We start from the raw sequence: 229,486 nt of genomic DNA, 5'->3' as shown, positions 1-229,486 counted from the left end.
GGAGCTGGTAAAACGGATGGAAGCGGCAGGTGCAGAGGCCTATCTGGTCAACACCGGCTGGAACGGCACCGGCAAGCGCATCTCCATCAAGGATACCCGCGCCATCATCGATGCCATCCTGGATGGCTCCATCGAGAAGGCCGAGACCAAGGTGCTGCCGATCTTCAATCTGGAGATCCCGACCGCGCTGCACGATGTGAACCCGGCGATCCTCGACCCGCGCGACACTTACGCTGACAAGGCTGAGTGGGATGCCAAGGCCGTCGATCTGGCAGGGCGCTTCATCAAGAACTTCGAGCGCTTCACCGATAACGACGAAGGCAAACGTCTGGTTGCGGCAGGCCCGCAGCTGTAACAGGCTCGCTTCGTATCAGTGACATCATGCCGGTCAGCCACGCTGACCGGCATTTTTGTTTTTGTGGAGCCCCGAACGCTGCCATCGCCCCCGTTAAAGGGGCCAAAACCTTGCCTTTGCCTGTTGTAACAGGTTAGATTCAGCCAAACTTTATACAATATACAATTCTGTAACGCCCAATCGTGACCCGACCATGACCCCACCCTACAAGACCCGAACCCAGATGGTGATGGAAAACCTCCGTGGCCGGATCCTCCGTGGGGAGTTCCCCGCTGGCGCCCCCTTGCGTCAGGATGCCATTGCCAAAGAGCTGGCCGTGAGCCGCATTCCGGTGCGCGAAGCCCTGATGCAACTGGAAGCGCAGGGGCTGGTGAAGTTCGAAGCCCATCGCGGCGCCGTGGTCACCATGCTGGACGCCTCGGCCATCGAAGAGCTCTTTTATTTGCGAGCGCTGCTGGAAGCCGATACCCTGTTTCACGCCGTCGACAAGATGACGGAAGCCACCTTCGCGCAAGCGGAGGCGATCCTCGCCCAGTTTGATCACGCCCTGGAGTCAGGCACCCAGATCGAACATTGGGCCGAGTTGAACCACAGCTTTCACGCCACCCTCTATCAGGCAGCCGGTCGCCCCCAGGCACTTGAACTGATCGCCCAGATCAATCTGAGCTGTGACCGCTATGTCCGCTTCGAGCTGCTCTTTGCCAGCGACGGAGTAGACAAGGCGGAACGTGAACACGCCCAATTGCTGGAACTGTGCCGCGCCCGGCGCAAGCACGAGGCGGTGGTGCTGCTCAGGCAGCATATCGAAGCGGCAGGTCAGTCGATCAAGCGGATCCTGGCCAGCGGCCATAAAAACTGAACACTCATATAGCAACCATCTGGCACTAACGACATGAATAATTTCGAGATAATTGAAACCCGCGTCGCCCAAGTCAGGGCCGAGCTGGCCATGCAGGAGTTGGACGCCTTTATCGTCCCCCACGATGATGAGCACCTCGGCGAGTACATCCCCGCCTATGCCGAGCGGCTTGACTGGATCACCGGTTTCAACGGCTCTGCCGGCGTCGCCATCATCATGGCCCAGCGGGCAGCCCTCTTTGTCGATGGTCGCTATACGGTGCAGGCGCGGATGCAAACCCCCGCCGAACTGTTCGAATTCCTCCACCTCATTGAAAATCCCCATGTGCAGTGGCTGGCCGAACAGCTGCCGTCAGGCTCCCGGGTTGGCTTCGATGCCCGCCTGCACAGCCTGACCTGGTACAAGAATGCCAAAGCCGTGCTGGCCGATCGCGGTATCGAGCTGATCCGCGTCGAGCAGAACCCCATCGACCTGAACTGGAGCGATCGCCCGGAGCCGACCAAGAGCCCGGTCATCCTCTACAGCGAGGAGCTGGCGGGCCAGTCCAGCCAGTCCAAACGTGAACAGCTGGCGGCCGACCTGCGCAAGCGCGGGCTGGATGCCGTGCTGCTGACCCAGGCCGAGCCCATCAACTGGCTGCTCAACCTGCGCGGCCGCGACATCGACCGGTTGCCGGTGGTGCTGGGTTTTGCGGTGCTCTACGCCAACACCAGCATGGATTTCTTCGTCGATACCGACAAAATTGACTGCTTCGCCTTCACCCAACACGTGGGGCAGGATGTCTCCGTCTACCCCATCGACAAGCTGGGCGACGTGTTGCAGCGCATTGGTGAAGATCAGCAGAAGGTGCTGGCCGATCCGGACAGCGCCAACGCCTGGACCCAACTCGTCATGGAAGAGGCGGGCGCCATTCTGGTGGCTGGCCAAGACCCCACCATGCTGCCGAAAGCGTGCAAGAACGAAATCGAGCTGACCGGTATGCGTGCCGCTCACCTGCGTGATGGTGTGGCCATGACCCGCTTCCTCGCCTGGCTGGATCGGCTGGTCGCCTCCGGCGAGTTCGAGGGGGTGGATGAAGGCACCCTGGCCGATCAGGTGGAAGCGTTCCGCCGCGAGCAGGAGCACTACGTCGAGCCAAGCTTCGACACCATCTCGGCGCTTGGCCCCAACGCCGCCATGTGCCACTACCACCACACCAACGGCACCCCGCGTGCGTTTGGTCAGGACAGCCTCTATCTGCTGGACTCCGGCGCCCAGTATATGGATGGCACCACCGACATCACCCGCACCATCAAGGTGGGTGAGGTGAGCGACGAGCAGAAAGCGATGTTTACCCGGGTACTGCAGGGCCATATCGCGCTGGATCAGGCCCGCTTCCCCCGTGGCACCGCCGGTATCCAGCTCGACGTGCTGGCCCGCATGCCGCTGTGGCAAGCCGGTTACAACTATGACCACGGCACCGGCCACGGCGTCGGCCACTTCCTGAGTGTCCACGAAGGGCCCCAGCGCATCGCGCCAAAAGGGAGCATGGTCGCCCTGCAACCGGGCATGGTGCTCTCCAACGAGCCGGGCTACTACCGTGAAGATGGCTTTGGCATCCGTTGCGAAAACCTGGTAGTGGTGACCGAGCTGGAACAGGTTGGCGAGCTGCCGATGCTGGGCTTCGAGCGTCTGACCTACGTGCCGTTCGATACCCGCCTGATCGACCGCAGCCTGCTGAGCCCTGCCGAATTCCGCTGGATCAACGAATACCATGTCGAGGTGTTCCGCCGCCTGAGCCCGCTGCTCGAGGGCGAGGATCTCGCCTGGCTGGAGCAGGCAACCAGCCTCATCTGATGACACAGGGCCTGCGGGCCCTGTTTTTTATCCCCCCTTTTGACCTGTATCAACACCCAAAGCGAGCAGGTCAGGAGAATGGCGGCCATGAAAAGTCATCATGCCAGCCCAGCCCGGGGCTCACACGCCGCAGCCAGCAAAAAGGCGAGTGACCATCCCAGACTCATGCGCGAGCAGCAGACGGTCAGCGCCATGATCCGCCTCTACTGCCAGCACCATCATCAGGATCCCCATTGCCGCCACTGTCGCCAGTTGCGGGATTTCGCCCATCAGCGCCTTCGTCGCTGCCGTTATGGCCACGGCCACAAACCCACCTGCGCCAACTGCAACATCCACTGCTACGCACCGGCGATGCGCAAACAGATCCAGCAGGTGATGAAGTGGAGCGGCCCGCGCATGTTGCTGCGCCACCCCTGGCTCACCCTCCGCCATCTGCTCGACGGCTTGCGCAAAGCGCCCAAACTGCCCCAGAGCCGCCCCCTGCCGCCATAACCGCCAATCCCTTGCATCCGGCAGGGGATGACCACTACCCTATGACTCCTTTTTTGCCGTTGACCCCAAGGTCAGCGGCGTTGCCGATCCGTTTGCTGCCAATGGAGTCCTGATGCACCACAACCCGCCCCTGCTACGCACCGCTACCCACAATGACATGCACGCCATCTGGCAGATCGATGCCAAGGTGTTTGGCGAAGATGTCTATCCCGCCTTCTTCTTCCGTCAGGCGATGGATTTGTGGCCCGAGTTGTTGCTGGTGGCCGAATACGAGGGGCAGCTGGTGGGGTATGTACTGGGGGGATTCGGTCAGGAGCGGTCGCAAGGCTGGGTGCTCTCGCTGGCGGTGCTGCCCGAGGCGCGCGGTTTCGGCCTCGCGGAGCGGATGATGCGCCAGATGGAGGCCAACCAGCAGGCGCTGCAGATCAGCGAACTGCGGCTCACAGTCGATCCGGCCAATCCGGCCCAGCGCCTCTACTACCGGCTCGGTTACACATTGCAGGCGGAAATAGCCGACTATTTCGGCCCCGGAGAAGACCGTCTGCTGCTGGTTAAAACCCTCTCTGGTACAGCTGCGATTCAAGGACAAAACCGGTTACAGAACGCATAATTGGTTACATTTTGCCGATTTCATGTGTGACGGGGTTGGAGTAAAGTTCACTCATCAACCGGATTGTTCAAATTACGTGCAGCCCAGGAGGCCCACCATGTTGAAGCGTATGACCCTTATTGCCCTGCTGGCAGCAACCACCATCACCGGATGCGCCAACAGTGACGTTTACTCTGGCGATGTTTACACCAAAGACCGCGCCAAACAGGTGCAGACCGTCAGCTACGGCACCATCATCTCCACCCGCCCGGTGAAGATCCAGGCCGATGAGAACTCCCTGATTGGCACCATTGGCGGCGCCGTGGTCGGTGGCCTGCTGGGCAGCACAGTCGGTGGCGGCACCGGACGCGACATCGCAGCCGCAGGCGGCGCCATCGCCGGTGCGGCGGCAGGCAACGCCATCGGCAACAAGATGAATCAGGTCGACGGTGTCGAGCTGGAGATCAAGAAAGAGAACGGCGAAGCCATCGTGGTCGTGCAGAAAGCCAGCCCCACCTTCACCCCGGGCGCCCGTGTACGCATGACCCAGGGCAATGGCAGCATCAACGTGGCCGTCGTGAATTAAGCGTGTGAACTCAGGCTTTGCAGCTCTCGAGTCATAAAAAAACCGCCGATCCCGGCGGTTTTTTGTTGTCTGGCATTCGGGATTACATGCTGTAGGCCTTCTCGCCGTGCGTGGTCACATCCAGTCCTTCCCGCTCGGCATCGCCGTTCACCCGCAGACCCACCAGCATGTCGACCGCCTTGAAGGCAATCGCCGCCACGGCACCGGACCAGAGCAGAGTGACACCGACCCCGATAGCCTGGATCTTCACCTGAGTCAGGATGGAGTAGCCCTCGGCAACCTGATTGGTGACATAGTCCCATACCCCGGTACCGCCCAGATCCGGGCTGGCAAAAACGCCGGTCAGCAGGGCGCCGAGAATACCGCACACCCCGTGTACGCCAAACACGTCCAGACTGTCATCGGCACCCAGCAGGCGCTTGAGACCGTGGACACCCCACAGACCCGCCACGCCACTGATAAGGCCCATCACCAGACCACCGCCCACACCGACGAAACCGGCTGCCGGGGTGATCACCACCAGACCGGACACAGCACCAGAGGCGGCCCCCAGCAGGGAGGGACGTCCCTTCATCACCCACTCGGCCAGCGTCCATGAGAGAGCTGCCGCAGCCGGCGCCACCCAGGTGTTGATAAAGGCGAGTGCGGCGATACCGTTGGCTTCCAGCGCGGAGCCCGCGTTGAAACCGAACCAGCCGAACCAGAGCAGGGAGGCGCCGATCATGGTCATGGTCAGGCTGTGGGGGGTCATGGGATCACGACCGTAGCCCAGACGCTTGCCCACCAGATAGGCACCCACCAGACCCGCCACGGCGGCGTTGATGTGCACCACTGTGCCGCCAGCAAAGTCCAGCGCACCGTGCTGGAACAGATAACCGGCAGTTGCAGTCGCCGTGGCCGCAGCCTCGGCGCTGATATAGGCATCCGGACCCGCCCAGTACCACACCATATGAGCCAGCGGGATATAGGCGAAGGTGAACCAGATCACCGAGAAGAGCAGCACGGCAGCAAACTTGATGCGCTCGGCAAACGCCCCCACGATAAGGCCGCAGGTGATGGCGGCAAAGGCCCCCTGGAACACCACATAGATCAGCTCGCTGATCCCGACCCCCTTGCTGAAGGTGGCGGCGATGGAGTCAGGGGTCACCCCCTTGAGCAGCACCTTGCTGAAGGAGCCATAGAAATTGCCCCCCTCGGTAAAGGCCAACGAATAACCGTAGATCACCCAGAGCACGCAGATGAGGCAGAACAGGGTAAAGACCTGCATCAGCACGCTCAGCATGTTTTTGGCCCGTACCAGACCACCGTAGAAGAGGGCCAGACCGGGGATCGACATCAGGATCACCAGCGCCGCCGAGAGCAGCATCCAGGTGTTGTCACCCTTGTTGATTGTCACGCTGGCAACCGGTGCCACCGCCGCCTGTACCTGAGCGACCTCTTCGGCCCAACTTGGGGTAACCAGCAAGGCAGGCAACATCGTCAGACCCGCCATCATCCATTTTTTGACCATAGAGCACTCTCCTTCCCTGTCGTACCGGTACAAGACCGGCTCCGTTTCCCTGATTGAATCTGTGGCGAACCGCAAGGTGTTGCTGCAACCCGCCAGAATCACACCCGTGCCCGGCACGGGGATGTCTCTTGCCACTTCCTCATCACTGCGTCTGCCGCCGATGACCGCAAGAGACCGTCTGACATGTAAAAAGCATAAAGCGGGCCACAAATTTAAATCCTTTTAAATCATTGCATTAGTAAGATCACGCATCATCAACGCACCAATTTGGCGCATGAGCTGCGCTAACCTGCCCAGGGTCGCCCTGTCACAGGGCAGGCGATACTTCACGCACCAGAAGTGCGCAAACCCTGAGCCAGTCCACAAGCTGACGTCATCGATATCGCGCGCTGCGGGCCCGCTCGTTTACACTGACAGACCAGCCGTTTCCTGTTATCCGACCACGGCATGCCATTACACAGCCCCTTGTTTGCAACCTGATGGCAGGCCCAATCCGAGGAACACCATGCAGTTCGATCGTCTCGACATCAGCCTCTCCCACTACCGTCATCTCGACCGGGAGCATCGCGCCCACATCGCGCTGCTGGGGATAGTGATGCTGGCCATCATGGCCCTTCATCTGTTGCTGCTGCCCCACTTCCCCTACGAACGCTTTTACGCCGTCAGCTTTGGCTTCGAGGTGATCAACTGGCTCACCATGCTGTTCCTGTTCTGGGTGGTGCAGTGCGCCCACCTGCCCACCCATACCTACCGCATGCTCTCCTGCGGTCTGATGTTGTGGATCATGGGGGCCACCGCCGACATCATGGATGAACTGGTGGCGCAGCCACTCTGGCTCGCCATCTATGCCGAGGATCTGCTGCGCTCCAGCGGCATCCTGCTCAGCAGCATCGGCATCCTGAGCACCATGCACCACCTCTTCCACATCAATACCCAGCTCAGACAACAGGCACTGTTCGACGATCTGACCCGGCTGCCAAACCGGCGCTACTTTCATCAGCAGCTGTTTCTGGAGCAGGGGATTTGCCACGCCCTCATCCTGCTGGATCTGGATCACTTCAAGGTGATCAATGACAACTACGGCCACGATATCGGGGATCGGGTGTTGCAGCAGTTTGGCGAGCTGTTGCAACAGCACTGCCCGCCCGGTGCGCTGGCGGCCCGTGTCGGGGGTGAAGAGTTTGCCATGCTGCTGCCCGTCGCCCACGAAGCCGAGCTGCAGCAACTGGCCAACACCCTGCTCACTGCGACCCGCACCATAGCCCCCGACCCGGCCCATACCATGACGGTCAGCCTGGGAGTGGGGATCCGCGAGCCCAAGGAGCCGGCCGTCTCGCTGTTCAAACGGGTGGATCAGGCGCTTTATGGCGCCAAGGAGGCGGGTAGAAACTGCGCGGTATGGGCGACGCCGATTAATAAAGAGGCGTAAAGAGCTATCGGTGGATTGCCGATCACGGCGGAACATTGCTGCTGAAACAGGGGCCCAAGGGCCCTTGTTTCATGTGGGAAATCCCCCCGCCTAAAAGCGGAAGGTAAGACCGATATTGGCCTGCCATTGGGTTACCAGCTCCCCGCGCACCTTGAACACGCACTGCTCCGGGTTGCAGAGAAACTGATTGTTGTCGTTGACCAGCGAACCATAACCGCGCACCTCGGCCCGCAGCGCCAGATGCTCGGCGAGGCGCGGTTGCACCCCGAGCGCCAGCGACATGGAAGGGGTCACCTCGCTGTCGTAGGCGGCAAAGCGGGTCACCCCGATCCCGGCGCCGATGTAGGGCGCCATCAGGTTGTCAGAGAGGGTCAGCGCACCGGCAAAGTGCAAAGTATCCACCGTCAGGCGATCCGGCTGGTCGGGAGAGAGGGTGGTGGACTGATGGCTGTAGAGCAGTTCGATCATACCGGGATCATCCACCTCCTTGCTGATAAAGAGGCCCCAGCTGCCGGAGCTCTGCCCCTGCAGTGAATCAAACGATGCAGAAAGCGGCACCGGCTGCACCACCTCGTCACTCTTCTCGAAGTCGATGGCTGAGCTGTAGCCAAAAAATGGCGTCACCTGCCAACCGGATGTGGTCGCGGCCTCGCTACTCCAGGCCTGCCCCAGTGGCAGCAACAGCCCCATCATCAATATCCCGGCTCTCTTCATCATCATCCCCTGCTCCCTGTGTGATTGTGCAGAAAGCATACCAGAGGCGTCCTAGGCCCATCCTAAACGGCGGCTGTACCGGATCACTTTCATCGCGGGATTTCCCTCTCGCCGGAACCTCTGCCGAGCCGCCCCACTGGCGCCGCTATGCGCCCCTGCCACCATTCATCGACGGTTAACCTCTGCCACGTATGCTGGCGCCAAATCGGGTCATCGGGGCCCGTTATCACCACTCAAAAGGACATCAGGGAATGGTTGCCGCGCAACTCAACGACCCCACAACTACCCTCGCGGATACCCTGCGGGCCACCGCGCACGCCATCGACGAGAGCCACATCAGCCTGCGCCAGATGCTCGCGCTGGTGGGCGAGCAGGGCATGCTGCTGTTTTGCGTGCTGCTCACCGTCCCCTTTCTGTTGCCGGTCTCCATTCCCGGGGTCAGCACCCCGTTTGGCCTGTTGATCCTCTTTATCGGGATCGGCATCACCCTCAATCGGGTGCCCTGGCTGCCCGCCATGCTGATGGAGCGCCGCTTCGCCGCCGACCAGCTCAAGCCGACCCTGCACAAGGGGGCGGATCTGCTGGCCCGGGTCGATCGCGTTATCCGCCCGCGCCTGCTAGTGCTGACCGGCAGCAACACGGTCAACCGCTGCAACGGCCTGCTGATCATGCTGGCCGCCCTGCTGCTGATGCTACCCCTGGGCGCCATCCCCTTCACCAACGCCATGCCTGCCTGGGCCATCCTGCTGCTGGCCACCGGCATGTTGCAGCGGGACGGTCTGTTCGTCGCCAGCGGCTATCTGCTGGTAAGTGCGACCCTGGTCTGGTTCAGCGTGCTGGCCATCGGCTTGCTGATGGCGGGCCAGAGCGCCAGCGGCCTGCTCGGCTAACCCCGATGCACAGAAAAAGGGCGACCAGATGGTCGCCCTTTTTGATTTGTGCGGGATACCGCCCGGTCAAAGCAGATCGTAGATAAGGGCCGAGATGGCAAGCAGCCCCATCACCAACACAAAAAGGGTACTCGGCCCGCGATAACGCTTGAGTGCGGGCAAGCGATAGATAGAGCAGGCCGGCAGCAGAAACAGGATCACCGCGATCAGCGGGCCACTGACGCGCTCGATGATGTCGAGCACATTGGGGTTCAGATAGGTGATGACGGCGGTCACCATAAACAGGATCACCGATGACACCCGGGCGATGGTTGACTCCTTGAGGGAGAGCCCCAGCCCCTGACAGGCACCACTCACCATGCTCACCGTCCCCTCGCTCACCCCCATGGAGGTGCCGAGAAAGGATTTGGACATGGCCAGAATGGCGATGAGTGGCCCCACATAGGCGATCAGCGGGTTGGAGAACTTGTTCGCCAGCGCCGACAGCACGGAGATATTGTCGGTGCGGGCCAGCGCCATCTCGGCCTGACTCAGACTCATCACGCAGCTCACCACGAAAAAGAGCACGCTGCCGCAAATCAGCATGCTGCTGCACTTGATGATCCGCTTGGCACGCAGGTCGGCACTCTCCTGACAACGCTTTTTCTGCGCCGCGCTGAAGGAAGAAATAATGGGCGCATGGCTGAAGGAGAAGACCATCACCGGCACGATCAGCCAGAGGGATTTCCAAAACGCCGGATCACGCCAGTCCACCGCTTGACTCTCGCTGAAATAGGAGAGGGTCCACTGGGGCAGCAGATAGATAGAGAGGCCAATCAGAAAGGCAACCATCGGCAGTGCCAGCACGCTGATGGCCGACACCACGATCTGTTTGCCGGCCAGCAGCACCAGATGCAGGCCCAGCATCACCCCCAGCACCAGCAAGCCGCGCGGAAGCTCGGCATCCCCCAGCTGGTGAACCACGAAGCTCTGGATCGCGTTGGTGATGGAGATGCTGTAGACCAGAATGATGGGGTAGAAGGCCATCAGATAGACCAGCATCAGCAGCTTGCCCGCCCGCGCCCCGAAGTGCTCCTCCACCACGTGGGTGATATCCCCCTCCTTGTGGGAGCTGGAGAGCACAAAGCGGCTCAATGCCCGATGGGAATAATAAGAAAGCGGAAAAGCCAGCAATAAAATAAACAGTAAAATAACCGGGGAATTACTGCCAACAGTAATAGGGAGAAATAACGTACCGGCACCGACAGCAGTGGCATATAGGCCCATGGTCCATACCGAATCGCTTTTCTCCCATTTCAATTTTGAAACAGGGTTACTCTTTTCAGCAATAGAAACACTCATTGCAATATATACCTTATTAATCTGTCATCATTATTTTTATTGGCCCGAATAACAGGCTGGAGATATGTCGTTGCATATCGCCCTGCACATGAAAAAACAACGCCGCCAGTGGCCAACAGGGCCACCGGAGAGAAACGGAGCTGCCACGCTACCATCGTTGAAATCGCTATCCGGGTCAAGGTTAATAATTCATGACTGTTTGAATCGGAATGTTTCAAAAGACAACAGGATGTATCACATTCGTCACCCAAAACCCGATTCACGCCTGTTTGATAACATACCGATAAAACCTCATGCTGTTGCCCAACAACATAAATAGGACCAGCGAACAGGCCGATAATATTAACACCTTAAGCTGTGGAATATGAGTTAAATAATACGGCCAACTTTTCTACTAATTGACAGTGATGTCAGCCAATTTATTCAGGGTAAAAGCGCAGGCTATTTCCGACAGCGACCGAGGCGGCACTTTCAACCTGCCGGGCAGTGCGCCACCCGGTTGCGGCCTGCCCGCTTGGCCCGATAGAGCCACTCGTCGGCCCGAGCCAGCGCCTGATTGATCTCCTCCTCCGGCTGCACCAGAGTTGTGCCCAGACTGACCGTGATGGCGACCGGATCGGCAGGCAGCGCTTCGACGGCGGCACGGATCTGCTCCGCCATCTGCAGCAAACCGGCTTCATCGATCCGCGGCAGCAGGATCAGAAACTCCTCGCCACCGCTGCGCACAAAGAGGTCATCCGCCCGCAACAGGGCATCGATACAACTACTGAAGCGCTGCAAGGCCCGATCTCCCTGCTGATGGCCGTAGTGATCGTTGAGCTGCTTGAAGTGATCGATGTCGAGCATGATAAGACCACAGGGGGCCTCCCCTGCCCGCAACGGCTGGCAGTGCTCGAAGAAGAAACGGCGGTTGTAGAGGCCGGTCAGCTGGTCGGTTTCGCTCTGGCGCAGCAGTCGCTGCTGCAACTCGTACTGGCGGGTGATATTGCGGGTCACCCAGGCCACCGCCCGCTTGCCATCATAGAGGGAGGGCAGCGGCGCAATCTTGCCCTCAAAACGCTGTATCCCTTGCGGCCCGGCGGCGGCATTGATCCCCCCCACCTCGGCAGCTGAGAGCTCATACTCCACCACCCGCACCTGACCGCTCGCCAGCGACTCGGCTACCTGCGCCTTGACCCATATGGCCATCTCGGGTGGCAGCACATCGGCCAGCTGCTTGCCCGCCAGCGGATTGCCGTCGTGATAGGATTGCTGCTCCATACCGCCGATATATTCCACGTAATAGCCATCTTCACTGAGGATAAAGACGGGATCTGGCAGCTGGGCCATCACTTCATAAAGCTGGGTTACCGAAAGCGCCACGGAAACTCCTGTACTTCAACGTCAAACAGGGGGGAGATATTCTGCCTCAAGAGGACTCACTCGCCCTCATCGGCAGCGCAGAAAAATCTGCGGCCACAGCCAACAACCCTTTACATCTAGCAGCCCGCCAGCCTCTCGGCCACCACAGGTGGCCAGCGCGTTGCTACTCCCGCCACTACGCTCGCTCACGGCGGCGAAAGCCCCCTCACCCGGTCGCGCATATCCCATTGTTTCAACTCACAAGTTCATTTACGCTGGCCGTCCTGAGTCCAGTTTTCACCTCATCAGCCATCAGGGAGCCAGCCACCCGCAACCGTAGGGGCTGTACCACGGAAAAGGAATCGCCATATGAAAAACGCCATCGTTACCGCCCGCTTCGACGCTATCAGCACCGAAGGGGAACAGCTCACCCTCAAGATCGCCATCAAGGCCCCCGAGCCGGATCCCAAGTCCGCCAGCGGTGACTGGCGCTGCAAGGTGAAGCTGGCAGGGCTGAGCGACAAGACCTTTATCTACGGCATCGACAGCCTGCAGGCCCTGAGCCTCGCCATCAAGTTTGTCGAAACCGAACTGCGCGCTTTCTCCGATGCGGGCTGGCAGTTCTATCTGCCCAATTGCCCCGATCACCCCATCGACATGAGCGCCTGCTACTTCCCGGCGCTCTAGCCCAAGGTCAACTCAGGGAGCATGGGGTGCAGCCCAGCTCCCACAATATCCCTTTCATCGACAACGAGCTCATCATAGGCAAGTGCTGCCCCACAACCCGCAATGCCAAGGGTGCTGTCAGAAAATTTGACAATTAAATCAATAGCATGCATCCAAAAACAATTGACAACAATTCTCATTTAATCAATTATTGATTTCCAAATGAACCACTATAGAGATAATGGATGAAGCTCTGCTTAGCCACAGCATTATTGCTGTGCAGTATTTCAAGTGCCAATGCCAATACTTGCCCATTGAGTAACTGAAACACACTACACGCTGGTGAACATTACTCTATTAATGCCGATGGAAAGTATTGCATCAATTTCAACAAAGAAAACATCACGGTGGTAAACCTTTCTAGTCGATACATTGAAATAGAAGACAAAAATTCAAATCCAACTGTTATATACCCTGGTGAATTTGTTGATGTCGATACCATATCAACAATCGCAAATTCAACCAAGGTAGTTATCAGCATAGAGCACGATAGCTTTATCGTGATAAGAGATATAAATGAAAGCAAGCGTAACAAGAGAGCGGCACCAGTCGTATGGGCAGGCGGCGGTGCCGTTATCGGGGCGATGACCGTCATTGCCAGCAATCCTGATGCCAGCATGAGAGAGATTGCTACAGGTGCATTTGGTGGTACCGTTACCGGTAGGTTAAGCCCCATCATGGGAAATGGTGTCGCAGGCATGATGGCTTCAAGCAGTGCTGGCCTAGCAGCAAGCGGGGGCTGTGCCTCATGTCACTAGTGATAATAATCGTCACATTGATAGCGGCCGTTGTAGCACCCTTTCTTTTAAGCAACAACCTTGCCCATCGAATTGCACTGCTACTAATTTCAAGCGGTTCAATACTATTTAATTATTTCTCGGACACTTTCTCAGCCTGGATATATTTAACCTTTATTTTATTTACAGTTATTTTAAAGGCTAACTATCGTTCTACTCTGGTGCGTTGTGATGATGCAATACTAGGTTGCTATATAATTTTCTACATCCAGCCATTAGTTTTCAGGATGATTTAAAACTCTCTATTTAAATGAAGCTGACAAAATAAACTAGCCATAAAAAGAGCGCATATTATGCGCTCTTTTTATTTAAGGCCTGTTTGGTAATATTTATCAACCCGTATTACGCATCCCTGCGGCAATACCGGCGATGGTGACCATCAGCGCCTTGTCCAGCTCGGGGTGCAGGGTCTCCGGGTGGTTGCGGGAGCGATTGAGCAGCTCGGCCTGCAGCACGTTGAGCGGGTCAGTGTAGGGGTTGCGCAGCTTGATGGACTCCTTGATCCACGGCTGATCCTCCAGCAGATCCCCGCGCGGGCTCAGTTTCAGCACCACCTCGATGGATTCGGCGAGCTCCTGACGCAGCTGTTTGCCAAGGCCCCACAGCTCCTGCGGTACCAGACGGGTGTCGTAGTACTCGGCGAGCCAGACGTCCGCTTTGAGGAACACCATCTCCAGCATCTCGAGGCGAGTGCGGAAGAAGGGCCACTGGGCGCTCATCTCTTCCAGCACCGCCAGCTTGCCGCCGTCGATGGCCTGTTGCAGCGCCTTGTGGGCACCGAGCCAGGCCGGCAGCATCAGGCGGTTCTGGGTCCAGGCGAAGATCCACGGAATGGCGCGCAGGCTCTCGACGCCGCCGTTGGGCTTGCGCTTGGAGGGACGGGAGCCGAGCGGCAACTTGCCGAGCTCCATCTCCGGGGTGGCGGCACGGAAGTAAGGGACGAAGTCCGGATGACCGCGCACGATACTGCGGTAGTGATCGCAGGAGTCGGCGGCCAGCTGTTCCATCACCTCGCGCCAGCACTCTTTCGGCTTGGGCGGTGGCAGCAGGTTCCCTTCCAGTACGGCGCTGGTGTAGAGCTCCAGACTCTTGATCGCCACTTTCGGCAGACCGAACTTGAAGCGGATCATCTCCCCCTGTTCGGTGGTACGCAAACCGCCGCGCAGGGATCCCGGCGGCTGGGAGAGGATGGCCTGATGGGCAGGCGCACCACCACGACCGACGGTACCGCCACGGCCATGGAACAGGGTGAGGCGGATGTTGTTGGCTTCGGCCAGCCCCACCAGGGATTCCATGGCAGCGTACTGGGCCCAGCCAGCGGCCATCATGCCCGCATCCTTGGCAGAGTCGGAGTAACCGATCATCACGTACTGACGGCCCTGAATGTAGCCGCGATACCAGTCCACCGAGAGCAGACGCTCCATCACGGCGGTGCCTGCCATCAGGTCATCCTGGGTCTCGAACAGCGGGGCGACCGGCATGCGGAACTTGCAACCCGCCTCTTTCAGCAGCAGTTGCACCGACAGCACGTCGGACGGTGCACCGGCCATGGAGATGATGTAGATACCGAACGCATCGGGGTCGTGCTCGGCGATGACCTGACAGGTATCCAGCGTCTCGCGCACCTCGGCGCTCGGCTCCCAGTCGTGGGGAATGAGCGGGCGACGGGAGTTCAGTTCGTTGAGCAGGAAGGCCTGCTTGTCATCTTCACTCCACTCGGCGTAGTCACCCAGACCCAGATAACGGGTCAGCTCGGAGAAGACCAGCCCGTGACGTTCGCCATCCTGACGGATATCGAGCTTGACCAGATGGATGCCGAAACAGGCGACCTTGCGCAGCACATCCAGCAGCATGCCATCGGCGATGTTGCCCATGCCGCAAGCGTGCAATGAGTGGTAGCAGAGCTCCAGCGGCTCGCGCAGCTGGGCGGTGGTCTTGACCAGATCCTGGCTCTCGCTCGCCTGGCCCTGCACCTTGGCGGTGAGGTGCTCCTTGGTTTCGCGCAGCGCTTCACGCAGCTCGCGCACCAGCGCACGGTAGGGCTCGGGGTGATCGCCAACGCGAGCGCGCACGGCGTCGGTACAGTCGGACATGGAGAGCTCGGAGGTGAGCTCCTTGATGTCTTTGTAGAACAGGCTCACCGCCATCCAGCGGCCCAGCTCCAGCACTTCGGCAGTCACCTTGGCGGTGACAAAGGGGTTGCCGTCACGGTCACCGCCCATCCAGGAGGTGAACTTGACCGGCGCGGCATCCAGCGGCAGCCGCACACCCAGATGGTGTTGCAGACGCTCGTCCAGATTGCGCATGAATTCGGGAATGGCGGGCCACAGGCTGTTCTCCACCACGGCGAAGCCCCACTTGGCCTCGTCGACCGGTGTCGGGCGCTGTTCGCGGATCTCGTTGGTGTGCCACGCCTGATTGATGAGCTGCTCGATGCGGTTGAGGATCTTGTCCCGCTCGCGGGGCAGCAGGTCGGAGAGCTCCAGCGCCTCGAGGCAGTCGTTGAGCTGCACGTGCTTGTGGATCAGGGTGCGGCGGGTCACCTCGGTAGGGTGAGCGGTCAGCACCAGATCGATATCCAGCTCGCGCACGGCCTGAATGATGGCCTCTTGCGACAGGTTGGAGGCTTTCAGCTTGTCGAACATCTGCTCCAGCGGATCCGGGGTGCAGACCTGCTCTTCACAGCGACGGGAGATGGTGTGGAACTGTTCCGCCACGTTGGCCAGATTGAGGAACTGGCTGAAGGCGCGGGCCACCGGCAGCAGTTCGTCATCGCTCAGGGTGCGCAGGGTATCGAGCAGACGTTCCCGGTCTGATTCATTGCCCTTGCGGGAGGACTTGGCCAATTGGCGAATGGTTTCGATCTTGTCGAGAAAGGCCTGACCCTGATGATCCTTGATGGATTTACCCAGCAGCTGACCCAGCATACCTACGTTGGCGCGTAGTGCGGCGTACTTTTCGTTCATTCCACATCCTTATCTTGTTGGTGCCTGACACCCATCCGGGGTGCGAGACGACCTCACTTATTGTTGTGCGATTACAACATATGCTCCGTCATCTTAGGGTGACAATCTACCCAGATTGTCTGCGCAAGGTCAAATAACAGGCCGATTCAGAACATGTATTTCCATCACCACTCCACAACCGGCTTGTTATGTAACTTACTTACAGTTCTTACGCCCCTTTCACCGCCGCCGCTACAGGCAAAAACGTCTGATCAGGTGCTGCAACACCGAGGTGGTCGGCTTGACGAAGGAGAGGTCGAGATACTCGTCCGGCTGGTGCGCCTGGGTGATATGGCCGGGGCCCATCACTATGGTCTGGCAGCCAAGCTGCTGGATAAACGGCGCCTCGGTGCAGTAGTTGACCGACTCGGCGGCGCGGCCGCTCGCCTTCTCTGCTTCGCGCACCAGCACAGAGTCGTCGGCACAGGCGTAGGCGGGAATGGGTTCGTGCAGATGTTGCAGATGCAGGCAGCCCGGCTGGTGGATTTCGATGGGTGACAGCGCCTCTTTGAGCATTCCCATCAGCTCGTCCGGCCCCACCTGCGGAGTGGGTCGCAGGTCGATATGCAGCTCGCAGCAGCCGCAGATACGGTTCGGGCTGTCACCGCCCTGAATGTAACCGAGGTTCAGGGTCGGCTGCGGCACGGCAAAGCGGTGGTCGGCGTAACGATCTTTCAGATCCTGCTGCAACCGCAGCACCTGCCCCATCGCCTTGTGCATGATCTCCATGGCGTTGACGCCGTTGGCGGGATCCGAGCTGTGACCGCTCTTGCCGGTAATGCGGATCGCCTCCGACATATGCCCCTTGTGGGCCACCACAGGCACCAGCCCGGTCGGCTCGCCAATTACGGCGTAGTCGGGTTTCAGCTCGGCCGCGGCGGCGATGGCGCGGGCCCCCGCCATGGTGGTCTCTTCGTCAGCGGTAGCGAGAATGCGCAGTGGCTTGGTCAGCTTGGTGAGGTCAATATCTTTGAGCGCCTCGACGATAAAGGCGAAGAAGCCCTTCATATCGATGGTGCCGAGGCCATAGAGGCGGTTGCCCTCTTCGGTCACCTTGAAGGGATCCTTGCTCCACCCCCCCTCATCGAACGGTACCGTATCGGTATGACCCGCCAGCAGCAGACCGCCCTCCCCCTGACCGATCGTCGCCACCAGATTGAACTTGCCCGGCAGGTCGGGGAGCGCCGTCACCTCGCACTGAAAACCGAGCTGACCGAACCAGTCAGCCAGCAGCCGGATCACCGCCTCGTTGCTCTGATCCCACTTGGGATCCGTGCTGCTGATAGAGGGAATCGCAATAATATTCTTATAAAGTGAAAAAAAATCCAGATTGGCCATCAGCTCCTCCTTGCGTCCCCGGAATGTTTCTGCTAGAAAATACAAATGCAAAGTGAGTGCATGAATATTCTGTGATTTTACCTGAATATCTGGCTCATCAACAAAGGCTTCTAGTTGTAAGGGAAAGTTAATGTTCTGTCACCTGATCTATAACCGACGACACACACCCGCCTGAATTGCCCCTCCGCACTTGTGCAAAGGGGCGATCGAACACCCTTGTGCACTGCAGCGTCATGCTGTGAATCTCGAACTCTGACTTGGAATATTCAACATGCTTAACACCGTTATCGTCGGTGCCAGTGGCTACGCGGGAGCCGAACTGGCCGCACTGGTACAGAACCACCCACAACTAAAGCTGTTCGGCCTCTATGTCTCCGCCGGCAGTCAGGATGCCCACAAGCGCTTCTCTTCCCTGCATCCCCAGTGGGTCGGAGCCCTCGATCAGCCGCTGCTGCCGCTGGACGAGGATGGCATGACCCGGATCCTGACCCATGCCGATCTGGTACTGTTGGCCACCGCCCACGAGGTGAGCGCCGAGCTGGCACCCAAGTTTCTCGCCAAGGGGCTGCCGGTGTTCGATCTCTCCGGCGCCTTCCGGGTCAAGGATCAGGGCTTTTACGACAGCTTCTACGGCTTCACCCACCAGAGCGAACAGTGGCTGGATCAGGCCGCCTACGGTCTGGCCGAGTGGAATGCCGATGCCATCGCCAGCGCCCAGCTGGTAGCCGTGCCCGGTTGCTACCCGACCGCATCGCTGTGCGCCCTCAAGCCGCTGCAGCAGGATGGCCTGATTGCCAAGGGGTGGCAGCCCATCATCAACGCCGTCTCCGGGGTCTCCGGCGCCGGGCGCAAGGCGGCCATCAACACCAGCTTCTGCGAAGTGAGCCTTAACCCTTACGGCACCTTCAATCACAGACACCAGCCGGAGATCAGCCATCACCTCGGCAAGGAGGTGCTGTTCCAGCCCCACCTTGGCAACTATGTGCGCGGCATTCTGGCCACCATCTATGTGCAGCTGGCGGACGGCGTCACCCCCACGCAAGTGGATCAGGCTTTCCTCAAGGCTTATGAGGGCAAGCCGCTGGTGCGCCTCACCGGCCAGATGCCCTCTATTCGCGGTGTGGCAAACACCCCTTACTGCGATATCGCCTGGCAACAGCAGGGCAACATGCTGGTGGTGGTCTCTGCCATCGACAACCTGCTCAAGGGCGCAGCCTCGCAAGCCATGCAGTGCATAAATATCAAATTCGGATTTGAACCGGCCACCGGCCTGATTTAAGGACTTAGGAAGGATCTCGAACATGGACAAACAGACGTTGGTAATCAAGCTGGGCGGCGCCCTTATCGAGAACGACGAGGCGCTGACCGCCCTGTTCGCCACCCTCAAAACCTTTCTCGACGATCAGCACCGTCCGCTGGTGCTGGTACACGGCGGTGGCTGTCTGGTGGATGACCTGCTCAAGGGGCTGGGTCTTACCTCCACCAAAAAGAACGGCTTGCGGGTAACCCCGTTCGAGCAGATCCCTTTCATTGCCGGGGCGCTGGCGGGCACTGCCAACAAGCAGATGATGGCCAAGGCGATCGCCACCGGTATTCCGGCGGTGGGGCTCTGTCTGGCAGATGGCGGCCTCTGTCAGGTGACCCAGCTCGACCCGGATCTCGGCGCGGTCGGCGAGTGCAAGCCGGGCAACCCGGCACTGGTGGCGGGCATCCTCGGTCAGGGCTTCCTGCCGGTGGTGAGCTCCATCGGCATCACCGCCGACGGGCAACTGATGAACGTCAACGCAGATCAGGCAGCCACCGCCATTGCCGAGGCGCTCGGTGCCGATCTGGTGATGCTCTCCGATGTGAGCGGCATCCTCGATGGCAAGGGCAAGCTGGTGCCCCAGCTCGACAAGCTGACCGCGCTGGATCTGATGGCGAAAGGGGTGATCCGCGATGGTATGGCGGTCAAGGTAGAAGCGGCCCTGCACGCCGCCGAGACCCTCGGCAAGCCGGTCTGTGTCGCCAGCTGGCGCTACCCGGATCAGCTGCTCAAGCTGCTGGCTGGCGGCGCGGTCGGCACCCAAGTGGCCATTTGATCTCCACCGGAACAAGGAACATCCGATGCAACATCTTCTGAAAGACAGTGATCTGAACAAAGCCCAAATCGAGGCGCTGATTGCGCTGGGCAAGGCAGTGAAGGCCGACCCGAAGAAGTACAGCCAGGCACTGGCGGGCAAGAGCGTGGTCACCCTGTTCGAGAAGCCCTCCCTGCGCACCCGGGTCACTTTCGACATCGGCATCGCCAAACTGGGCGGCCACAGCGTCTATCTGGATCAGCAGAACGGCGCGCTGGGCAAGCGGGAGTCGGTGAAGGATTTCGCTGCCAACCTGTCCCGCTGGTGTGATGCCATCGTCGCCCGGGTGTTCGATCACCAGACCCTGGTCGAGCTGGCGGAGCACGGCACAGTGCCGGTGGTGAACAGCCTGTGCAACCTCTACCACCCCTGTCAGGGGCTGGCCGACTTTATGACCATTGCCGAGCACTACGACGATCTGTCGAAGGTGAAGCTTGCCTACCTCGGTGATGGCAACAACGTCAGCCACTCTCTGCTGCTGCTGGGGGCGACCCTCGGTACAGACGTCACCCTGATATGCCCGAAAGGCCACGGCCCGGATACCCAGATCTTCCTGCAAGCGCAGGCTCTGGCGGCCAAGTCGGGGGCGACCATCCACATCAGCGATGACGTGGCGGATATCGAAGGGTTCGACGTGGCCTACACAGATACCTGGGTCTCCATGGGTGACAACACCCCGATGGAGCAGGTCAAAGACCTCTTTATGCCTTACCAGATCAACCAGGCCCTGCTCGACCGCACCGGCATCCAGCACGTGCTGCATTGCCAGCCGGCCCATCGCGAGCTGGAGATCACCTCGCAGGTGATGGATGGCCCCGCCTCCCTCATCATGGACGAGGCCGAAAACCGGATGCATATCCAGAACGCCGTGTTGCTGACCCTTCTGGGTGGCAAGTAACGCGGTACTCAACCTGAATCACGACACTTTTATTGAATCATCATCGAATCATCACGGAGAGAAGTAACATGAGCGGAATCAACAAGATCGTACTGGCTTATTCGGGTGGACTGGATACCTCGGCCATCATTCCCTGGCTGAAAGAGCACTATGACGCCGAAATCATCGCCTTCGTGGCCGACGTCGGTCAGGAGCGCGACGATCTGGAAGGGATCGAGCAGAAGGCGATCGCCTCCGGCGCCACCAAGTGCATCATCAAGGATCTGCGGGAAGAGTTCGTCAAAGAGTACGTCTACCCGACCCTGAAGACCGGCGCCGTCTATGAGGGCACCTATCTGCTGGGCACCTCCATGGCCCGTCCGGTGATCGCCAAGGCGATGGTCGAAGCGGCGCTGGCGGAAGGGGCTGATGCCATCTCCCACGGCTGCACCGGCAAGGGTAACGATCAGGTGCGTTTCGAAGGTGCGGTCGCTGCGCTGGCACCTCAGCTGAAAGTGATCGCCCCGTGGCGGATCTGGGATATGCGCTCCCGGGAAGATCTGCTCTCCTATCTGGAGACCCGCAACATCCCCTGCAAGGCGACCCTGAAGAAGATCTACAGCCGCGATGCCAACGCTTGGCACATCTCCACCGAAGGTGGCGAGCTGGAGAGCACCTGGAACGAGCCGTCCGAAGCGGTCTGGCAGTGGACCGTACCGGCCGAGCAGGCTCCGGATCAGCCGGAGTACGTCAAGCTGACCGTGGCGCAGGGTGAAGTGGTGGCCGTTGACGACCAGCCGCTCAGCCCGCACCAGATCCTGATGACCCTGAACGAGCGTGCTGGCAAGCACGGCGTGGGCCGCATCGACATCACCGAAAACCGGATGGTGGGGATGAAGTCCCGTGGCTGCTACGAGACCCCGGGCGGTACCGTGATGGTCGCCGCGCTGCGCGCCGTGGAAGAGCTGGTCTTGGATCGCCCGACCCGCGCCTGGCGGGAGAAGCTGGGTGCCGAGTTCTCCCATCTGGTCTATGACGGTCGCTGGTTCACCCCGCTGTGCAAGGCGATCCTCGCCTCGGCCAACGCCATCGCCGAAGATCTGGACGGTGAAGTGGTGCTGAAGATGTACAAGGGTCAGGTCACAGCGGTGCAGAAGAAGTCGCCGAACAGCCTCTACTCCGAAGACTTCGCCACCTTCGGCGCCGATGAAGTGTATGACCAGAGCCATGCCGAAGGCTTTATCCGTCTCTACACCCTGGCCAGCCGGATCCGCGCCATGAAGGAGCAGCATCAGGCCATCGGTGGCGACCATACCCACGGCTAAGCAAACGAGATAACCCGTTGATTCCGTTGAGGGGGCATGGCCCCCTCTTCTACAGGCAGAGGGCATAGCCCCTGACCCATCATCAGCGGGTGTGACAAGAGCGGCAGCGCCCCGGCCGCTTCTGTGAGATAACAGACTCGCAGAAAAACAGGGCACGATTTCAAGCTCGGTGGCCAGGGCGCCGCCGACAACGCATTCAAGGAGAGCAGTATGGCACTTTGGGGTGGACGCTTCAGTCAGGGAGCCGATAGCCGGTTCAAGCAGTTCAACGATTCGCTGCGGTTCGATTACCGGCTGGCGGAGCAGGATATTCAAGGCTCCATGGCCTGGGCCAAAGCGCTGGTCAAGGTGGGCGTGCTGACCGCCGATGAGCAGGCAAAGCTGCAACAGGCGATGGAAGTGCTGCTCGCCTCGGTGCAGCAGGATCCCCAGCAGATCCTCAATTCGGATGCCGAAGATATCCACTCCTGGGTCGAGAGCCAACTGATTGCCGCCGTCGGCGATTTGGGCAAGAAACTGCACACCGGCCGCTCGCGCAACGATCAGGTCGCCACCGACCTCAAACTCTGGTGCAAGGCACAGGGCGAGCTGCTGCTCGGCTCCATCACCGCCCTGCAACAGGGGCTGGTCGCCTCCGCTCGCGCCAATCAGGCCGCCGTGCTGCCCGGTTACACCCACCTGCAGCGGGCCCAGCCGGTCACCTACGCCCACTGGGCGCTGGCCTATGTGGAGATGCTGGAGCGGGATTACTCCCGCCTGCAGGATGCCCTCAAACGCCTCGACACCAGCCCTCTCGGCTGCGGCGCGCTGGCGGGCACTGCCTATGCCATCGACCGTGAAGCGCTGGCGCTGGACATGGGCTTTGGTGGCGCCACCCGCAACAGTCTGGATTCGGTCTCGGATCGGGATCACGTGGTGGAACTGATGCACGTGGCGTCCCTTTCCATGACCCACCTGTCGCGCTTTGCCGAAGACCTCATCTTCTACAACACCGGCGAGGCTGGGTTTGTCGAGCTCTCCGATGCGGTTACTTCCGGCTCCTCCCTGATGCCGCAGAAGAAAAACCCCGATGCGCTGGAGCTTATTCGTGGCAAGACCGGCCGGGTGGTCGGCGCCCAGATGGGCATGCTGATGAGCCTCAAGGCGCTGCCGCTGGCCTACAACAAGGACATGCAGGAAGACAAGGAGGGGCTGTTCGATGCCCTCGACACCTGGCACGACTGCCTCGATATGGCCGCGCTGGTGCTGATCGATCTGAAAGTGAATGGCGAGCGCACCATGGCGGCGGCGCAAGGCGGCTACGCCAACGCTACCGAGCTGGCGGACTATCTGGTTGCCAAGGGGATTCCATTCCGTGAAGCGCACCATATCGTCGGCGAAACCGTGGTCTTCGCCATCAGCGTGGGCAAACCGCTGGAAGAGCTCTCCATCGGCGAGTTCCAGCGCTTCAGCCCGGTAATCGAGTTCGACGTCTACCCCAATCTGGAACTGGAAGCGACCCTGGCCAAGCGGGTTGCTAAAGGCGGCGTCGCCCGCGAGCAGGTTGAGGCAGCCCTGACCGCAGCCGAAACCTGGCTGGCAAAACGGACGGGTTAAAAACAATAAGACAAGGGAGCTATAGTAGCTCCCTTTCTTCACTTACAGTGCTATCAGCTCTACCGAATTAGTGGGTAACACCGAATCAATAGAAGCACCATTCTTATATCCGTACACCGATACCTCTGCTCCACAGAATGGGCAATTGCTTTGGTACTCTATTGCAACTCTGAATAACTTCACTGAATATCCATAGAATGGATTACTACACTGATGACAATGCATTGATTTAATTGAAAACATCTTTGATTCTCCACGAATAGAAAGATATGAATTCCTCTCTTCTATGGATATGAAACGGGTGGGCTATTTCATGGGAAATAACCATAGTCACGCTTTGCATCACATCCATACGAATACGCTACCAGATTATTTATTGACAGGCTCGTCATCTACTGAAATCCATATTTTCAGTCATTTCACGCGCTGGCATTGAGCAGTTTGCCCACCCCCTCCCCCTTGCCATTGGGCAGGGTCTGTTTAAAGGCGCCGAGCAGCAGATCGAGGTTGAGATGGCTGGCACCGAGGGAATCCTTGAGGGTATCGAGCTCGCTTTGCAGCGCGTCGAGGCGGGTGCTCTGGGTGCCGCTCGCCAGCTGGTTGCGGGCGCTGTCGATGGCTACGGGAAGGGATTGGCCACCATTCTCCTGCCCCAGGGTCTGCATCAGCTCACCCATAAAGTGGTTGATGGCAGCGCGGTTCTGTTCGCTATCGGCATCCTTGATACCAAGTCGCTGGAACAGGCTCTGGATGGTCGGGGCAAGGTGTTCCTCCTGTACGGCAGGCTGCACGGGCTGGGGTTTGCTACTGCTGCCAAGCAGCTGGCTGCCCAGCTTGAGGGCGATCGAGGCAAGGGGAAGCAGGCTGCTGATCATGATATCTCTCCGCGACAACGACCCTTGATGGTGTTGCCAAGAGATCTGCATAAGCGGGGCCAGCACGACGATAAAACGCACCGCACCGGCTAATCCCTTGAATGGCTGATCTATTTGTTCAAGCAGCAAGCAGGAGATAGCCGAGCGCAAAGGGGAGTCCGGCGGCCAGTAGCTGCCGCCACGGGCGGTAGTGGCAATATGGTGGTAAAGCGTTTTGCCACCCACCCGAGCCGCGACGCCTTCCTTTCACACCCTGATCGCCAACTCTTTGAGCCACTTGCGCTGCTGATGGCACCAACAGAGTAAAACCTGACAAAAGCACCGCAGCGATCAGGCACCGAATAACGACCCGCGGGCTTACTAATCGAGCGGTGATCCGCCCACAAGGCGTGACCAATAGAAATGAAAAGAGGCTCCGAAGAGCCTCTTTTTGTTTCCGTGTCTGAACCCGACTCAGCCCAGCAGCAGATAGAGCTGGTGAGCGGCTACCCCGGCGCACAGGCCGCCGATGGTGTGGGCGACGATGGCGCGGGAGGTGAGGTGGCGATAGCCGAGGGCATCCAGCATGGCGGTGTGGGTGCTCAAGAAGCCGCTCCAGCACATCCCCATGGCGGTAAACACCGCGACTTCGTTACCGGTGATCCACCCCTTGGCAATAAAGGGCGGCACCAGCGACATAGCGGCACCGACCGCGCCGAGCGAGGTGGCCGGGAAGGCGACCAGCTCCGGCTGCTTGAAACCGAACAGCAGGTCAAACAGCCAGCTCACCTTGGCGGCCAGCACCGGCAGCAGGGCAACCCCCTGAAATGCTTCGCCGGTATACCCCTTGTCGCCCGGGCCGAAGGTCAACAGCATCACGAAGGTACTGATGATCAGCACCCCGGGGATCACCGCCATTCCCAGCTCCACGCCAGATTTGCCGCCATCGAGCAGAGAGTTGAGGATCCGCAGCCAGCCGGGAGCCGCCTCTTTGGTCACCCCTACCTTGCGGCCGTCGGACGATACAGCGTCATCGTTCAGCACTTCCCCCACCAAGGGGCGGATCATCCGCTGCATCAGTCGGGTAGAGACAACCGAGCCCACCAGAGCACCCAGCAACCCAATCAGCGCCGCGCTGGCGGTGGATTCACCGCTCGGCAGTTGCAGGGTGGCCATAAAGGTGACCACGATCAGCCCCATGCCGAAGGCGGTGCCGAAGTTGGTGAGCGACACCAGCTGCCACGGAGTGAAGCCTTTGCGAAAGCGGCTGTCCTTGGCGAGGCTGATCACCGCCGGGTTGTCGGAGAAGAAAGTCATCAGGGCCGCCAGCGCGGTGCGACCGGGCAGGCGAAACACCGGCTTCATCAGGGGGGCCAGCAGAACCTCCAGCAGGCGGATCACCCCGAACTCGCTCAAGAGCTGGCTCAGGGCACCGGAGAGCACAGTGATCCCCATGATAAAGAGCACGGTATTGAGCAGTAGCTGGTGGGCGGTATTGAACAGGGTGTTGACCATGGCAGAGAGGCCCATCTGGCTGCCGAGGTAACCGAACAGGCTGCCAAGAATAAGCAGCACCAGCACGGGTTCCATCCAGTTCCGAATGGCGGCAAGTCGCCCCTTTGACTCTATAACTACATGATTTTCCATATCTATCCTGCGGTTCATCTGTGCGTGTGTGGTTGTTTTTATGGTTAAAAAATGGCTGCGCCAAATAGAAAAAAGCCCTTGTCTTGCGACAAGGGCTTTTTGAATTGGCTCCTCCTACTGGACTTGAACCAGTGACATACGGATTAACAGTCCGCCGTTCTACCGACTGAACTAAGGAGGAATTGTAATTGGTGCCCAGAGACGGAATCGAACCGCCGACACGGGGATTTTCAATCCCCTGCTCTACCGACTGAGCTATCTGGGCAAATGGTGCCGGCTACCGGAATCGAACTGGTGACCTACTGATTACAAGTCAGTTGCTCTACCTACTGAGCTAAGCCGGCACACTTTAAACCATTGTGCATGAACAAATTTTTTCTTTCATGGCACCAAAATTGGTGCCCAGAGACGGAATCGAACCGCCGACACGGGGATTTTCAATCCCCTGCTCTACCGACTGAGCTATCTGGGCGTGGGCGCTATTAAACGGATTTTAAGGCGGATGGTCAACGGGAAATTTCACTTTTTGTCTCGTTCGTCTCTTTTTTGCGCAACATCGTCCATTTCTGCCACTTCCTCGGCACAAACCGCGCCTTTTCGCCCCCAGACTCTGGGTTCCTCCCCCTTGAGCAGGCGGGAGATGTTCTCGTGATGGCGGATCAGGATAAGGCAGGAGAGCAGCGAGACAGGGAGGGTGTATTCGGGTTTGAGCAGGTAGGTAAAGAGCGGCGTCAGCAGCACGGTAATGATGGAGGCCAGCGAAGAGTAGCCGCTCACCAGCAGCACCAGCAGCCAGGTGCCAATCACGGCGCCCCCCATGGTAAAGCCGATGGGCATCATGGTGCCCAGCGCCGTGGCGACTCCTTTGCCACCACGAAAATGAAAGAAGAGGGGATACATATGGCCGAGGCAGGCGGCGACCCCGATAAAGCCGAGGTAGACGGGTTTGATCTGCAGATACCAGGCGAGGTAGACGGGCACAGTGCCCTTGAGCACATCGAGCAGCAGCACCACCAGCGCCGCCATCCGGCCACCGAGGCGCAGCACATTGGTTGCACCCGGATTGTGGGAGCCATGATCCCGCGGGTCGGGCAGACCGGTGCAGCGGGAGACCAGCACAGCACTGGATAGTGAACCACCCAGGTAGGCCAGAATAATCATCAAAATCGTCAGGGCCGTCATCTTGGTCGTTTTTACCACGATATGAATGGGGTATGATGCGGGCCACATACGCTGGCATGGGCCCATGCCCACCCAGAGCGCCTCGGCAAGCCTGTTGCCCGGCCAGCATCCCTGCGCTGTCATCACAGCCCATCAAGAGTAAAGAAGAAGTACAGTCATGGACAAGGTGTTTATTCGCGGACTCGAAGTTTTGACCACCATCGGTGTATATGAGTGGGAGAAGGGCATTCGCCAAAAGCTCCGTTTTGACCTCGAGATGGGGTTCGACAACCGCCCCGCGGCAGCAACCGACGACATCAATCTGGCACTGGATTATGCCGACCTCTCCAACAAGATTTGCGAGCATGTCAGCAGCAAGGTGGTCGAGCTGGTCGAGACCATGGCCGAGCAGGTCGCCATGCTGGTTCTGACCGACGAGCGGGTACAGTGGGTCAAGGTGACCCTCACCAAGCCGGGCGCCGTGCCCAATGCCGCCGGGGTCGGCGTCGAGATCCTGCGCCATCGCACGCCGGCCGCGAGCAGCAACTGATGACCACCATCTATATCAGCCTGGGCTCCAACATCGAGCGAGAGCGCCATATTCGCGCCGGGCTCGATGCCCTGCACGCCGAATTTGGCGAGCTGCGGGTCTCCCGGGTATTCGAGAGCGAGGCGGTCGGCTTCAACGGCCGCCCCTTCTACAACCTGGTGGCGGCTGCCGAGACCGATCTGCCGCTGACCACCGTCTGCCAGCGACTGCGGGCCATGGAGTTCGCCCACGGCCGCGAGCCGGATGCCAAGAAGTTCGCCCCGCGCACCCTGGATCTCGACCTGCTGCTCTATGGCGATCTGGTCTGCGACACCCCGCTGGTGCTGCCGCGCGGTGAAGTGCTCACCAACGCCTTCGTGCTCTGGCCACTGGCCGAGCTGGCCCCCAAACTGCGCCACCCCGTCGATGGCCGCACCATGGGAGAGCTGTGGCAAGCCTATGACAAGGCCTCCCAGCAGCTGTGCCCCATTCCCTTTCACTGGGAAGCGTGCGAATTGCAGCATCACTGATCCGCAAGGGCGCCTCACGGCGCCCTTGTTGTTTGCACAGACAGAGTTGCTTATCACGGATAAGAAAGTGTCATTGGGCCTGACCCTGCGAGGCTGGCAGGATAGCGCCCACTACAGGAGAACCCCATGCCACTCGATACCATTCACCATTTCAACTGCCAGTTGCTGGCTGAACTGCCCCACCAGCGCTATGAGCATGAACCCATTCTCGACTACGCCACCGATGAAAAGGTCAAGGCCCGCCTCGGCTGGCAGGCGGAGTTCAGCAAGACCCTGTTTCTCAAGTTCAAGGATGGCCGCTTCGCCCTGCTGCTGACCCACAGGGACGGACGGCTCGACAACAAGGCGGTCAAGGCCGCACTCGGTGCCAAGCCCTCCATCTGCACCGCCGAAGAGATGCAGGCGGAGATTGGCTGCCTGCCGGGGGCGGTCTGCCCCTTCCTGCCCCGCGCCGATATTCCGCTACTGGTGGATCCGCAACTGCTCAACCACACCGCCTTCACCTGGACTCCAGGCCACCCGGAACAGACCTTTCTGCTGGCGACCGAGCATCTGGCCGAAGTGTTGGCGCAGCTCCCCTGCGAGGTCAGCTATCTGCCCGCCCCGACGGCGTAGCCCCATCGCGCGCCAGCTGGGCGAAGATCAGCGCCGCCAGCATGGAGAGCAGCCCGACACAGAGGTAGGTAAGGTGGAACCCGGCCAGCCACTGGCCCTCGGCCACTAAGGTGCCCGCTGAGGTGCCCGCCGAGAAGAGCCCGAGCAGGCTGGCGGCAATCGCCACCCCCAAGCTCATGGAGAGCTGCATCACCACCGAGAGCAGGCCATTGCCACTGCTGGCCAGAGTCGGGCTGAGATCTTGCAGCGTGAGCGTGTTCATGGCGGAGAACTGCAGCGAGTTGATGGCGCCGAAGATCGCCAGCCAGCCCAGCAAGACCCCGTAGGGGAGCTGGTTGTCGATAAAGTAGAAGCTGGCGATCATCGCCCCCAGCAACAGGGTGTTGCCGATCAGGATGCGGCGATAGCCCACCTTCGGAATAAGCTTGTTAACCAGCGTCTTGGTCAGCATGGCGCCAATCACGGTGGGGATCATGGTCATCCCCGCCTTGCTCGGGGAGAAGCCGAGCCCCAGCTGCAGAAACAGCGGGGTGAGGAAAGGCATGGCACCGCTGCCAAGGCGGGCAAACAGGTTGCCCCAGATGCCGATGGCAAAGGTGGTGGTCTTGAACAAGTTCAGGCTAAAGAGCGGCTGCGGTGCATTGGCGGCATAGAGCCAGTAGCTCGCCATCGCCGCCAAGCCGAAGATCAGTGCAAACAGCGCCCAACCGGTGGAGATGCTGTGCTCCCCCAGCCCCTGCAAACCGACCGACACCAGCACCATGCCGACGCTGAACATCACAAAGCCCTGCCAGTCGAACCGGGCGGTCTGCTGCCGCAGCTCCGGCATAAAGTGCCAGCTGGCGATAAAGCCGAGCAACCCCACCGGCAGGTTGATGAGAAATACCCAGTGCCAGCTCGCCACTTCCACCAGCCAGCCACCGAGCGCCGGCCCCATCAACGGGCCAAGCAGCCCCGGAATGGTGACAAACGACATCACCCGCAGCAGCTCGTGCTTGTCATAGACCCGCAGCACCGCCAACCGTCCCACCGGCATCAGCAGCGCACCGCCAATCCCCTGAAGCACACGGGCGGCCACCAGCATGGAGAGGGAATTGGAGGCGGCGCAGGCGATCGAGCCGAGGGTAAAGAGCGAGATGGCAGCCAGATAGATGCGGCGGGTGCCGAATCTGTCAGCCAGCCAGCCGGAAGCCGGGATCAGCAACGCCACCGTCAACATGTAGGCAATGATCACCGACTGCATCTGCAGCGGGCTCTCTCCCAAGGTCTCGGCCATGCTGGGCAGGGCGGTGTTGAGAATGGTGCCATCCAGCGCCTGCATAAAGAAACCGACCGCCGCCAGCAGGGGCAGCCACTTGCGCTGGGCATCTGTCACTGTGTGGCTCATTGCCACCTCCATTATTTTTGCGGGGGAGCGGCGGCGGTCAGGAAGAGATCGACACAACTCAGAGTCCAGGCATCCTGCTCGGCAGCGCTCTGGGTCAACGGCAGACCCAGCTCACGGAGCATGCGCTCCTTGCCCTGCCACATGAGCAACAGCTGCAAGGCGGCCTGTTCGCTGTCTTGATGGCACAGCAGGCCTTGCTGCTTCTGCTGCTCCAGCCAGTTGGACAGCATCTCGGTCACATAGAGCGGGCCCGCCTCGAAAAAAAGGGTGGCCAGCTGGGCATCGTTGCAGCTGATGCAGGTGCGAAAGATATTGATGGCATCATCGCTCAGGATCAACTTGCGAAAGCTGCGACCAAAGGCAATCAGGCTCTCCCGTACGTTGTTGCCACGCAGCAACACCTCCGGCATCAGCTCACTGCTGACGCACTTGCTGCCCACCGCTTCGGCAAACAGCGACTCCTTGTTGGCAAAATGGCTGTAGACCGTCTGCTTGGAGACGCCCGCTTCACTGGCCACCATGTCCATGCTGACCAGATGCAGACCGTGCTGACAGAAGAGCCGCCCGGCAGCATCGAGGATCGCAGCCCGCTTCTGCTGACTACGGGGTGAAATGTTCATTTTTCCTCCACAATCAAACTGGACAGTCTAGTTTCGAAAAACTAGACTCACCGGTATGATTTGATGTTATGTCAACCAGAGGATGATGTCATGACACTTTGCTTAATCCTGCTGGCGCTGTTACTGAGTGGCTGCAGCCCGGTCACAGAGTCAGAAGAAACATCCGCCCTGACCCGGGTGATCGCCCAGCCGCTGCAAGCCAGCGATCACTACCCGGTGCTGCACCGCTTCAATGGCCGGGTGATCGCCCCCGAGCACAGCCAGATAGGCTTCGAGCTGGCAGGGCGGATCGCTACCCTGCACAAGGGACGCGGAGAGCCGGTCGCGGCTGGCGAACTGCTCGCCACACTGGATACCCGGCTGCTGGCAGTGGAAGCCAAAGAGCTGGCCGCCCGGGCAGCCCAGAACGAGGCCGAGCTGACCCTTGCCCGGCAGACGCTCGATCGACTCACAGCTCTGCGCCAGCAGCAGTTCAGCTCCCGTCAGGCACTGGATGAACAGCAAGGCAAAGTCCGCATGCTGGAGGCAAGCGCCAACCAGCTGGCCGCCGCCCTCGAAGCCAACCGGGTCAAACAGGAGAAATCACAGCTGCGCGCCCCCTTCAACGGGATTGTGGTCAGCCGCGAGCAGGCATTGGGGGCCGTGGTGGCCGCAGGCCAGCCTCTCTTCTCCCTGACCCGCAGCGGCCAGTGGGAGGCCGATATCGGCGTGCCGGTGAAACAGGCCGAGACCCTGATCGTCGGCCAACACTACCCCCTGCAAAGCGGTGCGCAATCACTGGAGGGGCGCCTGCTTAATCTGGGGGTACAAGTGGACGGGCAGACCCACACCCGCACCGCCCGCTTCCAGCTGACCCGGGGCGGCGAACAGCTGGCAGAGGGACAACTGATCACCCTGCTGCATCAGACCCGCGAGCCAACCCGCGCCTACGAGGTGCCGCTCACCGCGCTGACCCAGGGATTGCGCGGCAGCTGGACCCTCTATCTGCTCAATGACGAAACGCCACCCCGGGTGGTCAGCCGGGACGTCACCCTGCTGCAGCAAGATGGCGAACGGGCCTGGGTCAGTGGAGCCCTGAACGGACAAGAACAGCTGGTGACCGATGGCCTGCATAAACTGGTGCCGGGCCAGCAGGTCACCCTGACAACCAGCATGGATCATCAGGCAGGCCATCCGGAGCCACAATCATGATCCGCCCGTTTATCGAGAATGGCCGCCTGCTGCTGTTGACGGTCGCGCTGCTGCTGACGGCCGCCCTTGCGGCATTGCAGACCCTGCCCAGAACCGAAGATCCCCAGCTCACCAGCCGTTTTGCCAGCGTGGTTACCCACTTCCCCGGGGCCAGCGCCGAGCGGGTGGAGGCGCTGGTGAGCGAGCCCATCGAGAACCGGCTGCGGGCCCAGAGCGAGATCAAGCTGATCGAGTCGAGCTCTCGCCCCGGCCTCTCCATCATCAATCTGGAGCTCAAGGATGAGGTCAGCGATGTCGAGCCCGTCTGGTCCAGAGTCCGTGACCAGCTGGCAGATCTTGCCGCCGGACTGCCAGCCGGCGCCAGTGCCCCCAAGCTGGATGACGAGAAGGGCTACCCCTTCACCCGGCTGGTCAATGTGGTCTGGCGCGGGCCGGGCCAGCCACAGCTGGATCGCCTCGCGCGCTACAGCGCCGAGCTGGAGCGCCGGGCTCGCCAGCTGCCGGGTACCGAATACGTCGAGCGGGTCGGGGCACCGCAGGAGGAGATCGAGGTACGGTTCGATCCCCTCGCCCTCAGTGCCAGCGGCATGAGTGGCGAACAGCTTGCCCAGGCGCTGAGTGGTGCCGATGCCAAAGTGGCCGCCGGGGAGCTGCAAGGCAGCCACAATCGCTTTCAGGTGGAGATCCGTGGCGCCCTCGATACTCTGGAGCGGATCCGCCAGATCCCGTTGCGTACCGGCGAGCAGGGCCAGACTCTGCGCCTTGGCGATCTGGCCGAGGTAAGACGTACCCTGCACCAGCCGGAGAGCCAGCTGGCCTTTGCCAATGGTGAGCGGGCCGTGGTGGTCGGCCTGCGGATGGCACAGGATCACCGCATCGACCTCTGGTCGGCACGGGTCGACTCCATGCTGACCCAGCTGCAACAGGACTTGCCGGATAATATCGGCCTCGTCACCAGCTTCGATCAGCAGCGTTATACCGATCAGCGGCTCGACACCCTGCTCATCAACATTGTGCAGGGCTTCCTCATCATAGTGGCAGTGCTGCTGGTGACCTTGGGAGTCAAGGCCGCCATTATCGTGGCCCTGTCGCTGCCGCTTACCGTGGCGTTCTCTTTCGCCTGCATGAACCTGATCAATCTGCCCATTCACCAGATGTCGATCACCGGTCTGGTGGTGGCGCTCGGGATCATGGTGGACAACGCCATCGTCATGGCGGATCGGGTGCAGTATCAGCGCCGCCACGGCATGGCCATGAGTGCCGCCGCACTGGAAGCCATCGGCCACCTCTGGCTGCCACTGCTGGGCTCCACCCTCACCACCATGCTCGCCTTTATGCCGATCATTCTGATGCCGGGCCCGGCGGGCGAGTTTGTCGGCGGCATCGCCTGGGCGGTGATCTGCTCGCTGCTGGGATCCTACCTCATCGCCCACACCCTGGTGGCTGGCCTCGCAGCCCGCTGGATTGGCAGTGATCAGGGGGGACGCTGGTATCAGGATGGCTTGCACCTGCCCCGGGTGAGCGCCCGTTTCCAGCAGAGCATCGCCATGGCGCTGGCTCACCCCTGGCGAACCCTGCTGCTGGTCAGTCTGCTGCCCCTGCTCGGTTTCTGGGTGGCGGGCCGCCTCACCGAACAGTTCTTTCCCCCTGCCGACCGGGACATGATCCACATCGAGGCCAGCCTCTCCCCACAGGCGAGCCTGGCGCGCACCCGCGAGCTGGCACTGGGGATCTCCGCCGAGCTGGCCAGTCTCCCCGAGCTGGTTCGCCAGGACTGGGTGGTGGGCGACAACGCACCCAGCTTCTACTACAACCTGGTGCCCAGAAAACAGGGGCGGGCCGATTACGCCCAGGGGATGATCACTCTGCAGGATGCCGATGCCGCCGAGCGGCTCATTCCACAACTGCAGCAGCGGCTCGATGCAAAATTTCCCGAAGCGCAGATCCTGGTGCGCAAGCTGGAACAGGGGCCGCCCTTCAATGCCCCGGTCGAGCTGCGGCTGTTTGGCCCCGATCTTGAACAACTACACCGTCTGGGAGAAGAGCTGCGCAGTCTGCTCGCCAATACCCCGGCCGTGGTGCAGACCCGCGCCACCTTGCAGGCCGGGGCCCCCAAACTCTGGTTGCAGGTCGATGAGGAGGCCGCCCGACTGGCAGGCATGAGCCTGACAGATGTTGCCTCCCGGCTGGCGGGCGCACTGGATGGCAGGTTGGGCGGCACTGTGCTGGAAGGCACCGAGTCGATCCCTGTTCGGGTGCGGCTGGCCGAGCCCTTGCGTCAGGATCCGGATGCCCTGCTCAATGTGCCGCTGTCGCTCACCGGCACCGGCCAGCAAGGGGCAGCCAATCTCACCTTGCGGGCACTGGCCACTCCCGAGCTGCTGCCAAGTTGGGGGGAGATCAGCCGTCGGGATGGTGAGCGGGTCAATGTGCTGGAGGCCTATCTGGCGGTCGGCGTACTGCCGCAAACTGTGCTTGAGCAGGTCAAAGAGAGGCTGGCCGCCAAGGCGCTGGCGTTGCCGCCGGGCTATCGACTGGAGTTTGGCGGGGAAGCCGCCAAACGGGATGAATCGGTGGGCAATCTGATGGCCCATGTCAGCCTGGTCGCCGTGCTGCTGGTGGCCGTACTGGTGCTCAGCTTCAACTCGTTCCGGCTGGCAGGCATCGTCACCCTGGTGGCGATCCAGTCGGCGGGGCTCGGCCTGCTGTGGGTCTGGCTACTGGGGTACCCCTTCGGGTTTACGGTGATCATTGCCCTGCTGGGACTGATGGGGCTGGCCATCAACGCCGCCATCGTCATTCTGGCCGAGCTGAGGGCAGACCCGCTGGCACAACAGGGCAATCTGCCGCAGATCCGTGATCTGGTGGCCGGTTGCAGCCGCCACATCGTCTCGACCACCATCACCACGGTGGGCGGCTTCATCCCGCTATTGCTGGGGGGCGGCGGCTTCTGGCCACCCTTTGCCATCGCCATCGCCGGTGGCACAGCGCTGGCGACCCTGCTCTCGTTCTACTTTGTGCCGGTGGCGTTCGTGCTGTTCAACCGTCGCCGTCCAGCACCAGTGAAGGAGAGCAACGTGCAAGATCAGTTTTCGGGCTGACCCAGCATGGCTTTGAGCCGCTCTTCCAGAGTGGGCTCGGGGGCCTTGAGGGTCGCCATAAAGAGCTGCTCGATACCAGCCTTGTCCTGACTTTTCACGATAAACACCAGTCGGGACTGGGCCTTGCCCTCCGGCCAGTCACCCAATGCCTGCAGCGGATAGAGCTGGCCGTGGACGCCGTGGATCACCACCGGCTGGCTCTCCCCTTCCAGCTGCAAAATCCCCTTGAGGCGCAGCAGGGCATCGCCATACTGCGCCTGCACCGCATCGATGGCGGCCAGCAGACGAGAGGGCTTGAGCGGCTCACCGATACGCAGGGAGAAACTCTCGATGTTGCCGTGCTCGAAGTGGGTGGGCGCAGCTGTGCCCACCTTGGCGGCGAACGGTTGCATCTTCGGCTGCATGGGTGACGCCAGCCCCTGCTTGGGGGATTCGGTGCGCAGCCAGGCCAGCAGCTGGCGCACATCGCGCCCGGCCGCTTCGTTGTAGGCGCCCAACTTCTCCAGCACCGCTGGCGACAGCTCGCCATTGGTCACCTGCTGGATCGGGGCCGCCGGGTTGAGTGCCGCCAGCTGGGCTTCGACCCGCGCCAGCTGCTCGCCATCCACCAGATCGCCCTTGCTCACCACCAGCAGATCCGCCAGCGCCACCTGTTTCACCGCTTCATATTGAGCCGCCAGCTGCTGCTCGATATGGCCAGCATCTACCACGGTGACGGTACCATCGAAGCGGTAGCGCTGGGCGATAAAGCCCTCTTCGCGCAGGGTAAAGAGCACGGGGGCCGGATCTGCCAGACCTGTGGTCTCGATAATCAGCCGCTTGAACGGTTTGATCTTGCGCTGGATGGCCTTCATAAAGAGCCCCTGCAACGCCTCCACCAAAGAGCCCTGCACCGAGCAACAGATGCAGCCGGAGTCGAGCAGCATCACCTGCTCATCCACCTGTTGCACCAGATGGTGATCCAGCCCCACCGAGCCGAACTCGTTGATCAGCACGGCGCACTCACCAAGCTCCGGCTGCTTGACCCAGTGATTGAGCAGAGTTGTCTTGCCGCTACCGAGAAAGCCGGTCAGCAGGGTCACTGGGATACGGGTATCTTGCATATCAGTCATGTCAGATCCTTACCGGTTGGCAAACAGGTCGCTGAGCCAGCGGTTTTCAAAGCGGCCGTGGGGGTCGAGCTCGGCTTTCAACGCCACGAAGTCGTTCCAGCGCGGCAGCAGGGCCGGAAAGTCGTAGAGATCCATCGCCAGATGTTTGCCGAAGTGGGGAATGCCGCCGAGCGGTACCAGCAGTTGTTGCAGCTCGCGCATCTGCTCCATGGAGCCGTTGACGAAGGTGCCGTCCGCCGCCAGATAGACCAGAAAACCGATCCAGCAGACCGACTGGCCATAAGCGGCGCTGAGCCAGGCTTCGGAGGGGCCGGTGCAGCGCAGGATAAAGGGGTAGTGCAGCACGCCTGGGTTGGCCTGCTGCCAGGCTTGCAGGGTCTCCAGCGCCTCGTTCATCCGATGCAGCGGCACCGCCACCTCGCAGTTGATCTGGGGGGCCGGGATCCCCTTGCAGAGGATCTGGTAGACGTTGCCCACCAGATCGGAGGCATCCTTGAAGCGGCGCACCGTCTCGAAGTGCTCGCCAGCCAGCGCCTCATCCTTGGTGTCTTTCGCCATCTTCTGCAAAGTGGCATCAATGGTGGCATTCATGCGGGCGTCGATATCGCCATCCAGCAGCAGCGGCTCGCTGCCGCCGGCGCGATAGCGGGCAACCTCCTCCTCGGAGGCGGGATCCACCAGCCAGATGTGGCTCTCACCGGTCCAGGCAAACCACCAGCTCTTCACAAAACCGTGCTCGCGGTTGAGCCGTTCGTTGTGCTCCAAGAGGAAGGGGTAATCGGTGGTGAACTTGGTGCAGCGCATAATGCGGTTCGGTACGGTGCGCAGGGTGACGTCGAGCAGGATGCCGAGCATCCCCATCCCCATCACGAAGGCACCGAAGCGCGGATCGGTGCGATCCACCCGGATGATCTCGCCACTGGCCAGCATCACCGTCATCGCCTCTACCGCATCGCACAGGGCTGACTGGTGCAGCCCCTGACCGTGGGTGCCGGTGCTGAGGGCTCCGCCCAGGGTCTGGATGCCGATAACGCCCGGGGATGCGGGCAGCATCCGCTCCATGGCGATCAGCTCGGCATAGACGGTATCGAGGGGCGTCCCCGCCTGATAGGTCACGGTATCGTCAGTTTTTGCCAGCTGGCCGCGCAGGTGGAGCAAGTCCACCAGCAGCGCCTGACGGCCCTCGGCATAGACGCTGTGAATGGGTTCAAAAGAGAGGCCGGAGCCGATAAGGCGCAGCTTGCGCTCGGGGTGTTCCCGCAGCAGCATTTGCAACTCGTCGCGGGTTTTCGGGCGCCACACCTGATCCAGCGCCCCGAGGGGATTGGTTCTAGACCAGTTGAACAGCACCTCCCGATTACCGATCGCCTTGATGCTGTGAAATGCCTGGAACTGAACCGTCATACCGCGCCTCATCTTTTACTGACGTCAAAATGAGCGCCGATTCTACCGAAAAGCGAGCCACAAGGCATGGAAAACAAGCCCCTGCACTCGAGGGGGGATAGGGAGATAGCACTTCCCTACCCTGCCAGACAGGAGCGTGTCCGCCCGTCAGTCACCGATAGATCAGGTGGCGTTCGGGATGCCTCGTACCCCATCTGGCTGCCGGGTCTGTGCCTCTTCCGGCAGCAGCTCCTCGCAGAACTGGCGCAGCGGCATGGGGCGGGCAAACAGATACCCCTGCAGATAGTCGACCCCCTTGGCCCTGAGGTAGTCAGCCTGACGCTCGCTCTCCACCCCTTCCGCCACCAGCGCCAGACCGAGCCGGGTCGCCAGATCGATCACGTTATCCACGATATGCTCCGAGAGCGACTCGGTACCGATGCGGGCGATAAAGGATTTGTCGATCTTGAGGTAATCCACATGAAACTGCTGCAGGTAAGCCAGGCTGGAGTGGCCGGTGCCAAAATCGTCGATGGCGAGTTTGACCCCCATCTCGTCCAGCTGGCGGAACAGGGAGAGTGTCTGGGGATCTGACATCAGCAACTCCCGCTCAGTCAGCTCCAGCACCAGTACCACCTTGCCGGGGAGGAAATGCCCGAGGAAGGCGCGACACTCGGCCAGCAGGGCAAAATCGTGGCAATGAGCGGCGCTGATGTTGAAGCTGATATGAAACCCATCGGGCAACTGCTCCTGAGAGCGGTTCAACCTGGTCGCCACCTGCTTCATGATATGGGTGGTCATGGGGACGATCAGTCCCGACTCCTCCGCTTGCGGGATAAAGAGATCGGGCCGGATCACCCCTTCATTGACATGCTCCCAGCGCATCAGCACCTCGGCGCCCATCATCTTGCCATCGTGGCTGGCAATCAGCGGCTGCAAGTAGGGAACAAACTCCCTGGCCCGCAGGGCGCGTCGCAACTCATCTGTTGGCGAGCCGGGACGCCCCAGCACCCACCACACCAGCCAGGCCAGCAAAAGCGAGGAAACCGCCAGCCACGACAGCGCCACATGCCGCGCGGCCCACAGCGACTTCCAGTAGACCGGCATGGCATAACCGGCATGGATGGTGAAAGGATAATGGGATGAGGTGAGGGCCTGACTGATCCCGCGATGGAGAGTGGGCGCCTCGCTCAGATAGCGGCCAGACTCATTGAGCCAGGCCGATCCCACCTGCAGATAGAGCGCACTGGATTTTCCGCTCATGGAGAGCATGAAGCTGAGCTGGGTACTGTCGATGGCACTCAAGGCGGCATCCTTGCCCTGCTCGGTGCGCACCACCAGCAGCGGGTGATTTTGCCGCACCCGGTTGCCACTCATCAGCAACAGCTTGCGGCCGGTGTAGATGGAGCCGTCATCGGCATCATTGGCCTCACCAAACAGCGAAGTGCAATTGATGATGCCGTTTCGCACCAGATTGACCGAACGCAAGAAGGGCTCGATAGCGACCTTCTTGCGCAGCACCAGCAGGTTGTCGCGACAGGGAGCATTCACCAGAGGCAGCACAGAGCGATTGGCCTGCTCCGCATGATCCAGCATCGACTCCATCAGGGTTCTGGCCTTGTGGGCCGAGGCACTGGATTCCGCTTTCAGCTCCTGCACATAATTGCTGTGGATGAGCCAAGCTCCCACCAGCAGCGGCAGGGTAAAGACCAGCAAGGCACCGCCGAAGCGTAACCCGGTTCGGGAGAGATCGATCCTGAACAGAAACATAAAGAACCACGCCGCAATTCGTCAGGCCTGCCAACGCAAGCACCCAGTGAACAGATATCCACTTTCCCTCGATAACGATGCCTCATCATTACCGCACATAACCGAACAACATAACCCAAAGCGTTTATAAAACGAACCACCAAACAGGTGGTTGGATCTCTCTAGCAAGGATCGTGCAAACAATCTTCAAAAAAGACGGTGAATAACACACAAATAAATAATGCCGCGTAAATACGCGGCATTATTGGCTTCTTATCGCGCAAATCGCGCAAGAACTCCGTTAAACGGCTTGCTGCAGGATCACCGCATCGGCCTTCTTGGTGTAGGAGGCAATCTCGTTGAAGTTGAGGTAGCGGTAAGTATCTGCCGCAGTGGCATCCAGCGCCTTGGCGTACTGCAGGTACTCCGCCACGGTCGGGATCTTGCCGAGGATGGCGGCAACGGCGGCCAGCTCCGCAGAGGCCAGATAGACGTTGGCACCTTTACCCAGACGGTTCGGGAAGTTACGGGTGGAGGTGGAGACCACCGAGGCTCCTTCCGCTACCCGCGCCTGGTTGCCCATGCAGAGGGAGCAGCCCGGGATCTCGATGCGGGCACCGACGCGACCAAAGATGCCGTAGTAGCCCTCTTCGGTCAGTTGATCCTTGTCCATCTTGGTAGGCGGTGCGATCCACATGCGGGTCGGCAGCTCGCCCTGATACTTCTCGAGCAGTTTGCCGGCGGCGCGGAAGTGACCGATGTTGGTCATGCAGGAACCGATGAACACCTCGTCGATCTTGTCGCCAGCCACGTCGCTCAGCAGACGGGCGTCGTCCGGATCGTTCGGTGCACACAGGATCGGCTCCTTGATGGTGGCCAGATCGATCTCGATGATTTCGGCGTACTCGGCATCCTTGTCCGCTTCCATCAGGGTCGGGTTGGCCAGCCACTCTTCCATCCCCTTGATGCGACGGGTGATGGTGCGTACGTCGCCGTAGCCTTCGGAGAGCATCCATTTCAGCATCACGATGTTGGACTTCAGATACTCGATGATCGGCTCTTTATCCAGCTTGATGGTGCAACCGGCAGCGGAGCGCTCGGCGCTGGCGTCCGCCAGCTCGAAGGCCTGCTCCACTTTCAGGGTCGGCAGACCTTCGATCTCGAGGATGCGACCGGAGAAGATGTTCTTCTTGCCCGCTTTCTCGACGGTCAGCAGCCCTTTCTGGATGGCGGCGTAGGGGATGGCATGAACCAGATCACGCAAGGTGATGCCCGGCTGCAGCTCGCCCTTGAAGCGCACCAGCACGGACTCCGGCATGTCCAGCGGCATCACGCCGGTGGCGGCGGCGAAAGCCACCAGACCGGAGCCCGCCGGGAAGGAGATGCCGATGGGGAAACGGGTGTGGGAGTCACCACCGGTACCTACGGTATCCGGCAGCAGCATGCGGTTCAGCCAGGAGTGGATGACGCCGTCACCCGGACGCAGAGAGACACCGCCGCGGTTCATGATGAAGTCCGGCAGGGTGTGGTGGGTCTGTACGTCGATGGGCTTGGGATAGGCCGCGGTGTGGCAGAAGGATTGCATGGTCAGATCGGCGGAGAAGCCGAGGCAGGCCAGATCTTTGAGCTCGTCGCGGGTCATCGGGCCCGTGGTGTCCTGAGAGCCAACCGTGGTCATCTTGGGCTCGCAGTAAGTGCCCGGGCGAATGCCCTTCACGCCGCACGCCTTGCCCACCATCTTCTGGGCCAGGGTGAAGCCTTTGCCGGTATCGGCCACCGGCTGCGGGCGACGGAATACGGTGGAGAACGGCAGACCCAGCGCTTCGCGGGCCTTGTCGGTCAGGCCGCGACCGATGATCAGCGGGATACGGCCACCGGCGCGCACTTCGTCGATCAGCACGTCGGTTTTCAGTTCAAACTGTGCCAACACCTGCTCGGTGCCGTGTTTGCAGATCTTGCCGGCATAGGGGTAGATGTCGATCACATCGCCCATTTCCAGCTTGGAGACGTCCACTTCGATAGGCAGAGCGCCAGCATCTTCCATGGTGTTGAAGAAGATCGGGGCAATCTTGCCACCCAGACAGACACCGCCAGCGCGCTTGTTCGGCACGAACGGAATGTCGTCGCCCATAAACCAGAGCACCGAGTTGGTAGCGGATTTACGGGAAGAACCGGTACCGACCACGTCACCCACATAGGCCAGCGGGAAGCCTTTCTCTTTCAGGGCATCGATGGTCTTGATGGGGCCGACGGCGCCATCCTTGTCCGGGCTAATGCCGGGACGGGCGTTTTTCAGCATCGCCAGCGCGTGCAGCGGAATGTCCGGGCGGGACCAGGCGTCCGGTGCCGGAGAGAGGTCGTCGGTGTTGGTTTCGCCGGTCACCTTGAACACGGTGACAGTGATCTTCTCGGCCAACTCCGGGCGGGAGAGGAACCACTCGGCATCAGCCCAGGACTGCATCACCTGTTTGGCGTGGACATTGCCCGCCTTGGCCTTCTCTTCCACGTCATGGAAGGAGTCAAACATCAGCAGGGTGTGGGAGAGCCCCTTGGCGGCAAGCGGCGCCAGAGTTGCGTGATCCAGCAGGTCGATCAGCGGCTGAATGTTGTAACCACCCTGCATGGTGCCCAGCAGCTCAACGGCTTCGGCTGCAGTCAGGATGGGAGAGTGGGCTTCGCCCTTGGCGACGGCGGTGAGGAAACCGGCTTTGACATAGGCCGCTTCATCAACACCGGGGGGAATACGGGAGGACAACAGCTCTTTCAGAAAGTCTTCTTCGCCAGCGGGCGGGTTCTTGAGCAGCTCAACCAGGGCGGCGACCTGCTCTGCATCCAGAGGTTTGGCAACCACGCCCTCGGCGGCACGTTCTGCGACGTGTTTACGGTATGTTTCAAGCACGACTAATTCCTCTTTGGTCTTTTTTTGGGGTTCGCCCACGCTCGCGGCGATCGTCCTTGCGGGACACCCCGTAGGGTGCTCCCCACTATATAAGTTTTAACGACTAATTAAAATCCAAACCCTGTTTACTTATTCACCACAAAATCGTAACCAATTAAACAGACTGGTGTTTTTTGAAAATTAATTGAACGCCCTCAACCATAGTTAACAAATTGGCATCATTTCGGCATTATTCGAACGTACTGCCCAATTGCAGATAGAAGACGTCATTGCCCCCCTCCGCCATGCCGTAGCCGAGGAACACAGGGCCGAGGAAGCTCTCCACCCCGACATAAAGCGAACCGGCGGTAAACGAGCTCTCCAGACTGATATCCTCACCCTTGTTCCAGACCCCGCCCTGCTCCAGAGATCCACCCAGATAGAGCGGCATCTTGAGGGCGCCGAAGTCGTTGTCTGCCACCCGGTAGATGTAGCGCAAGCCACCAAACAGGCTGTAGCGACCGCTCAGCTGGTAGCGCTGGAAACCGGAGAGGCGGAACAGTCCGCCCAGATCCTGAATATGCAGCGGCACCACCTCTTCACTTCCCGAGCCACCCCCTTCGAGGATCAGGTTGAGGCTGTGCCTGTCCCATGACCAGGGCTTGATCATCGAGAGCTGATAATTCCAGCCTTCACTGCGACCATCTGCTGACTCGAGTCCATCCACACTGACATGGGAGTGGCCCAGTTTCATGTCCCATTTCACCCCCTGATAGGGGAAATAGCGGCTATCCAGATTGTCGTGTTCAAAGCGGACGTAGGGGCCCCACGCCGTGGCATCCATCTCCAGCCCCTTGAAGTTCTTCACATCAATCGTGCCCAGTTGTCCCTCCAGCCCCATCGACAACCTGCTCCAAGGCTGGCGGTTCCAGCCCACCGCCAGATCGCCGCTGAAGAAGGAGTATTCGGAGTCGAGATAGCTTATCGAAACCATCTCGGGATCCGGATTGGGGAAAAACAGGCGGCGCAGGGTCTGGTCATAGGCCAGGCTCGCCTCACCATAGAAGGTCTGGGAGGGTTCCAGCGGGGTATAGAAGTCGGTCTTGATATGTTTGGCCGTGCCCAGCGACGCCTCGGTCAGCCACTCGGCACCCCACTCGTTGACGTTGGTGAGGGTATAGGACATGCCGACGTTGTAGTTGGAGGTGTTCTCGAAGTCATCGGTGAAACCGAACTGGAAGTTGAGGTAGCCCGGCCCCCAGTTCTTCTCGCTGGCGTCCACCAGCAGCACGTTCTCACCATCACGCTCCTCCACCTCGTAGGTGATGCGATCGAACGACTCAAGGGCATAGAGGCGGCGAATGCCCGCTTCCAGACTCTCGTTGGTCTGTACCTTGTCCGGCCGCACTTTCAGCATGGCGCGCACCGTCTCGTCGGAGAGGCGCGACTTGTTGATGATCTCCACCTTGTCGATAAAGTAGGCGGGCTGACCGCTACGCTCGGCACGGCGGCTCAGCTTCTGGTTGCGATAGACGTTGTACTGCGCCTTGGTGAGCGACAGCTTATCGAGTTGCAGCGACACCTTGTCAGCCGCCGTCTCACCGATCTTGATCCCCTCCGGCATCCGGGCAAAGTCGGCGATCCCCATATCGCCAAACTCGGGAGCGATCAGAATATCCTTCGGTCCCATCAGCGCCTTCTGCTTGTCGGTGCCCACCTGGGTCATGTAGGTGGTGAGCTGGTCGATCATCGCCAACCCTGATTTGAGGGACTCCCGGGTACGCAGCTTGGCACCGATATCCACCGCGATCACCACGTCGGCCCCCATCGCCTTGGCGACATCCACCGGCATGTTGTTGACGCTGCCGCCATCCGCCAGGATGTGCCCCTCCCACTCCACCGGCTTGAGGGCGCCGGGAATGGACATGGAGGCCTGCATCGCCTTGGCCAGGCTGCCGTGATCCAGCACAAAGGGGGTGACCGTCTCCATGTCGGTCGCCATGGCGCGGTAAGGAATAGGGAGATCGTCGAAGCTCGCCTGCACCGGCAGGTTGGAGGTGGCCCCCCGCAGCAGGCTGGCCATGGATTGGCCCTGGAAGAAACCGTCCGGCAGCTGGGTGGTGTCGCCATTCACCCCGATGTCGGTGCGCAGTTGATACTGCTCGTTTTGTTGCTTCTTGCGCAACGACAGCTCGTCGCGGCCCACCTTGTCCTGATACCCCTTGTTCCAGTCGATGGCCAAGGTGGTGCGCTCCACCTCCTCGGCACTGAGCCCCATGGCGTACATCCCCGCCACATAAGAGCCCATGCTGGTGCCGACTATGATGTCGACCGGAATCCGTTTCTGCTCCAGCACCTTGAGAATGCCGATATGGGCCGATCCCTTGGCGCCGCCACCGCTGAGCACCACCGCAATTTTCGGGCGCTCCCCCTGTGCCGCCACAGCCAGCAGCGGGCAGGCCGCCAGCATCACCAAAAGCAGACGGGTCCATCCCGCACCTAAGCTGCGCATCATATTTTCCATATTATTCAGAGGGTCAGTCACCAAGAATGGCCTCTACTATAAGGGGGCCGGCAGTTAGCGCAACCGTCAATCCGCATCCCGCCTGTGCAGCATGCCGATGGGGCAAGCCGCCGCCCCTGTGAGCGCAAACGTAATCCGCAAATAAAGGCATCCCCGAACTCATGAGTGGCAGAGTACGGCCGCTAATATGAGCGTCGTCAATCTCAACCTTTTGAGCACCTTTATGCTGGCAACCCTCACTCTTAAACAGAAAATTCTGGCTACGGTCACCCTGGCCGTGGTCGTCTCCTGCCTGCTGGTAGGCTACTTCAGTCAACGCTCGGCCCAGCAACTGATCGAAAACCGGATGTTCGAGCAGGAGCTGCCCAACCTGACCCAGCGGATCAGCAAGGAGATTGAACAGGATCTCCACGGCATAGCCCAGGCCGCCCGCCAACTGGCCACCGACCGCTTCATCCTCGACTGGGTGGATCGGGGCATGCCCAAAGAGCAGGAGCCAATACTCATCAACCAGCTCAAAGATGTGGCCAACCAGTATGGTCTGGTGACCGCCTCCTTCGCCGATCGCCAGAGTGCCGCCTACTACAACCAGGATGGCTTTCTGCGCAACCTGACCCCCACGCAAGACGCCTGGTTCTATGACTACACCAAGAGCCAGAAGGAGATGACCCTCAGCATCTTCCGCGAGAGCAACGGCGAGGTGAAGCTGTTCGTCAACTTCCAGCAGCTCAACGGGCGCGGGCTGGCCGGCTTTGCCAAATCCCTCGACACCATGGTGACCATGGTCTCCAACTTCCGGCTGGAAGAGAGCGGCATCGTCTTTATGGTCGATGGCAGCGGCAAGGTGAAGCTGCACCCCGAGGCCAACCGCATCGAGCGTGACACGCTTGGCAACATTGCCAGCGGTGATACCGGCAGCCTGCTGGCCAAACGCCCCTTTGCCGTTATCAACGCCGAAGTCAATGGCGAGCCCATGGTACTGGCCAGCAGCTATATCCCGCTGCTCGACTGGTATCTGGTGGCCCAGGTGCCGCAAGCCGAGATCTATGCCGAACTGGATCGGACCCGCAACGAGATCCTGATGATCTCGCTGGTGATTGCGCTCGCCATGGGGCTGATGGGGATGTTGCTGGCAGGCTCGGTCAGCCGCCCGCTCAACGAGCTGGCCCGCCTGTTCAAAGAGCTGGGCAGCGGCGATGGGGATCTTACCCAGCGCCTGAAAGTGGAAGGACGTGACGAACTGAGTCAGGTCGCCACCGGTTTCAACAACTTTGTCGCCAAGATCCACGGCTCCATCGAGCAGGTGGCGGAGAACTCCCGCCAGCTCGCAGCCACCGCTAACGAGGTGGCCAACAAGGCGCAGCTGACCCAGCACAACTGTACTGCCCAGCGCGATCGCACCGTACAGGTGGCCACCGCCATCCACGAAATGGGGGCCACGGTGAGCGAGATCGCCGGTAACGCTTCGCTGGCAGCCGAAGTAGCCAGACAGGCCAACGATCAGGCCGATGCAGGGGCAGTAGTGGTAGCGCAGGCACGCCACGGCATCGTCGACCTCTCCGGCGAGATTGAGCAGGTGGCAGGGGTTATCGAATCGCTGGCGAGCCAGACCGACTCCATCGGCAGCATCCTCGAAACCATCCGCAGCATCTCGGAGCAGACCAACCTGCTGGCATTGAACGCTGCTATCGAGGCCGCTCGCGCCGGTGAACAGGGTCGCGGTTTCGCCGTGGTGGCAGATGAAGTGCGCAATCTGGCCAACCGCTCCGCCGCCTCGACCGCCGAGATCCAGGGGATGATCAACCGCTTGCAGGAGCAGAGTGCCCGCGCTGTCAGCGCCATGGCGCAGGGGCGTAACCAAAGTCTGGAGGTGGTGAGCCAGGCCGATGAGGCCAACGCCGCCCTCGGCCAGATCACTGCCCACATCACCCAGATCAACGACATGAACATCCAGGTCGCCACCGCCACCGAGGAGCAGTCGAGTGTGGTCGGCGAGATCAACCGCAACGTGGAAGACATCAACCAGCTCACTATGGAAACCGCCGATATCGCCCACCAGCTGACCGAATCGAGCCGCAGCCTGCAGCAGCTCTCCGGTCAGCTAGACAAGCTGGTTGGCAACTTCCGGCTCTGACCCCGACCTTGACCTGAGTCCTCAACAACAGAGAGCGCCGTGGCGCTCTCTGTTGTTTTGGTGGCGGCTAATCCGGCATAGCAGTCAGCCCTTGCCATCCCGTTTGCGCTGATACATCAGCTCATCTGCGCGGGTGAGCAGCTCGGCCAGAGACACACAACCGCGCCCGTCGTAGCAGACAATCCCGGTGCTGCAGGTCAGCGCATAACCGCAACCACTGTGCTGATTGTGCTCGGCCAACATGGCATTGAAACGCTCATAGGCCAGCTGTGCCTGCGCCTCCACCACATTGGGCAGCAGGACGGCGAACTCATCGCCGCCCATGCGGGCAAACACATCGGCGCCACGAAAAGCCTGCTTGAGCAGAGTGGCAAAGGCGATCAGGGCCCGATCTCCTTCTGCATGCCCCCACCGATCGTTGATCCCCTTAAAGCCATTGAGATCCAGATAGAGCAGCGCCAGTGGCATCTGCAAGCGACTGGCCAGCGAGAGGCTCTTCTCCGCCAGCATCACGAACCCGCGCCGATTGGAGATCAGGGTCAATTCATCAATGGTGGCCAGCTGCACCGCTTCGAGCTCCCGCACCACCATCGCCGCCAGATCCTTGAGCAGCCCCACATCCTCCTCGCTCAATTCCCGCGGCACCGTATCTATGATGCAGAGCGTCCCCAGTTTGCAGCCGTTGGCGATCCGCAGTGGCTGTCCGGCATAGAAGCGGATGCCGGGCCCGCCCACCACCAGCGGATTGTCGGCAAAGCGGGGATCCTGCGAAGCATCCGGCACGATGAAGGTCTCATTGCCCATGATGGCGTGGCCACAAAACGAGATGTCCCGCGCGGTCTCACGGACCTCCAGTCCAATACAGGATTTGAACCACTGGCGATCTTCATCCACCAGACTTACCAGCGCGATGGGGACATTGAATACCCGTCTGGCCATGCGGGTCAGCCGGTCAAACCGCTCCTCGGCCTCGGAATCCAGCAAAGAGAGCCGCCGCAGGGTCTCCAACCGCAATGCCTCATCGGGGGGAATGGGTGCTTCTAGCATCGTGCCTCTCTCATCAGTGCCAAAACCTATCTTTAGCATATTGGGCTTTGTCGAAGTCGGGGCAGCAAGGAGAAAACAAAAAGCCGCTCATTCGAGCGGCTTTTTAGACAAGCGGGGAAGAAAATTACTTTTTCTTCTTGGCCTTGGCGTTCGGCAGGTCGGTGATGGAGCCTTCGAACACTTCGGCAGCCAGGCCCACAGACTCGTGCAGAGTCGGGTGAGCGTGGATGGTCAGCGCGATATCTTCGGCGTCAGCACCCATCTCGATGGCCAGACCGATTTCACCCAGCAGTTCACCGCCGTTGGTACCGACGATGGCACCACCGATGACGCGGCCGCTCTCCTTGTCGAAGATCAGCTTGGTCATACCGTCGGAACAGTCGGAGGCAATGGCACGGCCGGAAGCAGCCCACGGGAAGGTGGCGACTTCGAAGTTCAGGCCCTGTTGCTTGGCTTCCTTCTCGGTCAGACCAACCCATGCCATCTCTGGCTCGGTGTAGGCGATGGACGGGATCACTTTCGGGTCGAAGTAGTGCTTCTTGCCTGCGATCACTTCGGCGGCAACGTGACCTTCGTGAACACCTTTGTGCGCCAGCATCGGCTGACCCACGATGTCACCGATGGCGTGGATGTGCGCCACGTTGGTACGCAGTTGCTTGTCCACCTCGATGAAACCACGCTCGGTCACGGCAACGCCTGCCTTCTCGGCATCCAGCATCTTGCCGTTCGGCACACGACCTACGGCAACCAGCACGTTGTCGTAACGAACCGGCTCGGCCGGAGCGTGCTTGCCTTCATAGGAGACGTACAGGCCGTCTTCGCGAGCTTCAACTGCGGTGACCTTGGTCTCCAGCATGATGTTGAATTTCTTGGCGACGCGCTTGGTGTAGATCTTGACGATGTCTTTGTCGGCAGCCGGAACCAGCTGGTCGGCAAATTCCACCACGTCGATCTCGGAACCCAGAGAGGAGTAAACGGTACCCATCTCCAGACCGATGATGCCGCCACCGATAACCAGCAGTTTGCCGGGAACGGTTTTCAGCTCCAGCGCATCGGTAGAGTCCCATACGCGCGGGTCATCGTGGGGGATGAACGGCAGTTTCACCGGACGGGAACCGGCCGCGATGATGGCGTTGTCGAAGGTCACGGTAGTCTTGCCGTCTGCACCTTCCACTTCAAGGGTGTTCGGGCCGGTAAATTTACCCAAGCCGTTAACAACCTGAACTTTACGCATCTTGGCCATGCCAGCCAGACCGCCGGTCAACTGGTTGATAACCTTCTCTTTCCACAGACGGATCTTGTCGATGTCGGTCTGCGGGGCACCGAAGACGATGCCGTGCTCGGCCAGCGCCTTGGCTTCTTCAATCACTTTGGCAACGTGCAGCAGCGCCTTGGAGGGGATGCAGCCCACGTTCAGGCAGACGCCACCCAGGGTGGAGTAACGCTCGACGATAATAGTATCCAGACCCAGATCGGCTGCACGGAAAGCAGCGGAATAACCGGCAGGGCCAGCACCCAGTACTACGACCTGGGTTTTGATTTCTTTACTCATCATGACCTCTTTGTCGTTCTTATATCCCCGGACAGCGCAGTCTTATACCGAAACGGGTGGCTGCAGCCGTGAAAAAAACGGGGCAAGTTTACGATCATGTTAATGAAATGAGAAGTAAAAAGGGCAGGCTCTGGGCCCGCCCTCTCACTTACAGGACCAGTCGACGAATGTCGGACAGCACGCCGTTCATGGTGGTGATGAAGCGAGCCCCATCGGCACCATCGATCACGCGGTGGTCGTAGCTCAGAGCCAGCGGCAGCATCAGGCGCGGCGCGAACTCTTTGCCATTCCACTTCGGCTTCATCTCGGACTTGGAGACACCGAGGATGGCCACTTCCGGCGCGTTGACGATCGGGGTAAAGCTGGTACCGCCGATGCCACCCAGGCTGGAGATGGTGAAGCAACCGCCCTGCATGTCGGCAGCGGTCAGCTTGCCGGCACGGGCCTTCTTGGAGATCTCGGCCAGATCGCGAGACAGCTCCATGATGCCCTTCTTGTTAACATCGCGCACCACGGGTACAACCAGACCGTTGGGGGTATCTACCGCCACACCGATGTGGATGTACTTCTTCATGATCAGTTTGCTGCCATCTTCGGACAGGGAGCTGCAGAAGCGCGGGTGAGCTTCCAGCGCCTTGGCGGCGGCTTTCAGGATGAACACCAGCGGGGTGATCTTCACGTCGGCCTTCTGCTTCTCGAGCATCGCATTCTGCTCTTTGCGGAACGCTTCCAGCTCGGTGGTATCGGCTTCGTCGAACTGGGTGACATGAGGGATCATGACCCAGTTGCGGTGCAGGTTCGGACCGGAGATCTTCTGGATGCGGGTCAGCTCGACCTCTTCCACATCACCGAACTTGCTGAAGTCTACTTTCGGCCACGGCAGTACGCCCAGACCGTTGCCACCGGCTACGCCAGCAGAGGCAGGAGCGGACTCGGCACGCTTGATGGCATCCTTCACGTAGGCTTGCACGTCTTCTTTGACGATGCGGCCCTTGCGACCGGAGGCTTTCACCTTGGCCAGGTTAACGCCGAACTCGCGCGCCAGACGGCGTACTGCCGGAGAGGCGTGCACGTAGGCGTCGTTAGCAACGAAATCGGTCGCAGCGGCAGCAGCCTGGGCAACCGGAGCCGGAGCCGCGGCAACAGGGGCTGCAGCGACGGGAGCGGCAGCTTGAGCAACCGGCGCGGCGGCAGGAGCAGCGCCAGCCACTTCGAATACCATGATCAGGGAACCGGTGGAGACCTTGTCACCAGCCTTTACCTTGATCTCTTTGACCACACCGGCGAACGGCGCAGGCACTTCCATGGAGGCCTTGTCACCTTCCACGGCGATCAGGGACTGGTCGGCTTCAACCTTGTCACCCACGGCAACCATGATCTCGGTGACTTCCACTTCGTCGCCACCGATATCCGGTACGTTGACATCTTTGGCCGCAGCGGCAACCGGGGCAGCAGCCACCGGCGCGGCAGCTTGGGCCGGAGCAGCAACGGCAGCAGGCGCAGCGCCAGCCACTTCAAATACCATCACCAGAGAACCGGTAGAGACCTTGGCGCCAGCGGCAACCTTGATCTCGACTACGCGGCCTGCGAACGGTGCCGGTACTTCCATGGAGGCCTTGTCACCTTCCACGGCAATGATGGACTGGTCAGCTTCTACCATGTCGCCCACGGCAACCATGATTTCAGTCACGTCCACTTCGTCGTCACCGATGTCCGGTACGTGCACATCTTTGCGCACGGCAGCGGCAGGTGCGGCGGCCGGAGCAGCAGCAACCGGTGCAGCCACTTCCGCAGGGGCAGCAGCGCCTTCGGCTTCGAAGATCATGATCTGGGAACCGGTGGCAACCTTGTCGCCCACCTTGATCAGGATCTCTTTGACGATACCGGCGGACGGAGCCGGTACTTCCATGGAGGCCTTGTCGCCTTCTACCGCGATGATGGACTGGTCCAGCTCGACCTTGTCACCCACGGCCACCATGATCTCGGTGACTTCAACCTCATCGGCGCCGATATCCGGCACCATAATCTGTTTGGACATTGTGCTTTATCCTCTTGCGTCGATCCGCGTGGCTGGCTGATGCCGCCACGCACATCTCGCGTTAACCGTTTTAAATCCTGGCAGGGTCGCGCCCTATGACGGCGCGCCCCTTGATCCACTTACGCGTACAGCGGGTTGACCTTGTCGGCATCGATGCCGTACTTGGCGATGGCGTCGGCCACAACCTGCTTGTCTACCTCGCCGCGCTTGGCCAGTTCGGTCAGAGCAGCAACCACCACGTAGAACTCGTTCACTTCGAAGTGACGACGCAGGTTGGCACGGCTGTCGGAACGGCCGTAACCGTCGGTACCCAGCACGCGGTAGTTCTCGGTCGGAACAAAGGCGCGAACCTGATCGGCGAAGGACTTCATGTAGTCGGTCGCAGCGATGGTGGCTTCGGAACCCAGTACCTGAGCGATGTACGGTACGCGAGCTTCGGCTGTCGGGTGCAGCATGTTCCAGCGATCCGCATCCTGACCGTCACGGGCCAGTTCGTTGAAGGAGGTGACGCTGAACACATCGGAACCGATGCCGTACTCGCTGGCCAGGATCTGGGCAGCCTTGCGCACGTGACCCAGGATGGAACCACAACCCAGCAGCTGAACTTTCGCCTTGGCACCGGCGACGGATTCCAGCTTGTAGATACCCTTGCGGATGCCTTCCTCGGCGCCTTCCGGCATGGCCGGCATGGCGTAGTTCTCGTTCAGGGTGGTGATGTAGTAGAACACGTTCTCCGGGTTCTCACCGTACATGCGGCGCAGGCCGTCCTGTACGATCACCGCCACTTCATAGGCGTAGGACGGGTCGTAGGAGATGCAGTTCGGGATGGTGTTCGCCAGGATGTGGCTGTGACCATCTTCGTGCTGCAGACCTTCGCCGTTCAGGGTAGTACGACCGGAGGTCGCACCCAGCAGGAAGCCACGGGCTTGCTGGTCACCGGCTGCCCACGCCATGTCGCCGATCCGCTGGAAGCCGAACATGGAGTAGTAGATGTAGAACGGGATCATCGGGCAATCGTTGGTGCTGTAAGAGGTCGCAGCAGCCAGCCAGGAGGACATGGCGCCCAGCTCGTTGATACCGTCTTGCAGAACCTGACCCTGCTTGTCTTCCTTGTAGTAGGAGACGATGTCGCGGTCTTGCGGGGTGTACTGCTGACCGTGCGGGCTGTAGATACCGATCTGGCGGAACAGACCTTCCATACCGAAGGTACGGGCTTCGTCGGCCAGGATCGGAACGATACGCTTGCCGATGGACTTGTCTTTCAGCATCACGTTCAGGGAACGCACGAACGCCATGGTGGTGGAGATTTCGCGCGCCTGCTCACCCAGCAGCGGGCCGAAGGCATCCAGCGCCGGGATTTCCAGCTTGGTGGTGCTTTCGCGCAGACGGGTCGGCACATAGCCTTTCAGGGCGGTGCGACGGTCGTGCAGGTATTTGTGCTCGGCAGAACCGGCTTCGATCTTCAGGTACGGCAGATCGGCCAGCTGCTCGTCGGCCACCGGCAGGTTGAAGCGGTCACGCAGGTGACGCACCGAGCCCAGATCCATCTTCTTGACCTGGTGAGCGATGTTCTTGCCTTCAGCCGCTTCACCCATGCCGTAACCCTTGATGGTCTTGGCCAGAATAACGGTCGGCTTGCCCTTGGTCTGGGTCGCCTTGTTGAACGCGGCGAACAGTTTGCGAGGATCGTGACCACCGCGGTTCAGAGCAAAGATCTCCTCGTCGGTCATGTCTTTGACCAGCGCGGCAGTTTCCGGATAACGGTTGAAGAAGTGCTCGCGGATGTAGCCACCGTCGCGGGACTTCATGGTCTGGTAGTCACCGTCCACGGTCTCGTTCATCAGCTGGATCAGCTTGCCGGAAGTGTCTTTCTTCAGCAGCTCATCCCACTTGCGACCCCAGATCACCTTGGTCACGTCCCAACCGGCGCCAGCGAACAGGCCTTCCAGCTCGTTGATGACCTTGCCGTTACCGACAACCGGACCATCCAGACGCTGCAGGTTGCAGTTAACCACAAATACCAGGTTGTCGAGCTTTTCACGCACGGCAACAGTCAGGGCACCCTTGGCTTCCGGCTCGTCCATCTCGCCGTCCCCCAGGAAGGCGTAAACGGTCTGCTCGGAGCAATCCTTGATGCCACGGTCGGTCAGGTACTTCAGGAAGCGAGCCTGATAGATGGCGGCGATGGGGCCCAGACCCATGGATACGGTCGGGAACTGCCAGAAGTCCGGCATCAGTTTCGGGTGCGGATAGGAAGGGATACCCTTGCCGTCCACTTCCTGACGGAAGTTGTCCAGCTGCTCTTCGGTCAGACGACCTTCAGCAAAGGCGCGAGCATAGATGCCCGGGGAGATATGACCCTGGAAGTAAACCAGATCGCCACCATCCTTCTCGTTGCGAGCACGGAAGAAGTGGTTGAAGCAGACATCATAGATGGTCGCAGAAGAAGCGAAGGAAGACATGTGACCACCCAGGTCCAGGTCTTTCTTGGACGCGCGCAGCACGATCATCATGGCGTTCCAGCGGATGATGGCGCGAATGCGGCGTTCCATCTCCAGGTCACCCGGGTAGTCCGGCTCGTCGCTGGACGGGATGGTGTTGATGTAATCGCGATTTGCCTTGGCAGCCACGTCCACACCGCTTACGCGGGCTTTCTCGGCCAACTGTTCAAGGATGAACTGAGCGCGTTGCGGACCCTCTTCACGCAGCAGGGATTCCAGAGAGGCAAGCCACTCCAGCGTTTCTATCGGGTCCACATCGTTCTTCAGGATATCAGACATGGCTGGTTCCTATGTTGTTGTGATTGCACGGCATTGCACGGCGAAGGGCGCAAGCATTCGACAATAAAGCCTTGTGGGATTAGTTTTCCTGCTGACGGATCCGACGCATGGATCGCTGGATCCGGCTGTCTTCCCTCTGCATATCCAACAAGGTGTCCTCGATAAAGGCCAGATGCTCATGACAAGCTGTTCTGGCCCGCTCCGGAGCCCCCGAAAGAATAGCCTCGATCAGATTCGCGCGATGGCGACGTATCTTGGCTACCACTCCCGGGCGGCGATTCAAAATCTCGTTATTCTGCAGAATGTTCTGTTCGAGCATGGGGCTCATGGCCCGCAGCAGGTGCAGCAGCACCACGTTGTGGGACGCCTCAGCCACCGCCAGATAGAACTGGGTCACGGCTGCCGACTCGGCCACCAGCGAACCGAGTTGGCCCGCCTCTTCGATAGTGGTTTGCACCTGACGAATACGCTCGAAATCAGACCCGGTTCCCCGCAAGGCCGCGTAGTAGGCACAAATGCCTTCCAGCGCGTGGCGAAACTCCAGCAGGTCATACTGGGCTTCCGGGTGGGTACTGAGCAGTTCGAACAGAGGATCGGCGATCCCCTTGCTCAGGGCATTCTGCACATAAGTGCCGCCGCCCTGACGGCGATAAAGCAATCCGCGCGCTTCCAGTCGCTGGATGGCTTCGCGCAAGGAGGGGCGCGATACCTGAAACTGGATGGCAAGTTCCCGCTCGGGAGGCAATTTCTGCCCCGGCTGCAGGCTGCCTTCCAGAATCATCTGTTCCAGCTCGGCGACAATGGAGTCGGCCAACTTGGGTTGCGTAATCTTGCGATAGGGCATGAGGCTACTTTGTTAAATTGGTATTACCAATTTTATGGATGGGGCGAAAATTAGCAGAGGCCTTTTGAAAAGTCCACTCAAAAGATGATCTGAGTCAAGAATCAACCCCACCACTTAAGGGGTAAAGCAGGGGAAACATGATTTAGCTCATAGAAAATGGTCTGACCAATATTCTTGACCACGCTCACAAATAACATTTGCGCAACCAGAGACAAAAATGGCCTGCCAGATAGGCAAGCCATTGATTTTAAAATCCAAACTAAATTTGAATATTTACTTTAGCTGTTTAGTAATTGCCGGTAGTAATCCCACTGGAAACTGGCTCCGGGATCCGTCTTGCGCCCTGGCGCGATATCGCAATGGCCGACAATTTTTTCGTGGGTAATCGCCGGATAGCGCTCCGAGATGGCTCGGGTGAGCCCCGCCAGCGCCCGGTATTGAGCCTCGGTGTAGGGTATTTCGTCAGTCCCTTCCAGCTCGATGCCGATGGAGAAGTCATTGCATGCCTCCCTCCCCTGCCAGCTCGAGACACCTGCATGCCAGGCGCGTGCGCCGAACGGCACATACTGCACCAGCTCGCCATCACGGCGGATCAGGCAATGGGCCGAAACCCGCAACTGATGGATACCGGCAAAATAGGGGTGAGCCTCGGGGTCGAGTCGTCCCATAAAGAGATCGTCGATAAAGGGGCCACCAAACTCCCCCGGCGGCAGGCTGATGCCATGCACCACCAGCAGGGAGATATCGTCCGGGGCGGCCCGTTCGTTGTGATGGGGAGAAGGCACCCGGCGCGCCTGCTGGCACCAGCCAGCGGCATCGATAGAGAAACAAGGTTGCGAAGCGAGTTGAGTCATCGGCTACTCGAGTTGGCTGATAAATGGCGAAAAAACGAAGAGACGCGATAGGCAACCCGGCACCAACTCACTGAATCAACGGGAAATGGTATGTTAGGCTGAGTCATCTTCCGCTCGATATGGATGGGGTATGCAGCACACGGCACGCTGGATGTGGTTACTGGCCTGGCTCTCTTTGATGGGCCTGCTGACCCTCTACTTTCACTCCCGCAACCAACCAAGCGTCACCGCCAGCGGCGAGCTGTTGCTGCGAGCCGACCAGAGCGGCCACTATAGTCTGGAGGGTGCCATCAACGGCCAGCCGGTGCAACTGCTGCTCGATACCGGCGCAACCCGTATCACCATCCCGCAGCAAGTTGCCGAGCGGCTCGGCCTGACCGCTCATGGCAGCAGCCAGGTCAATACCGCCGCGGGGCAGATCCGGGTCGGCAACGGCACCATCGAAACGCTGGCGATGGGGCCATTGACCTTGTACGATCTGGCCATCTTTATCAATCCGGCGGCAGACGGTGACGAAGTGCTGGTTGGCATGAACGCCCTCGGTCGGCTGGAGCTGGTTCAAAAGGAGCGGCAACTGCTGCTCAGACCCTTGCAGGAATAAGGCATGTTTCAACAGGATGTCAGCCGCGCCGTGCGCGCCGCACTACTCGAAGATCTGGGCGATGCCCTCACCACGCTGGACCAACCGGACGCCAGCGCCGATATCACCGCCCAGCTGATCCCGGCCGACCGGATGGCCACTGCCCGGGTCATCACCCGTGAGGCCGGTGTGTTCTGCGGCCAGCCCTGGGTGGATGAAGTGTTCGTACAACTCGGCGGGGACGTGAAGGTGGAGTGGAAGGTGCAGGATGGGGAAGTGCTCTCCCCCAATCAGGAGCTTTTTCGCCTCCATGGCCCTGCCCGCCAGCTGCTGACTGGCGAGCGCAATGCGCTGAACTTTGTCCAGACCCTCTCCGGCGTCGCCACCCTCACTGCTCGCTATGTGGCTGAACTGGAGGGCACCGACTGCCGCCTGCTCGACACCCGCAAGACCATTCCTGGGCTGCGCACCGCCCAGAAGTACGCGGTCACCTGTGGCGGCGGCAAGAATCACCGCATCGGCCTCTACGACGCCTATCTCATCAAGGAGAACCACATCCTCGCCTGTGGCGGTATTGCCGAGGCGATTAATGAGGCTCGTCATCTCAATCCGGGCAAATCGGTGGAGGTGGAAGTGGAATCACTGGCAGAACTGGAGCAGGCGCTGGCGGCCAACGCCGATATCGTGATGCTGGACAACTTCGACGTGACCATGATGCGGGAAGCGGTAGCCATCAATCAGGGCCGCGCCAAGCTCGAAGTCTCCGGCAATGTGACGCTGGACACCCTAGCCGAGTTTGCCGCCACCGGTGTCGATTTTATCTCTGTCGGGGCGCTCACCAAGCATGTGCGGGCGCTCGATCTCTCCATGCGCTTTATCCAGCAATGAGATTCACCACGCAGGCCTGAGCAAATACTCGACCTAACCGGATAAACAACTTGCAAAAGGCGCCATGGGCGCCTTTTCTTTATGCAGGATCCCTCAGCAAAGGAGTGTAATGACGGACCCGCTTTCACCCGTAACAAAGAGTCATAAGAAGCCACTTATTTTATGACTCGCATCAAGTTTTTGGTAAATGACATGAAAGTGGTTAACAAAGGCAGCAATCTCTGTTGCCACCCCTGACAGCTCGGATAAGATACTGACGTTCGGATGGTTTTCTACCGACACTTCCCAGGAACCAAGGATAAAAGGATATTTCAAATGAAGAAACAATCGGGTTTTACCCTTATTGAACTGATGATCGTAGTCGCGATCGTGGCCATTCTGGCGGCGGTAGCACTGCCGGCATATCAGAACTACACCAAAAAAGCCAAGATGACAGAATTGGTGGCAGCGACTGGAGCAGTAAAACTAGCAGTAGAATTATGTGCACAAACCAAAGCAACACCAACGACTTACGGCGATGAATGCATCAAATCCACAAATGGTATTCCTGCTAACGTAACTAGTGGGGCGATTGAAATCACTACAGCCAAAGTCGATGCATCCAATGTCTCAGTGACTGCAGAAGTAGGTGCTTCTGGTGCAGCCCCGTTAAGTGCAGGCGACAGCTATGTACTCACTGGTACAGTGGATGGCAATAGTAAAGTCACTTGGAAAGCCACATGTGTTAATGGTTCGACAACTCTTGATTACTGCCCATAGTAATGACCTCTAGCCCTAATAGCGGCCTGGCGTTAAGCCTGGCCGCCTCTTCGCTGATCAGTGAAGAGGACTCCCAGCGCTATCTGAGCCAGGCCAAGGCCCAGCGCAAACCCTTTGTGACATTTCTGATAGAGAACGAGATCCTCGACAGCAAGGCGCTCGCCGATTTTTGCGAGCTGGAGTATGGGGTACCTCTGCTGGATCTTGCCGCCTTCGATTTGGCCGAGATCCCGCAGAAGTACCTCAATCAGAAGCTGATTGAGAAACACCACGTCCTGCCCATCTACACCCAGGGCCACACCCTCTATATCGCCATGTCGGACCCGACCAATGTCTCGGCATTGGAGGACTTTGGCTTCAGCTTCGGCCTTCATACCGAGGCGCTGCTGGTGGAGGAGAACAAGCTCACCGCCGCCATCGGCAAGCTGCTGGAGAGCGAAAATGACGCCCTCGGCATGGAGGATATCGACGAATCCGAGATTTCGGATCTCGAGGTCTCCGACGAGAACAGCCGGCTGGACGAGAGCGTCAATACCACCGATGACGATGCTCCCATCGTCAAGTACATCAACAAGATCCTGATGGATGCCATCAAGCGCGGCGCCTCAGACCTGCACTTCGAGCCTTATGAGTTCAAGTATCGGGTTCGCTTTCGCATAGATGGCATTCTGCATGAAATTGCCACACCGCCGGTCAACCTCTCCAACCGCTTCTCCGCTCGCCTCAAGGTCATGGCACGACTCGATATCGCCGAGCGGCGGCTGCCACAGGATGGCCGCATCAAGCTGAAGCTGTCGCGCAACAAGTCGATGGATATGCGGGTCAATACCCTGCCCACCATGTGGGGGGAGAAGATCGTTATCCGTCTGCTCGACTCCTCGGCGGCACGCCTCAATATCGAGCAACTCGGTTTTGATGACCGGCAGAAGGCGCAGTACCTGCGCGCCCTCTCGAAACCACAGGGGATGATCCTGGTGACCGGCCCCACCGGCTCTGGCAAAACGGTCTCGCTCTATACCGGCCTCAATATTCTCAACACCACCGAGGTCAATATCTCTACCGCCGAAGATCCGGTGGAGATCAATCTGCCCGGCGTCAACCAGGTGCAGGTCAACCCCAAGGCGGGGCTCACCTTCGCCAGCGCCCTGCGCTCCTTCCTGCGGCAAGATCCGGATGTGGTGATGGTGGGTGAAATTCGCGATCTCGAAACCGCCGAAATCGCCATCAAGGCGGCACAAACCGGCCACCTGGTGCTCTCCACCCTGCACACCAACTCCGCCGCCGAGACCCTGACCCGGATGATGAACATGGGGGTGCCCGCCTTCAACATCGCCTCCTCGGTGACCCTGATCATGGCCCAGCGGTTGGCCCGTAAACTGTGCGACCACTGCAAGGCGCCGGAAGTGGTGCCGGAAGCCGAACTGCTGGAGCTGGGCTTTACGCCGCAGCAGCTGGCAGCCGGGCTGCGACTGTTCAAACCGGTCGGTTGCAAGGAGTGTTCCGGCGGCTACAAGGGACGGGTCGGCATCTACGAAATCATGTTGATGTCGGAGAACATCGCCAAATTGATTATGCAGGGGGCAAACTCCCTGCAAATCGCCGCTATAGCGCAGAAAGAGGGGATGCGTACCCTGCGTACCTCGGGGCTGGAGAAGGCCCGGCTCGGGGTCACCAGTCTGGCCGAGGTCAACCGGGTCACCACCAACTGATCCATGTGACGGAACGACCAGACGGTTTGGCTGGCAGAGCGAATTCGTCGTTCACGAACAGGGAATAGATGACAGCCCGAACGACAGAATAATCAGATATTCAAATGACCGGGATGGCGCCAAGAAGGTACCCCCCACTCAATCAGTACCCCGCAGGCATCAAGCCAGTCGGGCACCTTGACCAGGCTGGTGACGTGCAGAGCCCGACTCTGACAACCAACCCCATTGCAGGATGCAAAGATGGCAACCCTAACGAAAAAGAACAATGCCCCCAAGAAAGTCTTCGCCTTCCGCTGGCACGGGGTTAATCGCAAGGGGCAGAAGGTCTCCGGCGAGCTGCAGGCTGACAGCATCAACACCGTCAAGACCGAACTGCGCAAGCAGGGGGTCAACGTCACCAAGGTGGCCAAGAAATCCCAGGGGCTTTTCTCCAAGGGCGGCGCCAAGATCAAACCGATGGATATCGCCATCGTCTCCCGCCAAATAACTACCATGCTCTCCGCCGGCGTACCACTGGTGCAGAGCCTGCAGATCATCGCCCGCAGTCACGAGAAAGCCTCGATGCGCGAGCTGATGGGGCAGATTGCCGCCGATGTGGAGACCGGTACCCCCATGTCGGAGGCGCTGCGCCGCCATCCCCTCTACTTTGACGATCTCTACTGCGATCTGGTTGAAGCCGGTGAGCAATCCGGTGCGCTGGAGACCATCTACGACCGTATCGCCACCTATCGGGAAAAGTCGGAAGCGCTCAAGTCGAAGATCAAGAAGGCGATGTTCTACCCCACCATGGTCATTCTGGTCGCCATCGTGGTGACCTCCATCCTGCTGCTGTTCGTCATTCCGCAGTTCGAGGATATCTTCAAGAGCTTTGGTGCCGAGCTGCCGGTGTTCACCCAGTTTGTTATCGGCATCTCCCGCTTTATGCAGAACTGGTGGTATGTCTTCTTTGGTGGCACGGCCCTTGGCATCTTCCTCTATGTGCGGGCCTGGCGGGCCTCCCAGAAGGTGAAAGACAATACCGACAAGTTCGTCCTCACCATTCCGGTGGTCGGGATGATCCTGCACAAGGCGGCGATGGCCCGCTTTGCCCGCACCCTGTCTACCACCTTCTCCGCCGGTATCCCGCTGGTGGATGCGCTGATTTCGGCGGCTGGCGCCTCCGGCAACTATGTCTATCGCACCGCGGTCATGGCCATCCGCAACGAGGTGGTGGCGGGCATGCAGATCAACGTGGCGATGCGCACCGTCGATCTCTTCCCCGACATGGTGATCCAGATGGTGATGATCGGTGAGGAGTCCGGCGCCATCGATGATATGCTCTCCAAGGTCGCCACCATCTTCGAACAGGAGGTGGATGACTTGGTCGATGGCCTCACCAGCCTGCTGGAACCCCTCATCATGGTGGTGCTCGGGGTGCTGGTCGGCGGCATGGTTATCGCCATGTACCTGCCCATCTTCAAGCTTGGCGACGTGGTAGGCTGATTTATCAGGGCATGGCACCACAGCCATGCCCTCCCCCTCATCCAATAACTGACGGTTGGTTATGACACTTCTTCTCGAGCTGGCTCACAGCTTGCCCTGGCTCTACTTTTCGCTGGTTTTTCTCTTCTCCCTGATGATCGGCAGCTTCCTTAACGTGGTCATCCACCGCTTGCCCATCATGTTGGAGCGGGAGTGGCAAGGGGAGTACCGCAGCTACTTCGCTCCCGATGAGGAGGCCACTGCGCCAGAGCGCTACAACCTGATGGTGCCGCGCTCCGCATGCCCTCACTGTGGCCACACCATCACTGCGCTGGAGAACATCCCGCTGCTGAGCTGGCTCTGGCTCAAAGGGCGTTGCCGCGACTGTCAGGCGCCCATCTCGGCCCGCTATCCGCTGGTAGAGCTGCTGACAGCCCTGCTCTCGGTGGCCGTAGCAATGGTCATAACCCCGGGCTGGGGCACGCTAGCCGCCCTGCTGCTGACCTGGGTGCTGGTCGCCCTCACCTTTATCGATCTCGACAAGATGTTGCTGCCCGACCAGCTCACCCTGCCACTGCTGTGGGGCGGGCTGCTGTTCAACCTGGCAGGCGGCTTCGTGCCGCTGGCGGATGCCGTGATCGGCGCCATGGCGGGCTATCTGGTGCTCTGGAGCCTCTACTGGGCTTTCAAGTTGCTCACTGGCAAGGAGGGGATGGGCTATGGCGACTTCAAGCTGCTGGCGGCGCTGGGCGCCTGGCTCGGTTGGCAAGCACTGCCCATTATTTTGCTGCTCTCATCCCTGGTCGGCGCCGTGATCGGCATCAGTCTGATCGCCTTGCAAAAACATCATCAGGGCAAGCCCATCCCCTTCGGCCCCTACCTCGCCATCGCGGGCTGGATTGCGCTGCTATGGGGCGATACCATCACCCGCTGGTATCTCTCTACCCTGCTTTGAGCAAGAGGCCCCCATGTATGTAGTTGCTATCACAGGTGGTATCGGCAGCGGCAAGACCACTATCGCCAATCAGTTTGCCGCGCTGGGTATCGAGGTGGTGGATGCCGATGTGATCGCCCGCGAAGTGGTCGAGCCGGGCACCCCAGCCCTTGCTGCCATCGCCGACCATTTTGGCCCTGATGTGATTGCTCCGAGCGGTCAACTCGACCGTCGTGCCCTGCGTGAGCGGGTCTTCAGCGACCCGCAGGCCAAGGAGTGGCTCAATGCCCTGCTCCACCCGCTGATTCGCAGTGAAATGCAGCGCCAATGTGCCGCAGCCAGTTCACCTTACTGCCTGCTGGTGGTGCCACTACTGGTGGAGAACAAACTCACCGGCCTCGCCAACCGGGTGCTGGTGATCGATGTGGATGAAGCCACCCAGATTGAGCGCACCTGTCGCCGGGATGGGGTATCGGCCGAGCAGGCCAAGGCCATTATCGCCGCCCAGGCGAGCCGGTCGGAGCGCCTTGCCGCGGCGGATGATGTCATCGAAAACCACAATGGCAGCGAAATGGCGATTAAAACGCGGATTTTGGCGCTGCACGAGACATATCTGGCAATTGCCTCTCAACAAGCCCGCCAAGTGTGAGTACACTAGGCCGGTTTATGGCTGGCCAGGATTAGGCATGATTTACGATTTCCCCCTCAATGAAAAAAGCCGGACCTATCTTCGTCTGGAGTCCCTGTTTTCCCAGATCCGCGACAATCTGGAGAGTGAACAATCCTGGGCACATATCGCCTTCTTCAAGGGGCTGTTCGATCTGCAGGAGTTGCTTGAGCGTGGTGACCTGCGCGCCGACCTCATCAAGGATCTGGAACGTCTCGGCCAGCGTCTGAGCCACTGGGCCAGCCTGCCCGATGTCGATCTGGAGCAGATCAAACTGATGCAGCAAGAGAGCAGCCAGCTCTCTCGCAACCTGCTCAACTCGCCACGCCCGGGTGCCCGCCTGAAAGAGGATCGTCTGCTCGGCTCCATCCGCCAGCGCTTCTCCATCCCGGGTGGTCTGTGTGCCTTCGATGTGCCGCAGCTGCACCACTGGCTCGGTACCCCGGCCATCACCCGTCACCAGCAGATGCAGGGCTGGCTGAGCGATATCAATCTGCTGATGAATGCCATCACTCTGCTGCTGCGCCTGTGGCGCGAATCAGGCAGCTTCAGTGAGCAGGTTGCCAGCAACGGTTTCTTCCAGGACACCGCCGAGAGCGCCGAGCTGATCCGCATCAAGCTGCCGGGCAATCTGTTCTGCTACCCGACCCTGAGCGGCCACAAGAACCGCTTCGCCCTGCGCTTTCTGCCCACCGCAGAACAGCCGATTGGCGACGTGCCGTTCCAGCTCGCCTGCTGCTAAGGAGCGCTTATGGTCACCAAGGTAACGTGTCCGACCTGCCAGAGCGAAGTGGAGTGGGGCCCGCAGAGTCCGTTCCGCCCCTTCTGCAGCAAGCGCTGCCAGCTGATCGATCTCGGCGAATGGGCCGATGAAGAGAAGCGGATCCCGGGGGAGATCAACCCAGATCTGCTGCCTGAGCCGGAAGAGGGCGAGCAGTGGCTATAAGCCTCTGGTCACTCACCTCTGCAATATGAAAAAAGGGCCGATTGGCCCTTTTTTCATACTTGTTGATTGCTACCGGCTCAAGCCAGCAGGCCCTGTAGGCGCGCTACAATCGGGCCATTGGCATCGGGGAAGTGGTAGTTGTTCAGCTCGGCCACCGGCACCCACAGGCACTCCTGCCCCTCCTTGCCGAACGGCTCGCCGCTGAAACGGGTCACCTTCCAGATATCCAGCAATACCTGCTTCTCGGGGTAGTCGTGCTGCAGTTCCATGAAGGGGGCACAATCCAATACCCGGATGCCGATCTCTTCCCACAGCTCCCGATCCAGCGCGGTGAGCAGATCCTCACCGGACTCCACCTTGCCGCCGGGAAACTCCCAGCGATCCCCCTGATGGCGATCGGAGGAGCGTCTGGCGATGAAGATATCGCCCCGTTCATTCTCGATGACGCCAACCGCCACCCAGATCCGTTTTTTCTGTTCCATCAATTACCTCTGTTCGCTTGTTGCCACCAATAACAAGGCGGGCACTTGGCCCGCCTGTTATGGCATAGCGTCGATCAGGTCAACTGACCGTGGCAGTGCTTGTACTTCTTGCCGGAGCCGCACGGGCAGGGATCGTTGCGACCAACTTTCTGCTCGTCGCGCACGAAGGTGGTGTGGCCCTCTTCGCCTGCGGCCTGTTCATCGGCCAGCTGGCTCTCGGCAGCGGCGTGGGTATAGGTGCGGGGAGCGGCTTCCGCCTGCTGGCGCTGCTGCTCTTCCATCGCTTCCACATCGCGCTCCTGCACCTGAACACGGCTCAGGATGCTGACCACGTCGCGCTTGAGGGTTTCCAGCATCTGGGTGAACAGATCGAAGGATTCGCGCTTGTACTCCTGCTTGGGGTTCTTCTGGGCGTAACCGCGCAGATGGATGCCCTGACGCAGGTGATCCATGGCCGCCAGATGCTCTTTCCACAGACCATCCAGAGTTTGCAGCATCACCGCTTTCTCAAAGTTGCGCAGCACCTCTTTGCCGACCAGCTCTTCCTTGTGGGCATAGAGCTTGGTGGCTTCGTCCAGAATGCGCTCGCGCAGCTTCTCTTCATACAGCTTGTCATCTTCCGCCAGCCACTGTTGCAGCGGCAGATCCAGCGCGAAGTCGGCCTTCAGGCGTGCTTCCAGACCCGGCACATCCCACATCTCTTCCAGAGACTGGGGCGGGATGTACTCGTCGATCACCGCGCCGTAGACGTCGTCACGGATAACGTGGATGGTCTCGGAAATGTCGTTGGTATCCAGCAGCTCATTGCGCTGCTCGTAGACCACCTTGCGCTGATCGTTGGCAACGTCATCAAACTCCAGCAAGCTCTTGCGGATGTCAAAGTTGCGACCTTCCACCTTGCGTTGGGCGTTTTCGATCGCCTTGGTGACCCACGGGTGCTCGATGGCTTCGCCCTCTTCCATGCCCAGTTTCTTCATCATGCCGGTCACACGATCGGAGGCGAAGATCCGCATCAGGGTATCTTCCATGGAGAGGTAGAAGCGGGAAGAGCCCGGGTCACCCTGACGACCGGAACGGCCGCGCAGCTGGTTGTCGATACGGCGGGACTCGTGACGCTCGGTACCGATAATGTGCAGACCACCGGCGGCCAGCACCGCATCGTGACGCACCTGCCAGGCGGCTTTCAGCTCGGCAATCTGCTCGCTGGTCGGGTTCTCCAGCTTGGCAATCTCTGCCTGCCAGTTACCGCCCAACACGATGTCGGTACCACGACCGGCCATGTTGGTCGCGATAGTCACCGCACCTGTCTGACCAGCCTGGGCAACGATCTCCGCTTCCATGGCGTGGAACTTGGCGTTCAGCACCTTGTGCGGGATCTTCTCCTTGGTCAGGATGCCGGAGAGCAGCTCGGAGTTCTCGATAGAGACAGTACCAACCAGTACAGGCTGGCCCTTGGCCACGCACTGACGGATATCTTCGATGATGGCGGCATACTTCTCGTTGGCGGTCAGGTAGACCAGATCGCCCATGTCCTTGCGCACCATCGGCTTGTTGGTCGGGATAACCACGGTATCCAGGCCATAAATCTGCTGGAATTCAAAAGCTTCGGTATCCGCAGTACCAGTCATCCCCGCCAGCTTGTTGTAGAGACGGAAGTAGTTCTGGAAGGTGATGGAGGCCAGCGTCTGGTTCTCGTTCTGGATCTTCACCCCTTCCTTCGCTTCAACGGCCTGATGCAGACCATCGGACCAGCGACGACCCGGCATGGTACGGCCGGTATGCTCGTCAACGATGACGATTTCGTCCTTCTGAACGATATAGTCAACGTTGCGTTCGAACAGGGTATGAGCACGCAGACCAGCGTTCACGTGGTGCAACAGACTGATGTTGGAGGCGGAGAACAGGGAATCGTTCTCATCCAGCAGCCCCTCTTTCTTGAGCAGCTCTTCCACGAAGATCTGGCCGTTTTCGGTCAGCAGGGCCTGACGGTTCTTCTCGTCTACCGTGTAGTGACCGTCACCGGTGTACTCCTCGGTATCTTCCTTGTCCTGCTTGACCAGCAGCGGGATCAGCTTGTTGACGCGGATATAGAGCTCTGAGCTGTCTTCGGCCGGACCGGAGATGATCAGCGGAGTCCGGGCTTCATCGATAAGCACCGAGTCCACCTCATCCACCAGCGCGTAGTTGAGCGGACGCTGTACGCGCTGCTCCGGCGAGAACGCCATGTTGTCGCGCAGGTAGTCGAAACCGAATTCGTTGTTGGTACCGTAGGTGATGTCTGCGGCATAGGCGTCACGCTTCTGGGACGCATCCATGCCGGGCACGTTGCAGTCGACGGTCATGCCGAGGAAGGCAAACAGCGGGCGGTTTGCCTCAGCGTCACGTTTGGCCAGATAGTCGTTCACCGTCACCACGTGCACACCACGGCCACTCAGGGCGTTCAGGTAAGCTGGCAGAGTCGCAGTAAGAGTCTTACCTTCACCGGTTTTCATTTCCGCGATGCGGTTGGAGTTCAGCACCATGCCGCCGATCAGCTGCACGTCGAAGTGGCGCATGCCAAACACCCGCTTGGAGGCTTCACGCACGGTCGCGAACGCTTCCGGCAGCAACTGCTCCAGGGTCTCACCCTGCTCGATACGCTGACGATATTCAGCCGTTTTGGCCTGCAACTCGGCATCAGAAAGAGCCTCGAACTGCGGCTCCATGGCATTGATCTGTTTTACAATTTTGCGCAAAGCCTTGAGCGTTCTGTCGTTCCGGCTGCCGATAATCTTGGTAAGCAGTGTGCTAATCATGGGTACCAACTATTTCTGGTTATAAAAGCGTTCCGTCACTGGAACCTGAAGAAAAAAACCTAACCCCGTCTGGCACTGAGAAAGCGTGCGGGGTTGACCTGACGACCATCTTTCAACACTTCGTAATGCAAATGGACCCCGGTCGCGCGACCGGTGCGTCCCATCAAGGCAATCTTCTGACCCTGCTCAACCAGGGTACCCACCTCAACCAGCAACTTGGAGTTGTGGGCATAGCGGGTGACCAGGCCATTGCCGTGATTAATCTCCACCATATTGCCAAATTCCGGATGACGGCCCGCCCAGCTGACAATGCCGGGCCCGGTGGCCAGAATCGGGGTTCCGGGTTTGCCACGGAAATCGACCCCTTTGTGCATCTTGGCACGCCCGTTGAACGGATCGACCCGTCCACCAAACCCGGACGAGACCCAAACTCGCTCCTGTTTGACTGGCGTGCCGGAAATAAAACCGGCATCGGTGATATGGTGATTCATGATGAAAGATTCAAGTACCGACAGCTGCTCTTCGCGGCTGCTGAGCTGCTGGCTGAGGTGTTTCATCGATGCTTGCAGCTCGTTGAGGCTCACTTCCAGCTCTTCATCATAAGAAGGGCCGCCCATGGGGGGCAGCTCTTTGAAATTGAACTCGTCGGGATCGAGATCGGCCTGCTCGGTCAATCGTTCGCCGAGGGCATTGAGACGGCCAAGCTGGCCCTGCATGGTGCCTACCTGAGCAGCCAGCATTGCCAACTGTTCACGGGCTTCGTCGCCACTCTGGTCGACGGACTGTTGCTCGGCAACGGCAAGCGCCACTTCCAGCGCCTCCATTTTCTGGTGCCAGCTCTGCCAGAGCCAACCACCACCAAGGGCCAACAGGGAGAAGAGAATACCGCCGACCCAGGCCAGACGTTGTTTGGGCAGGTGCAACTTGCGTCGCTGCTTGCCGTGGAGGATCAGGGTAATGCTCATAGAAATCAGTCTGCTCGGTCAGGTGCGGCCAGGAGCCTGCACGGGAAATAAAACCGGGAGATAATCGGTATTAAAGGATGGAGTAAACAAATGACGGAACGTCGGTGCGGAGAGAGGACCGACGTTCCGTTGCACAGCTATCAGGCCAGAACCAGACCGTTATCGTAGTAAGCGATAGGCGCTTTGTCGCCCTCACCCTCGAAGGTCACCAGTTCCCAAGCCTCCTGCTCGGCCAGCAAGGCACGCAGCAGCTTGTTGTTCAGGGCATGTCCGGTCTTGTAGGCACGGAACTCACCGATGATGCTGCGGTTACACATATAGAGGTCACCGATCGCGTCCAGCATCTTGTGCTTGACGAACTCGTCCTCATAACGCAAACCGTCTTCGTTCAGCACCCGATAGTCGTCCAGTACCACGGCGTTTTCCAAGCTTCCTCCCAGCGCCAGGTTCTGGGAACGCAGGTACTCGATATCACGCATGAACCCGAAGGTACGGGCACGGCTGATCTCTTTCACGAAGGAGGCACCGGAGAAGTCCAGTACGCAACGCTGATTGCGCCCTTCAAAAACCGGATGCTGGAAATCGATCTCGAGATCCATCTTGAAGCCGTTGCGATAGGGGTGGAATTCCGCCCACTTGTCGCCGTCTTCAACCCGGATGCTCTTCTTGATCCGCACAAACTGCTTGGCAGCATTCTGCTCACGGATCCCGACTTCCTGCAGCAGGTAGATAAAGGGATGCGCACTGCCGTCCATCACCGGGATCTCGGGCGCGTCAACCTCGACATAGAGGTTGTCGATCCCCATCCCGGCCAGCGCGGCGGAGAGGTGCTCAATGGTAGAGACACGGACACCGGCTTCGTTGACCAGAGCGGTACAGAGCACGGTATCTCGCACCTGATCGGCATTGGCTGGCAGCTCCACCACAGGATTCAGGTCGGTACGCAAGTAAACGATCCCTGTGTTCACAGGCGCCGGACGGAACGTCATGGTGACTTTCCGGCCCGAATGCAGGCCGACACCAGTCGCCTGTACACTCGTTTTCAAGGTTCTTTGTCTAATCATGGGTGTACCCTAAACAGCTTAAAATCCGGACCAGATGGTCGTTGGCAGGCCATCTTAGCACATTCCTTGAACAACAAACAAACGAGACCCATAAGAGGCTTAGTCAGCTTGCTTGCGCAGGAACGCCGGAATATCCAGGTAATCCGGTTCACGACGAGCTTGCGGCTCAGCGTTGACCACCTTGGCCGGGGCTTCGTCCATCACGCGGCCTTGCATCATGTCGCTAACCAACGGCTGACGCACCGGGCGCTCTTGCACCTGACTGCTCTTGACTAGCGTGATGTCGGGCTTGCGCTCGGCACCGATACCGGTAGCAACCACGGTCACACGCAGTTCGTCGTGCATTTCCGGATCGATTACGGTACCCACAACTACAGTGGCGTTCTCGGAAGCGAAGGCCTTGACCGCGTTACCCACGGTTTCGAACTCTTCAATGGTCATGTCCATACCGGCGGTGATGTTGACCAGGATGCCACGGGCACCAGCCAGATCCACGTCTTCCAGCAGCGGGCTGGAGATGGCTTTCTCGGCCGCTTCTTCGGCACGGTCATCACCGGAGGCGGAACCGGTACCCATCATGGCGGTACCCATTTCACGCATCACGGTACGCACGTCCGCGAAGTCGACGTTGATCAAGCCCGGACGGGTGATCAGCTCGGCAATGCCCTGTACCGCGCCAAGCAGTACATCGTTGGCCGCCTTGAAGGCATCCAGCAGGGAGATACCGCGACCCAGCACCTTCAGCAACTTGTCGTTGGGGATGGTGATCAGGGAGTCGACGTTCTTGGAGAGCTCTTCGATACCGTGGGCGGCGAAGCCCATCCGCTTCTTCCCTTCGAAGGAGAACGGCTTGGTCACCACAGCAACGGTCAGAATGCCCATCTCGCGCGCCACCTCGGCCACGATCGGCGCAGCACCGGTACCGGTACCACCACCCATACCGGCGGCGATGAACACCATGTCGGAACCGGTCAGCAACTCACGCAGTGCTTCGCGATCTTCCATGGCCGCATCACGACCCACTTCCGGATTGGCGCCGGCACCTAGACCCTTGGTGATGCCACCGCCGATCTGCAGGGTAGTGTTGGCGCTGGAGTTACGCAGTGCCTGGGCGTCGGTGTTGACGGTAATAAACTCAACACCCTCAATATTTTGACGAACCATGTGCTCGACAGCGTTACCGCCGCCGCCACCTACACCGATCACTTTAATGACGGCTTCGTCAGTGTGGCTATCCATAAATTCAAACATGTTGTCTCTCCGCTTTATTTGCCTGACTCAGCAAAATTCTTAGAACTCGCCACGCAGCCAGTTGCTAACCCGTTTGACCAGGCCACCGACGCTTGCCTTGGCGGCATATTCTTTATTGCTACCTGTGGCTTGATGGGTGCGGCCATATTGCAGCAACCCGACCGCAGTCGAGTACACCGGTGCCTGCACGTAATCACTCAAACCACGTATGTTCATGGGCTCTCCCACCCGGACCTGGCTCTGGAAGATCTGCTCTGCACACTCCACAATGCCTTCAATCTGGGCAGCGCCGCCGGTCAAGACCACACCGGCTGCCAGCTGATGCTTGACCCCCTGCGCTTTCAACTCGCTTTGTACCCGCACCAGCTCATCATTCACCATGGAGAGCAACTCGGTGTAACGGGGCTCAATCACTTCAGCCAGTGTCTGCCGTTGCAGGCTGCGCGCCGGGCGACCGCCGACACTGGGTACTTCAATATTGTCTTCCTTGCTGACCAGACGACCGAGGGCGCAACCGTAGCGCACCTTGATCGCTTCCGCGTCGAGCGGCGGCGTGCCGAAGGCGTAGGCGATGTCGCTGGTCACAGTGCTGCCAGCATACGGGATCACCTTGGTGTGGCGCAGGGCACCGCCGGTAAACAGCGACATGTCCATGGTGCCGCCACCGATGTCCACCACGCAGACCCCCAGCTCTTTCTCGTCTTCGGTCAACACGGCATAGCTGGAGGCCAGCGCGGAGAAGATCAGTTGATCGACTCGCAAACCCACTTTCTCGACACACTTCTCGATGTTGCGAGCCATGTCGTTGTGGCAGGTGATCAGGTGAACCTTGGCTGCCATCCGCACACCGGAGAGGCCAACCGGATTCTTGATCCCTTCCTGATAATCGATGGCAAACTCCTGAGGCAGCACATGCAGCACGCGCAGCTCGTCGGAGAGGCGAACCGACTTGGCGGTGTGGATCACGTTGTCCACATCCTCCTGGGTCACCTCTTCATCGGAAATGGGCACCATACCGGTCTCGTTTCGGCAATCAATATGCTTGCCGGACAACCCCAGATAGACCGAGCTGATCTGGCAATCTGCCATCATCTCGGCCTCTTCCACCGCGCGGCGCAGTGACTTGACCACGGAGTCGAGGTCATTGACCCCGCCCTTCTCCATTCCGCGAGAAGCGTGACTGCCCATACCGATGACGTTCAGTTCACCGTCCGGCAATACTTCCCCGACCAGAACCGCCACCTTGGTTGTGCCGATATCCAGTCCGACAATCAAATTCCTATCTGCGGTGTTGGTCATGCACTTTCTCTTCGCTCTTCTTCCAGCCAACTGCCATTCCGGTGTCGTATCGAAGATCCACGTAGGCGACTTGCGCACGGGGTTCGATAACCGGGAAGGCATCGATAAACCGCTGCAACCGGAGCGCAATGTCATTGCGTCCCAGGAACAGCTTGATATTGCCATCCAGGGTCAGTTCCCAGGCATGGCGGGGGGTCAGATTCACCCCCAGCAACTTGTATCCCTTGGCAGCCAGTTGCGACTCGTACTGCCGACTCTCTTTCAACACCCGGGCGGCCTGGTCATCCGGCCCTGACAGCTGCAACAGCGGCGTCTTGACCCGATCCGGGGCACTGAATACCTTGCCCTTGGTGTTGACGAAGCGGTTGCCATTCCAGCGCGCCGCCACATCTTGTTCCGTGAGGTAGATCTTGATCTTGTTCGGCCACTTCTTTCGTACCGAGACCGAGGCCACCCATGGCAAGGCATTGAGCCTTGCCTGCAATTCGTTGACGTCCAATTCGAAGAAGTTGCGCAGCTCGGCGCCATCCAGCACGGCCATCCGCAGCTCTTCGGTTTGCAAATACTGGTGTTGCCCCTGCAGCAACAGCTCGCTCATGGGCAACCGGTTGGCATCTGTCAGCCAACCTTTAACATCCAGCGCCGTCCGGTAGCAGCCCCATATCACCAGCAGGAAAAATGCTACTCCTGCGATGAAGCCACCCTTGGTGCGCCCCTGTGCCCTTGCCTCCACCCGATCGATCCCCGTGTAACGCGCTAAACCGGCCTTTGACAGACCGGTTCGCCATTATATAGGCCCCGGCTTGGCGGTCAAAATACTCATTGGGCCCTCAGGCGCCAGATTTCATGCTATCTATGCTCAATTTCATCTCTCCGAGACGACGGGCCAGCGCCCCGACGTTCCCGGCGCCTTGAGTCAGCACCAAATCCCCCTCGCCGATCAGGTCGGCCAGCACGGCTGGCACGTCATCTGGCGTGGCGACGAAGATGGGTTCCAGGTTGCCACGCGAGCGAATGGAGCGGCACAGTGCCCGTCCATCAGCGCCCGGGATCGGCTCCTCACCGGCAGCATAAACCTCCAGCATCACCAGCACGTCTACCTTGGAGAGCACATCGGCGAAGTCCTCGTAGAGGTCGCGGGTACGGGTATAACGGTGCGGCTGGAACACCATCACCAGGCGCTTCTCGGGCCAACCGGCACGGGCGGCATTGATGGTGACCTTCACTTCGCTCGGGTGGTGACCGTAATCGTCCACCAGCATCGCCTTGCCGCGACCGGTTTCAAACTCACCATACTGCTGGAAGCGACGACCGACCCCTTCAAATTTAGCCAGAGCAGAGATGATGGCGTCATCGCTGACACCGTCCTCTGTCGCGACAGCTATCGCCGCTGCGGCGTTCAATGCGTTGTGAATACCCGGCAAATTGAGGGTCACCTGCAGCTCACCCGCCTCTTTGCGGCGAACACGGAAGCAGCTGTGGTTGGTGGTCTGGACAAAATCCAGCACCTGCACATCGGCATCGTCAGAGAGACCGTAGGTCAAGGTCGGACGGGCAATCTCGGGCAACATGCCACGGATCACCGGATCATCGATGCAGACCACCGCCAGTCCGTAGAAGGGCAGATTGTGCAGAAACTCGATGAAGGTGGCCTTCAGCTTGGAGAAATCACCGCCGTAGGTATCCATGTGATCCGCTTCGATGTTGGTCACGATGGAAACCATGGGCTGCAGATGCAGGAAAGAGGCGTCGCTCTCGTCCGCTTCTGCAATCAGGTAACGGCTGCTGCCCAGCCGGGCATTGGTGCCGGCACTGTTGAGCAGGCCACCGATGACGAAGGTCGGGTCGCGGTCGGCTTCGGCATAGATGCTCGCCACCAGACTGGTGGTGGTGGTCTTGCCGTGGGTACCGGCAATGGCGATACCGTGACGGAAACGCATCAGCTCGGCCAGCATCTCGGCGCGGCGCACCACCGGGATCCGCAGTTCGCGGGCAGCCAGCAGCTCCGGGTTGTCCTGCTTGATGGCGGTAGAGACCACTACCACGCTGGCACCCTCAACGTGTTCGGCACTGTGGCCGACGAAGATGTGGGCGCCCAGTCCGGCCAACCGCTCGGTCACGGCGTTGCGAGCCAGATCAGAACCCGTTACCTGATACCCTTCGTTGGCAAGCACTTCGGCGATCCCGCCCATACCGGCACCACCGATGCCGATAAAGTGGATGCGACGCACGCGGCGCATTTCGGGGATCACAGTACGCAGTTTTGCCAGTTCAACCTTGGTCATAATCGTCTCTTTAGTCTGCCGCAGGCCGTGTGCCGTCAAAGCGCGGCTGCACGGCGGCATCAATACATACAGGTACAAGGCTGCACGGTGTCACCGCTGCAACCTTGCTCATCAATCTTTACCACGCTGCCCGGTTGCGAGCTGTTTGCACTCATCTGCAACCCGCTCGGCCGCATCTGTGATGGCAACGCGACGAGCCGCTTTCGCCATGTTAAACAGGGTCTCCCGGCGACCAGCCAGCCAGGTCAGGCGCGCCGCCAGCGATGCGGTATTCAGCTCGGACTGGGGCAGAAACTCGGCCGCACCGCCGTCGACCAGGGTCAGGGCGTTACGAGTCTGGTGATCATCCACCGCATGGGGCAGCGGCACAAAAATGGCAGCCACACCGGCGGCAGCCACTTCGGAAACAGTCAGCGCACCGGCACGGCAGACCACTAGGTCAGCCCAGGCGTAGGCGCTGGCCATATCCTTGATAAATTCGCTCACCTCGGCATTGATGCCGTGCAGGGCATAGGCAGCAGAGACAGCCTCGGCATTGCTCTTGCCACACTGGTGACGCACTTCAATGGGCACGCCGGATGCCGCCACCGCAGCAGGTACCTGCTCGTTGAGCACCCGCGCTCCCAGACTGCCACCCACGATCAGCAGATGCAGTGGCTCATCCCCGCTGCGCAGTTGCGGATCCGGCAGGGCGACCACTTCGGGACGCACCGGATTGCCCACCACGGCGGTGCGACGGCTCGGCGCGAAGGCGCCCGGAAATGCCATCAAGACCCGCCTGGCGATACGGGCCAGCAACTTGTTGGTCATGCCGGCAGCAGCATTCTGCTCATGGAGCAGCAGCGGGATGCCGGAGAACCAGGCCGCCACGCCACCCGGGCCGGAAGCAAAACCGCCCATGCCGAGCACCACATCAGGGCGAACGGTCTTGAGCACCTGACGCGCCTGCAGGATCGATTTGACGATGCGATAGGGCGCCACCAGCAGTCGTTTGATGCCGTTGCCACGCACCCCCTGAATATCGATGAAGGAGATGGGATAACCGTGGGCGGGCACCAGCTCCGCCTCCATCCGGTCGGCAGTGCCGAGCCAGTGGACAGTCCAGCCCTGGGCCTTCAGGCGATCGGCCACGGCCAGACCGGGGAACACATGCCCACCGGTACCACCCGCCATCACCAACAGAGTCTTGCTCACTAAACCTCCCGCACGCGCGCCTGGGCTGTCGCCTGACGCAACTCAAAATCGATTCGAATCAACATGCTCACCGCCACCGACATGATGATGAGACTGGAACCACCGTAACTGACCAGCGGCAGGGTCAAGCCCTTGGTTGGCATCATGCCACTGGCCGCGCCGACGTTAACGAAGGTCTGGAAGCTGAACCAGATGCCGATGCCGATGGCCAGATAACCGTCATAGAGCCGCTCTGCCACCAGCGCGCGATGCCCCAGCTTGAGCGCCTTGACCGCCAGCGCAAAAATCAGGAACAGGGCGCCCAGCACCCCGACGTAACCCAGCTCTTCACCGAGGATCGCAAACACGAAGTCGGTGTGCGCTTCCGGCAGGTACTCCATCTTCTGGATAGAATTGCCAAGCCCTTCGCCAAACCAGCTGCCACGACCAAACGCCATCAGCGACTGGGTCAACTGGTAGCCGCTGCCGAACGGATCGGCCCAGGGATCCATAAAGGAGGTCACCCGCCGCATCCGGTAGGGCTCGACGATGATCAGCATCACCACCGAGCCGAGGCCCGCGCCGATCAGGGTCAAAAACTGTCCCAATCGGGCACCGGCCAGAAACAGCATGCCGAACGAGGTAACGAACATCACCACGGTGGAACCCAGGTCCGGCTGCAACAGCAGCAAGACCGCCAGCACCCCAAACACCGCCAGCGGTTTCAGGAATCCGATCCAGGCTTCGCGCACTTCGCTCTGGCGCCGCACCAGATAGCCGGCCAGATAGACAAACAGCGCCAGCTTGCCAAACTCGGCAGGCTGCAGGTTGAAGGGGCCGAGCGGCAACCAGCGTACCGCACCGTTAACGTTCCGCCCCACCAACAGCACCAGCACCAGCATCAAGATCGCCAGCAGCAACATGGGGCCGTTGTGCTGTTGCCAGCGCGCCATCGGCACCTGCAACACAAACCAGGAGATACCGAGCGCCATCACCAGAAACAGGGCGTGACGCTTCACAAACATGAAGGGGTCATCCCCCAGCGCAATCCCCTCGGGAATCGACGCCGAGGCCACGATGACCACCCCGACCGCCATCAGAGAGAGTGCCAGCAGTACCAGCTGCCGATCGTAGAGACCGGCAGGACGCGCCGGTAACAACCAGCGCTGGAACAGACCTGCTGCTGCGCGAAGGGCGTTCATAGCGCCAGCACCATCTCGGTGAAGCGATCGCCGCGCACCTCGAACGACTTGAACTGATCGAGGCTGGCACAGGCCGGCGCCAGCAGCACCCAGTCACCGGGCTTCGCATCGGCCGCTGCTTTGGCAACTGCAGCGGCCAGGTCGGCCACCCGTTCGGTCTGCTCGCCCAGTGCCAGCAGCACCTCGGCATCCTGACCGAAGCAGTACATGTGATCGATCTGGTTGCCCAGCAGCGCCTGGATCGGGCCAAAATCCTGCCCCTTGCCCTGACCACCGGCCAGCAGCAACAGGCGCCCCTTGACCGACTCGCGCACACCGGCAACGGCAGCCAGCGTGGCTCCCACGTTGGTGGCCTTGGAGTCGTTGATCCAGCGCACCCCGTTCACTTCGCGCACAAAGCGGGCACGGTGCGGCAGACCTTCAAAACGGCGCAGCACGGTAAGTTGAGCTGCGCGAGGAATGCCGACCGCATCGCACAACGCCATGGCGGCCAGCGCGTTGGCCTGATTGTGGGCACCGACGATCTTCATCTCATCCACTGCCAGCAGTGGTTCACCGTGTAGGGTCAACCAGTAGCGGCCATCCAGCAGGCAGCGGCCATAGCCATTGCAGTCGAGACCAAAGCTCTGCCACACCTGACCCACATCGGGCAGGGTCTGGGCATCGTCACGATTGACCAGAATGTGTTTGGAGTGCTGATGGATCTCCATCTTGGCGGCGCGATAGTCGGCCATGCCCTGATAGCGATCCATGTGATCTTCTGAGAGGTTAAGCACCACGGAGGCGGCAGCACGCAAACTGTGAGTTGTTTCCAGCTGGAAGCTGGAGAGCTCCAGCACGCAGAGATCCATCGGCTGCTTGAGCAGCTCCAGCGCAGGCGTGCCGATATTGCCGCCCACACCGACATTGAGGCCGGCTTCGGCAATCATCTCGCCCACCAGGGTAGTGACGGTGCTCTTGCCGTTCGAGCCGGTGATGGCGATGACTGGGGTCTGGGTCTCGCGCACAAACAGCTCGATATCACCGACGATCTGCACGCCACACTCGGCAGCCGCTTTCAGTTCGGGGGTCGCCAGCGCGATACCCGGGCTTGCGACAATCATGTGCGCCTGCTTGAGCAGCGCCTCGTCGAGCCCGTGGATCAGCTCCACCTCCGGCGGCAGTTGATCCTTGCCGGGCGGGTTGGCGCGGGTATCCATCACCAGTGGCCTCACGCCACGGCCGAGGAAGTAATCGACACAGGAGAGTCCGGTTTTGCCCAATCCGATGATGATGACCATGGCCTTACCTCACCTTCAGGGTGGCAAGACCCAGCAGCACCAGTACGAGGGTGATGATCCAGAAGCGCACGATGACGCGCGGCTCCGGCCAGCCCTTCTTCTCGTAGTGGTGATGGATCGGCGCCATGCGGAAGATCCGCACGCCGCGCAGTTTGTATGAACCCACCTGCAGGATCACCGAGACAGTCTCCATCACGAAGACGCCGCCCATGATCACCAGCAAGAACTCCTGACGGACCAACACGGCGATGGTACCGAGCGCGCCGCCCAGCGCCAGGGAACCAACGTCGCCCATGAAGACCTGCGCCGGATAGGTGTTGAACCAGAGGAAACCCAGACCCGCCCCGACGATGGCGGTACAGACGATCACCAGCTCGGAGGTATAGGGCACGTAGGGAATGTGCAGGTAGTTGGCAAAGTTGACGTTACCGGTGGCCCAGGCGATCAGGGCAAAGCCCCCCGCCACCATCACGGTCGGCATGATGGCCAGGCCGTCGAGACCGTCGGTCAGGTTGACCGCGTTGGAGGTACCGACGATGACAAAGTAGGTCAGCACGATAAACATCAGGCCAAGCTGCGGCATCACATCCTTGAGGAAAGGCACCACCAGCTGGGTCTGCCCCTCATGGGTTGCTGTCGCATAGAGGAACACCGCCACCGCCAGCGCTACCGCGGATTGCCAGAAATACTTCCAGCGCGCGATCAGGCCGTCAGTATTCTTGCGCACCACCTTGAGGTAGTCGTCGGCAAAGCCGATGGCGCCATAGGCACCCAGCACAAACAGCACCAGCCAGACATAGGGGTTATCGAGGCGGCACCAGAGCAGCACAGACGTGAAAATCGCAGCAATGATCATCAGGCCACCCATGGTCGGGGTGCCCCGCTTGCTGAGGTGGGACTCGGGACCGTCGTTGCGGATCACCTGACCAAACTTCAGGATCTGCAGGCGACGTATCAGGCGTGGCCCCATCCAGAGGGCAACCCCCAGTCCGGTGATGATCGACAGGATGGCGCGAAACGTCAGGTAGGAGAAGACGTTGAAGAAGGTGAAGTGCGGGGTGAGCAGTTCGGCCAGCCAGACTAGCATGTGGCTGACTCCTGATGGCCTTTGACCATCTCGACGATATCTTCCATGCGGGAGCCACGGGCCCCCTTGACCAAAATCGAAATTTCCTGATGTGTATTTATCATTTGCGCAAGCACTTCAAACAACGATGCCTTGTTATCGAAATGTCGGCCCGCCGCGGCATCTGCGGTGTGGCGACTCTCTTCCCCCACTGTCAGCACGGCATCCAGACCGCGCTCGCGGGCATGACGGCCAACCCGGGCGTGTTGCTCGGCAGACTCCTCACCCAGTTCCCGCATATCACCAAACACCAGCACCTTGAAGCCACCCATGGCGGTCAGGGCATCGATGCCCGCCAGCACGGATTCCACGCTGGCATTGTAGGTATCATCCACCAGAGTCAGACCACCCCAGCGCTGGACGCAGAAGCGCCCCTTGACCGGCGCCATCTGTTCCAGCCCCGCCTTGACGGAGCCGAGGGATGCGCCGAGGGCCAGACAGCCCGCGGCGGCAGCCAGTGCGTTGGCCACGTTGTGGCGACCCGGGATCGCCAGAGTCAGGCTCAGCTCACCCTGCGGGGTCACCATCACGAACTCGGCGCAGCCTTGTTCGTTGAGTACAAGGTTGCGCGCATGGAACGGCTGGCTCTGATCTTCGATGGAGAAGGCGCACTGAATGCCGCGTTCCCGCCACTTCGGCCAGAATTCGTTGTCGGCATTGACGATGGCGGTGCCGCCTTCGCTCAGCCCCTCAAAGATTTCGCTCTTGGCGTGAAACACCCCTTCCAGCGAGCCGAAGCCCTCCAGATGGGCCGCCGCCACGTTGTTGATGATGGCGGCATCGGGTTTGGCCAGCGAGGTAGTCCAGGCGATCTCGCCCGGATGGTTGGCACCCAGCTCCATCACCGCAAACTTGTGCTGCGGCTCGAGGCGCAGCAGGGTGAGCGGCACGCCCACCTCGTTGTTGAAGTTGCCAGCGGTGGCCAGTACTTCCCCTTCGTTGCGCAGGATGGCGGTTGCCATCTCCTTCACCGTGGTCTTGCCGCAGCTGCCGGTAATGGCCAGCACTTTCGGGTTGATGCGCTCGCGCACCAGTTTGCCGAGGCGGCCCAGCCCCTTAAGACTGTCGGTCACCACCAGCTGGGGGATGGCCAGCGGCAGCTCACGCTCAACCAGCAGGGCAGAGGCCCCTGCCTGAACGGCCTGCTCGCAAAAATCGTGGGCATCGAAGCGCTCGCCGCGCAGGGCAACGAACAGGGCACCCGCGCCCAGAGTGCGGGTGTCGGTACTGACGACGCTGATCTCGCCGTCGTCACCAATCAGACGGGCATCGAGTACCTGCGCCAGCTCGGCAAGCCTGAGGGTCATCATTTGAATGACTCCAATAATGTGTGCAAGGCGGCGGCAACGGTTTCCCGGTCGCTGTAGTGCCGCTTGTCGGTTCCAATGATCTGATAATCCTCGTGACCCTTACCGGCCACCAGGATAATGTCCTGTTTGCTCGCCTGACCGATGGCCAGCGCAATCGCCTTGACCCGGTCGTGCTCCACCTGCACCGCAGCAGGATCGCGAAGACCCGCCACCATGTCGGCCATGATCCGGGCCGGCTCCTCGGTACGGGGATTGTCGTCGGTCAGGATCACGCGATCCGCATACTGCTCGGCCATGGCGGCCATCATGGGGCGCTTGCCGCGATCGCGGTCGCCACCACAGCCGACCAGACACCAGAGCTGGCCTGTGCAGTGCACCCGCAGGGCCTGCAATGCCTTCTCCAGCGCATCCGGGGTGTGGGCGTAATCGACCACCGCCAGCGGCGTATCGCCACCGCCAAAGCACTCCATGCGACCGGTCACCGGCTGCAACTGAGGCGCTGTCGCCAGCAGTTCGTTGAAGTCGTAACCGAGCACCAGCATCACGCCCATCGCGGCCAGCACATTGCTGACGTTGAAGCGCCCGAGCAAGGGGGCGGATAATACACCATTCCCCCAGCTGGAGTTAATCTGCGCGCGAAAACCTTGCTGGTGAAAATCGAGCTGCTGCGCCGTTAATTGACGGCCAGAATGGTGTTCAATCGGGCCATTAACACTGAACGCCACCGCTGCCGGGTACTTTTCGAGCCACTTGGCACCCAGCTCGTCATCGCGGTTGATCACCGCATTCGACTCATCGACCAGCTGCAGCAACTGTTCTTTGGCCGCGCCATAGGCTTCCATGGTGCCGTGGTAGTCGAGGTGATCCCGGCTCAGGTTGGTGAAAACGGCGGCGGCAAACGGCAGTGCGGCAACACGATGCTGCACCAGACCATGGCTGGAGACCTCCATCGCCACCAGATCCGCCCCCTGCGCTTGCAGCGCAGCCAGATTGGCTTGCACCTGCACGGCGCTGCCGGTGGTATTTTCCGCTTCGATCAAATTGCCAAACAGGCCGTTGCCGATGGTGCCCATCACACCCGCATTGCCACCCAGCAGGGTGCGCCAGTTGGCGACCAGCAGTGCCGTAGTGCTCTTGCCGTTGGTACCGGTGATCCCGACCAGATCCAATTTTTGGGCTGGCTGATCGTAGAAATAGCCCGCAAGAGCAGAGAGGTGAGCGGGCAGATCCCGCATCCCGATACAGGGAACCGGAGTCGATGGTGGGATAAATTCACCATCCTCCTCAAACACAACAGCGGTCGCTCCCTGAGCCACCGCCTGTTCGATAAACCGTCTGCCATCCACCTGATGACCACGAATGGCCACGAAGAGCGAGCCGGGGCCAACCCGCCGACTATCCAGCTGGATATCGGTCAGGGTGAGCGCCGGCGCCTGGATACCGAAGGGGCGCAGTAATGCATCAAGTGCGCGGGACAAGAGAAGCCTCCGTACGGGCAAGTTTGGTGGGCACCGCTGGCGGCACCGCATCGGGACGAATATTGAAGAGCTGCAGCACCCCGCCCATGGCCTCTGCAAACGGTGGGGTCGCCACGGCACCGCCATAGTAGGCGCTACCTTTTGGCTCGTTGATCACCACCACCATGACGAAACGGGGATCACTGGCGGGTGCGAAACCGGCAAACCAGGCCATGTAATCCTTGCCATAGCCACCGGCGACGGCGACCTTGGCGGTACCACTCTTGCCGCCGACCCGATAGCCCGGGATCTTGGCTTTTGGAATGGCGTTGTCGACCACATACTCCAGCGCCTGCAACATGGCGGAAGCGTTATTGTGGTCAATTACCTGCTCACCCTTGGGCGGCGTGGTCACCTTGACGATGGAGAGCGGCACCCGCTTGCCCTTGTTGGCCAGGGTGGCGTAGGCGGAAGCCAGTTGCAGCGGGGTGACCCGCAGGCCATAACCAAACGAGAGGGTTGCCCGCTCGATATCGGACCAGCGACGACGCTGGGGCAACATGCCGCTACTCTCGCCCATCAGCCCGCTGCCGGTATCCATGCCGAAACCGAACATGCTGAGGGTGTTGATCATCTCCTGCGCCGGCATCCGCAGCGCGATGCGCGACATACCAATGTTGGAGGAGTAACGCAGGATATCGTAGAGGTTGGTCGCCTTGTGGATACTGACGTCCTTGATCTGCTTGGCACCGATAAAGAGCGGACCACCGGGAATGAAATCTTTCCAGCTGGTGACACCTGCCTGCAAGGCACTGAGCAAAATCAATGGCTTGACGGTCGAACCCGGCTCGTAGGTATCAGTCACCACCCGGTTGCGTACCCGGAAGCTCTGATACTGGCCGCGGTTGTTCGGGTTATAGGAGGGGGTATTGACCATGGCGAGTACTTCACCGGTCTTGATATCCAGCATCACCATGGAGCCGGAGGTAGCCTTGTTCTCGTCGGTTGCCCGCTTGAGGGCACGGTAGGCCAGAGCCTGCACCCGCTGATCGATACTGAGCTGCAGATCGTTGGCGTTCTTGCCCTCTTTGACGATGCCAAGCCGCTCGATGACGCGCCCCTGACGATCCTTGCGCACCCGCATTTCGCCGGGTGTCGCCGTCAACCACTCGTTGTAGCTGCGCTCAATCCCTTCAATACCGCTGCCATCGATGTTGGTCACCCCCACCAGATGGGCGCTGATCTCGCCGGTCGGGTAGAAGCGGCGTGCTTCGGGGCGCAGGTAGACGCCCCCCAGCTTGAGCCCCTTGATATATTCCGCCACCGCAGGAGTAACCTGACGCTGCAGATAGACGAAGCGCTTGCTGGGGTTGGCGATACGGTGTTTGAGGGTATTGATGTCGAGCTTGAGCACGGCGGAAAGCGCCAGCCAGGCTCGCTCGTTATTGATGGCACCGGATTCATGCACTGTCTTGGGATCGGCCCAGACAGCTTCGACCGGCACAGAAACCGCCAGCTGCTCGCCGTTGCGATCGGTGATCATGCCGCGCACCGCCTGGGTAGAGGTGGTACGCAGGGAGCGCATGTCACCCTCCTGACGCAGACGATCCGGATTGATCACCTGGATCCAGGCCAGACGCAGGATCAGACCCACAAACGCGATGCCGATAAACACCGCAAGCGTGCGAAAGCGCCACGGATAGATCGATGGCGCTTTGACATTCGCTTTGGCAGCTTTGGCTGTAGCCTTGCGTTTCATGGTTGGGTAATTACCTTCTCGGTGGTCACCAGCGGACGACCCATCTGCAACTTGTCCATCGCCAGACTCGCCACCCGGGAGTGTTCAGCCAGGGTGCCCTGCTCCAGCAGCAGGTGGCGCCATTCGATATTGAGGCGATCCTCTTCCGCCATCAGATCATTCTGCTTGGCCGTCAGACCACGGGTCATGTTGGTCACCAGGATCACGGCAAACGCGGTCACCAGCACGGCGACCGACAGAAAAATCTGCAGCTTGTGCCGCCAGAGATCCGCAACGATCTCCTTGGCCAGATGAACACGCACTTCGCTCATCGCTTACTCCGCCAGCCGTTCGGCAACCCGCAGCACCGAGCTGCGTGACCGGCTGTTTTCAGATACTTCATGATCAGAAGGCTTGAGTGCCTTGCCGACCGACTTCAATTTGCGACCGCCAGCCAGCTGGGCTTCGGTCAACGGAATGCCGTAAGGCACTTCCGGCCCCTTCTCGTGCTTGCGGATGAAATGCTTTACCAACCGGTCTTCCAGCGAATGGAAGCTGATCACCGACAGACGGCCATGTGGTGCCAGCACTTCCAGCGCACCGTTGAGCGCGGTCTCGATCTCGTCCAGCTCGCTGTTGATATAGATGCGAATGGCCTGGAAGCTGCGGGTTGCCGCATGCTTGCCCTTCTCCTTGCTCGGGTTGACCCGGGCAATCATCTCCGCCAGTTGACGGGTACGCACATAAGGCTCGGTCACACGGTCATGCACGATGGCGCGGGCGATCTTCTTGGCAAAACGCTCCTCACCGAAGGTCTTCAGCACCCAGGCGATGTCATCCACATCGGCCTTGGCCAGCCACTCGGCGGCGCTCTGACCGGAGGTGGGGTCCATCCGCATATCGAGCGGACCATCTTTCATAAAGCTGAAGCCCCGCTCGGCGTCATCCAACTGGGGTGAAGAGACCCCCAGATCCAGCAGGAAGCCATCCACCTTGCCCAGTAAACCGCGCTCATCCAGATAGGAGGCGATGCCGGAGAAGGGGCCGTGCACGATTTCGAAACGGGGATCCTGGATCTTGGCTGCTTCAGCAATCGCCTGGGGATCGCGGTCGATGGCGATCAAGCGGCCATTGGGGCCAAGGTGCTGCAGGATCAGACGAGAATGACCACCACGGCCAAAAGTACCGTCGACGTAGACACCATCCGGCTTGATGGCCAGACCTTCAACGGCTTCGTGCAGCAGCACTGTGATGTGTTCAGCGGCTTGGGTCATTTATAAAGAGAAATCCTGTAGTCGTGGTGAGCTTGCCCAATCGTCCCCGGGCAGACCCAAGATGTCGTCATTGACCTGTTGCTGCCAGCGGGCTTCATCCCACAACTCAAACTTGTTGAGCTGGCCCACCAGCATGATTTTCTTGTCCAGCCCCGCATGGTTTCGCAGTGGCTGACTGAGCAGCAGACGGCCATTGCCATCCAGCTCGCATTCGGTTGCATGTCCCAGCAGCAGTCGCTGCAAACGGCGCTCTTGAGGATTCATGCTGGAGAGGGTCTTTAGCTTGCGCTCGACCTCTTCCCACTCGTTCAGGGGATAAAGCAGCAGACAGGGATGGGCAATATCGATGGTGCAGACCAGCTGGCCGTCGCTTTCGTCGCGCAGCCAGTCACGGAATTTGGTCGGAATCGCCAACCGCCCTTTACTGTCCAGGCTGATGGCATGAGCGCCACGCAACAAATTGCTGTCCCTGAAGGTGAATGAGGAGGCTGATTGCTCCTCTAAAAACCACTTTGATCCACTTTTCCCCACCTTGAAGTTTAAGGACGTGCAGGGGGCTTTTCAAGCAAGGAGATGGGGCAGAGGGAACATATTGACGCAGCATTTGCATACCGCGGATTGAGTAGGTTGATTTTCCACAAGTTATTTGGCGTTAAACTCTGGTGATTAATTGAAATAAGTGAATGAACTGAGAACACACACAATATGCGGGTGCGAACAATCATCCTGGGTTCTATCACCATCTATCGCTGCCATCGTGCCAAATACGAAACTATTCGATTGATTTAAAACATATAATTTCATTCAAAATGACAAGGCCGAAAATATCCTGCCAACGAAGCCATATTTTCTCATGCATAAAAAAGAGCCCCGCGATAAATCGCGGGGCTCTTCGGAATGAGGTCGGAGTCGGCCTGTAAGCCGGGTTCTGTACCGGGTTGCCCCGGGTAGCAATCATTCCTCTAGGCCAGCAATCGCTCGCTGGCTCAAGCAACCTACCCGCCCCCAACGCGGGCCGCGCCAATAGGGGCCTATTTGGTCTTGCTTCGGGTGGAGTTTACCGTGCCACGAACTGTTGCCAGTCGCGCGGTGCGCTCTTACCGCACCCTTTCACCCTTACCTGATCCCTTGCGGGCCATCGGCGGTCTGCTCTCTGTTGCACTGGTCGTAGGCTCGCGCCCCCCAGGCGTTACCTGGCACCCTGCCCTGTGAAGCCCGGACTTTCCTCCCCTCCGCCCGTCTGTCCCGAGGGACACAACGACGAAGCAGCGATTGCCCAGCCAACTCCGAGGTGCGGATTATACCCTTGCGATACGCACGGGGTAAACCGGCAATTCCCGTTTACAGCCATTTATCGCGCTTGGCCCCCGTTTACAGGCTGACTGATTGTCGATACAGGGGATTGCGCAGGTCAAAAAACAGTCTGATGACCTATTGACCGACTCAATAGTGCTCGAGACCGTATTTATAGAGGGCATTCTTCTTCACGCCGTGGATCTCGGCGGTCAGGGCGGCCGCTTTTTTCAGTGGCAGTTCGGTCACCAGCAGACCCAGAGTACGGATCGCCTCGGCTGGCAGATCCTCTTCTTCTTTGGAGGCGCCAGCCACGACCAGCACGATCTCGCCGCGGCAGCGGTTGTCATCCTCACCAAGCCAGGTCAGCATTTCAGAGGCTGGCAAACCGTGGATCGACTCGAAGGTCTTGGTCAGCTCGCGGCACACCACCACCTGACGCTCGCCGAGAATGCGAGCAATCGCTTCCACTGTATCCTGCACACGGCGCGGGGATTCGTAGAACACCAGCGAGCGGGTGTCTTCAATAACGGCTTGCAGGCGATCGTCACGCCCCTTGCTCTTGGCGGGCAGGAAGCCCTCAAAGGCAAAGCGATCGGTGGGCAGACCGGCCGCGCTCAGGGCGGTAATGGCGGCACAGGGACCGGGCAGCGGCACCACTTTGACCCCGGCTTCACGACAGCGGGTGACCAAGTGATAACCGGGGTCGCTAATAAGCGGGGTGCCGGCATCGGAGACCAGCGCAACACTCTTGCCCTCTTTGATCCGGCCGATCAGCACATCGGCTTTCTGCTGCTCGTTGTGATCGTGCAGGGCGAAGGTCGGCACCGAGATTTGGTAGTGGCTGAGCAGGATACCGGTATGACGGGTATCTTCGGCTGCCACCAGATCGACACTGCGTAAAATGTCCAATGCACGCTGGGTGATGTCCGCCAGATTGCCGATCGGAGTGGGGACTATATACAGGGTTGGGATGTCACTCATGGGATCTCCGAGTGCCCCGACAATTGTGTCGCCATATTGGCCCGTTTACACTATGGGGAACTTCAACACTGGTCGGGGAATGAACTTGAACCGGGTTACAAAGCAGTTAAGTGTATCACGACTCTTCGGCATCATACTCGCGGCAGTACTGCTCGCCGCCTGTGCGTCGGAGCCCAATCAACCGTCAGGGCCGTCAGGCATGCCCTCTGCGTTCTCCAATCTGACCAAGAATGCCCAGTGGTATCTTGAGCAGGTGGACCCCGCCAAGCCGGCCGAGGCCTTTACCTGGCAGATGCTGGCGGCACGCAGCTATCTGGCGCTCGGCCAGGCCAAACCGGCCTCGGCACTGTTCCAGCAATTGCAGAAGCAGGCCAAGGATCACGTTCAGAAGGCGCAGTTGCAACTGCTGCAAGCCCATCTGTTGCTGGCGCAAGGCCACGCCAATCAGGCGCTGATCCTGCTGGAAGGCAAACCCGAGGTGGTGCTGGATGCCGATACCCAGAAGGATTGGTATCGCCAGCGCGTGGTGCTGCAGCTCGACATCAACAACAAATTTGGCGCAGCCAAGTCATTGATTGCACTGGAGCCCTACCTCAATCAGAGCGAGCAGGCGACCAACCATCAGCAAATCTGGTCGTTGCTCAAAAGCATGACCCCCTCCACCCTGCAGGCGCTGGAAGAGGCTCCGGCCCCTGATGTGACCACCGGCTGGTTGCGACTGGCGGCACTGGTCAACGAGTTTGGCGCCCAGCCGAACCTGCTGGCCCGCCAACTGGCAGGCTGGAAGCGCGACTTCCCCAACCATCCAGCCCAGAAGGATATGCCGGCAGGATTGGGCGATCTGGCTGCTACTGCCAGCACCTCGGTGCAACAGATCGCTGTGCTGCTGCCCCTCTCAGGCAATCTGGAGCCGCAGGGCGCCGCTATCCGTAACGGTATGCTGATGTCTTATAAGGAAAATCAGGGGCAATTCACCCTGAACTTCTACGACACCCAGAGCAAGTCGACCGGCGATCTTTATAAGCAGGCGATTCAGGAAGGGGCAGACATGATCATCGGCCCGCTGCTGAAAGATCGTGTCGAGGAGCTGCTAAAAGCCAATCCGACCGTGCCGGTACTGGCGCTCAACGAGCTGGACAAGCCGGTCGTCAACGACACCACCTACTACTTCTCCCTCTCTGCCGCCGCAGATGCCGCGCAGGCAGCCCAGTACCTTTACACCCAGGGCTACCGTAAACCGCTGCTGATCGCCGCCCAGGGTCGGATCGGTTACAGCAGTATCAAGGCGTTCGAGCAGAGCTGGGCCACCCTGAGCCAGGATAAGCCGGTCGTTGCCACCTTCGGTGCCCGCAACGAAGTGCAGGGGATGGTCAAGAATGCCCTGAGCGGCCGCTCTACCGCCCGAGCTGGTGAAGTGGTGCAACTCTCTGATGCCGCACCGCGCAGCATCGATGCCGTTTATGTGGTGGCCAACAGCCTCGAAACCCGGATGATCAAGCCCTACGTTGATATCTCGGTCAATCCGATGGGCAGCCTGCCCATCTACACCAGCTCCCGTGGCTACGACAGCGCCGCAACCGAGGTCGCCTCCGAGCTCAACGGCATGCATATCGCCGATATGCCGCTGCTGCTGGGCGGCTACGAGAAACAGCGCGAGCAGATCGCACTGCTCTGGCCGCAGACCCAGGGCGACCTGCTGCGCCTGTTTGCCATGGGCTATGACGCCGTTGCACTGGCGGAAAATCTGCAACAGATGCGCAAAGTAGGCGGCATGCAGCAGGCCGGCATGAGCGGTCAGCTGAGCGTGGATGCCCAAGGTAATATTGTGCGGATGCTGAGCTGGGGTACTTACCAGAACGGCAAACTGGTCGACGAGAACGCCGTTCAGCAGCTGGAGGAGCCCTCCAATGAAGGAACTATGGAAACGGATGCGCCAGCAGTTGCCGAGCCTGTTCCCCTCACCAACGAGCAAGGGACAGCACTTTGAACAAGTCGCTGAACGCTGGTTGCAGGCTCAGGGCCTGCAACCGGTAGCTCGCAACTACCGCTGTCGTGGCGGTGAAATAGATCTCATCATGCACCAGGGCCAGACCCTGGTGTTTGTTGAGGTGCGCTACCGGGCCACCGGCAGCCATGGCGGGGCCGCCAGCTCGGTCACCCGCAGCAAACAGCACAAGATCATGCTGGCAGCGCGCCACTATTTGAAGCAACATGCCATCAACGAGGCCAATCAGGCCTGCCGATTCGATGTGATTGCGTTCGAGGGCGACCAGCCAGCCTGGATCCAGAACGCATTTTAAGAGGACCCTATGACTGACCGCATCAAAGAGAACTACACCGAAAGCATCCAGACCAAGATAGCCGCCGCCGAGGCGCTGCCGGATGCCATCCATACTGCAGCCCAGATGATCACCATCTGCCTGCTCAATGGCCACAAGGTGCTGGCATGCGGTAACGGTCCTTCTGCCGCACTGGCGCAACTGTTCATCTCCGAGCTGGTCAACTGCTACGAGACCCAGCGCCCCTCCCTGCCCGGCATGGCCCTGACCCCGGACATGGCAACCATCAGCGCCATCGCCACCGATCACGGTTTTGAAGAGGTCTACGCCAAGCAGATCCGCGCGCTGGGCCAGCCTGGCGACATTCTGGTGGTCATCACCACCTCCGGCCACAGCCGCAGCCTGATCAAGGCTGCCGAAGCTGCCCTCTCCCGCGACATGACCATAGTGGTGCTGAGCGGGGGTGACGGTGGCGAAATGGCAGGTCTGCTCGGCCCGAACGATGTGGAGATCCGTGTTCCCTCCGCCCGTCGCCCTCGCATTCTGGAAGTGAACCTGTTGACCCTGCACTGCCTGTGTGATCTCATCGACCAGACACTTTTCCCGCAACAGGAAGATTGAAACCATGAAAAAGCACACTATCCTGCTCGGTCTGCTGGTTAGCACCCTGCTGCTGCAAGGCTGCGCAGCCCTGGTTGTTGGCGGCGCCGCAGGGACTGCCAAGGCCTCTGGCGATCGCCGAACGCTGGGCGCGCAATGGGATGACCAGACCATCGAGCTGAAAGCGGCTAATCTGCTGGCCGACAACAAGCCGCTCAGCGCAGCCAGCAAGATCAGCGTCTACAGCAACAATGGCCGCGTCCTGCTGGTCGGCCAGACACCTTCTGACGTTTACAAGATTGAGGCGGGCAAAATTGTCAGTCGCATCGAAGGGGTCCGCCACGTCTACAACGAATTGCGCATCGGCCAACCTGCCAGTTTCACCACTCGCAGCAATGACTCCTGGATCACCTCCAAGGTGAAAGCCGATATGTTCGGCACCAAGAACTTCGACAGCACCAAGGTCAAGGTGGTCACCGAGAACGGCGAGGTGTTCCTGATTGGTCTGGTGACTCGCCAGGAGGGAGAGCAGGCAGTCAACATCGCCCGCCATGTCACAGGCGTGAAGCGCGTGATCAAGGCCTTCGAGTTCGCCCAGAACTAATAGCCGCTAACAAAACTAAGTTGATTCGAACGATACCAGTCCCCACATAGCCGGCATGACACGAAAAATCATCAGTAACCAGCTATGGAAGTCCTTGCAGCCACTTCTGCCACCTCACCAGCCTTCGCCACGGGGTGGCCGTCCACGCCTCGATGACTATGCCGTTCTCAACGGTATTCTGTTTGTCCTTACTACCGGGATCCCGTGGGAGGACTTACCCCAGTCTTTGGGTTTTGGCAGCGGAATGACGTGCTGGCGTCGCCTACGTGATTGGCAAGCTCAAGGCATCTGGCAGCGACTTCACGTGGCGCTCCTGAGCCAGCTACATCAAGCTGGCCACATCGACTGGAGTAGAACAAGCCTCGATGGCGCGAGCGTAGCCAGCCCCCGGGGGGCCAGGAAACAGGACGTAACCCGACAGACAGAGGCAAGCTGGGCAGTAAACGACATATAGTGGTGGACCGTCAGGGCATACCGCTCGCAGTGCTTGTATCAGGCGCCAATCGCCATGACTCGATAATGTTTGAGCCCTTGTTGGATGCACTTCCGGCGTTAGCAGGTAAGAGAGGGCGACCACGATGTCGACCTGACAAGCTACACGCAGACAAAGGGTATGATTTTCGCCGTTGTCGAGATTATCTGAGGCGACGGGGTATCAAGGTTCGTATTGCCCGGCGAGGCATCGATAGCAATGAGCGATTGGGTTGTCATCGCTGGGTTGTAGAACGCACTCATGGTTGGCTAGCAGGCTTTGGGAAGCTACGAATACGTTTCGAGCGACGGTTGGATATCCATCTCGCCTTGTTGACGCTGGCTTGCGCCGTTATCTGCCTACGCTTTGTTGAACGGTTTTGTTAGCGGCTCTAAGCCCGACCGCACATAAAAAACGCAGCCAATCGGCTGCGTTTTTTATTTGATCACCTTCAGGGTCGGACGACCGCTTGGACGCGGCGGTTCCGGCTCAGGCTCCACCGGCGCTTCAGCCTGCTCAAGCCAGATATCGTAACCCGGCTCGGGCGGGAACATAGTGCCCACGCCGTTCTCCCGGGCATGAATAGCCAGTACGGCTGCCATCGGGATGTAAACCTGCTGGGAGACCCCGCCAAAGCGAGCACTGAAGCTGATAGCCTCGTTATCCATGTGAAATTGCATCACGGCTCGGGGCGCGATATTCAGCACAATTTGCCCGTCCTGAGCAAACTGCATCGGCACCATCACATGGGGAATGTTGACGTTGACCACCAGATGAGGGGTCAGATCGTTGTCCAGCAACCAGTCAAAGAACGCCCGTAACAAGTACGGGCGGCTCGGTGTCATTGTCGGTTCCATGCTCATACGCCAGCACGGATCTCGCGTTCGGCTTCGGTCAGGGAAGCTTGGAAGGACTCACGCTCGAACAGACGAACCATGTAGGCCTTCAGCTCTTTGGCGCCACGACCGGTCAGGTCGATGCCAAGGCTCGGCAGACGCCACAGCAGCGGTGCCATGTAGCAATCCACCAGACCGAACTCTTCGCTCATGAAATAGGGCATTTCACCGAAGATCGGCGCGATGGCCAGCAGGTTGTCACGCAGTTCGTTGCGTGCCGCTTCAGCATCGGTACCGGCCATGATCTTGTCGGCCAGGGAGTACCAGTCCAGCTCGATGCGGTGCATCATCAGACGGCTGTTACCACGGGCAACCGGGTAAACAGGCATCAGGGGCGGATGCGGGAAGCGTTCGTCCAGATACTCCATGATGATGCGCGAGGTGTAGAGTGCCAGCTCACGATCAACCAGGGTCGGTACAGAGTTGTACGGGTTCAGCTCGGCCAGCTCATCCGGCAGATTGGCTGGATCAACCTGGCAGATATCCACGCTAACACCCTTCTCCGCCAGGACAATACGCACCTGATGGCTGAACATATCGTTGGCACCGGAAAACAGCGTCATTACCGAACGCTTATTGGCAGCTACAGCCATTGAACCCTCCCGTCATTAAAAAGCAGAAACGGCAATGAAGCATCTTGGTCTTCATTGCCGTGCATTATATTACCCGTATCTGGTCGCTTAGTGAACGTCGCGCCAGAATTCCTTCTTCAACAGCACAGTGAAGATGAAGAAGATCACGATGAAACCAAGCACCCAGAAGCCCATGCGTTCACGCTCCTGTTGTACCGGTTCAGCCGAGTAGACCAAGAAGTTTACCAGATCCAGTACCGTCTGATCATACTCTTCGTCATCCATTTCACCATTACCGTCAGATTTGATGCTGACAACCTGCTGGGTTTCCACTCCGTCGACCGTGTGAGTAGCGAACTCGGCACGGGGGGTTCCCTGCAACGGCTCCAGCACATGGGGCATGCCCACGGACGGGAACACGGCGTTGTTCACCCCGAACGGACGGGTCTCATCCACGTAGAAAGAACGCAGATAGGTGTAGATCCAGTCTGCACCGCGCACCCGGGCAACCAGAGTCAGATCAGGGGGCGGCGCACCAAACCACTTGGCGGCATCCTTCTCTGACATGGCGCTCTTCATCAGGTCACCGACCTTTGCGCCGGTGAAAATCAGGTTCTCTTTCATCAAATCTTCGGGGATCCCGAGATCTTCTGCGACCCGGTTATAACGCTGATACTGGGTAGAGTGGCATCCGGCGCAATAGTTCATGAAGGTGGCCGCGCCACGTTGCAGCGATGCCTTGTCACTCAGATCGTAATTGGCTTTGTCCAGATGAACAGCTCCGCCACTTGCAAATACCAAAGATGGCAGCAGGGTCAGCACTGCAAATATTATTTTTTTCATTTAAATGTAACCCTCTCCGGCAGCGGCTTGGTGCGTTCGTTTTTGCTGTAGAAGAACAACAGCACGAAGAAACCGAAATAACCCAAGGTACAAATCTGGGCAACCAGCGTCAGGGTCGGCGTCGACGGCAGTACACCCAGCACCCCCAGGATGATAAAGCAGACCACGAACTGGGCAATGTTCAGCTTGTGCAGCTTGCTGCGATAGCGAACAGAACGCACCTTGCAGCGATCCAGCCACGGCAGCAGGAACAGTACCACGATGGAGAGGCCCATCATGATGACGCCAAGCAGCTTGTCAGGTACCGCACGCAGAATCGCGTAGAAGGGGGTGAAGTACCACACTGGCGCGATGTGAGCAGGAGTCTTCAGGCCGTTGGCCACTTCAAAGTTCGGCTTCTCGAGGAAGTAACCCCACATATCCGGCTTGAAGAAGATGATGGCGCAGAAGAAGAACAGGAAGCCCGCCACACCGATCATGTCCTTGACGGTGAAGTAAGGGTGGAACGCCACCGCATCCAGCGGCCAGCCGTTTTCGTCCTTGTGCTTCTTGATGTCGATACCGTCCGGGTTGTTGGAGCCCACTTCGTGCAGCGCCAGAATGTGCATGGCAACCAGCATCACCAGCACCAGCGGCAACGCGATGACGTGCAGCGCGAAGAAGCGATTAAGGGTCGCACCGGAGATGACGTAGTCACCGCGGATCCACAGGGTCAAATCGTCACCGATGACCGGAATGGCGCCAAACAGCGAGATGATGACCTGGGCACCCCAGAATGACATCTGGCCCCAGGGCAGCAAGTAGCCCATAAAGGCCTCTGCCATCAGCACCAGGAAGATCAGCATGCCGAAGATCCACAACAGTTCACGAGGCTTCTGATAAGAGCCATAGATCATGCCGCGGAACATGTGCATGTAGACCACGATGAAGAATGCAGACGCACCGGTTGAGTGCATGTAACGCAGCAGCCAGCCGTACTCCACATCGCGCATGATGTACTCCACGGAGGCAAACGCACCTTCCGCAGAGGGGTTGTAGTTCATGGTCAACCAGATACCGGTGATGATCTGGTTAACCAGCACCAGCATGGCCAGCGAGCCGAAGAAGTACCAGAAGTTCAGGTTCTTCGGTGCCGGATACTTGGCCATGTGGTCGTTGTACATGGCCGTGAGCGGGAATCGATAATCGATCCAGCCCATCAGTTTACTCAACATGGTCAGGCCTCCTTGCCATCGGCACCGACCAGGATGGTGGTGTCATTAATGAATTGATAGGGCGGAATGACCAGGTTCAGCGGTGCAGGCACCCCCTGGAACACACGGCCGGCCATGTCGAACTTGGAGCCATGGCACGGGCAGAAGAAGCCGGACGTAACGCCCTGCACCTGCTCGCCAAAGCTGTCAGGCAGATAGGAAGGTGAACACCCCAAGTGGGTGCAAATACCGACCGCGACAAAAATTTCGGGCTTGATCGATCTGTACCCGTTATGGGCATAGTCAGGCTGCTGCGGCTCTTCAGATGAGGGATCCCGCAGCTTGTCATCATGCGCGGCCAGGGCATCCAGCGTCTGTTTGGTGCGTTTCACCACCCAGACAGGCTTGCCTCGCCACTCGACACGGATGAGCTGACCCGGTTCCAACTTGCTGATATCGACTTCAACCGGCGCACCGGCTGCTTTGGCCTTGGCGCTCGGATTCCATGACTTTATAAACGGCACTGCGGTAAACGCAGCTCCTACCCCACCAACGGCAACCGTTGACCAGGTAAGAAATCTGCGGCGACCGGTATCAACTGGCGCATTGCTCATCCAAAAACTCTCCCATGTGGACTCCGCACATTCTTATAGTGTCCCTGTTCCCCATTTTTCCCGTGACAACAGCGGCGGAAGCTGGATTTACAATTGCCACAGAAAACAGGGGAAATTTTAAAGAAAAGATAACAACTTGACAAGAAAGAGCGGTGAGCAATGAAAACAATAAAGAAACAATTTTTTGTCTTTTGTGACGCGTGGTTAGCATTGATGTCGGTAATATTACCAATAAAAAAAGCCTGGCAGTTGCCAGGCTTTTTTGACACTCGAAAGAGCGAGTACCAAAAGCGAATTAACGCTTGGAGTACTGCGGACGCTTACGAGCTTTGTGCAGACCAACTTTCTTACGCTCAACCTTACGGGCATCACGAGTAACAAAGCCAGCTTTACGCAGTTCGGAACGCAGGGTTTCGTCGTACTGCATCAGAGCACGAGTGATACCGTGGCGGATCGCACCAGCTTGACCGGAGATGCCACCACCGTTAACGGTGATGTACAGGTCCAGTTTCTCGGTCATCTCAACCAGTTCCAGCGGCTGACGAACTACCATGCGGGCAGTCGGACGGCCGAAGTACTGCTCCAGGGAGCGCTGGTTGATTACGATCTTGCCGCTACCCGCTTTGATAAATACGCGAGCAGTGGAGCTTTTGCGACGGCCGGTACCGTAGTATTGATTTTCTGCCATGTTGCCAGTTCCCGATTAGATATCCAGTACTTGAGGTTGCTGAGCAGCATGAGCATGCTCGGCGCCTGCGTAAACTTTCAGTTTACGGAACATGGCACGGCCCAGAGGACCTTTCGGCAGCATGCCTTTGACGGCTGCTTCGATTACCATTTCCGGTTTACGCTGAATCAGCTTGTCGAAGCTGATTGACTTGATACCACCCGGGAAACCGGAGTGAGCGTGGTACATTTTGTCGGTAAATTTCTTACCGGTTACGTGTACCTTCTCAGCGTTTACAACGATGATGTAATCACCGGTGTCAACGTGCGGAGTGTACTCAGCTTTGTGCTTACCACGCAGACGAGCAGCGATCTCGGTTGCGATACGACCCAGAGTTTTACCTTCTGCGTCCACAATGTACCAGTCACGTTTTACGGTTTCTGGCTTGGCAACGAAAGTTTTCATTAAGTTAAACCCAATTACCTGTTACAGACCCAATTGCTTATGGGGGCTCTCCCACAAACAACAAACGATGGCCTACCTGTACCCCTTCGAATACAAGTAAAGCTTAAAGTGTTGCTGTCTTATCGACAGCTGTAACGTGGGCCGAGCGATTATAAGTGAAGTTGCCTTAAATATCACCTGCTAATTTCACTGCCATGAAACCAGCAAATGTCGCCCGGCCCTACCTGCCGCAGATGCCCATCCGACTGGCAGGCGCGGTATTGTGACTAAGGAAGGTGCACTCTGGCAAGGTATTCGTGCGATTGCATTTCCTGAAGCCGCGAAAGACAGCGTTTGAATTCAAAATTCAGCAGCCCTTCGCCGTAGAGTTCTGTCATGGGAACCGCCGCCGACATGATGAGTTTGACGTGCCGTTCGTAGAACTCATCAACCATGGCAATGAAGCGGCGAGCCGCGTCATCCGTGCCTGTGCCCATTGGTTGCACATTGGCCAGCAGAACGGTATGGAACAGCCTGGCCAGCTCGATATAGTCGTTCTGGGAGCGGGGAGTACAGCAAAGTTGCTCAAATTCCATGTAGAGCACCCCTTCCCCCATCCCGAGCGACGCCAGCTGACGATGATTGACCTCGAACGTCCCCTCGCAAGCCGTGTGCCCACCGGTTAATTGCTGAAAATAGTGTTCAAGATTGGCTTTTGCCTGCAAATCCAGCGGGCAGTGATAAATCTCCGCTTGTTCCAGTGTACGCAGGCGATAGTCGATACCTCCATCCACGTTAAGTACCTCGCAATGGCGCTCGATAAGCTCGATAGCTGGCAGAAAACGGGCTCGCTGCAGCCCGTTGCGATAAAGATCATGCGGCGGAATATTTGAAGTGGCGACCAGCACGACACCGTGACCAAACAGCTCCTGAAACAGCGTGCCCAGCAACATGGCATCGGTGATGTCGGAGACAAAAAATTCGTCGAAACAGATGATGTCTGTCTCACTGGCAAGCTTGCTAGCCACCAGCTTGAGGGGATCGGACTGCCCGCTCAGCCCCTGCAGTTCATCGTGAATGCGGTGCATGAAACGGTGGAAATGGCTGCGCATCTTGCGCATCCCAGGCAAGCTGTCGAAAAAAGTATCCATCAGCCAGGTCTTGCCTCGGCCCACTCCGCCCCACATATAGATACCGAGGACGGGCTCCGGCGGCTTGGGCTTTTGCAGCCAACCCAGCAGCCCTCGAGATCTGGTCGGAGTCGGGCGCCGTAGCAAATCCTGATACAGTCGCTCCAGCCTGCTAATGGCCATCCCCTGCGCGGGGTCGGCCACAAAGCCGGGGCGCAGCAGATCCTGCTGGTATTTTTGCTGCGGTGTCATCCTTGAGCGCCTCTCCAAGTCCCTGAATCGAGGACAAAATGGTATCACGGCCTCAGGACGCACGGTATAGTGCCATCAAGGCATGGCGGTTATGACGACCGCATAAACCCACTCTGTTTTAGCTGTAACAAGGAGCATCTATGAGTCTGTTAACTGGGATCCTGCTGGCTGTCGCGGCCTTGATTATCGGTATCGTTCTCGGCCGTTTTTCGGTGCGTAGCCGCGATGCTGGCCGTCTGGAACAGGAACTGAAGAAGGCCCACAAGGAGCTCGAGAGTTATCAGGGCCAGATCAACACCCACTTCGCCGACAGTGCCGCCCTGATGGAGCAACTGGCCGAGCAGTATCAGACCCTCTATCGCCACATGGCCGAGCAGAGCAAATTCCTGGCCAAGGCGCAGGAACCGCTGTTCCGCGAATCATTGGTAGAAGAAGCCCCTGCCAATGTGGCAGAAGAGCCGGGCGTTCCGCCTCGCGACTATGCTGGCGCCTCTTCCGGACTGCTCAAGCAACCAAACTAGTTCCTCGCGGAACTAATTGGCCAGTCCCGTGGTCTGACCTTGACGATTGCAATGCAACTTTTTCTGGGAGCTGTTTTTCATATGCGTAAACCTCTTTCCATGCTCAGTGTGCTAGCCCTCAGTGTCGGTATCGCCATGTCTGCGGCCCCTGCTCAGGCTGCACTGCCTTCCCTGTTAGGTTCAAATCAGGAGATGCCAAGCCTGGCGCCTGTTCTCGAACAGGTCACCCCGGCGGTGGTCAATATCTCGGTTTCTGGCAAAAAAATTACCCGTCAGCGTCTGCCGGAACAGTTCAAGTTCTTCTTCGGCCCCAACATGCCCGATGAACAGGTGAGCGAGCAGCCATTCCAGGCGCTCGGCTCCGGTGTCATCGTCGATGCCAAGAAGGGTTACGTGATCACCAACGCCCACGTGGTTCACGAGGCGGACGAGATCAAGGTCAACCTGAAGGATGGTCGTGAATATGCGGCCAAGAAGATTGGTGAAGACAAGCAGTCCGACATCGCCCTGCTGCAAATCAAGGCCGAGGACCTGGTACAGATCAAGTTCGCCGACTCCGACGAGCTGCGGGTAGGTGACTATGCGCTGGCCATCGGCAACCCGTTTGGTCTGGGCCAGACCGTCACCTCCGGTATTGTCAGTGCGCTGGGTCGCAGCGGCCTCAACATCGAGAATCTGGAGAACTTCATCCAGACCGATGCGGCCATCAACTCCGGTAACTCCGGCGGCGCCCTGCTCAACCTGCGTGGCGAGCTGATCGGTATCAACACCGCGATTCTGGGCCCGAACGGCGGCAACATCGGCATCGGCTTTGCCATCCCCTCCAACATGGTGCGGGATCTGACCGAGCAGATCGTCAAGTACGGTGAAGTTCGTCGCGGCCAGCTGGGTATTACCGGCACCGAGCTCACCTCTGACATCGCCAAAACCTTCGGTTACAACAAGAAGGATGGTGCCTTCGTCAATCAGGTCATGCCTGATTCGGCGGCCGACAAGGCGGGCATCAAGGCTGGCGATATCATCGTCAGCATCGATGGCAAACCGGTTCGATCCTTCGGCGAACTGCGCGCCAAGATTGCCACCATGGGCGCTGGCAAGCAGGTCGAGCTGGGACTGATCCGCGATGGCAAATCACAAACTGCCAAGGTGACCCTGAAACAGGCCGATGACAGCGAAGTACGCGCCAGCGCGCTACATCCGGCACTGGAAGGGGCCAAGCTGAGCACCACTACCGACCCGGTCTCCGGTGTTGCGGTGGCCGATATTGATCCTCGCTCTCCGGCAGCCGCTTCCGGCCTGCAGAAGGGTGACATCATCATCGGGGTCAACCGCCTGCGCATCAACACCCTGGGCGAGCTGACCAAGGCGCTCAAGAACAAGCCTGACGTGCTGGCGCTCAACATCCAGCGTGGCGACTCCTCGCTCTATCTGGTAATCCGCTAACACCCGGGTTGTTCGCCCCCCCCCTCCATCACCCGCGGCCTTCACCGCGGGTGATTTTTATCCATCGATAGTGTTATTCTCTGCGCGCAGCCTGTACGGATGAGAATGACATGAAAATCCCCCCTTTAGTCAGTTACTTGGGCAAGTCTGTCGGTTTTGGATTGACCGTCGCGGCGCTGCTGTTGCTGCTGTTTCCCCATTTTCGCGGTGGTGCCCAACTGCCCGGCATCATCACCAATGCCCGTGAACTGAGTTTCTCCTATGCCGCCCATCGGGCAGGCCCCGCCGTCGTCAACATCTACACCCGCAGCTTTGCCCCCAATCAGGGCAATCAGGGGGAACTGCGCCCACAAGGGCTGGGTTCTGGCGTCATCATGAATCAGCGCGGCTATGTACTGACCAACTACCACGTCATCGCCGATGCCGACCAGATCATCGTCGCATTGCAGGATGGTCGGGTCTTCAGTGCCGAGCTTGTCGGAACCGATCAGCTCACCGACCTCGCCGTGCTCTATATCGAGTCAGACAACCTGCCGGTGATCCCGCAGGATCCGGAGCGACTGCCAGAAGTGGGGGATGTGGTGCTCGCCATCGGCAACCCCTACAACGTCGGCCAGACCATCACTCAGGGCATCATCAGTGCGACCGGCCGTACCGGCCTCTCCAGCATGGGGCCCGACAGCAATGGCCGCCAGGATCTGCTGCAGACCGATGCCGCCATCAACGAGGGCAACTCGGGTGGCGCGCTGGTCAACGGCCGTGGCGATCTGGTGGGTATCAACACTGCCACCTATCACCTCAACGGCAATCAGGAGAGCTACGGCATCAGCTTCGCCATCCCCTACCGGCTGGCAAAACGGATCATGGATGAGCTGATCGCCAACGGCCGGGTGATCCGCGGCTACCTCGGGATCTCCAGTGTCGAGATCAACCCCATAGTCGCGCGGATGATGAACCTCGGCGACCTGCGTGGTCTGGTGGTGGAAAGTCTGGATCCCAACGGCCCGGCGGCCAAAGGCGGCCTGCAGCGAGGGGATGTGCTGCTCAAGATCAACGGAGAGGCCATCAGTGGCGTACGCAGCGCCATGGACAAGATTGTCGAGAGCCGTCCCGGCACCAAGCTGACCATCTCGGTATTCCGCTCCGGCAAGCCGCTGGAAGTGGTGGTCACCATAGAGGAAGACCTGCGCTATCAGCAGAGAACGGCCAGCTCGAGCGCAGCATCGGCCAGCTAGCGTCACTCCTTGTTATGAGAAGGGCGGGAAACCGCCCTTTTCCATATCTGTCCCCTCGGCTACGTCTCTTATCGTGAGATGACTCACAGTTTCCCGCAACGCTTGCCCTGCTCCCGCCCCCCGATTTGTGCGCTACCGATCACACAAAACCGGTCCCAATAAGCACTCTTTTTGTCTTTTCAGTATCCAAACGCTCACTTTGGGGCCATTTCCTCAGGGATTTCCGCTTCGAATCGGAAAAACACTGCCTCCTCCACATCAACGCGCAGGCTTAGGGTAACGCCATACCTTCTGCCAGCCTTGGAGAGCAGACATTGCAAACAGAGATTCACGACCAGACCCTGACCCCGAACAGCCCGGAGTTGCTGCGCCAGACCGATCATATCCTCGCGCGCATTTATCCCCTGCTGGCCGAACAGGGCATCATCCCCAACGAGGTGCAACAGCAGATGCTGGCCTCCCATGTCAAAGCCATGGTGTGGCGCTCCCACAGCGGCGAGCCCCTGCCAGAGGTTGACCTCAGCCTGTTTGAAGAGATCTCCCCCCTCTCACTGCGTCTCGCCGAACAGGTCGTCAGCTGGCTGGACCAGCTTGCTTATGAGGAGGCACACCTCTTGTCCGTCCATTTTGAAGTCGCCAAAGAAAACGAACTCAGCTCGGTGCAGAACCACTAACTCAAGGAGAAATCGATATGACAGCCATCAAACTTGTGATTGGAGACCGTCTCGGCAAGGGTCAGAAAGTGGGTGCAGGTGCGGAAGCCGCCGGGGCCAACGTGACCATCATCCCCGGCATGGCCGCTGACATGAAGCTCGGCGACGTGATGAACAAGGAGCAGGCGGATCTCGGCATCTCCTTCTGCGGCAGCGGCGGCGCCGGGGCGATCACCGCCCAGACCAAATACGGCTACAAGTGCCGCTACGGCATGCGCTCTGTTGAAGAGGGCGTCACCGCCATCAACGAAGGGTGCGTGGTGCTGGGCTTCGGTTTCATGGACAAGGAAGAGCTGGGCCAGAAGCTGGTCGAAGCCTTCGCCAAAAAGCACGGACGCGCCTGATGAAAGAGAACTTCACCACCCAGGTCATCGTCAACGGCAAGGGGACGACCCGCCAGCAGGCGTTTGCCTCCGCCCTCAGCCAGGTGCAACCCACACTGCTCAAAAACAACCAGCAGGTACTGCTGCGCATTGAGCCGGTCGATGTACAGGTGCTCAAAGCCGAGGAGTCGGTACGGGTGGAGAAGTTCCTGTTCTTCTTCCTGCCGCGCCAGCGCCGCGAATACCGCGTCCAGCTGGAGATCAAGGTTCAGGTCACCAGTCTGGATGTCGCCAAGGTGACGTTCACCCAGGTGTGATGCCTGCGCAGGCACAACCCCACAAGAAGGATACGTTGGATGTTTCTAATCATTTTTATCAAGTCACTCATCATTGGCGGCCTGGTTGGCGTCGGGGTGGGGGCCGGCGCGGCGCGGATGTTCCACGCCCCGACCGTACAGGGCATGGGTGCCTTCCGCACCCTGGGCGAACTTAACTCCTGCGAAGGGGATCCCGCTTCCCACTTCTCGTTTGGTCTGGGCTTCTTCTTCAACGCCTGGGCCTCGACCGTGGCGGCAGGCGCCTTCACCCAGGATGTGGATCACCGCATCATCCCGCACTGGGCCACGGCGGCACTGCTGTTCAAGAACCGGGATCTCGCCACCACCCTGCACGACCCGAAAAAGATGGCCATCGCCGGCGGCATCATAGGTGCCATCGTGGTTGCCTTCCTCAACAGCACGGCCGCAGCCGTCCCTGCTGCATTGCAGGTCACTGCGGTCAAGGTGCTGGTACCGGCCGCCAACCTGCTGGTCAACACCGTCATGCCGGTGATCTTCTGGCTCGCTGCCATCGAGGCGGGCAAGAAATCCGGTTTCTGGGCCACCATCTTCGGCGGTCTGGCACAGCTCATCATGGGCAACGCGGTACCGGGCCTGGTGCTCGGCATCTTGATCGGCAAGGGTGTGGAAGAGAGCGGTTGGAACCATGTCACCAAGGTGATGATGGCAGCCATCGTCCTGCTGTTCGTGCTGAGCGGCTTCTTCCGCGGCTTCGACATGAAACTGATTGAATCCTTCCATATGGGCGTCCCCCTGTGGCTGGAAAGTGTCCATAACCTGCTGAGCGGCAAATAAGGGGTCACACCATGGATGAGAAACTGAAAAACAACTTCTGGTACGCCGACTGGTCCTTCCCCATCTTCGTCGGCCTGCTCTCGGCCGGGGTCTTTGCCGGTACCCACATGTTCTATCTGTACGGGGTCGGTGCCTTCAACGAGGTAGCCTTCGTCGCCATGCTGAAAGCCGGAATGGACACGGGAGCCTACGGCGCGGTAGCCGCGTTCGGTGCCAGCTTCCTGTTCGCCCGCATCATCGAGGGATCCCTGGTGGGGATCCTGGATATCGGCGGCGCCATCCAGACCGGGGTCGGCCTCGGAGTGCCAGCCCTGCTGCTGGGGGCTGGCATCGTCTATCCGGTGGAGAACTTCGGCGCCTCGTTGGCAACTGGCATGGGGATTGGTCTGGCCATCGGCTACGTCATCATTCTGGCGCGCAAGTTCACCATCAACCAGAGCAACTCCACCTACGGCGCAGACGTCATGATGGGTGCTGGCAACAGCTCTGGCCGCTTCCTCGGCCCCCTCATCATCCTCTCCGCCATGGGCGCTTCCATCCCCATCGGTATCGGTTCCCTGCTGGGTGCCCTGCTGTTCTACGTGTGGGGCAAGCCCATCACCGGCGGTGCCATCCTGGGAGCCATGCTGCTGGGTACCTTCTTCCCGGTCGCCCTTGTGTAAGTACCAGCCGCCCTGCGGGGCGGCTCGCCAGAGGTTCTCAGCATGTACGACATCATCATCAAAGCGGGGCGCCAGGGAGATGGCCAGCTCGTCGATATTGCCATCAAGGAGGGCAAAATCGCCGCCATCGGCTCCCTGCCGGAGATGGCAACGGCGCGGCAGATCCTGGATCTCGGCGGCCGGGTGCATGTGAGCGCCGGCTGGATCGATGGCCACACCCACTGCTACCCCGCCTCCCCCATCTATCACGATGAGCCGGACAAGGTGGGCGTAGAGTCCGGCGTCACCACCGTCATCGACGCCGGCAGCACCGGAGCCGATGATGTGGATGACTTCCAGCAGATCGCTGCTGGCTGCAAGACCCGGGTGCATGCCCTGCTCAACATCTCCCGCATCGGTCTGCTACGCCAGAACGAGCTGGCGGATAGCCGGGACCTCGATATGGATCTCGCCTCGGCAGCCATTCGCCGCCACCCCGACTTTATCGTTGGCATCAAGGCGCGGATGAGCGGCAGCGTGGTAGGTGAGAATGGCCTGCAACCGCTGCGCATGGCCAAGGCGCTGCAACAGGCCCACGGCCAGCTGCCGCTGATGGTGCACGTGGGTAACACGCCGCCGGATCTGGACGAGATAGTCGCTCTGCTGGGGGATGGCGATCTGCTGACCCACTGCTTCAACGGCAAACCCAACCGCATCCTGACTCCGGCTGGCGAGCTGCGGGTCGCGGTGCGCGAGGCGATGCAGCGGGGCCTGTTGCTCGACATCGGCCACGGCGGCGCCAGCTTCAGCTTCGAGGTGGCGGAGCTGGCTATCCGGCAGGGGATCCTGCCCCGCACCATCAGCTCCGACATCTACTGCAAGAACCGCATCAAGGGGCCGGTCTACAGTCTGGCCCACGTGATGTCGAAGTTTCTCGCCATCGGCATGACGCTGGAGCAGGTGCTCGCCTGCGTCACCCATCAGGCCGCCGATGCCCTGCGCCTTTCCGGCAAGGGGCGGCTTGAGGTGGGCGCCGATGCCGATCTGACCCTGTTCGAGGTCGTCAGCGGCCCGACCCTGTTTATGGATACCGAAGCCCAGTCTCGCTGCGGTGACCAACAACTGCACCCTCTCGCCGTCCTGGTCGGTGGCGAACTGGTTCTGACTCACTATGGGAAATCACACCATGCCTTCTGTTTATGAGAAATATCAGCTCAAACCGGTGATCAACGCCTCCGGACGCATGACCATTCTCGGCGTCTCCACCCCCGAGCAGGAGGTGGTCGATGCGGTCAATTTCGGCCTGGGCCACTACTTCGAGGTCAAGGATCTGGTCAACAAGACCGGCGCCTACCTGGCTGGCCTGCTGGGAGTGGAAGATGCAGTGGTCATTTCTTGTGCCAGCGCCGGCATCGCCCAGTCAGTGGCCGCCGTGATAGTGCGCGGCGACCCCTACCGCCTCGAGCACCTGCATGCCCACCCCCATGACGTGCCAAGCGAAATCGTGCTGCCCAAGGGACACAACGTCAACTTCGGCGCCCCGGTCGGCACCATGGTCAATCTGGGTAGTGGCAAAGTTATAGAGGCCGGTTACGCCAACGAGTGTTCCCCGGCCCAGCTGGCCGCCGCCATCAATGCCAACACAGCAGCCATCCTCTACATCAAATCCCACCACTGCGTGCAGAAGAGCATTCTGTCGGTGGCCGAGGCAGCCGAGGTCGCCAAGGCCCATGGGCTCCCGCTCATCGTCGATGCGGCGGCCGAGGAGGATCTGCGCCTCTACTACAACCAGGGAGCGGATCTGGTCATCTACAGCGGCGCCAAGGCCATTGAAGGCCCCACCAGCGGGCTGGTAGTTGGCAAGCGTCAGTATGTGGAATGGGTCAAGCAGCAAGCCAACGGCATCGGCCGCGCCATGAAGGTAGGCAAAGAGGGGATCCTCGGTCTGACCCACGCCATTGAACGCTATCTGGCCAAAGAGAAAGAGAGTGGCACCGCCATGGTCGCCAAGATGAGCCCCTTCATCGAGCGTCTCAACCAGCTGCCCGGAGTCACCGCCAAAGTGGTGTGGGACAGCGCAGGGCGTGACATCGCCCGCACCGATATCGCCTTTGACCACCAACAGATCGGCATGACCACAGTGCAGGTCGTCACCCGTCTGCAACAGGGCACGCCTGCCATCTACTGCCGCGGCTACAAGGCCAACGAGGGGCACATCGAGATCGATGTGCGCAGCGTCACCGTGCCCCAACTCGACCAAATCCACTCTGCCATTGCCAACCTCGTTCAGGAGAATCGCTGATGTCCCTTACCCCCAACTACTACCGTGATCGGGTCTGTCTCAACGTGCTGGCAGGTTCCAAAGAGAATGCCATCGAGGTGTACGACGCAGCCGAAGGCCACGTGCTGGTCGGTGTGCTCTCCAAAAACTACCCGGATATTCCCTCCGCAGTTGCCGATATGAAGGAGTACGCCAAGCTTATCGACAACGCCCTCTCCATCGGACTGGGCGCCGGGGATCCGCGCCAATCCGCCATGGTGGCCGAGCTGGCCTGCCAGCTGCAGCCACAGCACGTCAACCAGGTGTTCACCGGTGTCGGCGCCAGCCGGGCGCTGCTCGGCCAGTCAGAGACACTGGTCAACGGGCTGATCTCCCCTACCGGCATGCCGGGCATGGTAAAGATCTCCACCGGTCCACTCAGCGCCGGGCAGCCCGATGGCATAGTGCCCATCGATACCGCCATTGCCCTGCTCAAGGACATGGGCGGCAGCTCGGTCAAGTTCTTCCCCATGGGTGGGCTGGCCTGCCGCGACGAGTATCAGGCAGTGGCCGAGGCTTGTGCCCGCCACGGCTTCTGGCTGGAGCCCACCGGCGGCATCGATCTGGAGAACTTCGAGGAGATAGTGCGGATTGCGCTGGACGCCGGAGTCGAGAAGGTGATCCCTCACGTCTACAGCTCCATCATCGACAGCGCGAGCGGGCACACTCGCCCCGAGGATGTGCGCACTCTGCTGGCCATAGTGAAACGACTGTTGGCCTGATGGCAGTCACGGCGCCGGTTCAATCACTGACCGGTGCCTGGCTTGTTGATGACCCACTTGTTAACATCGACCCTTTATCTCGCAACAGGAGTCTTGCATACCCCCTATGATCAAGCTGCCCCACCCCAGGCTCCATCAACTGCTGATCCAGCTCCATGCCGAACCACTGCCACAGGAGGAGCTGGCTCGCCGCCTCAATGTCTCCACCCGCACGGTGCGCACCGATGTGGCGACCCTCAACGAACTGATTGCCACGCACGGCGCTCACCTGATCCACCAGCGTGGCAGCGGCTACCAGCTGAAAATCTACAATCAGGGACTGTTCGACGCTCTGCTGGCGGCCCAGGGTCAGGATAGCGGCCTGCCACGCACCAGCCGGGAGCGGGTGCTGCACCTGCAGATCCTGCTATTGACAGCAGAGCAGGGGATCAAGCTCGATGAGCTGGCTGATACCTGGTATCTGAGCCGGGCGGCACTGCAGGGGGATATGGCGGAAGTCCGCGAGCAGCTCAGCCACTTCAGGCTCAGCGTTGAGAGCAAACCCCGCCTGGGGATGCGCATTCAGGGGGAGGAGACGGCGATCCGGGCCTGTTTGACCCAACTGCTCTATCAGGAGTTGCTGCACAACAACCAGTTGCAAACCCTGCTACCCAACCTTTGCCCCAGCAAGACGATGGAGGTAGTGGGCAATCACATCCATGCCCAGCTTGCCCGACATCAGCTGCGTCTCGCTGACGAGAGCTTGCAGCAGCTCGCCATCTACTGCGCCGTTGCCCTGCTGCGTCAGGCATCCGGTCACGAGTTGCGCCACTTCGCCAGCGAGGATCTGACTCTGCCGCTGCTGGCAGTATCTCGCGATATATATGCGGTATTGCCAACCCTGACGCCCCCCGTAGAGGACGAGATCGCCGGTCTCGCCATCCAGATCCAGGCGCGCCTGATTGCCGATACTCCCCAGCTCAGCCCGGCGATGGCCGCCGAGAGCGAACAGCTGGTGGAGCATCTGCTGACCTACATTCATCAACACTACCCTTACGACCTGCGAGGCGACCAACAGCTGCGGGCCGACCTGCAAACCCATATCAGCGCCATGCTGCTACGGGTTAAATACCAGATTGGCAACCACAACCCGCTGGCCGATCACATCAAGCAGTACTACCCCCTCGCCTACGACATCACGCTGGCGGCCATTTCGGAGTGGATCAAGCAGACCCCCTACCGATTGACCCACCACGAGATCGGCTATCTGGTGATCCATATCGGGGTCGGGCTGGAGCGCCATTACGACATCGGCTATACCCGCCGCCCGCAGGCGCTATTGCTTTGCGATGCGGGCAACGCCACCTTCCGGGTGCTGGAAGCACGCATCAAGCGGGAGTATCCCCAGTTGCAGCTGACCACGCTGGAGTCGGTGCGGGATTACGAAGGGCTGGCGCAGATCGCGCAGGACTTTGTCATCAGTACCGTCAAGGTGAACGAAAAAAACGCCCCCGTGGTACTCGTTGCCCCCTTCCCGACCCAATACCAGCTGGAGCAGCTTGGCAAGCTGGTGCTGATCGACCGCACCCGCCCCTACATGCTCGACAAATATTTCGATGCCGACCACTTCATGGTGGTCAAAGAACCCCTTACCCAGGCCGAACTATTTGCCCGCATCTGTGATCAGCTGGAGGCGGAAGATCTGGTGGAGAGCGGCTTCAGAGCCTCACTGCAGGAGCGGGAGCGGATCGTATCCACCATGCTGGGAGAAGGGATCGCCCTGCCCCACTCTCTCGGTCTGCTGGCGCGCCGCACTCTGGTGTACACCGTACTGGCACCGCAGGGGATCGACTGGGGCAACGGGGAAATCGCGACGCTCATCTTCGTGCTGGCCATCAGCAAGGCCGACTACGAGGAGGCGATGGGTCTCTACGACCTGTTTCTGGCACTGATGAACGAAAAAGCCAGCAGGAATCTGCTGGCTTGTCGGGATTTTGCCAGCTTCAAAGCGCTGGCGCGTACCGGTTCATAACATAAAACGAGGAGTGACTACTCCTCATTGAAGCCGGAGGTGAACAGCTCCACCACGGCGGCCAGGGCCTCGACCTCTTCGGGCCCCTCAACCTGCACTTCCACCTGCCGCCCTTGCGCCGAATCCAGCATCAGCAGGCCGATGATGCTGTCAGCATCGGCCTCCACACCATCTTCATTGCGCAGTAGCACGTGGGCATCGAAACCCTGCACCAGCTCGAACAGCATCATGGCAGGTCTGGCATGAATACCCAGCTTGTTTTTCACTTCGACCGAGGCGGAAACAGTCATCGGGTCGTCCTATTGGTCCGTCAGGATTGGGGGGCACTCTTGTCGAGAGTGCGGTGGCGGATCTGCACGTTCTTGCCAAGCAAACGGAATGCACTGGCCAGCCGCTCTGCAATAAAGACCGAGCGGTGCTGACCACCGGTGCAACCGATGCCGACCGTGAGGTAGCTGCGATTGTTGCGCTCCAGATGGGGCAACCAGGTCGCCAGCATATTTTCGATCTGCTGGGTAAACAGCATCACATCAGCTTGCGCCGAGAGGTAGTTGGCAACCGGCTCATCCTTGCCAGTGAACGGCTTGAGCTCGGGGATCCAGTGCGGATTGGGCAGGAAGCGAGCATCGAACACGAAGTCGGCATCCTTGGGAATGCCGTACTTGAAGCCGAACGACTCGAACACCAGCACCAGCTCGTTCTCTTTCTTCCCAAGCACCCGGGTCTTGATGAGCTCGCTCAGGTCGTGAATGCTGAGGGTGGTGGTGTCGATACGCAGGTCAGCGGTCGAGGAGATGGGCGCCAGCAGGTGGGTCTCCTCCCGAATCGCCTCATCCAGCGACAGCTTGTTGCGTGAGAGGGGGTGCAAGCGGCGGCTCTCACCATAGCGCTTGAGCAGGGTGCCGTTGTCGGCGTCGAAGAAGAAGCTGGAGAACTCAACCCGCCCCTCATTGCGCACTTGAGCCAGCAAATTTTCCAGTTTCTCCGGATCGCTCGGCAGGTTGCGCACATCAATACTGACCGCCAGCTTGTCGTACTGGCTCTCCACCGAGACAATCAGCTGGGGCAACAGATTGACCGGCAGGTTGTCCACACAGTAGTAACCCAGATCTTCCAGCACTCGCAGGGCTACCGTTTTACCGGAGCCCGAACGTCCACTTACCACGATTAACTGCATCTTGTTCCCTCACGCCAAAACGGGTGTCTCATCCTTGGCCTGCTGTCAGGCCGAGGTCATGATCTGATAGAGCTCTTCGTCGCTGGTTGCCTGACGCAACTGGCGGCAAACCGCCTTGTCACCCAGCTTGGAAGCCATCAGAGAAAGGGTCTTGAGATGCTGCTTGCACTCGCTTTCCGGCACCAGCAAGGCAAACAGCAGGTCAACCGGTTGATTGTCGATGGAGTCGAAAGGAATAGGGTCGGCAAAGGTCATCAGGATCGCGGTTGGCGGGAACTCATCGTCAATGCGACCGTGGGGGATCGCAATACCGGCACCGATCCCGGTACTACCCATTTTTTCGCGGGCCAGTAAGCATTCAAACAGCGCCTGGCGGGAGGTGCCAAGGCGTTCGGCGGCCAGCTCGCTGATGATCTCGAGGGCGCGTTTCTTGCTGGTACAAGGGACTGCACTCTTGGTGCAGTCCCGACTCAGTATGTGTTCAAGTTGCATGGTTATTTTTTATTTAACTTATCTTTGTGCTTGATGATCTGCCTGTCCAGCTTGTCGAGCAAGGTGTCTATCGCAGCATACATATCGGCATGTTCAGAGTTGGCAAACACTTCGCCACCGCTGACGTGCAATTTGGCTTCCGCTATCTGGTTCAGTTTTTCCACGCTAAGCACCACATGAACATTGTTGATGTGGTCGAAGTGACGCTCGAGTTTGGCAAATTTGTTATTCACATAATCACGCAGAGCTTCGGTGATCTCGACATGGTGTCCGGTCAGGTTAATTTGCATAACATCATCCTTTTGTTTGCCTAAACCAGGCGTTTGCGCTGATTGGAAGGTGGGATAAACAAGGATTCGCGATACTTAGCGATCGTGCGTCTCGCCACCATAATACCCTGTTCGGCCAGCAAATCCGCGATCTTGCTATCACTTAACGGCTTGGCAGGATTCTCTGCCGTGACCAGCTTCTTGATGAGCGCGCGAATTGCGGTCGATGAGCACTCTCCTCCTCCTTCGGTGTTCACATGGCTGGAGAAAAAAAACTTCAATTCGAAGATACCACGGGGGGTATGCATGTACTTCTGGGTCGTCACCCGGGAGATGGTCGACTCATGCATCTCCACCGCTTCGGCGATGTCATTGAGCACCATCGGCTTCATCGCCTCTTCACCATACTCGAAAAAGCCCTGTTGCTGCTCGACAATGCAACTGGCCACTTTCAGCAGGGTGTCATTGCGACTTTCCAGGCTCTTGATGAACCACTTGGCTTCCTGCAAATGGGAGCGGATAAACTGGGTGTCGGTGCTGCTGCGGGCGTTGCGGGCCATGGCGGCATAGGTCTCGTTGACCCGGATGCGGGGGGCGGAGTCGGGATTGAGCTCGACCACCCACTTGATGCCCTTCTTGACCACGGAGACGTCGGGGATCACGTACTGGGAGTCGCTCTGGATGATGCCGTTGCCGGGACGCGGCTCCAGCAGCTGGATCAGATCCAGCACCTCCTTGAGGTCGCTCTCCTTGAGTTTTGTCTTGCGGGCGAGGGTGCGGTAATCCCGGTTGCCGAGCAGCTCCATGTGCTCGAGGATCACCTCCTTGGCCTCGTTGAGCCAGGGGGTCTGCGGGTCATACTGATCCAGCTGGATCAGCAAACACTCCTGCACAGAACGGGCTGCAATACCGACCGGATCGAAGTGCTGCACCCGCTTGAGTACCGCCTCTACCTCATCGAGCTCCACCTCTACGTCATCGCTGGTGACGGCAGCCTGGATATCCTCCAGCGCAACGGTCAGATAACCGGATTCGTCGATAGCATCGATGATGGCGAGCGCGATGGCGGCATCCACATCGCTGAACGGTGTGAGCCGCATCTGCCACAGCAGATAATCCTGCAGGTTTTCGGTGGTTTCACCCTGATAGACGCTATCTTCCCCATCGTGGATGGGGCCCGCGCTCTGGGCGGTGCCGGCAGAGTAAACCTCGTCCCAGGTGGTATCCACCGGCAACTCATCCGGCATCTGCTCCTGGGCCATGGCATCGCTGGAATCCAGCTGGCTGGCATCGACCGGCGCTTCCGGACTGGTCTCTTGCGCCTCGCTCTCTTCCTGCTCCAGCAGAGGGTTGTTTTCGAGCGCTTGCTGAATTTCCTGCTGAAGTTCCAGAGTGGAGAGCTGGAGCAGACGAATCGCTTGTTGTAATTGCGGCGTCATGGTCAGGGACTGACCGAGACGCAACTGTAATGTCGGCTTCATCTACGTCGGGATATCCTTATGTTCAGCGAGGCACTCGTCAAAGGAAATGAAGGCATGCCCCCTTACTATAGACTGAATTGATCGCCCAAATAGACGCGCTTGACCTGCTCATCGGCAAGGATGTCAGCCGGTGCACCTTCGGCAATCATCTTGCCGTGGCTGACGATATAGGCCTTCTCACATACGTCCAGAGTCTCTCTGACGTTGTGGTCGGTAATCAAGACGCCAAGGCCTCTATCTTTCAGATGCTGAATGATCTTCTTGATGTCTATCACAGAAATCGGGTCAACCCCTGCAAAGGGTTCATCCAGCAGAATAAAACGCGGCTCAGCCGCCAGCGCACGGGCGATCTCGACCCGACGGCGCTCACCGCCGGAGAGGCTCTGACCCAGGTTGTCGCGAATGTGGGTGATGTTGAACTCTTCCAGCAGTTGCTGAACCTTGTCCTCACGCTCCTCGCGACTCAACCCCTTGCGAGTCTGCATCACTCCCATCAGGTTGTCGAACACCGACAGGCGACGGAAGATGGAGGCCTCCTGCGGCAGGTAACCGATGCCGTTACGCGCCCGCACATGCATGGGCTGCAGGCTGATGTCCTGATCGTCGATGGTGATGAGACCGGCATCGCGTTGTACCAGCCCCACGATCATGTAGAAGGAGGTGGTCTTGCCCGCCCCGTTGGGGCCGAGCAGGCCGACAATCTGGCCGGTGCCCACTTCAAGGCTGACGTCACTCACCACCATGCGGCGCTTATAGCTCTTCTGCAGGCCCACTGCTTTTAACACTGCCATGGCTTATTTTCCCTGCTTCTTCTGGTCGGCGGGCTTGTCGAAATTCTCTACCTGATCCGGCAGGAACACGGTTTTGACCCGCTGGCTCGGGCTCTTGCTCTCGGCAATCATCTTCTGTTTGACGATGTCGTAGCGGATCAGATCGCCATTGACCTGGCTATCTTCCTGCTTGAGCTGACCGTTGCCGGTGATAGTCACCAGCCGGTTCTTCAGCTCGTAGCGGATGGTATTGCCGTGGGCATTGACCGGCTTGCCGTTATCCAGGATCTGGAAGAAGGTGGCGGGTTTGCCGTAGGCAGTCATCACCTCCGCCCCTTTCTCGCCGGAGCGGGTCACTACCACCTTGTCAGCCTTGATCCGGATGGTGCCCTGATTGATGGTCACATCCTCTTCGAAGGTGATGCGGTTGTCCTGCATCTCGGCCACCTGTTTGACGGCATCGACGTAGACCTTCTCGGCAAAGTCGGACTCTTTGGCAGTCACCGCACCACACAACAACAGGGTTGCGAGGGCCAGATTAGCGTTTTTCATTGAAATAGATGGCATGGCCTTGATCCAGTAACTCAAAATATTTGCGGTCCAGATGGCCCTTGAGGCCAACCCCTTGGGTCTGGAAATCCCGACCCAGAATGTTCACTTCCCGGTTGCTGCGCACATCCTGTGTCACCAGATCCAGCTCCAGATAGGGGGTATCCAGTGTGGAGATAAAGGAGGTGGGCAGCAGACCATCCAGATGCACCTTGTCCCGCAGGATGACGTTGTCGCCGGTGTTGAGCACGCCGGTTTCGGCGGTCACCTTCCACTCTGCGGCACCCTGATCGTCATACATGTAGACCACCGGCTTGTCGAAGGTGGCCTGCTCGAGGATTTGATAATACTCGGCGTAGGTCGACTCCAGCCGCTCGGTGCGCTTGCCGTTGATATCAAAACGGGTGGTCACCAGATCTTTGGCGACAAAATCCGGCTGATAGTTTTCGATTTTGACGGCGCTCTCAGGCACCAGCTCCACCTTGCCCAACTGCCAGGCAACCAACGCGACCAGAAACAGCAGGGCAAACAACAGGGTCTGTCTGCTCATACCGAGGCCTCGGGCTGATAATCGTCATGGCCCTGCGCCTGCAAAATGAGGTCACACACCTCGCGCACCGCGCCCATGCCACCGCCAAGCCGGGTCACCATATCGGCACGACTCAGCACCAGCGGATGGGCATCGGCCACGGCAATGCCGAGCCCACAGACCTGCATCACCGGCAGATCGATGGTGTCATCGCCCATATAGGCGGCCTGTTCAGCAGTCAGCCCCAGCTTGGCCAGCAGCGCTTCGAAGTGAGGCAGCTTTTTATCAGCCCCCTGCACCACATGAGCCACCCCCAGGCTTTTCATCCGATCGCTGACGATACGGGAGTTGCGCCCGGTGATGATGGCGATCTCGATCCCGGCATTGAGCAGTGCTCGCATGCCCGCACCATCGCGGGTGCAGAAGGTTTTCAGCTCTTCGCCGTTGTTTCCCATGTAGATGAGGCCGTTGGAGAGCACCCCGTCCACATCGCACACCAGCAGGCGGATTTGCGCCGCCTTGTCGAACTGGCTGCGCGTCACCGGACCATAGAGGGTCGGTACGTTTTGCATCAAATTACTCCGGCTTTCAGCAGGTCGTGCATGTTGAAGGCGCCGAGCGGGCGTTTCTCTTCATCCACGACCAGTAATCCGTTGATTTTTCTCGTTTCCATCAGCTTGACGGCTTCTGCAGCCATCATCTCTGGACCTACGGTAACACAGTTGGCCGTCATCACGCGGCTGATGGGGGTGTGATGGATATCGATCTGCTGGTCAAGAATGCGGCGCAGGTCGCCATCGGTAAAGAGCCCGGCCAGCAGGCCATTGCCATCGACCACCGCCGTCATACCGAGCCCCTTGCGGCTCACTTCCAGCAGCGCCTGGCTGATGGTGGCATCTATCCCCACCCGGGGCAACAGCTCGCCACTGTGCATCAGATCGCCAACCCGCAGCAACAGACGCTTGCCAAGGGAACCGCCCGGGTGAGAGAGGGCGAAGTCATCGGCGGTAAAACCGCGTGCTTCCAGCAGGGCGACCGCCAGGGCATCGCCCATCACCAGGGTTGCCGTGGTGCTGGAAGTGGGTGCCAGACCCAGCGGGCAGGCCTCTTTCTCCACCTTGATGCACAGATGCACGTTGGCCTCTTTGGCCATGGTGGAGGCGGGATTACCGGTCATGCAGATGAGCGGAATGCCGCGGCGCTTTAGTACCGGCAGCAGGGCCAGGATTTCGTCGCTCTCACCGGAGTTGGAGATGGCGATGATAAGATCGCCGCTGGAGATCATCCCCAGATCGCCGTGACTCGCTTCCCCCGGATGGAGGAAGAAGGCAGGGGTGCCGGTGCTGGCGAGGGTGGCGGCGATCTTGCTGCCGATATGGCCCGATTTGCCCATGCCGGTGACCACTATCTTGCCACCGCAGCGCAGCACCATTTCGCACGCCTTGTCGAAGGCGTCGTTCAGATACTGATAGAGTCCATCAATGGCTTGCTTTTCTGTGTCCAGCACCGCGCGGGCACTGCGACGAAAATCGAACAGTTCAGACACTTTCTCAGGCTTTACAGACATAAAGACACAGCTCCGGGCCGAAATTAGCTGCGGGATTATAAAAAAGTCTGCCCGGATAAGCGAATCGGATGGCAAGTCCCGCTCTCGATGACGCACTTTGTTACAGAAAACTGTCGTGCAAATGGGCTTGCAGCCTGTTCAATAGTTGTTCCTTGCTGTTGCTTAGACCTAGACTACCCCATAAAATTCGCACCTCATTTACACCGGATGGACAATTGTTTGAACAATGACCTGATCACCATCTCCGATCTGACCTTCAGTCACGGAGATCGGCTGTTGTATGACGGGATCAACCTGACCATTCCTCGTGGCAAGGTAACCGCCGTCATGGGCCCGAGCGGCATCGGTAAAACCACCCTGCTGCGGCTGATCGGTGGCCAGCTCAAGCCGGAGTCCGGTCACATTCTGTTTGACGGGGAAGATATCCCCACCCTCTCCCGTTCGCGCCTCTATGAAGTGCGCAAGCGGATGAGCATGCTGTTCCAGAGCGGCGCCCTGTTTACCGGCATGACGGTCTACGACAACGTGGCCTTCCCGCTGCGGGAGCACTCCGGCCTGCCGGAGGAGCTGATCCACACCATCGTCATGATGAAACTGCAGGCGGTGGGCTTGCGCGGCGCAGCGAAACTAATGCCCTCCGAGCTCTCCGGCGGCATGGCGCGCCGGGCGGCGCTGGCACGGGCCATCGCCCTTGACCCCGACCTCATCATGTATGACGAGCCGTTCGTCGGGCAGGATCCCATCACCATGGCGGTGCTGGTCAAGCTGATCAAGGAGCTGAACGATGCCCTCGGCATCACCTCCGTCATCGTCACCCACGATGTGAAAGAGGTGCTGAGCATCGCCGATTACGCCTACATCATCGCCAATCGCAAGGTGGTGGCGCACGGCACACCGGATCAGCTGCGCGAGGAGCACAATCCCGAAGTCGAGCAGTTCCTCAAAGGATTGCCCGATGGTCCTGTTCCGTTTCATTTTCCGGCAGGCGATCTGCTACAGGATCTCTGATGTTGATAAGTCAAATAAGCAAGCTGGGGCGGGTCGGAGTGCGGTTTATCAGCTCCGTCGGTCGCGCCACCATCATGTTGTTCCATGCGCTGGCGGGCAAACCCGAGCCGCGCAAGCACTTCCCGCTGCTTGTCCAGCAGTTGTATGTGGTGGGCGTACAGTCGGTAGCCATCATTCTGGTCTCCGGCCTGTTCATCGGCATGGTGCTCTCGCTGCAGGGTTACAACGTATTGAAGGATTTCGGCGCCGAGCAGAGTCTGGGGCCGCTGGTCTCCCTCTCCCTGCTGCGGGAGCTGGGTCCTGTGGTCACGGCGCTACTGTTTGCCGGCCGTGCCGGTTCGGCCCTGACCGCTGAAATTGGCCTGATGAAGGCCACCGAGCAGCTTTCAAGCCTAGAGATGATGGCGGTCGACCCGCTGCGCCGGGTGGTTGCCCCCCGCTTCTGGGCTGGCGTCATCAGTATGCCGCTGCTGGCCTTTATGTTCAGCCTGATCGGCATCTTCGGCGGCAAGCTGGTCGGCGTGGACTGGCTCGGCGTGGACGAAGGGGGCTTCTGGTCTGCCATGCAGGCCTCCGTCGACTGGCATGAAGACATCATGCAGGGCGCCATCAAGAGCCTGATTTTCGCCCTGGTGGTCACCTGGATTGCGCTCTTTAACGGCTATGATGCCAAGCCGACCTCGGCCGGGATCAGTCAGGCCACGACCCGAACTGTGGTCCACTCATCCCTCGCCGTGCTCGGCCTGGATTTTATACTCACTGCAGTCATGTTTGGATAAGGTAAAGATGAAGTTCAGCAAAGTAGAATTCCTGGTCGGCACCTTCATGCTGGCTGGCATCGGTGCCATTCTGGCACTGGCCCTGCAAGTGGCCGGTTTGAGCTTCAAACCGGAAGGAGAAACCTATACCCTGCGCGCGCATTTCGATAATATCGGCGGCCTGAAAGTCCGTTCGCCGGTCAAGGTCGGCGGCGTGGTGGTCGGTCGGGTCAGCGACATCGTACTGGACCCGAAAACCCAGGTGCCCGAAGTGACCCTGATGATGCAAAAGAGCGCTGGCGAGTTCGCCGATACCAGCTCCCTCTCCATCCTCACCTCCGGTCTGCTCGGCGAGCAGTACATCGGTCTGGCCCCCGGCTTCAGCGATGAGGAGATGGGCACCGAGATGCTCAAGGATGGCGACCTGATTGAAGACACCAAATCCGCCATCGTGCTGGAAGATCTGATTGGCAAGTTCCTCTACAGCCAATCCTCCGACAGCAAATCAGACAGCAAGAAGGAGTAACCATGTTCAAGAAAATCGCCCTGCTGCTGGGTCTGATGACCAGCATGCTCTTTTCCCTGTCTGCCCAGGCCGCAGTCGATGCCACCGATCCCAACGCGCTGGTGGATCAGGCTGCCAAGCAGACCTTTGCCCGCCTGAAAGCCGATCAGGCCCAAGTGAAGAGCAACCCGGATCACCTGCGGGTGATCATCCGCGAAGAGCTGCTGCCCTATGTGGACAACCGCTTCGCCGCCTACAAGGTGCTTGGCAACCAGATTAAAGAGACCACCGAAGCGCAGCGCAATGCCTTCGTCGAGGTGTTCACCGAGTACATGGTGAGCTCCTACGCCGATGCGCTGGCCCATTTTGACAAGCAGACCGTCAAGGTCGAGCCGGGCAAAGCTCCCAGCGGCAATATCACCGCCGTCAACGTCAGCGTGAAAGAGGCCGGCAAGCCGGACATCTTCCTCGAGTTCAAGCTGCGCAAGAACAACAAGACCGGCGAGTGGAAAGCCTTCGACATGGTGGCAGAGGGGATCAGCCTGCTCTCCGCCAAGCAGAGCGAGCTGGGCGGTTTGATCCGCCAGAACGGCATCGATGCGGTGATCGCCCAGTTGCGCGAGCACAACGCCAAGCCGCTGGTACTCAAACCATGACTCTCAGCGGTGAGCTGCAGGCGCCACAGGTCAATGACCTGTGGCAACGCCGCGCCGAATGGTGGCAGGACGACCAACTCGAGCTCGGCGGCGTCACCACCCTCGACTCTGCCGGACTGGCCCTGCTGGTCAAATGGGCCAAAGCCGTATTAGCGCGAGGCGCCACACCGCAACTGGTGGGCGCCTCCAGTGATTTCTATACCCTGGCCAACCTCTACGGGGTGGCCGGGCTGTTTCAGTCAACCCCGCTCACAACTGAGGACGCATAATGCAAGTCTCTGAAATTGAAGCGATACTCCTTGAGGCTCTGCCATTGTCCGAAGTCCATGTCAAAGGGGACGGTAGTCACTACCAAGTGATCGCCGTCGGTGACATGTTTGACGGCATGAGCCGGGTCAAGAAGCAGCAGGCCATCTATGCCCCGCTGATGGACAAGATCGCCAGCAACGCCATTCACGCCCTCTCCATCAAGGCGTTCACCGACGCCGAGTGGAAACGCGAACGTAAATTCCTATTGCCCTCCTGATTTGGTAACGAAGTAAAAATGGACAAATTCAAAATCGATGGTCGTTGTACTCTCAACGGCGAAGTGACCATCTCCGGCGCCAAAAACGCCGCACTGCCGATCCTGTTCGCGACCCTGCTCTGTGATGAAGAGGTACACCTCTCCAACGTGCCGCGCCTGAAAGATGTGGGCACCACCATCAAGCTGCTGGAGATGCTGGGCGCGACCACCAAGGTCAACGGCAACGTCACCGTGCTGACAGGTGCGGTGAACAACCATGTCGCTCCCTACGAGCTGGTGAAGACCATGCGCGCCTCCATTCTGGCGCTGGGCCCGCTGGCTGCCCGTTTCGGCGCCGCTGATGTCTCCCTGCCAGGCGGTTGCGCCATCGGTGCCCGTCCGGTCAACCTGCACGTCCACGGCCTGGAGCTGATGGGTGCCAAGATCACCATCGAAGATGGTTACATCAAGGCCCGTGTCGATGGCCGCCTGAAAGGCGCTCACATCCTGATGGATATGGTCTCCGTGACCGGTACCGAAAACCTGATGATGGCCGCCACCCTGGCTGATGGCCGCACCGTGATCGAAAACGCTGCACGCGAGCCGGAAGTGGTCGATCTGGCCAACTTCCTCAATACCCTGGGTGCCAAGATTCAGGGTGCGGGCACCGACACCCTGACCATCGACGGTGTCGAGCGTCTGCACGGCGGCAACTACAGTGTGCAGCCTGACCGCATCGAAACCGGTACCTTCCTGGTGGGTGCGGCAGTCACCGGCGGCAAGATCACCTGCCGCAAGACCGACCCGACCCTGCTGGAAGCGGTACTGGTCAAGCTGGAAGAGGCTGGCGCCCTGATTGAGAAGGGTGAAGACTGGATCACCCTCGACATGACTGGCCGCACCCTCAAACCGGTCACCATCAAGACTGCCCCCTACCCGGCCTTCCCGACCGACATGCAGGCACAGTTCACCGTGCTGAACGCCGTCGCCAAAGGCACCGGCATGGTCACCGAGACCATCTTCGAGAACCGCTTCATGCACGTTCCCGAACTGGTACGGATGGGTGCAGACATCGAACTGCAGGGCAACGTAGCCATCTGCCGTGACACCGAGCAACTCAAGGGTGCCCAGGTAATGGCGACCGATCTGCGCGCCTCCGCCAGTCTGGTACTGGCCGGCTTCGTGGCCGAAGGCTCCACCATCGTCGACCGTATCTATCACATCGACCGTGGCTACGAAGACATCGAACAGAAGCTGCAGGGTCTGGGTGGCCGCATCGAGCGCATCAAGGGCTGATAGCCCCCTGATCGCAGGCTGATAAAAAGGCCCCCTCCCGTTGGCGAGGGGGCCTTTTTCATGGTTTCGGTTCTGTTGAACTCGGGATCAGTGGCCCGCCAGCTTCATATTCTCTACCAGCACCGAGCCGGTCTTGAGACTGGAGCGCTCATCCTCGTCACGACCTACCGCCACGATATGGCTGAACATCTCGGCCAGATTGCCGGCGATGGTGATCTCCTCGACCGGATAGGCTATCTCGCCATTCTCGACCCAGAAACCGGCAGCGCCACGGGAGTAGTCGCCATTGACGATGTTGACCCCCTGCCCCATCAGCTCGGTCACCAGCAGACCGGTGCCCATCTCTTTCAGCATGCCTTGAAAATCCTGGCCAGTATTGGAGACCTGCCAGTTGTGGATGCCACCGGCGTGACCCGTAGTAGTCAGCCCCAGCTTGCGCGCAGAGTAGGAGGTAAGCAGCCAGCTCATCAGCTCACCGTTACGGATGATATCCATGTCGCGGGTACGCACCCCTTCGCCATCGAACGGGGTACTGGCGAGCCCGCCCAGCAGGTGGGGGAACTCCTGAATGGTGAGCCACTCGGGCAGGATCTGCTTGCCCAATTTGTCGAGCAGGAAGCTCGACTTGCGATAGAGGTTACCGCCGCTGATGGCCATCACCAAGTGGCCCCACAGGCCAGAGGCAGTGTCTGGGTGGAACAGCACAGGTGCATGACGGGTAGAGATCTTGCGGGCGCCGAGGCGGGAGACAGTACGCTCAACGGCTTCGTCGGCAATGCGCTGCGTGCTCCAGAGCCCGTCGAGGGTACGGCTGGAGGAGTAGCCGTAATCACGCTGCATGTCGCCATCCTGCTCGCCGATCAGCACGCAGCTCAGAGAGTTGCGCGATGCCGCATAACCTTTGACGAAGCCGTGGCTGTTGCCATAGACCTTGATGCCGAGATGGCTGGAGAAACCGGCACCGTCGGAGTGCTTGATGCGGGCATCGCGACCAAGCGCCAGCCGCTCGCACTCGATGGCCAGTTCGATGCCGCGCTGGGGATCCAGTTCGATTTGGTGGCACAGTTGCAGATCGGGGGCATCCCAGGCCAGCAGCTCGGCGTCCGCCAGACCGGCGCAATCATCGGCCGAGGTGTGGCGAGCAATCTCGATGGCCGCTTCAACGGCGGCACGAATGGCGGGTTTGCTCAGATCGGTGGTCGAGGAAGATCCCTTGCAACCATCGCGATAGACGGCGATGCCGAGGGCGCCATCCTTATTGAATTCAATGCTTTCCAGTTCACAACCCCGGGTGTTCACCGACAACCCGGTCTGCTTGCTGATGGAGACTTCGGCCAGCGAGGCGCCCAGTCCTTTGGCTATCTCCAGGGCTTCGGCAACCACGGCCTCGAGATGGGCTTGATCCTGGCGGATTTGGTCTTGCTGATCCATAACTCACATCTGTATGAAAGAAGGAAAGGGGGTAAGCATATCAGACCCCTGCGCCCAGCGGGAGAAGCTGGTAACATATCCGCCAAACGTGAATGACAGGAATCAAGAGACCGATGAGTCAATATCAAGACGACAACGAGTTCGAAGACTGGGGCCCCAGCAAGAGCCAGCTCAAGCGCGATGCCGAAGCATTGCAGAAAATGGGGGAAGAGATCGTCTCCCTCAGCCACAGCGAGCTGGAAAAAATCCCGTTGGATGAAGAGCTTGCAGAAGCTGTCGAGCTGGGTCGCAAACTCAAGCCGAAGAAGGATGAGTCCTTCCGTCGCCATCTGCAGTTCATCGGCCGCCTGATGCGCAGCCGCGATATCGAGCCGATTGCCGAAGCGCTCTCCATCATCAAGAACCGTCACTCCACCGTGAATGCGCGCCTGCATCGCCTGGAGCAGTGGCGCGAGCGCCTGATCACCGAAGGTGACAGCGCCCTCAACGAGCTGATGTCCCAGTTCCACGAGCTGGATCGCCAGAAGCTGCGCCAGCTGATCCGCTCCGCCAACAAGGAGCGGGAGCTGAACAAGCCGCCGGTCGCCTACCGCGAGATGTACCAGTATCTGCGCGGCGAGATCGAAGACCTGCTGTGATCCCCGAAACACGCCTCCCCTCGGGGAGGCGTGTTTCTATTGATGCCTTTTCCTCTCCACATCCCCCGCCAGCCCTGCGCGTTTAATATATCCACCACTTTGCTACCCCAGCCATAACGGCCCATCTCAACAACCCCGTTAAATCGCCGCTTCAGAGCAGACCAAAACATAAATGTTAACAATTTGGCATCATTTTGTTTGACATATTGAACGGCCTTGGCAGACTGAAGAGAGGATCCAGGCTGTCGCTGCCCAGGCTGACCAACGATTCTGCCACCCGGCCCGACGCGGGATCCCATGACCATGCCTTGAGGCATGCCCTTGCCCTGCCGGTTTGCAAGGGCCTGCCCAAGGCGCAGGATGAGACTTCAACGCCAAGGATAATCAAGGTGCCCTATGCCAAATCCCCAGCCTCCCGCTCCCCGTAAACCTGTCGTGCTGATGACCATGGGCGCCCAGCCCCGAAACGGCCACGCCTATCAGGTGATGACCCACAAATACATCATGCCGCTGGTGGAGATAAGCGGCTGCGTCCCGCTGCTGGTTCCCACCTGCTGCGGCACCACCGATCTGGAGCAGTATCTGGATCTGGCTGATGGCATCTATCTGAGCGGCGCCGGTTCCAATATCGATCCAGCCCTCTACGGTCAGGAGAACCTCACGCCGGAGAAACAGCAGGACAGGGATCGCGACCTGTTCGATCTCCCCCTCATCAAGGGGGCGCTCGCCCGTGGCTTGCCGATCCTCGGTATCTGCCGCGGCATGCAGGAGATCAACGTGGCGCTGGGGGGAGACATCCATCAGAAGGTCTATAACGAGCCGGGTTATGACGATCACCGGGAGGATGCCGACGATCCGGTCGACGAGCAGTATGGGCCCAGCCATCAGATCAAACTGCTGCCGGGCAGCTGGTTTGCCGAACTGATGGGGGAAGAACAGATTCCGGTCAACTCCCTGCATGGACAGGGCATCAACCGGTTGGGGAAGGGTCTGGAGCCGTTGGCCCACGCCGAAGATGGGCTGATCGAGGCACTTCATGCCCCCGCACTGTCACCCTTTTTACTGGCAGTGCAGTGGCATCCGGAGTGGAAAGCCAATGAAAACCCCCACTCCATCAAGATCTTTCAAGCCTTTGGCGATGCCTGCCGCCAGCGTTGTGCATTGATGGCAGCGAGTTAACCCCTCATCGATTCAGTCGCCAAACCCGCGCGCCTTGAGCTTGGGCAGTCCACCCCGCTCGGGGCGCAAGGTGCGGCAGATATCCATCCCCTTGAGCCCGCGCTGGATATGATCAGGCGAATGGCCAAACACCATGCCGTTGCTGCGGTAGAGGTTATTGTCATCCAGCTCGAACTTCTCGCCGCCGATCAGCAACTGCTCGCGGCCATTGACCGTGTCACCCCGCTTGATGGGCACCTTCATGTCGCTCAGCACCTCGCCGGTGGCACACCCCTCGCGCCAGCGCGCCTCGCTGGAGAAGGGGGTAATGGCTATTTCACGCCAGGAGCCATCCCGGAATTCGACCCGATACTTCTCGGCCAGCAGGTCGCAGCCAGCCAATGGCAACAGGGCCATCAAACAGATGATTTTCTTTGAAAATTTCACTCAATCGCACTCCTTTGCCCGGTTCTTCACAGGATAAATAAATTGCCGCCCCAACGCACCATTTCCCCGCGCCGCAGCAGCTATGCTGGAAATAAAACCACAATAAGGTGCTGCTATGGCTGGCGAAAACCTCACCGCGCTACCGACGCTGATCTGGATTGGCGAACACCCGTTCTGGACCTTGCTCACCCTCTCCCTGATGCTGATCCACTTCTGGCGCCGTCCGGGACAGCGACGGGAGCTGCTCTCCGAGCTCAGTTTCGTGATGATAAGCGCGGTGGTGATCCTGCTGATCCAGCTGGAAGGGGGCTGGTTCAAACTGCCGCTGCCCCATCAATTGCTGATCGAGATCTCCACCCTGCTGGCTGGCCTTATACTGGTCAAGATATGGGGGATCCTGCTGTTCGAATTTCTACTCCCCCTCTGCCATGTGCGGATCCCGCGGATCATCGCCGATATCGTCATAACCATCGGCTATATCGGCTGGGGTCTGTTTCGCCTCTACGCCTCCGGCATGGCGCTCGGGGAGATAGTCACCACCTCGGCGGTGATCACTGCGGTCATCGCCTTCGCCATGCAGGACACCCTGGGCAACCTGCTGGCCGGGGTCTCCATTCAGCTCGACAACTCCATCGCTATCGGTGACTGGCTGCAAGTGGATACCACCCAGGGCCGGGTGGTGGAGATCAACTGGCGAGCCACCACCATCGAGACCCGCAACTGGGAGACTGTGGTCATCCCCAACAGCCACCTGCTTAAACAGCGCTTCACCGTGCTCGGGCGCCGTCGCGGCGAACCGCTGCAGTGGCGGCGCTGGGTCTGGTTCGATCTGACCCTGGATACCCTGCCGACCCAGATCATCGCGCTGATCGAGAAATCCCTGCGAGAGACCAAGCTCCCCTGCGTCGCCAAGCATCCGCAACCGGACTGCCTGCTGATGAACGTCGAAGGAGGGATTGCCCGCTATGCGGTGCGCTACTGGCTCACTGACCTGGCTCGCGACGATCCGACCGACTCCATGGTGCGCAGCCTGATCGACGCCGCCTTGCGCCGCAACGATCGCCGCCTCACCCCGCCGATCTTCAACGTCTTTATGGCCAAGGAGAAGCAGCATCTGGATGCCCGCCACAAGCGCCACACCGCCGAACGAACCGATACCCTGCGCAAGCTGCCGCTGTTTGCCATGTTGCAGGAGAACGAGCTGCTCCAGCTGGCCGATCAGGTGAAGTTCGCCCCCTTCGTCAGCGGCGACATCATGCTGGAGCAGGGGGATGTCTCCAGCTGGCTGTTCGTGCTGGTTAAAGGGGAAGCCGAGATGGTGGTCAATGTCGAAGGGCGAGAGCTGAAGCTTGGTACGCTCAACGCGGGAGACTTCTTTGGCGAACTGAGCCTGCTCACTGGCGAACCCAGCTCCTTCACTGTGCGGGCGGTGGCCACCGTCGAAACCTATCGCATCAATCAGGGGATGTTTCAGGAGCTGGTGATGCAACGGGAATCGCTGGTCGAGCCCCTCTATCGGGTGCTTAGCGACCGCCAGCAGGAGCAGCGGGCGCTGCTGGAGCGGGAGGCGGAAGCCATGAAGCAACCACCACAACAGCTTGATCTGCTTGATAAACTGATGAAGCTGTTCGGCGGAAGATGACGTAGCATGGCATCGAATTGAGGACGTGAAGAGAGAACCGCAGCCATGTTACTGACCACCCTGGCCCTTGCCGCCAGCCTGCAATTTGATTGTCCCGCCACCATCGAGAGTCGCCAGCAGCTGCTGACCCCGCAGCAGGGCTGGCAGGCGTTCACCCGCAATGACGATGGCAAACCAGACGAAACCCTCAGCCACCGGCTCGATAATCTGGCCCTGTACGACGGAGATCCTGCCGAGCTGGCCCAGCTCAAACCGGATAATGGCGACAGCGACGAGATCCACTACTGGAGCCAGCTCGATAGCAGCCTACGCCCGCTCTATCTGGTCTGCCGCTATCAGAACAGCGCCATCACCCTGCAGCAGGCGCTGCCCGTCGGCATCAGCTACTGCCGCGTCAACCAGCGCGATCGCTACACCCTGCTCGGGCTGGTTTGCCGCAAATAGCGGTCGTAACCCCTTGCCATACATCGCTATTCGCTGACAGCCATTGCCGCCTGAGCATGGCCACCGCCAACCTCGTCAGAGCAGCAGCTCGGCCAGCTCGGCCAGCTCCTCCAGCTCCACGTCCGGCAACAGTTGCAGCTGTTGCCACGGTTGCTGCCGCTCGTTGAGCCAGGCGGCGCGAAAGCCGTGCAAGCGGGCCCCCAGCACATCGGTCTCGGGATGATCCCCCACATGGAGGACCCGCTCTGCAGGCAGCTTGAGGGCGCTGCAGGTCTGCTCAAACATATCCGGCGCCGGTTTCATTCTGGCGCCCGCCCCCGCCTTGCAAACCAGCGTGAAGTAGCGTTCCAGTCCTGCCTGCGCCAGATCCAGATTGCCGTTGGTGATGACCACCAGCGGGTATCGCTCGGCCAGTCTGGCCAGTAGCCGATGGGTTGACTCGCTCACCTCTATCTTCGAGCGCTCTGCCAGAAACGCAGCAAACACCTGCTCCGCCTCGCGGCTGGCCTGCTGGTCGGCCATCCCCCCCGCGACCATGGCGGCGCGGATGGTCTGCTGGCGCGCCAGACTGACATCATGGCGTAGCTCGGGGGCGCCGTTCAGCACACTGCGCTTGAGTTCCAGCCAGCGCGGCTTGTCGAGCATGGCGGTGGCCAGATATTCGCTGCGCAGATGGCTCAGCATCCACTGCTCGGCGCGCACGATGGCGGGGCCGTTGTCATAGAGGGTGTCATCGAGGTCAAACGAGATGGCAGCAACCGGCTGCCAGCGGCGATAGAAGTGCATGGACTCTCCTCTGCAACGGGGCTCTGGGCCCGTTATTCATCGTCCTGTGCATCCGGGTCACGCTTGGCCCTGGGGTGAGCGCTGTCGTAGACCTTGGCCAGATGCTGGAAGTCGAGGTGGGTATAGATCTGGGTGGTAGAGAGGTCGGCATGTCCCAGCAGCTCCTGCACCGCCCGCAGATCGCCGGAGGACTCCAGCATATGGGTGGCGAAGCTGTGGCGCAGCTTGTGGGGATGGACGTGGGCGTTGAGCGCCTGCTTGTTGCCCCAGCCATCGAGGCGGGCCTGCACCGAGCGGGCCGACAGCCGCTGCTTGCGGCTGGAGACAAACAGCGCCTCGCTCTCGTCCCCGGCCAGCAGCGGGCGCACCTTGAGCCACTTCTGCAGCCACTCGACCGCCATCCGGCCGATGGGCAGCACCCGCTCCCGCGAGCCCTTGCCGGTCACCTTGAGCTGACGGTCGTCAAGCTTCAGATCCACCAGATTGATCCCTACCAGCTCGGCAAGACGCAGCCCTGAAGAGTACATCAGCTCCATGATGGCGCGATCCCGCACCGCCAGCGGATCCTGCTCGTCGGTGATGTTGAGCAGCTGGTGCATCTCGTCCACATCGAGGTTTTTCGGCAGCGGCCGCCCCTGTTTGGGGGTGACGATGCCACGGGCCGGATTGGCGGTCAGCCGCCCCTGCCGCACCTGCCAGTCGCAAAAGCTGCGCAGGGCAGAGACCTTGGTGGAAAGGGAACGAGGAGCTAGGCCCCCCTTGTGCATCCGGGTCACCAGAGTGCGCACCTGACTCGCCTCGAGCCGACCCCAATCAGTGAGCCCCAGGGCCACCAGCTCGGCGGTCATCGCCTCCAGATGGGCTTGATAGTTATTGCGGGTATGAGGGCTGAGCTGACGCTCAACCCTCAGGTATTCGATAAAGGCCGCCAGCTCGTCCGCCAGTTCCGCAGGCAGTGGCGGTGCGACGACGGGAGCTTTGGCGGGCGCCCTGGCCGGTGTTCTAGCCATGAGTCAACTCGGGCAGACGCAGTTGCAGCAGGCGCCCCAGTTGGCCCAGCAGCAGGGTGTCGTTGTGGGGAGTAAAGTGGCCGGGATCCGAGCTGGCGAAGGCCAGCACACCGAGATCGCCGAGCCGCATCAGGGCCACCGAGTTGACCAGCACATCGTGGCCAAACAGCGCCTGCTTCTCGCTCTGGCTCAAGCGGCCAAAGTAGTAATCCTGCCCCGGCAGACGCTGACCCAGCAGGGATTCGAGCTGCTTGCCCTGTGCCAGAAAGCGCTGCTCGGGCCCGCTCAGGGCAAACTTCTTGGGGTTGAGCCAGAGCCGCAGCCCGGTCAGGCGCAGCCGCTGGACAAAGGCCTTGCCCATCACGGCACTCACTTCGAACAGGGTCTGGCAACCGTACAGCTCGCCGTAGAGATCGGCATAGACCCGGAAGATCCGCTCGTTCTCGCTGGCGATCCCCATCAATTCGGTGATCTCCTGCTCCAGCTGTTCGATCCGCTCGCGCTGCCGCTCCAGCTGGCGCTCGACCAGCGAGACCGACCCTTTGCGTTCATGGGGAATGCGGATCCGGTCCAGCACGGCGGCATGGCGTTGGAAAAACTCGGGATAACGGGCCAGGTACTCCAGCACAGTGGCTTCATCCACCGATTGCTCCTGCCGTTTGAGTTCGCTCATAAATTGGTTGATCCATCAGAGAAATGGGGCTCGCTGCCCCGACATCATGGGCAAAGGGGGCCAACGCCCCCCGTACCTGAACCTTTATCGGCTAAACCTCTATCTGGCCGTCAAACACATGCTCGGCGGGGCCTGTCATATAGACCGGCTGGCCCGGCCCCTTCCAGGCGATGGTCAGCTTGCCGCCCGGCAGACTGACGGTGACCCGCTCCTTGAGCTTGCCCTGACTGATGCCAATTACTGCCGCCGCACAGGCACCGGTGCCGCAGGCCAGGGTCTCGCCACAGCCCCGCTCGAATACACGCAGTTTGATCTCGGTGGCGTTGACCATCTCCATGAAACCGACGTTGACCCGCTCAGGGAAACGCTCGTGGCGCTCCATGATGGCACCGAGCGTCTCGACCGGTGCATCGGCGACCGAAGGCACCTCGATGACGCAGTGGGGATTGCCCATGGAGACCACGCCACACATCACGGTATGCTCCTGCGCCCGCAGCAGATAGGTTTTCTCTGCCTTCTGGGCCCGGAACGGGATCTTGCCCGGCTCAAACTGGGGCACACCCATGTTGACCGTGACCTGGTTCTCCCCCTCCAGCTGCAACACGATGCGACCCCGGGCGGTACTGACCGCGATGCGATCCCGGTTGATCAGCCCCTTGAGACGCACGAAACGGGCAAAACAGCGGGCGCCGTTGCCACACTGCTCCACCTCGCTGCCATCGGCATTGAAAATGCGATAGTGAAAGTCGAGTTCAGGGTCATAGGGCGGCTCCACCAGCAGCAGCTGGTCAAAGCCGATCCCGAAGTGGCGATCTGCCAGCTTCTTGATGACGTCATTGCTGAAAAATACCTTCTGGGTGACGCCATCCACCACCATGAAGTCGTTGCCCAAGCCATGCATCTTGGAAAAATCTATCAACATCGTGCATTCCTGTGCTGTTAGGGCTGTAAAAATTCACCGAACCAAGGGTCGCCAAGCGCCATGAAGTCGTTGTCCAAAGCCCCATGCATCCTGAAACAATCTGTCAACATCGTGCATTCCTGTGCTGTTAGGGCTGTAAAAACTCACCGTCAACCGTTATGAAATCATTGTCCCAGCCTGCGCCATCAGGGCAGCAGGTGCTCACCGCGCCAGAGATCGGCCAACTGCTCCCGCTCGCGGATCAGGTGCGCCTCGGCACCATCCACCAGCACTTCGGCTGCGCGCGGACGGGTGTTGTAGTTGGATGACATGGTAAAGCCGTAGGCTCCGGCCGAACGCACCGCCAGCAGGGAGCCTTCGGCAATGGCTAGGGTGCGCTCCTTGCCGAGGAAGTCGCCGGTCTCGCACACCGGGCCCACCACGTCATAGAGCGCGGGAGCATGACCGGCGCGGCTATCCACCTCGATGATGTTCATCCAGGCGCCGTAGAGCGAGGGGCGCAGCATGTCGTTCATACCGGCATCGATCAGCGCGAAGTTGCGGGTCTCGCCCGGCTTGAGGTACTCCACCCGGGTCAGCAGCACGCCGGCATTGGCGACGATGGCGCGGCCCGGCTCGAACAGCAGGGTCAGATCCCGGCCCGCCAGCTTCTGCTTCAGCGCTTCGGCGTACTCGGTCGGATGGGGCGGCTGCTCGGAACCGTAGTTGACCCCAAGGCCGCCCCCCACGTCCAGATGATGGATATGAATGCCTTCCGCTGCCAGACCGTCGATCAGCCGCAGCAACTTGTCAGCCGCTTCCATAAAGGGATTCAATTCAGTAAGTTGCGAGCCGATATGGCAATCCACCCCGACGATCTCGATGTTCGCCATCGCGGCCGCCTTGCGATAGATGGCGGGCGCCAGCTCGATGGGAATGCCGAACTTGTTCTGCTTGAGGCCAGTGGAGATATAGGGGTGAGTACCGGCATCGATATCCGGATTGACCCGCACCGAGACGCGGGCCTTCTTGCCCATGCTGCCCGCCACCCGATTGAGGCGCTCCAGCTCGGCTTCCGACTCCAGATTGAAGCAGAGGATCTCTTTATCCAGCGCAAGGCGCATCTCCGCTTCGCTCTTGGCGACCCCGGAGAAAACCACCTTGGCCGGATCACCACCCGCCGCCAGTACCCGCGACAGCTCGCCACCGGAGACGATGTCAAACCCCGAGCCCAGACGGGCCAGCAGGTTGAGCAGCGCCAGATTGGAGTTGGCCTTCACCGCATAGCAGATCAGATGGGGAATATCGCCAGCGGCCTTGTCGAAGGCGTGCCAGTGGCGCTCGAGGGTCGCACGGGAGTAGACGTAAAGCGGGGTACCGTACTGCTCGGCAAGCTGTTGCAGCGAGGTTTGCTCGGCCTGAAGCTGGCCGTCGGCGTCGTAGTTAAAGTGATCCAAGGGGGCGGTTCCTTCCTAGAATGGGTGCGGCATTAGTGCGGCGCGGCCTCGGTGGCAGCCTCAGTGGTCGCAGGCGGTGCTGCTTGCGGTGTACTCTGGCTCTGTGGCTGCTCGGGGGGCGGCATATAGAGCGGCCCCTTCAGACCGCACGCGGCCAGCCCGAGGGACAGAAGAGTGGCAAGCAGACACTTGGTGAACTGAGTGATCATAATGGTTCGCTGCGAAAAAATTTTTGGCCCTCTATAATCGCACTCACATTGTTAAAAGCAACAGGATAAACCGATGAAGGATCACGAGTATCACGCCCTGACAGACGCCTTTTTCCAATATGTGGAAGACACGCTCGACGAGGGGTATCCGGATATCGACTGCGAACGCAGCGGCGGCGTATTGACCCTCTCTTTCGAGAACAAGACCAAGGTCATCATCAACAAGCAGGAGCCACTGCACCAGATTTGGGTCGCCACCCGCGAGAACGGCTTCCACTTCGAACTGCAGGGTGACACCTGGATCGACAACCGCTTCGGCCACGAGCTCAAGACGCTGCTGAGCCAATCCTGCACCGTCCAGGCGGGCGAAGAGGTGGTGTTCCCATGATTGACCTGCACCCGCAGGGCGCCCGTCATGCGGTGATCTGGCTACACGGGCTGGGTGATTCCGGCGCCGGTCTCGCCCCGCTGGTGGACGCGCTGGATCTGCCCGCCGAGCTACCGGTGCGTCACCTGCTGCCGGATGCCCCCGAGCGCCCCATCACCATCAACATGGGCTACAAGATGCGCGGCTGGTACGACATCAAGAGCTTCGAGGATCCCGCCGAGCGGGCCGTGGAGTCCCATGTCCGTGAATCAGCCAACCAGATTGCCGCATTGCTCGATCAACTGGTGGCCGACGGGTTTGCCCCCGAGCGCATCGTGCTGGCGGGCTTCTCTCAGGGCGGGGTGATTGCCTCCTTCACCGCGCTGCGCTATCAGACAACGCTGGCGGGCCTGCTCTGCATGTCCACCTATCTGGCCGCCCCAGACAAGCTGCTCGGCGAGATGAGCGAGGCTGCTCGCACCCTGCCCATCTGCTACATGCACGGCATCTATGACGATGTGGTGAGCCTGTCGCTGGGTTGGGATGCCAAGAACCGGCTGGAAAGCGCCGGGCTCGCCCCCGAGTGGCACGAGTACCCGATGCGTCACGAGATCTGCCGTCCGCAACTCGGCGACATTCGCAGCTGGCTGCTGGCTCGCCTCGGCGCCTGAACAACCGCAATAGCAAACGGCCTGCATCTGCAGGCCGTTTTTTATGGCGATTCCAACTGACGGGTCAGCCCACTTCTCGAGCGGGCGGCACCTGTTCGCGCAGAGTGCCCTGACTGCGATAGGGGATCACATCCAGCTCACCATTCACCTGTACTATCTCGTAGTACTGGGGCAGGTTGAAGTTGATGAACTGCCCATCATCGCTGAACCGCTCGTGATTGGAGGTGTAGAAGCGGTTGACCCCCGCCACCAGCTCATCCTTGTTGCCGGCGAAGTGCTGGTAGATCTCCACCCGGTTCGCCTCATCGAGGATATAGATGTTGGTGCCCGCATCACGGGTATCGAAGAAGAACTGCACCAAGCCTTCGCTGGCGTAGGCATCGACGATGCTCGGCAGATGCTGGCTGTGGGTCTTGTCGAGCCGCAGCGGCAGGTGATCCAGCTTGTTGTGGGAGATGTGGCGGTAAAAATCGATGGCGTTCTCCAGCTTCTTCACCGACACCCCGCGCCGCTCGAAGAAGATGCCGTACTTCTCGCGGCCAAGGGCCATGGTCTTGACCAGCTGCTGCTTGTCGCGGGCAAGGCGCAGGTCGATACACTCCGCCACCAGCGTCTGGAAGCGGGAGCGCACCAGAGAGCGGAAGTGCTGGCTGTAGCAGAACACCTCGATCATCTCGGGGGCGGCGGCATCCTGATGCATCTTGCCGAGGATGGTGGTGAGGGCATCGACCACGGCTTCATCCCCCTGGAAGTGCAGGGTGCGGATCTCGCTCCAGGAGTTGCGATAGACCAGATCCACCGAACCGACCAGACACTCCTGATTGCGGCCGAACGAGAAGACATCCACGGTGTTGGCGTCAAATTCGATCACCTGGCCGACCCAGTGGCTGGTCGGGTCCATCTCCAGATTGAGGAAGATCGAGAGCTGACGGATCTCGCACGGCCGACTGAGCGCCAGGTTGGTAGCCAGCGGGTACTTCTCGGGGAAGCAGCCGGAGAGATCGCGGCAGAACTGGTGCAGATTGTCGATGTGCAAATCCGAACCCTGATTGAAGAGGTGCACCCGCGACTGGGGCGTCAACAGATCGTTGAAGTAGGCCCAGGAGACCAGCTTGCTGATGTAACCGTTGAACTCCAGCGGCGCGCGGCCAATGATGTCCACCGGCTCCAGCGAATGTTTGTAGAGATACCAGCCGGCGCGGTTGAGGCGACCGTGAGGCACCTGCACGAAGCTGAGATCCGGCTCGCTCAGATCTGGCGCTATCTTGAGGTTCACCCGCTGCACCTTGCCCGGCAGGCTCTCGAACGCGGCGTAGAGTTTGCGCGACAGAATGCCGATATCTTCCGGGTTGATCGACTCGCTGATGTTGTTGCGGCGGGCGAACTGGATCAGATTGCGGTAGCTCTGCATCAGGGCTTCCAGCAGCTCGGCGTGAGCGATCTTCACCTCTTCGATCTTCCACTCATGGCGATGATCGAGTTGATAGAGTTTGTCCTGACTCCAGCCCCAGTAGGAGACCAGCTGGCTCATCTGCTCGCGGCGCCACTCGGGGGAGTGATCATCCTTGGGATTGCTGAGACCGTCACACACCTTGAGGTAGAAGCAGCGGCGCACCAGATCGAGCCGCGCCATATCGCCGATGGACTTGAGGTAGTTGGTCACCTTGTCCAGCATCAGACAGTAGTTGTCGAGCCGGTAGTGCATCCCCTCGTTGTGCTGGAACCAGTCGCGACCAATCATCGACAGCAGGCGGGTGTTGGGATACTCGTGCGAGTAGGCCTCCATCAACACCGACTTGAGCACCGCCTTGTAGGGGGAGTCGATCCCCTTGTAGAGCTGCCACAGGGCGGAGCCGAAATACTCTTCGGCCGGAATACGGTCAAAACTGCCGAGATCGAGCCAGTCGTCCTGCTTGAGCTTGCCGCTCTCGAACAGCTCGTTCACATACGCATCGTAGTGATCATCACACTCGGTGGGCACCAGATACCAGATCAAGCGTTTGCCCGCGATACGCATGGCACTGCGGTAGAACTCGTCGAGCAGCAGCAGGTGCTGGGCACTGCCGCAGCTCTCCCCCTGCATCTGAGCATCGTTGGTCTGGCGGAACTTGTCTTCCGGGATCAGGAAGAAGTTGAGATCGACCCCGCGCTGTTCGGCCCACTTGGAGAGTTGCTGGCATTTCAGCTCCAGCAGATCGAGCCGCTCCTGCGACAAACCGGCCACGTGGCAGACCCAGATATCGAGATCGGAGTGACAGCATTGACCGATGGAGGAGGTGCTGCCCATGGAGTAGAGCCCCTGAATGGCCCGATCATGGGTGGCAAGGCCGCTCTGACAGTTGGCGTTGCGGCAGAGGTCATCGATAAAGGCTTGCTGCTCGGCGGTGGCGCTGAAGCTCCAGATACCATGAGGGACATCACCGGAGACATAACCGGGCAGCAGGGGATGATTGAAGTGCAGCATGACAGGCAGCAGTTGGAATACCTGCTGCCCATAGCGACTCATGAGGCCTAACGCCCGTTGCGTCTTGAGACGGGTAATGTCGTCATAACGCGCAACCAGCGTATCGATGTGTTCCTGCAATGCCCTGCCTATCACCTAAGTGAAAATGACGCACCAAAAGGGGGATACGTCAAAAAAGTGTGATCATGTTAACAATGCAAACAGCGGTGGTAAACAAGCCTTCAGCTAAACGTCAGATTATTTCTGGTATGACCACATCAAGTATCAGGGGAAATCATTAAACTCCAATACATTCAATGAATTAATCAACACTGCTTGCTTAATGAAAATCATTTTCAGCATGCATTTTTGAGCTTGGCCCCGCTTTTGCCGGCTCCGCCATGAAAGCCCGGGCAAAGGGTGGTAATATCGATTTCCTTCTAAAAATGAAACAACTGATTGATATGGCAGCCCGAACCCTGAAAATTGCCACTCGCAAGAGCCCGCTGGCCCTGTGGCAGGCCAACTTTGTCAAAGACCGGCTCGAAGCCCTGCACCCGCAGTTGCAGGTCGAACTGGTGCCCATGAGCACTCAGGGTGACAAGATCCTCGATACCCCGCTGGCCAAGGTCGGTGGCAAGGGGTTGTTCGTCAAGGAGCTGGAGACCGCCATGCTGGAAGGACGGGCCGATATCGCCGTTCACTCCATGAAAGACGTTCCGGTAGAGTTCCCCGAGGGGCTCGGTCTGCACACCATCTGCGAGCGGGAAGATCCCCGCGACGCCTTCGTCTCCAATCGTTTCAAGGCCATTGCCGAACTGCCGCAAGGGGCCGTGGTCGGCACCTCCAGCCTGCGCCGCCAGTGCCAGCTGCGCGCCGCCCGCCCGGATCTGGTGATCCGCGACCTGCGTGGCAACGTCAACACCCGCCTCGCCAAGCTGGATGCCGGTGAGTACGACGCCATCATCCTCGCCGCCGCCGGTCTGAAACGACTGGAGATGGCGCACCGCATCACCGCCTTTATCGAGCCGGAGCAGAGCCTGCCTGCCAACGGCCAGGGTGCGGTCGGCATCGAATGCCGCCTCGACGATCACGAGCTGCACGCCCTGCTGGCGCCGCTGGAGCACGCCGAAACACGCGCCCGGGTGCTGACCGAGCGCGCCATGAATCGCGCCCTGCAAGGGGGATGTCAGGTGCCTATCGGTGCCTACGCACTGGTCGAAGGCGAGCAGATCTGGCTGCGCGGTCTGGTGGGTAGCCCGGATGGCACCCAGGTAATCCGCGACGAGATCCGCGGTCCGCTGGCCGATGGTGAGGCCCTCGGCGAGCAACTGGCCCAGCGCCTGCTGGCAGCCGGTGCCGACGAGATCTTGGCCGAGGTCTACCGCGCATGACCCCGCTGGTGGTGCGTCCGGCCATTCAGGCAGCCGAGCTGGTGCAGTTGCTGCGCCAGCACGGCCATGCACCACTCTGCTGCCCGCTGCTGGAAACCGTGGCGGGCAGTGAACTCCCTCTCCTGCCCGACCTGCTGCGCAGTGCCGACGCGGTTATCGCCGTCAGCATCCATGCCGTTCATTTTGCACACGATTTTCTGTTGCAAACTGGTCAGACCTGGCCAAATATTGAGTACTTTGCGGTGGGTCAGGCCAGCGCAGATGCGTTTGCCGCCATCGGCATCACGGCAAGCAGCCCGGATGACCCGCGCAGCGAAGGGCTGCTGGCCCTGCCCGCCCTGCAGCAGGTAGCAGGCAAACGGGTACTGATCCTGCGCGGCAATGGCGGGCGGGATCTCATCGCCAGCACGCTGGCCTCACGCGGTGCTCTGGTGCACTATTGTGCGGCCTATGAGCGCCACTACCCCGAGCTGGACGGGGACAGATTGACCCACCACTGGCAAGCTGCGGGGCTGGACAGCCTGCTCATTACCAGTGGTGAACTGCTGCAACGGCTGCTGGAGCTGGTTCCCGACCACCAGCGGCCCTGGCTTTTTGACCGCCTGCTGGTGGTCCCCAGCCCGCGCGTGGCCGAGATGGCCCACTCCGCGGGCTTTATCCATATCACGATTGCCCAAGGTGCATCCAACCAGGCCCTGACGGCCGCACTGGAACTGAGGAAGATGGAATGACAGAACAACAAGAATCCCAGGTCAAACCCCAGCCGACCGCTGCGGTCAATGGCAGCAAGAGCCGCTCCGGTGCCGTACTGGGAGGGGTTGCCATCCTGCTAGCTCTTGGCCTGACCGGCGGTCTCTATCTGCACGGTCACAAGAATGCCGTGGCCCAGCAGGCTGAACTGGCCCAGCTCAAGCAGCAGCTGGCGAGCGCCCTGAGCAAGATCGACCAGACCAGCAGCAAGGATGCCGAGCAGCTGGCCGCGCTGGATCAAACCCAGCAACGGCTGCAGGGGGAGATGCAGGGTCTGCAGAACCGGGTACTGGACCTGAATGACAAGCGCCCCAACGACTGGATGCTGGCCGAATCCGAATATCTGGTACGAATGGCGGGCCGCAAGCTGTGGCTGGAGCATGACCTCGTCTCCGCCATCACCCTGCTCGGCAATGCCGACGAGCGGATCGCTGCCCTCAACGACCCCAGCCTGATGCCGATCCGCAAGGCGCTGGCCGAAGATATCGCCAAGCTCAAGGGGATGCCGCGCATCGACCGCGAGGGGCTGACCCTCAAGCTGGCTGCACTGTCCGACCAGATCGAGCTGCTGCCCCTCTCCACCGTCAGCATGCCGGAAGCCAAGGCCGAGCCGGATCAGGCGGTCAGCGCCAATCCCGACGAGTGGGAGAGCAACCTGAAGAAGAACTGGGTCAAGTTCACCGAGAACTTCGTCACCATCCGTCGCCGCGATGGCGCGGTCGAGGCGCTGCTCTCGCCGCAGCAGGAGATCTTCCTGCGTGAAAACCTCAAAACCAAGCTGTTGCAGGCCCAGCTCTCCGTCTATCGCGAGCAGCAGGCGCTCTACGAAGACAGCCTGGACAAGGCCCAGCGCTGGCTGACCCAGTATTTCGACACCGACAACAGCGCCACCCGCTACATGCAGGGCGAGATCGACAAGCTCAAGGGTGAGCAGATCCAGATCGACTATCCGGCCCAGTTCAAGACCCAGGCCATGCTGGAGCAGGTGCTGACCGAACGCCTGCAACGCATTCTGGCCAGCAGCTGAGGAGGGCACCATGATCCGTATAATCATTCTGGTCGCCGTAATGGTCGCAGGGCTGATCTTTGGCCCGCAAGCCTCCGGCAACAAGGGCTATGTGCTGATTGCCCTTGGCAATTACACCATCGAATCTTCCGTCACCAGCGCGGTGATCCTGGCCGTGCTGTTCTACGGCGCCCTGCTGATCGTCGAGTGGCTGCTGGGACGGGTATTCGGCCTGCGCCGCAAGACCCTCGGCTGGTACGGCTCGCGCCGCCGCCGCAAGGCCAATCAACAGACCGTCGCCGCCACCCTGGCAATGGCCGAAGGGCACTACAGTCAGGCTGAAAAGCTGATGATCAAGGGGGCCAGCAACAGCGACACCCCGCTGCTCAACTACCTGAGCGCCGCCAAGGCGGCACAGGCCCGTGGTGACGACGCCCGCCGGGATCAATACCTGCAAAAAGCGCAGGAGGAGAACCCCAAAGCCGAGCTGGCGCTCACCCTGACCCAGACCCAGTTGCAGATCGAGCAGGGCCAGTACGATACCGCACTGGCGATGCTGGAGTCGGTCTACGCCCTCAACCCGCGCCACCCCATGGTGCTGGATCAGCTGCGTCAGGTACATCTGGCCCGTCAGGACTGGAGCGCCCTGTGCGACCTGATCCCGGCGCTGCACAAAGTGGGCAAGCTGACCCCGAAACAGGAAGAAGATCTGCTGCAACAGGCTTGGTGTGGTCGTCTGCAACAGGCTGCCGGCAGCCTCGAGACCCTCAAGGCGGTGTGGCAGGATCTGCCGCGCAAACTGCGCCTCGAGCCAGAACTGCTGGCCTGCTATGGCGATCTGCTGCGCCAGCTGGGTGCCGACGGCGAAGCCGCCACCCTGTGGCAGGAAGCGCTGCGCAAACAGCCGATGCCGCAGCTGCTGGCTCGCCTGCCCAAGCTGAAACTCGACAGTTACCAGCCGCTGCTGGCACTGCTGCAAAAACAGCAGGGGCAACCGGAGGTGGACACCGCACTGGCCCAGCTCTATCTGCTGGCAGGTCAACTGGACGATGCCCAGAAGCTGCTGGAACAGGAGGTGGAGCGGGCGCCGAGCGCCGCCGCCTATCACGCTCTCGGCCAGCTGATGGACAAGCGCCGCCTTACCAACAAGGCCAACGAGTACTATCGTCAGGCACTGGAACTGACGGGGATCTGATCCCCGGCGAACAGAAACGCGAGAGGCCGCATGATGCGGCCTCTTTTTTTATTTCTTCAACCTGCCCTCGTCAGGTGGTGAGCCGCTCCAGCTCGCCGATCAGCCAGATGGCCTCGGCACGGTGGCTGCCGCACACATCCATCATGGGGCGAAAACCGCCGCACACCGCCGGCCGCTCCGGTTGACCGAATATCTTGCAGCCAAGGGCGCTATCGAGCTGGATACAGGGGACGCCAGCCGGTTTGCCATCTGGCATACCGGGAATGGCACTGCTGATACTGGGGGCGATGCAACAGGCAGCGCAGCCGCTACGACACTCCATAGACTCCACTCCTTTGGGACGGTCTGAGCCACCATAGCCGAAGCGGCGGCACAAACGTAGCTGGCGCACAAGAAAAAGCCCGACCGCACGGGCGATCGGGCTTCAGACAACACAGCCTGTTCAGCGAGCCATCATCACAGGATGATGTCGCGTACCACGCTGTCTTTGCGTTCCAGGTAATGGATCGACTTGATACGACGAATGGTACGGGATTTACCACGGATCAACAGAGTCTCGGTGGTCGCCATCACGCCATCGCTGGTGATGCCATCCAGCAGATCACCCTTGGTGATGCCGGTGGCGGAGAAGATGACGTTGTCATTCTTCGCCATGTCTTCCAGCTTGAGCACCTTGTTGACATCGATACCCAGCGCTTCGCAGCGGGCAATTTCCTGCTCGCCCAGCGCACGCACTTCCGGGCTGTCGCCCTTGACGCGGTGACGCGGCACCAAACGGGCCTGCATGTCGCCATCCAGCGCGCGGATCACCGCAGCGGAGATCACCCCTTCCGGTGCGCCGCCGATGCCATACAGCATGTCGACTTCGCTGTCCGGCAGACAGGTGAGGATGGAGGCGGCAACGTCACCATCAGGAATGGCGAACACCCGCACACCCAGACCCTGCATCTCCTTGATTGCCTTGTCATGACGCGGCTTGGCCAGGGTAATGACGGTCAGACGGGAGAGCGGCTTGCCCAGCGCCTTGGCCACGGACTTCAGGTTCAGCTCGAGAGCCTGATCCAGGTCGATGGCGCCTTTGGCCTTGGGCCCGACGATCAGCTTTTCCATGTACATGTCAGGCGCTTTCAGGAAAGAACCCTTGTCGCCCACCGCCAGCACGGCCAGCGCGTTGGCCTGACCCATGGCGGTCATGCGGGTACCCTCGATGGGATCGACCGCGATATCCACCGCGTCGCCGTGTCCGGTACCGACCTTCTCGCCGATATAGAGCATCGGCGCTTCATCAATTTCACCTTCGCCGATCACAATCTCACCATCGATCTCGATCTGGTTGAGAATGTGGCGCATGGCCGCTACGGCCGCCCCATCAGCGATATTCTTGTCACCACGTCCGAGCCACTTGTAGCCAGCCAGTGCAGCCGCTTCCGTCACTCGGGAAAACTCGATTGCCAGTTCACGTCTCATCGCATATCCAACCTATGGAGCTCGAAAACGGGCGGCATTCTACCACAAGGGCAAACCTTTGCGCACAAAAGTAGCCGCTGCGAGCAAGAATGTAGCCAATTCATCCAATTGCAACCCAATTGCCATCGACTCTTCATCCAACTGTCACCCCGCTGTCATCCCCGCTGCCTAGCATGACCCCGTTTTCAAAACAAAAGCTTGCAACACCACAAGGGATTAAGATGAAAAAGCTGACTGTAGTGGCACTGGCTCTCACCGCAGCCTTCCAGGCTCAAGCCGTTGAAGTGTACAAAAATGACACCTCCATGCTGGATCTCTATGGCCGTATCTACGCTGGCCACTTCTTTGGTGACAAGAAGGAACTGGATGCCAGCGGCAAACCGAAAAGCGAATACAGCGACAAACAGGGTGCCAACCAGTTTGTCCGTTTCGGCGCCAAGGCCGAGACCCAGATCCAGAGCGGTCTGAAGGCTCTGGCTCAGTACGAAGTACAGATGTATATCAATGACAGCGAGAAGACCATCAGCGAGAACTCCGACAACCTGCGCACCCGTCTGGCGTTCGCCGGTGTCGGCGCTGACTGGGGCACCGTGACCTTCGGTCGCCAGAAGGGGGCCCCGGGTTTCCTGGCTGACTGGACTGATGTCTCCCTCTCTGACGGCTACGGCAACGACGCGCTGGGCGCCAAGACTGACACCTTCGCCACCAACCGCGCCGGTTCCGTGCTGAAATACTCCGGCCTGTTCAATGGCTTCCAGCTCGACACCAGCTACAAGTTCGACGGTGGTGACACCGAAGAGACCACCAGCAAGGATAGCGATGCCGCCTACGGTGCTGCCGTGGCCTATACCTTCCCGTTCAACCTGTCTCTGGGTACCACCTACAACGTCGGTATCCGCGACAAGAGCGGTGAAGAAGATGCCAAGCTGTGGCTGATCTCCGCCAAGTTCGACAACAAGGCCGCCTACGCCGCCCTGAGCTATGCCGATGGCAGCGACTTCCTGGCGACCGGCACCGATCACACCGGTTGGGAAGCCGCGCTGGGCTACAACTTCGAGAACGGCTTCGGTCTGATGGCCCTGTGGAACAAACAGGAACAGGACAAGGCTGGCATCAAGAAAGACAACGTGGATTACTACACCCTGGGTGCCCAGTACAAATTCAACAAGAACCTGCGGGTGATTGGCGAATACCGTATCAACAATCTGGACAGCAAGGAGAGCGGCAAGCTCAACGTCAAGGATGACTTCCAGCTGGCTGCCCGCTACGACTTCTAATCGAGGTTTTGCGGATCCCCAAAGCGCGATGGCTTGCCATCGCGCTTTTTGCTGGGCGTCGCTCACGACCGGAGAAAGTGGCCTAGGCTCAACAGTAGATGTATCGCCGGAGAGATGATCATGGTCAGGCTGCTTTTCGTCCTGCTGTTGCTGCTGGCTCTTCCCGCTCACGCCCTCTCTATCGCCATGGTGCTGTGGCGCGGTGAAACCGCAGCCGAAGCGGGCTTTCGGGCAGAGCTGACCCGCCTTGGCTATCAGGCCACCATCACCACCTATAACGCCGATCAGGATCGTACGGCGCTGGCAACCATGCTGCGCCAGCAGATGCTGCCGAAACTGGCCGAATACGACTACATCTACACCTTTGGCACCACCGCCACCACCATGACCAAGAGTCTGGTGGCCAACCGCAAACCTCTGATTTTCAATGTGGTCTCCGATCCGGTCGGGGCAGATATCCTCTCGGAAGATAAAGCCCAGAACAGCATGGTGGCCGGGGTAAGCAATATGGTGCCGATGGCGCTGCAACTGGCCAATGCCAGCGAGCATCTGGCCACCGGAAAACGGCTGCTGCTACCCTTCAACCCCCGTGAGCAGAACACCCTGCTAGTGGCCGATATGCTGCTCAATGAAGCGAAGCGCTATCAGTGGCAGATGGTCACCTGGCGAATGGCCCCTGACCCACGGCGGCTGGACAACGAACTGAAGCGGCTGCAACAGGATGCCAAAAACGACATCGTCTTTCTGGCCGCAGACAGCTATCTGCTCTCCATCGCCCCCCGCCTGCTGAATGCGCTCAACGCAGCTGCCATCCCTACCATCTGCAGTGCCGAGCTGTTCGTCGAGCACGGCTGCAGCGTTGGCACCATCAGCAGCTACGAGGCTCTGGGCAAGATGGCCGCCGGGATCATCCACCGCCACCAGCAGGGAACCGAGCTGCAAGATATACCGCTGCAGACCGATCCCCATCCCAAACTGGTACTGGGGCAACTGGGTAACGCCACCACGCAGGAGGCGAGCCCCGAAAAGCCGAAGCCTTGATAAAGATCTCGGCCAATCAGGCTCCGGGCGGGTATGCTGTTGACCCCCATCGCCCGAGAGCCCTTTCCCATGAGTACCACCGTCTTTTTTGCCGTTCTGCTGGCAGCCCTGCTTCACGCCAGCTGGAATGCGCTGGTCAAAATTGGCGAAGAGCGGCTGGTGGGCGTGTCACTGGTGGCGATCTTCTCAGGGCTTATCGCCGCCGTGGCGCTGCTGCCCATGGGGCTTCCCTCTGCTGCCGAGCTGCCCTGGCTCGGCCTCTCAGTCCTGCTCCATATCGGTTACTGCCTGTTTCTCAGCCATGCCTACAATCAGGGCGATTTTGGCCAGATCTATCCGCTGGCCCGTGGCAGTGCCCCGCTGCTCGCCATGGTGTTAAGTGCCCTGCTGCTGGGGGACTACCCCGGTTACGGCGGCATCATCGGCGCCTGCGTGCTGATCATGGGGGTCTTGCTGATGGCCTGGCGAGGCGGGCAGCAGCGCCTTGACAGCAAAGCGGTTAGGGCGGCACTGATCACGGCCATGTTCACGGCGACCTATACCCTCTCGGATGGTGCCGGCGCCCGTGCAGGGGGTGAACCGGTACGCTACACCCTCTGGCTCTTTGCCTGCACCGGGCTGGCGATGCTGCTGGTGCTGATCGTCCACCAGAGGCGTAACGCCTGGCGCCAGATCCGTCGCCATGCGATGGCGGGAATAGCAGGAGGTGCCATGTCACTGCTCGCCTACGGGATTGTTATCTGGGCCATGACCCAAGCCCCCATTGGCGTGGTCGCGGCTCTGCGCGAAAGCAGTGTGCTGTTTGCCATGCTGCTCTCGGTCTGGCTGCTGAAAGAGCCGCTCGGGCGCATGCGGCTGACGGCGGCGGCCATTATCACCGGCGGCGTGCTGCTGACCCGGCTGGGAGGATAAGCGCTGTCGCCATTGGTGCAGATTTATCTGACAGGATGGCGTAATTCACTCCGCCAAATATGCCGAATACCAATAATGGAAATAAGTGTCGGCCCAGGCGTAAATGTTTACATCCGCAACGTATCAATTAACTGGCAGGTCTGTTTATTTCAACCACAGCTTCATTCGGGAAACTTACCTGCCCAGCAGCATTAATGATAAAATCGTTCACAGTTAATTTTCGGCAACGCTGACCAATACCGCGCATGGCACAGACCATGCAGCTCCGCCCATACATTAATTGACCGCCTGACGGGTAAGCCAGCCCGGTCAGAGATGACCCGATCGCGCCCGCCACAGCAAGATGGCATGGCGCTACCGCGTTATTAATGGGTCCGGTTTCGTCTGTTTAATTTTTGATTATTTTAAATCCAGCACCATCAGGGAGTTTTTAATATGTCAGCAAAAAAGCTGAAGTTGGGCGCCTTTATATTGATGATATTAACATCGGTATTTGGCGTCACTAATATCGGGATCGGTTTTTACCGAATGGGATATGCCGCCATTCCGATGTTCGTCATTGGCGGTCTGTTTTTCTTCATCCCGTTCATTTTGATGATGATCGAATTCGGCACCGGCTTTCGCAAAGAGGCGGGCGGTATCTTTACCTGGATGCGCCACTCGGTCTCGACCCGATTCGCCTTTATCGGTCTGACCATGTGGTTCGCCTCCTACGTCATCTGGATGTTTGGCAAGGCGCTCTCTATGTGGGTGCCCCTCTCCTTCATGCTGTTTGGCCGCGACATCACCGTCATCCCGGTCACCCTGGGCACCGGCATCGACTTCGGCCCCTTTATTCTGGGAGTGGTCGCCATCGCGCTGGTTGCCACCGTCACCAAGCTCATCACCCTGGGTAGCGCCCGCTTCGCCAAAGTGGCGGCCATCGGCGGTCTCTCCGTGGTGGCACTCAACGTGTTGCTGCTGGTCGGTGGCGTCTTCACCTTCGCGGTGAGCGGCATGACTCTGCAGGAGCCCTTCACCCAGGCATCGCTGACGGCGTCTCCCAATGCCGCTTTCAACGACATCATCCCCTTCCTCGGTTTTATGGTGTTCGCCATCTTCGCCTACGGCGGGGTCGAGGCGATGGCCGGGGTGGCTGACGAGCTGGAAGATCCCGAGCGTGACCTCAAGCGCGGCATCTTCCTCTCCGGCGCCTTCATCGTGCTCTGTTACATCATCGGCTTTCTGGCGGTCGGCTCCATCATGCGCTGGAGCGACTTCCCGGCCGAGGGGATCACCTCTCTCTCCGCCCTCTTCATCATCATGCTGGAGCTGGGGCGCCATCTCGGTGGCGAGTGGCTGGGACAGGTATTCATGCGCTTTGCTGGCCTTGGCATGTTCCTTAGCTATCTGGGTGCCTTTATCGCCCTCTCCTACGCGCCACTGCGCCAGTTCATCACCGGCACCCCGAGCTACTTCTGGCCGGAGCGTTTCCAGCGCGAGAACGAGAATGGCGTGCGCATTGAAGCCCTCAAGGTGCAAGCCTGGGTGGTCTGTCTGTTCATTGCCGCCAAGTCCATCTTTACCCTGATCAACCCGGAAGGGGCCGCCGCCCTCTATGAGCTGATCATCACCATGACCAACGTCGGCATGACCCTGCCCTACATGTTCCTCATCTACGCCTGGTATCGCTATCGCAACAACCCGGCGCTGGGCAAGGACCTGATCTTCTTCAAGAACGCGGGCTCGGTACTGCTTGCCACCATCATCAGCCTGATCCTGGTCGCCTTCGGCAACGTCTTTACCGTGGTCGCCCCCTTTATCTCCGGCGATATCTCCACCGGCGTCTGGACCATCATTGGCCCGCTGCTGTTCGTGGTGATCGCCATGCGCTTCAAGATCAAGCAGGAAGATGCCCACTAAACGGTAAGCAATGCTCCATGCCAATCGGGACTGTTCTGGTCCCGATTTTTTTAGTGCCGGCTTCCGCTCATCATCACGGCCAGCCCATAGTTTCAATGCAAAAAAAAGACTCCATGGAGACCTCTTTTACGCACTCCTCGCCGTCAGAGCGCGCTCAACGCCGTAAATTATCAATATCAAGGTGAGAATGATTGTGAAGCGCCAGTTCACGACATATAACTTAGCGAGATATCCCTGTATTTCGTCCGGTAGAGCTGATCATGATGATGCGTTCCCTCCTTCCCCTGTTGCTTGGCGCAGTAATGCTGCCGGCCACTATGGACAGTGCCCATGCCAACCCCTTTTCCGCCAGCAGCAAGAGCAGCAGCGGCTTTCTCGAGCGACGGGATGTGCCCAACCTCAGCTCGGCTGCCTTCGTGGTGGCCAACCACAGAACCGGCGAGGTGATCTCCGAGCGCAACGGCAACCGGGTAATGCCCATCGCCTCACTCACCAAGCTGATGACGGCGCTGGTGGTGCTGGATGCCAACCTGCGCCTCAACGAAATGCTCACCGTGACCAATGCCGACATCGACCGCATCAAGGGAACCGGTTCACGACTGGCCATCGGCTCCAGGCTCAGTCGCGCCGAAATGCTCCATATCGCCCTGATGTCCTCTGAAAACCGCGCCGCCTCGGCGCTGGCCCGCCACTATCCCGGCGGCCAGCGCGCCTTCGTCGAGGCGATGAACGCCAAAGCCCGCATGCTGGGGATGTGGAATACCCGCTACGCCGACAGCACAGGGCTCAACCCGCGCAATGTCTCCACCGCGCAGGATCTCGCCAAACTCGCCGCCGCAGCGGCCTCCTATCCGCTGATCCGCCAGTACTCCACCGACGAGCAGAGTTATGTGCGTACCAACAAGCGTCAGCTGCACTACCTCAACTCCAACCGGCTGATCCGCGAAGGGCAATGGGAGTTCACCCTCTCCAAGACCGGCTATATCCGCGAAGCGGGCCGCTGTCTGGTGCTGGGTACCAAGGTCAATCGTGAGCCGGTGATCATGGTGCTGCTCAATGCCGAGACCACCAACGATCGGGTCGCCGATGCCAAGCGGATCAAAACCTGGCTGGAGAGCTCGGGCAGAACCACCCTTGCAGCCAACCAGAGCAGCATGCTGACTCACCAGTAAGCTCGAGATCCCCAACCAAGCGAGGCACCTGCCTCGCTTTTTTTATCTGCATGAGCGCGCCCAAAAAATGGGATCCAGTTCCCGCTACAGGTAACACCTTCCGCCATCCCGTTACAAAACGTAACTACTCAACAGTGTGATTCACACTAATAGAATCAATTGGTTGTAACCTAGCAGTAAGAATTTTAGCGTGCCATCACAACCCCTGTAACGACGAGCCACCATGCGTATTTCCAGTATCGAGTGCGGGCGGGTACTGGCCATTCTGGCCGTGATGACCATTCACGTATCCCCCTTCGCCAACCCCTTCAATCCCACCCTGTGGGGAAGCGGATCCTGGCTCTGGCTGAGCGGCACCATCAACCAGTTATGCCGCTTTGCCGTGCCGCTGTTTTTCCTCTGTGCCGGTTACTTTCTGCAGCCGAGACTGAGTCGCGAGGCGCCGCTGACCGTTACCTGGCGCTACTGCCGCCCCTTGCTGCTGCTCTGGCTGGTGTGGAGTCTGGTCTACCTGCTGGTGCCGTTCAATCCGCTTGATGCCGTGCAGCAAGGCTATCTGGCCTCCCTGCGCGGGCAGTGGCAATTCCAGCTCGGCGACCCCCTCAATGGCTGGCTGGTGGGCGGCATGATCCACCTCTGGTTCCTGCCTGCCCTGATCATGGCGGTGACCCTGCTGGCACTCTGCTACCGGCTTGGCAGACCAGCGCTCGCCCTCTGGCTGGGTCTTGGCCTCTACCTGCTGGCGCTGCTGGGGGGCTCCTATGCCAAGCCGCTGCTGGGTGCCGAGTGGCCACTGCTCACCCGTAACGGCCCCTTCTTCTCCCTGCTGTTTGTGGCGCTCGGGACCCTGCTGCGCCAGCGTCAGTGGCAGCCCGATGCCCGCACCGGCTGGCAACTACTGCTGGCGGGCGTGGCGCTCTATGGCTGTGAAGCCTGGGCGCTGCAGCACTTTGCCGCAGTGCCGCTCACCCGCCACGACTTCCTGCTCGGCTCCCTTCCCTGGGCTATCGGCCTGTTTGGACTGCTGCTGGCCAACCCCGAGTTGGGCAAGGGCAGCTGGCTTGAACGTCAAGCCCCCAAAGTGCTCGGGATCTACTGTCTGCACATGATGCTGGTGGTCTGGCTCTTCGTGTTCGGCCCGCAGGGCGCATCCATCCTGTGGGAGATTGCCAAGGTTCCGCTGCTGCTGGGAGCATCTCTGCTGGTCTATCGCCTGATGGCGGCCCTGCCCCTCGCCCGCCGACTGCTGCGTACTCGCTGAGTCCGGTATCCGGCCCGTCCTATCGGGCCGGATACCTCTTCACGTTTAGCCCCTCCCTTTTCTCTTCCGCTACGCCCTTTTTCCCTCGCTTCGTTCTCGCGGTTTGCTGCTATGGTTCTGCTTTTCAGCCGTGCTTCCCCGACCGCACAACCCGCCCCCAATGCCCCCCTCCATTTTCACCTTGCCAGATAAATGAAAATCAATATCATTGGCATCCCGCTTGAGCGGGTCAGGCTAATTATAATTAAATCAATATGTTCGAGCCGTCAGGTCGACATCCAAAGAGTCAATATTGAATATGCAGCACCCTCACTTTCGCAGAACGCTGGTCTCACTGGCACTGCTGGGCACCGGCTTCACAGCCCAGGCCGCCGATGAAACCATGACTGTGGTTGGCAAACGATCCCAGCATCAGGAAGTTGCCACCGCAACCCGTACCAATACGCCAGCCAAGCTGGTTCCCCAGACCATCGACAGCGTCAAGGTCAGCGAGCTGACCGCCTTCGGCCAACCGACGCTGAGTGAAGCCCTGAGCGGCATTCCCGGGGTCAACGCCAGCGGTGATACCCGCTTCGACGGGGTCAATATCCGCGGCTTCAGCGCCAGCAACGACTTCTATCTCGACGGATTCCGCGACGACATGCAGTACACCCGGGATCTCGGCAACATCGAACGGGTGGAAGTGCTCAAGGGCCCGGCTGCCGTGCTCTACGGCCGCGGTAGCACGGGGGGCATCGTCAACCGGGTCAGCAAAAAGCCGCAAAAAGGGCAGGAGTCCAGCGTCACCGCCCGGGTCGGCAGCTTTGACAGCCAGCGACTGGCTGCCGACCTCAATGGCGAGGCAAGTGAGCAGGTGCAACTGCGCCTCAACATGGCGCAAGAGGACAAAGATAGCTTCCGCAACGGCGTGAAGAGCAAGCGCACCCTGCTGGCCCCTTCCGCCAACTGGGAGATCAGCGACAACCTAAACTGGCTGGTACAGTACGAGCGCAACGAACATGACCGCACCCCGGATCGCGGCATTCCCGGGGTCAATGGCCGTCCGGCCGATGTGCCGAGAGAGTATGTTTACAGCGATACCAGCCGCGACTTCATAGATGACGTGGCGCAATCCACCCGCTCCCGCCTCTCCTGGGATATCAACGATCAGTGGCAGTTGCGCCAGCAGCTCGGTTACTCCACCCTCGACAGCCAGTTCGACAACACCTATGTCACCAGCGTCAAAGGGGATCAGGTGACCCGCTCCCGCTGGCAGCAGGATCTGAAAGCGAAGAACCTGATCAGCAACACCGAGGCCGAAGGTCTGTTCCAGACCGGCCCGGTGGAACATCGCCTGCTGGCCGGCTTCGAGCAGAACTGGCAGGAGCGCACACCCAAGCTCTACCAGAACGCCACCGCCATCCCGTCCGGCAACCTCTACGACCCGGGCTCACTGCCTACCTACAATGGCGCTATGAAGCTCTCCAGCGACGCCAAACACAAGGTGCGCGGCAATGGCCTCTATCTGCAGGATCAGCTCAGCCTGGGTGACTGGCATCTGGTTGGCGGGCTGCGCCGTGACGACTTCACCGTCACCAGTCGCCGCTACGACCTCAACAAGGAGGAGAGCGTCTCGGTCAACAGCCTGAGCCCGCGCCTCGGTCTGGTGTGGAATCCCCTCGAGGATCACGCCTTCTATACCTCCTACAGCAAGACCTTCACCCCGGTGGGCGGCGAGCTGATCGGCATCACCCCGGGCGACAAGAACAACGGGCTGGAACCCCAGCACACCCGCCTCTACGAAGGTGGCGTGAAGAGTGACTGGCTGAACGGCAAGCTGGCGACCACCCTCTCCCTCTATCGACTGGAGATGTACAACAAGCGCACCAAGGATCCGCTGGATCCCACCAAGGTGATCCTCACCGGCCTGCAGCGCACCGAGGGTGTCGAGCTGAGCGCGCGCGCCGAGCTGACCGAAGAGATCTACCTGCGTGGCGGCTTCGCCATTCAGGATGCGGAGCAGGTCAAGGCGGATGCGGATCTGCAGGGCAAGCGCCCGATGAACGTCTCCCGCCAGAATGGCCAGTTCTATCTCGGCTACAAGAGTGGCGAGCAGGGCTGGTTCGGCGAAACCGGCGTAACGGCGGTGGGCGATCGCTTCGCCGACAACGCCAACACCACCACACTGCCCGGTTACGCTCGCTTCGATGCGCGCGCCGGTTATCGCTGGCAGCAGTGGGAAGCCGAGCTGAGCGCCGAAAACCTGACCGATCACGAGTACTTTGTCAGCGCCACCAGTGCCACCCAGATCATGCCGGGTACGCCCCGTCAGCTGAGTCTGACCGGTACCTACCGCTTCTGATCTCTGTGACAACCACCCCGACTGGCCAGCCCCTGCTGGCCAGTTTTTTATGAAGCAACCACGATGAAACACAGAAGAGTTCCCCTTCACAACAACAAATGGGTACGCCGCCTCCATGCCTGGGCCGGTTTTTTTACCCTAGCCCTGATGCTGATGTACGGCATCACCGGTCTCTGGCTGCAACACCGTGCAGTGTTGCCCATCCCCGGCCCCCACACCGACAAATCGAGTGAAGAGATAGTGCTCGAGGCGCCACTCGCCAGCCCGGAGCAGCTGAAAAGCCTGCTGCAACAGCGCTATCCCGATACCTTTGCCGACGGGCGAACCATGATCACCCCGGCCCAGACTCTGCCCACCCCGAACGGCCTGCTCATCCTGCCCGCCAAGTGGGAAATGCGCGGCGTCACCCTCAGCCAGAGCGTGGCTGCCAGCTATGTTGAGGGTACCCTGCTGGTACGTACCGACCTGCAACTGGCCAACTTTGCCGCCAGCCTCAACCGGCTGCACCGCGGCATGGGCACCGGCCTCGGCTGGCAGCTGTTTGGCGACCTCGCCGCCCTGGCTCTGCTGCTGCTCGCCCTCACCAGCCTGTTTATGTGGACCAAGCTGCACGGTACCCCCAGAGCCATCATAGCGCTGACGCTCGCAGGTACCCTCGGTACCCTGCTGTTTGCCCTGCTGGGATAGCGCGCGACCATGCTACTGCGTAGCAAGGAAATGAAAGAAAACCGCAATAGAAACAGACCGCTGGCGGTGATGCCGTCAGCGGCTATATCAAGGAAAGGAAATAACGGAGAGCGGCAAAAGAGAAGGGATACCAAGAGGTAACGGGAAGTATTGCCAGCTCAACAGTAACGCTCCAATGCGCAGGAACGCCAAAAAACAAAAGGCCATCATTGCTGATGGCCTTTTGTCATGAATTTGATGGCGGGGTCTCTATCGAATTAAGAAGTTAAGCCATTGTTTTTAAAGGCGAGTTAATGGTGGCAATTTCGTTTATACCCCCATAAGTACCCCCAAACTGTACGCACTGGGGTGATATGCTATGACACAAATAACGCCAAAATAAATTTCAGGATGCGGGCTTTCGCTGCAGTGGGTGACCTAGAAGTACCCACATCCTCTCTCATTCCTCGTTATTCGGTTCCGGCAGCATGAGCCCTCTTTCAACGAGAAAAGCGATCACCTCATGCCGGCGCCAAAGAGCCCCACCTTTTGCCATCCAGTTGAGAGACTCTGGGAACGGGGTTCCCTGTGCCGCCCATTCCTGCCGGCGGCGATAAAAGGTGGTTCTGCCGATCCCACCGAGCAGTTGCTCAATGTCGCAACGGCGGATCAACGCAGGCACCTGAACATTTTTTGCCATATAACCCCCATACCAAAAACATAACCCGTCTTGGAGCCACCACAGATCATGATGGCCATGGCATTACTTTATAACTCAGTCCGTCTCAATCCCTGATAGGGCCTCGATCTCGAGTGGCAGATATAAACATAAATTCCACTTCCAGCGCACACGCAGATATCAAAGATCGCGCGGTCAATGCCCCCGCAGGGGTGCCCCCCCGAGGAAGGACCCAGCCGAAAATCATATGGTAGGCCATGAATTCACCCGCCCAGCTTGCTGCGCGTTGTAGGCTCGCTCACTGACTAAACCTACCCCCACGGCTCCGGCGGAAGACAGTGTGGGGTGAGTGGAGAGACAGCCCACCAGCAAAGTCTCGGCAAGACACATTCCCCAAAACGGGGAGACATTCCCCCAAACAGGGAAGATTGCTTCCCCGAAACGGGGATCCTGGCGTGATGCGGAACGGACGTTGAGCACAGCGACAGCCTTCTCAGTACCAATAACTTCCGCCACCTTTTTGAAGCGCTTGGACATCAGCGCAATTGAAGCATCGTCATCGGCTTTCTTCTGGTCCGGCACTTCTTTACCTGAAATGCTTAATAACGGCTTGCGCTCGGGTTATTGTGGAGGGTTGGTGGAAACTTCAGTTTTTGTGGGGCTGGGTGGTAGACCTTGCGGATTAAGCGCAGGTTTATACCCTGCTACCGATAAGGGTTCGCGGGTAGGCTTGCCGAGTTTGGCGCCGAGTTTCCACACCGAGAAGGTGACTACCGGCAAGCAACAGCGTAGGTGGGGCATATGTCACACATCACGCGGGGTATCCGCAAATGCGCTGAGGAGTTCCACCTATCTTGTATGAAAGACCTCGGTATTTAGAGGCGAAAAACATGCTTTTTGATTGTCAGGTTTCATTGATGGCGGCAGAGATCGCAGACTCCTTGTATGAAACACCGAGTTCCTTCATACAAGTATTCTATGTGAAAACAAGGAGCCCCCAATAATGCGATCACCAGCGAGCTCGCCTCTCTGGCAGGGACGGTGTATAGAAGGTTGGGCTGCTTGCCGAAGCGATCCGGTGATGCCCTGCGGTATTCGCTGCGGCGGTGCTGAACTGGAAAGCCCCTGGTCGCAGCATCCCGCTGGGTCCAAGGGAAAGGCCGAACATTTCTTGTTACCCCTGAAAAACATAGCCATCTGGCATCATGCTGCGAGCGCTAATACCCTGCTGCCGCTTAAGTTCCTTTACCGCCTCTCTGGCTATCTCTTTTGGATCGGCCCCCGGCGGAGCGTTTATAGTCAGGTCGTACTGGTTATGATTTGTGATGGTTGTTGATCTCTTGCTTCCGGCTATTTTAGGAAGCGGGGGAAGTGATGGATTTGGAAGAGGAGCTGCGGTGTTTGCACCAGGCTCGCTACCTGAGCTGAAGCCAGCCCAGCTCTTGGTCTTTTCCCATGCGTCACCAATTTTATTTCCAGCACTTGTTACTGTGTTTACAGTTGAATTCCACGCACTACCAACCCCACCAGAAACAAGCGTTTTCAGCCCCTCCCAGCGCTTTTTAATGTCATCGATCAGGCCTTTGATTTTGTTAACCGCATAATCAAACTTGCCAACGATGTCATCCCACAGGGCGGTAAAAAATGGCTTCAAGGTATCCCAGTTTTCATATACGACGTATGCAAGACCAGCAATGGCGGTGATCGCCAATCCGATCGGGTTCATCAACAGTGCGCGCCCCATCCATATGATGGCCCTACCAACGAACCTGAACGCCTTGCCAAGTACGGTTAGCCCACCAGCGGCGGCTGTGCTTCCAACACCGGCCACGGTTGCCGCTGCTGATGTCTTGTAAAACAGGCCAACGATCGACAGCATCCCACCCTTCAGGAAGGTGAACGCGAACTTGGTGGCAAGAACAGCCAATCTCATTGTTGTGAAGGCACCGGCAGCCATAATTACACCGCCCACCAGCTTGGGGTTTGCTGTAACAAAATCCCTTGTTGCTTGCACGACTGGCGTCAATTTATCCACCAGCTTGCCCACGGTCGGATCCAGCGCCCCGCCGATCGCCTTGGTCAGACCCCACACGGAGTTTGATAGCCCCTCGGTCTTTTCCTTGCTGCTGGCCATGACTGTTGCCCAGTCGCGCTCTACCACCCCTTGAGAATCGAGCACCTCCTGCTTGATCTTCTTGTACTCTTCGAGGTTTTGAAGCATGGGGCGAATGAAGTTCTGAACCTGCATGTCGCCGAACAGCTTGGATATCAGCTCCTGATCACCGCCCTTGGTAATGCGGTTGATCTCGGCAATAGCCGCTTCGATGGGGTTGGCTCCTGACGCTTGCGCATCCCGGATCACCTTGGATATGTTGCCGCCCATCTTCGCCGCCTTCTTGGCGGTTTCCTCTGACATGAGCTTGGAGAGGAAGTTGGACAGGTTGTTGGCGGCTTCGGACTCTGATTTTGCGCCCTTCATGGCAATCTGCAGCGCAGAACCCATGGTGGCCACAGCCTCGGTGCCGGTCATCTTAAGAGCTTGGAACGATGAACCAAGCCCGGGCAGCTCGGCGGCCATGGCCTTGAATTCAAAGTTACCCGCCTTGCCCGCCTGCACCAGCATATCCATGGCGCGTTGCATCTGGTCAGGCTTGACCTTGAGCGCATCGCCCATGGTGAACGAGGCGCGGGCCACATCCTCAATATCAGATCCGGTGGCTTTCGCCGTTTTACCGATGGACTTGAGGTTGGCTTGTGCCTCCCCGACTTTTTGACCGGCTGCAACCAGAAAGCCGAAGGCGTTCTTCATGTTTTCCTGGCTGACACCGGTTTGGTCTGAGAGGGTGACCATTGTGCCACCGAGATCAGCAACCTGCTTTTTGGTCATCTCAGCAGTCAGGCCGATCATCATCAGGTCATAGCTGAACTGCGATGATTGCTTGAACATGGCGAAAGATGGCAGTGCGATCGCAGCGCCTGCGGTTGCTGTATTGGCTATCTTCCCGCCGAGCTCACGCCGATCGGCCCCGTTCTCCCGCTGCTGACTCCTGATCCGGTTAAGGCGCTGATGCGCCTCGCGCAGCCGGTCAATCTGGCTGGTAATAGCCACGTATTTTTGACGCAACCCATCCACATTACGGCCTTGCTTGCCGAATGTCTGGATTGACCGAGAAAGGAGCTTTTGCTGTCGTTCGGCATAGCGAATAGCGGAGCCAACCTCGTTGACTCCGCCCTTTACCGAACCAAATGCAGATTTGAGACTTGAGGCAACCGCCCCGCCGATGGTGATGGTTGCTGAGAGTTTTTTATTAGCCATCGTCTTTGGGCAGCCCCTTTATCCACCAGATAAACCGTGACGTGCGCAGGGCGCTGATCTCCGCCTTTGACCAGCCTGTGTGCAAGGCCAGCGCTAACACCCCTTGGCGGATGTATTCAGGTGCTAGTCGAGAAAAAAGGTGTAAACCCGCTGCAGACGACCATAGTCGCGCATCGGCAGCTTGCGGATATCGTCCGGCGCCAGCCCACACAGGTTGGCAAAGGCGGTGATCTCGCGGGTTGCATCGTTGCCAGTCATCTGGGCGGCGATCTCTTGATCACCCACGGTCGGCTCGCGCATGCGCAGCACAGACACTTTGGTACCGCCAATGCTCGCCGGGCGTGACAAGGTGATATCGGCGCTGCCGTCATCGTTGATCTTCAGATATTCAGGAAGTTTGTTTTCCATGATCTCACCGTATTGAATGGATGAGCTGGCAGACTTACCTGCCGGCAGGATTGACCTCGATTCCATGCAGAAATGTTTCGGACATGTGCTTGGCACCGATGGACACTGTTTCAAATCGTGCCGTTATCATGGCTTTGAGGTGTCGTCCCCTCCTCTTGGGGGATTTCCAGTGGTGGCAGCCACCAGCTGGCAATGGGTCACCTGATCAAGTTTTCCAAGATCCGGTCTGCCTCTGGCCACCCTTTACGCTCGCAACCCATCAGGTACCGAAGGGTTGCCAGAGACTCCTCCCGGCTGCGTGGTCGAAGTTCAGCCAGCAAGCCAAACACAAATGCTTCTCTGGCCCATGCCTCCATTCTGCTCTCGTAGTAACCGCTGGCATCGCAGGCACGGCGCAACCGGTATAGATCGTCCCAGTAGGCCAGCTCATGCAGGCAATCACTCAGGGTGTGCGGCATCAACTCCGGCAGAGCTTTGAACCGCCCAGCCACCAGCACTGGCGGATACTCACATTTGACCAACTCCAGCCCGCGGAGCGCTTCCAGGCAGAACTCCTCTGCTGGTGTATCGTTCCACAACGCACCCCCGAATCGTCCAATGGCCTCGGCCCCTCTGGCTCGCCGGGTGATAGACTTCTCGGCCAGCCCATCCAGATCGGCAAATCCGATACTGCCAAGGCCTGCCATGATGTTGCCCCCTCTGGCCACCAGCCAGTTGCCGTAACGCTTCTCCAGCTCATCCGGTGGGGTAGTGATCCGCCCTGCCGCTTCTCTGGCTTGTTCAATTCGGGCGGGATCCCCGGTCTCTATCACTTGGCGCAACCAAAGCAGGGCATCGATCTCCCTGTCCCCTGTAACAACCTGCTGGGGTGGCAGCTCTTGAACCGCTGGCAATGTCTCCCCGCAGCGCTCTATGGGAGGCAATGTGAACATAGCCCGGTGCGTTGGGTTGTCAGTGAACAGCCCAGAGCGGCTGACGATGGCTTTCACCGTCCCCAGAGGGAGGCCAGCCAGAGAAGACACCTCACGAAGTGAATGATGGCGGCGCAGTTCGATCACCTGCTCTCGTTGTTCGTTGCTCAATCTCAATGCAACCCCCTGTTGCCTGAAAACTGTGATGTTGATCGCCTGCTCACGCTCTATAGCTTCAAAAAAGTGGTGGGAACGGTGGGAACAAGGGAACAATGCCCGCTAACCCGCGCCATGACTGGGTTTCTATGTTCCCACCAAGGCCGTGAGGTAGTGGGAACAGGTGGGAACAACCTCAACATGTGGCCTTTTTGTTCCCACTGTTCCCACCTTGTTCCCACCATATAGAGGACTAGGTGGGAACAGCTCTAACCCTTGATATACAAGGCTTGTAGGCTCACTAGGTAATCTTGTTCCCACTGTTCCCACCATTTTTGCTTTGTTTCTTACGCGCGCGCATGAGGCAGGAAGGAAAAGGGCTACACTCGGCAGCCCTCTGTTTTCTTCCCCGATACACCTGTCATGGTTTCTCTGACATTGTCAGATTTCCTATGACACTCAGATACCACCCAATCACTCAGGTTCTTATTGGGGCCAATTTTGCTGCCATCCCATACTTCTGGCTGGCGTTACTCGTCCTCCAACCCCTCCGCCTCGTCAGCCAGTACGCGCTCTGTCAGCAGATACGCCCACACCGAACCACTCATGCCGGGTAGCCTTGCCTTGCGCTGTAGCCGCTTCTTGTCCTTGCCTGTCAGCAGATAGCCAGCCTCGAGACACAAGAGCGCCGCTCGCTTGGGATCTCGTCCCTTGGTGATCTCGGCCCACCCCGGTGGCAACACAAAGAAGCTCACTCCGTCAGACTCAGCCTTACGGTATCCAACCATGTTGGCCGGACGGTGGCTGGTGTCGAACCAGTCAGCAAAGCGGGTGTATTGGTGGGCAGTGACGAACCCGCGCACCTGCTCCAAGGTCGCTGCGTCCTCCTTGTTGCCAAGGTGGCCACGCTCTGCCAGCCACGCCTTGAGGCAGACCCGCACCGCTCGCAGCGCCTCCCCCTCGGGCCAGCCTGTGACCCCCAGCCGGGTTGCCAGCTCACCGGCAGCAGCCACCAGCGCGAACCGGTTGATGGCGCGGCCTACCTGATTGCCCGCCCCCTTCGGCGTCAGTTCGGCGGCAAGGCACTTTATCTCGCCCCGCAGGCGCTCGCTGTGCGCATCCAGATCCCCGGCCAATGCCTCGGCATAGGTTCGAAACGCGCTGCCGTGTTGGTTGTCGCTGTTGGCTTTGAGCGTGTCGGCGAAGGTGCGCCCGCTCTCCATACCATGTAGCCACTCAAACGCCCCATGGTGACCGGTATCGCTCGGGATCTGGATTGTGCGTACCTCCATCCCCGCTTGGGTGCGCTGCCCGGCGCTGGCGGCGTGATCTTCAAGGCTCAATTCCCCGGTTGAGAGGAACAGCAAGCGCCACGCCTTGCGCTCTCTCAGCTCCCCATCCTGCTTGCTACGGCCTTTGCCTTGCCCATTGGCCAGCATGTAGGCCACTTGTCCGGCCTCTTTGCCGTCCAGCTCTCCCAGTTCATCCAGGCAGAGCAGAGCATCATTGCGCCGGCTGGCGATCCCCTCGATGGCGTTACCGGTTGCTCGCCATGTCTGGCTGTAGCGATCCGGGTTGCCGTAGACACTGGCCGCGGCCTTCATGATGGTGGTCTTGCCGTCTGTGCTCTCCCCCTTGAGGTGGAACCCACCACCCTCCATACCTACCAGAGTCAGCAGTGGGGCAGCGAAGGCGAGCGACAGCGCAAAGCACAGGCGGGAGTTACCCACGGCCAGCGCCGCAACCCCCTGTTGCCACTCAGCCAAGGTACCGCGTTCGGTAAAGTCGCTGGCTGCGTATCCAGTCGTTTGCAGGATCACCCCATCAGCATCAGGCCCTATTGACCCTTGAGGCAGTACATAGGCCCGCCCATGCCAGCCGGTACGCTCCACACAGGTGATCCGGCGCTCAGGCTGACAGCTCATCAGGTAGGCATTCAGCTTGCGCTTGTGGCCCAGTTCGATGAATGGCAAGCCCGCATCCAAGAGGGCGGCAAATACCTCGTCACCGTTGCGCGGTACCAGGGAGCGGACAGGCATTGCCCACTGGCGAGATCGTCCAGCACTATCCAGCCATTCCAGTAACCGGCCATAACCCCGGCCTTGCTCGTCAGAGGTTTCAGCCAATACCCAGATCGGACTGGAGATCGGTACCCACTCCTGGTGCGCATCCTCACCCCGACCAACCATCATCAACGCACAGAGGCGATCACCCCGGATCTCGAACCCCTCCGGCAACCTTTGCCCGCTTGCCGTGCTGGTGGCTTGCTGCTCGGCGTGAAGCGGGATCACCTCTGCCGTTTCCTTCTGGCTGGCGCCTTGGGCCTGCTCAATGGACAGACCCTTTTCGCTCATCTGATTGCTGGTGGCTGGTGCGGTGCTGGCGCTCATGATGGCCTCTTGTGTCTTGGTCAGCCCATGGGCTTGGTGGTAGTCGTTCCAGTCACCGGCAACCGGTGGCAGGGCCACCAGCCCGCCTACGGCTGCAGCTGCTTGTTCGGCCTTGGTCTTGCCGGGATTACCCTCGGTGCCTTCGTCATTGTCGCCACAGAGCAGGATCCGGACCTCTGGGTGTTGGCGGTGGGCAATCTCTGCCACGGCCTGCAGGTTACCGGCATCCATGGCGCAATAGACTGTCGCTCCAGTTGCCGCCTGGACAGACAGCCCCGAGGCATATCCCTCCACCACGGCCACCAGCTCCCCACCATCGATACGGTGGAAAGCCCCGGCCTTCTGGCCGCCAGGCAGGTAACGCTTGTCCCCCTCTGTGTTGATAAGCTGAACGTTAACCAGCTCCCCCACCTCATCCCACAGGGGCACCACCAGCGAACCGGGTTGGTATGTCAGTTCGCCCACTGCGATGACCCGCTGAGTGAGCGGCATAGCCAAGCCAGACAGCGCCTTACGTTCCAGATATGGGCTGACCCCTTGCTTGATGTCTGCCGAGATGCTGGTGGCCCTTCGGGCGGCCTTGCGCCGTTGTTGCTCCGCCTGCTTGTGCTCTTGCTCCGCCCTGGCCTCTTGTTGCTGGTGGATCTGCTCACGCGCGGCAGGGTCAAGACCGCCATCCGATAAGCCCACCAGCGGGGCGATCAGCTCGGCGGCCTCTTTGGGCTGCCTGCCGGTCACCTTACCCACCAGATCCAGTCCATCCCCATTCCCGCACTGGTTACAAATCCAGGTGCCGCGCCCAGCCTTGTCATCCAGCCGGAACCGGTCCTTACCTCCACAGGCAGGACATGGACCATGCTTGCCACGGCGCGGGATGTCGATACCTACAGCCGCCAGCAGATCGGGCCAGTGGCCACAGGCTGCGGCGACCACATCAGAGACAAAACGAGGCCCTGTGACCCCCCTGATTGTCGAGGTCATCGTTCACCCCCTGTCAGTACGGCCACCAGCTCTTTGAAAGCCCGTTCATCCAATCCGGCTTTGAGTTCCCGCGCTTGCTTGGCTGTCACGGCTACTGCGGCGCCGTTAGCTTGGGCAATAAACCGATCTCGGTCTGTTCGCCAACTAAATGCGCTCAGGCTGCCGACTTGTGAGCGCTTGCCGGTGCGTGGGTTGATAGGGCCGGTGAAGGTGGGCTGTTCACTACCGCTGGCCCATGCGAAGTAGATCATGCCTTGCCCCCCTTGGTCGGCTGGTGGGGGTGCTCATCAGGCTGGCTGATCAGTGTCACCATAACCGGCTTGCCATTCACTATGCGGCGCACACGGCGCAGGGAGAGGTCTGCCAGTTCGGCCAAAAACTCGGGGCTCGCTTTCTGTTTGGTCGTTCTCATGCCTTGGCCCTCCCGGTAGGAGTGCGGGACATGAATACCAAAGGCAGGCCAGCCAGAGCGATACGGGCTTGTGCTTCGGTGTCAGCAACGGCGGTAATGGTGCGGATACGGCGCAAGTCTGCCAGTCGGCAGGCGCTCGAGGCGATCAGGAAGGTGAAGATCATTTGGGTTATCCCTACGTGAAGTTGACGCAGGGCGGATCGGGTAGCCGCAAAGCAGTGCTCACGTAGGCAGGCACAGTGGGGGCGTTTTCTTTGGCTCCCGACCCATGCCCCCAAAACAGGATAGATCCCCGGCAGGGTGCCGGAAATGGGGGAAATGGGTACAGATTTTCCTACGTGAGTCACAGCTTTCGGGTGCTTAATCCGCCAGCCACGCCGCCACTTGCTTAAGGTGACGACAGGGAAGATCGTACCGTGTCGCACGGTATCAGGCAACCCTGTCCGCTCGAATTTGGGCAAGGCTTCTCCCTGGGCTATGCGCCCATTGGTTCTCATGTTCATGGCTGATCCCTTATGCGGCTGGCTGGTGGCTAGGTGCTGGCGTCTTCGTCGGACATGGAAAGCGTGCGATATAGCTGGACACATGCCCCTGGCTCAATGGCTGGGCCCCGCGCTGCCTGCGCTTGAGGTTCACCAGTTCAACCAGCTTTCTGGCCTGAGCGCGGTCGGCGATCCAGTAACGCTTGAAGCGGGCCACGCCATCGCCACTATGCTGGTGGCTGAAATACTCATCTAGAATGGTGATGCCGTGATGGCGGCGCAGGTCGCTGATCGAGTTCCGTGGATTGAGGTCATGTAGTCCAGCCAGAGCTGACAGTGAGCTGATCCCATCTGGGCCATTCTCAACCAGATGGAGGGCCACCAACTCAAGCTTGGTAGCGTCTCTGGCGGGCTTGGTGGTAAGATCCCAGTGCTGACTTGGGGTCGTGCCGTTCTGCGGTGCGGCCTTTTCTTTTTTGCTCATCATCGCCCCCTTATGCCGCCTGGCCTTGAGCATCCATCCACCGGCGCACATCCTCCGCCCGCCAGGCAGTTACACGCGTCCCCAGCTTAACCGGCTTCGGGATTTTGCCATCTGCGGCCCAGCGCCATAGAGTCACCTCGGCGATCCCCAGCATGGGGGCCAAGATTTTTGCGCGGACATAGCCCTCTGCGGGCAGAGCTTGAGATTGATGTTTTGACATGGCTTATTCGCTCCCTTGGTGTATTACCGTATCGAGAGCGATTGAAGCATGAGGAAGCGCGTTCTCTATGTACGGTACAAGTTACCTCTCGGGAGGTGCTGGTACCGTACAGTCTGTAGACCCACCAGCATCACAGCTTAGCTACGCTTATAAACTTCGTTTCTACCCTCCGCCGCACTCAATAAACGCTGGATAGATTCCCGTGATAGAGGAGCGTCATTCCCCCCAAACAGTTCGTTCGAGTGATCCCACAAAGCATTAGCCCAAGCAACATAGGTCACGCATTCATCAGGCCATCTACTGCGGGCATGAAGGGCTGCAACAAGCACACGCTCTCTGGTAGAAGCATGATATTCCGCGGTTGGATGGGGCTGAGACTCCCCCATATATGGGTTGCCCCATTCTCGGCGTGGTTCGCTGGTTACCTTGTTCATTACAGTGCCAGACTTCATATGCGCCTGAATTTTTAACAGGTCTTCACGCACCACGCGCAACCGCTTTTGCATATTGGGTATTACAGCGCCACTAAGATCGACCCCTAACGGGTCCCCCTCTCTCCACCATTGAGGCAATTCATTACCCACAAACCTCGTAGTGAGAGTCCAGCATATGTCCTCATACAGAGGGGGCGATTGTATTTGAGCAATATCGTAGGGAGTAAGCGCCCAGAGTCCGGTAATATTTACCTCCCGATGCCGCCAGCCGTCTTCTGGCCGTGGCAAACCTATGGCGGCATTGTATTGATATCCGGATTGGTAATAGGAGCGTTCTCGACCACCATCTACTGTCGGCAGGCTATTAAAATTCGTTGGTGGTTCTTCGTGATGAAAATGTATTTCATCAACAAATATCGCATAGTCTTTACCGCCGATTTCATAGTCATAAAATTCGGCATAGAGCGTGATGGCCCCTACTGCGGCCCAGTGATAAATATCCTCAACCTCGCAAGTTAGTAGCCTTGCAGCTCGCTCTGGGGGACAAAATTCAAGAGGGGCTAATGGGGATAATCCTGTTGCTGGCTGTTTTTGCGGTTGCTTTGCCATTGCGTTCACCTTCTAACGCACCCTTGAAATGGTCGCCGGGTCAGGTAGGCAAGGTTCCCTACTCTTCGATTGGCCGATCTAGGCCCGGCAAAGTCGTTACACCGCTCGGTTGAAATTCACAGGGCGCACATTGCCCCCTTGTTGGGATTCATAGAAGTCAGCAAGCCACTGCAGCAGCTTGCGGCGGTCATCCAGGTACTCGGCCCGGTGATAGGCAGCCCGCACCTTATTGCGTTCAGCGTGAGCCAGCTGGCGCTCGATAACGTCAGGATCAAAGCCTTCTTCGTTTAAGGTGGTGGATGCCAGAGCCCGGAACCCATGAGGAGTAGCAACGCCCGCATATCCCATCCGGCCCATCGCATAGCTCAGGGTGTTCTCACTCATGGGCTTGGTCAGGTTGCGCTCACTGGGAAATAACAGATCACAATGACCGGTGAGCTGGTGGAGCTCATCAAGGACAGCCAGCGCCTGCCGGGATAGTGGGACGATATGCTCTGAACGCATCTTCATCCGCTCAGCAGGGATCCGCCACTCGGCCCGCTCCAGGTCGAACTCATCCCAGCGAGCAAAGCGCACCTCGCCCGGGCGGGTCATGGTCAGCATCAGCAGATGGAAGGCAAGGCGAGTTGCAGGGTTAAGAGGCTCAACCGCAAGGCGGCGGTAGAACTCTGGCAGTTCCGCCCGGGGCAATGCCGGCCGGTGTTCTTTCTTGGCGGCTTTGAGTGCTCCTTTCAGGTCTTGGGCTGGGTTGTAGCTGGCTCGGCCTGTCTGGATGGCGTAACGCATGATGGCACTGATCCGCTGCAGCACTCGCCCAGCTGTTTCGGTCGCTCCGCGCTTCTCAACTTTCCGCAGGGCCTCCAGCATCATGGGGGCGGTCAGTTCAGCAACAGGAACAAGCCCAAGATCGGGGAAGGCATCGACCTCCAAGGATTCGATTACCCGAGTGGCGTGGCCTTGGCTCCAACGGGCAAGCTGGCTTTGGTGCCACTCCCGCGCCAATGCTTCGAAACTGCTTTCGCTGGCCAGCCGACTAGCAACCTTGCTTTGCTTGCGGACCAAGCCGGGATCAACGCCATCGGCGATCAGGCGGCGGGCATCATCCCGCTTAGCTCTCGCCTCTTTCAGTGACACCTCTGGATAGACACCCAGGGCAAGCGCCTTCTCTTTGCCACCATGGCGATACTTGAGCCGCCAGTACTTACCAGACTGATTGACCAGCAGGAACAGTCCCTTCTCATCGGAAAGCTTCTGAGGCTTGCCGCTGAACTTGGCTTGCCTGGCTGCGGTATCGGATAACGGCATGGGGGTATCTCCCGTCTCTGCTTGGGGGTACTTATCGCATGCTGGGGGACAAAAAGTGGACACTCTGCGGGCCTGTAACGGCGCGGGCTGGTGGCCTGAGGGGGTACTTTTTACCCCCATCTGGACTGATACCCCCAGATGTACCCCCGGTAATGGGGGTATGTCATGAGGCTATATGATACGACAGGAAATAACAAAAAACCCGCAGAGCCTTAAGCTATGCGGGTTTCAGGTCTGCCGTGATACGGCATGAAACTGTAATATGGTGCCCGGGGTCGGACTCGAACCGACACGGTTATTCACCGGCGGATTTTGAATCCGCTGCGTCTACCGATTTCGCCACCCGGGCAACTGCGAGGGATTATACGAATGGCGCGATGCCATGCAAGGTGTTTTTCGATTGAACACTCCCGTTTGTTCATTTATTCAACGCCTTGCCGATGCGGGGCCAGTTACATAGAATGCCGCCATCATCTTAATGGAATAAAAACGATGGCCAAGCCTAAAAAAGTCCAACAAAAATCCCCCTCTCCCGCCACTCAGCCATACCCGTCAGCGGGTCTGCTGCGTCGCCTCGGCGCCCTCATCTATGATGCGCTGGTGGTGACTTCGCTGCTGATCATCGCCGGCTTTATCGGCATGGGTGTCGCCAAGCTGTTGCTGGTCACCGGCATGGCCAGCGTACCGGCGGGTGAAGATACCGTCTGGTTGCTGACCCGCCACCACCTGAGCCTGATCTACACCCTGTGGCTCGCCTTCGTCATCTGCGGTTTCTACACCTGGTTCTGGACCCGCGCTGGCCAGACCGTCGGCATGCGCGCCTGGCGGCTGCGCATTCAGAACGAGGATGGCAGCCACATCCGCGTTACCCAGGCGCTGATCCGTCTCGCCACCGCCGCCTTTGGTCTGGGCAACCTGATGTGCCTGTTCAACCGCCAGCGTCCGCGGGCGTTTCAGGATATCTGGGCCGAGTGCGAAGTGATCGTGCTGAGCAAGCAGGAAAATCTGGAATTGCTTAACAAGTAATACCGAAGCAATGCAGCAACGAAAGAGGGCACCAACAGGTGCCCTCTTTGCATTTCCTCATAACCTCGTGCGGGTTACTGCTTGCGGCTGAGGATGTAGAAGGAGATGCCGCCAAACAGCAGGCTGGGCGCAATAGCCGCCAGAATGGGCGGTACCGCATAGACCAGACTGATGGGGCCAAACACCCGATCACTCACATAGACGGCAAAGCCGGTCATGATCCCCATCAGCATCCGAGCCCCCATGCTCACCGAGCGTAGCGGGCCGAAGATGAAGGAGGAGGCCAGCAGGATCATCGCCACCACCGAGAGCGGTGACAGCAATTTGCGCCACATCTCCAGCTTGTAGCGACCGGCATCCTGCTTGTTGGCATCGAGATAGCCGATGTAGTCGAGCAGACCGGAGACCGAGAGGTTCTCGGGGTCGATACTCACCACCCCCAGCTGCTTGGGCGTCAGCTCCGAGCTCCACTCCATCTTGTCATGCTGTTCGCTGCGGATCTGCGCCGGGTCGTCGAAGCGGGTAACTTGCGTCTGCTTGAGCAGCCAGTGGTGACGCTCGAACACCCCCTCCTGCGCCTGCACCACGTCGATCAGCTTGCGCTCGGGGGTGAAGCGATAGAGGGTGATGCCGGTGAGGGCGCCATCGTTACGCACCCCGTTGATATTGACGAAGTTGTTGCCATCGCGAGCCCACACCCCGTAGGCGGAAACCGTCAGACGACCTTCGGACAGCGCGCCCGCCTTGATGTCATCGGCCATCCGCTTGGCGATGGGGGCCACATATTCCCCCATCAACCCCACCATGATCATCAGCGGGATCGCCGTCTTGAGCGCCGCCATCACGATACTGATCTTGGAGCGACCCGCCGCCTGCATCACCACCAGCTCGGAACTGGTCGCCAGCTGACCCAGACCAATCAGGCCACCCAGCAGCGCGGCCAGCGGGAAGAAGAGCACCGCCTCTTTCGGCATCGAAAGCAGCACATAGTAGAGGGCGTTGAGCATGTCGTAATTGCCGTCACCGACCGACTTGAGCTGCTCCACATACTTGATGAGCGCTGCAAGGCCAACGAGCGTGATTTCACACAGCAGGATCGACATAAAGATGACCCTACCGATATACCTATCGAGAATGCCAAACATCAGCAGAAGTTCCTATGTTGCAGCATCATGCTGATTTTCTGTTGAAATAGCGCCCTTTCACCCCGTTCCACCAGCTGGTTCCCTGCAGATTGAGGGGCAGGCCGATAAACAGCAGGTAACCGAGCGGCACCAGGAACATCCCCGGCCAGTAGGGCAGCCGACCGCTGTCGATGGCCGAACGGGCGGCGCTGAGCAGCAGGAAGTAGGAGAGATAGAGCATGATGGCCGGCAACAGCTTGGCGTAGCGCCCCTGACGGGGGTTGACCCGCGCCAGCGGTACCACCAGCAGGGTCAGCACCGGAATGGAGAGGGGCAGCGAGATACGCCACTGCAATTCCGCCATCATGGCGTTGTCCTGGGTACCGAACAGTTCCATGGTCGGCTTGGCCGCCGCCTTGCGGTTGGAACGCTCCATCTCCTGCTGACGGATCACCAGACCATATTCGCGAAAATCGGAGATCTGGAACTGCTTGCCGGAGAAGTTCCCCTCGTAGCGGGAGCCATCCATCAGGGTCAGCCACTGCAGACCGTTCTCATCGACCGTAACCACCCCTTCGGTCGCCACCACCACCGAGGGAGGATTGTTCCCCTCAGCCCGCTGCAGCACGAAGATCTTTTGCAGTTTTGAGCCGTTGTCGTTCAAATCCTGGATATAGGCAACCAGACGCCCCTTGTCGAGCTCCATAAAGCGGCCAGGCTGCAGGAAGGAGATACCCGGATCGGCTTTGAACTGGTCGATCACCTGCGACTCGCGCTCCTTGGCCTGCGGAGCGATCCAGCCGGTGTTGAACGCTGCGACTGCGGCAGTCAGCAAGGCTAGCAACATGGCGCTGCGCATCACGAAACGGTGGCTGAAACCGACCGCATGCATCACCGTCATCTCGCTTTCGGCATAGAGGCGTCCGTGAGCGAACAAGATGGCCAAAAACAGGCTGATTGGCAGCATCAACAGCGCCATATTGGGCAAGTTGAGCAGCAGCAGGGTAGAGACCAGACGTGTCGGCACCTGGCCATCGGCGGCGTCACCGATGATCTTGATAAATTGTTGGCTGACAAAGATAAGCAGCAATACGAATAACACTGCCAGCTGGGTTTTCAGGGTTTCCCTGAACAAATATCGGAAAACGATCACAGTCATTCCCAAGTAAACTTGTGTTTTTAGTCGAATGCCTGAAAAATAGGGCCGTATATTGGATTTTTACCAGTTTGAACTGCGGAGCCTGTGGCTGTTCGCTCCGCCTCTGATACCCCAACAAGCACCGCATTATTCAATAAAAGGTGCCTTTTGTCTTTAGGATGTAGGAGATTCCATGGAGTTCAGTGTAAAGAGTGGCAGTCCAGAGAAGCAACGGAGCGCCTGCGTCGTAGTCGGCGTATTTGAGCCTCGTCGCCTCTCTCCGGTTGCCGAACAACTGGACAAGATCAGCGATGGCTATATCAGTTCGCTGCTGCGCCGTGGCGACCTGGAAGGGAAACCAGGCCAGATGCTGCTGCTGCATCAAGTACCGGGCGTGCTCAGCGAGCGCGTACTGCTGGTCGGATGCGGCAAGGAGCGGGAACTCGACGAACGCCAGTACAAGCAGATCATCAACAAGACCATCACCACCCTGAACGAAACCGGCTCCATGGAAGCGGTCTGCTTCCTCACCGAGCTGCACGTCAAGGGTCGGGATACCTATTGGAAGGTACGCCAGGCGGTAGAAACCACCAAGGCGGGCCTCTACAGCTTCGATCAGTTCAAGACCAACAAGGCCGAGCCACGTCGCCCGCTGCGCAAGCTGGTATTCAACGTGCCGACGCGTCGGGAACTGACCATTGGTGAAAAAGCCATCGCTCACGGTCTGGCCGTGGCCAAGGGTGTGCGGGTCTGCCGCGACGTGGCGAACATGCCGCCCAACGTCTGCAACCCGGCCTATCTGGCCTCCCAGGCCCGTCGTCTGGCCGATGCCTACGACAACATCACCACCAAGGTGGTGGGCGAGCAGGAGATGGCCGAGCTCGGCATGAACTCCTATCTGGCGGTGGCCCGCGGCTCCGACAATGAAGCCATGATGGCCATCATCGAATACAAGGGTCATCCGGATGCCAAGCCCATCGTGCTGGTCGGCAAGGGTCTGACCTTTGACTCCGGCGGCATCTCCATCAAGCCGGCCGACGGTATGGACGAGATGAAGTACGACATGGGTGGCGCTGCCTCCGTGCTCGGTACCATGCATGCGCTGGCCCAGCTGCAACTGCCGATCAACGTCATCGGCGTGCTGGCAGGCTGCGAGAACATGCCGGGTGGCAACGCCTATCGCCCGGGTGACATCCTCACCTCCATGTCAGGCCAGACCATCGAAGTCCTCAACACAGATGCGGAAGGTCGTCTGGTGCTGTGTGATGCACTGACCTATGTGGACCGCTTCGATCCGGAAACCGTGATCGACGTGGCGACCCTGACCGGTGCCTGCGTCATCGCGCTGGGTCACCACACCTCGGGTCTGCTGGCCAACCACAACCCGCTGGCCCACGAGCTGCTCAACGCCTCCGAGCAGGCGGGTGATCGCGCCTGGCGTCTGCCGCTGTTCGACGAGTATCAAGAGCAGATCGACAGCCCGTTCGCCGACATGGCCAACATCGGCGGTCGTCCTGCCGGTACCATCACCGCGGCCGCCTTCCTGTCACGCTTCACCAAGAAGTACAACTGGGCCCACCTGGATATCGCCGGGACCGCCTGGAAGAGTGGCAAGGATAAAGGCTCCACCGGGCGTCCGGTGCCCCTGCTGACCCAGTTCCTGCTGAACCGGGCTGGCGTGGATATCGAAGAGAAAGAGTAACTCTCCCACCCTGTCTGATGCGTACATCAACGGGGTTGGCGTTACCCTGAACCACAAGGAAGAGGCCCGCCTCTTCCTTGTTTCATTCTTGAATCAGTGAGCTGCGGACGGGAAACGCCCCGTCAGCCTCATGAGGCGGTCAACAGTCCGTCACCGCAAAACGGGATCAACCTGATGAGCCAAGTGACCTTTTACCTGATGAGCGAACAGGATGACGCGCAGGCCTCCGCCGTCGAGCGACTGGCCTGCACTCTCGCGGCCGAGTCGTGGGGGGCGGGCCATATCTACCTGTTCTGCAACGATGAGGCCCAGGCCCTGCGTCTGGACGAACTGTTGTGGCAATTGCCGCCGGAGCGCTTTGTGCCGCACCAGCTGCAGGGCGAAAGCGGCATGGCCCCGGTGGAGATCGGCTATCAGCCACCGAAACGGCGCTACGCCCGCCTCATCAATCTGGCCACTGCGACACCTTTGTTTGCAGGACACTTCGCTCAAGTGGTAGATTTTGTCCCCACTGACGAAACACAAAAGCAGCAAGCTCGCGAGCGCTACAAGCACTATCGCCAGGCAGGCCATGCCCTCGAAATGAGGGATCAGCCCGTCCTTGCCGCACCGGATCCGGCGCAGCCCTGACTGCAACCAATTGATCCATAAAGAATCAACACCAGACTCCATCCATCCAGATTACGGCGAGACCATGGAAAAGACTTTTAATCACAACGCCATCGAACAGGCGCTCTATCAGCACTGGGAAGCCCAGGGTTACTTCAAGCCCCACGGCGACACCAGCAAAGACTCCTTCTGCATCATGATCCCGCCGCCGAACGTCACCGGCAGCCTGCACATGGGTCACGCCTTCCAGCAAACCCTGATGGATACCCTGATCCGCTACAACCGCATGCAGGGCAAGAACACCCTGTGGCAGGCAGGTACCGACCACGCCGGTATCGCCACCCAGATGGTGGTTGAGCGCAAGATCGCCGCAGAAGAGGGCAAGACTCGCCACGATTACGGCCGTGATGCCTTCATCGACAAGATTTGGCAGTGGAAGGAAGAGTCCGGCGGTACCATCACCCGCCAGATGCGTCGTCTGGGCGACTCCGTGGATTGGGAGCGCGAGCGCTTTACCATGGATGAGGGTCTCTCCGCTGCCGTGCAGGAAGTGTTTGTCCGTCTTTACGAAGATGGCCTGATGTACCGTGGCAAGCGTCTGGTGAACTGGGATCCGAAACTCAACACGGCCATCTCCGATCTGGAAGTGGAGAACCGCGAGATCAAGGGCCACATGTGGCACCTGCGCTATCCGCTGGCCAACGGCGCCAAGACCGCTGAAGGCAAGGATTACCTGATCGTCGCCACCACCCGTCCGGAGACCATGCTGGGCGATACCGCCGTGGCCGTGAACCCGGAAGACCCGCGCTACAAGGCGCTGATCGGCCAGCACATCCTGCTGCCGCTGGTGAACCGTCTGATCCCCATCGTTGCCGACGAACACGCCGACATGGAGAAGGGCACCGGTTGCGTGAAGATCACACCGGCCCACGACTTCAACGATAACGAAGTAGGCAAGCGCCACAGCCTGCCGATGATCAACATCTTCACTCTGGACGCCCACGTGCGTGCCGAGGCCGAAGTGGTCGATACCAACGGCAACCCGAGCACCGCCTACGATGCCGCCCTGCCAGCCGAGTTCGCCGGTCTGGAGCGTTTCGCCGCCCGTAAAGCGATTCTGGCCAAGCTCGAAGAGCTGGGTCTGCTGGACGAGATCAAGGATCACGTGCTGCAACAGCCTTACGGCGATCGCGGTGGCGTGCCCATCGAGCCGATGCTGACCGACCAGTGGTACGTGCGCGTGGCACCGATGGCCAAGACCGCCATCGAGGCGGTGGAAGATGGCCGCATCCAGTTCGTGCCGAAGCAGTACGAAAACATGTACTTCTCCTGGATGCGCGACATTCAGGACTGGTGCGTCTCCCGTCAACTGTGGTGGGGTCACCGCATCCCTGCATGGTATGACGACGCAGGCAACGTCTACGTTGGCCGCAGCGAAGATGAAGTGCGCGCCAAACACAGCATCCCGGCCGTAACCGTACTGCGTCAGGACGAAGACGTGCTCGACACCTGGTTCAGCTCCGCTCTGTGGACCTTCTCCACTCTGGGCTGGCCGAACAACACCGAGGCACTCAAGACCTTCCACCCGACCGACGTGCTGATGAGCGGCTTCGACATCATCTTCTTCTGGATTGCCCGGATGATCATGATGACCATGCACTTCATCAAGGACGAAAACGGCCAGCCGCAAGTCCCGTTCAAGACCGTCTACATCACTGGCCTTATCCGTGACGAAGAGGGCCAGAAGATGTCCAAGTCCAAGGGCAACGTGCTGGACCCGCTCGACATGATCGACGGCATCTCGCTGGAAGATCTGCTGGAGAAGCGCACCGGCAACATGATGCAGCCGCAGATGGCCGAGAAGATCGCCAAGCGTACCGCCAAGCAGTTCCCGGAAGGGATCGATGCCCACGGTACCGACGCCCTGCGCTTCACCCTGGCGGCGCTGGCCTCTACCGGTCGTGACATCAACTGGGACATGAAGCGCCTGGATGGCTACAACAACTTCTGCAACAAGTTGTGGAACGCCTCCCGTTATGTGCTGATGAACACCGAAGATCAGGACTGCGGTTTTGCCGGTGGCGAGATGCAGTTCAGTCTGGCGGATCGCTGGATCCAGTCCCAGCTGCAAGTAGCCATCCGTGACTTCCGTACCGCCCTCGATACCTACCGCTTCGATATCGCGGCTGGCGTGCTGTACGAATTTATCTGGAACCAGTTCTGTGACTGGTATCTGGAGCTGACCAAGCCGGTGCTGACCAAGGGTTCCGAGGCCGAGCAGCGCGCTGCCCGCCACACCCTGGTGACCGTGCTCGAAACCCTGCTGCGTCTGGCACACCCGATCATCCCGTTCATCACCGAGACCATCTGGAAATCGGTCGCGCCGCTGGCTGGCGTACACGCCGACACCATCATGATTCAGGCCTTCCCGGAGTTCGACGCCGCCAAGGTGGACGAAGCCGCGATGGCGGATCAGGAGTGGGTGAAGGAGTTCATCGTCAGCATCCGCAACATCCGCGCCGAGATGAACGTGGCGCCGAGCGTGCCCCTCAACGTGCTGCTCCAGTGCGATGCCAAGGATGCCAAGCGCGCCGCTGACAACGAGGCCTTCCTCAAGTCGCTGGCCCGTCTGGAGTCCATCCGCGTACTGGCGGACGGTGAAACCGCACCGCTGTCAGTGAAGAAGCTGATCGGCGCTACCGAGCTGATGATCCCGATGGCTGGTCTCATCGACAAGGATGCGGAACTGGCCCGTCTGGCCAAAGAGGTTGCCCGTCTGGTGGGCGAGTGCGGCCGTATCGAAGGCAAGCTTGGCAACGAAGCCTTCGTCGCTAAGGCGCCGGAAGCTGTCATCGCCAAAGAGCGCGAGAAGCTGGAAGATTACCGTCTCCAGCTGACCAAGCTGGAAGCCCAGCAGGCTGAAATCGCCGCGCTGTAAGCACCGCCCCAACCGATACAACAAAGCCCCCTGCCAAGGGGGCTTTTTCATATCCGCGCTTCCCGTTTCAGCTCACCAGCAGCCAGCCGCAGAAACCGAGATAGAGCAGACCGACCTGCGCCAACCGCCCGGCGGTCATGGCCCCCTTTCTGAACCCCCACCAGAGCAACCCCACCGCCAGCAGCGTCACCAGCGAGGAGGCCATCATGGCGCCATCCAGCAACCAGGGGGTAAAGAGCAGACAGAAGGCCTTGGGGATAGTGCCCTGGATCATCATGGCTCCGGAGATATTAGCCAGCGCCAGCCGATTCTTGCCCTGTCGCACCCAGATCAGCACGTTCATCAGCTCCGGCATCTCGGTCGCCACCGGACTCAACAGCAGGGCTGCCAGCACCGGCGAGAGGCCAAACAGTTCGCCCATGCTCTCCAGCTGATGGACAAACAGCTGTGCCGCCAGCGCCACTACCACTAACGCAGCCAGCGTCTGCAACAGCACCTTGCCAAGGGGCGGGATCCCGGCATCTGGGGCCAGCTTGAGGGGCTCCGGCAATTCGACTTCGTGGCTGTCAGCCTGTTTCAGCTCGCGCCTTACATAGACGAGGTAGACCAGCAGGAAGAGCGGGGCTAGCCAGCTCTTGCCGGTGAAGGCGACCAGTCCCAGCGCGGTTGCCACCAGAAATATGCCGATAAACCAGCGCTGATCCCGGCCAATCTCGCGCTGCACCTCGCCATCGATGGCCCGTTCGGTACGCCCCATGCAAAGCAGCAGGGTGAGGCCAACCGCCGCATAGCCGATGGTCGCCAGCACCAGCGGCCCGCCAAGGGCGGCACCAATGCCGATCTCCTGCTGGGCGGTTGTGTTGCCCATCAGCAGGGCGGTCAGGGTCACAATGCACTCGGGCAGCGCCGTACCCAGTGCTGCCAGCAGGGAGCCGGTGGCGCTTTGGGAGAGTTTGAAGTGGTGGCCGGTCCACTCGATGCCGTTGACGAAGTATTCGCAGGCAAGGTAGATGGTGACCGCAGAGACGAGAAATAACAGCAGGGTAATCAACATAATAGATACCGCCAGGCGAGCAGAGTAACCGATGGACCCGACATGGCTCGCCCGGCTGGCGTGCATATCGAGGCCAAAGGTCTTGCAGAGCGATAGTGCCTATCGCCGCCCATGCCATGGATGCGAGGATCCAAGAGTGTTGACATGGGCCCGGCCCGGAATGCGGGCGGGTTGCTACTCCCCAATGACTGAGGGGACGTTTTACCAACTCGACCGCCGCCTCACAAGGCAAATTAATGACAACTCATTCAATAAGTTGTAAGGGAATGTAACCTCGCCAGCCTCCCCTCCCCGCCGTCATTGCGCTGTTGGCACACCGATTGCTGTAGGTAGTTCACTATCCACAACAGTTTGGGAAGGATGAACAATGAAACGGTGGATCCAACATTTCTATCAACTGAACCGCCTCAATTGGCTGATGGTCTGGTTGTTGCTCTGCTGCAGCATCATTCTGCTGTTTCCGGCCGGGCTGATGAAAGGGGCCGTCAGCCAGTGGGCTGCGGATCATGCGGCCTGGCTGGGGGTCGGCATGCTGATCGCCATCTCCTACTTCTGCAGTCAGGGCTTCCTGATCGCCTGGGAGTGGGCATGCGAAGAGTGGCAGGCGCGCCGTCAGCAGGACCAGCTGGCCCAGATGATCGGCTTCCTCGACTTCAACGAGAAGGCGGTGCTGCGCGAGTTCGTGCTGCAGCGTAAAAGCGTCATAAACTTGCCGATCACCGAGCCCGCCGTCAAAAACCTGATGGATGCCGGCGTCCTCACCTACGCCTACGGCAAGCCGACCCGGGAGAAGGATGACGAGAACCAGATCCGCGCCCTGATGATCGCCCTGCCCGCCCGACCGCTGCTCACCTACAAGGTGCTGGGGCTGTCGCGCGGCAAGATGAGCGACGAGCAGGTGGAACAGATCATGAACGCCCGTCCCAAGTTCGCCCAGAAGGGGTTCCAGCGCTAACCGCCGCCCTATCCGCCAGATGCAAAAGAGCCGGACACTGTCCGGCTCTCTAATTTCTGCGCGACGTTCTGTACCATCCCTTACGTCTTGTTGTGCCCTACCCCTTCAGACTGGAGCAAAAGCTGACATCGTCCTGCACCGGATCATCGCTCATGCTGTGATAGAGCTCGAAGCAGGGACCATTGCCAAACTCCAGCCCGGCAGCAACGATGTCGCCGATATGTTCCTGCCAACGCGGGCCATACTGACTGCGGTCGGTAATAAGATAACGGGACTGCGCGTAACGACCGGCGGGAATAAGCTGGATCTCGACCGCTCCCATCCCCACCGTCCCCGCAGGTACCGTCACCCCGATGTCTGTGCGACACTGGGCTGGCGGGGTCACCTCGGGGTTATCGTGATAGATGAAGATCCACTCCCCACCTTCCAGACCGCGGGCGCTGGCCCACTGATGCAACTGGCTGCAGACGGGGTCATACCCCTCGCCATAGGGGCCGGTGACACGCATATAGGCCAGGGTGCGGGCGTCCATCTCGATGGTTTTCATGGTATTGCTCCTTGCTGATGAGTGACCCTCAGCATAAGGATTCGGCTGCACAAGTGCGTGTCCATCCTTGCTCATCAAGTGTCCATTCTTGCTCTTGTCGCGGCGAAACTCTCCCGGCGAGCAACCATAGTAACGGCGAAATACCTTGGCAAACGCCTGGGAGCTGGCGAGCCCCGCCCCCAACGCAATGGCCGTGACACTGGCATCGGTATAGCAGAGCTGCCAAGCAGCCCGCTGGATGCGCAGACGACGACACATCTCCCCGGGCGTCTCCCCCGCCACAGCCGTAAACACCCGGTGAAAATGGTAGAAAGACAAGCAGGCACTGCTTGCCAGCGTTTCAATGGAGAGATCGGGATTCTGCTCCAGCGCCCGGATCACCGGGCGCAATCTGGCCTGATAATCGACCATACCGTTAGCGACTGGCGCCCCCCGCGACTCTGGCCATATAGAGCGCATCCACATAACGCCCCTGGCGGAAGGCATAGTCACGGGCTCGCCCCTCCTCGGTAAAACCGAACTTGCGATAAAGCGCCTGTGCGGCCTCATTGTCGGTATAGACGGTCAGCTCAATCCGGTGCAGGTTGAGCCAGTTATCGGCCAGATCCAGCGCCGCGGCCATCAGGGCAGAGCCAACCCCCTTGCCAGCCCAGTCATCCCGCACCCCCATGCCGATCCCGGCCACATGCTTGCGTCTGGGATTGGGTTCTACGTGCAAGGAGATCTGGCCCACCAGCAGCCCCTCTACCTCCGCCACCAAGGCGACCACATCACTGCTCTCCAACCGCTTCTGCCACTGGCTAAGGGGTGGCATAGGCAGGTGCAAAGTGCCCGCCTGGGCATTGGGCATGGCGTAAAGATCCCGCAAGGCGGGGGCATCGGCGGGTTCGGCATGACGGATAGTAATCTGCATATGAGGCTCCTTCTCGAAACCTCCATCATGCAATATCCAGCGCGGTTACACATCCCCCACCTGCACCCATTTGTCTTGCCTATCAAAGGGCGAGGAAAGGCCCATTGGCCGAGCACGACGCAGATCCGTAGGCTGACCCCATATCAACAAGGAGAGAAGCCATGACTGACAAGACCCTGCACAGCGCCAACGGCGCCCCCGTCGTCGACAACAACAACAGCCTCACCGCCGGTCCGCGCGGCCCCATCCTGATGCAAGATATCTGGTTGATGGAGAAACTCGCCCACTTCGACCGCGAGCGCATTCCCGAGCGGGTGGTTCACGCTAAGGGCTCGGGCGCCTACGGCACCTTTACCGTGACCCACGACATCAGAGCGTTCAGCAAGGCCGATCTGTTCAGCGCCATCGGTAAGCAGACCCCGATCTTCCTGCGCTTCTCCACCGTGGCCGGTGAGAAAGGCGCCGCCGATGCCGAACGCGACGTGCGCGGCTTCGCTCTCAAGTTCTATACCGAGCAGGGCAACTGGGATCTGGTGGGTAACAACACCCCGGTCTTTTTCATCCGCGACCCGCTGAAATTCCCTGACTTCATCCACACCCAGAAGCGGGATCCGCGCACCAACCTGCGCAGCGCCACCGCCGCCTGGGACTTCTGGTCACGCCATCCGGAATCCCTGCATCAGGTCACCATACTGTTCAGCGATCGCGGCATCCCCAAGAGCCTGCGGGAGATGAACGGCTACGGCAGCCACACCTTCAGCTTTATCAACGATGCCAACGAGCGCTTCTGGGTCAAGTTCCACTTCAAGACCGAGCAGGGCCACAGCTTCTACACCGATGAAGAGGCCGCCACCGCCGTCGGGCAGGATCGGGAGACCAGTCAGGCGGATCTGTTCAATGCCATCGAGCGGGGCGACTTCCCGCGCTGGAAGGTCTATGTGCAGGTGATGCCGGAGGCCGAAGCCCAGACTTACAACATCCACCCGTTCGACCTGACCAAGGTGTGGCCGCACAGCGACTACCCGCTGATCCCGGTGGGCGTGCTGGAACTCAACCAGAACCCGGACAACTACTTCGCCCATGTGGAGCAGGCCGCCTTTACCCCGGCCAACGTGGTCCCCGGTATCGGCTTCTCGCCGGATCGCATGTTGCAAGGGCGACTCTTCTCCTACGGTGACACCCAGCGCTATCGCCTTGGCGTCAACCACGGTCTGCTGCCGGTCAACGCCCCGCGCTGCCCGTTCCATCACGGTGCCCATCGTGACGGTGCCATGCGGGCCGACAGCAACGGCGGCGCCAGTCCCAACTACCAGCCGAACCGCTTCGGCACCCAGCAGCCGAGCGAGCAGCACGAGCCGGCGCTGAGTCTGGAAGGGGCTGCCCTGCACTACGATTTTCGCGACTACGACAGCGACTACTACAGCCAGCCGGGCAACCTGTTCCGCATCATGGACGAGGGGCAGCGTTCACGGCTCGCCGCCAACCTGGCCCGATCCCTTATCAATGTGGAGGATGACGCCATCGTCGCGGCCCAGCTCAAACACTTCGAGCAGGCCGACCCCGAGTATGCCAAACGGGTCGAACTGGCACTGGCCGCCTTGCAGCGCTAAGCCGCAAGCAGGCAACATCTGCAAAAACAAAATGGGGGCCTGATGGCCCCCGTTCTCGTCATGACGGTATTTGATAAATAAAAAAACAGAGCCCAAGGCTCTGTTTTCACGGCTGTATCAATCCCGGACGGAACGCGCTTCGCGCTCTTCCCGCTCCCTTGCCAACAAGCGTTTGTACCACCAGCTACTGCGACGACGTTGTGCATTGGAAGAGCGACGAGCCATTTCTTAGGTTCCAGCCAAGAGAAGAAAGGAGCTGCATTATGCGACAGGGATCACGTCCATGTCTTTAGCTGGATCAAGAAAAGCCTCACTGACCCACGGAAATCGTCTTCTGATCTTTTGCCCCCCGGGTGGCAGGCAACACCACCGCAGGAGAGCGCCAGGCCAGTGGGCCATTGCTCTCGAGGTCGTTCAGCGGGCCGCACTCCAGCCAGATATCTCCCTGCAGAATGCGGGCCCCTTCGGAATATTTCTGATCCGCAAACCAGCAGACCCGCTCGGGCAATGAGCCCAGCGGCAACACCAGCTCGGGACTGGCAGACTCGCCCACCACAGTGGTTTTGGACGCGGCCAGAGCGGGGGCGAGCCAGAGGGAGGCCAGCAGGCAGAGCAGTACATTTTTCATGAGAGGGATCCTGTTTCGATGGGAGGCACTCTCGAAGAGTCGACCAGCCCCGGGGTTTACTTGACTGACAATCATACTGCCTGCTGGCATTGTGGAACCAATATGGTAGCCTGCCAGCGCCTGCGGGCAGTCTCTCGCTGCCACGCGCAAACTTCCGGTGAATTTGTCACGTCCTGACAAAATATAACCTTATTTATCAAGTCGTTATTTGGATATTATCCCAATGCGTATCATGCCGTTGCTTCAGGCGGCCTGCCTGAGCCTGATGTTGTCCGCCTGCGTTGCCCCATTGCTGATGATGAGCCCCACCAGCCAGCTGATGTGGGCCCTGCTCAAGCCGCTGGTCGGCTTTGACCCGAACGAGGTCAATCTGTTCGAACAACCCCTGATCAAGGATCGGATGACCGCCATCCTTGGCCCCAACTACGACAGCACCATGCAGTTGCTCAAGACTGCCGACAAGTTACAGCAGGAGGGGCCGCTTTTCTATGTGGTCTCCGAGTATGCGCCCGTGCCGGATATTGCCAAGCAGGCGGGGATGGTGTGGAACTCGCAAACCAACCAGATGTCGGTATTGCTGCAAAAAGGGGATGGCACCACCCTGACCTTCGGCGAAAATCTGGCAGGCACGGCACCGACCTGGCCAACCGCCATGCAGGGCTGGCAGACCCCCAGCAGCCAGCTCACCCCGGCGGCCAATGCCCTGACCGGCGCAGCGACCAGTCAGAGTGACGCCTCCCCCTTCTCCCTTGGCAGCGCGCTGAGCACAGTGACCCGCGGCGTCGCCGGCTCGCTGACCAACAGCGCAAGTCAGGCCATCAGCGGCACAGCCGCCAACGCCACAGGGCAGGCCACCCAAACGGTGAGCCAAAGCGCGACCGCACTTACCCGCACAGCAACCACCGCAGTCACTGCACCCGCCAAACAGGCGGTGAGCAGCTCCACCGCCACCGTGACGCAAGAGGCCACCAAAGCCGTTGTCACACCGGCCAAACAGGCTGTCAGCAGCGCCGCTGCGACCGTAACCCAAGAAACCACCAAGGCCGTTGCCGCTCCTGCCAAGCAAGCCGTCAGCAGCGCTGCTGCGACCGCAACGCAAGAAGCTACCAAGGCCGTTGCCGCTCCGGCCAAACAGACAGTCAGCAGCGCCGCTGCAACCGCAACGCAAGAAGCCACCAAGGCTGTTGCCGCGCCTGCCAAACAGGCTGTCAGCAGTGCCACAGCTACCGTGACACAGGAAGCCACCAAGGCTGTTACAGCTCCTGCCAAACAGGCAGTCAGCAGTGCCACAGCTACCGTGACACAAGAAGCGACCAAGGCCGTTGCAGAACCAGCCCAGCAGGCCGTCAGTGCCGCATCCCATACGGCCGGAGAGAGCGTCGCCGATGCCGCCAGAGCGGCGGAGGCCAGGGCGCGCGCCAAGGCAGAGGCGGAGATGGAAGCCCTGCTGAAATAAACCGACAGGCCACCGCAAGGTGGCCTGTTTTTTATCCCGCTACCGGATCATGACGTTATGGAAAAGGCCACATAGACTGTTAGGTAACTACCCGCACAAGGAGTGCATCATGCGTCGTCTGCTCCCTGCTCTCGCTTCTCTCGCCCTGTTTATCGCGCTCCCTGCTCCGGCACTTATCTACTATTCGGAGCAGAACATGCCACTCAATGGCCAGGATAAAAATGGTCAGCCTGTGGGGTTGGCGGTCGAGTTGCTGCGCCTGATGTGGCGCGAAATGGGGGAGCCGGAGCAACCCATCCACTTTCTGCCCTGGGCCCGCGGCTGGTATCTGCTGACCCAACAGCAAGAGGCCGTGCTCTTTACCACAGCGCACACCAAGGAGCGGGATCCCCACTTCCTCTGGGTCTGCCCCATCAGCCACTCCAGGGTCGCGCTGGTCGGCCGCAAGCAGGATGCCCCCAAAGTGGCCAGCAAAGCGGATCTCGCCAAGCTTCAGATCGGCGTGATGCAGGCGGATGTCGGGGAGCAGTTGCTGCTCAACCGCGGGATCAGCCCGGGCAATATGATGTCGGTGGAGCGCATGGATCAGGTGGTGCGCCAGCTCATCATGGCACGCACCGATCTGGTGGCGGGCAACGAGGTGATGCTGCGCCATCAGGCCAAAGAGCTGGGTTTCCCCAGCGAGGATTTTGTCACCGTCGCGATCATTGAAGAGCAGGACAACTGCTTCGCCTTCAACCTGAGGGCAGACAAGCAACAGGTTGCCCGCCTGCAACAGGCGCTGGACAAGGTCAGACAGGGGGATGAATACAAGCAGCTGATGAAGCGCTACCAGTTGCTCAGTATCCTGCCCGAAACCACTCCCACCATCCCGCGCCTCGAGTAACCCCGGCCCACCCTATGGCGGGCTCTCTCTATCTCCCGCCGATGACGCCTGCGATGCCTCCACCGGCGCCGTAATGAGGTGGTTCAGAAAGAGATTGAACAGCTCGGCCCGCGAGCCGAGCCGCAACTTGCCATAGAGATGCTTGCGGTGATTCTTCACCGTGCCGCTGCCAATCCCGAGCGCTGCGGCAATCGCCTCCGTATCCAGTCCCTGCAGCAGCAACTCCGCCACCTGCCGCTCGCGCCGGGTGAGCAGATCCCCCCCGACACTCGCCATCGCCAGCTCCACCGCGCTCTTGAGGCTGGCGCTATCTGGCAGCGCCGTGCTCTGGGCCAGCAGCGGCTGGCTCTGCCGCCACTGCTGACGACAGAGCGAATGCACCAGCGGGAACAGCTGCTCCAGCCTCGCCAGCTCGTCACGGCTGAGAGTACTGCGCTTGTCGAGCCGCCCGAGAAACAGCATCAGCGTCAGCCCGTCCCGCACCGGCAGGATCAGCCCCACCTCCTCCTGCCAGCCGGTGGCCTGATAGAAGTGGTAGCGATATTCGGGATCGAGCCGCCCTTGGGAGACCTGCGCCAGGGTCCAGACGCCGGCAGGCAAGCCCTGCTCCAGCGCCTGCATAAAGGGATCCTGACTGAAGTGGCTGGTGAGGTAGCGATCAAAGAGCAGAGCCCGCTGATGATTGAGGTTGTCGTAGAGGTAGACGGGGCGCTGCCCCACCCCGAGCAGCAGGGCGCAATCAAACGCCACCTGTTGCTGGATCAGCCGCACCAGCGCCGCCGGAAAGGCGCTGCTGTGCAGGGCATCGACCACCTCGGTCATACTGCGGGTCAAGGCATCTGTGGTGAATGGCTGGGTCATGGTGACACGTTTCCGTTGGCGGGGAGCGATTCCCCGCTATGGCTGAATGCTAGCACGAGAGTGGCAAAACTGTCCCTCAGGGGACATATCCGCCACCGGCCAGAACGGCGAGGATGACGGCTTTTCCCCCTGCTGTTGGAGAACCCATGATCAACCCCCACCTGCTCGATGAGCTGAGCCAGCGCGGCCTTGTGGCCCAGAATTCCGACCCGGCGGCCTTGGCCGATCATCTTGCCACCCCGCGCACCGTCTATTGCGGGTTCGATCCCACCGCTGGCAGCCTGCATATAGGTCATCTGGTGCCGCTCTTGATGCTGCGCCGCTTCCAGCTGGCGGGCCACACCCCGGTGGCACTGGTGGGCGGGGCGACCGGTCTTATCGGCGATCCCAGCTTCAAGGCGACCGAGCGCAGCCTCAACAGTGCCGATACCGTGCAGGGTTGGGTCGCCAGCCTGTCTGCCCAAATCAGGGCGCTGCTGCCCGCCGATGAGGGCCTGTCGGCCCCGCAACTGGTCAACAATGGCCACTGGATGGGGCAGATGTCCGCCCTCGATTTTCTGCGGGATATCGGCAAGCACTTCTCGGTCAACGCCATGCTGGCGCGGGAATCGGTGCGTCAGCGGCTGGCTCGCCCGGATCAGGGTATCTCGTTCACCGAGTTCTCCTACGCTCTGCTGCAATCCTACGACTTTGCGGTGCTGCACCAGCGGCTCGGCTGCACCCTGCAGATTGGCGGCAACGACCAGTGGGGCAATATCACCAGCGGCATGGATCTGACCCGTCGCCTCCATCAAGCGCAGGTACACGGCATGACCCTGCCCCTCATCACCAAGGCAGACGGCACCAAGTTCGGCAAGACCGAGGGTGGCGCGGTCTGGCTCGATCCGGCGCTCACCTCCCCTTACGCCTTCTACCAGTTCTGGCTCGGCACCGCGGATGAGGATGTCTACCGCTTCCTGCGCTACTACAGCTTTATGTCGCTGAGCGAGATTGATGCACTGGAGGCGGAAGACGCGAAGCGGCAGGGGCGCAAGCAGGCCCAGCAGGTGCTGGCGAACGAGCTGACCGAGCTGGTACACGGCAAGGCGGCGCTGGCTGCGGTGCAGCGCATCAGCGAGCTGCTGTTTAGCGGCGATGTGGCCCGCCTCGGCGAGAGCGATCTGGCCCAGCTGGCGCAGGATGGCATGCCGTGTAGCACCGTCAGCGGCGAGACGGATCTGGTCAGCCTGCTGGTCAGCTGCGGTCTGGCGAACTCCAGGCGTATCGCCCGTGAGCTGCTGGCGGCGGGCGCCATCAGCCTCAATGGTGTGCTCAAGCAAGATGATCAGCTGAGCGCCACTGATCGGCTGTTTGGTCGCTACCTGCTGCTGCGCCGGGGCAAGAAGCAGTATCACCTGGTGGAGTGGCAATAAGCCGCAGGGCGGGGAGCACCGCTTCCCCGCCCGCACCCTGAATCCCTTTTGAATCCCGAGTTGCGATCCCCCTCACAGCCTCTCCCGTCAGCAGCCACCATACTGGCACCGGCGAACATGGAGTACGCCACACAATCTGTTCCTCACGATTCAACAAGGATGCTGATGATGAAGAGATGGCTTCTGGTGCTGCTCTGCACCCTGCCCATGCTGGCACACGCCAGCGGATACACCCAGACCCGCTACCCCATAGTGCTGGTGCACGGCCTGTTCGGCTTCGACAAGCTGCTCGGGGTCGATTACTTCTACGGCATTCCCCAGGCCCTGAGCCGGGATGGTGCCAAAGTCTACGTGGCTCAGGTATCGGCCACCGCCAGTTCGGAGCAACGGGGGGAGCAACTGCTCGCCCAAGTTGAGCTGCTGCTGGCGGCCACCGGCGCCGAGAAGGTCAACCTGATCGGCCACTCCCACGGCGGCCCCACCATCCGCTATGTCGCCTCGGTCGCCCCCGAGCTGGTCGCCTCCGCCACCAGCGTCGGCGGGGTCAACTACGGCTCAGAGATCGCCGATCTGGTGCGGGCCAATGCCGCCCCCGGCAGCGCCGCCGAGAAGCTGGCTGCCGCCGCGGCCCACGCCCTCTCCGGCATGATTTCACTGCTCTCGGGGGGAAGCCAGCTGCCGCAAGATCCGGTCGCCGCCCTCGATGCCCTCACCAGCAAGGGGGCCAGCCAGTTCAACCAGCGCTACCCGGAGGGGCTGCCCAGCCGCTATTGCGGCGAGGGGCCGATGCAGGCCAGCAACGGCGTCTACTACTTCTCCTGGAGCGGGCGCGGCAACCTGACCAATCTGCTGGATCCGGTGGATCCGGCACTGGCGCTGACCGGCGCCTTCTTCAAGGAGCCCAATGACGGGCTGGTCGGGGTCTGCAGCAGCCACCTCGGCAAGGTGATCGGCACCGACTACCGGATGAACCATCTGGACGAAGTGAACCAGTCCTTCGGTATCCACCATCTGTTCGAGACCGATCCGGTCACCCTCTATCGCCAGCATGCCAACCGTCTCAAGGAGCTGGGACTATGAAGATAGCCACCCTGCTCGTCGTGCCCTGCGCCATCACCCTGCTACTTGGCGGGGTGTTGCTCTGGCCCACTGCACCGACGGCAGACTCATCCCCCGCTCAAGCCAGCCAGCATGCACAGAGCCACCCGCACGATCCCGAGCAGGAGACCGCCGATGCCCTGCAGGCGCGCTATCGCACCTTTGTCTCCGCCCAGAGCAGCCTGACGGTGCCCACCGAGATCTCCCTCGCCAGCCTGCAGATCCTGTTTGACGAGCGGGAGCAGCTGCGCCAGCAGAGCTTTACCCCGGCGGAGCAGACCCAGCTGTTTACCGAGGATCGACTGATGGAGCAGCTGACCCTGCGCCGCAGGGCGCTGGCGGAGGCAAGAGACAGCGACAAGTCGCAGCTGGCCAGCGAGCTGGATCTCTGGCTGGCAGAGCAACCGGGCTGGTTTCGCGAGGCGGAGGCCAACAGCCGCCTGCTTGAGGAGTTGCAAGAGCTGGCACAGATGGACCCGGCCAAACGGGAGGCTCTGCTGCTGGAGACGGGGGGGCCGGAAGCGGTGGATCGGATGCGCCAGCTGGAGCAGAACCGGCAAGGGTTCGAGGAGCAGCTCAGCGGCTTTCTGGCCGAGCTCAGGCAACTGCCGAACGAGGCCCGGGCCGAACAGCAGCAGGAGCTGCTGGCCCGCTGGTTCGAACCCGGACAGTGGCGCCGGGTCGAGGCGCTCACCCGGCTCAAACTGGGGGAGCCACAAGCCGAATGAGAAGGGGGCCCGCGATGGGCCCCCTTGCTACTGCGCTTATTGCGGCTTGTTGGCACCCGGCAGCGGCTGCCAGGTGAGGCGGGTCACTTGGGTGCCCTGCACCTCGCACTTGAGGCTCAGCTCCTGCCACCCCTTCTCCTGACGCAGGGAGACCTCCCCTTCGATCCCCTGCTCGCCAATCTTCAGCTTATCCTGCTCGAAGATCACCTTGTCGCCATGGGCGAGATCCATCAGTTTGCCGTTGCAGAGCCAGTGAGCGAGATCCGCCCCCTTCAGCTTGACGCCCCCCTTGGCCGCCTTCTGTTCGGCCGCGCTCACCACAAACAGCTTGCTCAGCTCGGCGGCCCGCTTGGTGAGCCACTCCTGACGCTGCTGCATGCTCATCTTGCTGACGAACTCGGCGGGCTGACCCTTCTCGTCCAGCCACTGGGTCAGCTTGCCGCTGTCGTCAAAGGCGAACTGGGCGGCGGGCTCTTTGACCCCGAACAGCTTGCCGCCCTTGAAGTAGTAGCGGCTCTCCCCTTCCAGCTTGCCCAGCTCGTTCATGATGGGCACGGCGATGATGACCGGGGCGCCATCGATCCAGGCCTTGATATCGACGCCGTCATGGCTGAATTGACGGGTATCGAGGGCACTCTCGGCCCCCTTCTCCATCAGGGTAAACTGCTCGGCGAGAGAAGCGGCCAGAGAAGGAAGGGAGCAGAATCCCAGGGTCAGCGCGATCGCTGTGTTGCGCATTGAGTTGTACATAACACTCCTGTGATGGGCCATCCGGCCCGTGGTTAACTCTCTGTCAGCCAGGCCCGCAGTCCTTCCCGGTGAGCATCGCTCAGGGGCAGGGATTGGCGGACCTGGTAGTCAAAATGGATCAGGGTCGTTTCGGCGGTGACGGCCAGTTCGCCGCCCTGCCAGGCCTCCTGCCAGACAGTGAAAGAACTGGTGCCGATGCGGCGCACGCCAGTCTTGATGGTGACCGGCTGGCCGTAGAACAGCTCCCGTTTGAACTGCACCGTATAGCCCGCGATGATCAGATGCCAGTTATGCACATCCAGATCGGGGGAGAAGATCCGGAACAGGGGATCCCGCGCCGATTCGAACCAGACCGCCGGCACCGTATTGTTGATATGGCCGAGGGCATCCGTTTCCTGAAAGCGGGGTTGGATCTGCATTTCCAGCATGGGTTGACTCCTTGTCTCTTTGTTTCTGTCCTTGTCCGTTCATGGGACATCAGTGGCCAATGGGTGGCCGCCGGGCATCACCAGCGGATCAGCATGTTACATGATACTGCTGGCCTAAGCACAGGGATGCCAGCGGCCCTGCGCGACCGGCCAGCGGGTGTCGCAGCGCGGCGAATTGTAGGGCTGCACAGAAAAGCGGGCAGTAAAAAGCCCCGCACATCTTGGGTGTGCGGGGCTGGTGCAGATAACCAAACGGCTTGGGGACTAGCCGAGCAGATCGAAGCGATCCGCATTCATCACCTTGTTCCAGGCGGTGATGAAGTCACAGACAAACTTCTCCTTGTTATCATCCTGGGCATAGACCTCGGCATAAGCGCGCAGCACCGAGTTGGAGCCGAACACCAGATCCACCCGGGTGGCCGTCCACTTCAGCGCGCTGCTGCGGCGATCGCGGATCTCGTAGAGATTGCTCGCTTTCGGCAGCCACTGGTAGTCCATGTCGGTCAGGTTGACGAAGAAGTCGTTGCTGAGCACCCCGACCCGGTCGGTAAAGACCCCGTGCCCGGTACCGCCGTGGTTGGTGCCGAGCACCCGCATCCCGCCGACCAGCGCTGTCATCTCGCAGGCGGTGAGTCCCATCAGCTGGGCGCGATCCAGCAGCAGCTCCTCCGCCGTCACCACATAGTCCTGCTTGAGCCAGTTGCGGAAGCCGTCGGCCAGCGGTTCCAGCACCTCGAACGAAGCCACATCGGTCTGGGTCTGAGTGGCGTCCCCCCGGCCCGGCGCAAACGGCACGCTCACCGTCACCCCGGCGGCCTGGGCAGCCTGCTCGATGGCGAGGTTGCCCCCCAGCACGATGAGATCCGCGACGCTGACGCCACACTCGGTCGCCAGCTTGTCATAGACCGCCAGCACCTTCGCCAACTTCGCCGGTTCGTTGCCCGGCCAATCCTTCTGCGGCGCCAGCCGGATGCGGGCACCGTTGGCTCCGCCCCGCTTATCGGAGCCTCGGAAGGTACGGGCACTATCCCAGGCGGTAGTGACCCGCTCGCTGATGGAGAGGCCACTGGCGGCAATCCTGGCCTTCACCGCCGCCACGTCATAATCGGCACGTCCGGCAGGCACCGGATCCTGCCAGATCAGATCTTCTGTCGGCACATAGGGGCCGACATAGCGGCTCTTCGGCCCCATATCCCTGTGGGTCAGCTTGAACCAGGCGCGGGCGAAGGCGTCGGAGAAGGCCGCCGGATCATCGCGGAAGCGCTCGGCAATCTTGCGATACTCGGGGTCGAATTTGAGCGCCATATCGGCATCCGTCATCATGGGTTTGCAGCGGATCGACGGATCCTCCACATCCACCGGCATATCCTCTTCGGCGATATTGATCGGTTCCCACTGATGGGCCCCCGCCGGTGATTTTTGCAACCACCAGTCGTACTTGAACAGCAGCTCGAAGTAGCCGTTGTCCCATTGGGTCGGGTGGGTGGTCCAGGCCCCCTCGATGCCGCTGGTCACAGTGTTGCGGCCGATGCCGCGGCTATGGTGATTGATCCAGCCGAGCCCCTGCTCCTCGAGGCTGGCCCCTTCCGGCTCGGGCCCGAGCTGTTTGGCATCGCCGTTGCCGTGAGCCTTGCCGACAGTGTGGCCACCGGCGGTCAGCGCCACCGTCTCTTCATCATCCATCGCCATGCGGGCGAAGGTGACCCGCATATCCTGCGCGGTTTTCAGGGGATCGGGCTTGCCATCAACCCCTTCCGGGTTGACGTAGATAAGCCCCATCATCACCGCCGCCAGCGGGTTTTCCAGATCCCGTTCGCCGGAGTAACGACTACCCGGCTTGCCGCTGGGCGCCAGCCATTCCTTCTCCGATCCCCAGTAGATATCCTTCTCCGGATGCCAGATATCCTCGCGGCCAAAGGCGAAGCCGAAGGTCTTGAGCCCCATGGACTCATAGGCCACAGTGCCCGCCAGAATGATCAGGTCGGCCCAGCTGATCTTGTTGCCGTACTTCTTCTTGATGGGCCACAGCAGGCGACGGGCCTTGTCGAGGTTGGCGTTATCCGGCCAGGAGTTGAGGGGGGCGAAACGCTGGTTGCCACTGCCGCCACCGCCGCGACCATCGGCGATGCGGTAAGTCCCGGCCGAGTGCCAGGCCATGCGGATCATCAGGCCGCCGTAGTGGCCCCAGTCGGCGGGCCACCACTCCTGACTGTCGGTCATCAGGGCGGTCACATCCTGCTTGAGGGCCGCCATATCGAGCCCCTTCAAGGCTTCCCGATAGTTGAAACCGGCCCCCAGCGGATTGGTCTTGGTATCGTGTTGGTGAAGAATGTCGAGGTTGAGGCTCTTCGGCCACCACTCCATTCTGGACGTCTCGACGGAGGTAGTTCCCCCGTGCATGACCGGGCATTTTCCTGCGGAACTGTCTGAATTATTGCTCATCGTTTTCCTCATTTGCTCTGCTGTCCATAACCTGAAACAGCATGGCACAGAGGCATGACACAAACTGTGCAGCAGCGGCCGATTTACGGATCTTTCACGCAAGCGGCCACGGAACGCCCGTCAGCCGCGACAGAAATTGGACGAACTATGGCGCCTCTGCGGGCTGATGGGGCGGCTCGGGCCGCAGCCAGGCGCTGCGAAAATCGAACCAGCCGAGCGCTGTCATCCGCACCCCGTGCACGCCGACCCGGCTCTCCAGCTCCAGCCAGTGGTGAAACAGCGGCACAAACCAGCTCTGCTGCTGCACAGTTGCCAGCAGGGCGCGGGGGCCGGGCTCCTCACCACTGGCCCGCCACTGCATCAACCCTTGCCACAACTCATGCTGACTGCTCCACACCTTGCGCAGCAACGGGGTGCCCTGCAACCAAGCGTAGGGGGCAAAGGGGCCGGCATGTTCGAGGTTGAGGGTGCCGAGCCAGAGATCCACGTCTTCATCCTCGCCACTCACCCAGCGACCGTAATCGAGGGTGCGCACCTCCAGCCGGATCCCCTGTTCGGCCAGCAGGCTGCTCATGGCGTTGGCGCACTCGTTGAACTCCAGATGCTGGTTGAAGCAGGCAAGCACCAAGGTCGTCGGCAACTGCGCCGGTGTGGGCAAGGGCGCGGGCAGTGCTTCGCGCCAGTGGGGCAGCAGGCCGAGTGCACTGGTCCAGCCCCGTTGCAGCTCGGGGGCAACCCGCCCCATCAGAGCCACCGGATTGAGCAGTTGGCCCAGCCACTGGCGCAGGGCAGGATCCTGCAAGGATCCGGAACGATCGTCCTGCAGCAGAAAGTAGCAGCCCGACTCCAGTTCCGATTCGCCGCGCATGGTGCCGAGCTCAGGGCTGTCGCGCCCAAGCTGCAGGTGGGTCTCCAGCCGCTCCGCCAGCTCCGGCAGCATCCAGATATCGATCTCGTCGAGCAGGGCGCGCAGGCCGAAGTAGTCGTCAAACGCCGCAAGGCAAAGATGCAGGGGATCGTTGGCGGCGACCCGGTAGGGGCCGGTGCCCACCGGTTGCAGGGCAAAGCCTGCCTCCCCCTTGAGCTCTCGCGGCAAAATGGTCGCCACCGGCTCCGCCAGCAGGTGGGGCAGCCAGGGATCCGGGCTGTCGAGATAGAGATCCAGCGTGCGTGGCCAAGGGCTCTCCAGCCGGTCCAGATGGGCGAACAGCGGGCGATCCCGCAGGGCCAGCAGACTCTCCATCACATCTTCCACCACCAGCTCGCGACCGTGGTGAAAACGCACCGCCGGGCGCAGGTAGAAGCGCCAGTGGCAGGGGCCCAGACACTCCCAGTGGTGGGCGAGATCCCCTTCGATTTCCCCATTTTCCTCATTTCGCCGGGTAAGGCCGTTGAAGATCTGGCGGCTCAGGTGAATTTCGGAGCGGCGCATCGGGCCGGTGGGCAGCAACTGCGGCAACGGGCGATAGTATGGCACCCGCAGGATCTGACGCCCCTCGCGGGTGGCCTGACCGAGCTGTTCGATCAGCAGCGGAGTGAGCAGATCGAGGCGATCTTCGGCCAGCCGCACCGCCTGCGCCAGCTGACCCTGACTGAGCAGATCCCGCAAGCGGCGCCGGGTCAAGCTCTCCTGACTATCGAGCAGGGTGAGCCGGGAGCGCCGCCCTCGCCCCGCTTCCGCCGACCAGCTGAGCCAGCCCTGATCCTGCATCCGCCGCAGCAGCAGGCGAGCGTTGCGCGGGGTGCAGCAGAGCAGATCCGCCACCTCGGCGAGGCTGATCTCCCGCTCGTCGCTGCCAAGCAGCTGGGCGAGTCGTTGAAATTGCTGGTAGAGGCGACCGGTCGGCATAAAAGAGGAAATCCCGTTGCTGTAAGTCATCAGTTTTTACTTCCGCATTTTAGCTCAATACTGCTGATGAACGTGAGAACCACAGCAGAGGAGCACCATCATGAGCCACGCCAATCCCCTCAAACCGAACCGGATCCAGCAGACCCTGCGCCGTTACTTCAAGCGGATCCTGCCACGCCCATTGCCGCTCATCGAGGATCCCATGCAGCAGCTCAACCGCCTGATGCAGTGGGATATGAACCAGATCGATGACAAGGAGTATCGCCGCCGCCTCTGAGTACGGCAGGCCTGCCTGCCACTCGGGACGCGCATCCCCTGCGGGCGACACTGCTTTGCCGGATCTTGCTGTTTACATCGGCCACGGGCCTGATAGATTGGACGTCTATCCATCTATAACTGCTACAAGCAACATCCAACAAGGAGTGTGTGATGAAAGATGCGACCCTGGCCCTGCACCACGGCTTTTCCAACGACCCCACCACCAAAGCGGTCGCCGTGCCCATCTACCAGACGGTGGCCTACGAGTTCGAGAGCGCCCAGCACGGGGCGGATCTGTTCAATCTGGCGGTGCCGGGCAATATCTACACCCGCATCATGAACCCCACCAACGATGTGCTGGAGCAGCGGATGGCCGCGCTGGAAGGGGGGATCGCCGCGCTGGTGGTCTCGGCAGGTTCCGCCGCCATCACCTACGCCATTCAGGCGCTGACCGCCGCCGGTGACAACATTGTCTCCACTCCCCAGCTCTATGGCGGCACCTACACCTTGTTCGCCCACATGCTGCCGAGTTTCGGGGTCGAGGTGCGCTTTGCCAAGGATGACAGCGCCGAAGCCATCGCCGCCCTTATCGACGACAAGACCAAGGCGGTCTACTGCGAGAGCATCGGCAACCCGGCGGGCAACATCGTCGATCTGGCCGCGCTGGCCAAGGCAGCCCACGCCCGTGGCGTGCCGCTCATCGTCGACAACACGGTCGCCACCCCGGTGCTCTGCAAGCCCATCGAACACGGCGCCGACATCGTGGTGCACAGCCTGACCAAATATGTCGGCGGCCACGGCAACTCGCTGGGTGGTGTGGTGGTCGACTCGGGCAAGTTCCCCTGGGCGGATCACGCCGAGCGCTTCCCACAGCTCACCAAACCCGAGCCCTCATACCACGGGGTGGTCTACACCGAGGCCTTTGGCCCGGCCGCCTTTATCGGGCGGGTGCGTACCGTGCCGCTGCGCAATACCGGCGCGGCGCTGGCGCCGATGAACGCCTTTCTGCTGCTGCAAGGGCTGGAAACTCTCAGCCTGCGCATGGAGCGCCACGTGGATAACGCCCTGCGGGTCGCCAATCACCTCAAGCATCACCCCAAGGTGGCCTGGGTCAGCTACGCCGGTCTGCCGGGTCATCCCCACTATCTGCTGGCAGAGAAGTACATGGCCGGTCGCCCCTCGGCCATCCTCTCGTTCGGTCTGAAGGATGGTTATGAAGCGGGCGTGCGCTTCTACGATGCGCTGAAGATCTTCAAGCGGCTGGTCAACATCGGCGATGCCAAATCGCTGGCCTGCCACCCGGCCTCCACCACCCATCGCCAGTTGAGCGAGGAGGAGCAGGCCAAGGCTGGGGTGAAACCCGAGATGATCCGGCTGTCGGTGGGGATCGAGGCGATCGAGGACATTCTGGCGGATCTGGATCAGGCGCTGGAGGCCTAAGTCGGGCGTGGAGCGAGCGGGCATCAGCCCGCTCTTTTTTTACTGCCGGTGAACCGCCCCCCTCGCCCGTTCGTACACACTTTCCTGCCACCGAATCGAGGTCGTTATGATAGTCCTGCACCACCTGAACAAATCCCGCTCCCAGCGCATCATCTGGCTGCTCGAAGAGCTGGGCCTGCCCTATGAGATCAAGGCGTATCAGCGCGATGCCACCACCTTTCTGGCACCGCCCGAGCTAAAAGCCATCCACCCTCTCGGCAAGTCGCCGGTCATCGAGTTCGACGGCCGGGTGCTGGCAGAATCGGGCGCCATCACCGAGTACCTGATTGCCCGCCATGCCCCGGATCGGCTGGCACCGGCACCAGATAGCCCGGAGTATCCCGAATATCTGCAGTGGCTCCACTTTGCCGAGAGCTCCGGCATTCTGCCGCTGCTGCTAGACATGTTCGTGCGCAAGGATGGCAGCCCGATGCGCTTCCTGCCGGACTACGCCAAGGCGGAGTGTGCCAAGGTGCTGGGCTACCTCAATGAGGTACTGGCGAATCGCCACTATCTGGTGGGGGATCGCCTCTCCGGCGCCGACATCATGAACTCCTTCCTGGTGGATCTGCTGGCGCAAAGCGGCCAGCTGGCCCACTTCCCGCGTCTGCAAGCCTATTGGGAACGCCTCAATACCCATCCGGCCCGTCAGAAGGCGGTAGAGCTGGAGCGTGAGCTGGATCAGCGCCCCTGACCCGAGTCGCCATCATGCAAAACGCCCCGACTGTCGGGGCGTTTTTGTTATGCAGCGGGCTGCGGTTTACTTGGTCGCTGGCACCTTGTCCCGGCGCGACTTCCACCACCAGCGCAGCCGGATCTGGGAGATGAGCATCCCCGCCAGCATCAGGGCACAACCGGCAATGGCGCGCTCATCCAGCGTCTCCCCCAACAGCAACACGCCACCCACGGCGGCAAAGACGGTCTCCAGACTGAGGATGATGGCGGCGTGGGCCGGATGAGCGCCCCGCTGCCCCACCACCTGCAGGGTATAACCGACCCCGACCGACACCAGCCCGGCATAGAGCAGCGCCTGCCAACCGGCCACAGCGCCGCTAACAGTCGGAGTTTCGATAACAAAAGCGGTGGCGAGACTGAGCAAGCCGCAGACTACGAACTGCACGCCGGCGAGCTTGATGGGGGCCACCCGATTGGAGTAGTGATCCACCAGCAATAGATGCACAGCCCAGAACAGGGCACCAACTACCTGCAACAGATCGCCAAAGCCGATGGTGAACTCGTCGGTGACGCTCAACACATAGAGACCGGCCAGCGCGATGATGGCGCCGATCCAGGTATTGAGGCCACTCTTGTGGCGCAGCAGCAGCCCCAGTACCGGCACCAGAATGATGTAGAGCCCGGTGATGAAACCGGCCTTGGCGGCAGTGGTATAAAGCAGCCCCACCTGCTGCAGGGATGCGGCACAGAACAGCACCAGCCCGGCCAGCACACCACCGATCAGCAGTTGGCGATGGTCGCCCGCGACGGCAACAGGTTGTCGGGATTTGAGCCACCAGAGCAGCGGCAGCAGGGAGAGGGCGCCGAGCAGAAAGCGCAGGCCATTGAAGGTATAGGGCCCCATGTGATCCATCCCGAGGCGCTGGGCGACAAAGCCCATACCCCAGATGGTGGCAGCCATCAGCAACATCAGATTGGAGCGCATGGCGATTCTTCCTTAAATCGGCGCGTGACGGGTTATCCGATCCAAGATACCCGCCTCCCTATCCTCTTGTCTCCACTCTTTGTCTTCGCTCTCGCTCTCCATGCTCTGCATCGCACTGCTTTTGAGCACAGCGAGTGTTACAGCAGCGAGGGCTTGGTGAACACGGCCAACAGGGCAATCAGTAGCAGATTGCCCCGCAGGATCCACACCACCCGGAAGTGCTGCTGAATGGAGATCATCGGCGCCTTGCCCAGACGCAGGGCACGACGCCAGCGATAGAAGAGGCGGCTGGGATAAACGAGGGAGCCGACAATCAGCAGAAACAGCCCCATCTTGAGGCTGTGGGCAGGATGGACAAAGATCTCTGCCACCGAGCTGGCATGTTCGAGGGCCAGCAGACACCCGGTCGCAAAGATGGAGAAGAGCGCCAGCGCTGCCACCCCATCTGCCAGCAGCAGGCGGCGCACTCGCAGCATGTTCAGGCCGCGCCGAAAGATCAGATACTCGACACAGAGGGCAAGGATTAGCACCGCTATGCTGCCATAATGAATCATTGAGAGCAGAGTGTGGTTCAGCATCGGAAACATCTCATTTGCTGCCTTTAGACGAGCCGCACAGCATCATATATGCTGGTGCCACCCGAGACGAAAAGGATCTGTTCATGTCCCCCGCCAAGCCCAAGAACACTTGGTCTTTGATCACCCGCATGCGGCTGGGCCTCCTCTTGCTCTTTATCCCTGTGTTGCTGCTCGGCAGCATCTACTACCTGCATATGGAGCGCACCCTGCGCCACGAGCAGCAACAGAACCTGATTGCTCGCAACACCCAGTATTTCCATACCCTGATCGAACCCTATCTGGCGACCCTCAAACGCCAGTTTACGCTCATTTATCAGCAGGTAAATTATCGGGATTTCAGCGGCCCGGAGATCCTTAACGGCGAGCGCTACCTGCAACAGTGGCAGGCCTATCACAAGGTGATGGAGCTCGATTACGTCTACGTGGGCACCGAGCATCGCAAGATGCTGATCCACCCATCATGGCAGGCCGACGAGAAGTTCGATCCCAGAACCCGCCCCTGGTATCTGCTGGCCGCCAGCCATCCCGGACAGATTGTCTGGACTGCTCCTTATTACGACTACACCTTGGGCACTCTCACCATGGCGCTGGCCAGGGTAATTGAAGATCCTGACGGCAAGCGGGTTGGCGTACTCTCGCTGGATACCCAGCTCACCCCCCTCGCCAACTGGCTAAACAGTCGGCATGATCAGAGTCACCATCTGGGCAATGGCTATCAGATCCTGCTCAACCATGACGGGCTGGTGCTGGCCCATCCGGATCGCGAACGGGTATTCAAACCCCTCGCTCACCCCGACTGGCTGGCCCGGATGCAGCAGCCGCAGGGCTTTTTCCTCGATAATGCCAGCGGCCTGATGGTCTCCTACTACCGCATCCCCGAGCAGCGCTGGATCCTGCTCAGCGTCGAGCCGACTGCCAGCATGCAGCAGGTGATCGACAGCGTCTCTATCAACGTGCAGTTGATGATTGCCGTCGCCTGCATTCTCTATCTGCTGCTGGCCCTGCTCTGGTCCCGCTACTTCCGCCGGATGCTGGGGGAGATCACCCTGCTGATCCGCGCCAGCCGCTCCGGCGGTATCGCCTACAACGGCCGCCGCATGCTGGAGCTGGCCAAGGTCTATGAAGAGATGGATGCCGCCAGCCAGGACTTTGCCCAGATCCGCCTGCAAGCCCATCAAGACAAGCTCACCGGGCTCTACAATCGTCGCTTCTTCGACGAGTGCCTGCAGAAGCAGCTTAACAGTGGCGCCCCCTTCGGGGTGGTGATGTTCGATCTGGATGATTTCAAGCGAGTCAACGATACCCACGGCCATCAGGCAGGGGATGTGGTGCTCAAGCGAGTGAGCAAGCTTGGCATGAATCTGTTCCACGAGTGGGGCTGGTTCTGCCGCTATGGCGGCGAGGAGCTGGTGCTGATCTTCCGTTACGGCGAAGAGCAGCCGATGCTCCCCTCCCTGCTGGAAGCGTTCCGGCTCGGGGTGGAGCAGCTGGAGTGGCGCGAACCCGATCTCACCATCACCATCAGCGGCGGGGTGGCTTTCAGCCGCTCCGGGCTCTCGGCCAAAGAGCTGGTGGAGCTGGCCGACAAGGGGGTCTATCAGGCCAAGCGGGAGGGGAAAAACCGTATCTGCTTCCCGCTGCGCCATACCCCTCACCAGAGTGCCGAGGAGGGCGTTCCCGCCTTTGGCGAGCCCCGACAACAAACCAACGAAGGGTAGCCCCAACGGCCAGCACCAACCACAACTCCGTCAGTAAAAACAAAGAGAGAGGCTCCAGCCTCTCTCTTTGTTTTTCGTGCTTCTGTCACACGTTAAGCCTGTGTGGCGCGCGACTCAGCGCTGCCACTCCCACACCGGCCAGCCCAGCTCCTCGGCCTGCTGACGCAGCGCGGGGGCAGGATTGACCGCGTGGGGATGGCTCACCGCCCGCAGCATGGGCAGATCGTTGTGGGAGTCGCTGTAGCCAAAGCTCCCCTGCCAGAGGTGGTCCCTGCCGGCAAAGAGCTGGTTGATGCGGGCCACCTTGCCCTCGCGAAAACTGAGAGTGCCGCGGGTCTGGCCGGTCAGCATGCCGGCTTCCTCGTCGAGCAGGATGGCCACGCAGTGATCCATCCCCAGCATCTTCGCCATGGGGGCCACCAGATGCTCGCCGGAGGCGGAGATAAGCACCAGATCGTCGCCCCGCTCCCGATGCCATTCGATGCGCGCCAACCCCTCGGGGTAGAGGCGCTCGCGCAGCACCTGCTCGGCAAAGCGGGTAGAGAGCGAGTCGAGCCACTGGCGCGTCTTGCCCGCCAGCGGTTGCAGGGTGAAGGCCATGTACTGGTGCATATCCATCTTGCCTTGATGGTAGAGGGACATCATGGCCTGCTCCTCAGCGATCATGCTGGCGGGCGCCAGCTCCTCGGCCACCATGTACTCCAGCCAGAGGCTGGCGGAATCCCCCGCAATCAGGGTCTCGTCCAGATCAAACAGTGCCAGTGCCATGGGCGCTCCTCGCAGTAAAAATGGAAATGAAATGCGGCCTCATGCTACCTCACAGAGTTGATCCCGGGCCACTGCCAGGGTCACGGCACTGCCGGTGGCCAGCAGATCGCCAGCCGAGCGGTTGAGGCAATCCACCGTCAACAGCCCCGCCTCGCATTCCACCTGATAGCGGATCACGTTGCCGAGCAGCTGTTGCTGGCGAACGATGCCGGGCAGGCTGGGTTCGCTGCTGGTCGCCCCGGCGGGCAGCAGGGTAATGGACTCAGGCCGCAGTGCCAGCTTGCCCTGAAAACGGGGGCCAAACAGCGACTTGCCCTGCTCGGCGCCAAGCAGGTTGTAGTTGCCGATAAAGCTCGCCACAAACTCGCTGGCGGGACGGGTATAGATCTCCTCCGGTGTACCGCTCTGGACGATGGATCCCTTGTTCATCAGGAAGATCCTGTCCGACATGGTAAGCGCCTCCTCCTGATCGTGAGTCACGAAGATGGTGGTGAGCTCAAGGCGCTGCTGGATCTCGCGGATCTGCTGGCGCAGGCTGCGGCGGATGCGGGCATCCAGCGCCGAGAGCGGCTCGTCCAGCAGCAGGATCCGCGGCTGCACCACCAAAGCCCGGGCCAATGCCACCCGCTGGCGCTGACCGCCGGAGAGCTCGGCCGGATAGCGGCGCTCGAAGCCGGTCAGCTCCACCAGCGCCAATGCCTCCTGCACGCTGGCCGCCAACTCCCGTCCGGGCTGGGGTTTCATCTTGAGGCCGAAGGCGACGTTGTCCCACACCGTCATGTTGGGGAACAGCGCATAGCTCTGGAACACCATGCCGATGCCCCGCTTCTGGGGCGCCTGCCAGGTGATCTCTTCACCGGCCACCCGCACCTGACCGCCATCCACCGGAGTGAGCCCGGCCAGCGCCCTCAGCAGGGTGGATTTGCCGCAGCCGGAGGGGCCGAGCAGGGTCACCAGCTCCCCCTTGCGGATGCCGAATTCGATCCCCTCGAACACCGGCGTATCGCCGTAGGATTTGTGCAACTGATTGACTGCTAAATGAAACATCTTGGATCACCGATGAAATCTGTTGGCCGCCCAGGTGAGCAGCAGGGTCAGCAGGAAGTAACTCATCACCAGCGCACTGGTGAAGTGGCCAGAAGTGGCGCGCATGTTGTAGAGGTAGACCTGCAGGGTCTCGTAACGGGTGCCCACCAGCATGTTGGCAAACACGAACTCGCCGAGCAGGAAGGAGAGGGAGAGAAACAGCGCCGCCAGCAGGCCCTTGCGCAGGCAGGGGATCACCACCAGCAGAAAGGCGCGCCGACTGCTTGCCCCCAGCAGATGGGCGGCATCCATCAAATCCCTGAGCGGTACCCCTTGCAGGCTGTTGGCCAGCGCCCGGTACATAAAGGGGAGCACCACGGTGAACCAGGTGCCGATCAGGATCCACGGCGTGCCGATAATGGGCAGGACACCATCGGCGTAGATCTGCAGCAGCCCCACTGACGAGACCACTGGCGGCACCGCGAAGGGGAGCAGGATCAACAGGTTCATCCAGGGATCCAGCTTGGGGAAGTAGTAGGCCACCACCAGCACGGTCGGTACCAGCACCAGGGTCCCCAGCAGCAGGGTAGCGAAACAGACCAGCAGACTGCGGCCAAACGCCGCCAGAAAACGTGGGTCGCCCCACAGTTTGAGATACCAGTCGAGGGTGAAGCCGTCCGGCAGCAGGGTCGCCCCCCAGCGGGTGGAGATGGAGTAGAGAAAGGTAGCCAGCAGCGGCAGCAGCAGGGTGGCGACCAGCCCACCCAGCACCCACTTGGGCCAGCGCGGCGTCAAATCATGCATGGGATTGCCCCTTGTTCACATAGCTCTTTTTCAGCAGCCACTGGTTGGCGGCCGTCACCACTCCCAGCAGCACCATCAGGATCACCGCCAGCGCCGCCGCCATATTGGGCTCGAGGAAGATGTCGCCGGAGACCAGACTGGCCACCCGGATGGTCACCAGATTGAAGTTGCCGGTGGTGAGTGCGTAGGCTGAGGCATAGGCCCCCACCGCGTTGGCAAACAGGATGATCAAGGTGCCAAGCAACGCAGGCGTCAGCACCGGCAGTGCCACATGCCACACATACTGCCCCTTGCTCGCGCCGAGCAGCGCGGCGGCCTGTGGCCACTCATCCTGCAGCGCATCGAAGGCCGGATAGAGCAGCAGCAGGGCGAGCGGGATCTGGAAGTAGGTGTAGATGAGGATAAGGCCGCTGCCCGAGTAGAGGTTGAAGCCGTCGATAAGGCCCCAGGATTTCAGCAGCAGAGTCACTGCACCATTGATGCCGAGAATGATGATAAAGGCGAATGCCAGCGGCACACCGCTGAAGTTGCCGGTCATGGTGACGAAGGCCAGCAGCAGCCGCTTGACCCGCTCACCGCTGTGACGTAGCGCTGCCGCCCCGAGGGTGCCGATGGCAAGCCCCGCCAGACTGGCGATACCGGCAATGCGCAACGAGTTGCCGAACGATTGCAGGTAGAAGGGGGAGCTCAAAATCTCCCAGTAGTAGTCGATGCCCCAGCCATCCGGGGTTTGGAAACTGCCCACCAGCACCCACACCATGGGGGCGAGCTGGAACAGGATCATCAAGAGAATAAACGGCAGCAGCACCAGCGCGGGCAGCCAGTGGCGGCGCACCTTGCGCATGGTGGCCACGGGTCGATCCGCGAGGATCTCGGTGGTGGCAGGCATCATCAGTGCACCTCGCGCATAAAGGCGGCCTTGAGTAGCGGTGGCGCTGCCGGCTTGTCGTGGGGAATGCCCAACAGATCGGCCATCAGGGCGCAGAGCTGGGTCTGGGCGATCACTACCCCATCCGGCCAGCGCTCGATAAAGGCATCGCCAAACAGCCAGAGTGGCACGGTGCGCTCTTCCGGCAGGGTGCCGCCGTGGCTCAGGTCGTTGTTCATGCCATGATCCGAGGTGACTACCACCTGATACCCCTCCGCCAGCCACTGGGGCAGCAGATCGGCCAGCAGGCTGTCCATCCGGCGCGCCTGATTGCGGTACTGGCGGGAATCGAGGCCAAACTTGTGGCCCGCATCGTCCACCCCCATCGGGTGGATCAGCAGAAAATCGGGATCGTATTGGGTTCGCAGCCACTCGCCATCTATCAGCAGATGACTGTCGGGGTAGTGGTCATCCCAGTAGAAGCAGCCGTGCTGGATAGGCAGTTGCTCGTCGTGAGTAAAGCGATCACGGGCCGCCAGCCAGGGGCTGCGGTTGTAGAGTTCGCTCACCCAATGGTAGGCCGCCGCTGCGGTGCGTTTGCCCGCGGCGCGGGCCAGATGGAAGATGGAGTCATGCAGACTGAGACGACTCACCCCGTTGTGGGTGATGCCACTCACCACCGGCGGCACGCCGGTCAGGATGCACTCGTAGAGGGGTCGGGAGAGAGACGGCAGGGCCGCATTCAGGGTCGTATGCAGGCCCCGCCCCGCCTCCACCATGCCACCGAGGTAGCCCATGGTGTGGGCTACCTCGGCTGCCAGACCATCCACAAGTACCACTATCACCTTGCGTTGCACTGGATTCCCTTACTGCATGTTGATCATGACGGTTTCTTGCCACTGACGCGGCAGGGCTTTGGAACTCTGCTCCCAGGCGGCGTGATCCTGCACCGGCTTGGCATTGGCGTACTGCTCGGCGGGCAGCAGCTTGGCCTTCACGTCATCCGGCAGGGTCACATTGCTGCGGATCGGGCGGGCGTAGCCACGGGCCAGGTTGATTTGACCGGCATCGGAGAGGATGTATTCCCGCGCCAGTTTGGCGGCGTTGGGGTTCTTGGCCCACTTGTTGATGATGGTGGTGTAACCGGCGATGACTGAACCGTCACTCGGGATCACCACATCAAACTTCTTGGGGTCGATCTGGTCGCGGTAGTTGAGGGCGTTGAAGTCCCACAGCACACCCACTTCCACCTCGCCCTTCTCGATGTTGGCGATGGTGGGATCGTTCAGGGAGAGACGACCCTGCTTGGCCAGCTGGCCGAACAGCTCCAGTGCAGGTTTCAGATTCTTCTCGCTGCCGCCGGTGGCATAGGCCGCCGCCAGCACGCCGTTGTTGGCCTGCGAGGCGACACCCACATCACCCAGGGTCACCTTGTAGTCGCCACCCAGCAGGGATTGCCAGCTGGTGGGGGCGGCCTTGACCAGATCCTTGTTGATCAGGAAGGCGATGGTGCCGGTATAGGCCAGCATCCAGTGACCGTCGGCGTCCTTGGCCCAGTTGGGAATATCAGCCCAGGTGGAGGGTTTGTAGGGCTGGGTGACCCCCTGCTTGACCGCAACCGGGCCGAAGGCGCCGCCCACGTCGCCGATGTCGGCGGTGGCGTTGGCCTTCTCGGCGGCGAACTTGGCGATCTCCTGCGCCGAGCTCATGTCGGTATCCTGATGCTTGATGCCGTAGATGCTGCCCAGCTGCTGCCAGGTATCCTTCCAGTTGGCCCAGCTGTCGGGCATGCCGATGCTGTGGAGCTGGCCCTCGCCGCGAGCGGCCTTCTCAAGATCCGCGATATTGTCGGCGGCAAAAAGTGGTTGGCTGATGGCCACCAGGGCCAGTGCACTTGCGATCACGCTTTTCATCATCCCATCCCTCTGGACTAGGTCAGTTAAGGTTCGAGAGGGATGCTAGAGGGGAATTGTGACGGTGGCGGGGCGCTTTAATGGCAGTTTGATGACAATCACCCTGTCATGGCGCTGTCATCCACAGCCGTTACAACTCTGAACCCGAGTGAGGCTGGACTACTCCAGTCATCCGCCTTCTGAATAAGCAACAGGGACAAGAGTGTGACCGAGCCGAGATTGAGCGAGCAGAGAGTGAACGAACAGAGCATGGCCGATGGCCGCTCCTCCTCCAAGTGCGAACAGATTTGCCAGACCCTGCGCCGCTATATCGGCAGCGGCCAATTGGGGGCCGGGCAGCAGCTGCCCGCCGAACGGGCCCTGAGCGAGCGTTTCGCCACCACCCGCATCACCATCAAGGAGGCGCTCTCCAGCCTCGAAGCGGACGGCCTTATCTACCGTGCCGAGCGGCGCGGCTGGTTTGTGGCGCCACCCCGCCTCACCTACGATCCCGCCATCCACACCCACTTTCACCAGTGGATCGGCGAGCAGCAGCGCACCGCCGAAACCCGGGTGCTGGCCCACGGCAGCGAGCTTGCCAGCAGCGAGCTGTGCCGCTGGATGGGGCTGGAACCCTTTACTCCACTTTATGAGATCCGCCGCCAGCGGCTGATCGATGGGCGACCTGTGCTTCATGTCAGCCACCACCTGCTGGCGAGCCGCTTTCCCGATATCGCCAGCGCACCGCTGGCCAGCTCCCTCACCGAGCTCTATCAGCAGCGCTATGGCATAGGCCAGGGCGGGGCGAGTCTCGAGATCACCCCCTCGGCGGCACGCGGCGCCATCGCCCGCGCCCTCAATCTGGCGGAGGGGAGCGCGGTGCTGCGGCTGGTGCGGGTCAACTACGACGAGCGGGGTGCTCTGGTGGATTGTGATATCGAGCACTGGCGGCCGGATGCCATCCGTATCTGTCTCGATACCCGGGCGCTGCAACCGATCGCAGGCAAGCTGCAACAAACCCGGGTCGCCGATTAGACTCCAGCCAACAGAGCGGATCCCGCAGGATCCGCCGGGATCAGTTGTCGATATTGGGGATCATGTCGTCGAAGCTCTGGTAGCCGCAGTCGGCCAGTTGCAGCGACATGGTGTAGGTCTTGGCGTGCTCCTGCTGGCCGATGGCGGGGCGGTTGAGCTTGATCTCCTGATGCCAGTACTCCTTCATCCGGTCGATCAGCGCCATCGCCTCCCCCTCGTTGAGGTGCAACTGGCAGAGCGCCATATAGTTGTTCGACTTGTGCATGTTCTCCACCAGATACTCCCCCAGCACCGACATCGCCTGCCGTGCCTGCTGGCGGGCGAAACGGCTGTGCTGCTCGAAGCTGATCCGCTCACTGATCAGGAAGTGGTAACTGTTGTCGATACCAAGCTGCAAAATGCCGAGCTTCTCCAGCTTGCGCAGATAGAGGTAGCAGGAGGCATCGGTCAGGCCGTACTCCCGCTTGAGATCGATCAGCGTCTTGTCGCGCCAGAAGATATTGGCGAGAAAGGCGTAGAGCCCCGGCTCGTTGTGAAACGCCTCATCCTGCTCCTGAGTGAAGACGGCGCGGCGGCTCTGGGCGTCCTGAGTGCGATCCAGCAACTCCTCGAACGAGAGCCCCACCAAATGGCAGATCTCCAGCAGAGTATCGAACGGCAGCGAGGGCTTGTTCATCATCCGTTTCACGGTCGCGATGGAGACACCCATGGCTTCTGCCAGGGTCTGATAGCGGATCCCCTTGTCGGTCAGGGTCTTCTTCAGGGTGTCGAGAATATTGTTGGCCAGGGTCTGGCTGTAGGTCATGCCACTCTTCCTTGTTATCGCACTTTCATTGCATGGTTATGCCGAGTCAGCTTCTGACCTGTTTTTACCTTCAAGGCTCAGATATTGACACCGAAAAAACAGCCTAGAGAAAAAATCGCCTATAACACCCATCAGGACAGACCAGTTGAACGATGAGGTAGCAAAATCTGACACCAGACAGTGCATATCTTTCAACCCGCAAACATTTTGCTAGTGCTGCATAGAACATCGCGCATAATCGAAACGTATCGAATTCAAGACCCTTCCTGGTTGAGAAATCGATTGTTTGCTTCCAAATTTTTATCTTTTAAACCGTAAGGTTTTTTCTCTTTCCTGGCATTGGGCGGCGCTGATAGCACCGCCCTTTTCTTTTCCCTGAATTCGCAGGTCAGGTCAAGGGCCCCGGCAAGGGGAAGTGTCACCGGCCACCCGCCGCCCACTGATACGCCAGCCATCACGACCGTTCTGGTAAGGTATCCTAAACGATCACCAATAGCGTTTCATTGCCATTCAATATATTTAAATGGCTTGATTGGAAAGCTTCTAAAAATATAAAAACGAATATAACAAAGTTATTTAAAACTCCAAAAACCTATCTTTTAAATGGCTTGTATATAAGCAAACAAAATTAATCATACCGTGCATCCCATATCTGCTTATCACACCCCATGCCCACCTCAACGAGTGCTGCCTAGGGAAGAGAAAAGCCACCCACAAGAGCCCATTCGCGTATCTGATGGGCAACATGGCCCACGCATAAACAGCCTCAAAAGACCACCAAAACCCTCAATGGGAACAATCCCAAACCTCAAAGAGAGCAAAAAACAGGCAAAAAGATAGATTTTTTTCTCACGGTTTCACCTTGTGAGGCGTTCAAAAAATCATCGAAAAGAGCCTGACGCCTGTGAGTGACATCTGAGATGCCAATTTTTAGACAACTCATCACGGCTACGCTCGAATGAAAATTTAATACCAATACAAATCAATAACATAGAATCAAAGCCTAACTCTCAGCCTGTCATTTGCCTCACCAGTTAATTATTTAAATCTCAATAAAGCTAAAACTCTAATAACACCATTTATTAAACAAAATGCCCCAGCTTGCAGCCAGTCATATTTAGAAGAATGGGGAAATCACTCTCTTGTTATTCAGAAATGTGCTGACTATACTGCGGCCCCTCTGTGAAAGCAGAGCAATGACGGAAATATAAAAAGCTTCATGGATTGAGCAATATAAATCACACGCAGTTCACGCAACACAAGGTTATTTATCCATGAACAAGTTTAATAAAATTGCCGCATTCTCCCTGCTTGCTCTGGCCATGAATGGCGGCGCCCATGCTGAAGGCTGGTATGCAGGTCTGGATCTGACTACCTCCAAGATGGATCTCGATGGTGCGGCCAAAGACGCCTATGACGCCAAAGTGATCGACGACCAGCTCGACGGCGGCAGCCTGATCGTGGGTTACAGCTTCAAACCCTGGTTGGCGGTTGAAGGTGGCTTGCACGCCCAGCAGATGGATCAGCTGACCTGGGTAACCTCCCCGATTGCAAGCGGCTTTGCCGACACCACCATCGAAACCCGCAGCATTAGCCTGGCCGCCAAGCTGAGCCAGCCGCTGGCCTGGGGCTTCAGCGCCTATGCCAAACCGGGCATCGCCTACACCCGCACCGAAGTAGAAGTTGTCGGCAACGCCACCATCCTCGGTTTCAGCGGTCAGGTAAACGAGAGCGCAACCAAGAGCAAGGTACATCCCAATCTGGAAGTCGGTCTGGACTACGCCTTCAACGACCACTTCTCTGCCGGTATCGGTTACGAGCGCCAGTTCGACGCCCTGAGCCTGGGTGACGAGCACTACTCTCTGGATACCTTCAAGCTGGGTCTGCGTTACCACTTCTAAGTCGCGCCGCGTCAGTAACAATGCAAAAGGGCCGCAGGTTTCAAACCTGCGGCCCTTTTTACTGCTCTTCTTTCCGTACCCTGCGTTAGCAGATCTGGTCTTTACCCAGCTGCTTGGCCTGATAGAGCGCCCGATCGGCGCGCACCATCAGGCTCTCCTTCTGCTCATCCTGCTGATACTCCGCCAGCCCGAAGCTCATGGTAGCGGGAGCGTGCGGGCAGATGGGCTCGCTCGCCATCAATGCCTGAAACTTGCTCGCCACCACCAACGCATCCTCGCGGCCGGTGTTGGGCAACAACACCATAAACTCATCACCGCCCCAGCGGGCCAGCAGATCGATCTCGCGGATATGGCGGCGCACCAGCGCCACTATGTTGATCAGGGTCTGATCCCCGGCGTTGTGGCCATAGCTGTCGTTGATCTGCTTGAAGTTGTCCACATCCATGGCGATCACCGTAAACGGCTGATGGAAGCGGCGCGCCCGCTCGCACTCCAGCTGCAACGCCCGCTCCAGCCGATAGCGACTGGCTGCACCGGTCAGGGCATCGGTCTCTGCCAACAGACGGTTCTCCTCGGCTTTCTGTTGCAGCGCCTCGTTGAGTCGCACCAGCTCGGCGGTGCGCTCGGCAACCTGCTGCTCCAGCGACTGATTGCGCCGCTCCAGCTGCTCCAGCAACAACTTGCTGGCGTGGATATCGCGATGGGCGCCGATCATCCGCGCCACAGACCCATCGGGATTGCGCTCAATGATGCGGCCGCAATCCTCAATCCAGAGGTAACTGCCATCCCGGCAGCGGCAACGGTACTCGGCACGATACTCATGGGCGCTGCCGCTCAGGCAGAGATCGAACTTCGCCATCACCGCCGCCAGATCGTCGGGGTGGATCACGTTCTCCCAGGTGAAGACGGTATTGCCGAGGGAGTGAGGCTCGTAACCCAGCATCCGGTACCAGCCCGGGTTGCGATAGACAAAACCGGTATTGGCATGCCAATCCCAGATGCCATCGCTGGTCACCTCCAGAATGCCATGCACCACGGCCTCGCTGACATCCGAGATCCTGATCGTGTCACTGTCCTGCACCATAGCAGTTATCCTTGTTCTTCCGCCCCGCGCCACCACGGGGAATCGCGCTGTTGTCGTGAGGCGCTACCTTGGCATATTGCAACAGAACTGTCAGCCAGAACCCAACCGCACCACCGTTTCCCCAGTTATCGGCCACTCACGGCACAGGCTGAATCAGGGTGGCCATAAGTGTGGCTCAAGCGCGCCCCATTTACCGGATTTAACTCACGATTCAGTTATTTGGGGGATGGGAATAAATGAGGGGATAAGCTGGAGCAACCACAGAGGTCAATCGGCCAGAGTCAGCCGATAAAAATCCGTCTCCTGATGTTTTGGATTGGGGCGCAGAAATACCCAGCCAAAGCGCCGGTAATGGTTCAAGGCCCGCACATTGGTACGACTCACGGAGAGCATCGCCCATTTACAACCCTCTCTCAGCAACTGCTGGCGAATATAGGCCTGCAACTGCGCGGCCAGCCCGCGGCCACGATATTCAGGGAACAGATAAATCAGCTGCACATAGCCGGTCTCGGGCTCATCGGAAAAACTGCGAAACTCCAGCTGCCCCACTAGTTGTTCACCCGCCCAGACATGAAGGTAGTGCCATTGCGCTTGCCCCAGCCTTTCGCGGATCCGCTCCCGATAGCCGTCGATAAAGTCGGAAAAACCTTCATGGGTATGAAAACTGCAGAAATAGGCATCCCTGCGTGCCTGCACACAGAGCTCGTAATCCCGCTCCAGATCGATAGTGTTAAATTCAAGTTTCAAGCAATGACATCCTGTCGTGTGTTGGTTGGATGCAGGGTGTAATAAGCGCAGCGCATTACACCTTTTGGCAGATAAATAGCAGCGGTGCAATGTACCCTACCCACCCTCACCCTGCCCTCTCCCAGAGGGAGAGGGGATAAAGCAGCACCGGAAATATGATCGCCAGCCACGTAGGTTCGATTAGCGAAGCGTAATCGGACAGCGGTAACGGCATTACTCCCTTATCCTATTTATTAGAAAAGGAGGAGAAGGGCTGGGGATAAGGGGCAGGAAAAATGAGATTACGCGGTAAACGTTGGGCTTCGCTACGCTCAGCCACAACCTACACAATCGGTAGGTTGGCGCTAAGCCTGTGAAGCCCAACACATGAGAGTTTATTATTTCACCTGGGGTAGTGAATATTCCACATTTAAAAATGTTTGAGTTATAAAATCATCCCAAGTTTTATAGCATCGAATACTCATGTCTTTTACCTCTGGCGCACCAGTCGTCACTTTTAATCTTTCTGATAACAACCACATTGTTTGTGAGATTTGTCTAGTCTGAGAGTATGGCTCTAAATTAGGTATAATATTGGCATCAATAAACCCTCGCCCAATACTTCGCTCTCCCCTCACTGCATTTTCTTTCCAAAATGAAGCTTCACGTTCATTTTTAGGCTTTACAACTCCACTATAATAGTCAGCATACCACTGATTAAAATCCTCCCTAATCCTTGAGAAAAGACTTTCACTGACGATGAAAAAGTCTAGGTCAGAATGAGAGCCAAACTTCTTACCTAGTTGCTTTGGTGATAATGACTGCCCTAACCTACCACTACCTGTAATATTAATGCTCTTTGGTTCAACATTGAGCCGGATACTCAACCATGACCTCACAGACTCATATATCAAGGGAGCATCTTTAAACGCATAAGGAACCCCCTCAGAAAGCCACTGAGTAGCGATGGCTTGTTTAGCAAACTGGCCTCCAGACATAACAGCATCAGCTATATGTGCTGCATCAGGATATGTGCCAACGATATTTCTTAATGTTGATGGATTTTTGAATGGTTCCATTTAAACAGCGCGCCTATTAATAAGTTTACCTACAATATAAACAGATCTTCGTTTTATCTTTTCATCTTGTATTGGATTATGGAATCTAGACTGAGGATACTTTAATCTAGCAACCAAATCAGCCGCATCAACAAGGCTCATATTTCTAATGTTTATTTTTAACTTGGTAGACGCATCAATAATTCCATGCATGTTCCAGCCAAAGTAAGCCAATTGAAGATACTTACTCAATATTTTCTCCCTACCGTAGATGCGTGTAATTTTCTTTGCTAGAAAAATCTCAATAACTTTTCTCTTTAATGTCACTTGATAGTTAGATGTAATGACTCTAACTAATTGCATAGCAATTGTAGAGCCACCTTCTCTATTCTTAAAAACACCAGTTTTAACGATGGCTCTTAATAAAGAAAAATAATCAACTCCAGAATGGTTCCAAAAACGATGGTCCTCTCCCACCACCAGCGTATTTTTTAACAAACGAGGGAGTTCGAGACAGCATTCATCCGCCATTGCTTTCTCTATCAGCTTCCACTCTTTCGAAAATATATATTTCATGTTCAAGCTAACAACCTCTCCGCCAACCCTGAATAACGCTCGGTCTTTTTCCGCACCGCTTGTGCCAGCAGGGCGCGATCGCCGTAGAGATCGAGTTTCGCCTTGGCGCGGGTGATGCCGGTATAGACCAGCTCGCGGGTCAGCAGCGGGCTGGGGCTGTCGGGCAGCACCAGCACGGTATGGGCAAACTCGGACCCCTGGGATTTGTGGATGGTCATGGCGTAGACCGTCTCGTGGGGCGGCAAGCGGCTTGGCAGCAGGGCCCGCAATGTGCCGTCCGGCTGCTCAAACCAGACCTTTAACCGGCCAGTTTCATCGGGCAGGCAGAGCCCCATATCGCCGTTGTAGAGGCCGACGCCGTGGTCGTTGCGCACCACCATCACCGGGCGACCGGCATACCAGTCGCCATCGCGGGCAATCAGGCCAGCCCGTGACAGGGCCAGTTCCAGCCGCTCGTTTAGCCCCAGCACCCCGAACGGGCCATCGCGCAGGGCGCAGAGGATCTGGAAGCTGTTGAATGCCTTGAACACGGCGGCGGGCGCTTCCCCCGCACGGGCTGCCTTCAGATAGCTGCCGTAACCGGCTACCCCCTGGGCAATCAGGGCATCGTAGGCCTCCCCCGCCCAGGGGTGCAGGCTGATATCCCTAAAGCCCATGCCCCAGACTGATTCCACCGCCGCGGCATCGCCGCTGTTGCAGGCGCGCGCCAGCTGGCCGATGCCAGAGTGCTGATCAAAGCGCCAGCTCTTGGCCAGCAAGCAGAGGCTGTCGCGCACCGGCGCACCGGCGGGCGTGCCCTGCAAGCGGTAGCCGGTCTGGCGGGAGAGCCAGTCCGCCTGCGCCGGGCTGATGCCCTGCTCGATAAAGCTGCAGATATCGCCGAGCACGGCCCCCGCCTCCACCGAGGCGAGCTGATCCTTGTCGCCGAGCAGGATCAGGCGGGCGTGGCTGGGCAGCGCATCGAGCAGGCGCGCCATCATCGGCAGATCGACCATGGAGGCCTCATCCACCACCAGCAAGTCGAGGTGCAGCGGGTTGCCTGCGTGGTGGCGGAACTGGCTGCGCCCCGGAATGACCCCGAGCAGCCGGTGCAGGGTGCCCGCTTCGGTGGGGATCGCTTCGACCCACTCGGGGGGCAGATCGAGGGCCTGCAGGGCAGAGCCGATACTCTCGGTGAGGCGCGCCGCCGCCTTGCCGGTGGGGGCCACCAGCCGGATCGCCGGCGCCTTGCCCGCTTGCAGGCCGGTCTCCACCAGAATCGCGAGCAGTTTGGCAACCGTGGTGGTCTTGCCGGTGCCGGGGCCGCCGGAGATCACCGCAAAGGGGCGCGCCGCCGCGGTGGCCGCCGCCAGCTTCTGGCCGTTGCAGCAGAGCGCCTCGGGCACCAGTGCATCCAGCTTGCTCAAGTCGCTCGCCGCCTGGGCGCTGGCCAGCAGCCCTTCGATGGCGAGCCAGTCCACTTCGTTCGGGAACACCAGATCGAGATACTTCTCGATAAAGTGGCGGGCCGAGAAGTCGGGGGCGAGGCGGGCTTTGAGCAGCGCCGCGAACACCAACCCGTAGTCGCGGGCAAACAGCCGCGACAGGGCCGGGGCAATCTCCGGCCATTCGGCTCGCTCGCTCAGGGCGCGCAGATGGCGGGCTACTCCCTGCTCATGATCGTGGTAACGGGTGAGATAGAGCCGCCCGTGCCACAGCCGCAGCGGCCAGCGCGGGGCGAGCCCGTCATCCTGCTCGGTACCCACGAGCGGGCTTGCCGCAAACAGGGCGGGCCAGCGGGCAGGATCCGCCAGATCAGCCAACAGATCCCGGCTCTGCTGGGGATCCAGCCCGAACGGGCGCAGGGATCCGGAGATGAGCATCTCCAGCGGCAGACATACATGGCCGCGCCCCAGTTCGAAGCAAGCGAGCGCCGCCCCCAGCACCAGCTCGGGGCTGCCGCCAAGGTCTGCCACCAGCCGGGCAAATTGCAGATCCAGCTGGCGGATGCGGCCAGCCAGCGCCAGTGTTTTCAACCGTTCAACCATCATTGCGCTGGCTGCGGCGCTGATCATGGTGCCGCTCATGCCTCTACCTCGTTCAATGCTTGGGATCCCGCTGCTGGCAGCTCACTGCCTTCGCTAAACAACTTATCCAGCCCCAGCACCAGTTCACGGCTCGGGCGGGTATGGAAAATGCCCCCCTGCGGCATGCCGCGCAGGAACAGATAGAAGACCCCGCCAAAGTGCTGCTCGAAGTCGTAGCCCGGCAGGCGCAGGGTGAGCAGCCGGTGCAACGCCAGCGAGTAGAGCTGGTATTGCAGGTCGTAGCGGTGCTCGGCCATCGCCCGCTCCAGCGCCGGACGGCTGTAATCGGCGGGGCTCATGCCGAGGTGGTTGGATTTGTAGTCGAGCAGATACCAGCGCCCCTGCCACTCGAACACCAAGTCGATAAAGCCCTTGAGCATCCCCTGCACGGTGGCAAAGCTCAGCGGCTTGTTGCCCCGCGACAGCGGGTCGTGCTGCTGGCAGAGCGCAGTCAGCGCCGGTGCCGTCACCCGCCCCATGGGCAGGAAGAACTCCAGCTCCACCTGTTTGCGCTCGGGCGCCAGATCCCGCAGCCGCACCGGTTCGCCAAAACCGGTATCGAGCGGGGTATCCAGCACCGCTTCGACCTGCTGTTGCAGCACGGGAGCCCAGCTCTCGTCGAAACCGTCTTGCAGCAACAAGCTGGCGATATGCTCTGCCAACGGCTCGCCTGCGGCGCTTTGAAAGTCGATGGTCTCGAACAGGCTGTGCAACAGGGTGCCGGGACGCGCCCCTTTCGGGAAGGTGAAGATGGAGGGCTGGGGCGCCTCTTCCGGCTGCTCGGAAGGCAATGCAGCCGCCTCGGTCACTACCTCGTCATCGAAGCCGGGGTTGGCCAAGACCCCCTTGCTGTGACCGTGGCCCTGCGCCGCCAGCCCGGAGTAGGAGCTGATCCACCAGTCCCGCTCAAGAGAGCCGCTAAAGTGACGCACCTGCGGCTCGCCCAACTGCTCCTCCTCTTGCGGCAGCGGGGCCGGACGGGTGAGCGAGGGCTCACCGACGGCCACCCCGGGCAGCGCCTGCGCCAGCTCGGTCAGAGCGGTCGCCAGCGTCTGCGCATCCCCCTCCTCGCCCTTTTGCAGCAGGTAACCGATGGCGGTATGGTGCAGGTCTGTCTTCTCCGACTTGCCCGCCCCCGCCCGCACCGGCGCCAGCCCCAGCCAGGTGGCGTAGACGCCCCGGGTCAGCGCCACATAGAGCAGCCGCAAATCTTCGGCAAGGCGCTCCCTGTCAGCTTCAGCGAGCGACGAGTCGGCGCCGGTCAGATCGAGAATGGTGCGATTGCCCGCCTCATCCGCCTCGTGATAGAGCGGGGTCTCGGCGGTTCTGTGGCTGCAGATAAAGGGCAGGAATACCAGCGGGTACTCCAGCCCCTTGGATTTATGGATGGTGACGATCTGCACCAGCTTGCGCTCGGATTCGAGGCGCAGTACCTGCTCCGCATCCTGCCCGTTGGGGCGGCTCACCGCCTCCCCCAGCCAGCGCAGCAGGGCGTACTCCCCGTCCAGCTCGCTGCTCACCTGTTGCAGCAGCTCGCCGAGATGGAGGAAGTTGGTCAGCCGCCGCTCGCCATAGGGGCTCGCCAAAAGCGAAGAGGCGAGATTGCGCCGGTGCAGCAGGGCCCGCAACATCGCCAGCACGCCGCGGCGGTGCCAGATCTTGCGGTACTCCATAAACTCCTGCACCGCGCTCTCCCACGCCCGCTCGTCGCTGGCAAGCCCATCGAGCGCCTTGGCATCGAGATCAAACAGGCCGGTCGCCAGCGCCGCCCGCAGGCTGCGCTCTTCGCTCGGGTTCTGGCAGGCGTGCAAAATCAGCAGGATCTCCCGCGCCTCCGTCTGCTCCAGCACGCTCTCGCGGTTCGACAGGTAGACGGAGGCGATGGCGAGGCGCGCCAGCTCCTGCTGCACCAGCTTGCCCTCGGCGCCGGTGCGCACCAGCACGGCGATATCTCCGGCCTTCACCGCCTGATCGCCTATCTTCGCCTTGCCCTCGCGGGCCAGGGTCAGCAGGTGGTGGATCTCGGCGGCGGTGGCGCGGGCCATCTTGCTCTGGTAATCCCCCCGGTTGAAGGTGGGCTGGCCGCTCAGCTGCCAGCAGTGGAGCACTGGGGCGATGGCACCATCGAGCAGCAGCGCCTTGCTCTTGCCCTGCGCCTCCACCGGCAGGAAGGGGATATCCGCCTCGTAGATAAAGGGATCCTTGGCCCGCTCGAACAGGCCGTTGACCGCCCCCACCAGCGCACTGCTGGAGCGCCAGTTGCGCCCGAGGGTGTAGTGGGCGCTCACATTTCGCCGCGCCTGAATGTAGGTAAAGATATCGGCGCCGCGAAAACCGTAGATGGCCTGCTTGGGGTCACCGATCATCAATAGCGCCGTGTCGCTATGGCCGCCGTAAAGCCGATGGAAGATGCGGTACTGCTGGGGATCGGTATCCTGAAATTCATCGATCATCGCCACCCGATAGGTGGCGCGAATGCGCTCGCAGAGCCGCTCGCCCAGACTGGAGCCAAGCGCCCCGTCGAGGTCTTTCAGCAGGTCATCGAACGAGAGCTGATGGGCCTGCCGCTTGCTCGCCTGCATCCGGCTGCGTACCACCTTGGCCGCCCGTTGCAGGATGAGATCCCGAATACCGGGGCGGCTCGCCAGAAGCTCGTCTATCTGGCTGAACAGCGGCAGGGTCGGCACGGCGCCCCCCTTCTTGAGGTTCTCCTCCAGCACCGTCTGGCCGAAGCGCTCCAGCTCCTTCGGAATGGCGTAGCCACTACTTTCGTCCTGTGCCCAGTCGCTTATCTTGGCAAGCCACCCTTCGTAGTTCTTGCCGGTGTAGCGGCTTACTTGCCCATCCGTCTGGCGGCGGATCTCGTCCGTCTGCGCTAGCCACTCGCTCTTCACCGCCTCAATGCGGGCCATAGCCGCCTGATGGCGGGCGGCGAGGGTCTCATCCCCCAGCGCGGGGTAGATCTCCAGCTCGCTGTTGTCGAGCCAGCTGCCCATCTCCCGCAGCAGGGCGGCGGGGCTCGGCCAGAGCGCACGCACCGCGCTGGCGAGGGTCTTATCCACCGGATAAAACTCGGATCGCCAGTAGTCGCTCACCGCCTGCAGCCTGAGCTGGCTGTCGTCGGTGAGAAATTCGGTTTCAAAGAGGGCGCCAGACTCGAAGGCGTTCTGCTTGAGCATCCGCTGGCAAAAGCCGTGGATGGTAAAGACCGCCGCCTCGTCCATCTGCCGCTCGGCGGCCAGCAGGCGACGGGCCGCCAACTCATGATCCGCCACCTCGTCCAGCAGTTGGGCCAGCAGGGTGTCACTGCTGTGACCGCGCATAAAGGCGAGGCGCGCCTCGTGAATGCGACCACGGATCCGCCCCCGCAGCTCGGCGGTGGCCGCTTCGGTAAAGGTCACCACCAGAATTTCAGTCACCGAGAGCGGCCGCTCGTGGGCGCTCGGCTGACCCACATCGGCGCCCTCTTCGATGAGCGGGCCGTGGCCCAGCAGCAGGCGCAGGTAGAGACCGGCGATGGTGTAGGTCTTGCCGGTACCGGCGGAGGCTTCGATCAGTCGTTCACCATGGAGGGGAAAACGCAATGTATTGAGCGGGTTAGCCATTATTTCAGCTCCTCCAGGGTCTTGAGCAGCGGGGTCAGGTGTTCGCGGGCCAGCGCCTGCAACTGCCCCAGCACCTCGTCATCGAGTTCGGGGAAGCAGCGGGCGACGTAAACGTCTTGCCCCTCCCCATTGATCATCCAGCCGCCGTTGAAACGGGTGAGGGCCGCCTTGTCGGCCGCCTCCGGCTTGTCGGGATCCTTCTCGATCGCCTTGAGCCAATCCCAGGCAGTGTTGGGGAAGAAGGGCAGCGGCCGCTTCATCCCCTGCGCCCAGCACGCCACCAGCGCCGCCAGCTTGGGCCGTGCCTCGTCGGCCGAGAGCTTGGGCAGCCGCAGACTCTGTTTGGCGTCGAATAGCAGGGTGTCGCCGGGGGCGCCGCTCAATGAGAGGCAGAGGTGCTGGATCCAGCCCAGCAGCAGATCCTTGCCGTTGAAGCTGCCGGGTTTGACCACCAGCAAACGCCCCTTCTGGGTGTCGATCCACCCTTGCAGCTGACCCTGAGTCAGGGAGATATCGATCTCCACCGCCTGTTTTTCTGACTCATTGGCCGCAACCCATGGCCGCAGCCGATCCGCCAGCTTGCCCATCTCGGCATCCAGATCGTCCAGCAGCAGGCTGCCGAACCACCCTTGCGGCAACAGGCCGGTGAGCTGCAACCGCTCGCGCCGCTCGGTACTTTCACCTTCCGCCAGATGGGCATCGAGCAGCAGATCTTTCAGCTGATAATGTTGCAGGCCATCCAGCTCGAACGGCTCGCTGTCCTCGATGTTGGCCTCGTTCAGCTCAAACCACACCTTGAGGCGGCGGTTAAGGAAATATTTGGTGGGCTGGCGATAGAAGCGCAGCAGCTCCGCCAGCTCCAGCCCCTGCTCCTTGCCCCATTCGGGGGGCAGCGGGAGCTCGCCGCTCTGGAAGTTGGCCGCGCCGCGCACCGGATTGAGGGCGGGCAGCCAGTCGGCGGCATAGGTAAAGAGGCGCGATCCCGCCTCCGGGTAGAAGTAATTGCGGCTGTAGGGGGTGAGCGGATGCGCCACCATCAGGTGGTTGAGCAGCCGCTTGCCGGAGGTTTCGTCATCGAGATCCTCATCCCCCGCCAGCACGAAGCCCTGCCGCACATAGTCGATCAGCTCCGCCAGCAGCACCGACGGCACCTTGTCGCTATTGTCCTGCGCGCTGAAGCCCTGATAGCTGATATAGAGCCCCTGCTGGGCACTCAGCAGCGCCTCGAGGAAGAGGTAGCGGTCATCATCACGACGGGAGCGATCCCCGCGCCGCGACGCCACCGCCATCAGATCGAACCCCATGGGGGCCAGGGTACGCGGGTAGACGCCGTCGTTCATACCGAGCAGACAGACCTGCTTGAAGGGGATGGAGCGCATCGGCATCAGGGTGCAGAAGTTGACCTGACCGGCAAGGAAGCGCTGGCTGGAGCGGGACTCCCCCAGCACGCTGCCAAGGTAGTCCTGTAGCAGATCCGCGCTGATGGGCTGCTCGAAGCGGGCTTCGCCAAGCCGGGTCTGCCACTCGGCCAGCTGGCTGCGAATCAGCTGGAGCTGACGCTCTTCATCCTCGTCGGCCAGATAGAAGCGCTCCAGCAGCGCCAGCAGGCAGGCGTTCCAGTCGGCCAGCGGCTGCGCCTGTTGCAGGCGGGGCAGGAATTCGGCCAGCGAATCGACAAACCAGGCGAGCTTGCCGAGCGCCAGCCCTTGCTGACCCTCGATATCGGCGTAGGGCAGGATGCCCGCCACCGGCTCGCCATCCCCCATGGCAAAGCCGAGCAGCATGCGACGCAGGCCGAACAGCCAGCTGTTGCCGGACATGGGCGGCAGATCGAAGCGGACGGGGTAGCCGTCATCCAGCCCCCAGCGGATGCCGGTCTCCTGCACCCAGACCCGCAGCTGGTTGAACTCGTCGTCATCCAGCTCGAAGCGGCGCAGCACGGCGGGCACCTCAAGAATGGCGAGCAGCTCCCCTGCCCCGAAGCGGGCGTTGGGCAGCCTGAGCAGGGCGAGGAAGCTTTGCAGCAGCGGGCTCTCCTGACTCGCTGCCCGATCCGAGACCGCAAACGGGATCTGACCGCGCGCGCCAAACACCGCCTGAATGTAGGGGCCGTAGCTGTTCACATCCGGCATCATCACCACCACATCTTTCGGGGTGAGGGCGGTATCCTGCTCGAACAGCGCCAGCAGCCGGTCGTGCAGCACCTCGAGTTCGCGCATCGGGCCGTGGCAGGCGTGGATCTGCAAGGATCCATCCGCCGGGCTTATGGGACTCTTGTGATAGCTGCTGTCGAGATCAAACTGACCGGCGCCTCGCTCGGCCAGCTCCAGTACATCCTTCTGGATGGCGCGCAGCAGGCTGACATTGCCCTTGCCATCCACCTCGTCGATATCGACGAAGGCCTCGATTTGCGGCACCTCCAGCTCCATCAGCTGATGCAGGTAGTCGCGCCCCAACTTGCCCATGGAGGCGAGCAGCGGGTTGGCGGGGCCCTGCAATGTCTCGATATCGGTGCCGGGTTTGAGCTTGTTTTCGAGCCGTGCCAGGGTCTTGCGATCCAGCAGATCCCCCCAGTAGTAGCGGCAGGGGTTGGTGACGAACAGATGCACCTCCACCTCCGACCGACTGCCGAGGGCCAGCAGTGCCTCCACATAGCGCGGCGGCAGCGCCGAGATGCCGAACACAAAGACCCGCTGCGGCAGCTTGCCCGGCAGATCGGCGGTGCGTGCCAGCTCGTGGATAAACTCCTCGTAGAGGTTGGCACGGTGGTAACCGCTCGGAGAGAGCGCCAGGGTGCGAGCCACCAGCTCGCGCCACAGCTCCGGCTGCCAGTCCTGACCGCTCACCCCGGCCAGCTCCTGACTCAATCCTTCCCCCTCTTCCCAACGGGCGATCCAGTCCGGCCGGTAGACCAGATACTGGTCAAAGAGATCCGCCACCTTCTGGCAGAGCTGCCACAACCGCACCTGCTCGGGATCCTTGGCAGGATCCTCCTCATCTCCCCCGCTCAGATAGGCGGCGAGCGGGGCAAAAGCAGGACGACCCAGCAAGGCAGGCAAAATGGTCATCAGCTGCCAGCTCATGGATCCCTTGTTGTAGGGGCTCTGGCGCGGCACATCTGCCAGCACCCGGGTGAACATCTCCCAGATAAAACTGGCGGGCAGCGGAAAGTCGATATTGGCAGCGATGCCGAACGCTTTGGCCAGCTCCAGCTTGAGCCACTGGGCCATGCCCGGGCTCTGCACCAGGATCTGCTCCCGATCGAAGGGGTGAGAGAGAGGGGCCTGCCGGATGCGGCTCACCAGCAGCTCTTTGAGCAGATCCAGCTGATTGGAGTGGTAGAGGGTAAACATGAGCAATTCCCGCCTGTGGATGAGAGGGGGCGAGGGAAAAGGCGAGCCATTTCCGTCACTTCACAAGAGAGGGAATTGTCGGGGATCGGGGGATAAGATGCAAAAGGCACTTGTGGCCAGCAGGCGGGCAAACCGTTGAACCATGAGGGGGGCCGCAGATTTGTGCAGTTGCCTCACCGCCTCGGAAAACGCAGACAGAAAAAAGCCGGTGCAGTTGCACCGGCCAAAAGGCATTGGAAAACTTGACTCTTCAGGGCATTACCAGTTTTTGCCGAGACGGGCATCCAGACTGAAAGCCCCTGCTCCGGCCGCCGCCAGCGCCAGGAAACCACCGGCCACTGAGACGTTCTTCATAAACATCAGCATCTGCATCTGTTCGGCAGGCTGGTAGTGGAAAATAAAGGCAGCCATCAGGGTAAAACCGGCCAGCAGCACGGAGAGGCTGCGGGTAAAGAGACCCAGCACGACGGCAAGGCCACCACCCAGCTCAAGCAGGATCACCAGCGGCAACATAAAGCCCGGCACCCCCATCGCCTCCATATAACCCTGAGTACCGGCGTAGCCGCCGATCTTGCTCCAGCCCGCCATTACGAACATCAGCGCCAGCAGTACACGACCCGCCAGCAGCGCTACATCTTTCATCTTTTCCATTTCATATTCCTCGTTTGTGTCACATCACCGCTGACTGCTTCAGGGTAGGTCAAATAACAGAGCTTGGCTGGCACTGGTCGCAACCAGCTCCCACCGGTATTCATCACGACTGAGTACCCCGTCGCCGGGTCGGGCAGCCAGACCGTTGGCGGTCAACTCCCCTGAAATCATCTGCAGGTAACCGTGTCGGCCAGCCAGTGCCCATTCGAGCGTCTCGCCCGGGGCCAGTTCCAGCCGCCATACGCGGGCCTGTTGGCGGATCCGCAGCGATCCCGCCTCGCCATCCGGTGACGCCACCAGCGTCATGCCCGGTCTGGACTCGATCTTCTTCTGCTGATACCCGGGTGGCGTGCCGAACTCGTTCGGCTCGATCCAGATCTGCAACAGGGAGAGAGGATCCGTCTGCGAGGGGTTGTACTCGCTGTGGCGGATCCCGCTGCCTGCGCTCATCAGCTGGAAATCCCCTGTCGGGATCTGCTCGGCATGGCCGAGGCTGTCCTTGTGCTCTATGGTGCCTTGCAGCACGCAGGTGAGGATCTCCATATTGGCGTGAGGGTGGGTGGCGAATCCGCCACCCGGCGCAACCAGATCCTGATTGATCACCCGCAGTACCGAGTGCCCCATCCACTCCGGGTCATAATAGTGACCGAAGGAGAAACTGTGGCGCGCGTCCAGCCAGCCAAAGTTGGCCTTGCCCCGCGCTTCTGCGGCTCTCAATTGCATCATGGTCTGCTCCTCACCTACCGGGACGGTTGATTAACGCTGTTTGCCGCTACCGATGCCGAACGGAATACGGTATTCGCTGCTCTGGTCAGCCAGGCTGACGGTCAGGTTGCCCTGGGTACGGCTCGGGATCCGCACCTGCTGGGTGCCTGTCAGATTGGCGTGGACTGATGCCAGCAGATCGCCAGACTCGTCACGCACTTCCAGCATCGGATTGGCTTTGCCATCCATTGCTGCAGTGGCGTTCCAGTTCACAAACAGCACGCCGGGCATGGCATTGAAGTCAGCCGGTACGGAAGCTTGGGCGAAACCTGTGGTCATCAGGCCTGCAACGGCCAGCATCTTGATTACGTTTTTCATGTTCATTCACTCTCTTGTTTTATATGTCATTGCCAAGGCCTTTTCGGCCAGAATCAATGCATCCATGCAAGAGGTTATTCAAATAGTGTGTTGTTCTTTCACCGACATCAGACAGACCGATTTGGTGTGTCACAGTGCGGAACTACCCGCATATTTGGCCGCTCGACGTTCCTGCCTAAGCGTTGATTGAATATTAAAGTGACATGACCTAACTTGTTAGCGAGATAAACTGGCAAACATATTCAAAAAAATTGAAGGTGAGGAATGGCCAAGGAATCGAACAAGGAGCGGGCGCTGACCCTGGAGGCAATCCGGGTGCTGGATGCCATCGACCGCCGCGGTAGCTTTGCGGCGGCGGCCGACGAGCTGGGCAAGGTGCCCTCGGCATTGAGCTATACGGTGCAGAAGCTGGAAGACGAACTGGATGCCATGCTGTTTGACCGCAGCGGCCACCGCACCAAGTTCACCCCGGCGGGACGCATGCTGCTGGAGCGCGGCCGGGTGCTGCTGGAGGCAGCCGAGCATCTGGTGGGCGAGACCCGGGCGCTGGCCCGCGGCTGGGAAACCGACATCACCATCGCCGTCGATGCGCTGGTCCCGGTGCAGGCCCTCTACCCCTTGGTGGAGAAGCTGGCCGAGCAGACCGATACCCGACTGCGGCTGCGGGCCGAGGTGCTGGCGGGTAGCTGGGAGTGTCTGGAAGATGGCCGCGCCGACCTGCTTATCTCCTCCATCAACCCGGACATCATGATGACCGGCATCAAGCATCAGGTGATCAAGGACGAGGTGATGCTCTACGTCGCCCATCCCGATCATCCGCTGCATCAGGAGCCCGAACCCTTGGCCGACGAGACCCTGCGCCGCTACCGCGCCATCGCGGTGGCCGACACAGCCCTGCGCAAGCCGGTGCTCACCTACCGCCTGCTGGACAAGCAGCCGCGCCTCACCGTCAGCACCATGACGGAGAAACGGGATGCCCTGCTGGCAGGGATCGGCGTCGGCACCATGCCACAGAGCTGGATTGAGGAGGACATCCGGGCCGGACGGCTCAAGGTGATCAGCCCCGAATATCGCCATCAGCTCCAGGTCGTGCTGGCCTGGCGGCGGGACACCATGGGCAAGGCTAAAAGCTGGCTGGTGCGGGAGATACCAAAACTGTTTGCGACTGGTGAGAAATGAGATCCAGTTAACAGAAATGTTAATTGCATGCCTCACTTGACGCCCAATATCTTTGCTGATTTCATAGCCGCCTCATTGAACCCATGGAAGCTGTAGAAAATGAAAAAGAGTTTGCTGGTTGCCCTCACCACCCTGCCCCTGTTTGCCAATGCCGGCCTGATGGATTCGCTGACCGACAGCGTCACCAGCAGCGTCAAGGATGCAGCTAATACCGCCGTATCCGGTGCAGTGGACAGCGCATCCAACGAAGCCATCAAGAAGGCACTGGATATCAAGGAAGGCGGCTCCAACAAGCAGGCTATTAAAGAGAAGCTGGGCGCTCCTGCCACCACCAAGACCGAGGCCGGTCTGGAAGTGTGGAGCTATGATCTGGATGCCTTGAACAAAGCCTCTCCGCTGCTGGCAGAAACCACCAAAACCCTGCTGAAAGATACCGACGCCGCCAAGAAAAACGTGGTCATCAAGTTCGAAGGCGAAACCGTCAAGAAAGTAGACCTGACCGACAAGGCTCAGGGCTAAGTTCGCTCGTCCGGTGGAGTGGGCTGCACACCCGCACCGACACAGATAGCAAGAGGGGGAGCATCAGGCTCCCCTCTTTTATTGGCAATCACTAGCGTTCAACCAAGCTCTGCTGCTCAACGCAGTAAACGCAAAAAGGGTGGCCTCGGCCACCCTTGGGTTGATAACAGCTGGCGCTGTTACTGGTTCGCTTCGGCGAACTGCTTCATCGCTTCGGCGTGCTTGGTCATACCGGCGGCACGCTCGTTGAGCTTTTTGATGAACTCCGCCTTCTTGGCAGGATCCTCGATGCGATCATAACGTTGCTGCAAGTTGGCCTGGATCTGCTCCGGGGTCATGTTCTGCATGCGGGCCATCTTGTCGTGGCGACCACCGTGGTGTTTGCCACCCATCATGCCGCCGCCGTCCATCGGGCAATCCACCATGGCACCGGGCTGGCCGGTGGGGGCTGCTTCACTGGCTGCATAGGCACCCAGCGGCAGGCCAAGGATCAGGGTGGCGGTCAGCAGGGTTTTGGTCAGCTTTTTCATGGTCTATCTCCTGTAGGGATGATTCTGGTTCGGCGCTCTTGCCTTGCCCTCAAGTAAACACCCTATCGGTGTCTGAACTTTGCCAGCATCACCCTTTTTTGTAGCAGAGTGTGGCATCGTGCGGATCTGGCACACTTTGACACAAACCGCCGGGCGGATTTTCGTATACTCGTGCCAACGCCAAGCAGGGGAGGTATTCATGAACCAGGGCAACACCCACATTCTGGTGGTCGACGATCACAGCGAGATCCGCGATCTCTTGAAACGCTTTCTGGAACAGCACGGCCTGCGGGTCAGCTGCGCCCGGGATGGCAAGGAGATGAAGCGACTGCTGGAGGAGCGGGAGTTCGACCTGCTGGTGCTGGATCTGATGATGCCGGGTGAAGATGGTCTGACCCTCTGCCGCGAGCTGCGGGTCAAATCGAACCTGCCCATCATCATGCTGACTGCCATGGGGGAAGAGACCGACCGCATCATCGGATTGGAGATGGGGGCCGACGACTATCTGGCAAAGCCTTTCAATCCGCGCGAGCTGCTGGCGCGCATCAAGGCGGTGATGCGCCGCACCCAGGCCGAGACCCAGCCCGCCGCCGAGACCCTGACCCGAGATCTGCGCTTCGATCGCTGGCTGCTCGACGTCAATCGTCGGGAACTGGTCGATGAGGATGGGGTGGGTCTCAGCCTCTCCACCGCCGAATTCGATCTGCTCAAGGTGTTTCTCGAACGCCCGCAGCGGGTGCTGAGCCGGGATCAACTGCTGGATCTGGCCCGTGGCCGCGAGGCGGTAGCCTTCGATCGCGCCATCGATACCCTGGTGAGCCGCCTGCGCCGCAAGCTGGAGCGGGATCCCAAGAATCCGGAGCTGATCAAAACCATCTGGGGTGGCGGCTATATGTTCTCCGCAGACGTGACGCAGGTTTAAGCAGTGGGCACCTTGCGACGACTGTGGGCACGGATGTGGCCCAAGGGACTGACCGGGCAGATCATTCTGGTGGCGCTGGCGGGCTTGATCCTGATCCAGCTGCTCAGTATCCAGATCTACCGCACGGATCGGGAGGAGGCGCTCGGCTTCGTCAACAGCCGCAACGCCATGCAGCGGATCATCTCGGTGGTGCGGCTGCTCTCCCTCTCCCCCCCGTCCCTCTATGACGAGATCCTCAAGGCGAGCCGCAGCGAGACCCTGCTGCTGCGCCTCTCCGACGAGCCGCTGCAACCGGATAACCGCAGCCCCCGCTTCGAGCAGCTGGTGCGCTCGCGCCTCAACTATCCCCCCGGCCTCACCGTCGAGATCAGCGCCGAGCTGAAAGAGGATACTCAGCGCAGCAAGGCGTGGGAACATCATGCCCGCATGATGCGGGATCGCAAAGGGCCGCCCCCGCCACGGGATATGAGGCTCTACGGCTCCATCGAACTGCCGCAGGGGGGCTGGCTGCAGTTCAGCTCGCTGGTCGACAAGGAGGCGGGCAGCTGGTCGTGGCAGACCACCTTCAACCTGATGCTGGTCGCCAGTCTGGTGATCGGACTGATGGTGCTGCTGTTTCGCCGTGCCACCCGCCCGCTCAAGCAGCTGGCAGGCAATGCGGAGAGGCTCGGACGGGGCGAGGATATCGAGCCCTTGAAAGAGGAGGGGCCGACCGAGATCCGCGAATCGATTCAGGCCTTCAACCGGATGCACACCCGGCTCGACCGCTTCGTGCAGGACAGAACCCGGATGCTGGCGGCCATCTCCCACGATCTGCGCACCCCCATCACCAGCCTGCGGCTGCGCACCGAGTTTCTGGCCGATGGCGAGGACAAGGAGCGGATCCAGCAGACCCTGCAACAGATGGAGCAGATGCTGGCGGCCACCCTCAGCTTTGCTCGGGAGGAGGGGCAGCAGGAGGCCACCCGCGAGCTGGATCTGGTCAGCCTGCTGGTCAGCCTGTGCGATGACTACGCCGATACCGGCCAGCCGGTCACCTGTCTGGCGGAGGGCAAAGAGGTCTACGCCTGCAGGGCCAACACCCTGCGCCGAGTGCTGCAGAACCTGATCGGCAACGCCATCAAATATGCCGGCAGCGCCGAAGTGTCGCTGGAGCGGCGCAAGGAGGAGCTGTTGATCCGGGTCTGCGATAACGGGCCGGGGATCGATCCGGCGCGGCTGGAGGATGTGTTCAAACCCTTCGTGCGGCTCGATGAAGCGCGCAACACCGAGTCCGGCAGTGTCGGGTTGGGCCTCTCCATCGCCCGCACTCTGGTCCATCAGCACGGCGGCGAGCTGACCCTGCTCAATCGGCCACAAGGGGGACTGGAGGCGCGGATCAGCCTGCCGCTGTAAGTAGTTACTCTATCCGCCAGCCTTGTCATGGCGCCATTTTCATCATGCAAACTTCATCATTTGAGCACTTGTTCTTTGATCAAAAAGACGGTGATAATCGGTGACCACATGACGGTATACGGCAACGGATTGGAGCAAGGATGGCCTCTTCCAGGACAGGAGTCATAGTCAGTATCGGGTGGGGGCTCCTGCTGCTCACCCTTGCCCTACCTGCCTGGGCCAAAGCCCCGGAAGAGCCGCTCATCATTACCAACTCCAAAGCCTGGCAGCCCTTCTCCTATATCAATGAGTCGGGCCAGCCGGATGGCCTGCTGATCGATTTGTGGCGTGAATATGCCCGAGTGACCGGCCAGAAGATCGAGTTCAGGCTGGTCGACTGGCAAGGCTCCCTCGACCAGCTCCATGAGGGGAAAGCGGACGTTCACGCCGGACTGCTCTGGTCACCGGAGCGGGACAAACTGTTCGACTATGGCCGGCCTCTCGCCCAGCTCGACTCCCAACTCTTCTTCTCGAGCGAATTGCGCGGCACCGATGTCCACTACTACCTGCTCCATGAAACGGTCGGTGTGGTAGCCGGTGGCTACGAGGAGTATTACGCCAGACGCTACTTCCCCGGCACCAGACTGCAAACCTTCAATGACAATGACACCCTGCTGGCTGCGGCCTTCAAGGGTGAAGTGAAGGCCTTTATCGCCGATCTGCAGGTCGCCAACTTCTACATCTATACCTCGGACGATCCCACCCGCTTTATTCCGGTTCGCCACCTCTATACCGACCAGATCCGCTTTGCAGTGAAAAAGGGCGACCTTGCCCTGTTAAACCGGCTGGAAGAGGGGTTCGCCAAGCTCAAAGAGAGCGATCGGGAGCGGATCATCCGCAAATGGATGCATGTCGAAACCGTCTACCCCATCCATCTCGGTCCCTGGCTGCTGTTGGCCGGAGTGTTAATCATGGTGGCCTACATAGTGCAACTGCGCCGCGCTGTTGCCAGCCGTACCACCGAGTTGAGCCGCGCCAACGCCAGACTGGAGAAGCAGGCCAGTACCGACCCCCTGACCGGCCTGCTCAACCGACGGGCATTCATGCCTGCCATGGAGCAACGACTGGCAAGCGGGGAGCCCTGTGCTCTACTGCTGTTCGATGTGGATCACTTCAAGGAGACCAATGACCGCTTTGGTCATGGCATCGGGGATCTGTTGCTGGAAAAGCTGGCCACGACTGTGACCAACCTGTTGCCCGAAGAGGCTATGCTGGCCCGCATCGGCGGCGAGGAGTTTTGCCTGCTGCTGCCGCTGGCCACGCTGGCAGAGACAGAGCAGTGGGCCAAACGCCTCTGTCAGGAGTGCAATCAACAAACTCTGTACACCGACAATAGTGCAGTGACACTATCCATCAGCACCGGGGCAGTCTGGGTAGCCGCAGAGAGAGAGGCTGATGCCGACCAGCTACTACGGCAGGCTGATGCCCTCATGTATCAGGCCAAGGGACGGGGACGCAATACCTGGCAAGCCGCCTCCTATCAGGCATAGCCCCCTGACGGACGCGCAATAAAAACGGCCACCATCGGAAGATGGCGGCCGCATGACAGGTTCCCTATCAGAAGTTGTAGGTCACGCCCAGGTTGTAGCGGCGACCATCCAGTACAGTGCCATAGCTGCTGTAATCCACCGTCTTGTCGAACAGGTTATAGACCCCGGCGGTCAGATCCAGATGCTTGTTGGCCTTGTAGACCAGGCCCATGTCAAAGAAGGTGTAGGAAGGAGTCCCCTCCGCCATCTTGACCCGGCTCAGGTACTCGGAGGTCTCGCCACGGAAGTTTACCCGTGACCAGAGGCTGAGATCCTCGGTGGTTTGCCAGTCAACACTGCCGTTGAACATGTGACGGGGCATCTGGTTGAGGGCATGACCCGCCAGTGGACCACTCTTCTGCTCGGACTGGGTAAAGGTGTAGCTGGAGCTGACCGACCAATCCTCATTGATGGCCCAATCCATCATCCCCTCGACACCGCGCATGTTCGCCTTGTCGACGTTGACCCGATCACTGATGAAGTCATAACTGTGACCATTGAGGGTACAGGCGGGATCACTCTTGCTGGTGCAGCGACGCACTTCGGAGATCTTGTTCTTGAAGTCGGTGTTGAACAGGGTAACCCCGGCGTTGAAGCCCTGATGACCGTTCCACAGCAGGCCGATCTCTTCACTCACGCTAGTCTCGGGTTTGAGGTCCGGGTTACCGACCAGCATACCATCCAGGCTGCCACCACCGGTGACCTGACCCCAGTTGGCCGCCGACATTCGCAAGTCAGGAGAGCGGTAACCGGTGGATACGCCCCCTTTCAGGGTCCAGCTATCATCCAGATGCCAAACTCCGTAGAGGCGCGGGCTCCAGTGAGAACCGTAGTTCTGGTCCCGATCCATGCGGGCGCCACCGGTCAGGGCAAAGCTGTCAGTGAGTGACCACTCATCCTCGACAAACATCGCCCAGCTCCAGCGGGTCAGCTGCTCGGCAGGGTTGGCCACTTTCAGGGTATTGCCCTGATCGTGCAGATCCTCATAACGATACTGCCCACCGACGCTCAGGTAGTGATCCCCCAGAATGAACTGGGTGTGGGTATCGGCGATGGTGTTGGTGAGCTCCATCTGGCGGCCGGGGTTGGTGTTGGTCTCCTGCTGCAGATAGCTGCTGGAAGAGCCGAAATCATACTGACCATCATGGGTCAGCGCATAGTTGGTGCGCTCGTATCGGTTAAGGCTATCTTTCGCCTTGGCAGCCAGCGAATTGCCGGCCGTGCGATCCCGATCCTGCAGACTACGACTGGCTTCCAGATCGAAGCGGTTATGGTCATCAGGCTTGAAGCTGAGCACCGCCGTGCCACTGCGAGTCTCTTGCTCGGCAAAACCCTGGGTAAATTTGTCTTCACCACGATGAGCAAGCTGACCGTGGAAACGCAGCCCCAACACGCCATCGATCAGTGAACCTGCGGTATAGGCATCGGTCTGGAAGCTATTGCCGGCATCCTTGTTCTCCTGGAAGGTCGAATCAGCATGAACCGATCCCTGCCAAGCCAGGCCGGTGGTCTTGCGGGTAATCACATTAATCACGCCCCCCATGGCATCGGAACCATAACGGGATGACATGGGGCCACGGACGACCTCAATGCGCTCAATCGCCTGCAGTGGCGGCAGCCAGCCCTGCTCGATACCCGGACCATCGCTGTTCGGGCGAGTGCCACGGCTATCCACCTTCTTGCCATCAACCAGCATCAGGGTGTATTTCGACCCCATACCGCGAATGCTGATATCACTGCTACTGCCACCGCCGGTCACCACAACACCGGGCACATCCTTCAGGGCATCGGTCACATCGCGATATGCCCGCTTTTCCAGCTGCTCACGGGTAATCACGGAGATGGAGGCGGCAGAGTCTTCAATCTTCTGCTGGAAGCCGGAAGCGGTGACGACCATCACCTCTTGTTCGGCAGCATAGGCCTGGGTCGCAAGAAGGGAGCAGATCAGCAAGGCAAGCTTGTTCGGTTTCACTGTTGTCATGTTTTAGCCTGAACATTATTAGTAGGAAGGTGACGTATTCCCTTACTTCACTCATTACAACGCCCTAGCATCCGGCCAGACGCAGCATTAGAAAAGGCTCATTTGAAAAGCACTTTATTAATCAGCCCGCATTGTAACGACCTCGCCAGAATCATTCAAACAATAATCATTATCATTTGATTCATGTGGTATTCCTGCAGCAGAATCGCTCATTCTTGATAAGAGACTGTTTTAATGGAATAAATCCATAAGCAAAAAAGGGGATTACACAAACAAGTGGAAGCGATGACGTACCGTTGCAAGATGGCCTGATTTAATCGTCATGCAGGTGGGGTGTGATGCGATACAGAGCTGGAAACAGTAGCAAGAGCGCCAAAAGGGGGAAGGTATTGCCATCGCGGTGGGATATCGGCAGCTCACCAGCAGGCTAAAAACATCATAACCCAGTCGTCAGACTGGGCTTTGTGTTGGTTCTGGTGTGCAAACCAGTGGGACTTATGGGCAAAAACCGCCCATAGCAAAAAGGCCTTCCCATCAGGGAAGGCCTTCAAATTAGTGGCGGAGCGGACGGGACTCGAACCCGCGACCCCCGGCGTGACAGGCCGGTATTCTAACCGACTGAACTACCGCTCCGCATTCGGTTAGCTTTCGCTAAATCTTCTGCTGCATCTTCTGAGGTGTCACCCCCGCAGCTAGTGACGTGATTCTTCACATCACCGTTTAATTGGGTGCCTGGCAGTGTCCTACTCTCGCATGGCGAATGCCACACTACCATCGGCGCTACCGCGTTTCACTTCTGAGTTCGGCATGGGATCAGGTGGTTCCACGGCGCTATGGCCGCCAGGCAAATTCTTCATCGATTTGTCCGGAACAAATCGAAACCGCCGTAGGCGGGCCCGAAGGGTGAGGTTCAGGACGAACCGAATAATCTAGAAAGCTGACGTGAATAACGATGTTGCTCGTTGCTTGTCGTTATCACTGAATTCGTAGTTCGCTTAGGTTTGCTACAAGCCTTAGAACACTTCTTGGGTGTTGTATGGTTAAGCCTCACGGGTAATTAGTACGGGTTAGCTCAATGCATCGCTGCACTTACACACCCCGCCTATCAACGTTGTGGTCTCCAACGGCCCTTTAGGACCCTCAAGGGGTCAGGGATGACTCATCTCAGGGCTCGCTTCCCGCTTAGATGCTTTCAGCGGTTATCGATTCCGAACTTAGCTACCGGGCAGTGCCACTGGCGTGACAACCCGAACACCAGAGGTTCGTTCACTCCGGTCCTCTCGTACTAGGAGCAACTCCCTTCAATCATCCAACGCCCACGGCAGATAGGGACCGAACTGTCTCACGACGTTCTGAACCCAGCTCGCGTACCACTTTAAATGGCGAACAGCCATACCCTTGGGACCGACTTCAGCCCCAGGATGTGATGAGCCGACATCGAGGTGCCAAACACCGCCGTCGATATGAACTCTTGGGCGGTATCAGCCTGTTATCCCCGGAGTACCTTTTATCCGTTGAGCGATGGCCCTTCCATTCAGAACCACCGGATCACTATGACCTACTTTCGTACCTGCTCGACCTGTCCGTCTCGCAGTTAAGCTGGCTTATGCCATTGCACTAACCTCCTGATGTCCGACCAGGATTAGCCAACCTTCGTGCTCCTCCGTTACTCTTTGGGAGGAGACCGCCCCAGTCAAACTACCCACCAGGCACTGTCCGCGAGCCCGATTCAGGGCCCTGCGTTAGAACATCAAACATACAAGGGTGGTATTTCAAGGACGGCTCCAGCGCAACTGGCGTCACGCCTTCAAAGCCTCCCACCTATCCTACACATGTAGGTTCAATGTTCAGTGCCAAGCTGTAGTAAAGGTTCACGGGGTCTTTCCGTCTAGCCGCGGGTACACCGCATCTTCACGGCGAATTCGATTTCACTGAGTCTCGGGTGGAGACAGCATGGCCATGGTTACACCATTCGTGCAGGTCGGAACTTACCCGACAAGGAATTTCGCTACCTTAGGACCGTTATAGTTACGGCCGCCGTTTACCGGGGCTTCGATCAAGAGCTTCGCTTGCGCTAACCCCATCAATTAACCTTCCGGCACCGGGCAGGTGTCACACCCTATACGTCCACTTTCGTGTTTGCAGAGTGCTGTGTTTTTGATAAACAGTCCCAGCCATCTGGTCACTGCGACTCCCAACTGCTCCATCCGCAAGGGACTTCACTGTCAAGAGCGAACCTTCTCCCGAAGTTACGGTTCTATTTTGCCTAGTTCCTTCACCCGAGTTCTCTCAAGCGCCTTGGTATTCTCTACCCGACCACCTGTGTCGGTTTGGGGTACGATGACTTGTAATCTGAAGCTTAGAGGCTTTTCCTGGAAGCAGGGCATCAATGGCTTCCGCACCGTAGTGCGTTCGTCTCGTGTCTCAG

208 protein-coding genes, 6 tRNA genes, 2 rRNA genes, 1 other RNA gene, 1 pseudogene and 1 riboswitch (2 of these 219 only partly in view) are annotated in these 229,486 nt (G+C 59.9%); of the genes and pseudogenes, 94 read left to right on the top strand and 124 right to left on the bottom strand.

Going from position 1 to position 229,486, the window contains the following annotated elements; translation table 11 throughout:
• From pckA to I6L49_RS18120, 6 genes are all read left to right on the top strand, one after another.
• Positions 1-355: the 3' portion of a phosphoenolpyruvate carboxykinase (ATP) gene (gene pckA, locus I6L49_RS18145; RefSeq protein WP_005340139.1), read on the top strand. 1,271 nt of this gene lie to the left of the window's left edge; the window shows 355 of its 1,626 coding nt (coding positions 1,272-1,626); its start codon lies off the left edge, out of view; its stop codon occupies positions 353-355.
• 193 nt (positions 356-548) lie between these two features.
• Entirely contained in the window at positions 549-1,214 is a 666-nt protein-coding gene (locus tag I6L49_RS18140) for a GntR family transcriptional regulator (RefSeq protein WP_005340138.1), read from the top strand.
• A 33-nt stretch (positions 1,215-1,247) separates the two neighbouring features.
• On the top strand, positions 1,248-3,050 hold the full coding sequence (locus tag I6L49_RS18135; protein WP_005355029.1) for an aminopeptidase P family protein: 1,803 nt from the start codon (positions 1,248-1,250) through the stop codon (positions 3,048-3,050).
• Positions 3,051-3,137: 87 nt separating this feature from the next.
• Positions 3,138-3,542, top strand: a complete 405-nt coding sequence (locus tag I6L49_RS18130) for a nitrous oxide-stimulated promoter family protein (protein ID WP_005356534.1) — start codon at positions 3,138-3,140, stop codon at positions 3,540-3,542.
• A 112-nt stretch (positions 3,543-3,654) separates the two neighbouring features.
• A complete protein-coding gene (locus I6L49_RS18125; RefSeq protein ID WP_021231619.1) occupies positions 3,655-4,152 on the top strand; it encodes a GNAT family N-acetyltransferase in 498 nt (165 codons plus the stop codon).
• A gap of 97 nt (positions 4,153-4,249) precedes the next feature.
• Positions 4,250-4,717 (top strand): glycine zipper 2TM domain-containing protein, encoded by a 468-nt coding sequence (locus I6L49_RS18120; protein ID WP_005340126.1) that lies wholly within the window; start codon positions 4,250-4,252, stop codon positions 4,715-4,717.
• An 82-nt stretch (positions 4,718-4,799) separates the two neighbouring features.
• Here the strand turns inward: I6L49_RS18120 and amt are convergent, their stop codons facing one another.
• Positions 4,800-6,227 (bottom strand): ammonium transporter, encoded by a 1,428-nt coding sequence (amt, locus tag I6L49_RS18115; protein ID WP_216950064.1) that lies wholly within the window; start codon positions 6,225-6,227, stop codon positions 4,800-4,802.
• Positions 6,228-6,732: 505 nt separating this feature from the next.
• On the opposite strand from amt, the gene I6L49_RS18110 reads away from it, so the two are divergent.
• Entirely contained in the window at positions 6,733-7,656 is a 924-nt protein-coding gene (locus tag I6L49_RS18110; protein ID WP_216950063.1) for a GGDEF domain-containing protein, read from the top strand.
• A 90-nt stretch (positions 7,657-7,746) separates the two neighbouring features.
• Here the strand turns inward: I6L49_RS18110 and I6L49_RS18105 are convergent, their stop codons facing one another.
• On the bottom strand, positions 7,747-8,370 hold the full coding sequence (locus I6L49_RS18105; protein ID WP_216951683.1) for an outer membrane beta-barrel protein: 624 nt from the start codon (positions 8,368-8,370) through the stop codon (positions 7,747-7,749).
• A 251-nt stretch (positions 8,371-8,621) separates the two neighbouring features.
• On the opposite strand from I6L49_RS18105, the gene I6L49_RS18100 reads away from it, so the two are divergent.
• Positions 8,622-9,260 carry an exopolysaccharide biosynthesis protein gene (locus tag I6L49_RS18100; protein ID WP_005356544.1) on the top strand — a complete coding sequence of 213 codons (639 nt, stop codon included), beginning with the start codon at positions 8,622-8,624 and terminating at the stop codon, positions 9,258-9,260.
• 66 nt (positions 9,261-9,326) lie between these two features.
• Here the strand turns inward: I6L49_RS18100 and I6L49_RS18095 are convergent, their stop codons facing one another.
• Both I6L49_RS18095 and I6L49_RS18090 read right to left on the bottom strand, forming a co-directional pair.
• Positions 9,327-10,601: an amino acid permease gene (locus tag I6L49_RS18095; RefSeq protein ID WP_203119465.1), complete on the bottom strand. Its 1,275-nt coding sequence runs from the start codon at positions 10,599-10,601 to the stop codon at positions 9,327-9,329.
• 471 nt (positions 10,602-11,072) lie between these two features.
• The gene (locus tag I6L49_RS18090; protein ID WP_216950062.1) at positions 11,073-11,963 is read right to left on the bottom strand and encodes a sensor domain-containing diguanylate cyclase; all 891 of its coding nucleotides are present in this window, start codon (positions 11,961-11,963) and stop codon (positions 11,073-11,075) included.
• Between the two features lie 348 nt (positions 11,964-12,311).
• Here I6L49_RS18090 and I6L49_RS18085 point away from each other — a divergent pair, with 348 nt between their 5' ends.
• Together I6L49_RS18085 and I6L49_RS18080 are read left to right on the top strand one after the other, a co-directional pair.
• Positions 12,312-12,629 (top strand): hypothetical protein, encoded by a 318-nt coding sequence (locus I6L49_RS18085; protein ID WP_005355042.1) that lies wholly within the window; start codon positions 12,312-12,314, stop codon positions 12,627-12,629.
• A gap of 386 nt (positions 12,630-13,015) precedes the next feature.
• Positions 13,016-13,426 (top strand): hypothetical protein, encoded by a 411-nt coding sequence (locus I6L49_RS18080; protein WP_254127501.1) that lies wholly within the window; start codon positions 13,016-13,018, stop codon positions 13,424-13,426.
• Positions 13,427-13,797: 371 nt separating this feature from the next.
• On the opposite strand, the gene ppc is transcribed toward I6L49_RS18080, so the two are convergent.
• Positions 13,798-16,431 carry a phosphoenolpyruvate carboxylase gene (gene ppc / locus I6L49_RS18075; RefSeq protein ID WP_115522987.1) on the bottom strand — a complete coding sequence of 878 codons (2,634 nt, stop codon included), beginning with the start codon at positions 16,429-16,431 and terminating at the stop codon, positions 13,798-13,800.
• A gap of 231 nt (positions 16,432-16,662) precedes the next feature.
• Complete coding sequence (gene argE / locus I6L49_RS18070) at positions 16,663-17,808, bottom strand: acetylornithine deacetylase (protein WP_139691312.1); 1,146 nt, start codon at positions 17,806-17,808, stop codon at positions 16,663-16,665.
• 271 nt (positions 17,809-18,079) lie between these two features.
• On the opposite strand from argE, the gene argC reads away from it, so the two are divergent.
• The 5 genes from argC (at position 18,080) to argH (ending at position 23,726) form a co-directional block, all read left to right on the top strand.
• The gene (argC, locus tag I6L49_RS18065) at positions 18,080-19,087 is read left to right on the top strand and encodes an N-acetyl-gamma-glutamyl-phosphate reductase (protein WP_216950061.1); all 1,008 of its coding nucleotides are present in this window, start codon (positions 18,080-18,082) and stop codon (positions 19,085-19,087) included.
• Positions 19,088-19,109: 22 nt separating this feature from the next.
• A complete protein-coding gene (gene argB / locus I6L49_RS18060; RefSeq protein WP_216950060.1) occupies positions 19,110-19,889 on the top strand; it encodes an acetylglutamate kinase in 780 nt (259 codons plus the stop codon).
• Positions 19,890-19,914: 25 nt separating this feature from the next.
• The gene (locus tag I6L49_RS18055) at positions 19,915-20,826 is read left to right on the top strand and encodes an ornithine carbamoyltransferase (protein ID WP_033135648.1); all 912 of its coding nucleotides are present in this window, start codon (positions 19,915-19,917) and stop codon (positions 20,824-20,826) included.
• Between the two features lie 68 nt (positions 20,827-20,894).
• A complete protein-coding gene (locus I6L49_RS18050; RefSeq protein ID WP_033115910.1) occupies positions 20,895-22,130 on the top strand; it encodes an argininosuccinate synthase in 1,236 nt (411 codons plus the stop codon).
• Between the two features lie 210 nt (positions 22,131-22,340).
• Positions 22,341-23,726, top strand: a complete 1,386-nt coding sequence (argH, locus tag I6L49_RS18045; RefSeq protein WP_216950059.1) for an argininosuccinate lyase — start codon at positions 22,341-22,343, stop codon at positions 23,724-23,726.
• Positions 23,727-24,145: 419 nt separating this feature from the next.
• Here argH and I6L49_RS18040 read toward each other — a convergent pair whose 3' ends face one another.
• The 7 genes from I6L49_RS18040 to plsY all read right to left on the bottom strand — a co-directional run bounded on the left by I6L49_RS18040 (position 24,146) and on the right by plsY (position 27,409).
• Positions 24,146-24,601 carry a hypothetical protein gene (locus tag I6L49_RS18040; protein ID WP_216951682.1) on the bottom strand — a complete coding sequence of 152 codons (456 nt, stop codon included), beginning with the start codon at positions 24,599-24,601 and terminating at the stop codon, positions 24,146-24,148.
• Between the two features lie 453 nt (positions 24,602-25,054).
• Positions 25,055-26,227 carry a nucleoside recognition domain-containing protein gene (locus I6L49_RS18035; protein ID WP_139709717.1) on the bottom strand — a complete coding sequence of 391 codons (1,173 nt, stop codon included), beginning with the start codon at positions 26,225-26,227 and terminating at the stop codon, positions 25,055-25,057.
• Positions 26,228-26,332: 105 nt separating this feature from the next.
• Positions 26,333-26,408: transfer RNA gene (locus I6L49_RS18030), tRNA-Asn, on the bottom strand.
• A gap of 8 nt (positions 26,409-26,416) precedes the next feature.
• Positions 26,417-26,492, bottom strand: a tRNA-Phe gene (locus I6L49_RS18025).
• Positions 26,493-26,495: 3 nt separating this feature from the next.
• A tRNA-Thr gene (locus I6L49_RS18020) sits at positions 26,496-26,571 on the bottom strand.
• A 52-nt stretch (positions 26,572-26,623) separates the two neighbouring features.
• A tRNA-Phe gene (locus I6L49_RS18015) sits at positions 26,624-26,699 on the bottom strand.
• Positions 26,700-26,746: 47 nt separating this feature from the next.
• The gene (gene plsY / locus I6L49_RS18010) at positions 26,747-27,409 is read right to left on the bottom strand and encodes a glycerol-3-phosphate 1-O-acyltransferase PlsY (protein ID WP_216950058.1); all 663 of its coding nucleotides are present in this window, start codon (positions 27,407-27,409) and stop codon (positions 26,747-26,749) included.
• 157 nt (positions 27,410-27,566) lie between these two features.
• On the opposite strand from plsY, the gene folB reads away from it, so the two are divergent.
• The 3 genes from folB (at position 27,567) to I6L49_RS17995 (ending at position 29,062) form a co-directional block, all read left to right on the top strand.
• Positions 27,567-27,938 (top strand): dihydroneopterin aldolase, encoded by a 372-nt coding sequence (gene folB / locus I6L49_RS18005; RefSeq protein ID WP_216950057.1) that lies wholly within the window; start codon positions 27,567-27,569, stop codon positions 27,936-27,938.
• The gene (gene folK / locus I6L49_RS18000; RefSeq protein ID WP_107684303.1) at positions 27,938-28,447 is read left to right on the top strand and encodes a 2-amino-4-hydroxy-6-hydroxymethyldihydropteridine diphosphokinase; all 510 of its coding nucleotides are present in this window, start codon (positions 27,938-27,940) and stop codon (positions 28,445-28,447) included. Before folB ends, folK begins: the two co-directional genes overlap by 1 nt.
• Before the next feature lie 126 nt (positions 28,448-28,573).
• Complete coding sequence (locus I6L49_RS17995; RefSeq protein WP_005336108.1) at positions 28,574-29,062, top strand: YbaK/EbsC family protein; 489 nt, start codon at positions 28,574-28,576, stop codon at positions 29,060-29,062.
• Here the strand turns inward: I6L49_RS17995 and mdtD are convergent.
• Both mdtD and I6L49_RS17985 read right to left on the bottom strand, forming a co-directional pair.
• Positions 29,034-30,449: a multidrug transporter subunit MdtD gene (mdtD, locus tag I6L49_RS17990; RefSeq protein ID WP_216950056.1), complete on the bottom strand. Its 1,416-nt coding sequence runs from the start codon at positions 30,447-30,449 to the stop codon at positions 29,034-29,036. The two genes, I6L49_RS17995 and mdtD, sit on opposite strands and share 29 nt — an antisense overlap.
• A gap of 11 nt (positions 30,450-30,460) precedes the next feature.
• Positions 30,461-31,069, bottom strand: coding sequence for a TetR/AcrR family transcriptional regulator (locus I6L49_RS17985; protein WP_005355070.1), 609 nt, complete (start codon positions 31,067-31,069; stop codon positions 30,461-30,463).
• A 90-nt stretch (positions 31,070-31,159) separates the two neighbouring features.
• Here I6L49_RS17985 and I6L49_RS17980 point away from each other — a divergent pair, with 90 nt between their 5' ends.
• Together I6L49_RS17980 and I6L49_RS17975 are read left to right on the top strand one after the other, a co-directional pair.
• Positions 31,160-32,260: an efflux RND transporter periplasmic adaptor subunit gene (locus tag I6L49_RS17980; RefSeq protein ID WP_216950055.1), complete on the top strand. Its 1,101-nt coding sequence runs from the start codon at positions 31,160-31,162 to the stop codon at positions 32,258-32,260.
• Positions 32,257-35,361 (top strand): efflux RND transporter permease subunit, encoded by a 3,105-nt coding sequence (locus I6L49_RS17975; RefSeq protein WP_216950054.1) that lies wholly within the window; start codon positions 32,257-32,259, stop codon positions 35,359-35,361. The genes I6L49_RS17980 and I6L49_RS17975 overlap by 4 nt, the downstream gene beginning before the upstream one ends.
• On the opposite strand, the gene I6L49_RS17970 is transcribed toward I6L49_RS17975, so the two are convergent.
• The 5 genes from I6L49_RS17970 to I6L49_RS17950 form a co-directional block, all read right to left on the bottom strand.
• Positions 35,346-36,473 (bottom strand): GTP-binding protein, encoded by a 1,128-nt coding sequence (locus I6L49_RS17970; protein ID WP_216950053.1) that lies wholly within the window; start codon positions 36,471-36,473, stop codon positions 35,346-35,348. The two genes, I6L49_RS17975 and I6L49_RS17970, sit on opposite strands and share 16 nt — an antisense overlap.
• A gap of 9 nt (positions 36,474-36,482) precedes the next feature.
• The gene (locus I6L49_RS17965; protein ID WP_216950052.1) at positions 36,483-37,877 is read right to left on the bottom strand and encodes a D-arabinono-1,4-lactone oxidase; all 1,395 of its coding nucleotides are present in this window, start codon (positions 37,875-37,877) and stop codon (positions 36,483-36,485) included.
• 162 nt (positions 37,878-38,039) lie between these two features.
• Positions 38,040-39,626 (bottom strand): EAL domain-containing protein, encoded by a 1,587-nt coding sequence (locus I6L49_RS17960; RefSeq protein WP_005355079.1) that lies wholly within the window; start codon positions 39,624-39,626, stop codon positions 38,040-38,042.
• Positions 39,627-39,906: 280 nt separating this feature from the next.
• Positions 39,907-42,504 carry a bifunctional aconitate hydratase 2/2-methylisocitrate dehydratase gene (gene acnB, locus I6L49_RS17955; protein WP_216950051.1) on the bottom strand — a complete coding sequence of 866 codons (2,598 nt, stop codon included), beginning with the start codon at positions 42,502-42,504 and terminating at the stop codon, positions 39,907-39,909.
• 229 nt (positions 42,505-42,733) lie between these two features.
• On the bottom strand, positions 42,734-44,995 hold the full coding sequence (locus I6L49_RS17950) for a patatin-like phospholipase family protein (protein WP_216951681.1): 2,262 nt from the start codon (positions 44,993-44,995) through the stop codon (positions 42,734-42,736).
• Positions 44,996-45,230: 235 nt separating this feature from the next.
• Between I6L49_RS17950 and I6L49_RS17945 the strand changes: the two genes are divergently transcribed.
• Positions 45,231-47,141, top strand: a complete 1,911-nt coding sequence (locus tag I6L49_RS17945) for a methyl-accepting chemotaxis protein (RefSeq protein WP_216951680.1) — start codon at positions 45,231-45,233, stop codon at positions 47,139-47,141.
• Between the two features lie 84 nt (positions 47,142-47,225).
• Here the strand turns inward: I6L49_RS17945 and I6L49_RS17940 are convergent, their stop codons facing one another.
• From I6L49_RS17940 to ampD, 6 genes are all read right to left on the bottom strand, one after another.
• Positions 47,226-48,188 carry a sensor domain-containing diguanylate cyclase gene (locus tag I6L49_RS17940; RefSeq protein WP_108541643.1) on the bottom strand — a complete coding sequence of 321 codons (963 nt, stop codon included), beginning with the start codon at positions 48,186-48,188 and terminating at the stop codon, positions 47,226-47,228.
• Between the two features lie 124 nt (positions 48,189-48,312).
• Positions 48,313-49,740: a dihydrolipoyl dehydrogenase gene (gene lpdA, locus I6L49_RS17935; protein ID WP_005336123.1), complete on the bottom strand. Its 1,428-nt coding sequence runs from the start codon at positions 49,738-49,740 to the stop codon at positions 48,313-48,315.
• Positions 49,741-49,888: 148 nt separating this feature from the next.
• On the bottom strand, positions 49,889-51,778 hold the full coding sequence (gene aceF, locus I6L49_RS17930) for a pyruvate dehydrogenase complex dihydrolipoyllysine-residue acetyltransferase (RefSeq protein WP_203118910.1): 1,890 nt from the start codon (positions 51,776-51,778) through the stop codon (positions 49,889-49,891).
• Between the two features lie 119 nt (positions 51,779-51,897).
• The gene (aceE, locus tag I6L49_RS17925) at positions 51,898-54,558 is read right to left on the bottom strand and encodes a pyruvate dehydrogenase (acetyl-transferring), homodimeric type (protein WP_216950050.1); all 2,661 of its coding nucleotides are present in this window, start codon (positions 54,556-54,558) and stop codon (positions 51,898-51,900) included.
• A gap of 79 nt (positions 54,559-54,637) precedes the next feature.
• On the bottom strand, positions 54,638-55,402 hold the full coding sequence (gene pdhR, locus I6L49_RS17920) for a pyruvate dehydrogenase complex transcriptional repressor PdhR (RefSeq protein WP_005336127.1): 765 nt from the start codon (positions 55,400-55,402) through the stop codon (positions 54,638-54,640).
• A gap of 278 nt (positions 55,403-55,680) precedes the next feature.
• Positions 55,681-56,256 (bottom strand): 1,6-anhydro-N-acetylmuramyl-L-alanine amidase AmpD, encoded by a 576-nt coding sequence (gene ampD, locus I6L49_RS17915; RefSeq protein ID WP_069554218.1) that lies wholly within the window; start codon positions 56,254-56,256, stop codon positions 55,681-55,683.
• A gap of 130 nt (positions 56,257-56,386) precedes the next feature.
• Here ampD and I6L49_RS17910 point away from each other — a divergent pair, with 130 nt between their 5' ends.
• The 9 genes from I6L49_RS17910 to yacG all read left to right on the top strand — a co-directional run bounded on the left by I6L49_RS17910 (position 56,387) and on the right by yacG (position 64,200).
• Positions 56,387-56,857: a TIGR02281 family clan AA aspartic protease gene (locus tag I6L49_RS17910; protein ID WP_216950049.1), complete on the top strand. Its 471-nt coding sequence runs from the start codon at positions 56,387-56,389 to the stop codon at positions 56,855-56,857.
• 3 nt (positions 56,858-56,860) lie between these two features.
• On the top strand, positions 56,861-57,724 hold the full coding sequence (nadC, locus tag I6L49_RS17905) for a carboxylating nicotinate-nucleotide diphosphorylase (protein ID WP_216950048.1): 864 nt from the start codon (positions 56,861-56,863) through the stop codon (positions 57,722-57,724).
• A gap of 315 nt (positions 57,725-58,039) precedes the next feature.
• Positions 58,040-58,483 (top strand): prepilin-type N-terminal cleavage/methylation domain-containing protein, encoded by a 444-nt coding sequence (locus I6L49_RS17900; RefSeq protein WP_216950047.1) that lies wholly within the window; start codon positions 58,040-58,042, stop codon positions 58,481-58,483.
• Between the two features lie 2 nt (positions 58,484-58,485).
• The gene (gene tapB, locus I6L49_RS17895) at positions 58,486-60,192 is read left to right on the top strand and encodes a PilB family type IVa pilus assembly ATPase TapB (RefSeq protein ID WP_005356616.1); all 1,707 of its coding nucleotides are present in this window, start codon (positions 58,486-58,488) and stop codon (positions 60,190-60,192) included.
• 240 nt (positions 60,193-60,432) lie between these two features.
• Positions 60,433-61,674 (top strand): type II secretion system F family protein, encoded by a 1,242-nt coding sequence (locus I6L49_RS17890; RefSeq protein ID WP_005336136.1) that lies wholly within the window; start codon positions 60,433-60,435, stop codon positions 61,672-61,674.
• A gap of 61 nt (positions 61,675-61,735) precedes the next feature.
• Entirely contained in the window at positions 61,736-62,608 is an 873-nt protein-coding gene (locus I6L49_RS17885; protein ID WP_216950046.1) for an A24 family peptidase, read from the top strand.
• 13 nt (positions 62,609-62,621) lie between these two features.
• Positions 62,622-63,236: a dephospho-CoA kinase gene (gene coaE / locus I6L49_RS17880; protein WP_019444785.1), complete on the top strand. Its 615-nt coding sequence runs from the start codon at positions 62,622-62,624 to the stop codon at positions 63,234-63,236.
• Positions 63,237-63,273: 37 nt separating this feature from the next.
• Positions 63,274-63,996, top strand: coding sequence for a cell division protein ZapD (zapD, locus tag I6L49_RS17875; RefSeq protein WP_005336141.1), 723 nt, complete (start codon positions 63,274-63,276; stop codon positions 63,994-63,996).
• 9 nt (positions 63,997-64,005) lie between these two features.
• Complete coding sequence (gene yacG, locus I6L49_RS17870) at positions 64,006-64,200, top strand: DNA gyrase inhibitor YacG (RefSeq protein WP_216950045.1); 195 nt, start codon at positions 64,006-64,008, stop codon at positions 64,198-64,200.
• 77 nt (positions 64,201-64,277) lie between these two features.
• Here yacG and mutT read toward each other — a convergent pair whose 3' ends face one another.
• The 20 genes from mutT to rsmI all read right to left on the bottom strand — a co-directional run bounded on the left by mutT (position 64,278) and on the right by rsmI (position 87,178).
• Positions 64,278-64,682: an 8-oxo-dGTP diphosphatase MutT gene (gene mutT, locus I6L49_RS17865; RefSeq protein WP_042053534.1), complete on the bottom strand. Its 405-nt coding sequence runs from the start codon at positions 64,680-64,682 to the stop codon at positions 64,278-64,280.
• A 74-nt stretch (positions 64,683-64,756) separates the two neighbouring features.
• Positions 64,757-67,477: a preprotein translocase subunit SecA gene (gene secA, locus I6L49_RS17860; RefSeq protein ID WP_005336144.1), complete on the bottom strand. Its 2,721-nt coding sequence runs from the start codon at positions 67,475-67,477 to the stop codon at positions 64,757-64,759.
• A 59-nt stretch (positions 67,478-67,536) separates the two neighbouring features.
• On the bottom strand, positions 67,537-68,442 hold the full coding sequence (locus I6L49_RS17855) for a M23 family metallopeptidase (protein WP_216950044.1): 906 nt from the start codon (positions 68,440-68,442) through the stop codon (positions 67,537-67,539).
• Positions 68,443-68,582: 140 nt separating this feature from the next.
• On the bottom strand, positions 68,583-69,506 hold the full coding sequence (lpxC, locus tag I6L49_RS17850; RefSeq protein ID WP_005336146.1) for a UDP-3-O-acyl-N-acetylglucosamine deacetylase: 924 nt from the start codon (positions 69,504-69,506) through the stop codon (positions 68,583-68,585).
• A gap of 99 nt (positions 69,507-69,605) precedes the next feature.
• Positions 69,606-70,757, bottom strand: a complete 1,152-nt coding sequence (ftsZ, locus tag I6L49_RS17845) for a cell division protein FtsZ (protein ID WP_005336147.1) — start codon at positions 70,755-70,757, stop codon at positions 69,606-69,608.
• 39 nt (positions 70,758-70,796) lie between these two features.
• Positions 70,797-72,056 (bottom strand): cell division protein FtsA, encoded by a 1,260-nt coding sequence (gene ftsA / locus I6L49_RS17840; protein WP_005336148.1) that lies wholly within the window; start codon positions 72,054-72,056, stop codon positions 70,797-70,799.
• Positions 72,037-72,789, bottom strand: a complete 753-nt coding sequence (locus I6L49_RS17835) for a cell division protein FtsQ/DivIB (RefSeq protein WP_005336149.1) — start codon at positions 72,787-72,789, stop codon at positions 72,037-72,039. The genes ftsA and I6L49_RS17835 overlap by 20 nt, the downstream gene beginning before the upstream one ends.
• A gap of 97 nt (positions 72,790-72,886) precedes the next feature.
• Positions 72,887-74,341: a UDP-N-acetylmuramate--L-alanine ligase gene (gene murC, locus I6L49_RS17830; protein WP_075115835.1), complete on the bottom strand. Its 1,455-nt coding sequence runs from the start codon at positions 74,339-74,341 to the stop codon at positions 72,887-72,889.
• Between the two features lie 111 nt (positions 74,342-74,452).
• On the bottom strand, positions 74,453-75,535 hold the full coding sequence (murG, locus tag I6L49_RS17825) for an undecaprenyldiphospho-muramoylpentapeptide beta-N-acetylglucosaminyltransferase (protein WP_216950043.1): 1,083 nt from the start codon (positions 75,533-75,535) through the stop codon (positions 74,453-74,455).
• The gene (gene ftsW / locus I6L49_RS17820; RefSeq protein WP_005336154.1) at positions 75,535-76,716 is read right to left on the bottom strand and encodes a cell division protein FtsW; all 1,182 of its coding nucleotides are present in this window, start codon (positions 76,714-76,716) and stop codon (positions 75,535-75,537) included. The genes murG and ftsW overlap by 1 nt, the downstream gene beginning before the upstream one ends.
• The gene (murD, locus tag I6L49_RS17815; RefSeq protein WP_216950042.1) at positions 76,713-77,996 is read right to left on the bottom strand and encodes a UDP-N-acetylmuramoyl-L-alanine--D-glutamate ligase; all 1,284 of its coding nucleotides are present in this window, start codon (positions 77,994-77,996) and stop codon (positions 76,713-76,715) included. The genes ftsW and murD overlap by 4 nt, the downstream gene beginning before the upstream one ends.
• A 4-nt stretch (positions 77,997-78,000) precedes the next feature.
• The gene (mraY, locus tag I6L49_RS17810) at positions 78,001-79,083 is read right to left on the bottom strand and encodes a phospho-N-acetylmuramoyl-pentapeptide-transferase (protein WP_005355120.1); all 1,083 of its coding nucleotides are present in this window, start codon (positions 79,081-79,083) and stop codon (positions 78,001-78,003) included.
• Entirely contained in the window at positions 79,077-80,432 is a 1,356-nt protein-coding gene (gene murF, locus I6L49_RS17805; RefSeq protein ID WP_216950041.1) for a UDP-N-acetylmuramoyl-tripeptide--D-alanyl-D-alanine ligase, read from the bottom strand. Before murF ends, mraY begins: the two co-directional genes overlap by 7 nt.
• A complete protein-coding gene (murE, locus tag I6L49_RS17800; RefSeq protein ID WP_216950040.1) occupies positions 80,429-81,961 on the bottom strand; it encodes a UDP-N-acetylmuramoyl-L-alanyl-D-glutamate--2,6-diaminopimelate ligase in 1,533 nt (510 codons plus the stop codon). Before murE ends, murF begins: the two co-directional genes overlap by 4 nt.
• On the bottom strand, positions 81,894-83,648 hold the full coding sequence (locus tag I6L49_RS17795) for a penicillin-binding transpeptidase domain-containing protein (RefSeq protein WP_076493169.1): 1,755 nt from the start codon (positions 83,646-83,648) through the stop codon (positions 81,894-81,896). Before I6L49_RS17795 ends, murE begins: the two co-directional genes overlap by 68 nt.
• The gene (ftsL, locus tag I6L49_RS17790) at positions 83,645-83,959 is read right to left on the bottom strand and encodes a cell division protein FtsL (protein ID WP_005336166.1); all 315 of its coding nucleotides are present in this window, start codon (positions 83,957-83,959) and stop codon (positions 83,645-83,647) included. The genes I6L49_RS17795 and ftsL overlap by 4 nt, the downstream gene beginning before the upstream one ends.
• A gap of 3 nt (positions 83,960-83,962) precedes the next feature.
• On the bottom strand, positions 83,963-84,901 hold the full coding sequence (rsmH, locus tag I6L49_RS17785) for a 16S rRNA (cytosine(1402)-N(4))-methyltransferase RsmH (RefSeq protein ID WP_005336168.1): 939 nt from the start codon (positions 84,899-84,901) through the stop codon (positions 83,963-83,965).
• Entirely contained in the window at positions 84,902-85,360 is a 459-nt protein-coding gene (gene mraZ, locus I6L49_RS17780) for a division/cell wall cluster transcriptional repressor MraZ (protein ID WP_013723406.1), read from the bottom strand.
• 442 nt (positions 85,361-85,802) lie between these two features.
• Positions 85,803-86,189, bottom strand: an RNA gene (rnpB, locus tag I6L49_RS17775) — RNase P RNA component class A.
• 155 nt (positions 86,190-86,344) lie between these two features.
• The gene (gene rsmI / locus I6L49_RS17770) at positions 86,345-87,178 is read right to left on the bottom strand and encodes a 16S rRNA (cytidine(1402)-2'-O)-methyltransferase (RefSeq protein ID WP_047438714.1); all 834 of its coding nucleotides are present in this window, start codon (positions 87,176-87,178) and stop codon (positions 86,345-86,347) included.
• A gap of 199 nt (positions 87,179-87,377) precedes the next feature.
• Between rsmI and I6L49_RS17765 the strand changes: the two genes are divergently transcribed.
• The 5 genes and pseudogenes from I6L49_RS17765 to I6L49_RS17745 form a co-directional block, all read left to right on the top strand.
• Positions 87,378-89,165 (top strand): penicillin-binding protein activator, encoded by a 1,788-nt coding sequence (locus tag I6L49_RS17765; protein ID WP_254127497.1) that lies wholly within the window; start codon positions 87,378-87,380, stop codon positions 89,163-89,165.
• Complete coding sequence (locus I6L49_RS17760) at positions 89,107-89,478, top strand: YraN family protein (RefSeq protein ID WP_005341723.1); 372 nt, start codon at positions 89,107-89,109, stop codon at positions 89,476-89,478. The genes I6L49_RS17765 and I6L49_RS17760 overlap by 59 nt, the downstream gene beginning before the upstream one ends.
• 9 nt (positions 89,479-89,487) lie before the next feature.
• On the top strand, positions 89,488-90,078 hold the full coding sequence (locus tag I6L49_RS17755) for an SIS domain-containing protein (protein WP_005336275.1): 591 nt from the start codon (positions 89,488-89,490) through the stop codon (positions 90,076-90,078).
• Between the two features lie 4 nt (positions 90,079-90,082).
• Positions 90,083-90,661: a division/outer membrane stress-associated lipid-binding lipoprotein gene (gene dolP / locus I6L49_RS17750; RefSeq protein WP_005336277.1), complete on the top strand. Its 579-nt coding sequence runs from the start codon at positions 90,083-90,085 to the stop codon at positions 90,659-90,661.
• Between the two features lie 55 nt (positions 90,662-90,716).
• Positions 90,717-91,438, top strand: a pseudogene (locus I6L49_RS17745) (IS5 family transposase); the annotation flags it as partial.
• A gap of 132 nt (positions 91,439-91,570) precedes the next feature.
• Here I6L49_RS17745 and I6L49_RS17740 read toward each other — a convergent pair.
• From I6L49_RS17740 to zapE, 8 genes are all read right to left on the bottom strand, one after another.
• Positions 91,571-91,996 carry a ClpXP protease specificity-enhancing factor gene (locus I6L49_RS17740; RefSeq protein ID WP_005336278.1) on the bottom strand — a complete coding sequence of 142 codons (426 nt, stop codon included), beginning with the start codon at positions 91,994-91,996 and terminating at the stop codon, positions 91,571-91,573.
• Entirely contained in the window at positions 91,993-92,622 is a 630-nt protein-coding gene (sspA, locus tag I6L49_RS17735; protein WP_005336279.1) for a stringent starvation protein SspA, read from the bottom strand. The genes I6L49_RS17740 and sspA overlap by 4 nt, the downstream gene beginning before the upstream one ends.
• Before the next feature lie 87 nt (positions 92,623-92,709).
• Complete coding sequence (locus I6L49_RS17730; RefSeq protein ID WP_150389841.1) at positions 92,710-93,444, bottom strand: cytochrome c1; 735 nt, start codon at positions 93,442-93,444, stop codon at positions 92,710-92,712.
• The gene (locus I6L49_RS17725) at positions 93,441-94,658 is read right to left on the bottom strand and encodes a cytochrome bc complex cytochrome b subunit (protein WP_040068842.1); all 1,218 of its coding nucleotides are present in this window, start codon (positions 94,656-94,658) and stop codon (positions 93,441-93,443) included. Before I6L49_RS17725 ends, I6L49_RS17730 begins: the two co-directional genes overlap by 4 nt.
• Before the next feature lie 2 nt (positions 94,659-94,660).
• Positions 94,661-95,251 carry a ubiquinol-cytochrome c reductase iron-sulfur subunit gene (petA, locus tag I6L49_RS17720; RefSeq protein ID WP_040068840.1) on the bottom strand — a complete coding sequence of 197 codons (591 nt, stop codon included), beginning with the start codon at positions 95,249-95,251 and terminating at the stop codon, positions 94,661-94,663.
• A gap of 295 nt (positions 95,252-95,546) precedes the next feature.
• Positions 95,547-95,939, bottom strand: a complete 393-nt coding sequence (rpsI, locus tag I6L49_RS17715; RefSeq protein ID WP_005336286.1) for a 30S ribosomal protein S9 — start codon at positions 95,937-95,939, stop codon at positions 95,547-95,549.
• 15 nt (positions 95,940-95,954) lie between these two features.
• Positions 95,955-96,383, bottom strand: coding sequence for a 50S ribosomal protein L13 (rplM, locus tag I6L49_RS17710; protein ID WP_005336289.1), 429 nt, complete (start codon positions 96,381-96,383; stop codon positions 95,955-95,957).
• 266 nt (positions 96,384-96,649) lie between these two features.
• Positions 96,650-97,744, bottom strand: coding sequence for a cell division protein ZapE (gene zapE / locus I6L49_RS17705; protein ID WP_216950038.1), 1,095 nt, complete (start codon positions 97,742-97,744; stop codon positions 96,650-96,652).
• A gap of 140 nt (positions 97,745-97,884) precedes the next feature.
• Between zapE and I6L49_RS17700 the strand changes: the two genes are divergently transcribed.
• From I6L49_RS17700 to I6L49_RS17645, 12 genes are all read left to right on the top strand, one after another.
• Positions 97,885-98,265 (top strand): YhcB family protein, encoded by a 381-nt coding sequence (locus I6L49_RS17700; protein ID WP_005356646.1) that lies wholly within the window; start codon positions 97,885-97,887, stop codon positions 98,263-98,265.
• A gap of 81 nt (positions 98,266-98,346) precedes the next feature.
• Positions 98,347-99,708, top strand: coding sequence for a Do family serine endopeptidase (locus I6L49_RS17695; RefSeq protein WP_005336295.1), 1,362 nt, complete (start codon positions 98,347-98,349; stop codon positions 99,706-99,708).
• 110 nt (positions 99,709-99,818) lie between these two features.
• Complete coding sequence (gene degS, locus I6L49_RS17690; RefSeq protein ID WP_005336297.1) at positions 99,819-100,943, top strand: outer membrane-stress sensor serine endopeptidase DegS; 1,125 nt, start codon at positions 99,819-99,821, stop codon at positions 100,941-100,943.
• Positions 100,944-101,257: 314 nt separating this feature from the next.
• Positions 101,258-101,617: a transcriptional regulator gene (locus I6L49_RS17685; RefSeq protein ID WP_005356647.1), complete on the top strand. Its 360-nt coding sequence runs from the start codon at positions 101,258-101,260 to the stop codon at positions 101,615-101,617.
• A gap of 17 nt (positions 101,618-101,634) precedes the next feature.
• Positions 101,635-102,000, top strand: coding sequence for an SFCGS family glycine-rich protein (locus tag I6L49_RS17680; protein ID WP_005355141.1), 366 nt, complete (start codon positions 101,635-101,637; stop codon positions 101,998-102,000).
• A complete protein-coding gene (locus tag I6L49_RS17675; RefSeq protein WP_047438725.1) occupies positions 102,000-102,296 on the top strand; it encodes a DUF4312 family protein in 297 nt (98 codons plus the stop codon). The genes I6L49_RS17680 and I6L49_RS17675 overlap by 1 nt, the downstream gene beginning before the upstream one ends.
• Before the next feature lie 39 nt (positions 102,297-102,335).
• Complete coding sequence (locus I6L49_RS17670) at positions 102,336-103,112, top strand: DUF4311 domain-containing protein (RefSeq protein WP_005355143.1); 777 nt, start codon at positions 102,336-102,338, stop codon at positions 103,110-103,112.
• An 11-nt stretch (positions 103,113-103,123) separates the two neighbouring features.
• Positions 103,124-103,774, top strand: coding sequence for a DUF4310 family protein (locus tag I6L49_RS17665; RefSeq protein ID WP_005355144.1), 651 nt, complete (start codon positions 103,124-103,126; stop codon positions 103,772-103,774).
• A gap of 42 nt (positions 103,775-103,816) precedes the next feature.
• Complete coding sequence (locus I6L49_RS17660) at positions 103,817-104,956, top strand: amidohydrolase/deacetylase family metallohydrolase (RefSeq protein ID WP_216950037.1); 1,140 nt, start codon at positions 103,817-103,819, stop codon at positions 104,954-104,956.
• A complete protein-coding gene (locus I6L49_RS17655) occupies positions 104,940-106,055 on the top strand; it encodes a DgaE family pyridoxal phosphate-dependent ammonia lyase (RefSeq protein ID WP_216950036.1) in 1,116 nt (371 codons plus the stop codon). The genes I6L49_RS17660 and I6L49_RS17655 overlap by 17 nt, the downstream gene beginning before the upstream one ends.
• Positions 106,055-106,795: a KDGP aldolase family protein gene (locus I6L49_RS17650; RefSeq protein WP_216950035.1), complete on the top strand. Its 741-nt coding sequence runs from the start codon at positions 106,055-106,057 to the stop codon at positions 106,793-106,795. The genes I6L49_RS17655 and I6L49_RS17650 overlap by 1 nt, the downstream gene beginning before the upstream one ends.
• Positions 106,796-106,901: 106 nt before the next feature.
• Positions 106,902-108,806 carry a transcription antiterminator gene (locus I6L49_RS17645; RefSeq protein ID WP_139732709.1) on the top strand — a complete coding sequence of 635 codons (1,905 nt, stop codon included), beginning with the start codon at positions 106,902-106,904 and terminating at the stop codon, positions 108,804-108,806.
• 17 nt (positions 108,807-108,823) lie between these two features.
• Here the strand turns inward: I6L49_RS17645 and npr are convergent, their stop codons facing one another.
• The 10 genes from npr to I6L49_RS17595 all read right to left on the bottom strand — a co-directional run bounded on the left by npr (position 108,824) and on the right by I6L49_RS17595 (position 115,640).
• The gene (npr, locus tag I6L49_RS17640; protein ID WP_005336318.1) at positions 108,824-109,096 is read right to left on the bottom strand and encodes a PTS phosphocarrier protein NPr; all 273 of its coding nucleotides are present in this window, start codon (positions 109,094-109,096) and stop codon (positions 108,824-108,826) included.
• Between the two features lie 20 nt (positions 109,097-109,116).
• On the bottom strand, positions 109,117-109,983 hold the full coding sequence (gene rapZ, locus I6L49_RS17635; RefSeq protein ID WP_005336320.1) for an RNase adapter RapZ: 867 nt from the start codon (positions 109,981-109,983) through the stop codon (positions 109,117-109,119).
• Between the two features lie 45 nt (positions 109,984-110,028).
• On the bottom strand, positions 110,029-110,475 hold the full coding sequence (ptsN, locus tag I6L49_RS17630) for a PTS IIA-like nitrogen regulatory protein PtsN (RefSeq protein WP_005336322.1): 447 nt from the start codon (positions 110,473-110,475) through the stop codon (positions 110,029-110,031).
• A 2-nt stretch (positions 110,476-110,477) separates the two neighbouring features.
• Complete coding sequence (gene hpf / locus I6L49_RS17625) at positions 110,478-110,765, bottom strand: ribosome hibernation promoting factor (protein ID WP_005336323.1); 288 nt, start codon at positions 110,763-110,765, stop codon at positions 110,478-110,480.
• A 20-nt stretch (positions 110,766-110,785) separates the two neighbouring features.
• Positions 110,786-112,225 (bottom strand): RNA polymerase factor sigma-54, encoded by a 1,440-nt coding sequence (locus tag I6L49_RS17620; protein WP_216950034.1) that lies wholly within the window; start codon positions 112,223-112,225, stop codon positions 110,786-110,788.
• A gap of 65 nt (positions 112,226-112,290) precedes the next feature.
• Positions 112,291-113,016: an LPS export ABC transporter ATP-binding protein gene (gene lptB / locus I6L49_RS17615; protein WP_005336333.1), complete on the bottom strand. Its 726-nt coding sequence runs from the start codon at positions 113,014-113,016 to the stop codon at positions 112,291-112,293.
• Between the two features lie 3 nt (positions 113,017-113,019).
• Positions 113,020-113,547, bottom strand: a complete 528-nt coding sequence (gene lptA / locus I6L49_RS17610) for a lipopolysaccharide transport periplasmic protein LptA (RefSeq protein ID WP_026034862.1) — start codon at positions 113,545-113,547, stop codon at positions 113,020-113,022.
• Positions 113,534-114,094: an LPS export ABC transporter periplasmic protein LptC gene (gene lptC, locus I6L49_RS17605; RefSeq protein WP_005336338.1), complete on the bottom strand. Its 561-nt coding sequence runs from the start codon at positions 114,092-114,094 to the stop codon at positions 113,534-113,536. Before lptC ends, lptA begins: the two co-directional genes overlap by 14 nt.
• Positions 114,091-114,645 carry a 3-deoxy-manno-octulosonate-8-phosphatase KdsC gene (gene kdsC, locus I6L49_RS17600; protein ID WP_005336340.1) on the bottom strand — a complete coding sequence of 185 codons (555 nt, stop codon included), beginning with the start codon at positions 114,643-114,645 and terminating at the stop codon, positions 114,091-114,093. Before kdsC ends, lptC begins: the two co-directional genes overlap by 4 nt.
• Positions 114,645-115,640, bottom strand: a complete 996-nt coding sequence (locus I6L49_RS17595) for a KpsF/GutQ family sugar-phosphate isomerase (protein ID WP_058057518.1) — start codon at positions 115,638-115,640, stop codon at positions 114,645-114,647. Before I6L49_RS17595 ends, kdsC begins: the two co-directional genes overlap by 1 nt.
• Positions 115,641-115,847: 207 nt before the next feature.
• On the opposite strand from I6L49_RS17595, the gene mlaF reads away from it, so the two are divergent.
• From mlaF to murA, 7 genes are read left to right on the top strand one after another with little or no spacing between them, the layout of a single operon-like run.
• Positions 115,848-116,648 carry a phospholipid ABC transporter ATP-binding protein MlaF gene (mlaF, locus tag I6L49_RS17590; protein WP_005336343.1) on the top strand — a complete coding sequence of 267 codons (801 nt, stop codon included), beginning with the start codon at positions 115,848-115,850 and terminating at the stop codon, positions 116,646-116,648.
• The gene (mlaE, locus tag I6L49_RS17585) at positions 116,648-117,427 is read left to right on the top strand and encodes a lipid asymmetry maintenance ABC transporter permease subunit MlaE (RefSeq protein WP_005336345.1); all 780 of its coding nucleotides are present in this window, start codon (positions 116,648-116,650) and stop codon (positions 117,425-117,427) included. The genes mlaF and mlaE overlap by 1 nt, the downstream gene beginning before the upstream one ends.
• A gap of 7 nt (positions 117,428-117,434) precedes the next feature.
• On the top strand, positions 117,435-117,932 hold the full coding sequence (gene mlaD / locus I6L49_RS17580; protein ID WP_005336348.1) for an outer membrane lipid asymmetry maintenance protein MlaD: 498 nt from the start codon (positions 117,435-117,437) through the stop codon (positions 117,930-117,932).
• Between the two features lie 2 nt (positions 117,933-117,934).
• Positions 117,935-118,567 carry a phospholipid-binding protein MlaC gene (locus I6L49_RS17575; protein ID WP_005336350.1) on the top strand — a complete coding sequence of 211 codons (633 nt, stop codon included), beginning with the start codon at positions 117,935-117,937 and terminating at the stop codon, positions 118,565-118,567.
• Positions 118,564-118,836 (top strand): lipid asymmetry maintenance protein MlaB, encoded by a 273-nt coding sequence (locus tag I6L49_RS17570; protein ID WP_005336352.1) that lies wholly within the window; start codon positions 118,564-118,566, stop codon positions 118,834-118,836. The genes I6L49_RS17575 and I6L49_RS17570 overlap by 4 nt, the downstream gene beginning before the upstream one ends.
• Positions 118,836-119,093 (top strand): BolA family iron metabolism protein IbaG, encoded by a 258-nt coding sequence (gene ibaG, locus I6L49_RS17565; RefSeq protein WP_005306001.1) that lies wholly within the window; start codon positions 118,836-118,838, stop codon positions 119,091-119,093. Before I6L49_RS17570 ends, ibaG begins: the two co-directional genes overlap by 1 nt.
• Positions 119,094-119,111: 18 nt before the next feature.
• The gene (gene murA / locus I6L49_RS17560) at positions 119,112-120,368 is read left to right on the top strand and encodes a UDP-N-acetylglucosamine 1-carboxyvinyltransferase (RefSeq protein ID WP_005336355.1); all 1,257 of its coding nucleotides are present in this window, start codon (positions 119,112-119,114) and stop codon (positions 120,366-120,368) included.
• Positions 120,369-120,455: 87 nt separating this feature from the next.
• Here murA and pmbA read toward each other — a convergent pair whose 3' ends face one another.
• Positions 120,456-121,799, bottom strand: coding sequence for a metalloprotease PmbA (pmbA, locus tag I6L49_RS17555; RefSeq protein WP_216950033.1), 1,344 nt, complete (start codon positions 121,797-121,799; stop codon positions 120,456-120,458).
• Positions 121,800-121,912: 113 nt separating this feature from the next.
• Between pmbA and yjgA the strand changes: the two genes are divergently transcribed.
• Both yjgA and I6L49_RS17545 read left to right on the top strand, forming a co-directional pair.
• Entirely contained in the window at positions 121,913-122,437 is a 525-nt protein-coding gene (yjgA, locus tag I6L49_RS17550) for a ribosome biogenesis factor YjgA (RefSeq protein ID WP_005336359.1), read from the top strand.
• Between the two features lie 396 nt (positions 122,438-122,833).
• Complete coding sequence (locus I6L49_RS17545) at positions 122,834-123,616, top strand: gamma-glutamyl-gamma-aminobutyrate hydrolase family protein (RefSeq protein ID WP_216950032.1); 783 nt, start codon at positions 122,834-122,836, stop codon at positions 123,614-123,616.
• A gap of 12 nt (positions 123,617-123,628) precedes the next feature.
• On the opposite strand, the gene I6L49_RS17540 is transcribed toward I6L49_RS17545, so the two are convergent.
• A complete protein-coding gene (locus I6L49_RS17540) occupies positions 123,629-124,012 on the bottom strand; it encodes a hypothetical protein (protein WP_040069030.1) in 384 nt (127 codons plus the stop codon).
• Positions 124,013-124,157: 145 nt separating this feature from the next.
• Between I6L49_RS17540 and I6L49_RS17535 the strand changes: the two genes are divergently transcribed.
• Both I6L49_RS17535 and I6L49_RS17530 read left to right on the top strand, forming a co-directional pair.
• Positions 124,158-125,684: a mechanosensitive ion channel domain-containing protein gene (locus tag I6L49_RS17535; protein WP_216950031.1), complete on the top strand. Its 1,527-nt coding sequence runs from the start codon at positions 124,158-124,160 to the stop codon at positions 125,682-125,684.
• A 45-nt stretch (positions 125,685-125,729) separates the two neighbouring features.
• The gene (locus I6L49_RS17530) at positions 125,730-126,128 is read left to right on the top strand and encodes an STY0301 family protein (RefSeq protein WP_216950030.1); all 399 of its coding nucleotides are present in this window, start codon (positions 125,730-125,732) and stop codon (positions 126,126-126,128) included.
• Between the two features lie 75 nt (positions 126,129-126,203).
• On the opposite strand, the gene I6L49_RS17525 is transcribed toward I6L49_RS17530, so the two are convergent.
• The 6 genes from I6L49_RS17525 to I6L49_RS17500 form a co-directional block, all read right to left on the bottom strand.
• The gene (locus I6L49_RS17525) at positions 126,204-126,914 is read right to left on the bottom strand and encodes an HAD-IA family hydrolase (RefSeq protein WP_216950029.1); all 711 of its coding nucleotides are present in this window, start codon (positions 126,912-126,914) and stop codon (positions 126,204-126,206) included.
• Positions 126,915-126,946: 32 nt separating this feature from the next.
• Positions 126,947-127,924 carry a tyrosine recombinase XerC gene (gene xerC / locus I6L49_RS17520; RefSeq protein ID WP_111899803.1) on the bottom strand — a complete coding sequence of 326 codons (978 nt, stop codon included), beginning with the start codon at positions 127,922-127,924 and terminating at the stop codon, positions 126,947-126,949.
• Positions 127,917-128,597: a DUF484 family protein gene (locus I6L49_RS17515; protein WP_005336370.1), complete on the bottom strand. Its 681-nt coding sequence runs from the start codon at positions 128,595-128,597 to the stop codon at positions 127,917-127,919. The genes xerC and I6L49_RS17515 overlap by 8 nt, the downstream gene beginning before the upstream one ends.
• 91 nt (positions 128,598-128,688) lie before the next feature.
• The gene (dapF, locus tag I6L49_RS17510; RefSeq protein WP_005336371.1) at positions 128,689-129,519 is read right to left on the bottom strand and encodes a diaminopimelate epimerase; all 831 of its coding nucleotides are present in this window, start codon (positions 129,517-129,519) and stop codon (positions 128,689-128,691) included.
• Positions 129,520-129,704: 185 nt separating this feature from the next.
• The gene (gene lysA / locus I6L49_RS17505; RefSeq protein WP_064335261.1) at positions 129,705-130,955 is read right to left on the bottom strand and encodes a diaminopimelate decarboxylase; all 1,251 of its coding nucleotides are present in this window, start codon (positions 130,953-130,955) and stop codon (positions 129,705-129,707) included.
• A 32-nt stretch (positions 130,956-130,987) separates the two neighbouring features.
• Complete coding sequence (locus I6L49_RS17500; protein ID WP_019444858.1) at positions 130,988-131,164, bottom strand: lipoprotein; 177 nt, start codon at positions 131,162-131,164, stop codon at positions 130,988-130,990.
• A gap of 73 nt (positions 131,165-131,237) precedes the next feature.
• Here I6L49_RS17500 and cyaY point away from each other — a divergent pair, with 73 nt between their 5' ends.
• The gene (gene cyaY / locus I6L49_RS17495; RefSeq protein ID WP_139731425.1) at positions 131,238-131,552 is read left to right on the top strand and encodes an iron donor protein CyaY; all 315 of its coding nucleotides are present in this window, start codon (positions 131,238-131,240) and stop codon (positions 131,550-131,552) included.
• Positions 131,549-132,202: an alpha/beta hydrolase gene (locus I6L49_RS17490; protein ID WP_139731424.1), complete on the top strand. Its 654-nt coding sequence runs from the start codon at positions 131,549-131,551 to the stop codon at positions 132,200-132,202. The genes cyaY and I6L49_RS17490 overlap by 4 nt, the downstream gene beginning before the upstream one ends.
• 64 nt (positions 132,203-132,266) lie before the next feature.
• Here the strand turns inward: I6L49_RS17490 and I6L49_RS17485 are convergent, their stop codons facing one another.
• Positions 132,267-134,786, bottom strand: a complete 2,520-nt coding sequence (locus tag I6L49_RS17485) for a class I adenylate cyclase (RefSeq protein ID WP_213387570.1) — start codon at positions 134,784-134,786, stop codon at positions 132,267-132,269.
• A gap of 323 nt (positions 134,787-135,109) precedes the next feature.
• Between I6L49_RS17485 and hemC the strand changes: the two genes are divergently transcribed.
• Genes hemC through I6L49_RS17465 form a run of 4 tightly spaced genes read left to right on the top strand, consistent with a single transcriptional unit; the run spans position 135,110 to position 138,990 of the window.
• A complete protein-coding gene (hemC, locus tag I6L49_RS17480) occupies positions 135,110-136,039 on the top strand; it encodes a hydroxymethylbilane synthase (RefSeq protein ID WP_216951679.1) in 930 nt (309 codons plus the stop codon).
• Positions 136,036-136,770 carry a uroporphyrinogen-III synthase gene (locus I6L49_RS17475; protein ID WP_216950028.1) on the top strand — a complete coding sequence of 245 codons (735 nt, stop codon included), beginning with the start codon at positions 136,036-136,038 and terminating at the stop codon, positions 136,768-136,770. Before hemC ends, I6L49_RS17475 begins: the two co-directional genes overlap by 4 nt.
• A complete protein-coding gene (locus I6L49_RS17470) occupies positions 136,767-137,816 on the top strand; it encodes a uroporphyrinogen-III C-methyltransferase (RefSeq protein ID WP_005355191.1) in 1,050 nt (349 codons plus the stop codon). The genes I6L49_RS17475 and I6L49_RS17470 overlap by 4 nt, the downstream gene beginning before the upstream one ends.
• A 10-nt stretch (positions 137,817-137,826) precedes the next feature.
• The gene (locus I6L49_RS17465; RefSeq protein WP_216950027.1) at positions 137,827-138,990 is read left to right on the top strand and encodes a heme biosynthesis HemY N-terminal domain-containing protein; all 1,164 of its coding nucleotides are present in this window, start codon (positions 137,827-137,829) and stop codon (positions 138,988-138,990) included.
• A 70-nt stretch (positions 138,991-139,060) separates the two neighbouring features.
• On the opposite strand, the gene I6L49_RS17460 is transcribed toward I6L49_RS17465, so the two are convergent.
• Together I6L49_RS17460 and glpX are read right to left on the bottom strand one after the other, a co-directional pair.
• Positions 139,061-139,312, bottom strand: coding sequence for a YkgJ family cysteine cluster protein (locus I6L49_RS17460; protein ID WP_005336384.1), 252 nt, complete (start codon positions 139,310-139,312; stop codon positions 139,061-139,063).
• Positions 139,313-139,446: 134 nt separating this feature from the next.
• Entirely contained in the window at positions 139,447-140,457 is a 1,011-nt protein-coding gene (gene glpX / locus I6L49_RS17455; RefSeq protein ID WP_005336386.1) for a class II fructose-bisphosphatase, read from the bottom strand.
• Between the two features lie 221 nt (positions 140,458-140,678).
• Between glpX and I6L49_RS17450 the strand changes: the two genes are divergently transcribed.
• The 8 genes from I6L49_RS17450 (at position 140,679) to I6L49_RS17415 (ending at position 151,050) form a co-directional block, all read left to right on the top strand.
• Positions 140,679-141,734, top strand: coding sequence for a porin (locus I6L49_RS17450; protein ID WP_216950026.1), 1,056 nt, complete (start codon positions 140,679-140,681; stop codon positions 141,732-141,734).
• 120 nt (positions 141,735-141,854) lie between these two features.
• The gene (locus I6L49_RS17445; RefSeq protein WP_040069028.1) at positions 141,855-142,775 is read left to right on the top strand and encodes an ABC transporter substrate-binding protein; all 921 of its coding nucleotides are present in this window, start codon (positions 141,855-141,857) and stop codon (positions 142,773-142,775) included.
• Between the two features lie 33 nt (positions 142,776-142,808).
• Complete coding sequence (locus tag I6L49_RS17440) at positions 142,809-143,687, top strand: DMT family transporter (RefSeq protein WP_216950025.1); 879 nt, start codon at positions 142,809-142,811, stop codon at positions 143,685-143,687.
• 435 nt (positions 143,688-144,122) lie between these two features.
• Positions 144,123-145,589 (top strand): glutamate/gamma-aminobutyrate family transporter YjeM, encoded by a 1,467-nt coding sequence (yjeM, locus tag I6L49_RS17435; RefSeq protein ID WP_216950024.1) that lies wholly within the window; start codon positions 144,123-144,125, stop codon positions 145,587-145,589.
• A 260-nt stretch (positions 145,590-145,849) separates the two neighbouring features.
• Positions 145,850-146,761: a D-alanyl-D-alanine endopeptidase gene (pbpG, locus tag I6L49_RS17430; RefSeq protein WP_005336410.1), complete on the top strand. Its 912-nt coding sequence runs from the start codon at positions 145,850-145,852 to the stop codon at positions 146,759-146,761.
• Positions 146,762-146,984: 223 nt separating this feature from the next.
• Entirely contained in the window at positions 146,985-148,022 is a 1,038-nt protein-coding gene (locus tag I6L49_RS17425; RefSeq protein ID WP_216950023.1) for an acyltransferase, read from the top strand.
• A 298-nt stretch (positions 148,023-148,320) separates the two neighbouring features.
• On the top strand, positions 148,321-150,363 hold the full coding sequence (locus I6L49_RS17420; RefSeq protein WP_216950022.1) for a TonB-dependent siderophore receptor: 2,043 nt from the start codon (positions 148,321-148,323) through the stop codon (positions 150,361-150,363).
• A 63-nt stretch (positions 150,364-150,426) separates the two neighbouring features.
• Positions 150,427-151,050, top strand: coding sequence for a PepSY-associated TM helix domain-containing protein (locus I6L49_RS17415; RefSeq protein WP_216950021.1), 624 nt, complete (start codon positions 150,427-150,429; stop codon positions 151,048-151,050).
• Between the two features lie 439 nt (positions 151,051-151,489).
• Here I6L49_RS17415 and I6L49_RS17410 read toward each other — a convergent pair whose 3' ends face one another.
• From I6L49_RS17410 to I6L49_RS17350, 13 genes are all read right to left on the bottom strand, one after another.
• Complete coding sequence (locus I6L49_RS17410; protein WP_033138236.1) at positions 151,490-151,729, bottom strand: hypothetical protein; 240 nt, start codon at positions 151,727-151,729, stop codon at positions 151,490-151,492.
• Positions 151,730-152,882: 1,153 nt separating this feature from the next.
• The gene (locus I6L49_RS17405) at positions 152,883-155,024 is read right to left on the bottom strand and encodes a phage tail tape measure protein (RefSeq protein ID WP_216950020.1); all 2,142 of its coding nucleotides are present in this window, start codon (positions 155,022-155,024) and stop codon (positions 152,883-152,885) included.
• 123 nt (positions 155,025-155,147) lie between these two features.
• On the bottom strand, positions 155,148-155,432 hold the full coding sequence (locus I6L49_RS17400; RefSeq protein ID WP_050490103.1) for a phage tail assembly protein: 285 nt from the start codon (positions 155,430-155,432) through the stop codon (positions 155,148-155,150).
• A 197-nt stretch (positions 155,433-155,629) separates the two neighbouring features.
• The gene (locus I6L49_RS17395; protein ID WP_254127493.1) at positions 155,630-156,325 is read right to left on the bottom strand and encodes a hypothetical protein; all 696 of its coding nucleotides are present in this window, start codon (positions 156,323-156,325) and stop codon (positions 155,630-155,632) included.
• Between the two features lie 704 nt (positions 156,326-157,029).
• Entirely contained in the window at positions 157,030-159,870 is a 2,841-nt protein-coding gene (locus I6L49_RS17390; RefSeq protein WP_216950018.1) for a DUF927 domain-containing protein, read from the bottom strand.
• Positions 159,867-160,121, bottom strand: coding sequence for a hypothetical protein (locus I6L49_RS17385; protein ID WP_033138239.1), 255 nt, complete (start codon positions 160,119-160,121; stop codon positions 159,867-159,869). Before I6L49_RS17385 ends, I6L49_RS17390 begins: the two co-directional genes overlap by 4 nt.
• Positions 160,118-160,282: a hypothetical protein gene (locus I6L49_RS17380; protein WP_201984258.1), complete on the bottom strand. Its 165-nt coding sequence runs from the start codon at positions 160,280-160,282 to the stop codon at positions 160,118-160,120. The genes I6L49_RS17385 and I6L49_RS17380 overlap by 4 nt, the downstream gene beginning before the upstream one ends.
• Positions 160,279-160,446, bottom strand: a complete 168-nt coding sequence (locus I6L49_RS17375) for a hypothetical protein (protein WP_216951695.1) — start codon at positions 160,444-160,446, stop codon at positions 160,279-160,281. Before I6L49_RS17375 ends, I6L49_RS17380 begins: the two co-directional genes overlap by 4 nt.
• Positions 160,447-160,795: 349 nt before the next feature.
• Positions 160,796-161,251, bottom strand: coding sequence for a hypothetical protein (locus I6L49_RS17370; protein WP_151286504.1), 456 nt, complete (start codon positions 161,249-161,251; stop codon positions 160,796-160,798).
• A gap of 7 nt (positions 161,252-161,258) precedes the next feature.
• A complete protein-coding gene (locus I6L49_RS17365; RefSeq protein WP_151286503.1) occupies positions 161,259-161,468 on the bottom strand; it encodes an AlpA family transcriptional regulator in 210 nt (69 codons plus the stop codon).
• Positions 161,469-161,605: 137 nt separating this feature from the next.
• Positions 161,606-162,511: a hypothetical protein gene (locus I6L49_RS17360; protein WP_216950017.1), complete on the bottom strand. Its 906-nt coding sequence runs from the start codon at positions 162,509-162,511 to the stop codon at positions 161,606-161,608.
• A 96-nt stretch (positions 162,512-162,607) separates the two neighbouring features.
• Positions 162,608-163,816 carry a tyrosine-type recombinase/integrase gene (locus I6L49_RS17355; RefSeq protein WP_151286502.1) on the bottom strand — a complete coding sequence of 403 codons (1,209 nt, stop codon included), beginning with the start codon at positions 163,814-163,816 and terminating at the stop codon, positions 162,608-162,610.
• A 263-nt stretch (positions 163,817-164,079) separates the two neighbouring features.
• Positions 164,080-164,165 (bottom strand) — tRNA-Leu (locus I6L49_RS17350).
• A 143-nt stretch (positions 164,166-164,308) separates the two neighbouring features.
• Here I6L49_RS17350 and I6L49_RS17345 point away from each other — a divergent pair.
• Positions 164,309-164,842 (top strand): RDD family protein, encoded by a 534-nt coding sequence (locus I6L49_RS17345; protein ID WP_005336420.1) that lies wholly within the window; start codon positions 164,309-164,311, stop codon positions 164,840-164,842.
• Between the two features lie 74 nt (positions 164,843-164,916).
• Here I6L49_RS17345 and lptG read toward each other — a convergent pair whose 3' ends face one another.
• Positions 164,917-165,987: an LPS export ABC transporter permease LptG gene (gene lptG / locus I6L49_RS17340; protein WP_128814835.1), complete on the bottom strand. Its 1,071-nt coding sequence runs from the start codon at positions 165,985-165,987 to the stop codon at positions 164,917-164,919.
• Positions 165,988-166,012: 25 nt separating this feature from the next.
• Positions 166,013-167,125: an LPS export ABC transporter permease LptF gene (gene lptF / locus I6L49_RS17335; RefSeq protein WP_162506282.1), complete on the bottom strand. Its 1,113-nt coding sequence runs from the start codon at positions 167,123-167,125 to the stop codon at positions 166,013-166,015.
• A 172-nt stretch (positions 167,126-167,297) separates the two neighbouring features.
• Between lptF and pepA the strand changes: the two genes are divergently transcribed.
• The 3 genes from pepA to I6L49_RS17320 all read left to right on the top strand — a co-directional run bounded on the left by pepA (position 167,298) and on the right by I6L49_RS17320 (position 172,353).
• A complete protein-coding gene (pepA, locus tag I6L49_RS17330) occupies positions 167,298-168,806 on the top strand; it encodes a leucyl aminopeptidase (RefSeq protein WP_005336423.1) in 1,509 nt (502 codons plus the stop codon).
• A 174-nt stretch (positions 168,807-168,980) separates the two neighbouring features.
• Entirely contained in the window at positions 168,981-169,436 is a 456-nt protein-coding gene (locus I6L49_RS17325) for a DNA polymerase III subunit chi (protein WP_150995509.1), read from the top strand.
• A 64-nt stretch (positions 169,437-169,500) separates the two neighbouring features.
• Positions 169,501-172,353, top strand: coding sequence for a valine--tRNA ligase (locus I6L49_RS17320; RefSeq protein ID WP_216950016.1), 2,853 nt, complete (start codon positions 169,501-169,503; stop codon positions 172,351-172,353).
• A 67-nt stretch (positions 172,354-172,420) separates the two neighbouring features.
• Here the strand turns inward: I6L49_RS17320 and I6L49_RS17315 are convergent, their stop codons facing one another.
• Positions 172,421-173,407 carry a sodium:calcium antiporter gene (locus I6L49_RS17315; RefSeq protein ID WP_216950015.1) on the bottom strand — a complete coding sequence of 329 codons (987 nt, stop codon included), beginning with the start codon at positions 173,405-173,407 and terminating at the stop codon, positions 172,421-172,423.
• Between the two features lie 88 nt (positions 173,408-173,495).
• A riboswitch (yybP-ykoY riboswitch) is annotated at positions 173,496-173,602 on the bottom strand.
• A gap of 172 nt (positions 173,603-173,774) precedes the next feature.
• On the opposite strand from I6L49_RS17315, the gene I6L49_RS17310 reads away from it, so the two are divergent.
• Positions 173,775-174,362: a superinfection exclusion B family protein gene (locus I6L49_RS17310; RefSeq protein ID WP_005336432.1), complete on the top strand. Its 588-nt coding sequence runs from the start codon at positions 173,775-173,777 to the stop codon at positions 174,360-174,362.
• A gap of 97 nt (positions 174,363-174,459) precedes the next feature.
• On the opposite strand, the gene I6L49_RS17305 is transcribed toward I6L49_RS17310, so the two are convergent.
• Complete coding sequence (locus tag I6L49_RS17305; RefSeq protein ID WP_204382786.1) at positions 174,460-175,320, bottom strand: GyrI-like domain-containing protein; 861 nt, start codon at positions 175,318-175,320, stop codon at positions 174,460-174,462.
• A 4-nt stretch (positions 175,321-175,324) separates the two neighbouring features.
• Entirely contained in the window at positions 175,325-175,822 is a 498-nt protein-coding gene (locus I6L49_RS17300) for a GNAT family N-acetyltransferase (RefSeq protein WP_216950014.1), read from the bottom strand.
• A gap of 161 nt (positions 175,823-175,983) precedes the next feature.
• Here I6L49_RS17300 and I6L49_RS17295 point away from each other — a divergent pair, with 161 nt between their 5' ends.
• Entirely contained in the window at positions 175,984-177,432 is a 1,449-nt protein-coding gene (locus tag I6L49_RS17295; RefSeq protein ID WP_216950013.1) for a catalase, read from the top strand.
• A 310-nt stretch (positions 177,433-177,742) separates the two neighbouring features.
• Here the strand turns inward: I6L49_RS17295 and I6L49_RS17290 are convergent, their stop codons facing one another.
• Positions 177,743-178,060, bottom strand: a complete 318-nt coding sequence (locus I6L49_RS17290; protein WP_052448452.1) for a DUF1496 domain-containing protein — start codon at positions 178,058-178,060, stop codon at positions 177,743-177,745.
• Between the two features lie 223 nt (positions 178,061-178,283).
• Between I6L49_RS17290 and I6L49_RS17285 the strand changes: the two genes are divergently transcribed.
• Together I6L49_RS17285 and I6L49_RS17280 are read left to right on the top strand one after the other, a co-directional pair.
• Positions 178,284-179,516 carry a hypothetical protein gene (locus I6L49_RS17285; RefSeq protein ID WP_216950012.1) on the top strand — a complete coding sequence of 411 codons (1,233 nt, stop codon included), beginning with the start codon at positions 178,284-178,286 and terminating at the stop codon, positions 179,514-179,516.
• A 109-nt stretch (positions 179,517-179,625) separates the two neighbouring features.
• On the top strand, positions 179,626-180,402 hold the full coding sequence (locus I6L49_RS17280) for an ABC transporter substrate-binding protein (protein WP_216950011.1): 777 nt from the start codon (positions 179,626-179,628) through the stop codon (positions 180,400-180,402).
• Positions 180,403-180,414: 12 nt separating this feature from the next.
• On the opposite strand, the gene I6L49_RS17275 is transcribed toward I6L49_RS17280, so the two are convergent.
• Positions 180,415-181,263: a helix-turn-helix transcriptional regulator gene (locus tag I6L49_RS17275; protein WP_216950010.1), complete on the bottom strand. Its 849-nt coding sequence runs from the start codon at positions 181,261-181,263 to the stop codon at positions 180,415-180,417.
• 146 nt (positions 181,264-181,409) lie between these two features.
• Between I6L49_RS17275 and tyrS the strand changes: the two genes are divergently transcribed.
• From tyrS to I6L49_RS17260, 3 genes are all read left to right on the top strand, one after another.
• Positions 181,410-182,675, top strand: coding sequence for a tyrosine--tRNA ligase (gene tyrS / locus I6L49_RS17270; RefSeq protein WP_216950009.1), 1,266 nt, complete (start codon positions 181,410-181,412; stop codon positions 182,673-182,675).
• Positions 182,676-182,843: 168 nt separating this feature from the next.
• Positions 182,844-183,755 carry a triacylglycerol lipase gene (locus I6L49_RS17265; RefSeq protein ID WP_031227935.1) on the top strand — a complete coding sequence of 304 codons (912 nt, stop codon included), beginning with the start codon at positions 182,844-182,846 and terminating at the stop codon, positions 183,753-183,755.
• Positions 183,752-184,501, top strand: a complete 750-nt coding sequence (locus tag I6L49_RS17260) for a lipase secretion chaperone (protein WP_216950008.1) — start codon at positions 183,752-183,754, stop codon at positions 184,499-184,501. Before I6L49_RS17265 ends, I6L49_RS17260 begins: the two co-directional genes overlap by 4 nt.
• 36 nt (positions 184,502-184,537) lie before the next feature.
• Here I6L49_RS17260 and I6L49_RS17255 read toward each other — a convergent pair whose 3' ends face one another.
• The 4 genes from I6L49_RS17255 to sgrR form a co-directional block, all read right to left on the bottom strand.
• Positions 184,538-185,239, bottom strand: a complete 702-nt coding sequence (locus tag I6L49_RS17255; RefSeq protein ID WP_042081272.1) for a hypothetical protein — start codon at positions 185,237-185,239, stop codon at positions 184,538-184,540.
• A 44-nt stretch (positions 185,240-185,283) separates the two neighbouring features.
• Positions 185,284-185,679, bottom strand: a complete 396-nt coding sequence (locus tag I6L49_RS17250) for a thioesterase family protein (RefSeq protein WP_216950007.1) — start codon at positions 185,677-185,679, stop codon at positions 185,284-185,286.
• Positions 185,680-185,943: 264 nt separating this feature from the next.
• Positions 185,944-188,121: a catalase/peroxidase HPI gene (gene katG / locus I6L49_RS17245; protein WP_216950006.1), complete on the bottom strand. Its 2,178-nt coding sequence runs from the start codon at positions 188,119-188,121 to the stop codon at positions 185,944-185,946.
• 145 nt (positions 188,122-188,266) lie between these two features.
• Positions 188,267-189,970: an HTH-type transcriptional regulator SgrR gene (gene sgrR / locus I6L49_RS17240; RefSeq protein WP_058057095.1), complete on the bottom strand. Its 1,704-nt coding sequence runs from the start codon at positions 189,968-189,970 to the stop codon at positions 188,267-188,269.
• Between the two features lie 100 nt (positions 189,971-190,070).
• Here sgrR and I6L49_RS17235 point away from each other — a divergent pair, with 100 nt between their 5' ends.
• The 3 genes from I6L49_RS17235 (at position 190,071) to I6L49_RS17225 (ending at position 192,401) form a co-directional block, all read left to right on the top strand.
• On the top strand, positions 190,071-190,247 hold the full coding sequence (locus tag I6L49_RS17235; RefSeq protein ID WP_005336463.1) for a hypothetical protein: 177 nt from the start codon (positions 190,071-190,073) through the stop codon (positions 190,245-190,247).
• A 152-nt stretch (positions 190,248-190,399) separates the two neighbouring features.
• A complete protein-coding gene (locus I6L49_RS17230; protein ID WP_042053440.1) occupies positions 190,400-191,668 on the top strand; it encodes an O-acetylhomoserine aminocarboxypropyltransferase/cysteine synthase family protein in 1,269 nt (422 codons plus the stop codon).
• A 106-nt stretch (positions 191,669-191,774) separates the two neighbouring features.
• A complete protein-coding gene (locus tag I6L49_RS17225; RefSeq protein ID WP_216950005.1) occupies positions 191,775-192,401 on the top strand; it encodes a glutathione S-transferase family protein in 627 nt (208 codons plus the stop codon).
• A 66-nt stretch (positions 192,402-192,467) separates the two neighbouring features.
• On the opposite strand, the gene I6L49_RS17220 is transcribed toward I6L49_RS17225, so the two are convergent.
• Together I6L49_RS17220 and I6L49_RS17215 are read right to left on the bottom strand one after the other, a co-directional pair.
• Complete coding sequence (locus I6L49_RS17220) at positions 192,468-193,367, bottom strand: DMT family transporter (protein ID WP_005336466.1); 900 nt, start codon at positions 193,365-193,367, stop codon at positions 192,468-192,470.
• A gap of 137 nt (positions 193,368-193,504) precedes the next feature.
• Positions 193,505-193,945: a DUF2214 family protein gene (locus I6L49_RS17215; protein ID WP_216950004.1), complete on the bottom strand. Its 441-nt coding sequence runs from the start codon at positions 193,943-193,945 to the stop codon at positions 193,505-193,507.
• A gap of 83 nt (positions 193,946-194,028) precedes the next feature.
• Between I6L49_RS17215 and I6L49_RS17210 the strand changes: the two genes are divergently transcribed.
• Entirely contained in the window at positions 194,029-195,663 is a 1,635-nt protein-coding gene (locus tag I6L49_RS17210) for a sensor domain-containing diguanylate cyclase (protein WP_216950003.1), read from the top strand.
• 114 nt (positions 195,664-195,777) lie between these two features.
• Here the strand turns inward: I6L49_RS17210 and I6L49_RS17205 are convergent, their stop codons facing one another.
• From I6L49_RS17205 to I6L49_RS17180, 6 genes are read right to left on the bottom strand one after another with little or no spacing between them, the layout of a single operon-like run.
• Entirely contained in the window at positions 195,778-196,431 is a 654-nt protein-coding gene (locus I6L49_RS17205; protein ID WP_216950002.1) for an HAD family phosphatase, read from the bottom strand.
• A gap of 39 nt (positions 196,432-196,470) precedes the next feature.
• The gene (locus tag I6L49_RS17200; protein WP_216950001.1) at positions 196,471-197,478 is read right to left on the bottom strand and encodes an ABC transporter ATP-binding protein; all 1,008 of its coding nucleotides are present in this window, start codon (positions 197,476-197,478) and stop codon (positions 196,471-196,473) included.
• A 6-nt stretch (positions 197,479-197,484) separates the two neighbouring features.
• On the bottom strand, positions 197,485-198,261 hold the full coding sequence (locus I6L49_RS17195; protein ID WP_005355251.1) for an ABC transporter permease: 777 nt from the start codon (positions 198,259-198,261) through the stop codon (positions 197,485-197,487).
• The gene (locus tag I6L49_RS17190; RefSeq protein ID WP_216950000.1) at positions 198,254-199,153 is read right to left on the bottom strand and encodes an ABC transporter permease subunit; all 900 of its coding nucleotides are present in this window, start codon (positions 199,151-199,153) and stop codon (positions 198,254-198,256) included. The genes I6L49_RS17195 and I6L49_RS17190 overlap by 8 nt, the downstream gene beginning before the upstream one ends.
• A complete protein-coding gene (locus tag I6L49_RS17185; RefSeq protein WP_216949999.1) occupies positions 199,153-199,986 on the bottom strand; it encodes an alkaline phosphatase family protein in 834 nt (277 codons plus the stop codon). Before I6L49_RS17185 ends, I6L49_RS17190 begins: the two co-directional genes overlap by 1 nt.
• A 9-nt stretch (positions 199,987-199,995) precedes the next feature.
• Complete coding sequence (locus I6L49_RS17180) at positions 199,996-201,042, bottom strand: ABC transporter substrate-binding protein (RefSeq protein ID WP_216951678.1); 1,047 nt, start codon at positions 201,040-201,042, stop codon at positions 199,996-199,998.
• A 183-nt stretch (positions 201,043-201,225) separates the two neighbouring features.
• Here I6L49_RS17180 and I6L49_RS17175 point away from each other — a divergent pair, with 183 nt between their 5' ends.
• Entirely contained in the window at positions 201,226-202,056 is an 831-nt protein-coding gene (locus I6L49_RS17175) for a UTRA domain-containing protein (protein WP_235657013.1), read from the top strand.
• 40 nt (positions 202,057-202,096) lie between these two features.
• Here the strand turns inward: I6L49_RS17175 and I6L49_RS17170 are convergent, their stop codons facing one another.
• Positions 202,097-202,861, bottom strand: a complete 765-nt coding sequence (locus I6L49_RS17170; RefSeq protein ID WP_005336490.1) for a helix-turn-helix transcriptional regulator — start codon at positions 202,859-202,861, stop codon at positions 202,097-202,099.
• A gap of 254 nt (positions 202,862-203,115) precedes the next feature.
• Positions 203,116-203,316 carry a hypothetical protein gene (locus I6L49_RS17165; protein WP_216949998.1) on the bottom strand — a complete coding sequence of 67 codons (201 nt, stop codon included), beginning with the start codon at positions 203,314-203,316 and terminating at the stop codon, positions 203,116-203,118.
• Between the two features lie 819 nt (positions 203,317-204,135).
• On the opposite strand from I6L49_RS17165, the gene I6L49_RS17160 reads away from it, so the two are divergent.
• On the top strand, positions 204,136-204,762 hold the full coding sequence (locus I6L49_RS17160; protein WP_019445458.1) for a porin family protein: 627 nt from the start codon (positions 204,136-204,138) through the stop codon (positions 204,760-204,762).
• Positions 204,763-204,847: 85 nt separating this feature from the next.
• Here I6L49_RS17160 and I6L49_RS17155 read toward each other — a convergent pair whose 3' ends face one another.
• From I6L49_RS17155 to I6L49_RS17110, 10 genes are all read right to left on the bottom strand, one after another.
• Positions 204,848-205,846 (bottom strand): sensor domain-containing diguanylate cyclase, encoded by a 999-nt coding sequence (locus I6L49_RS17155; RefSeq protein WP_058057085.1) that lies wholly within the window; start codon positions 205,844-205,846, stop codon positions 204,848-204,850.
• 267 nt (positions 205,847-206,113) lie between these two features.
• Complete coding sequence (locus tag I6L49_RS17150; RefSeq protein WP_216949997.1) at positions 206,114-206,593, bottom strand: GNAT family N-acetyltransferase; 480 nt, start codon at positions 206,591-206,593, stop codon at positions 206,114-206,116.
• A 377-nt stretch (positions 206,594-206,970) separates the two neighbouring features.
• Positions 206,971-207,651 (bottom strand): hypothetical protein, encoded by a 681-nt coding sequence (locus I6L49_RS17145; RefSeq protein WP_164535845.1) that lies wholly within the window; start codon positions 207,649-207,651, stop codon positions 206,971-206,973.
• The gene (locus tag I6L49_RS17140; RefSeq protein ID WP_216949996.1) at positions 207,652-208,206 is read right to left on the bottom strand and encodes a biosynthetic peptidoglycan transglycosylase; all 555 of its coding nucleotides are present in this window, start codon (positions 208,204-208,206) and stop codon (positions 207,652-207,654) included.
• 2 nt (positions 208,207-208,208) lie between these two features.
• Entirely contained in the window at positions 208,209-210,272 is a 2,064-nt protein-coding gene (gene recD / locus I6L49_RS17135) for an exodeoxyribonuclease V subunit alpha (RefSeq protein ID WP_216949995.1), read from the bottom strand.
• On the bottom strand, positions 210,269-213,877 hold the full coding sequence (recB, locus tag I6L49_RS17130; RefSeq protein WP_216949994.1) for an exodeoxyribonuclease V subunit beta: 3,609 nt from the start codon (positions 213,875-213,877) through the stop codon (positions 210,269-210,271). The genes recD and recB overlap by 4 nt, the downstream gene beginning before the upstream one ends.
• Positions 213,877-217,230, bottom strand: a complete 3,354-nt coding sequence (recC, locus tag I6L49_RS17125) for an exodeoxyribonuclease V subunit gamma (protein WP_216949993.1) — start codon at positions 217,228-217,230, stop codon at positions 213,877-213,879. Before recC ends, recB begins: the two co-directional genes overlap by 1 nt.
• Positions 217,231-217,488: 258 nt before the next feature.
• On the bottom strand, positions 217,489-217,881 hold the full coding sequence (locus I6L49_RS17120; protein WP_216949992.1) for a DoxX family protein: 393 nt from the start codon (positions 217,879-217,881) through the stop codon (positions 217,489-217,491).
• A 39-nt stretch (positions 217,882-217,920) separates the two neighbouring features.
• Positions 217,921-218,607: a pirin family protein gene (locus I6L49_RS17115; protein WP_216949991.1), complete on the bottom strand. Its 687-nt coding sequence runs from the start codon at positions 218,605-218,607 to the stop codon at positions 217,921-217,923.
• A gap of 30 nt (positions 218,608-218,637) precedes the next feature.
• A complete protein-coding gene (locus I6L49_RS17110; protein ID WP_013723379.1) occupies positions 218,638-218,970 on the bottom strand; it encodes a hypothetical protein in 333 nt (110 codons plus the stop codon).
• Positions 218,971-219,228: 258 nt separating this feature from the next.
• On the opposite strand from I6L49_RS17110, the gene I6L49_RS17105 reads away from it, so the two are divergent.
• Both I6L49_RS17105 and I6L49_RS17100 read left to right on the top strand, forming a co-directional pair.
• Complete coding sequence (locus I6L49_RS17105) at positions 219,229-220,143, top strand: LysR family transcriptional regulator (protein ID WP_013723378.1); 915 nt, start codon at positions 219,229-219,231, stop codon at positions 220,141-220,143.
• A 99-nt stretch (positions 220,144-220,242) separates the two neighbouring features.
• Positions 220,243-220,662 carry a hypothetical protein gene (locus I6L49_RS17100; protein WP_216949990.1) on the top strand — a complete coding sequence of 140 codons (420 nt, stop codon included), beginning with the start codon at positions 220,243-220,245 and terminating at the stop codon, positions 220,660-220,662.
• Positions 220,663-220,841: 179 nt separating this feature from the next.
• On the opposite strand, the gene I6L49_RS17095 is transcribed toward I6L49_RS17100, so the two are convergent.
• Complete coding sequence (locus I6L49_RS17095) at positions 220,842-221,192, bottom strand: hypothetical protein (RefSeq protein WP_005355311.1); 351 nt, start codon at positions 221,190-221,192, stop codon at positions 220,842-220,844.
• Positions 221,193-221,391: 199 nt separating this feature from the next.
• Between I6L49_RS17095 and I6L49_RS17090 the strand changes: the two genes are divergently transcribed.
• The 3 genes from I6L49_RS17090 to I6L49_RS17080 all read left to right on the top strand — a co-directional run bounded on the left by I6L49_RS17090 (position 221,392) and on the right by I6L49_RS17080 (position 225,038).
• A complete protein-coding gene (locus I6L49_RS17090; RefSeq protein ID WP_005336534.1) occupies positions 221,392-222,114 on the top strand; it encodes a response regulator in 723 nt (240 codons plus the stop codon).
• 33 nt (positions 222,115-222,147) lie between these two features.
• Positions 222,148-223,509, top strand: a complete 1,362-nt coding sequence (locus I6L49_RS17085; protein ID WP_047435114.1) for an ATP-binding protein — start codon at positions 222,148-222,150, stop codon at positions 223,507-223,509.
• A 140-nt stretch (positions 223,510-223,649) separates the two neighbouring features.
• Positions 223,650-225,038 carry a transporter substrate-binding domain-containing protein gene (locus I6L49_RS17080; RefSeq protein ID WP_216949989.1) on the top strand — a complete coding sequence of 463 codons (1,389 nt, stop codon included), beginning with the start codon at positions 223,650-223,652 and terminating at the stop codon, positions 225,036-225,038.
• 67 nt (positions 225,039-225,105) lie between these two features.
• On the opposite strand, the gene I6L49_RS17075 is transcribed toward I6L49_RS17080, so the two are convergent.
• From I6L49_RS17075 to I6L49_RS17060, 4 genes are all read right to left on the bottom strand, one after another.
• Positions 225,106-227,058, bottom strand: a complete 1,953-nt coding sequence (locus I6L49_RS17075; protein WP_216949988.1) for a ligand-gated channel protein — start codon at positions 227,056-227,058, stop codon at positions 225,106-225,108.
• A gap of 556 nt (positions 227,059-227,614) precedes the next feature.
• A tRNA-Asp gene (locus tag I6L49_RS17070) sits at positions 227,615-227,691 on the bottom strand.
• Between the two features lie 97 nt (positions 227,692-227,788).
• Positions 227,789-227,903: ribosomal RNA gene (rrf, locus tag I6L49_RS17065) — 5S ribosomal RNA — on the bottom strand.
• A gap of 191 nt (positions 227,904-228,094) precedes the next feature.
• Positions 228,095-229,486: ribosomal RNA gene (locus I6L49_RS17060) — 23S ribosomal RNA — on the bottom strand; it runs 1,498 nt beyond the window's last position.

The sequence above is a fragment of the Aeromonas sp. FDAARGOS 1419 genome, assembly GCF_019047045.1.
Lineage (GTDB): Bacteria > Pseudomonadota > Gammaproteobacteria > Enterobacterales > Aeromonadaceae > Aeromonas > Aeromonas veronii.
Note: the sequence above shows the minus strand (reverse complement) of the source record. Positions and strands in the feature narration are given on the sequence as shown.

Bases quoted from the DNA above. Each gene is read 5' to 3' on its own strand.
- I6L49_RS17645 (WP_139732709.1), top strand. From the start codon at position 106,902: ATGATCAAGCTGCCCCACCCCAGGCTCCATCAACTGCTGATCCAGCTC.
- I6L49_RS17975 (WP_216950054.1), top strand. From the start codon at position 32,257: ATGATCCGCCCGTTTATCGAGAATGGCCGCCTGCTGCTGTTGACGGTC.
- hpf (WP_005336323.1), bottom strand. From the start codon at position 110,765: ATGCAAATTAACCTGACCGGACACCATGTCGAGATCACCGAAGCTCTG.
- I6L49_RS17695 (WP_005336295.1), top strand. From the start codon at position 98,347: ATGCGTAAACCTCTTTCCATGCTCAGTGTGCTAGCCCTCAGTGTCGGT.
- I6L49_RS17180 (WP_216951678.1), bottom strand. From the start codon at position 201,042: ATGAAAAGCGTGATCGCAAGTGCACTGGCCCTGGTGGCCATCAGCCAA.
- mlaE (WP_005336345.1), top strand. From the start codon at position 116,648: ATGTTGATAAGTCAAATAAGCAAGCTGGGGCGGGTCGGAGTGCGGTTT.
- I6L49_RS17470 (WP_005355191.1), top strand. From the start codon at position 136,767: ATGACAGAACAACAAGAATCCCAGGTCAAACCCCAGCCGACCGCTGCG.
- I6L49_RS17475 (WP_216950028.1), top strand. From the start codon at position 136,036: ATGACCCCGCTGGTGGTGCGTCCGGCCATTCAGGCAGCCGAGCTGGTG.
- I6L49_RS17445 (WP_040069028.1), top strand. From the start codon at position 141,855: ATGGTCAGGCTGCTTTTCGTCCTGCTGTTGCTGCTGGCTCTTCCCGCT.
- I6L49_RS18035 (WP_139709717.1), bottom strand. From the start codon at position 26,227: ATGGAAAATCATGTAGTTATAGAGTCAAAGGGGCGACTTGCCGCCATT.
- I6L49_RS17315 (WP_216950015.1), bottom strand. From the start codon at position 173,407: ATGTTGATTACCCTGCTGTTATTTCTCGTCTCTGCGGTCACCATCTAC.
- katG (WP_216950006.1), bottom strand. From the start codon at position 188,121: ATGAGCAATAATTCAGACAGTTCCGCAGGAAAATGCCCGGTCATGCAC.
- argH (WP_216950059.1), top strand. From the start codon at position 22,341: ATGGCACTTTGGGGTGGACGCTTCAGTCAGGGAGCCGATAGCCGGTTC.
- dolP (WP_005336277.1), top strand. From the start codon at position 90,083: ATGAAAAAGCACACTATCCTGCTCGGTCTGCTGGTTAGCACCCTGCTG.
- I6L49_RS17120 (WP_216949992.1), bottom strand. From the start codon at position 217,881: ATGGAAAAGATGAAAGATGTAGCGCTGCTGGCGGGTCGTGTACTGCTG.
- I6L49_RS17110 (WP_013723379.1), bottom strand. From the start codon at position 218,970: ATGAACATGAAAAACGTAATCAAGATGCTGGCCGTTGCAGGCCTGATG.
- rpsI (WP_005336286.1), bottom strand. From the start codon at position 95,939: ATGGCAGAAAATCAATACTACGGTACCGGCCGTCGCAAAAGCTCCACT.
- I6L49_RS17285 (WP_216950012.1), top strand. From the start codon at position 178,284: ATGCGTATCATGCCGTTGCTTCAGGCGGCCTGCCTGAGCCTGATGTTG.
- ptsN (WP_005336322.1), bottom strand. From the start codon at position 110,475: ATGCAACTTGAACACATACTGAGTCGGGACTGCACCAAGAGTGCAGTC.
- I6L49_RS17885 (WP_216950046.1), top strand. From the start codon at position 61,736: ATGACACTTCTTCTCGAGCTGGCTCACAGCTTGCCCTGGCTCTACTTT.
- I6L49_RS17965 (WP_216950052.1), bottom strand. From the start codon at position 37,877: ATGACGGTTCAGTTCCAGGCATTTCACAGCATCAAGGCGATCGGTAAT.
- lpxC (WP_005336146.1), bottom strand. From the start codon at position 69,506: ATGATTAGACAAAGAACCTTGAAAACGAGTGTACAGGCGACTGGTGTC.
- I6L49_RS17450 (WP_216950026.1), top strand. From the start codon at position 140,679: ATGAAAAAGCTGACTGTAGTGGCACTGGCTCTCACCGCAGCCTTCCAG.
- I6L49_RS17155 (WP_058057085.1), bottom strand. From the start codon at position 205,846: ATGGTGCAGGACAGTGACACGATCAGGATCTCGGATGTCAGCGAGGCC.
- I6L49_RS17160 (WP_019445458.1), top strand. From the start codon at position 204,136: ATGAACAAGTTTAATAAAATTGCCGCATTCTCCCTGCTTGCTCTGGCC.
- I6L49_RS18125 (WP_021231619.1), top strand. From the start codon at position 3,655: ATGCACCACAACCCGCCCCTGCTACGCACCGCTACCCACAATGACATG.
- I6L49_RS18085 (WP_005355042.1), top strand. From the start codon at position 12,312: ATGAAAAACGCCATCGTTACCGCCCGCTTCGACGCTATCAGCACCGAA.
- mlaD (WP_005336348.1), top strand. From the start codon at position 117,435: ATGAAGTTCAGCAAAGTAGAATTCCTGGTCGGCACCTTCATGCTGGCT.
- murF (WP_216950041.1), bottom strand. From the start codon at position 80,432: ATGATGACCCTCAGGCTTGCCGAGCTGGCGCAGGTACTCGATGCCCGT.
- ibaG (WP_005306001.1), top strand. From the start codon at position 118,836: ATGCAAGTCTCTGAAATTGAAGCGATACTCCTTGAGGCTCTGCCATTG.
- tapB (WP_005356616.1), top strand. From the start codon at position 58,486: ATGACCTCTAGCCCTAATAGCGGCCTGGCGTTAAGCCTGGCCGCCTCT.
- I6L49_RS17525 (WP_216950029.1), bottom strand. From the start codon at position 126,914: ATGCACTTCTATCGCCGCTGGCAGCCGGTTGCTGCCATCTCGTTTGAC.
- I6L49_RS17380 (WP_201984258.1), bottom strand. From the start codon at position 160,282: ATGAGAACGACCAAACAGAAAGCGAGCCCCGAGTTTTTGGCCGAACTG.
- kdsC (WP_005336340.1), bottom strand. From the start codon at position 114,645: ATGCAAAACGTACCGACCCTCTATGGTCCGGTGACGCGCAGCCAGTTC.
- I6L49_RS17765 (WP_254127497.1), top strand. From the start codon at position 87,378: ATGCCCTCTGCGTTCTCCAATCTGACCAAGAATGCCCAGTGGTATCTT.
- I6L49_RS17700 (WP_005356646.1), top strand. From the start codon at position 97,885: ATGAGTCTGTTAACTGGGATCCTGCTGGCTGTCGCGGCCTTGATTATC.
- I6L49_RS17595 (WP_058057518.1), bottom strand. From the start codon at position 115,640: ATGTCTGTAAAGCCTGAGAAAGTGTCTGAACTGTTCGATTTTCGTCGC.
- lptA (WP_026034862.1), bottom strand. From the start codon at position 113,547: ATGAAAAACGCTAATCTGGCCCTCGCAACCCTGTTGTTGTGTGGTGCG.
- I6L49_RS17105 (WP_013723378.1), top strand. From the start codon at position 219,229: ATGGCCAAGGAATCGAACAAGGAGCGGGCGCTGACCCTGGAGGCAATC.
- I6L49_RS17490 (WP_139731424.1), top strand. From the start codon at position 131,549: ATGATTGACCTGCACCCGCAGGGCGCCCGTCATGCGGTGATCTGGCTA.
- I6L49_RS18050 (WP_033115910.1), top strand. From the start codon at position 20,895: ATGAGCGGAATCAACAAGATCGTACTGGCTTATTCGGGTGGACTGGAT.
- I6L49_RS17415 (WP_216950021.1), top strand. From the start codon at position 150,427: ATGAAACACAGAAGAGTTCCCCTTCACAACAACAAATGGGTACGCCGC.
- I6L49_RS17855 (WP_216950044.1), bottom strand. From the start codon at position 68,442: ATGAGCATTACCCTGATCCTCCACGGCAAGCAGCGACGCAAGTTGCAC.
- I6L49_RS17300 (WP_216950014.1), bottom strand. From the start codon at position 175,822: ATGCAGATTACTATCCGTCATGCCGAACCCGCCGATGCCCCCGCCTTG.
- I6L49_RS17440 (WP_216950025.1), top strand. From the start codon at position 142,809: ATGCTGTTGACCCCCATCGCCCGAGAGCCCTTTCCCATGAGTACCACC.
- I6L49_RS17390 (WP_216950018.1), bottom strand. From the start codon at position 159,870: ATGACCTCGACAATCAGGGGGGTCACAGGGCCTCGTTTTGTCTCTGAT.
- I6L49_RS17250 (WP_216950007.1), bottom strand. From the start codon at position 185,679: ATGCTGGAAATGCAGATCCAACCCCGCTTTCAGGAAACGGATGCCCTC.
- I6L49_RS17385 (WP_033138239.1), bottom strand. From the start codon at position 160,121: ATGATCTACTTCGCATGGGCCAGCGGTAGTGAACAGCCCACCTTCACC.
- ftsA (WP_005336148.1), bottom strand. From the start codon at position 72,056: ATGACCAACACCGCAGATAGGAATTTGATTGTCGGACTGGATATCGGC.
- I6L49_RS17235 (WP_005336463.1), top strand. From the start codon at position 190,071: ATGAGCCACGCCAATCCCCTCAAACCGAACCGGATCCAGCAGACCCTG.
- I6L49_RS18130 (WP_005356534.1), top strand. From the start codon at position 3,138: ATGAAAAGTCATCATGCCAGCCCAGCCCGGGGCTCACACGCCGCAGCC.
- I6L49_RS18095 (WP_203119465.1), bottom strand. From the start codon at position 10,601: ATGAGTGTTTCTATTGCTGAAAAGAGTAACCCTGTTTCAAAATTGAAA.
- ampD (WP_069554218.1), bottom strand. From the start codon at position 56,256: ATGACTCAACTCGCTTCGCAACCTTGTTTCTCTATCGATGCCGCTGGC.
- I6L49_RS17660 (WP_216950037.1), top strand. From the start codon at position 103,817: ATGTACGACATCATCATCAAAGCGGGGCGCCAGGGAGATGGCCAGCTC.
- I6L49_RS17755 (WP_005336275.1), top strand. From the start codon at position 89,488: ATGACTGACCGCATCAAAGAGAACTACACCGAAAGCATCCAGACCAAG.
- folK (WP_107684303.1), top strand. From the start codon at position 27,938: ATGACCACCATCTATATCAGCCTGGGCTCCAACATCGAGCGAGAGCGC.
- I6L49_RS17650 (WP_216950035.1), top strand. From the start codon at position 106,055: ATGTCCCTTACCCCCAACTACTACCGTGATCGGGTCTGTCTCAACGTG.
- pepA (WP_005336423.1), top strand. From the start codon at position 167,298: ATGGAGTTCAGTGTAAAGAGTGGCAGTCCAGAGAAGCAACGGAGCGCC.
- mraY (WP_005355120.1), bottom strand. From the start codon at position 79,083: ATGCTAGTCTGGCTGGCCGAACTGCTCACCCCGCACTTCACCTTCTTC.
- degS (WP_005336297.1), top strand. From the start codon at position 99,819: ATGAAAATCCCCCCTTTAGTCAGTTACTTGGGCAAGTCTGTCGGTTTT.
- ftsZ (WP_005336147.1), bottom strand. From the start codon at position 70,757: ATGTTTGAATTTATGGATAGCCACACTGACGAAGCCGTCATTAAAGTG.
- I6L49_RS18135 (WP_005355029.1), top strand. From the start codon at position 1,248: ATGAATAATTTCGAGATAATTGAAACCCGCGTCGCCCAAGTCAGGGCC.
- I6L49_RS17960 (WP_005355079.1), bottom strand. From the start codon at position 39,626: ATGTTTCTGTTCAGGATCGATCTCTCCCGAACCGGGTTACGCTTCGGC.
- pdhR (WP_005336127.1), bottom strand. From the start codon at position 55,402: ATGCCCTATCGCAAGATTACGCAACCCAAGTTGGCCGACTCCATTGTC.
- murC (WP_075115835.1), bottom strand. From the start codon at position 74,341: ATGACCAAGGTTGAACTGGCAAAACTGCGTACTGTGATCCCCGAAATG.
- I6L49_RS17500 (WP_019444858.1), bottom strand. From the start codon at position 131,164: ATGATCACTCAGTTCACCAAGTGTCTGCTTGCCACTCTTCTGTCCCTC.
- I6L49_RS18100 (WP_005356544.1), top strand. From the start codon at position 8,622: ATGGTTGCCGCGCAACTCAACGACCCCACAACTACCCTCGCGGATACC.
- I6L49_RS17945 (WP_216951680.1), top strand. From the start codon at position 45,231: ATGCTGGCAACCCTCACTCTTAAACAGAAAATTCTGGCTACGGTCACC.
- I6L49_RS17460 (WP_005336384.1), bottom strand. From the start codon at position 139,312: ATGGAGTGTCGTAGCGGCTGCGCTGCCTGTTGCATCGCCCCCAGTATC.
- I6L49_RS17530 (WP_216950030.1), top strand. From the start codon at position 125,730: ATGTTACTGACCACCCTGGCCCTTGCCGCCAGCCTGCAATTTGATTGT.
- I6L49_RS17545 (WP_216950032.1), top strand. From the start codon at position 122,834: ATGCCAAATCCCCAGCCTCCCGCTCCCCGTAAACCTGTCGTGCTGATG.
- I6L49_RS17215 (WP_216950004.1), bottom strand. From the start codon at position 193,945: ATGCTGAACCACACTCTGCTCTCAATGATTCATTATGGCAGCATAGCG.
- I6L49_RS17275 (WP_216950010.1), bottom strand. From the start codon at position 181,263: ATGACCCAGCCATTCACCACAGATGCCTTGACCCGCAGTATGACCGAG.
- pmbA (WP_216950033.1), bottom strand. From the start codon at position 121,799: ATGGATCAGCAAGACCAAATCCGCCAGGATCAAGCCCATCTCGAGGCC.
- pbpG (WP_005336410.1), top strand. From the start codon at position 145,850: ATGATGATGCGTTCCCTCCTTCCCCTGTTGCTTGGCGCAGTAATGCTG.
- I6L49_RS17655 (WP_216950036.1), top strand. From the start codon at position 104,940: ATGCCTTCTGTTTATGAGAAATATCAGCTCAAACCGGTGATCAACGCC.
- I6L49_RS17265 (WP_031227935.1), top strand. From the start codon at position 182,844: ATGAAGAGATGGCTTCTGGTGCTGCTCTGCACCCTGCCCATGCTGGCA.
- I6L49_RS17515 (WP_005336370.1), bottom strand. From the start codon at position 128,597: ATGAGCGAACTCAAACGGCAGGAGCAATCGGTGGATGAAGCCACTGTG.
- I6L49_RS17890 (WP_005336136.1), top strand. From the start codon at position 60,433: ATGGCAACCCTAACGAAAAAGAACAATGCCCCCAAGAAAGTCTTCGCC.
- I6L49_RS17670 (WP_005355143.1), top strand. From the start codon at position 102,336: ATGTTTCTAATCATTTTTATCAAGTCACTCATCATTGGCGGCCTGGTT.
- rsmI (WP_047438714.1), bottom strand. From the start codon at position 87,178: ATGAGTGACATCCCAACCCTGTATATAGTCCCCACTCCGATCGGCAAT.
- lptC (WP_005336338.1), bottom strand. From the start codon at position 114,094: ATGAGCAGACAGACCCTGTTGTTTGCCCTGCTGTTTCTGGTCGCGTTG.
- I6L49_RS18055 (WP_033135648.1), top strand. From the start codon at position 19,915: ATGCAACATCTTCTGAAAGACAGTGATCTGAACAAAGCCCAAATCGAG.
- I6L49_RS17575 (WP_005336350.1), top strand. From the start codon at position 117,935: ATGTTCAAGAAAATCGCCCTGCTGCTGGGTCTGATGACCAGCATGCTC.
- I6L49_RS17295 (WP_216950013.1), top strand. From the start codon at position 175,984: ATGACTGACAAGACCCTGCACAGCGCCAACGGCGCCCCCGTCGTCGAC.
- I6L49_RS17940 (WP_108541643.1), bottom strand. From the start codon at position 48,188: ATGCTAGAAGCACCCATTCCCCCCGATGAGGCATTGCGGTTGGAGACC.
- I6L49_RS18120 (WP_005340126.1), top strand. From the start codon at position 4,250: ATGTTGAAGCGTATGACCCTTATTGCCCTGCTGGCAGCAACCACCATC.
- cyaY (WP_139731425.1), top strand. From the start codon at position 131,238: ATGAAGGATCACGAGTATCACGCCCTGACAGACGCCTTTTTCCAATAT.
- ftsL (WP_005336166.1), bottom strand. From the start codon at position 83,959: ATGAGCGAAGTGCGTGTTCATCTGGCCAAGGAGATCGTTGCGGATCTC.
- I6L49_RS17195 (WP_005355251.1), bottom strand. From the start codon at position 198,261: ATGCATGATTTGACGCCGCGCTGGCCCAAGTGGGTGCTGGGTGGGCTG.
- nadC (WP_216950048.1), top strand. From the start codon at position 56,861: ATGTTTCAACAGGATGTCAGCCGCGCCGTGCGCGCCGCACTACTCGAA.
- mlaF (WP_005336343.1), top strand. From the start codon at position 115,848: ATGGACAATTGTTTGAACAATGACCTGATCACCATCTCCGATCTGACC.
- I6L49_RS17370 (WP_151286504.1), bottom strand. From the start codon at position 161,251: ATGATGAGCAAAAAAGAAAAGGCCGCACCGCAGAACGGCACGACCCCA.
- I6L49_RS17540 (WP_040069030.1), bottom strand. From the start codon at position 124,012: ATGGCCCTGTTGCCATTGGCTGGCTGCGACCTGCTGGCCGAGAAGTAT.
- I6L49_RS18140 (WP_005340138.1), top strand. From the start codon at position 549: ATGACCCCACCCTACAAGACCCGAACCCAGATGGTGATGGAAAACCTC.
- zapD (WP_005336141.1), top strand. From the start codon at position 63,274: ATGATTTACGATTTCCCCCTCAATGAAAAAAGCCGGACCTATCTTCGT.
- I6L49_RS17980 (WP_216950055.1), top strand. From the start codon at position 31,160: ATGACACTTTGCTTAATCCTGCTGGCGCTGTTACTGAGTGGCTGCAGC.
- I6L49_RS17190 (WP_216950000.1), bottom strand. From the start codon at position 199,153: ATGATGCCTGCCACCACCGAGATCCTCGCGGATCGACCCGTGGCCACC.
- rapZ (WP_005336320.1), bottom strand. From the start codon at position 109,983: ATGCAGTTAATCGTGGTAAGTGGACGTTCGGGCTCCGGTAAAACGGTA.
- I6L49_RS17985 (WP_005355070.1), bottom strand. From the start codon at position 31,069: ATGAACATTTCACCCCGTAGTCAGCAGAAGCGGGCTGCGATCCTCGAT.
- petA (WP_040068840.1), bottom strand. From the start codon at position 95,251: ATGAGCAATGCGCCAGTTGATACCGGTCGCCGCAGATTTCTTACCTGG.
- amt (WP_216950064.1), bottom strand. From the start codon at position 6,227: ATGGTCAAAAAATGGATGATGGCGGGTCTGACGATGTTGCCTGCCTTG.
- I6L49_RS17145 (WP_164535845.1), bottom strand. From the start codon at position 207,651: ATGGAACCATTCAAAAATCCATCAACATTAAGAAATATCGTTGGCACA.
- I6L49_RS17200 (WP_216950001.1), bottom strand. From the start codon at position 197,478: ATGTTTCATTTAGCAGTCAATCAGTTGCACAAATCCTACGGCGATACG.
- I6L49_RS17205 (WP_216950002.1), bottom strand. From the start codon at position 196,431: ATGGCACTGGCACTGTTTGATCTGGACGAGACCCTGATTGCGGGGGAT.
- npr (WP_005336318.1), bottom strand. From the start codon at position 109,096: ATGACTGTTTCCGCCTCGGTCGAAGTGAAAAACAAGCTGGGTATTCAT.
- I6L49_RS17305 (WP_204382786.1), bottom strand. From the start codon at position 175,320: ATGGTCGATTATCAGGCCAGATTGCGCCCGGTGATCCGGGCGCTGGAG.
- I6L49_RS17320 (WP_216950016.1), top strand. From the start codon at position 169,501: ATGGAAAAGACTTTTAATCACAACGCCATCGAACAGGCGCTCTATCAG.
- folB (WP_216950057.1), top strand. From the start codon at position 27,567: ATGGACAAGGTGTTTATTCGCGGACTCGAAGTTTTGACCACCATCGGT.
- I6L49_RS17995 (WP_005336108.1), top strand. From the start codon at position 28,574: ATGCCACTCGATACCATTCACCATTTCAACTGCCAGTTGCTGGCTGAA.
- I6L49_RS17325 (WP_150995509.1), top strand. From the start codon at position 168,981: ATGAGCCAAGTGACCTTTTACCTGATGAGCGAACAGGATGACGCGCAG.
- I6L49_RS17665 (WP_005355144.1), top strand. From the start codon at position 103,124: ATGGATGAGAAACTGAAAAACAACTTCTGGTACGCCGACTGGTCCTTC.
- tyrS (WP_216950009.1), top strand. From the start codon at position 181,410: ATGATCAACCCCCACCTGCTCGATGAGCTGAGCCAGCGCGGCCTTGTG.
- I6L49_RS17140 (WP_216949996.1), bottom strand. From the start codon at position 208,206: ATGAAATATATATTTTCGAAAGAGTGGAAGCTGATAGAGAAAGCAATG.
- I6L49_RS17795 (WP_076493169.1), bottom strand. From the start codon at position 83,648: ATGAAACGCAAGGCTACAGCCAAAGCTGCCAAAGCGAATGTCAAAGCG.
- ppc (WP_115522987.1), bottom strand. From the start codon at position 16,431: ATGAACGAAAAGTACGCCGCACTACGCGCCAACGTAGGTATGCTGGGT.
- I6L49_RS17760 (WP_005341723.1), top strand. From the start codon at position 89,107: ATGCGCCAGCAGTTGCCGAGCCTGTTCCCCTCACCAACGAGCAAGGGA.
- I6L49_RS17375 (WP_216951695.1), bottom strand. From the start codon at position 160,446: ATGATCTTCACCTTCCTGATCGCCTCGAGCGCCTGCCGACTGGCAGAC.
- hemC (WP_216951679.1), top strand. From the start codon at position 135,110: ATGGCAGCCCGAACCCTGAAAATTGCCACTCGCAAGAGCCCGCTGGCC.
- ftsW (WP_005336154.1), bottom strand. From the start codon at position 76,716: ATGAACGCCCTTCGCGCAGCAGCAGGTCTGTTCCAGCGCTGGTTGTTA.
- I6L49_RS17210 (WP_216950003.1), top strand. From the start codon at position 194,029: ATGTCCCCCGCCAAGCCCAAGAACACTTGGTCTTTGATCACCCGCATG.
- I6L49_RS17090 (WP_005336534.1), top strand. From the start codon at position 221,392: ATGAACCAGGGCAACACCCACATTCTGGTGGTCGACGATCACAGCGAG.
- I6L49_RS17290 (WP_052448452.1), bottom strand. From the start codon at position 178,060: ATGAAAAATGTACTGCTCTGCCTGCTGGCCTCCCTCTGGCTCGCCCCC.
- I6L49_RS17170 (WP_005336490.1), bottom strand. From the start codon at position 202,861: ATGACCTACAGCCAGACCCTGGCCAACAATATTCTCGACACCCTGAAG.
- I6L49_RS17730 (WP_150389841.1), bottom strand. From the start codon at position 93,444: ATGAAAAAAATAATATTTGCAGTGCTGACCCTGCTGCCATCTTTGGTA.
- argB (WP_216950060.1), top strand. From the start codon at position 19,110: ATGGACAAACAGACGTTGGTAATCAAGCTGGGCGGCGCCCTTATCGAG.
- I6L49_RS17280 (WP_216950011.1), top strand. From the start codon at position 179,626: ATGCGTCGTCTGCTCCCTGCTCTCGCTTCTCTCGCCCTGTTTATCGCG.
- recC (WP_216949993.1), bottom strand. From the start codon at position 217,230: ATGTTTACCCTCTACCACTCCAATCAGCTGGATCTGCTCAAAGAGCTG.
- I6L49_RS17220 (WP_005336466.1), bottom strand. From the start codon at position 193,367: ATGCGCTCCAATCTGATGTTGCTGATGGCTGCCACCATCTGGGGTATG.
- rsmH (WP_005336168.1), bottom strand. From the start codon at position 84,901: ATGACCCAAGCCGCTGAACACATCACAGTGCTGCTGCACGAAGCCGTT.
- zapE (WP_216950038.1), bottom strand. From the start codon at position 97,744: ATGACACCGCAGCAAAAATACCAGCAGGATCTGCTGCGCCCCGGCTTT.
- yjgA (WP_005336359.1), top strand. From the start codon at position 121,913: ATGAGTCAATATCAAGACGACAACGAGTTCGAAGACTGGGGCCCCAGC.
- secA (WP_005336144.1), bottom strand. From the start codon at position 67,477: ATGATTAGCACACTGCTTACCAAGATTATCGGCAGCCGGAACGACAGA.
- sspA (WP_005336279.1), bottom strand. From the start codon at position 92,622: ATGGCTGTAGCTGCCAATAAGCGTTCGGTAATGACGCTGTTTTCCGGT.
- I6L49_RS17910 (WP_216950049.1), top strand. From the start codon at position 56,387: ATGCAGCACACGGCACGCTGGATGTGGTTACTGGCCTGGCTCTCTTTG.
- mdtD (WP_216950056.1), bottom strand. From the start codon at position 30,449: ATGAGCCACACAGTGACAGATGCCCAGCGCAAGTGGCTGCCCCTGCTG.
- I6L49_RS17255 (WP_042081272.1), bottom strand. From the start codon at position 185,239: ATGCGCAACACAGCGATCGCGCTGACCCTGGGATTCTGCTCCCTTCCT.
- recD (WP_216949995.1), bottom strand. From the start codon at position 210,272: ATGAGCGGCACCATGATCAGCGCCGCAGCCAGCGCAATGATGGTTGAA.
- yjeM (WP_216950024.1), top strand. From the start codon at position 144,123: ATGTCAGCAAAAAAGCTGAAGTTGGGCGCCTTTATATTGATGATATTA.
- I6L49_RS17115 (WP_216949991.1), bottom strand. From the start codon at position 218,607: ATGATGCAATTGAGAGCCGCAGAAGCGCGGGGCAAGGCCAACTTTGGC.
- I6L49_RS17620 (WP_216950034.1), bottom strand. From the start codon at position 112,225: ATGAAGCCGACATTACAGTTGCGTCTCGGTCAGTCCCTGACCATGACG.
- I6L49_RS17260 (WP_216950008.1), top strand. From the start codon at position 183,752: ATGAAGATAGCCACCCTGCTCGTCGTGCCCTGCGCCATCACCCTGCTA.
- I6L49_RS17425 (WP_216950023.1), top strand. From the start codon at position 146,985: ATGCGTATTTCCAGTATCGAGTGCGGGCGGGTACTGGCCATTCTGGCC.
- sgrR (WP_058057095.1), bottom strand. From the start codon at position 189,970: ATGCCGACCGGTCGCCTCTACCAGCAATTTCAACGACTCGCCCAGCTG.
- I6L49_RS17085 (WP_047435114.1), top strand. From the start codon at position 222,148: ATGTGGCCCAAGGGACTGACCGGGCAGATCATTCTGGTGGCGCTGGCG.
- I6L49_RS17900 (WP_216950047.1), top strand. From the start codon at position 58,040: ATGAAGAAACAATCGGGTTTTACCCTTATTGAACTGATGATCGTAGTC.
- I6L49_RS17365 (WP_151286503.1), bottom strand. From the start codon at position 161,468: ATGTCAAAACATCAATCTCAAGCTCTGCCCGCAGAGGGCTATGTCCGC.
- murA (WP_005336355.1), top strand. From the start codon at position 119,112: ATGGACAAATTCAAAATCGATGGTCGTTGTACTCTCAACGGCGAAGTG.
- I6L49_RS17355 (WP_151286502.1), bottom strand. From the start codon at position 163,816: ATGCCGTTATCCGATACCGCAGCCAGGCAAGCCAAGTTCAGCGGCAAG.
- aceE (WP_216950050.1), bottom strand. From the start codon at position 54,558: ATGTCTGATATCCTGAAGAACGATGTGGACCCGATAGAAACGCTGGAG.
- xerC (WP_111899803.1), bottom strand. From the start codon at position 127,924: ATGGCTAGAACACCGGCCAGGGCGCCCGCCAAAGCTCCCGTCGTCGCA.
- lpdA (WP_005336123.1), bottom strand. From the start codon at position 49,740: ATGAGTAAAGAAATCAAAACCCAGGTCGTAGTACTGGGTGCTGGCCCT.
- I6L49_RS17420 (WP_216950022.1), top strand. From the start codon at position 148,321: ATGCAGCACCCTCACTTTCGCAGAACGCTGGTCTCACTGGCACTGCTG.
- lptF (WP_162506282.1), bottom strand. From the start codon at position 167,125: ATGACTGTGATCGTTTTCCGATATTTGTTCAGGGAAACCCTGAAAACC.
- I6L49_RS17230 (WP_042053440.1), top strand. From the start codon at position 190,400: ATGAAAGATGCGACCCTGGCCCTGCACCACGGCTTTTCCAACGACCCC.
- I6L49_RS18105 (WP_216951683.1), bottom strand. From the start codon at position 8,370: ATGAAGAGAGCCGGGATATTGATGATGGGGCTGTTGCTGCCACTGGGG.
- dapF (WP_005336371.1), bottom strand. From the start codon at position 129,519: ATGTTGATAGATTTTTCCAAGATGCATGGCTTGGGCAACGACTTCATG.
- I6L49_RS17400 (WP_050490103.1), bottom strand. From the start codon at position 155,432: ATGGAAAACAAACTTCCTGAATATCTGAAGATCAACGATGACGGCAGC.
- recB (WP_216949994.1), bottom strand. From the start codon at position 213,877: ATGGCTAACCCGCTCAATACATTGCGTTTTCCCCTCCATGGTGAACGA.
- I6L49_RS17165 (WP_216949998.1), bottom strand. From the start codon at position 203,316: ATGGCTGGCGTATCAGTGGGCGGCGGGTGGCCGGTGACACTTCCCCTT.
- lptB (WP_005336333.1), bottom strand. From the start codon at position 113,016: ATGGCAGTGTTAAAAGCAGTGGGCCTGCAGAAGAGCTATAAGCGCCGC.
- argE (WP_139691312.1), bottom strand. From the start codon at position 17,808: ATGGCCAATCTGGATTTTTTTTCACTTTATAAGAATATTATTGCGATT.
- I6L49_RS17535 (WP_216950031.1), top strand. From the start codon at position 124,158: ATGGCTGGCGAAAACCTCACCGCGCTACCGACGCTGATCTGGATTGGC.
- argC (WP_216950061.1), top strand. From the start codon at position 18,080: ATGCTTAACACCGTTATCGTCGGTGCCAGTGGCTACGCGGGAGCCGAA.
- I6L49_RS17345 (WP_005336420.1), top strand. From the start codon at position 164,309: ATGGCCAAGCCTAAAAAAGTCCAACAAAAATCCCCCTCTCCCGCCACT.
- yacG (WP_216950045.1), top strand. From the start codon at position 64,006: ATGGTCACCAAGGTAACGTGTCCGACCTGCCAGAGCGAAGTGGAGTGG.
- I6L49_RS17225 (WP_216950005.1), top strand. From the start codon at position 191,775: ATGATAGTCCTGCACCACCTGAACAAATCCCGCTCCCAGCGCATCATC.
- glpX (WP_005336386.1), bottom strand. From the start codon at position 140,457: ATGAGACGTGAACTGGCAATCGAGTTTTCCCGAGTGACGGAAGCGGCT.
- rplM (WP_005336289.1), bottom strand. From the start codon at position 96,383: ATGAAAACTTTCGTTGCCAAGCCAGAAACCGTAAAACGTGACTGGTAC.
- I6L49_RS17310 (WP_005336432.1), top strand. From the start codon at position 173,775: ATGAAACGGTGGATCCAACATTTCTATCAACTGAACCGCCTCAATTGG.
- I6L49_RS17970 (WP_216950053.1), bottom strand. From the start codon at position 36,473: ATGACTGATATGCAAGATACCCGTATCCCAGTGACCCTGCTGACCGGC.
- aceF (WP_203118910.1), bottom strand. From the start codon at position 51,778: ATGTCCAAACAGATTATGGTGCCGGATATCGGCGCCGATGAGGTTGAA.
- I6L49_RS18110 (WP_216950063.1), top strand. From the start codon at position 6,733: ATGCAGTTCGATCGTCTCGACATCAGCCTCTCCCACTACCGTCATCTC.
- I6L49_RS17725 (WP_040068842.1), bottom strand. From the start codon at position 94,658: ATGTTGAGTAAACTGATGGGCTGGATCGATTATCGATTCCCGCTCACG.
- I6L49_RS17465 (WP_216950027.1), top strand. From the start codon at position 137,827: ATGATCCGTATAATCATTCTGGTCGCCGTAATGGTCGCAGGGCTGATC.
- I6L49_RS17360 (WP_216950017.1), bottom strand. From the start codon at position 162,511: ATGGCAAAGCAACCGCAAAAACAGCCAGCAACAGGATTATCCCCATTA.
- I6L49_RS18040 (WP_216951682.1), bottom strand. From the start codon at position 24,601: ATGATCAGCAGCCTGCTTCCCCTTGCCTCGATCGCCCTCAAGCTGGGC.
- lptG (WP_128814835.1), bottom strand. From the start codon at position 165,987: ATGTTTGGCATTCTCGATAGGTATATCGGTAGGGTCATCTTTATGTCG.
- I6L49_RS17075 (WP_216949988.1), bottom strand. From the start codon at position 227,058: ATGACAACAGTGAAACCGAACAAGCTTGCCTTGCTGATCTGCTCCCTT.
- murD (WP_216950042.1), bottom strand. From the start codon at position 77,996: ATGGTCATCATCATCGGATTGGGCAAAACCGGACTCTCCTGTGTCGAT.
- I6L49_RS17410 (WP_033138236.1), bottom strand. From the start codon at position 151,729: ATGGCAAAAAATGTTCAGGTGCCTGCGTTGATCCGCCGTTGCGACATT.
- I6L49_RS17675 (WP_047438725.1), top strand. From the start codon at position 102,000: ATGAAAGAGAACTTCACCACCCAGGTCATCGTCAACGGCAAGGGGACG.
- I6L49_RS17740 (WP_005336278.1), bottom strand. From the start codon at position 91,996: ATGAGCATGGAACCGACAATGACACCGAGCCGCCCGTACTTGTTACGG.
- mutT (WP_042053534.1), bottom strand. From the start codon at position 64,682: ATGGAACAGAAAAAACGGATCTGGGTGGCGGTTGGCGTCATCGAGAAT.
- I6L49_RS17570 (WP_005336352.1), top strand. From the start codon at position 118,564: ATGACTCTCAGCGGTGAGCTGCAGGCGCCACAGGTCAATGACCTGTGG.
- I6L49_RS17095 (WP_005355311.1), bottom strand. From the start codon at position 221,192: ATGAAAAAGCTGACCAAAACCCTGCTGACCGCCACCCTGATCCTTGGC.
- I6L49_RS17405 (WP_216950020.1), bottom strand. From the start codon at position 155,024: ATGGCTAATAAAAAACTCTCAGCAACCATCACCATCGGCGGGGCGGTT.
- plsY (WP_216950058.1), bottom strand. From the start codon at position 27,409: ATGACGGCCCTGACGATTTTGATGATTATTCTGGCCTACCTGGGTGGT.
- I6L49_RS17100 (WP_216949990.1), top strand. From the start codon at position 220,243: ATGAAAAAGAGTTTGCTGGTTGCCCTCACCACCCTGCCCCTGTTTGCC.
- I6L49_RS17080 (WP_216949989.1), top strand. From the start codon at position 223,650: ATGGCCTCTTCCAGGACAGGAGTCATAGTCAGTATCGGGTGGGGGCTC.
- I6L49_RS17680 (WP_005355141.1), top strand. From the start codon at position 101,635: ATGACAGCCATCAAACTTGTGATTGGAGACCGTCTCGGCAAGGGTCAG.
- coaE (WP_019444785.1), top strand. From the start codon at position 62,622: ATGTATGTAGTTGCTATCACAGGTGGTATCGGCAGCGGCAAGACCACT.
- I6L49_RS17950 (WP_216951681.1), bottom strand. From the start codon at position 44,995: ATGCGCAGCTTAGGTGCGGGATGGACCCGTCTGCTTTTGGTGATGCTG.
- murE (WP_216950040.1), bottom strand. From the start codon at position 81,961: ATGCGGTGCCGCCAGCGGTGCCCACCAAACTTGCCCGTACGGAGGCTT.